Origin of the sequence: Dermabacter vaginalis, from assembly GCF_001678905.1 — a bacterium.
GTDB classification, from domain to species: Bacteria; Actinomycetota; Actinomycetes; order Actinomycetales; family Dermabacteraceae; genus Dermabacter; species Dermabacter vaginalis.
Map to the genome: position 1 here is coordinate 1,384,118 of NZ_CP012117.1, position 230,686 is coordinate 1,614,803.

At 62.4% G+C, this 230,686-nt stretch carries 202 protein-coding genes, 7 tRNA genes, 3 pseudogenes and 1 riboswitch (2 of these 213 cut by a window edge); of the genes and pseudogenes, 84 read left to right on the forward strand and 128 right to left on the reverse strand.

Annotated elements, in window-relative coordinates; translation table 11 throughout:
* The 4 genes from ctaD to DAD186_RS06030 form a co-directional block, all read right to left on the reverse strand.
* A protein-coding gene (gene ctaD, locus DAD186_RS06015) for an aa3-type cytochrome oxidase subunit I (RefSeq protein WP_065247919.1) crosses the window boundary here: on the reverse strand, positions 1–1,708 show its 5' portion. It extends 5 nt beyond the left edge of the window; 1,708 of the gene's 1,713 nt are visible here — the first part of the coding sequence; it begins with the start codon at positions 1,706–1,708; its stop codon lies beyond the left edge, outside the window.
* Positions 1,705–2,613 carry an aa3-type cytochrome oxidase subunit II gene (ctaC, locus tag DAD186_RS06020; RefSeq protein WP_065247920.1) on the reverse strand — a complete coding sequence of 303 codons (909 nt, stop codon included), beginning with the start codon at positions 2,611–2,613 and terminating at the stop codon, positions 1,705–1,707. The genes ctaD and ctaC overlap by 4 nt, the downstream gene beginning before the upstream one ends.
* A gap of 336 nt (positions 2,614–2,949) precedes the next feature.
* Positions 2,950–3,306, reverse strand: coding sequence for a HesB/IscA family protein (locus DAD186_RS06025; RefSeq protein ID WP_065247921.1), 357 nt, complete (start codon positions 3,304–3,306; stop codon positions 2,950–2,952).
* 101 nt (positions 3,307–3,407) lie between these two features.
* Positions 3,408–4,781, reverse strand: coding sequence for a dipeptidase (locus DAD186_RS06030; RefSeq protein WP_065247922.1), 1,374 nt, complete (start codon positions 4,779–4,781; stop codon positions 3,408–3,410).
* A gap of 132 nt (positions 4,782–4,913) precedes the next feature.
* On the opposite strand from DAD186_RS06030, the gene DAD186_RS06035 reads away from it, so the two are divergent.
* The gene (locus DAD186_RS06035) at positions 4,914–5,513 is read left to right on the forward strand and encodes a DUF3043 domain-containing protein (protein WP_065247923.1); all 600 of its coding nucleotides are present in this window, start codon (positions 4,914–4,916) and stop codon (positions 5,511–5,513) included.
* 71 nt (positions 5,514–5,584) lie between these two features.
* On the opposite strand, the gene aspS is transcribed toward DAD186_RS06035, so the two are convergent.
* A complete protein-coding gene (gene aspS, locus DAD186_RS06040; protein ID WP_065247924.1) occupies positions 5,585–7,396 on the reverse strand; it encodes an aspartate--tRNA ligase in 1,812 nt (603 codons plus the stop codon).
* Between the two features lie 581 nt (positions 7,397–7,977).
* Between aspS and DAD186_RS06045 the strand changes: the two genes are divergently transcribed.
* The 3 genes from DAD186_RS06045 (at position 7,978) to DAD186_RS06055 (ending at position 13,636) form a co-directional block, all read left to right on the forward strand.
* A complete protein-coding gene (locus tag DAD186_RS06045) occupies positions 7,978–9,864 on the forward strand; it encodes a DEAD/DEAH box helicase (protein ID WP_065247925.1) in 1,887 nt (628 codons plus the stop codon).
* 151 nt (positions 9,865–10,015) lie between these two features.
* Positions 10,016–11,530 (forward strand): peptide MFS transporter, encoded by a 1,515-nt coding sequence (locus tag DAD186_RS06050; RefSeq protein ID WP_236886217.1) that lies wholly within the window; start codon positions 10,016–10,018, stop codon positions 11,528–11,530.
* Between the two features lie 45 nt (positions 11,531–11,575).
* Complete coding sequence (locus DAD186_RS06055; protein WP_065247926.1) at positions 11,576–13,636, forward strand: CocE/NonD family hydrolase; 2,061 nt, start codon at positions 11,576–11,578, stop codon at positions 13,634–13,636.
* Positions 13,637–13,704: 68 nt separating this feature from the next.
* Here DAD186_RS06055 and DAD186_RS06060 read toward each other — a convergent pair whose 3' ends face one another.
* Positions 13,705–14,058: a sigma factor-like helix-turn-helix DNA-binding protein gene (locus DAD186_RS06060; protein WP_065247927.1), complete on the reverse strand. Its 354-nt coding sequence runs from the start codon at positions 14,056–14,058 to the stop codon at positions 13,705–13,707.
* A 140-nt stretch (positions 14,059–14,198) separates the two neighbouring features.
* On the opposite strand from DAD186_RS06060, the gene DAD186_RS10855 reads away from it, so the two are divergent.
* Both DAD186_RS10855 and DAD186_RS06065 read left to right on the forward strand, forming a co-directional pair.
* Positions 14,199–14,363 (forward strand): hypothetical protein, encoded by a 165-nt coding sequence (locus DAD186_RS10855; protein ID WP_157457099.1) that lies wholly within the window; start codon positions 14,199–14,201, stop codon positions 14,361–14,363.
* A gap of 14 nt (positions 14,364–14,377) precedes the next feature.
* Complete coding sequence (locus tag DAD186_RS06065) at positions 14,378–15,211, forward strand: SDR family NAD(P)-dependent oxidoreductase (protein ID WP_065248763.1); 834 nt, start codon at positions 14,378–14,380, stop codon at positions 15,209–15,211.
* A gap of 59 nt (positions 15,212–15,270) precedes the next feature.
* On the opposite strand, the gene DAD186_RS06070 is transcribed toward DAD186_RS06065, so the two are convergent.
* Positions 15,271–15,879 carry a cation efflux transmembrane domain-containing protein gene (locus DAD186_RS06070; protein WP_065247928.1) on the reverse strand — a complete coding sequence of 203 codons (609 nt, stop codon included), beginning with the start codon at positions 15,877–15,879 and terminating at the stop codon, positions 15,271–15,273.
* Complete coding sequence (locus DAD186_RS06075; RefSeq protein WP_065247929.1) at positions 15,864–16,295, reverse strand: pyrimidine dimer DNA glycosylase/endonuclease V; 432 nt, start codon at positions 16,293–16,295, stop codon at positions 15,864–15,866. The genes DAD186_RS06070 and DAD186_RS06075 overlap by 16 nt, the downstream gene beginning before the upstream one ends.
* Before the next feature lie 135 nt (positions 16,296–16,430).
* On the opposite strand from DAD186_RS06075, the gene DAD186_RS06080 reads away from it, so the two are divergent.
* From DAD186_RS06080 to pepT, 4 genes are all read left to right on the forward strand, one after another.
* On the forward strand, positions 16,431–17,126 hold the full coding sequence (locus DAD186_RS06080; RefSeq protein ID WP_157457100.1) for a hypothetical protein: 696 nt from the start codon (positions 16,431–16,433) through the stop codon (positions 17,124–17,126).
* A 34-nt stretch (positions 17,127–17,160) separates the two neighbouring features.
* Positions 17,161–17,787, forward strand: coding sequence for a hypothetical protein (locus tag DAD186_RS06085; protein WP_065247931.1), 627 nt, complete (start codon positions 17,161–17,163; stop codon positions 17,785–17,787).
* A 107-nt stretch (positions 17,788–17,894) separates the two neighbouring features.
* The gene (locus DAD186_RS06090) at positions 17,895–19,466 is read left to right on the forward strand and encodes an AbgT family transporter (RefSeq protein ID WP_208854250.1); all 1,572 of its coding nucleotides are present in this window, start codon (positions 17,895–17,897) and stop codon (positions 19,464–19,466) included.
* A 25-nt stretch (positions 19,467–19,491) separates the two neighbouring features.
* On the forward strand, positions 19,492–20,745 hold the full coding sequence (pepT, locus tag DAD186_RS06095) for a peptidase T (RefSeq protein WP_208854251.1): 1,254 nt from the start codon (positions 19,492–19,494) through the stop codon (positions 20,743–20,745).
* A gap of 83 nt (positions 20,746–20,828) precedes the next feature.
* Here the strand turns inward: pepT and DAD186_RS06100 are convergent, their stop codons facing one another.
* Both DAD186_RS06100 and DAD186_RS06105 read right to left on the reverse strand, forming a co-directional pair.
* Positions 20,829–23,471: an esterase-like activity of phytase family protein gene (locus DAD186_RS06100; RefSeq protein WP_065247933.1), complete on the reverse strand. Its 2,643-nt coding sequence runs from the start codon at positions 23,469–23,471 to the stop codon at positions 20,829–20,831.
* 192 nt (positions 23,472–23,663) lie between these two features.
* A complete protein-coding gene (locus DAD186_RS06105; protein ID WP_065247934.1) occupies positions 23,664–25,691 on the reverse strand; it encodes an alpha/beta hydrolase family protein in 2,028 nt (675 codons plus the stop codon).
* A 272-nt stretch (positions 25,692–25,963) separates the two neighbouring features.
* Here DAD186_RS06105 and DAD186_RS06110 point away from each other — a divergent pair, with 272 nt between their 5' ends.
* A complete protein-coding gene (locus DAD186_RS06110; RefSeq protein WP_065247935.1) occupies positions 25,964–26,167 on the forward strand; it encodes a hypothetical protein in 204 nt (67 codons plus the stop codon).
* A gap of 7 nt (positions 26,168–26,174) precedes the next feature.
* Here DAD186_RS06110 and DAD186_RS06115 read toward each other — a convergent pair whose 3' ends face one another.
* Positions 26,175–27,236 (reverse strand): CHAT domain-containing protein, encoded by a 1,062-nt coding sequence (locus tag DAD186_RS06115; RefSeq protein ID WP_065247936.1) that lies wholly within the window; start codon positions 27,234–27,236, stop codon positions 26,175–26,177.
* A gap of 154 nt (positions 27,237–27,390) precedes the next feature.
* Here DAD186_RS06115 and DAD186_RS06120 point away from each other — a divergent pair, with 154 nt between their 5' ends.
* On the forward strand, positions 27,391–27,741 hold the full coding sequence (locus tag DAD186_RS06120; RefSeq protein WP_065247937.1) for a hypothetical protein: 351 nt from the start codon (positions 27,391–27,393) through the stop codon (positions 27,739–27,741).
* Here DAD186_RS06120 and DAD186_RS06125 read toward each other — a convergent pair.
* The 11 genes from DAD186_RS06125 to DAD186_RS06175 form a co-directional block, all read right to left on the reverse strand.
* Positions 27,733–27,805, reverse strand: a tRNA-Ala gene (locus DAD186_RS06125). The two genes, DAD186_RS06120 and DAD186_RS06125, sit on opposite strands and share 9 nt — an antisense overlap.
* A 44-nt stretch (positions 27,806–27,849) precedes the next feature.
* Positions 27,850–28,491 carry a histidine phosphatase family protein gene (locus DAD186_RS06130; protein ID WP_065247938.1) on the reverse strand — a complete coding sequence of 214 codons (642 nt, stop codon included), beginning with the start codon at positions 28,489–28,491 and terminating at the stop codon, positions 27,850–27,852.
* Positions 28,491–28,880 (reverse strand): ribosome silencing factor, encoded by a 390-nt coding sequence (rsfS, locus tag DAD186_RS06135; protein ID WP_065247939.1) that lies wholly within the window; start codon positions 28,878–28,880, stop codon positions 28,491–28,493. The genes DAD186_RS06130 and rsfS overlap by 1 nt, the downstream gene beginning before the upstream one ends.
* The gene (locus DAD186_RS06140; RefSeq protein WP_065247940.1) at positions 28,877–29,791 is read right to left on the reverse strand and encodes an ICP22 family protein; all 915 of its coding nucleotides are present in this window, start codon (positions 29,789–29,791) and stop codon (positions 28,877–28,879) included. The genes rsfS and DAD186_RS06140 overlap by 4 nt, the downstream gene beginning before the upstream one ends.
* Positions 29,778–30,386, reverse strand: coding sequence for a nicotinate-nucleotide adenylyltransferase (nadD, locus tag DAD186_RS06145; protein WP_082991111.1), 609 nt, complete (start codon positions 30,384–30,386; stop codon positions 29,778–29,780). The genes DAD186_RS06140 and nadD overlap by 14 nt, the downstream gene beginning before the upstream one ends.
* Before the next feature lie 10 nt (positions 30,387–30,396).
* Positions 30,397–30,606 (reverse strand): hypothetical protein, encoded by a 210-nt coding sequence (locus DAD186_RS06150; RefSeq protein WP_065247941.1) that lies wholly within the window; start codon positions 30,604–30,606, stop codon positions 30,397–30,399.
* A 91-nt stretch (positions 30,607–30,697) separates the two neighbouring features.
* Positions 30,698–30,910 carry a hypothetical protein gene (locus DAD186_RS06155; RefSeq protein ID WP_065247942.1) on the reverse strand — a complete coding sequence of 71 codons (213 nt, stop codon included), beginning with the start codon at positions 30,908–30,910 and terminating at the stop codon, positions 30,698–30,700.
* Positions 30,910–32,448: a GTPase ObgE gene (gene obgE / locus DAD186_RS06160; RefSeq protein WP_065247943.1), complete on the reverse strand. Its 1,539-nt coding sequence runs from the start codon at positions 32,446–32,448 to the stop codon at positions 30,910–30,912. Before obgE ends, DAD186_RS06155 begins: the two co-directional genes overlap by 1 nt.
* A gap of 147 nt (positions 32,449–32,595) precedes the next feature.
* Entirely contained in the window at positions 32,596–32,850 is a 255-nt protein-coding gene (rpmA, locus tag DAD186_RS06165) for a 50S ribosomal protein L27 (RefSeq protein WP_055088258.1), read from the reverse strand.
* 33 nt (positions 32,851–32,883) lie between these two features.
* Positions 32,884–33,192, reverse strand: coding sequence for a 50S ribosomal protein L21 (gene rplU, locus DAD186_RS06170; protein WP_016664727.1), 309 nt, complete (start codon positions 33,190–33,192; stop codon positions 32,884–32,886).
* A 243-nt stretch (positions 33,193–33,435) separates the two neighbouring features.
* Entirely contained in the window at positions 33,436–36,423 is a 2,988-nt protein-coding gene (locus DAD186_RS06175; protein ID WP_065247944.1) for an Rne/Rng family ribonuclease, read from the reverse strand.
* A 515-nt stretch (positions 36,424–36,938) separates the two neighbouring features.
* On the opposite strand from DAD186_RS06175, the gene DAD186_RS06180 reads away from it, so the two are divergent.
* The 5 genes from DAD186_RS06180 to DAD186_RS06200 all read left to right on the forward strand — a co-directional run bounded on the left by DAD186_RS06180 (position 36,939) and on the right by DAD186_RS06200 (position 44,350).
* Positions 36,939–38,513, forward strand: a complete 1,575-nt coding sequence (locus tag DAD186_RS06180; RefSeq protein WP_065247945.1) for a cytochrome ubiquinol oxidase subunit I — start codon at positions 36,939–36,941, stop codon at positions 38,511–38,513.
* A 19-nt stretch (positions 38,514–38,532) separates the two neighbouring features.
* Positions 38,533–39,621: a cytochrome d ubiquinol oxidase subunit II gene (gene cydB / locus DAD186_RS06185; protein WP_065247946.1), complete on the forward strand. Its 1,089-nt coding sequence runs from the start codon at positions 38,533–38,535 to the stop codon at positions 39,619–39,621.
* 73 nt (positions 39,622–39,694) lie between these two features.
* Positions 39,695–41,344 carry a thiol reductant ABC exporter subunit CydD gene (cydD, locus tag DAD186_RS06190; protein WP_065247947.1) on the forward strand — a complete coding sequence of 550 codons (1,650 nt, stop codon included), beginning with the start codon at positions 39,695–39,697 and terminating at the stop codon, positions 41,342–41,344.
* Complete coding sequence (gene cydC / locus DAD186_RS06195; RefSeq protein ID WP_065247948.1) at positions 41,341–43,191, forward strand: thiol reductant ABC exporter subunit CydC; 1,851 nt, start codon at positions 41,341–41,343, stop codon at positions 43,189–43,191. The genes cydD and cydC overlap by 4 nt, the downstream gene beginning before the upstream one ends.
* Entirely contained in the window at positions 43,169–44,350 is a 1,182-nt protein-coding gene (locus tag DAD186_RS06200; protein ID WP_065247949.1) for a sensor histidine kinase, read from the forward strand. Before cydC ends, DAD186_RS06200 begins: the two co-directional genes overlap by 23 nt.
* A gap of 16 nt (positions 44,351–44,366) precedes the next feature.
* Here DAD186_RS06200 and DAD186_RS06205 read toward each other — a convergent pair whose 3' ends face one another.
* The 7 genes from DAD186_RS06205 to DAD186_RS06235 form a co-directional block, all read right to left on the reverse strand.
* Positions 44,367–44,990 carry a response regulator gene (locus DAD186_RS06205; RefSeq protein ID WP_065247950.1) on the reverse strand — a complete coding sequence of 208 codons (624 nt, stop codon included), beginning with the start codon at positions 44,988–44,990 and terminating at the stop codon, positions 44,367–44,369.
* Between the two features lie 121 nt (positions 44,991–45,111).
* Positions 45,112–46,074: a bifunctional DNA-formamidopyrimidine glycosylase/DNA-(apurinic or apyrimidinic site) lyase gene (mutM, locus tag DAD186_RS06210; protein WP_065247951.1), complete on the reverse strand. Its 963-nt coding sequence runs from the start codon at positions 46,072–46,074 to the stop codon at positions 45,112–45,114.
* A 7-nt stretch (positions 46,075–46,081) separates the two neighbouring features.
* Entirely contained in the window at positions 46,082–46,831 is a 750-nt protein-coding gene (gene rnc, locus DAD186_RS06215) for a ribonuclease III (RefSeq protein WP_065247952.1), read from the reverse strand.
* A complete protein-coding gene (locus tag DAD186_RS06220) occupies positions 46,828–47,451 on the reverse strand; it encodes a YceD family protein (RefSeq protein ID WP_065247953.1) in 624 nt (207 codons plus the stop codon). The genes rnc and DAD186_RS06220 overlap by 4 nt, the downstream gene beginning before the upstream one ends.
* A complete protein-coding gene (coaD, locus tag DAD186_RS06225) occupies positions 47,448–47,963 on the reverse strand; it encodes a pantetheine-phosphate adenylyltransferase (protein WP_065247954.1) in 516 nt (171 codons plus the stop codon). Before coaD ends, DAD186_RS06220 begins: the two co-directional genes overlap by 4 nt.
* A 9-nt stretch (positions 47,964–47,972) precedes the next feature.
* A complete protein-coding gene (locus tag DAD186_RS06230) occupies positions 47,973–48,554 on the reverse strand; it encodes an RsmD family RNA methyltransferase (protein WP_065247955.1) in 582 nt (193 codons plus the stop codon).
* Between the two features lie 2 nt (positions 48,555–48,556).
* Positions 48,557–50,815 (reverse strand): ATP-dependent DNA helicase RecG, encoded by a 2,259-nt coding sequence (locus DAD186_RS06235; RefSeq protein ID WP_065247956.1) that lies wholly within the window; start codon positions 50,813–50,815, stop codon positions 48,557–48,559.
* Between the two features lie 214 nt (positions 50,816–51,029).
* Here DAD186_RS06235 and rpmB point away from each other — a divergent pair, with 214 nt between their 5' ends.
* Complete coding sequence (rpmB, locus tag DAD186_RS06240; RefSeq protein WP_065247957.1) at positions 51,030–51,221, forward strand: 50S ribosomal protein L28; 192 nt, start codon at positions 51,030–51,032, stop codon at positions 51,219–51,221.
* A 140-nt stretch (positions 51,222–51,361) separates the two neighbouring features.
* Here the strand turns inward: rpmB and DAD186_RS06245 are convergent, their stop codons facing one another.
* The 3 genes from DAD186_RS06245 to DAD186_RS06255 are packed head-to-tail and all read right to left on the reverse strand — an operon-like array spanning position 51,362 to position 54,152.
* On the reverse strand, positions 51,362–52,021 hold the full coding sequence (locus DAD186_RS06245; RefSeq protein ID WP_082991113.1) for a class I SAM-dependent methyltransferase: 660 nt from the start codon (positions 52,019–52,021) through the stop codon (positions 51,362–51,364).
* Between the two features lie 10 nt (positions 52,022–52,031).
* A complete protein-coding gene (gene thiL, locus DAD186_RS06250; protein ID WP_065247958.1) occupies positions 52,032–53,060 on the reverse strand; it encodes a thiamine-phosphate kinase in 1,029 nt (342 codons plus the stop codon).
* Complete coding sequence (locus tag DAD186_RS06255; protein WP_065247959.1) at positions 53,061–54,152, reverse strand: GNAT family N-acetyltransferase; 1,092 nt, start codon at positions 54,150–54,152, stop codon at positions 53,061–53,063.
* Between the two features lie 66 nt (positions 54,153–54,218).
* On the opposite strand from DAD186_RS06255, the gene DAD186_RS06260 reads away from it, so the two are divergent.
* On the forward strand, positions 54,219–54,755 hold the full coding sequence (locus DAD186_RS06260) for a DUF3515 family protein (protein WP_065247960.1): 537 nt from the start codon (positions 54,219–54,221) through the stop codon (positions 54,753–54,755).
* Between the two features lie 12 nt (positions 54,756–54,767).
* On the opposite strand, the gene DAD186_RS06265 is transcribed toward DAD186_RS06260, so the two are convergent.
* From DAD186_RS06265 to leuC, 6 genes are all read right to left on the reverse strand, one after another.
* Positions 54,768–55,868: a D-alanine--D-alanine ligase family protein gene (locus DAD186_RS06265; protein ID WP_065247961.1), complete on the reverse strand. Its 1,101-nt coding sequence runs from the start codon at positions 55,866–55,868 to the stop codon at positions 54,768–54,770.
* A gap of 10 nt (positions 55,869–55,878) precedes the next feature.
* Positions 55,879–56,859 (reverse strand): NAD(P)H-dependent glycerol-3-phosphate dehydrogenase, encoded by a 981-nt coding sequence (locus DAD186_RS06270; protein ID WP_082991231.1) that lies wholly within the window; start codon positions 56,857–56,859, stop codon positions 55,879–55,881.
* Positions 56,860–56,881: 22 nt separating this feature from the next.
* Positions 56,882–57,475 (reverse strand): hypothetical protein, encoded by a 594-nt coding sequence (locus tag DAD186_RS06275; RefSeq protein ID WP_082991114.1) that lies wholly within the window; start codon positions 57,473–57,475, stop codon positions 56,882–56,884.
* A 33-nt stretch (positions 57,476–57,508) separates the two neighbouring features.
* The gene (gene murA, locus DAD186_RS06280; protein ID WP_065247962.1) at positions 57,509–58,825 is read right to left on the reverse strand and encodes a UDP-N-acetylglucosamine 1-carboxyvinyltransferase; all 1,317 of its coding nucleotides are present in this window, start codon (positions 58,823–58,825) and stop codon (positions 57,509–57,511) included.
* Positions 58,826–58,944: 119 nt separating this feature from the next.
* A complete protein-coding gene (gene leuD / locus DAD186_RS06285; protein WP_065247963.1) occupies positions 58,945–59,556 on the reverse strand; it encodes a 3-isopropylmalate dehydratase small subunit in 612 nt (203 codons plus the stop codon).
* A gap of 31 nt (positions 59,557–59,587) precedes the next feature.
* Complete coding sequence (gene leuC / locus DAD186_RS06290; protein ID WP_065247964.1) at positions 59,588–61,024, reverse strand: 3-isopropylmalate dehydratase large subunit; 1,437 nt, start codon at positions 61,022–61,024, stop codon at positions 59,588–59,590.
* Between the two features lie 133 nt (positions 61,025–61,157).
* Between leuC and DAD186_RS06295 the strand changes: the two genes are divergently transcribed.
* A complete protein-coding gene (locus tag DAD186_RS06295) occupies positions 61,158–61,889 on the forward strand; it encodes an IclR family transcriptional regulator (protein ID WP_065247965.1) in 732 nt (243 codons plus the stop codon).
* A 21-nt stretch (positions 61,890–61,910) separates the two neighbouring features.
* Here the strand turns inward: DAD186_RS06295 and DAD186_RS06300 are convergent, their stop codons facing one another.
* From DAD186_RS06300 to DAD186_RS06350, 11 genes are all read right to left on the reverse strand, one after another.
* Positions 61,911–62,729 carry a universal stress protein gene (locus tag DAD186_RS06300; protein ID WP_065247966.1) on the reverse strand — a complete coding sequence of 273 codons (819 nt, stop codon included), beginning with the start codon at positions 62,727–62,729 and terminating at the stop codon, positions 61,911–61,913.
* A gap of 129 nt (positions 62,730–62,858) precedes the next feature.
* A tRNA-Glu gene (locus DAD186_RS06305) sits at positions 62,859–62,931 on the reverse strand.
* A 77-nt stretch (positions 62,932–63,008) separates the two neighbouring features.
* Positions 63,009–63,080: transfer RNA gene (locus DAD186_RS06310), tRNA-Gln, on the reverse strand.
* A gap of 139 nt (positions 63,081–63,219) precedes the next feature.
* The gene (locus DAD186_RS06315) at positions 63,220–64,380 is read right to left on the reverse strand and encodes a hydroxymethylglutaryl-CoA synthase (RefSeq protein WP_065247967.1); all 1,161 of its coding nucleotides are present in this window, start codon (positions 64,378–64,380) and stop codon (positions 63,220–63,222) included.
* Positions 64,377–65,438: a hydroxymethylglutaryl-CoA reductase gene (locus tag DAD186_RS06320; RefSeq protein ID WP_065247968.1), complete on the reverse strand. Its 1,062-nt coding sequence runs from the start codon at positions 65,436–65,438 to the stop codon at positions 64,377–64,379. The genes DAD186_RS06315 and DAD186_RS06320 overlap by 4 nt, the downstream gene beginning before the upstream one ends.
* The gene (gene fni / locus DAD186_RS06325) at positions 65,431–66,516 is read right to left on the reverse strand and encodes a type 2 isopentenyl-diphosphate Delta-isomerase (RefSeq protein ID WP_065247969.1); all 1,086 of its coding nucleotides are present in this window, start codon (positions 66,514–66,516) and stop codon (positions 65,431–65,433) included. The genes DAD186_RS06320 and fni overlap by 8 nt, the downstream gene beginning before the upstream one ends.
* On the reverse strand, positions 66,509–67,627 hold the full coding sequence (locus tag DAD186_RS06330) for a phosphomevalonate kinase (RefSeq protein ID WP_065247970.1): 1,119 nt from the start codon (positions 67,625–67,627) through the stop codon (positions 66,509–66,511). The genes fni and DAD186_RS06330 overlap by 8 nt, the downstream gene beginning before the upstream one ends.
* Positions 67,624–68,616, reverse strand: a complete 993-nt coding sequence (gene mvaD / locus DAD186_RS06335) for a diphosphomevalonate decarboxylase (protein ID WP_065247971.1) — start codon at positions 68,614–68,616, stop codon at positions 67,624–67,626. Before mvaD ends, DAD186_RS06330 begins: the two co-directional genes overlap by 4 nt.
* Positions 68,613–69,785 (reverse strand): mevalonate kinase, encoded by a 1,173-nt coding sequence (mvk, locus tag DAD186_RS06340; RefSeq protein ID WP_065247972.1) that lies wholly within the window; start codon positions 69,783–69,785, stop codon positions 68,613–68,615. The genes mvaD and mvk overlap by 4 nt, the downstream gene beginning before the upstream one ends.
* Positions 69,782–71,209: a glutamate--tRNA ligase gene (gene gltX, locus DAD186_RS06345; protein WP_236886301.1), complete on the reverse strand. Its 1,428-nt coding sequence runs from the start codon at positions 71,207–71,209 to the stop codon at positions 69,782–69,784. The genes mvk and gltX overlap by 4 nt, the downstream gene beginning before the upstream one ends.
* Before the next feature lie 165 nt (positions 71,210–71,374).
* On the reverse strand, positions 71,375–72,166 hold the full coding sequence (locus DAD186_RS06350; RefSeq protein WP_065247973.1) for a fumarylacetoacetate hydrolase family protein: 792 nt from the start codon (positions 72,164–72,166) through the stop codon (positions 71,375–71,377).
* A gap of 195 nt (positions 72,167–72,361) precedes the next feature.
* Here DAD186_RS06350 and DAD186_RS06355 point away from each other — a divergent pair, with 195 nt between their 5' ends.
* The 5 genes from DAD186_RS06355 (at position 72,362) to DAD186_RS06375 (ending at position 78,074) form a co-directional block, all read left to right on the forward strand.
* Entirely contained in the window at positions 72,362–73,297 is a 936-nt protein-coding gene (locus tag DAD186_RS06355) for a 3-methyladenine DNA glycosylase (RefSeq protein ID WP_065248770.1), read from the forward strand.
* A 92-nt stretch (positions 73,298–73,389) separates the two neighbouring features.
* Positions 73,390–74,223 (forward strand): endonuclease/exonuclease/phosphatase family protein, encoded by an 834-nt coding sequence (locus DAD186_RS06360; protein WP_065247974.1) that lies wholly within the window; start codon positions 73,390–73,392, stop codon positions 74,221–74,223.
* A 34-nt stretch (positions 74,224–74,257) separates the two neighbouring features.
* Complete coding sequence (locus DAD186_RS06365; RefSeq protein WP_065247975.1) at positions 74,258–76,813, forward strand: DEAD/DEAH box helicase; 2,556 nt, start codon at positions 74,258–74,260, stop codon at positions 76,811–76,813.
* Positions 76,804–77,328 (forward strand): PTS sugar transporter subunit IIA, encoded by a 525-nt coding sequence (locus DAD186_RS06370; RefSeq protein ID WP_065247976.1) that lies wholly within the window; start codon positions 76,804–76,806, stop codon positions 77,326–77,328. The genes DAD186_RS06365 and DAD186_RS06370 overlap by 10 nt, the downstream gene beginning before the upstream one ends.
* A gap of 38 nt (positions 77,329–77,366) precedes the next feature.
* Positions 77,367–78,074 carry a LexA family transcriptional regulator gene (locus tag DAD186_RS06375; RefSeq protein ID WP_065247977.1) on the forward strand — a complete coding sequence of 236 codons (708 nt, stop codon included), beginning with the start codon at positions 77,367–77,369 and terminating at the stop codon, positions 78,072–78,074.
* A gap of 178 nt (positions 78,075–78,252) precedes the next feature.
* Here the strand turns inward: DAD186_RS06375 and DAD186_RS06380 are convergent, their stop codons facing one another.
* Entirely contained in the window at positions 78,253–79,440 is a 1,188-nt protein-coding gene (locus tag DAD186_RS06380; protein ID WP_065247978.1) for a TDT family transporter, read from the reverse strand.
* Positions 79,441–79,585: 145 nt separating this feature from the next.
* Here DAD186_RS06380 and DAD186_RS11295 point away from each other — a divergent pair.
* Both DAD186_RS11295 and DAD186_RS11300 read left to right on the forward strand, forming a co-directional pair.
* Positions 79,586–80,050 (forward strand): annotated as a pseudogene (locus DAD186_RS11295) (LysR family transcriptional regulator); the annotation flags it as partial.
* A 101-nt stretch (positions 80,051–80,151) separates the two neighbouring features.
* On the forward strand, positions 80,152–80,499 hold the full coding sequence (locus DAD186_RS11300) for a LysR substrate-binding domain-containing protein (protein ID WP_418235828.1): 348 nt from the start codon (positions 80,152–80,154) through the stop codon (positions 80,497–80,499).
* A gap of 154 nt (positions 80,500–80,653) precedes the next feature.
* Here DAD186_RS11300 and DAD186_RS06390 read toward each other — a convergent pair whose 3' ends face one another.
* Positions 80,654–81,037 carry a hypothetical protein gene (locus tag DAD186_RS06390; RefSeq protein WP_157457102.1) on the reverse strand — a complete coding sequence of 128 codons (384 nt, stop codon included), beginning with the start codon at positions 81,035–81,037 and terminating at the stop codon, positions 80,654–80,656.
* Positions 81,038–81,281: 244 nt separating this feature from the next.
* Here DAD186_RS06390 and DAD186_RS10625 point away from each other — a divergent pair, with 244 nt between their 5' ends.
* Positions 81,282–81,671 carry a sigma-70 domain-containing protein gene (locus DAD186_RS10625; RefSeq protein ID WP_082991117.1) on the forward strand — a complete coding sequence of 130 codons (390 nt, stop codon included), beginning with the start codon at positions 81,282–81,284 and terminating at the stop codon, positions 81,669–81,671.
* 202 nt (positions 81,672–81,873) lie between these two features.
* Here the strand turns inward: DAD186_RS10625 and cimA are convergent, their stop codons facing one another.
* From cimA to DAD186_RS06465, 14 genes are all read right to left on the reverse strand, one after another.
* Positions 81,874–83,487, reverse strand: coding sequence for a citramalate synthase (gene cimA / locus DAD186_RS06400; RefSeq protein WP_065247980.1), 1,614 nt, complete (start codon positions 83,485–83,487; stop codon positions 81,874–81,876).
* Positions 83,488–83,531: 44 nt separating this feature from the next.
* The gene (locus DAD186_RS06405) at positions 83,532–84,614 is read right to left on the reverse strand and encodes a branched-chain amino acid aminotransferase (RefSeq protein ID WP_065247981.1); all 1,083 of its coding nucleotides are present in this window, start codon (positions 84,612–84,614) and stop codon (positions 83,532–83,534) included.
* A 41-nt stretch (positions 84,615–84,655) separates the two neighbouring features.
* Positions 84,656–85,711, reverse strand: a complete 1,056-nt coding sequence (locus DAD186_RS06410; RefSeq protein ID WP_065247982.1) for a 3-isopropylmalate dehydrogenase — start codon at positions 85,709–85,711, stop codon at positions 84,656–84,658.
* A gap of 49 nt (positions 85,712–85,760) precedes the next feature.
* A complete protein-coding gene (ilvC, locus tag DAD186_RS06415; RefSeq protein WP_065247983.1) occupies positions 85,761–86,792 on the reverse strand; it encodes a ketol-acid reductoisomerase in 1,032 nt (343 codons plus the stop codon).
* A gap of 131 nt (positions 86,793–86,923) precedes the next feature.
* Positions 86,924–87,454 (reverse strand): acetolactate synthase small subunit, encoded by a 531-nt coding sequence (ilvN, locus tag DAD186_RS06420; RefSeq protein ID WP_065247984.1) that lies wholly within the window; start codon positions 87,452–87,454, stop codon positions 86,924–86,926.
* A gap of 2 nt (positions 87,455–87,456) precedes the next feature.
* Positions 87,457–89,211: an acetolactate synthase large subunit gene (locus DAD186_RS06425; RefSeq protein WP_065247985.1), complete on the reverse strand. Its 1,755-nt coding sequence runs from the start codon at positions 89,209–89,211 to the stop codon at positions 87,457–87,459.
* Between the two features lie 218 nt (positions 89,212–89,429).
* The gene (gene ilvD, locus DAD186_RS06430; protein ID WP_065247986.1) at positions 89,430–91,262 is read right to left on the reverse strand and encodes a dihydroxy-acid dehydratase; all 1,833 of its coding nucleotides are present in this window, start codon (positions 91,260–91,262) and stop codon (positions 89,430–89,432) included.
* A 92-nt stretch (positions 91,263–91,354) separates the two neighbouring features.
* A complete protein-coding gene (locus tag DAD186_RS06435; protein WP_065247987.1) occupies positions 91,355–92,950 on the reverse strand; it encodes an alanine/glycine:cation symporter family protein in 1,596 nt (531 codons plus the stop codon).
* 254 nt (positions 92,951–93,204) lie between these two features.
* Complete coding sequence (locus tag DAD186_RS06440) at positions 93,205–94,794, reverse strand: alanine/glycine:cation symporter family protein (RefSeq protein ID WP_065247988.1); 1,590 nt, start codon at positions 94,792–94,794, stop codon at positions 93,205–93,207.
* A gap of 115 nt (positions 94,795–94,909) precedes the next feature.
* Positions 94,910–96,421, reverse strand: a complete 1,512-nt coding sequence (gatB, locus tag DAD186_RS06445) for an Asp-tRNA(Asn)/Glu-tRNA(Gln) amidotransferase subunit GatB (protein WP_065247989.1) — start codon at positions 96,419–96,421, stop codon at positions 94,910–94,912.
* Entirely contained in the window at positions 96,418–97,923 is a 1,506-nt protein-coding gene (gene gatA, locus DAD186_RS06450; protein WP_065247990.1) for an Asp-tRNA(Asn)/Glu-tRNA(Gln) amidotransferase subunit GatA, read from the reverse strand. The genes gatB and gatA overlap by 4 nt, the downstream gene beginning before the upstream one ends.
* Positions 97,924–97,926: 3 nt before the next feature.
* Positions 97,927–98,223, reverse strand: coding sequence for an Asp-tRNA(Asn)/Glu-tRNA(Gln) amidotransferase subunit GatC (gene gatC / locus DAD186_RS06455; RefSeq protein ID WP_065248772.1), 297 nt, complete (start codon positions 98,221–98,223; stop codon positions 97,927–97,929).
* 17 nt (positions 98,224–98,240) lie between these two features.
* Entirely contained in the window at positions 98,241–100,655 is a 2,415-nt protein-coding gene (ligA, locus tag DAD186_RS06460; protein ID WP_082991118.1) for an NAD-dependent DNA ligase LigA, read from the reverse strand.
* Positions 100,656–100,659: 4 nt separating this feature from the next.
* A complete protein-coding gene (locus DAD186_RS06465) occupies positions 100,660–101,508 on the reverse strand; it encodes a hypothetical protein (protein ID WP_065247991.1) in 849 nt (282 codons plus the stop codon).
* 160 nt (positions 101,509–101,668) lie between these two features.
* Between DAD186_RS06465 and DAD186_RS06470 the strand changes: the two genes are divergently transcribed.
* The 5 genes from DAD186_RS06470 to DAD186_RS06490 are packed head-to-tail and all read left to right on the forward strand — an operon-like array spanning position 101,669 to position 105,738.
* On the forward strand, positions 101,669–102,385 hold the full coding sequence (locus DAD186_RS06470; protein WP_065247992.1) for a DUF4129 domain-containing protein: 717 nt from the start codon (positions 101,669–101,671) through the stop codon (positions 102,383–102,385).
* Entirely contained in the window at positions 102,382–102,936 is a 555-nt protein-coding gene (locus DAD186_RS06475; protein ID WP_065247993.1) for a hypothetical protein, read from the forward strand. The genes DAD186_RS06470 and DAD186_RS06475 overlap by 4 nt, the downstream gene beginning before the upstream one ends.
* Positions 102,933–103,898, forward strand: coding sequence for an AAA family ATPase (locus tag DAD186_RS06480; RefSeq protein WP_065247994.1), 966 nt, complete (start codon positions 102,933–102,935; stop codon positions 103,896–103,898). The genes DAD186_RS06475 and DAD186_RS06480 overlap by 4 nt, the downstream gene beginning before the upstream one ends.
* A gap of 2 nt (positions 103,899–103,900) precedes the next feature.
* On the forward strand, positions 103,901–105,130 hold the full coding sequence (locus tag DAD186_RS06485; protein ID WP_065247995.1) for a DUF58 domain-containing protein: 1,230 nt from the start codon (positions 103,901–103,903) through the stop codon (positions 105,128–105,130).
* Entirely contained in the window at positions 105,127–105,738 is a 612-nt protein-coding gene (locus tag DAD186_RS06490; protein WP_065247996.1) for a hypothetical protein, read from the forward strand. Before DAD186_RS06485 ends, DAD186_RS06490 begins: the two co-directional genes overlap by 4 nt.
* Here DAD186_RS06490 and DAD186_RS06495 read toward each other — a convergent pair.
* The 9 genes from DAD186_RS06495 to DAD186_RS06535 all read right to left on the reverse strand — a co-directional run bounded on the left by DAD186_RS06495 (position 105,735) and on the right by DAD186_RS06535 (position 114,468).
* Positions 105,735–106,823 carry a hypothetical protein gene (locus DAD186_RS06495; protein WP_065247997.1) on the reverse strand — a complete coding sequence of 363 codons (1,089 nt, stop codon included), beginning with the start codon at positions 106,821–106,823 and terminating at the stop codon, positions 105,735–105,737. The genes DAD186_RS06490 and DAD186_RS06495 overlap by 4 nt on opposite strands.
* A complete protein-coding gene (gene mnmA / locus DAD186_RS06500) occupies positions 106,820–107,923 on the reverse strand; it encodes a tRNA 2-thiouridine(34) synthase MnmA (protein ID WP_065247998.1) in 1,104 nt (367 codons plus the stop codon). The genes DAD186_RS06495 and mnmA overlap by 4 nt, the downstream gene beginning before the upstream one ends.
* 84 nt (positions 107,924–108,007) lie before the next feature.
* The gene (locus DAD186_RS06505; protein ID WP_065247999.1) at positions 108,008–109,153 is read right to left on the reverse strand and encodes a cysteine desulfurase family protein; all 1,146 of its coding nucleotides are present in this window, start codon (positions 109,151–109,153) and stop codon (positions 108,008–108,010) included.
* On the reverse strand, positions 109,147–110,031 hold the full coding sequence (locus DAD186_RS06510) for a hypothetical protein (protein WP_065248000.1): 885 nt from the start codon (positions 110,029–110,031) through the stop codon (positions 109,147–109,149). The genes DAD186_RS06505 and DAD186_RS06510 overlap by 7 nt, the downstream gene beginning before the upstream one ends.
* A 2-nt stretch (positions 110,032–110,033) precedes the next feature.
* Positions 110,034–111,038, reverse strand: coding sequence for a vWA domain-containing protein (locus DAD186_RS06515; protein ID WP_065248001.1), 1,005 nt, complete (start codon positions 111,036–111,038; stop codon positions 110,034–110,036).
* The gene (locus tag DAD186_RS06520) at positions 111,035–112,057 is read right to left on the reverse strand and encodes a vWA domain-containing protein (protein WP_065248002.1); all 1,023 of its coding nucleotides are present in this window, start codon (positions 112,055–112,057) and stop codon (positions 111,035–111,037) included. The genes DAD186_RS06515 and DAD186_RS06520 overlap by 4 nt, the downstream gene beginning before the upstream one ends.
* Entirely contained in the window at positions 112,048–112,512 is a 465-nt protein-coding gene (locus DAD186_RS06525; protein ID WP_065248003.1) for a hypothetical protein, read from the reverse strand. Before DAD186_RS06525 ends, DAD186_RS06520 begins: the two co-directional genes overlap by 10 nt.
* Positions 112,499–113,392, reverse strand: a complete 894-nt coding sequence (locus DAD186_RS06530) for a DUF58 domain-containing protein (protein WP_065248004.1) — start codon at positions 113,390–113,392, stop codon at positions 112,499–112,501. Before DAD186_RS06530 ends, DAD186_RS06525 begins: the two co-directional genes overlap by 14 nt.
* 8 nt (positions 113,393–113,400) lie before the next feature.
* A complete protein-coding gene (locus DAD186_RS06535) occupies positions 113,401–114,468 on the reverse strand; it encodes an AAA family ATPase (RefSeq protein ID WP_065248005.1) in 1,068 nt (355 codons plus the stop codon).
* Between the two features lie 134 nt (positions 114,469–114,602).
* Between DAD186_RS06535 and glgX the strand changes: the two genes are divergently transcribed.
* The 3 genes from glgX to glgB all read left to right on the forward strand — a co-directional run bounded on the left by glgX (position 114,603) and on the right by glgB (position 121,089).
* Positions 114,603–116,804: a glycogen debranching protein GlgX gene (glgX, locus tag DAD186_RS06540; RefSeq protein ID WP_236886219.1), complete on the forward strand. Its 2,202-nt coding sequence runs from the start codon at positions 114,603–114,605 to the stop codon at positions 116,802–116,804.
* Between the two features lie 61 nt (positions 116,805–116,865).
* Positions 116,866–118,860, forward strand: coding sequence for an alpha-1,4-glucan--maltose-1-phosphate maltosyltransferase (locus tag DAD186_RS06545; RefSeq protein WP_236886220.1), 1,995 nt, complete (start codon positions 116,866–116,868; stop codon positions 118,858–118,860).
* Between the two features lie 24 nt (positions 118,861–118,884).
* Positions 118,885–121,089, forward strand: a complete 2,205-nt coding sequence (glgB, locus tag DAD186_RS06550; protein WP_065248007.1) for a 1,4-alpha-glucan branching protein GlgB — start codon at positions 118,885–118,887, stop codon at positions 121,087–121,089.
* An 86-nt stretch (positions 121,090–121,175) separates the two neighbouring features.
* Here glgB and DAD186_RS06555 read toward each other — a convergent pair whose 3' ends face one another.
* The 3 genes from DAD186_RS06555 to DAD186_RS06565 are packed head-to-tail and all read right to left on the reverse strand — an operon-like array spanning position 121,176 to position 124,347.
* The gene (locus DAD186_RS06555) at positions 121,176–122,048 is read right to left on the reverse strand and encodes a tetratricopeptide repeat protein (protein ID WP_065248008.1); all 873 of its coding nucleotides are present in this window, start codon (positions 122,046–122,048) and stop codon (positions 121,176–121,178) included.
* Positions 122,049–122,080: 32 nt separating this feature from the next.
* Positions 122,081–123,115 carry a DUF8094 domain-containing protein gene (locus tag DAD186_RS06560; protein ID WP_065248009.1) on the reverse strand — a complete coding sequence of 345 codons (1,035 nt, stop codon included), beginning with the start codon at positions 123,113–123,115 and terminating at the stop codon, positions 122,081–122,083.
* Positions 123,112–124,347, reverse strand: coding sequence for a hypothetical protein (locus DAD186_RS06565; RefSeq protein WP_157457103.1), 1,236 nt, complete (start codon positions 124,345–124,347; stop codon positions 123,112–123,114). The genes DAD186_RS06560 and DAD186_RS06565 overlap by 4 nt, the downstream gene beginning before the upstream one ends.
* Positions 124,348–124,512: 165 nt before the next feature.
* On the opposite strand from DAD186_RS06565, the gene nucS reads away from it, so the two are divergent.
* Both nucS and DAD186_RS06575 read left to right on the forward strand, forming a co-directional pair.
* Positions 124,513–125,196, forward strand: a complete 684-nt coding sequence (nucS, locus tag DAD186_RS06570; RefSeq protein WP_065248011.1) for an endonuclease NucS — start codon at positions 124,513–124,515, stop codon at positions 125,194–125,196.
* A complete protein-coding gene (locus DAD186_RS06575) occupies positions 125,197–126,393 on the forward strand; it encodes an N-acetylglucosamine-6-phosphate deacetylase (RefSeq protein ID WP_065248012.1) in 1,197 nt (398 codons plus the stop codon).
* A 70-nt stretch (positions 126,394–126,463) separates the two neighbouring features.
* On the opposite strand, the gene DAD186_RS06580 is transcribed toward DAD186_RS06575, so the two are convergent.
* From DAD186_RS06580 to lysA, 17 genes are all read right to left on the reverse strand, one after another.
* Positions 126,464–126,781 carry a F0F1 ATP synthase subunit epsilon gene (locus DAD186_RS06580; RefSeq protein ID WP_236886302.1) on the reverse strand — a complete coding sequence of 106 codons (318 nt, stop codon included), beginning with the start codon at positions 126,779–126,781 and terminating at the stop codon, positions 126,464–126,466.
* A gap of 5 nt (positions 126,782–126,786) precedes the next feature.
* Positions 126,787–128,271, reverse strand: a complete 1,485-nt coding sequence (atpD, locus tag DAD186_RS06585; protein ID WP_065248014.1) for a F0F1 ATP synthase subunit beta — start codon at positions 128,269–128,271, stop codon at positions 126,787–126,789.
* A 27-nt stretch (positions 128,272–128,298) separates the two neighbouring features.
* Positions 128,299–129,216: a F0F1 ATP synthase subunit gamma gene (locus DAD186_RS06590; protein ID WP_065248015.1), complete on the reverse strand. Its 918-nt coding sequence runs from the start codon at positions 129,214–129,216 to the stop codon at positions 128,299–128,301.
* Between the two features lie 44 nt (positions 129,217–129,260).
* Positions 129,261–130,889 carry a F0F1 ATP synthase subunit alpha gene (atpA, locus tag DAD186_RS06595; RefSeq protein ID WP_065248016.1) on the reverse strand — a complete coding sequence of 543 codons (1,629 nt, stop codon included), beginning with the start codon at positions 130,887–130,889 and terminating at the stop codon, positions 129,261–129,263.
* A gap of 71 nt (positions 130,890–130,960) precedes the next feature.
* Complete coding sequence (locus DAD186_RS06600; protein ID WP_065248017.1) at positions 130,961–131,773, reverse strand: F0F1 ATP synthase subunit delta; 813 nt, start codon at positions 131,771–131,773, stop codon at positions 130,961–130,963.
* A 14-nt stretch (positions 131,774–131,787) separates the two neighbouring features.
* The gene (locus DAD186_RS06605) at positions 131,788–132,330 is read right to left on the reverse strand and encodes a F0F1 ATP synthase subunit B (RefSeq protein WP_065248018.1); all 543 of its coding nucleotides are present in this window, start codon (positions 132,328–132,330) and stop codon (positions 131,788–131,790) included.
* 12 nt (positions 132,331–132,342) lie between these two features.
* On the reverse strand, positions 132,343–132,573 hold the full coding sequence (atpE, locus tag DAD186_RS06610; protein WP_065248019.1) for an ATP synthase F0 subunit C: 231 nt from the start codon (positions 132,571–132,573) through the stop codon (positions 132,343–132,345).
* Positions 132,574–132,667: 94 nt separating this feature from the next.
* Positions 132,668–133,474, reverse strand: a complete 807-nt coding sequence (gene atpB / locus DAD186_RS06615) for a F0F1 ATP synthase subunit A (protein ID WP_082991120.1) — start codon at positions 133,472–133,474, stop codon at positions 132,668–132,670.
* Positions 133,475–133,661: 187 nt separating this feature from the next.
* Complete coding sequence (locus tag DAD186_RS06620; RefSeq protein ID WP_065248020.1) at positions 133,662–134,081, reverse strand: hypothetical protein; 420 nt, start codon at positions 134,079–134,081, stop codon at positions 133,662–133,664.
* Entirely contained in the window at positions 134,078–135,202 is a 1,125-nt protein-coding gene (locus DAD186_RS06625) for a glycosyltransferase family 4 protein (RefSeq protein ID WP_065248021.1), read from the reverse strand. The genes DAD186_RS06620 and DAD186_RS06625 overlap by 4 nt, the downstream gene beginning before the upstream one ends.
* The gene (locus DAD186_RS06630) at positions 135,199–135,978 is read right to left on the reverse strand and encodes an L-threonylcarbamoyladenylate synthase (RefSeq protein WP_065248022.1); all 780 of its coding nucleotides are present in this window, start codon (positions 135,976–135,978) and stop codon (positions 135,199–135,201) included. Before DAD186_RS06630 ends, DAD186_RS06625 begins: the two co-directional genes overlap by 4 nt.
* Positions 135,975–136,901, reverse strand: coding sequence for a N5-glutamine methyltransferase family protein (locus DAD186_RS06635; RefSeq protein WP_065248776.1), 927 nt, complete (start codon positions 136,899–136,901; stop codon positions 135,975–135,977). Before DAD186_RS06635 ends, DAD186_RS06630 begins: the two co-directional genes overlap by 4 nt.
* A 6-nt stretch (positions 136,902–136,907) precedes the next feature.
* On the reverse strand, positions 136,908–138,005 hold the full coding sequence (gene prfA / locus DAD186_RS06640; RefSeq protein ID WP_065248023.1) for a peptide chain release factor 1: 1,098 nt from the start codon (positions 138,003–138,005) through the stop codon (positions 136,908–136,910).
* A 104-nt stretch (positions 138,006–138,109) separates the two neighbouring features.
* Positions 138,110–138,322, reverse strand: coding sequence for a 50S ribosomal protein L31 (gene rpmE / locus DAD186_RS06645; protein ID WP_016664822.1), 213 nt, complete (start codon positions 138,320–138,322; stop codon positions 138,110–138,112).
* A gap of 156 nt (positions 138,323–138,478) precedes the next feature.
* Complete coding sequence (rho, locus tag DAD186_RS06650; protein ID WP_065248024.1) at positions 138,479–140,371, reverse strand: transcription termination factor Rho; 1,893 nt, start codon at positions 140,369–140,371, stop codon at positions 138,479–138,481.
* Between the two features lie 278 nt (positions 140,372–140,649).
* Positions 140,650–141,579: a homoserine kinase gene (gene thrB / locus DAD186_RS06655; RefSeq protein ID WP_065248025.1), complete on the reverse strand. Its 930-nt coding sequence runs from the start codon at positions 141,577–141,579 to the stop codon at positions 140,650–140,652.
* Between the two features lie 132 nt (positions 141,580–141,711).
* A complete protein-coding gene (lysA, locus tag DAD186_RS06660) occupies positions 141,712–143,124 on the reverse strand; it encodes a diaminopimelate decarboxylase (protein WP_065248026.1) in 1,413 nt (470 codons plus the stop codon).
* 164 nt (positions 143,125–143,288) lie between these two features.
* Here lysA and DAD186_RS06665 point away from each other — a divergent pair, with 164 nt between their 5' ends.
* Positions 143,289–145,547 carry a bifunctional alpha,alpha-trehalose-phosphate synthase (UDP-forming)/trehalose-phosphatase gene (locus tag DAD186_RS06665; protein WP_065248027.1) on the forward strand — a complete coding sequence of 753 codons (2,259 nt, stop codon included), beginning with the start codon at positions 143,289–143,291 and terminating at the stop codon, positions 145,545–145,547.
* A 94-nt stretch (positions 145,548–145,641) separates the two neighbouring features.
* On the opposite strand, the gene DAD186_RS10860 is transcribed toward DAD186_RS06665, so the two are convergent.
* The 7 genes from DAD186_RS10860 to DAD186_RS06695 all read right to left on the reverse strand — a co-directional run bounded on the left by DAD186_RS10860 (position 145,642) and on the right by DAD186_RS06695 (position 150,994).
* The gene (locus DAD186_RS10860; protein WP_157457104.1) at positions 145,642–145,782 is read right to left on the reverse strand and encodes a hypothetical protein; all 141 of its coding nucleotides are present in this window, start codon (positions 145,780–145,782) and stop codon (positions 145,642–145,644) included.
* Between the two features lie 87 nt (positions 145,783–145,869).
* Entirely contained in the window at positions 145,870–146,316 is a 447-nt protein-coding gene (locus DAD186_RS06670) for a hypothetical protein (protein ID WP_065248028.1), read from the reverse strand.
* A gap of 33 nt (positions 146,317–146,349) precedes the next feature.
* Positions 146,350–146,425, reverse strand: a tRNA-Arg gene (locus tag DAD186_RS06675).
* 62 nt (positions 146,426–146,487) lie between these two features.
* Complete coding sequence (gene tsaD, locus DAD186_RS06680; RefSeq protein WP_065248029.1) at positions 146,488–147,540, reverse strand: tRNA (adenosine(37)-N6)-threonylcarbamoyltransferase complex transferase subunit TsaD; 1,053 nt, start codon at positions 147,538–147,540, stop codon at positions 146,488–146,490.
* A complete protein-coding gene (locus tag DAD186_RS06685; RefSeq protein WP_236886221.1) occupies positions 147,531–148,310 on the reverse strand; it encodes a M23 family metallopeptidase in 780 nt (259 codons plus the stop codon). The genes tsaD and DAD186_RS06685 overlap by 10 nt, the downstream gene beginning before the upstream one ends.
* 262 nt (positions 148,311–148,572) lie before the next feature.
* Positions 148,573–149,655 carry a hemolysin family protein gene (locus DAD186_RS06690; protein ID WP_065248030.1) on the reverse strand — a complete coding sequence of 361 codons (1,083 nt, stop codon included), beginning with the start codon at positions 149,653–149,655 and terminating at the stop codon, positions 148,573–148,575.
* Complete coding sequence (locus DAD186_RS06695) at positions 149,648–150,994, reverse strand: hemolysin family protein (protein ID WP_236886222.1); 1,347 nt, start codon at positions 150,992–150,994, stop codon at positions 149,648–149,650. Before DAD186_RS06695 ends, DAD186_RS06690 begins: the two co-directional genes overlap by 8 nt.
* A gap of 166 nt (positions 150,995–151,160) precedes the next feature.
* On the opposite strand from DAD186_RS06695, the gene DAD186_RS06700 reads away from it, so the two are divergent.
* From DAD186_RS06700 to DAD186_RS11305, 5 genes are all read left to right on the forward strand, one after another.
* A complete protein-coding gene (locus DAD186_RS06700; RefSeq protein ID WP_082991121.1) occupies positions 151,161–151,898 on the forward strand; it encodes a response regulator transcription factor in 738 nt (245 codons plus the stop codon).
* Positions 151,895–152,971, forward strand: coding sequence for a HAMP domain-containing sensor histidine kinase (locus DAD186_RS06705; RefSeq protein ID WP_065248031.1), 1,077 nt, complete (start codon positions 151,895–151,897; stop codon positions 152,969–152,971). Before DAD186_RS06700 ends, DAD186_RS06705 begins: the two co-directional genes overlap by 4 nt.
* Before the next feature lie 44 nt (positions 152,972–153,015).
* The gene (locus DAD186_RS06710; RefSeq protein ID WP_065248032.1) at positions 153,016–156,744 is read left to right on the forward strand and encodes a multifunctional oxoglutarate decarboxylase/oxoglutarate dehydrogenase thiamine pyrophosphate-binding subunit/dihydrolipoyllysine-residue succinyltransferase subunit; all 3,729 of its coding nucleotides are present in this window, start codon (positions 153,016–153,018) and stop codon (positions 156,742–156,744) included.
* Between the two features lie 107 nt (positions 156,745–156,851).
* Positions 156,852–157,484, forward strand: coding sequence for a GDSL-type esterase/lipase family protein (locus DAD186_RS06715; RefSeq protein ID WP_065248033.1), 633 nt, complete (start codon positions 156,852–156,854; stop codon positions 157,482–157,484).
* Positions 157,485–157,623: 139 nt separating this feature from the next.
* Complete coding sequence (locus DAD186_RS11305; protein ID WP_371327113.1) at positions 157,624–157,698, forward strand: 50S ribosomal protein bL37; 75 nt, start codon at positions 157,624–157,626, stop codon at positions 157,696–157,698.
* A gap of 82 nt (positions 157,699–157,780) precedes the next feature.
* Here the strand turns inward: DAD186_RS11305 and DAD186_RS06720 are convergent, their stop codons facing one another.
* Both DAD186_RS06720 and DAD186_RS06725 read right to left on the reverse strand, forming a co-directional pair.
* Positions 157,781–158,107 (reverse strand): hypothetical protein, encoded by a 327-nt coding sequence (locus DAD186_RS06720; RefSeq protein ID WP_034373682.1) that lies wholly within the window; start codon positions 158,105–158,107, stop codon positions 157,781–157,783.
* A gap of 99 nt (positions 158,108–158,206) precedes the next feature.
* Complete coding sequence (locus tag DAD186_RS06725; RefSeq protein ID WP_065248034.1) at positions 158,207–158,902, reverse strand: sigma-70 family RNA polymerase sigma factor; 696 nt, start codon at positions 158,900–158,902, stop codon at positions 158,207–158,209.
* A gap of 98 nt (positions 158,903–159,000) precedes the next feature.
* Here DAD186_RS06725 and DAD186_RS06730 point away from each other — a divergent pair, with 98 nt between their 5' ends.
* The 6 genes from DAD186_RS06730 to DAD186_RS06755 all read left to right on the forward strand — a co-directional run bounded on the left by DAD186_RS06730 (position 159,001) and on the right by DAD186_RS06755 (position 164,971).
* Complete coding sequence (locus DAD186_RS06730) at positions 159,001–159,570, forward strand: hypothetical protein (protein ID WP_061211680.1); 570 nt, start codon at positions 159,001–159,003, stop codon at positions 159,568–159,570.
* 14 nt (positions 159,571–159,584) lie between these two features.
* The gene (gene aroA / locus DAD186_RS06735) at positions 159,585–160,913 is read left to right on the forward strand and encodes a 3-phosphoshikimate 1-carboxyvinyltransferase (protein WP_061211679.1); all 1,329 of its coding nucleotides are present in this window, start codon (positions 159,585–159,587) and stop codon (positions 160,911–160,913) included.
* Positions 160,910–161,968: a ribosome small subunit-dependent GTPase A gene (gene rsgA, locus DAD186_RS06740; RefSeq protein ID WP_065248780.1), complete on the forward strand. Its 1,059-nt coding sequence runs from the start codon at positions 160,910–160,912 to the stop codon at positions 161,966–161,968. The genes aroA and rsgA overlap by 4 nt, the downstream gene beginning before the upstream one ends.
* 30 nt (positions 161,969–161,998) lie before the next feature.
* On the forward strand, positions 161,999–162,790 hold the full coding sequence (locus DAD186_RS06745; protein WP_065248035.1) for an inositol monophosphatase family protein: 792 nt from the start codon (positions 161,999–162,001) through the stop codon (positions 162,788–162,790).
* 97 nt (positions 162,791–162,887) lie between these two features.
* Complete coding sequence (locus DAD186_RS06750) at positions 162,888–164,108, forward strand: pyrophosphate--fructose-6-phosphate 1-phosphotransferase (RefSeq protein WP_065248036.1); 1,221 nt, start codon at positions 162,888–162,890, stop codon at positions 164,106–164,108.
* Between the two features lie 95 nt (positions 164,109–164,203).
* A complete protein-coding gene (locus tag DAD186_RS06755; RefSeq protein ID WP_065248037.1) occupies positions 164,204–164,971 on the forward strand; it encodes a C2 family cysteine protease in 768 nt (255 codons plus the stop codon).
* A 2-nt stretch (positions 164,972–164,973) separates the two neighbouring features.
* On the opposite strand, the gene DAD186_RS06760 is transcribed toward DAD186_RS06755, so the two are convergent.
* The 3 genes from DAD186_RS06760 to DAD186_RS06770 form a co-directional block, all read right to left on the reverse strand.
* Positions 164,974–166,623, reverse strand: a complete 1,650-nt coding sequence (locus DAD186_RS06760; RefSeq protein ID WP_065248038.1) for a polysaccharide deacetylase family protein — start codon at positions 166,621–166,623, stop codon at positions 164,974–164,976.
* 1,362 nt (positions 166,624–167,985) lie between these two features.
* A tRNA-Met gene (locus tag DAD186_RS06765) sits at positions 167,986–168,059 on the reverse strand.
* A gap of 104 nt (positions 168,060–168,163) precedes the next feature.
* Positions 168,164–171,244, reverse strand: coding sequence for a UPF0182 family membrane protein (locus DAD186_RS06770; protein ID WP_065248039.1), 3,081 nt, complete (start codon positions 171,242–171,244; stop codon positions 168,164–168,166).
* A 98-nt stretch (positions 171,245–171,342) separates the two neighbouring features.
* Between DAD186_RS06770 and DAD186_RS06775 the strand changes: the two genes are divergently transcribed.
* Positions 171,343–171,885: a hypothetical protein gene (locus tag DAD186_RS06775; RefSeq protein WP_065248040.1), complete on the forward strand. Its 543-nt coding sequence runs from the start codon at positions 171,343–171,345 to the stop codon at positions 171,883–171,885.
* A gap of 75 nt (positions 171,886–171,960) precedes the next feature.
* Here the strand turns inward: DAD186_RS06775 and DAD186_RS06780 are convergent, their stop codons facing one another.
* Positions 171,961–172,512 carry a single-stranded DNA-binding protein gene (locus DAD186_RS06780; RefSeq protein WP_065248041.1) on the reverse strand — a complete coding sequence of 184 codons (552 nt, stop codon included), beginning with the start codon at positions 172,510–172,512 and terminating at the stop codon, positions 171,961–171,963.
* A gap of 185 nt (positions 172,513–172,697) precedes the next feature.
* On the opposite strand from DAD186_RS06780, the gene DAD186_RS06785 reads away from it, so the two are divergent.
* Positions 172,698–172,770: transfer RNA gene (locus tag DAD186_RS06785), tRNA-Arg, on the forward strand.
* A 57-nt stretch (positions 172,771–172,827) separates the two neighbouring features.
* Here the strand turns inward: DAD186_RS06785 and DAD186_RS06790 are convergent.
* A complete protein-coding gene (locus DAD186_RS06790; protein WP_065248042.1) occupies positions 172,828–174,063 on the reverse strand; it encodes a M48 family metallopeptidase in 1,236 nt (411 codons plus the stop codon).
* A gap of 175 nt (positions 174,064–174,238) precedes the next feature.
* Positions 174,239–174,868, reverse strand: a complete 630-nt coding sequence (locus DAD186_RS06795) for a superoxide dismutase (protein WP_065248043.1) — start codon at positions 174,866–174,868, stop codon at positions 174,239–174,241.
* A 117-nt stretch (positions 174,869–174,985) separates the two neighbouring features.
* Between DAD186_RS06795 and orn the strand changes: the two genes are divergently transcribed.
* Positions 174,986–175,612 carry an oligoribonuclease gene (gene orn / locus DAD186_RS06800; protein WP_257737084.1) on the forward strand — a complete coding sequence of 209 codons (627 nt, stop codon included), beginning with the start codon at positions 174,986–174,988 and terminating at the stop codon, positions 175,610–175,612.
* A gap of 39 nt (positions 175,613–175,651) precedes the next feature.
* Positions 175,652–176,932, forward strand: coding sequence for an AGE family epimerase/isomerase (locus DAD186_RS06805; RefSeq protein ID WP_065248045.1), 1,281 nt, complete (start codon positions 175,652–175,654; stop codon positions 176,930–176,932).
* Here the strand turns inward: DAD186_RS06805 and DAD186_RS06810 are convergent.
* The 7 genes from DAD186_RS06810 to ribD form a co-directional block, all read right to left on the reverse strand.
* A complete protein-coding gene (locus tag DAD186_RS06810; RefSeq protein ID WP_065248046.1) occupies positions 176,910–177,794 on the reverse strand; it encodes a DNA-methyltransferase in 885 nt (294 codons plus the stop codon). The two genes, DAD186_RS06805 and DAD186_RS06810, sit on opposite strands and share 23 nt — an antisense overlap.
* A 74-nt stretch (positions 177,795–177,868) precedes the next feature.
* Positions 177,869–177,941, reverse strand: a tRNA-His gene (locus DAD186_RS06815).
* Positions 177,942–178,030: 89 nt separating this feature from the next.
* Positions 178,031–178,513, reverse strand: coding sequence for a 6,7-dimethyl-8-ribityllumazine synthase (ribH, locus tag DAD186_RS06820; RefSeq protein ID WP_061211666.1), 483 nt, complete (start codon positions 178,511–178,513; stop codon positions 178,031–178,033).
* A gap of 25 nt (positions 178,514–178,538) precedes the next feature.
* Positions 178,539–179,162, reverse strand: a complete 624-nt coding sequence (locus DAD186_RS10630; protein ID WP_082991123.1) for a GTP cyclohydrolase II — start codon at positions 179,160–179,162, stop codon at positions 178,539–178,541.
* Positions 179,159–179,794 carry a 3,4-dihydroxy-2-butanone-4-phosphate synthase gene (gene ribB, locus DAD186_RS10635; RefSeq protein WP_082738705.1) on the reverse strand — a complete coding sequence of 212 codons (636 nt, stop codon included), beginning with the start codon at positions 179,792–179,794 and terminating at the stop codon, positions 179,159–179,161. Before ribB ends, DAD186_RS10630 begins: the two co-directional genes overlap by 4 nt.
* Positions 179,791–180,441 (reverse strand): riboflavin synthase, encoded by a 651-nt coding sequence (locus DAD186_RS06830; RefSeq protein ID WP_016664929.1) that lies wholly within the window; start codon positions 180,439–180,441, stop codon positions 179,791–179,793. Before DAD186_RS06830 ends, ribB begins: the two co-directional genes overlap by 4 nt.
* 3 nt (positions 180,442–180,444) lie before the next feature.
* Positions 180,445–181,569 (reverse strand): bifunctional diaminohydroxyphosphoribosylaminopyrimidine deaminase/5-amino-6-(5-phosphoribosylamino)uracil reductase RibD, encoded by a 1,125-nt coding sequence (gene ribD / locus DAD186_RS06835; RefSeq protein WP_082991233.1) that lies wholly within the window; start codon positions 181,567–181,569, stop codon positions 180,445–180,447.
* 98 nt (positions 181,570–181,667) lie between these two features.
* Positions 181,668–181,811: riboswitch (FMN riboswitch) on the reverse strand.
* A 548-nt stretch (positions 181,812–182,359) separates the two neighbouring features.
* Between ribD and DAD186_RS10870 the strand changes: the two genes are divergently transcribed.
* Positions 182,360–182,647, forward strand: a complete 288-nt coding sequence (locus tag DAD186_RS10870; protein ID WP_150332985.1) for a hypothetical protein — start codon at positions 182,360–182,362, stop codon at positions 182,645–182,647.
* 341 nt (positions 182,648–182,988) lie between these two features.
* Here the strand turns inward: DAD186_RS10870 and DAD186_RS10640 are convergent, their stop codons facing one another.
* The 3 genes and pseudogenes from DAD186_RS10640 to DAD186_RS06845 all read right to left on the reverse strand — a co-directional run bounded on the left by DAD186_RS10640 (position 182,989) and on the right by DAD186_RS06845 (position 185,815).
* The gene (locus tag DAD186_RS10640; RefSeq protein ID WP_074299012.1) at positions 182,989–183,207 is read right to left on the reverse strand and encodes a helix-turn-helix domain-containing protein; all 219 of its coding nucleotides are present in this window, start codon (positions 183,205–183,207) and stop codon (positions 182,989–182,991) included.
* Positions 183,207–183,683: a hypothetical protein gene (locus DAD186_RS06840; RefSeq protein ID WP_157457107.1), complete on the reverse strand. Its 477-nt coding sequence runs from the start codon at positions 183,681–183,683 to the stop codon at positions 183,207–183,209. The genes DAD186_RS10640 and DAD186_RS06840 overlap by 1 nt, the downstream gene beginning before the upstream one ends.
* 962 nt (positions 183,684–184,645) lie before the next feature.
* A pseudogene (locus tag DAD186_RS06845) lies at positions 184,646–185,815 on the reverse strand (IS3 family transposase).
* Between the two features lie 3,079 nt (positions 185,816–188,894).
* Here DAD186_RS06845 and DAD186_RS06865 point away from each other — a divergent pair.
* The 26 genes from DAD186_RS06865 (at position 188,895) to DAD186_RS06990 (ending at position 217,610) form a co-directional block, all read left to right on the forward strand.
* Positions 188,895–189,221: a helix-turn-helix domain-containing protein gene (locus DAD186_RS06865; RefSeq protein WP_167550766.1), complete on the forward strand. Its 327-nt coding sequence runs from the start codon at positions 188,895–188,897 to the stop codon at positions 189,219–189,221.
* Positions 189,222–189,433: 212 nt separating this feature from the next.
* Positions 189,434–189,760: a hypothetical protein gene (locus tag DAD186_RS06870; RefSeq protein WP_034373746.1), complete on the forward strand. Its 327-nt coding sequence runs from the start codon at positions 189,434–189,436 to the stop codon at positions 189,758–189,760.
* Entirely contained in the window at positions 189,735–190,490 is a 756-nt protein-coding gene (locus DAD186_RS06875) for a nucleotidyl transferase AbiEii/AbiGii toxin family protein (protein WP_052126949.1), read from the forward strand. Before DAD186_RS06870 ends, DAD186_RS06875 begins: the two co-directional genes overlap by 26 nt.
* Positions 190,381–191,370: a tyrosine-type recombinase/integrase gene (locus tag DAD186_RS11230; protein ID WP_081976503.1), complete on the forward strand. Its 990-nt coding sequence runs from the start codon at positions 190,381–190,383 to the stop codon at positions 191,368–191,370. Before DAD186_RS06875 ends, DAD186_RS11230 begins: the two co-directional genes overlap by 110 nt.
* 73 nt (positions 191,371–191,443) lie before the next feature.
* The gene (locus DAD186_RS06885) at positions 191,444–192,028 is read left to right on the forward strand and encodes a ParA family protein (RefSeq protein ID WP_052126951.1); all 585 of its coding nucleotides are present in this window, start codon (positions 191,444–191,446) and stop codon (positions 192,026–192,028) included.
* Positions 192,025–192,225: a hypothetical protein gene (locus tag DAD186_RS06890; protein ID WP_034373749.1), complete on the forward strand. Its 201-nt coding sequence runs from the start codon at positions 192,025–192,027 to the stop codon at positions 192,223–192,225. The genes DAD186_RS06885 and DAD186_RS06890 overlap by 4 nt, the downstream gene beginning before the upstream one ends.
* Positions 192,226–192,243: 18 nt before the next feature.
* The gene (locus DAD186_RS06895; protein WP_144246001.1) at positions 192,244–193,401 is read left to right on the forward strand and encodes a M23 family metallopeptidase; all 1,158 of its coding nucleotides are present in this window, start codon (positions 192,244–192,246) and stop codon (positions 193,399–193,401) included.
* Between the two features lie 11 nt (positions 193,402–193,412).
* Positions 193,413–194,411 (forward strand): hypothetical protein, encoded by a 999-nt coding sequence (locus DAD186_RS06900; RefSeq protein WP_034373752.1) that lies wholly within the window; start codon positions 193,413–193,415, stop codon positions 194,409–194,411.
* 14 nt (positions 194,412–194,425) lie between these two features.
* Positions 194,426–194,650 carry a hypothetical protein gene (locus DAD186_RS06905; RefSeq protein ID WP_034373755.1) on the forward strand — a complete coding sequence of 75 codons (225 nt, stop codon included), beginning with the start codon at positions 194,426–194,428 and terminating at the stop codon, positions 194,648–194,650.
* 158 nt (positions 194,651–194,808) lie between these two features.
* On the forward strand, positions 194,809–195,330 hold the full coding sequence (locus DAD186_RS06910; protein WP_065248051.1) for a hypothetical protein: 522 nt from the start codon (positions 194,809–194,811) through the stop codon (positions 195,328–195,330).
* Positions 195,331–195,388: 58 nt separating this feature from the next.
* Entirely contained in the window at positions 195,389–196,123 is a 735-nt protein-coding gene (locus DAD186_RS06915; protein WP_065248052.1) for a hypothetical protein, read from the forward strand.
* 14 nt (positions 196,124–196,137) lie between these two features.
* Positions 196,138–196,566: a hypothetical protein gene (locus DAD186_RS06920; RefSeq protein WP_065248053.1), complete on the forward strand. Its 429-nt coding sequence runs from the start codon at positions 196,138–196,140 to the stop codon at positions 196,564–196,566.
* A 358-nt stretch (positions 196,567–196,924) separates the two neighbouring features.
* Positions 196,925–197,614, forward strand: coding sequence for a hypothetical protein (locus DAD186_RS06925; protein WP_034373765.1), 690 nt, complete (start codon positions 196,925–196,927; stop codon positions 197,612–197,614).
* Complete coding sequence (locus tag DAD186_RS06930) at positions 197,601–197,978, forward strand: hypothetical protein (RefSeq protein WP_065248054.1); 378 nt, start codon at positions 197,601–197,603, stop codon at positions 197,976–197,978. The genes DAD186_RS06925 and DAD186_RS06930 overlap by 14 nt, the downstream gene beginning before the upstream one ends.
* Positions 197,979–198,064: 86 nt before the next feature.
* Positions 198,065–198,364 carry a hypothetical protein gene (locus tag DAD186_RS06935; RefSeq protein WP_144246003.1) on the forward strand — a complete coding sequence of 100 codons (300 nt, stop codon included), beginning with the start codon at positions 198,065–198,067 and terminating at the stop codon, positions 198,362–198,364.
* Between the two features lie 15 nt (positions 198,365–198,379).
* Positions 198,380–199,321, forward strand: a complete 942-nt coding sequence (locus tag DAD186_RS06940) for a hypothetical protein (RefSeq protein ID WP_065248055.1) — start codon at positions 198,380–198,382, stop codon at positions 199,319–199,321.
* A 42-nt stretch (positions 199,322–199,363) separates the two neighbouring features.
* A complete protein-coding gene (locus tag DAD186_RS06945; protein WP_335582196.1) occupies positions 199,364–200,836 on the forward strand; it encodes an SCO6880 family protein in 1,473 nt (490 codons plus the stop codon).
* Between the two features lie 3 nt (positions 200,837–200,839).
* Positions 200,840–202,279 (forward strand): ATP-binding protein, encoded by a 1,440-nt coding sequence (locus DAD186_RS06950; RefSeq protein WP_065248057.1) that lies wholly within the window; start codon positions 200,840–200,842, stop codon positions 202,277–202,279.
* A gap of 4 nt (positions 202,280–202,283) precedes the next feature.
* Positions 202,284–204,155 (forward strand): type IV secretory system conjugative DNA transfer family protein, encoded by a 1,872-nt coding sequence (locus DAD186_RS06955; protein WP_065248058.1) that lies wholly within the window; start codon positions 202,284–202,286, stop codon positions 204,153–204,155.
* Between the two features lie 421 nt (positions 204,156–204,576).
* Positions 204,577–205,212 (forward strand): hypothetical protein, encoded by a 636-nt coding sequence (locus tag DAD186_RS06960; RefSeq protein WP_065248059.1) that lies wholly within the window; start codon positions 204,577–204,579, stop codon positions 205,210–205,212.
* Positions 205,209–206,417 (forward strand): hypothetical protein, encoded by a 1,209-nt coding sequence (locus DAD186_RS06965; RefSeq protein ID WP_065248060.1) that lies wholly within the window; start codon positions 205,209–205,211, stop codon positions 206,415–206,417. Before DAD186_RS06960 ends, DAD186_RS06965 begins: the two co-directional genes overlap by 4 nt.
* 71 nt (positions 206,418–206,488) lie before the next feature.
* Entirely contained in the window at positions 206,489–207,658 is a 1,170-nt protein-coding gene (locus DAD186_RS06970; RefSeq protein WP_157457109.1) for a thrombospondin type 3 repeat-containing protein, read from the forward strand.
* A 195-nt stretch (positions 207,659–207,853) separates the two neighbouring features.
* Positions 207,854–208,411, forward strand: a complete 558-nt coding sequence (locus DAD186_RS06975; protein WP_065248062.1) for a single-stranded DNA-binding protein — start codon at positions 207,854–207,856, stop codon at positions 208,409–208,411.
* A 243-nt stretch (positions 208,412–208,654) separates the two neighbouring features.
* On the forward strand, positions 208,655–209,905 hold the full coding sequence (locus tag DAD186_RS06980; protein ID WP_157457110.1) for a hypothetical protein: 1,251 nt from the start codon (positions 208,655–208,657) through the stop codon (positions 209,903–209,905).
* 665 nt (positions 209,906–210,570) lie between these two features.
* The gene (locus tag DAD186_RS10975; protein ID WP_065248064.1) at positions 210,571–211,110 is read left to right on the forward strand and encodes a hypothetical protein; all 540 of its coding nucleotides are present in this window, start codon (positions 210,571–210,573) and stop codon (positions 211,108–211,110) included.
* 23 nt (positions 211,111–211,133) lie between these two features.
* Positions 211,134–217,610, forward strand: coding sequence for a DEAD/DEAH box helicase family protein (locus tag DAD186_RS06990; RefSeq protein WP_065248065.1), 6,477 nt, complete (start codon positions 211,134–211,136; stop codon positions 217,608–217,610).
* 61 nt (positions 217,611–217,671) lie between these two features.
* Here the strand turns inward: DAD186_RS06990 and DAD186_RS11150 are convergent, their stop codons facing one another.
* The 6 genes and pseudogenes from DAD186_RS11150 to DAD186_RS11315 all read right to left on the reverse strand — a co-directional run bounded on the left by DAD186_RS11150 (position 217,672) and on the right by DAD186_RS11315 (position 225,731).
* Complete coding sequence (locus tag DAD186_RS11150; protein ID WP_236886225.1) at positions 217,672–219,951, reverse strand: ATP-dependent DNA helicase; 2,280 nt, start codon at positions 219,949–219,951, stop codon at positions 217,672–217,674.
* A gap of 372 nt (positions 219,952–220,323) precedes the next feature.
* Positions 220,324–221,328 (reverse strand): annotated as a pseudogene (gene mobF, locus DAD186_RS11310) (MobF family relaxase); the annotation flags it as partial.
* Entirely contained in the window at positions 221,325–221,801 is a 477-nt protein-coding gene (locus DAD186_RS07000; protein ID WP_034373797.1) for a hypothetical protein, read from the reverse strand. The gene DAD186_RS07000 and the pseudogene mobF, both read right to left, overlap by 4 nt.
* 105 nt (positions 221,802–221,906) lie before the next feature.
* A protein-coding gene (locus tag DAD186_RS07005; protein ID WP_157457048.1) for an IS3 family transposase occupies positions 221,907–223,123 on the reverse strand; the annotation gives its coding sequence in 2 pieces (ribosomal slippage) (positions 221,907–222,862 and positions 222,862–223,123; 1,218 coding nt in all).
* Between the two features lie 542 nt (positions 223,124–223,665).
* Positions 223,666–224,882 (reverse strand): IS3 family transposase gene (locus DAD186_RS07015; protein WP_157457048.1). Its coding sequence is split into 2 segments (ribosomal slippage): positions 223,666–224,621 and positions 224,621–224,882, totalling 1,218 coding nucleotides; the frame shifts between segments, so codons are not numbered across the junction.
* A gap of 519 nt (positions 224,883–225,401) precedes the next feature.
* Entirely contained in the window at positions 225,402–225,731 is a 330-nt protein-coding gene (locus DAD186_RS11315) for a glutaredoxin domain-containing protein (RefSeq protein ID WP_052126957.1), read from the reverse strand.
* A gap of 139 nt (positions 225,732–225,870) precedes the next feature.
* On the opposite strand from DAD186_RS11315, the gene DAD186_RS07030 reads away from it, so the two are divergent.
* A complete protein-coding gene (locus tag DAD186_RS07030) occupies positions 225,871–226,242 on the forward strand; it encodes a hypothetical protein (RefSeq protein WP_034373804.1) in 372 nt (123 codons plus the stop codon).
* An 887-nt stretch (positions 226,243–227,129) separates the two neighbouring features.
* On the opposite strand, the gene DAD186_RS07035 is transcribed toward DAD186_RS07030, so the two are convergent.
* The gene (locus DAD186_RS07035; protein ID WP_052126958.1) at positions 227,130–227,531 is read right to left on the reverse strand and encodes a helix-turn-helix domain-containing protein; all 402 of its coding nucleotides are present in this window, start codon (positions 227,529–227,531) and stop codon (positions 227,130–227,132) included.
* Entirely contained in the window at positions 227,528–227,917 is a 390-nt protein-coding gene (locus tag DAD186_RS07040) for a hypothetical protein (RefSeq protein WP_034373810.1), read from the reverse strand. Before DAD186_RS07040 ends, DAD186_RS07035 begins: the two co-directional genes overlap by 4 nt.
* A 273-nt stretch (positions 227,918–228,190) precedes the next feature.
* On the opposite strand from DAD186_RS07040, the gene DAD186_RS07045 reads away from it, so the two are divergent.
* Positions 228,191–228,931, forward strand: a complete 741-nt coding sequence (locus tag DAD186_RS07045; protein WP_144246007.1) for a sortase family protein — start codon at positions 228,191–228,193, stop codon at positions 228,929–228,931.
* A gap of 96 nt (positions 228,932–229,027) precedes the next feature.
* On the forward strand, positions 229,028–229,336 hold the full coding sequence (locus DAD186_RS07050) for a hypothetical protein (protein WP_034373814.1): 309 nt from the start codon (positions 229,028–229,030) through the stop codon (positions 229,334–229,336).
* A gap of 221 nt (positions 229,337–229,557) precedes the next feature.
* Here DAD186_RS07050 and DAD186_RS07055 read toward each other — a convergent pair whose 3' ends face one another.
* A protein-coding gene (locus tag DAD186_RS07055) for an LPXTG cell wall anchor domain-containing protein (RefSeq protein ID WP_081976507.1) crosses the window boundary here: on the reverse strand, positions 229,558–230,686 show its 3' portion. The gene runs 3,437 nt beyond the window's last position; the window shows 1,129 of its 4,566 coding nt (coding positions 3,438–4,566); its start codon lies beyond the right edge, outside the window; its stop codon occupies positions 229,558–229,560.

Here is a 230,686-nt window from a genome sequence, read left to right on the forward strand (position 1 = left end):
TACCTCCGTGGGCGCTAGCGAGTGTTGCCTCGTCGCGATTGACGTGAACCTGATCGACAGCGGCAACTTCGGGGAACTTCTGGTCGAAAGCCGGGCGTTCCGAGCGGATGCGCGGTAGTTCGGCGAAGTTGTGGCGCGGCGGCGGGCACGAGGTGGCCCACTCGAGGGAGGCGCCGTAGCCCCACGGATCGTTGACGGTGACCTTCTTGCCCTTCGTGTGGGTAAGCACAACGTTGAGGATGAACGGGAGGGTCGAGGCGCCAAGGATGAACGCACCAATCGTGGAGAACTGGTTCATCCACTGGAAGCCGTCCTCAGAGAGGTAGTTCATGTAGCGGCGCGGAGCACCTTCGACACCCATGAAGTGCTGGATAAGGAAGGTCATGTGGAAGCCTACGAGAAGAAGCCAGAAGTGGATCTTCGCGAGGTCTTCACGGAGCTTGTATCCGAACATCTTGGGCCACCAGAAGTAGAAGCCCGCGAACATTTCGAAGGCAACCGTGCCGAAGATGACGTAGTGGAAGTGGGCGACAACGAAGTAGGTGTCGCTCAGGTGGAAGTCGAGCACCGGGGTCGACAGGATCACGCCGGTGAGGCCACCAAAGAGGAAGGTGGTCATGAAGCCAAGCGTGAAGAGCATCGGTGATTCGAAGGTGATGGACCCGCGCCACATGGTGCCCACCCAGTTGAAGAACTTCACACCCGTGGGCACGGCGATCATCATCGTCATGAACGAGAAGAAGTCGAGCATGACGGCGCCGGTCGTGAACATATGGTGGGCCCACACTGTCACGGAGAGGGCGGCGATCGAAATGGTCGCGTAGACCAGGGTCTTGTAGCCGAAGATGGGCTTGCGGCTGAAGACGGGGATGATCTCCGAGGCAATGCCGAAGAACGGGAGTGCGAGCACGTACACCTCGGGGTGGCCGAAGAACCAGAAGAGGTGCTGCCAGAGGATCGGCCCGCCGTTCGCGGGGTCGAAGATGTTCGCGTCGAGCACGCGGTCGGCGCCGAGGGCGAAGAGCGCGGCGGCGAGCGGCGGGAAGACCATGAGGATGAGAATCGACGTGATGAGGATGTTCCACGTGAAGATCGGCATGCGGAACATGGTCATGCCGGGCATACGCATCGTGATGATAGTGGTGATGAAGTTGACGGCGCCGAGGATGGTGCCGAAGCCCTGCATGCACAAACCGAAGGCCCACAGGTCACCGCCGAGGCCCGGCGTAAAGGTGGTGTCAGAAAGGGGCGCGTAGGCGAACCAACCAAAGGAAGCCGCACCCTGGGGGGTGAGGAAGCCCGCGCACGCAATGAGGGCACCGAAAGCGGTGAGCCAGTAGGAGAACATGTTCAGGCGTGGGAACGCCATGTCGACAGCACCGATCTGCAGCGGCAGAAGGTAGTTCGCGAATCCCGCGAACAGAGGCGTGCCGAACATAAGAAGCATGATCGTGCCGTGCATCGTGAAGAGCTGGTTGTACTGGCCCTTCGACACGACAACCTGTAGACCGGGCTCCCACAGTTCAGCGCGGATGAGAAGCGCAAGCACGCCGCCAAAGCAGAAGAAGAAAAAGGCGGTTGCCATGTACATGATGCCGATCGTCTTGTGATCGGTCGTGGTGAGGAGCTTGAAGAACTGGTTACCCTTCTTCGTCTCAGGCTGTGCCGGGGCGAAGCGGCGCGTGGTTTCTGTGGTAGTAGTGCTCACTTTTTGGCATCCTCACGACGGTTTTCGATGCGGCGGTCGGAATCGTCCTTCATATTCCAGGACTTTTGGAGGCGGTTGAGGTCGTTCGAAAGCTGCCCCTCATTGCCCTTGGCACGCAGCTCTTCCATGTGCTTGTCGAATTCTTCCTTCGACACGACCTTGACGTTGAACAGCATGTCAGAGTGGTACTCACCGCACAGTTCGGCGCACTTGCCCGCATAGGTGCCTTCAATTTGCGGCGTGACCTGGAACGCGGTGGTGTGGCCGGGAATCATGTCTTTCTTGTACAGGAAGTCCACGACCCAGAAAGAGTGGATGACGTCGCGGGAGTCCAGCTGGAACTCGACGGTCTCACCGACGGGGAGATAGAGAGTCGGGAGATCTTCGGCTGCGCCTTCTTCGCCGGTGCGGAACGACTGGACACCCGGATCTTCGTGGACATCGGCGTCAACGTAGTTGAAGTCCCAGCTCCACTGCTTGGCAACGACGTTGACCGTGACATCGGGGTTCGGATCGAGACGCTCGATTTCGGAGATATCCCGCTGCGTGAAGTAGAAGAGGGTCATGATCATGATGACCGGAATCAGCGTGAAGGTCAGTTCGATCGGCACGTGGTAGCGCAGCTGAACGGGGAAACCCTTGTCGTTCTTCTTGCGGCGGTAGGCGATCGCACACCAGAAAATGAGGCCCCACACAAGGAGACCGACGGCGAGGAGGGTAATCCACGAACCGGTCCACATCGTGATGATGCGGTCTGTCTGGTTCGTGATCTGGTGGGTGGTGTCACCAGGGAGGAATCCTCGCTGCTGCTCTTCCGTGCAGCCCACGAGAGCAAGCGCCGTAAGGGCGAAAGCGGCGATGGCCTTCGGCATCCGGCGACTGCGTTCCGGGGTTTGGGGGATCACAGGCTGACCTTCCGTGTATCGCGTGGCGAATCGGCTGCGGGGAGATTCGCGCTCGATTGTGCTGTTATTTCGGGCTCTTCCCTCCCGGCTGGCACGGGGCGCACGCCTGGATCGGGACGAGAGTCCTTAGTCATCATACGCGACTCGCCACTAAATGTGGCCTTCACAGCCGCTTTTCGCGGATTCGGTGAGGTTTGCTCAGTCACGTTTATGCCGGTAGGGGCGTTTATATCGGGGTTCGGGGTCGGCGGCGGGGTCCGACGGCTGCGTACTTAAAGGATGAGTGGGCCACCGCATGTGCGGCAGCCCACTCGTGTGACTCAAAAAGGACTGTGCTCAGGCGAAGGAATCTCCGCATGCGCACGAGCTCGAAGCGTTGGGGTTGTCAATCGTGAATCCCTGCTTTTCGATCGTGTCGGAGAAGTCGATCGTCGCGCCGGAGAGGAACGGGATCGAGTTCTTGTCCACAACGACCTCTACCCCGCTGAAGTCCACGGTCGCATCTCCTTCGAGCAGGCGCTCGTCGAAGTAGAGCTGGTAGATGAGCCCCGAGCAGCCGCCGGGCTGCACGGCAATGCGAAGGCGCAGGTCATCGCGGCCCTCTTGCGCGAGCAGCTGCTTGACCTTATCGGCGGCCACCTGGGTGAGGGTCACGCCGTGGGCGGGAGCCGTCTGTGTTTCGGTCGTAGTCATGGTTCCTCCGTTAAGTCCGGGTAGGTGACGCTTAACGTCACTGTACGCGGGCCCACCTCACGCGGTCTATGACGCGTGGGCATTCCCTCGTCACGTGTGACTTAGGCGGTTTCCTTCGGGTCGAGCTCGGCAGCGCCGAGCAGGATGAGCGCTTCGGCGACGCATACGCGCTCGAAGTCGCCGAGGTGGAGCGATTCGTCGACGCCGTGTGCGCGCGAATCCGGGTCTTCGACGCCGGTGACGAGCACGTCGGCCTTCGGGAACAGCTCGAGCAGATCCGAGATGAACGGGATCGAGCCGCCGAGCCCGGTATCCACGGGCTCAACTCCCCACGAGTTATGGAACGCGCGGCGCGCAAGATCCATTCCCTCGCTGCTCGCGGGTGCGAGGAACGGCTTGCCCGCGTCAACGGGGGTGAAGGTGACCTTGGCCGCAGCGGGAGTGTGGGCCTCAACGTGCTTTTTGAGCACTTCGGTCGCGTGTGCCGGGTCTTCGCCCGGGGCGATGCGAACGCTCACCTTGGCGCGGGCTTTCGACACGAGGGTGTTGGAGGCCTGCTGCACGGGCGGCGCATCAATGCCGATGACCGAGATCGCGGGCTTGGTCCACAGGCGCGACGTGATCGAGCCGTCACCCGCAAGCGGCAGCCCTTCGGGAACGCCGGCGTCGCGGCGGAAGTCCGCTTCCTCCATGTCGACCTTGGGGGCTTCGGCAACGTGAAGTCCCTCAACGGCAATGGTGCCGTCCTCGTTGTGGAAGGTGGTGAGGATGCGCGAGAGCTGCGTGAGCGCATCGAGCACCGGCCCGCCGAACATGCCCGAGTGCACAGAGTAGTCGAGAACCTGGACGTCGAGCTCGAAGGCGACAACGCCGCGCAGGCTCGTCGTGAGGGCGGGGCGGCCAACGGCCCAGTTCGAGGAGTCGGCCACAACGATGATGTCGCTGCGCATCAGGTCCTGGTGCTTTTCGAGGAATGGGCGGAAGGTCTCGCTGCCGTATTCCTCTTCACCTTCGACGAACACGACGATGCCCACGCCGGATTCTTCGAGTTCCTCTTTAAGGGCGCGAAGCGCGGTCACGTGCGCCATAACGCCGGCCTTGTCGTCGGCAGCTCCGCGGCCATACAGGCGGCCGTTTCGCTCGGTGGCCTCGAACGGCGGGGTGGTCCACTCGGATTCGTCGCCAACGGGCTGCACGTCGTGGTGGGCGTACAGCATCACGGTCGGCTTTCCGGGCTTCGCTGGGCGGCGGGCAAGAACCGCGGGGGCGCCACCGTCAACGGACTCGATGCTCACTTCGGGCATGCCCGCATCTTCGAGGAGCGACGCCACCTTCTCGGCGCTCGCCTGCACGTGCGATTGATCGTAGCCATCGAAGGCAATCGAGGGGATCGCTACGAGCGCGGTGAGATCCTCGAGTGCTTGGGGTTGAAGGGCTTTGACCTTGTCATTGATGGCGTCGACGCTGAGCGACATTCCTCTTCTCCTTCCGCGTGGCGAGCGCGATACTAGCTTTGGCTCCACCGTATCCCCGCAAGCGTCGGAATTCCTCACGAAACTCCGTACCAACCGCGCGAGTCCGGCCCCCGGGAGACTAAGCTTGGCCAGGTGAATACCGAGACCCCATCCGAGCACTCCCCTAGCCCCACTCGCGCTGAGCACTCCGCGACGACCCCGAAGAAGGGGCGTCCAACCCGCTCGCGCAAGGAAGCTGTCGCCGCGCGCCGCACGCCTCTCGTGCCGAAGGACCGCAAGGAAGCAAAGCGTCGCTCCAAGCAGAAAGATCGCGCCGCCGCAAACCGCGAACATCAAGCCCTGCTCGCCGGTGATGAGGCGCACTACCCCGTGCAGCACCGAGGCGCCGATCGCCGCCTCGTGCGTGACATCGTCGATTCGCGCCACAACGTCGCTGAGTATTTTTTGCCATTCGCGCTTATCGCGATGCTGTTCCCGTTCGCCATGCAGCTCATCGACCCGGTGAAATTCCAGGTCGTCTCGATCGTGTTCCTCGTCGTGCTGTGGGCGGGCATCCTCGTCGTCGTGATCGATACGTTCCTCTTGCGCCGCAAGATTCGCAAGGTTCTTACCGAACGCTTCGGCGTGGTCCCCGCCGGCATGGTGTCGTACGGCCTTCTTCGTTCAACGAACATTCGCCCGTGGCGTATGCCTAAGCCGCAGATCAAACACGGCGAGGCTCCGCGTCCGTAAGACTTCGTCACACGCGAAAACCCCCGGCCCGAACTTTCGTTCGGTAACCGGGGGTTTCCTGTCAGGCGGTTTTACTTGGCCGTGTCCGACGCCTGCTCAGCTTTCGCCGAGTCCTTGTCTTTGGCCTTCTTCTCGGGCTTGAAGTCCACGCCCGCTTCCTTGCGTTGCTGCGGCGTAATCGGCGCGGGAGCGGCGGTCAAGGGGTCATAGCCGTTGCCGGTCTTCGGGAAGGCGATGACATCACGAATCGAGTCGGTCTTCGCGAGGATCGACACGATGCGGTCCCAGCCAAACGCGATGCCGCCGTGGGGCGGTGCGCCGAATTTGAAGGCTTCGAGGAGGAAGCCAAACTTCTCCTGCGCTTCCTCTTCTCCGATGCCCATGAGATTGAAGACGCGCTGCTGCACGTCTGCCTGGTGGATACGGATCGAACCGCCACCGATTTCGTTGCCGTTGCACACGATGTCGTAGCCGTAGCTCAGTGCCGAGCCCGGGTCGGTGTCGAAGGTGTCGAGGAACTCGGGCTTCGGGGACGTGAAGGCGTGGTGCACGGCGGTCCATTCGCCGTGACCCACAGCAACGTCGCCCGCGGCTTCCGCGTCGCCCGCGGGCTCAAACATGGGCGCGTCCACGACCCACACAAAGGCGAACTCGTCGGGGTTGATGAGGCCGAGACGGTCACCGATTTCGTTGCGCACGGCACCGAGGAGCGCGCGTGAGCTCTTGGCGTCGCCCGCGGCGAAGAACACGCAGTCGCCTGCACTCGCACCAACCTTTTCGGCGAGGCCGGCCTTCTCGTCGTCGGAGAGGTTCTTGGCGACGGGGCCGCCAAGCGAACCGTCTTCCTGGAAGAGAACGTAGGCGAGGCCCTTCGCGCCGCGTTGCTTCGCGAATTCCTGCCACGCGTCGAGGGTGCGGCGGGGCTGCGACGCGCCGCCTTTCATGACGATCGCGCCAACGTAAGGGGCTTGGAACACGCGGAAAGGCGTGTTCTGGAAGTATTCGGTCATCTCGGTGATCTCGAGATCGAAGCGCAGGTCGGGCTTGTCGGAGCCGTAGCGCGCCATGGAGTCGCGGTAGGTGAGGCGCTTGATCGGGGTCTCGATGTCGTAACCGATCTGCTTCCACACGTTTACGAGAACCTTCTCGGCGAGCGCGATGACGTCTTCCTGATCCGCGAAGCTCATCTCGACGTCGAGCTGCGTGAACTCCGGCTGGCGATCCGCGCGGAAGTCTTCATCGCGGTAGCAGCGGGCGAGCTGGAAGTAGCGTTCCATACCGCCAACCATCAGCAGCTGCTTGAACAGCTGCGGCGACTGGGGAAGCGCGTACCACGATCCGGGAGCGAGGCGCGCGGGCACGAGAAAGTCGCGCGCACCCTCGGGCGTCGAACGGGTGAGGGTCGGGGTTTCGATTTCGACGAAGTCTTCGTTGAGGAGGACCTCGCGCGCGGCCTGATTCGCCTTCGAGCGCAGGCGCAGCGCGTATGAGGTTTCCGCACGACGCATGTCGAGGTAGCGGTAGCGAAGGCGCGCCTCTTCGCCAACCTCGCTGTGCTCATCGAGCTGGAACGGTAGCGGGGCCGCGGGGTTGAGCACCTCAACCTCGCTTGCGATGACCTCGATGTCACCCGTGGGGAGGGCCGGGTTCTCGTTACCTTCGGGGCGGCGCTCGACCTTGCCGGTCACCTTGAGCACAAATTCATTGCGGAGGTGGTGGGCATCTTCCTCGCGCACGACGACCTGAGCAATGCCGGACGCGTCACGCAGATCAAGGAAGGCCACGCCGCCGTGATCACGGCGCCTTCCGATCCAGCCGGTGAGAGTGACGTCCTGGCCAATGTGATCTTCCCTGAGATCACCGGCGCGGTGAGTGCGAAGCATGAGGATTCCTTTGACTTCGAGGTGGTCGGTGGTGGGCGGCGCGTAGGCGTTCAGCCCCCGCACGGGGCGGGGCGGGGCGCAAGAGGCCGCAATCCGCACCAGTTTAGCGCGCACCAGGTTCGGGTGCAGTCCGACGCTTGCTGGGCAACCGTCAGATCTCCTTCCCTCCCGCATCCCCCTCCCCCCCTGCTTCTTGCTTCAGTCCCGCCACATCCTTCACTTCCTTATCTCGACAGTGGTGATTTTTCGTGCGAATACCCTGTTCCATGTCGTGAGGTGGCGATTTTTGGCGTTTTCACCCGAGTCGCGTGGGCGAAACGGATCAGGGGGCCAGATGGAGGTGACTATTGTCGCGCGCGGATCCCCTCCCCTCGCGCCTACCTCTTCCGTAAGCTGGTTCCAGCACGTGTGAGCGCCATGAGGGCGCGATGAGAGTGGCGCCGCTCCGGACGGCGCATTTTTTGTGTGCGGGGATGCCCGCGGGAACGTGCTCGACCAAATGAGGGGCCGATGAACGGCCCGCAAGTGTTCACGTGCGTTTTCCGGGGCGGGCGTGTGCGATGGCCCGGAAGGACCCAAAAATGACGACTGATAGCACCGACCGCACCGAAACCGCTCTCGAGAACCGCGAGGAAATTGCGGAAGCGCTCGAAATGGACGGCATGGCAGCTCCGAGCCCCGACAGTGTCGAAGACGCACCGAACGCGACCGACGCCCCCGAAGCCTCCCATGACGATGAGCGCGTCCGCTTCGACGAGCTCGGCCTTCCGCCCGAGCTGCTCGCCGCCGTGCGCGACCTCGGGTTTACTCACCCCTCCCCCATTCAGGAACGCGCAATTCCGGCTCTGCTTGAAGGCCGTAGCGTTTTGGGCGTCGCACAGACGGGCACGGGCAAGACCGCAGCATTCGGTCTCCCACTCCTCGCGGAGGTCCGCGCCTCGAGGAGCGCCACGCAAGGACTCGTTCTGGCACCGACCCGAGAGCTCGCGATGCAGGTGGCCGAGGCCATTCATTCATTTGCGACCAAGCTCGATGGCGTGAACGTCGTAAGCGTGTACGGCGGTGCTCCCTACGGGCCGCAGGAGCGCGCCCTCGCGCGCGGCGCCCACGTGATCGTCGGTACGCCCGGGCGCGTCATCGATCACCTCAAGCGCGGCAACATCGTGCTGGATCACCTCTCGACGCTCGTTCTCGACGAGGCCGACGAAATGCTTCGCATGGGCTTTGCCGAGGACGTTGACGAGATTCTCGGTTTCGCTCCACAAAAGAAGCGCATGGCGCTGTTCAGTGCAACGATGCCACCCGCAATCAAGCGCGTCGCCGAGGAGCACATGCCTGACGCCGTGAGCGTTGCCGTCGCCCGCCAGTCAACGACCGTGACGAGCGTCGAGCAGACGTACGCCGTGGTGCCATTCCGCCACAAGACCGGTGCTCTCACGCGCATCGTCGAGACGACCGACGCCGATGCGACGATCGTGTTCGTGCGCACGCGCAGCGCCGCCGAGGAAGTTGGAACGGCGCTCATTGCCCGAGGCATCGTCGCCGCAACCATCTCGGGTGACGTCCCCCAAAAGGAGCGTGAACGCATCGTCGAGCGTCTGCGCGACGGCTCTCTCACGGTGCTCGTCGCGACTGACGTCGCCGCGCGCGGTCTCGACGTTGAGCGTATCGGCCTCGTGGTGAACTTTGACATTCCCTCCGAACCCGAGGCCTACGTGCACCGTATTGGCCGCACCGGTCGCGCGGGTCGCACGGGTAAAGCCCTCACATTCGTGGCTCCCCACGAAAAGCGCAAGCTGCGCAATATCGAGCGCACGACCCGCCAGGAGCTCAAAGAAATTCAAATCCCCTCGCCCCTTGATGTCTCGCGTCACAAAATGAAGAAGGTTCTCGCGGAGGTTCCCGGGCGCCTCGAGAAGGGGCGCCTCAACCTCTACTTCGATCTTCTCAACGAGTTTTTGGCCGAGAACAACGTCTCGGTCGAGCAGGTTGCCGCGGCTCTCGGAGCGATGACGGTTGGCGACGACGGCCCTCGCGCACACGAAGACGACTTCACTGGCGCGAGCTTCCGCGACAAGGGTGAACGCGGGAAGGGCAAGGATCGGAACGAACGCCGCGACCGTGGGGAGAAGCGTCCCCGCCGTTCGAGCGCGGGATTTACGACCTACCGCATTGCGGTGGGCAAGAATCACGGGGTGCGGCCCCAGTCGATTGTGGGAGCCATTGCAGGTGAGGGCGGCCTCAACGGCCAGGATGTGGGGAAAATCGATCTTTTCCCGTCGTTCTCACTCGTAGAGCTTCGCGACGGCGTCGACGAGGCTGCTCTCGCGCGCATTGGTCGCGCCCGAGTGGGCGGCAAGCCCATGCGCATCCAGGTAGATCAGGGCCCCAAGAAGGGCGGCAAGTTCAAAGCTCGCAAGGGTAGGCACTTCGACGATCGCGGCGCAAAGAAGTCGAATCGCTGGTAGAAGGGCGATACTCCTCACAGCTCCCACCATGCGCTCCTTTACAGGCGTCACCAGGGTGTCCACGGTAGAAGAGGCCGCGTTTAATATGCACGCATAAGTAACATGCGTTTTCGCGGTGCCCTATCCCCTATCGCGCCACGAAAGGACTGGCATGGACAACCCCGCATCCACCGCAGGGGACCGCTTTGTGCGTGAGGCCGAGCGAGATCGCGCTGTCCAACAGGACCGCGCGTTCCTCGGCCACCCCCGCGGCCTTGCAACGCTCTTCGGTCTCGAGATCTGGGAGCGCTTCTCCTACCTCGGTTTCCAGGCGATCCTCGCCCTCTACTTCGCCGATGCCATTGCGAATGGCGGCATGGGCTTCGAGGAGGGCGTCGCCTCGAGCATCGTCGCCGCCTACGGCGCACTCGTATATCTCCTCTCCATCGTGGGCGCGTGGATTGCGGATCGCATCATCGGCACCTATCGCACGGTACTTTTCGGAGGCATCATCATTGCCGCCGGACACATCTTCATGGGCATCCCCGCGGCCTTCTCCACCTGGTTTGGTCTCGCCCTGATCGTTCTCGGTACGGGTCTGCTCAAGCCGAATGTCTCGACCAAGGTCGGTGAGCTCTACTCGAGCGAGGATGAGCGCCGCGACGCTGGCTTCTCCATCTATTACTCCGGCATCAATATCGGTGCGTTCCTTGGCCCCATCATCGCCGGCTGGCTTGGCCAGGAGATCGGTTGGCACTGGGGCTTCGGTGCAGCTGCCGTGGGCATGATCGCCGGTGTCATCCAGTACGTGCTCGGCTCCACGCATCTCGCGGGTAACGAGGCGGCAGCTCGCATCCGCGCCGCCTTCCGTGCCGACCGCGGCTTCTGGGCAACAATTGGGCTCATCGCGGCTGCGGTGATCGCCGCGGCTCTTTTCACGGTCCTTGCGGAAGACGGAATCAATGCCCTCGTGAACGTCATCTCGATCGTGAGTGCGATCGTGCCGATCGTCATGCTTGTGCTCATGGCCCGCTCCCCCAAGGTCACGAAGGCTGAGCGCGCGAACCTCATGCCGTATTCGCTCTTGCTCATTGCCCTCGTGGCGTACAACCTCATGTACTTCCAGACGGGCAATACGCTCAACTTCATGGCGCTCAACCGCACCGAGAACTCTCTGTTCGGTTGGGGCTACCCCTCGACGTGGTACATCTCCCTCACCGCGATCGTCGAGATCATCATGGGCCCGGTTCTCGCCCTCCTGTGGGTCAAGCTCGGTAAGCGCCAGCCGCACGTGGCGGCGAAAGTTGGCCTTGGCACCGTGTTCGGTGGTGCCGCCTTCCTCGTGGTGGCCCTCGGCGCGAGCGTGAGTGGCGAAGCGGCGATGCTCTCGGCGATCTGGCTCGTGATCTGCTATATCTTCCTCGGTCTCGGTGATCTCGTGCTTCAAACGAGCGGCATGAGTGCCACAACGAAGCTCGCCCCGCGCGCCTTCGCTTCGCAGACGATGGCCGTGTGGTTTGCAGCGATGGCTCTTTCGCAGGGCATCCAGGCGCAGATCGTGAAGTTTTTCGATTACGACAACGCGGCGCTCTACTTTGGCATCCAAGGTGCGCTCGTCGTGGCCTATGGCGTTTTCCTCATGGCCATCACGCCATGGCTCAAGAAGCGCATGACCCTCGTGGGCTAACACGGTTTCGCCGCTTTCCAACTCTGAAAGGAGAACACCTTTTTCATGAAGTACATCGATGATTTCCCCTATGACGTGAAGATTGTGGAGGATTGGATTCCTCTTTCGGACGGCACGAAGCTGTGGATGAAAGCGTTCATGCCCGTCACCGATGAGAAGGTTCCCGCTCTCCTCGAATACTTGCCTTACCGCGCGGGTGACTGGACTGCGCCACGCGACCACGAGCGTCACCCCTACTACGCGGGCCACGGCTACGCCTCGATCCGCGTGGACATTCGCGGCCACGGCAACTCCGATGGCGTGCCCGGCGACGAATACGACGAGCAGGAACTGAGCGACGGCGAAGAAGTGCTCGCGTGGATCGCCGAGCAGGAGTGGTGCACGGGCGACGTTGGCATGTTCGGTATCTCGTGGGGCGGCTTCAATTCGCTCCAGCTCGCCGCGCGTAAGCCACCGCAGCTCAAGGCGATCGTGACCACGTGCTCGACGGACGACCGCTACGACAATGACGTGCACTACCTCGGCGGCTCGATGCTGGCCGTGGACATGCACGCCTGGGCGGCGACGATGCTCGCGTTCGAGTCACGCCCGTCGGATCCGCGCGTGGTGGGCGAGCGCTGGAAGGACCAGTGGCTCGATCGCCTCAACACGATGGAGCCGTACATTGACGAGTGGATGCGCCACCAGACTCGCGACGAGTACTGGAAGCACGGCTCCGCCTGCGAGGACTACGACAACATCGACGCGGCAGTGTTCGCCGTCGGTGGATGGTTTGACCCGTACCGCGACACGGTTCTTCGCCTGTGCGAGAACCTCACGTCGCGCGGCAAGAGCGTCAAGGGGCTCATCGGCCCGTGGTCGCACCAGTACCCGGATCGCGACCTGCGCCCCGGCCCCCACATCGACTTCCTCGGGGAGACGCTCCGCTTCTGGGATCTTCACCTCAAAGGAAAGAACACGGGCTTCGACGAAGAGCCGCTGCTTCGCGCGTGGATGCTCGATTCGATGCGCCCGAGTTCGGTCTATGACGAAGTGGGCGGCGCCTGGGTGGCCGAAGAGTCGTGGAACACCGACGAGCGCCCCAAGGAGCGTTTCACTTTCGCGTCGGCAAACGCATTCCCGGCGGCGGAACGTTCGGGCAGCGAGATCCGTGTCAAGAGTCCGCAGGATGCGGGCATGAGCGCGGGCCGCTATTTCCCCTTCGGCAACGCGGGCGATCTGCCCACCGATCAGCGCGTCGACGATGCGAAGAGCGCATGCTTCGACTTCGTTCTTAAAAGCGACGTGCGGATCCTCGGCAATGCCTCACTTCGCTTGCGCGTCAAGTCGGCGCATCCGAAGGGCCAGGCCTACGTTCGCCTGACCGACGTTGCCCCGGATGGCTCCTCCACTCTTGTCACGCGCGGGAACATGAACTTCTCCGCTCGCGAGGGGCGCGACAAGGCCGTCGAGATGCCTACCGACGAATGGGTGGACCTCACCATCCCCCTCACGGGCATCGGCTACGTGGTCCCGAAGGGCCACACGCTGCGCGTGGCAATCTCGAGTGCCTATTGGCCGTGGGTCTGGCCTCAGCCGGGGGCCGACGGTTTCTCGCTCGATATCGAGAAGAGCGCCCTCGATGTTCCCGTGCGCGAGAACCCGGTCGAAGGCTCGGCCGCGGCGTCGCGCGATGCAGCCGTCGGATTCGGCGAAGCCGTGCAGCCCACTCCCCTCGACGTGAAGTATCCGGAGGCCGGAAGGGCCGGGGCGAGCAGGCCCGAGCGGCTTGTGCAGCAGGATGTGGTGAAGCGCGAGACGATGCTCCAGGTCGATCCCGCGTACGGTGGCACTCGTGTGTATCCCGATGGTTTGCACTACGACGAGGATACGGTCGAACGCTACTGGATCACGTGGGACGATCCTCTTTCGGCGCGTACCGAGGCCGTGTGGAACGTCGGTCTCAGGCGCCCGGATCTCGATTGGGACGTGTCCCTGACCGCGACGACGCGCATCACGTGCTCGGCAGACTCGTTCACGACCGAGTCGATCGTTGAATGCCGCGATTCGGGCGAGGTCGTGTTTGAGAAGCGGTGGAGCGAGAAGATCCCGAGGATCGCTTCGTAAGCACTTTGCTCCTTCCCATAAGCGGCGTCACCGCACGAAGGTGGCGCCGCTTTCGCGTGCCATCTTTGCTAGCCGCCCAACTGCGAGACACGTTGGCGTGAGATCCCGAGAATCGCGCCTACATCCTCTTGACTGAGGCCGTCTGCGCGCATTTTCCGAATGATTGAACGGCGAATTTCCGAGGCCATTTTTGCAGCGGCTTCGGCTTCGGCACTGGCCTGGTCAGCGCCACGCTTCGCGTCGTCGTACTCGGTTCTCACGCGGAGCGTCTCTCCCTCGTGGCCGGCATCACCGAGTGCACGTTCAGCGAGGGCTGTGATCTCTGCAAATGATCGGGCGCGGATCCGGATCTTCTCGCCGTCAACGGTAAGCGTCGCGTCCCATTCGCGCCCGTTCCGCTCGGCTTTGACCTCGATCGCCATGTGTTCCTCCTTCTCCACACCCAAGTATGCCACCTTCCCTTGCGTTGAGACCGCAAGGTTCTCTAGCAACTTTGGGCGTGAAGGGCCAATGGCGTCCCGGTAGAGTGGAGGCATCACCGTCACTCACAAAGGAGGCGCACATGACCCCGCCGAAGTACGCGCAGGCATACCCGAGCGCGACTGATCAGCAAAACATCTCGGCCGCGAACTCTCGCGTCGAAGCACGCATCGCGGGCAAGGGCGCCATCACTCCCCCGCAGTTCGCGACCCTCCTCCAGGCGTGGCGCCTCCAGAAGCTCGCATGAAAGGCGCACAGAACATGAAGAACACCACGTCGCCGAAGGGCCTCCGTGGCAAGGTCGCGTTCGTGACGGGAGCATCTGGTGCGCTCGGTTCCGACACCGCCCGAGCACTCAGCGCTCGTGGCATTCGGCTTGCCCTTCTCGGCCGCAACACCGAGAAACTCGAGGCACTCGCCCGCGAACTGGGAGGGCCCGAAAAGGCTCTCGCGATCGAGATGAACGTGCGTAACCTCGCCTCGGTCGAAGCCGCCGCGAAGAATGCCGCCGAGCATTTCGGTGGCATCGATATTGTCGTGGCAGGGGCAGGCATGGTGACGACCGAACTTGTCGAGAACTACTCGGCAACGGGTTTCGTGGACGACATTGATACGAACCTCAACGGTGTGTGGCGCACCATCAAAGCCACTCTCCCCTATGTGCGCGAGTCGAAGGGCCACATCTGCATCATTGCCTCGCTTGCCTCCTTCATTCACATGCCCGAGATGTCGGCGTACTCGGCCTCGAAGGCCGGCGTTCTCGCGCTCGCGAATTCGCTTAGGCTTGAGCTCGATGGGAGCTCAGTCACCGTCGGAACCATTCACCCCTCGTTCTTCGAGTCCGCGCTTGGCAATGCACTCACGACCTCACCGCTTCTCAACCGCGCAAGCGGGAACTTCGGCGGGCTCTTCACACCGATCAAACGCGAGGACGTCGTAGCCGCGATCGCCAAAAACATCGAGCGGCGCTCACGGGTTGCGGTGCTACCGAAGGCGTTTTCGGCACTCGCACTCGTGCCTGGTCTCGGCCAGCGCGTGATCGAACCGTACCTCACGCACAATCTTCGAAAGACGGCTCAGAAACTCTCGCATTAGCGGGCGACTCCCCAGCTCTCAAGGCCCTGATCGGCCATTCCGCGCCCCCGAGGAGCACTCTAAGCTTCCAGCTCCGGCTCCTCCGCTCGGGCCTGCTCGAACACCTCTTTTGCCGCACCAAGATTGACGAGCCCGATGACGATGCCGACCGCGACATCGGGGAGAACCGAATGCCACACGAGAGTCACGAGCCCCGCGGCGATGATGAGCACGTTCGCAAGCACGTCGTTGCGGGCAGCGAGCCATGCGCCACGAACGAGAGCACTGTGGCCCGTGCGCAGGCTTACGAGGAGCACGGCACAGCAGGCGTTAATCACGAGCGCTGCCAGGGCCGTTCCGGAGAGCGCAAACGGTTCGGGCGGCAGTCCCGTGAGGATCTTGTGAATCGCCATCGCAAACGCGGCCCCCGCGGGGATCAAAATGAGTCCGGCAAGCGCGTAAGACGCTTTGCGTCTACTGCTGAGCGACCACGAGAGAGCAAGCAGCACGAGCGAGTTGATGAGGAAGTCCTCGAGGAAGTCCGCAGCATCGGCAAGCAGGGAGGCGGAGCCAATCGCGAAGGCGAGTATCGCCTCGCCGAGGCAGCCAGCGAGGTTGAGGAGCGCGACGATCAGTATTATTCGCCGCGCACGAGTGTCAAGGTCCGGGGCGTTCACGGTCTCTCCCACGATTCGAGACGTCCTTCCTGCACCCGGAAAAGTGGGTGCGATTCAAGCCTATTTCCCTCTAGTGGGAGTCCCTGCCACTGCGGGGCGCGTTCGCGCACTTTGCGTCGCAAGTGCTCAGCTTCGTACGCGAGTTGACCGGTCGTCACCGAGAGGGCGCCATCGAGGTGGCCCGGCACGTGAATCTTCGAATGATTGAACGTGTAGCCGCGGCTGTCCGCTTCGAGCGCGATTCCCGTAAGGAACGCCCCGATGCTGGCCTCGGGATTTTCGCTTTCACGGAAGCGCTCGAGTTGGGGATGCTTCGTGTATCCCGTCGTGAGGCCCGCAAGCGCCTTCTGCGCAAGAAGAGCCTCACGCCAGCAGGCCACAAGTGCCATGCGGTCGAGGTAGCGCGGGTGGAGCGACCAGAGTCGCATTGAGAACAGCCTTTCCGAGGGAAGAAGGAGAGGAAAAAGTGGGTTCCTCTAGAGTATCGGCCCTCACACACGTACAGTAAGACGCGGACGACTGTTATATGGCTCCGCACGCGGCGCCGCATCGAAGGAGAGCCGATGTCTTCACCCTACGATCCCCGGGAACATCAAAGCGCCCCGCAACCGCCACTAGGATCGGTACCACCGATGCCGCCCGAGCAGAAAAAGTCCTCCGGGGGAAAAATCGTCATGTGGTCGTGTATCGCACTCGCGATTATTGCCCTCGCGCTCGTCGCTTTCGGTGTCGCCGGCTTCTTCCTCTGGAAGAACGCCGGAGAGACCTCCCCGCAGCCGAGCCCGTCGCCTCACGAAAGCACCACGACCTCAGCGCCGGAAAGCGGAGGGGCGACCACCCCGCCGGCAGGTGAGGAGACAACTCCCGCTGACGACCCCGCCGCACCGGGAACTACGAACGATGTTCCGCAGGACCCCGACCAACTACAGGCCGACTTCTACGCTTCGCTCCCCCCGCAGATCGAGAAATGGTCGACGAAAGACGTATCCGGCTCGGTCATCTACTCCGACGGTGACGGCGGCCGGATCAGCTTCCTGCTCGTCGACCCCAATGGCACCCCCGACGACCCAACAGGCGGACGCGAAGGCGAGGTCGTTTTTGAGCGCGGCTCGTGCGGCAAAAACCGCAACAATCCCGAGCACGTGACGTGCACGATCTATCCCAAGAAGTTCGACACCGCGATGTTCACCATGACGTCGAAATACTCGAATGTCGAGGAAATGCAACGGATCGCGACTGCTGTCATCGAGGGGAAGTAACCCCACGACGTACACGTGAAGGTAAAGGGAAACCATGACTGGCCCGCACAACCTGCAGAATCGCGCACGATCGCCGCTGGCGATAATTTTTGCCACTTGCGGCTGCCTCATCGCCGCAGGTGTGGCTGGGATCGTGATCGCGGTCGCCGCGATCATCATCGGTATGCCCAAAGCCGCAAACCCGCCGTCACCAACATCTAGTACGTCGCCGTCATCGTCTAGCCCGTCGGCGTCGGCGGGCGAAACCTCGCCCCCACCTGTCTCCCCAGCGCCTGGCGTCCCTCAGCCGACGCCAGGCCGTCCGTCAACGAATACGGGAGATAACATCGACGACACCATAAACGCCCGCCTTCCCGACACCATCGGTGAATGGAACCTCGCCCACATCGGCACAAGGCCCATCTACGCGCGAGGCGAAAACACCATTTCGATCCTCCTCACCGACATCGCCGACGGTAAAGCCACTGCGGAAAATCCCTCGTGGGGAATCGAAGGTGAGAAGGTTTTCGACCGTGGCGTGTGCGCGCCGCATCCCGATGGCCGCGGAGGCTTCATGTGCTGGGTATGGCCCAAGGACCTCCCCGACACAGTGTTGTCGGTAGAGTCTCGCCACGCGTCGATGGACGAGATCATTAAGGTCGCGGAAGCTGTGCGCGGCTAACTCGAGTACCTGTCTCAGGATCCGCACGTCTCCTAAGATTGTCTACAATCGGTGTAGGGTTTCGCATACCCGCTCTCACTCGGGTCGGTATGACGAAAGGACTCCCCGTGACTGCGATCCCCTCCTCCCCCGCATCCCCCTCTCAGGAGGTCGAGCCGAAGGGCTTTCTCGGGCTCGTCGTGCGAGTCGGCAACAAGATCCCCGACATCACGACGCTCTTCGTCAGCGCTCTCGTGATCGTTCTTCTCGTCTCGGCGCTTTTGTCGTTCGTGAACTTCGACTACATCAATCCCGCAACTGACGAGAAGATTCAAATCGTCAACATGCTGGCCCCCGATCGCCTCGTCGACCTCATGGCTACGGCTGTTACGAACTTCGCGACCTTCCCCGCCCTCGGCATGGTCATTGTCGCGACCATCGGCATCGGCATCGCCGACAGCTCCGGGTACATTAACCCCGCGCTGCGCAAGCTCCTCTCGTTCACCCCTAAGTCGCTGCTCACTCCCATGATCATCGTCGCGAGCATGCTTTCGCATCTGGGCCCCGATACCGGTTACGTCGTGATCATCCCGGTCGCGGCCTACATGTTCTACGCGGTCGGCAAGCACCCTCTCGCTGGTATCGCAGCGTCGTTCGCCGGCATCGCAGGTGCCTTCGCCGCCAACTACACGCCATCCGCGATCGATCCCGTCATCCAGGGGTTCACGGAGCCCGCGGCACGCATCATCGACCCGAGCTACAGCGTCAATATCCTGGCGAACTACTTCTACAGCCTCGGCGCGACTTTCACCGTGATCCCGGCGCTGTGGCTCGTGACGGAAAAATGGGTGGAACCTTGGCTCCAAAAGAACTTTCCCCTCGATGTCACCTCCGATGACATCGAAAAGATCGACACTCCTCTCACCTCCCGTGAGAACCGTGCCCTGTTCATCTCCACAGGCGTCTTCGTTCTCGCGGTTATCGGGCTCGTCATCTCCCTTCTTCCCGCTGATTCAGCATGGCGCGCTCCTGAAACCGGATCGCTCACGGCCCCCGACGCCCCGATCATGAAATCGATCGTCATGATGATCTTTGTACTCACCGGCCTCGTGGGTCTTCTCTACGGGTTTCTTTCCGGCCGTTTCACGGGCCCGAAGGGCGTGTCAAAGGCCATGGAGACCATGACCGAGACCCTCGTTCCGCTCATCGTCTTCTACTTCTTCGCCGCTCAGTTCATGTGGGCCTTCAATCAGAGCCAGATCGGTTCGCTCCTCGCTGTCTCCGGCGCGGAATTTCTCCAAAACCTCAACCTGCCGCCGCAGCTCACGGTCCTCGGCATCATTCTTTTCGTCGCGTGTTTGAACCTCATCATCACGTCCGCCTCGGCAAAATGGGCGATCCTCGCGCCGATCTTCGTGCCGATGCTCATGGGGGTGGGGATCGCACCCGAGCTCACGCAGGCGACGTTCCGCGTGAGTGACTCAGCGATCAATGTCATCACGCCAATGTTCGCGTTCTACCCGCTCATCATCACCTACTGCCAACGGTACGTAAAGAAATCGGGCATCGGCACGCTTTCGTCCATGATGCTGCCCTACTCGATCGGCCTCATGGTGACGCTCACGATCACGCTCTTCATTTTCTGGGGCTTCAATATTCCCCTCGGCCTCGATTCAAGCTACGTCTACCCGCGCCCGTAACGTGCGCGAAGAAAGGATGATTACCGTGGCTTCTAGCCCAATCCAAGATGCCCTCGCCGAACGCTTCCTCCGCTATTCGGCGATTTCGAGCCAGTCTGATGCGTCGGCGACGACCGTCCCCACAAGTGAGGGGCAGTGGGAGCTTGCGCGTGTGCTCAAGAGCGAACTCGAAGAGGCCGGTGCCGAAGCGATTCACCTCAGCGACACGTGTGTACTCACCGCCAAGATTCCCTCGAACATTCCCGGGGATGCCGCGGCACCCGCGATCGGTTTTTGTACCCACCTCGATACGGTCGATGTGAACCTCTCCCCTGAGGTGAAGGCTCGCGTGATCGAGTACAGCGGCGGGGACGTGTGCCTCAATGAAGCTAGCGGCGTGTGGTTGCGCGAGAGCCAGCATCCCGAAATCAGCCGCTACGCGGGTGAACGAATCCTCGTCACGGACGGCACAAGCGTGCTTGGAGCCGACGACAAGGCGGGGGTCACGTCCGTCATGGAGGCCGCTGTGCGTCTGCTTCAGGATCCGACGGTTCCCCACGGCGACGTGTACCTCAGTTTTGTTCCGGATGAAGAGATCGGGTTGAGGGGTGTGCGCACGATGGACCTTGCGCGCTTCCCCGTCCAGTACGCGTTCACTCTTGACTCGTGCGAGCTCGGCGAGGTCGTCGAGTCCACCTTCAACGCGGCGAGTGCCACGATCGATATCGTCGGTGTTTCCGCGCACCCCATGAATTCAAAAGGAAACATGGTGAACCCGATCCTCATTGCGCACGACATCATCGCGCAATTCGATCGGGAGGAGACTCCGGAGTGCACCGAAGGCCGCGAGTCCTACATTTGGGTGAACGAGATCGAAGGCAATCAGACGACGGCGCGCGTGGGTATTTCGGTGCGCGACCATGATCTCGCAGGTTACGAGGAAAAGAAACAGCGTATTCGCGATATCGCCGCGCGTGTGCTCGAGGCGAATCCTCGCGCGAAGGTCACCGTCGACATTGAGGACGTGTACGGCAACATCGAGGACGCGAAAACTGAGGAGAATGCGGTTGCGACCGACAACATCGTGAAGGCCATGGCGGACCTTGGCATCGAGCCGATCCACCTGTCGATGCGCGGTGGCACGGATGGTTCGTGGCTTTCGCGTCAGGGCATCTTCACGCCGAACTTCTTCACGGGCGCGCATAATTTACACTCGGTGTTCGAGTTTTTGCCACTTAATGCTTTTGAGAAGAGCTTCGAGATGGTGAACACCCTCATTCGTCAGGCAGCTCAGCAGTAGAGTCCGCGCATACCACGCAAAAAAAAGGGCCGGCGGCCTCCCGTGGGAGATCGCCGGCCCCTCGTATTGGCGAGAGCTACCGATTAATGTTTGCGAGCGGAGCGTGCAACGAGTGTGCCGCCCACGCCGAGCAGCACGAGAGCTCCGAGAGCGGTCACGAGGTAGGCGCTGCCTTCAACGCCTGTACGCGGAAGCGGCACGTGGCTCTTCTTCTTTCCTTGACTTGTAAGGCGGGTGGGCTCATCAGCCTTCGCTGGCGCTTCGACCGAGTTCGACGGCCCATCGGCAGGCGCGGGGGCAGGCTTCTCAGGTGCCTCACCCGCGCCCTCACCCTCGCCTGATTCGTCATCGGCGGGATCGGCAGGGAGGTCTTCCGACGGCTGTTCGCCTTCATCGGAGGCGACATCGAAGGCGTCACCGACCTTGCCGAGGCGGAGGAATACCGTCTCGCCAGTTGCGTCATCGAGGCCGTCGTTATCGGTGACGGCGTACATCGAGCCGTCCTTTGCGACGGTGAAGCCTTCGAGCTTTTCCTGGGTCCAGCCGTTGGTTGCACGCAGCTTCGGCAGAACGTCGAGGACCTTGCCCTTATCGAGCGCGATCGGCGCGCCGTTCGCGGCTGCGACTTCGTCTTCGCTGGGAAGCGCTACCTGAACGAGCTGCTTCACCTTGGCGTCGGGGCCGTTGAGCTTATCGCGTTCGATGAGCACGAGCGTGTTGTCGACGATCGTGAGTTCGGAAAGGCCCATCCAGTCGCCCTTCGCATCCGTCGCGGTGAGCTCGACCGTGTACCAGTTCCATTCCTTTGTCGTGGTGTTGTAGCGGCCGATGCGCGCGACGTTGCCTTCGGCCTCCTCGAGCGGCTTGACGCTCGGGTCCTTCCACAGCGGGCGCTGGACGGCAACGAAGACCTCTTCCTCGCCTCGCTCGTTCATGCGGGCATCGATGCCCTCGAGGCCCCACTTGCCGATGTGTGCGGATACGTCCTCCGGAAGGGCGATCTCTTCCTGGATGTTGAGGTCGGCATCAGTGCGCACGAGGCGGTTCTTGTCGCCCGTCTTGCCTTCGGAGGCAAGCCAGAAGCCGCCATCCTCGCGTTGGCTGAGGCCTTCAATATCGATGTCCTCAGCTTGGGCATTGCCCCGCTTGACGGCGCGGCGCTCTGTGATGAGTGCAGGTTCTTTCGAGGCATCAATGGTGTAGACGTAGGCAACGCCAAGAGCCGAATCGGAAGCGGCGTAAAGCGTGGTGGCGTCGGACTTGCTCCCCGCGAGCGAGCCGAGCGCCGTCCACGGAACCGCATGGCCTTCTTCTGACTTCGCAGAGACAATGCTCGGCTGGGCGGTTTCGGGGGCATCGGCACCGAGTTGGTACAGATTCACGGCGCTGCGCACGCGAGCGGAGGCGTCATCGGTCTCGCTCGAGACGGCGAGAAGGTTCCGCCCGGGAATCGGCAGAATCCCCTCTGGCCCGTTGGTCGTGAACAGGAGCTGCTCGAAGGTGGGGTTGGACGGGTCGTTCACGTTGTAGACCGCGACGAAGTTGGAGCGCTCCGAGGCGACGAAGGCGTAGCGCACGCCGTCGATTTCGGCGACCGCGAGCCCTTCAATTTCGGGGCCTTTCTTGCCGGCGCGCTTCTCGTTATGGAGGCCGTACGCGTTGGCGAGTTCTTCGATCGAGTTTCCGGCGTCCCAGATCACTTCACCATCGGTGGCGAAGATGGTCCAGCCGCGCGAACCGCCCTTCCAGTCGCCTTCGTTCGCGGTCGCGACGTGTTCATCATCGACCCACGCGATCGCGTCAGGTTCGCGCGGGATTCCATTGAGCGATTCGGTCGGCAGAATGTCGCCATCCTTGCTCGCATCAATGCCGTCGATGTTTGCCCAACCAGCGGTGAAGACGCTCGTAATCTCGTTCGTGTTGAGGTCGATGATCGCAACGCCATTGTTCTCTTGGAGCGTGACGGCGAGCTCGTTCTTCGAGTTAATCGACACGTACTCGGGCTCGAGGTCCTCCGGGGTGTCAAGGCGCGCGCTCTTCACGATGTCGAGAACGTTGCCCTCGTCATCGGTAAAGTTCACCGGAACCGCGCTCCAGGTTGAAGGATCGCCCTCAAGCTTGATGGTCTGCACGAAGCCCGTAGGCATCTGCGGCAAACCGCCCTCGACGTCCTTGCGCTCTTCATCGCGCTGGTTTTCGATCGCGATTGCGGCAATCGAGCCATCCTTGTTGATGGCGATCGAGTCAGGCTGGCCCTCGAGGTCGAGCGAGGCGACCTTTTCTCGTGTGCTGACATTGAGAACGTCGACGCGCCCCTTCGGATGCTCAAAGTCGCCGCCGGTCTCATCAATCACGACGAGCACGTATTCCCCGGCGGCAGCAACCGAGGTGGGCTGGTCATCGGCGTGTCCGAGCTCGGCGAGGGATACGCTGCCCGCACCCTTGGGGTGATGGGGGTCGGAGATGTCGAGGAACCCGATGCGCTTGCCCGCGGCATCGGTGTAGATGAGGGTGTTGCCGTCCTCGCTCACGGTCGAGATCTCGGCGACGGTTTCGTCGGCGGGGTCAACACCCTCGGGGGCGTTCATATATACCGGGTAGGTCGCGGTACGGGCGAAGGGGCTTTCGATGTTCTCGTCGCCATCGGCGAGAGCAGGGACAGCGAGGCCAAGGCCGAGCGAGCACACGAGTGCGCTCGCGGCAAAAATGGAGGAGGTACGCTTCACGTCAGTACTTTCTAAGAGATGCGAGATCGTTCACGTGCGCCGGGGAAAGTTCACGCATCTCCCATGATTCTCCTGCTCGGTAAACGCACGGTTACGCAGCGGAGAGTGTTGAATGAATCGCTCCGCTCCAAGCAGGAAAAACGCGGCTCGACGGCGGCCTAGAAACCGTCGAGCCGCGCGGCGAGTCTCACGCTACCCGAGCAGGTCTGGGTAGTCGGTCTCCATGCCCTTGACGTGACGATCCACGAACGCGAGAACCGTCGAGTACCACGTGAAAGCGTTGTTCGGCGTCAGCACCCAGTGGTTCTCATTCGGGAAATAGAGGAAGCGGTGAGGGTTCTCCTCCGGGCTCTTGCCCGAGGCCTCAAGCAGCTCGTACCAGAGGCGCAGGCCCTCGCCGATCGGAACGCGATAATCCTTATCGCCGTGAATCACGAGCATGGGCGCGACGATCTCCCCCACTGAATCGGCGGGGTTGTACTCGGCCACATGAGCATCATCGAGGTGGGCACCCCAGTGCTGGCCAGCGTCGGTCGTGTGGCGGAACTGGTCGATGTTCCACAGGGACGCATGCGTAACGATGCAGTCGAAGAAGTCTCCCGTATGGCCCGCCACCCAATTCGCCATGTAGCCGCCGTAGGATCCGCCAAGCGCAGCCTTCTTCGTCTCATCGATTTCGGGGCGTTCGAGCGCGGCTTTGGTGGCGCGCATGATGTCGTCGAACGGGCTCCCACCAAGCTGATCCCAACCACGGTCGATCATCTGCTGACCGTAGCCGGTCGAGATGGCGGGGTCAGGAAGAAGCACCGCGTAGCCACGGGCGACGGCCGTCCACGGGTTCCAGCGCCAACTCCAGCTGTTCCACGAGCCGAAGGGGCCACCGTGAATCCACAGGAGCAGCGGAGCGGGATTCTCGGCGTTCGCTCCGCTCGGCACACACAGCCACGAGCGCACGCTCGTGCCATCCTCGGCTTCAATGCTGAATTCCGTGAGATCGCCGGGCACCTCGGGAGCCTCAAGAGGAGCATCGATGCGGCTCACCTCGCGCGTGTCGGGATCGAGGCGCACGGGAAGAGGCGGCTGGTCGATTGCATCCTGAAGCGCCACAAGGGTTCCGCTTCGCTCATCAAGGGCGAGGTGGGAGTAGTGGAACTTCCCTTCGGTGAGGAGCTCGACGGTTCCTTCCTCAGTATCGAGCTTGAAGATTCCGCCGCGACCCTCGTGATCGGCCGTGAAGTAGAGGCTCTTTCCGCACGGCGTGATCGTGGCATCTCCGATCCAGTCAGAGAAGTTCGTGGCGGTCGCGGTGCGCTCGTGAGTCCCAAGGTCGTAGATCGAGTACTCGAGCTTCAGCGGCACCGTTCGGCTCACCGCCTGCTCACGGGCAAGGAGGAGGTAATCCCCCGCGGGGCTCACCGCTTCGAGCATGTGATGGGCGCCGTCTTCTTCGGCAAGTGTCGTCACCTTTCCCGATTCGACGTCGACCTTGATCACGGTGGAAAAAGCGTCGGTGCCGCGCACAGTGCGCGTGAGGGTCGCGTACACCGAGGAACCGTCGGAACTAATCTGGGCACCCGAGACCCGTTCGTACGGGGCAAAGTGGGTGAGCTGGCGAAGCTCGAGTTGTGCATCGTCGTCTTCGGCATCGAGCGGCTCGGCCACGAAGATCTGGCTCACGGTGGGGCCAAGATCGTGATCCCACGCGCGCACGGGATAGCCGGTGTGGAGGATGCCCGTGAATTTCTTGTCTTCGCGCTCCTTCGCGATGCGAGCGTCGTCTTCGGCGTCCTTCGCGTGAGGATGCACACCGCTCACGAGCGCAATGTGTCCGCTTTCGCGCGCGATGCTGAGTCCGGCAAAGCCCGAGTGGCGCTTTGCGACGACGCGGGCCTCTCCCCCGCCATTCGGAAGAAGAAAGAGGCGCTGTTCGCTGTCATCGTCGCCGGTCTCCCGCTTCGCGGTGAAAAGGATGTCGCCCTCATTGGTGATGCCCGCGAGGGCCTCCCCTTCGAGGCCGCGCGTGAGGCGGCGTGGCTTGCGTGTGTCGCCTTCTCCGCACGGAAGCTCCCACAGAGCACTCATGTACGCGTTTTTCTTATGATTGAGTTCGGTGCGTACCGCAATGCGGCGGTCCCCTGCGGGAGAAAGCGCCAGGCCCGAAAAGCGCGGCTCGGCGACGAACTGTGTCAGGTCATGAAAAATTGATGCTGTCTCAGTCATGGAGAAAGCCTAGCGAGGAAAGCGCACAGAGTGCTGCGCGTCTCACCCAGAGAAAGTTGGCCCCGACAAACGAAAAACCCCAGACGACCATACCGGCAACCTGGGACTTTAGTTCGGCGTGGACCTAGCGCGACAGTGCTCTAACCTTGCCCCATCCCTCCAGTTGGCCGTCTCCTCGCATCGTGCGATCCGTCGACGGCGCAAAAAAGTTCACGGTATCGCTGGCCTCCACCCGTCCGCTCCCGAGTCCGCTTCCGCGGTTGACCTCAGCAATGATGGATGAGGCAGAGCGCCGCTACTTCGATGGTGAGATCCTGCGACTGATCGCGAACGACCTGGGACTGAGCCGTCAACGCCTCGCTGAACGGTTGCGGGAGCGAGGCGTGCGGCTGCGTCGTGAGAAGCCATCATCGGAACAGGTGCTTGAGATGTGCCGTGCGTTCGCCGCCGCCCTGCCCATCGCCCTCCGCATCTGAGATGTTGTCAGTCGGTGGGCTTGACCAGGATCGTGGCACCGGGGTCGACGTCGGGAGCTGCGGCGAGGGTCGGGAGCTCGGCACTGTCGAGGCCGGCCATCTCCAACGCGGCCTGTCCGGACAGATGCGCCGAGCGCACGGACTGTCCGTTCGCGATGGAGGCGTAGAACTGGGCGGCGTAGTTGATGGCGTCTCCGTCGTAGATGCTGTCGGCCATGCCGATGGCGAACGGGACGACGTCCGCGACGAGTTGATCGATCTGCGCGGCAGATTTGCAGGCGTTGAGCAGCACGAGCAGGGGCGGGTCGTCAGTGGCGGCGATGGCGCGGGAGAACGCGCGCGCCGTGACGACGTGCCCGACGTACGGTGCGTCGGTGTCGTGTTCGAAGACGATGAGGCCTTCGTTGCTGTGTCCGGAGAAGTGCACGACGTGCGGACGGAACTTGGTGATGCCGTCCAGCAGGTCGCTCGCGGTCGCGGCAGGGCGGACATCGAGTTCGATCAGGTCTCGGTGCAGCGCGGACTCGACGGCGGAACGGATGCGCTTCTGCTCTCGCCCGACGCGCAGATCGCCTTCGGAGGACGCGCCGAGCAACAGCACCCGCAGCTTCTCGGGCTTGGGTGCACGCAGTTCCCGGAGCGCTTCGCCAACAGCATGTTCCGTACGGTCGAAGCGTGCCTCGGTCGCCGCGCGTTCGGCGGCTGCGCGCCGATCAGCCGCGGTCTGCTCTCGCTTGCGCTTCCGTTCCACCGCGTCGGCCTCGGAGCGCTCTGCCCTGGCGAGCTTGGTCTGAAGGTCTGCTTCCTGCTTCCGATACCCGGAGGCCTTGCCCTGCCACTTGTTCGCTTCGCTTCCGGCGGACGCGGCCTCCTTGTCGCGCTGAGCGGCCCGGCTCAGCTTCGATCTCTGTGTCGACGCGCTCTTGGTCTTCGTAGCCTCCTGGCGCGCCTTGTCCGCCTCGGCACGCTTCTTCGACTCCTTGTTCCGGTACTCACCGGCCTTCTTTTCCGCATCGACCCGTTGCTTCCGCTTGCGCTCAAGCTCTCCGCGGTACCGCTGTGATCCCAACTCGGCTCCTCTCGACTCTCCTGCTTGGCAATGCTATCCGGCACCACTGGCACAGCAGAGCGTGCGCACCTGGCAGGCACAGCGCCTCGATCCCCTTCACCTCCGAGGTCGGGGCGCTGCCCTGTTCACCCCTTTGACGCGAGAAGAGGCCATCATGCCGACGTTCAACGACGCCCACGCAGATGCCCGCGAGGCCGCCGAAGCGGTGCGTGGGCTCGCCCACGCCATCCAGCACGTCGAGAACCCCGACGTGTTGTATCCGGTGGTCGGGGAGCTGATGGCGACCATCCGGCGCCTTTCGCAGGTGCTCGACCATCTCGCCCGCGCCCTGTTCACCCGCATCACCATCGACGACGAAGAGAATGCCACCTACACACCCGACAAGACCACCGCCAGCGTCCTTGCCCACACCGGCATTAACGCCCCGGCGCACCTCACCGCAGAAACAAAACTGCCCCGCCATCAGGCAGGGCAGTTTCGATTATCTAAACTTACGTGGAGCTAACGGGATTCGAACCCGTGACCTTCTGCATGCCATGCAGACGCGCTACCAACTGCGCCATAGCCCCAAATTTTTGGGCGTCGCCGTAGCGACTCCAGCAATATTACACGCTCATTGGGCGGCAGCGAAATCCGGTGGGAGGTTCAGTGATGTGAGCCTCACCCACCCTGCGCCTTCACTTCGACGCATCACCTCAACGACCGCGCGGTGGCAATTATCCATGCTTGCGAGCCCACGGAAATCACCTTCACCAGCACCGATCATCGCGGCGAGACCAAGGGAAATCGCGGCGCCGTGGGCGACCACGACGACCGTGCCGGATTCGTGACGCGCGGAAAACTCACGGCAGGCCGCATCGAAGCGACGCGCCACATCTGCCCTGTGCTCAACTCGCGCCTTCTCGAGGACACTCGATACGCCAGCACGCCACAGCGCGAACTCGAACGGCCAGCCCTTTTCGATCTCGTCGCGGGTAAGCCCTTCCCAGTCGCCGAAACCACGTTCGCGCAGGCGAGCGTCGGACATGACCTCGAGTCCGTGGGGCGCTGCGACCGCCTCTGCCGTGCTTTTCGCCCGACCGAGCGGCGAGCTGTACACGGCTACCACGGATTCGTCAGCCGAGAGGGACTCGCCTACGGCGCGTGCTTGCGCGAGACCAGTTTCGTTGAGCGGAATGTCGGAAGCGCCTTGGATACGGCCGCTGAAGTTGTAGTCGGTTTGTCCGTGGCGCACAAGAATGAGGCGGGAAGCCATTACTCCGCCTGCGTCTCAGCCTCGGGGCCAAGGTCCAGGTCGAGGTCGATCGTCGGGGCATCGCGCCACAGGCGTTCAAGGGCGTAAAACGCGCGGTCCTCGGCATGCTGAACGTGCACAACGATGTCGGTAAAGTCGAGGAGAATCCAGCGAGCATCCTTCTCGCCCTCGCGGCGTTTCGGCTTGTAGCCCGCCTTGAACATTTCTTCTTCAACGCCGTTGACGATCGCGTTCACCTGGCGTTCCGAGTCACCTGAGCACACGACGAAGACGTCGGTGATCACGAGCTGCTCCGAAACATCGAGCGCGATGACATTTCCCGCGAGCTTGTCGGCTGCAGCCTGCCCGGCGATGCGGGCCATGTCGATGGATTCCTGGGTTGCGGTCACGAAGTGAGTCCTCCGGAAAGGTCAAAGGGGATGGTCTCAGGGGCGGGCGCAAGAGCATTGACGATGCCGGGCCCGATGACGCCGGTCATGAGAAGGGCGACGAGAGTGATCGCGATGGCGGCGACGATCAGCCACGTCACCCACATGCCGACTCCACCGGATGTGCGGCTCGGCTTGTGGAGCACAGCGCCGTCAAATCGTGCGGCCGGTTTCGGCTCGGGCGCCTGGTCTGCAGGAAGGTCACCCACTTCAAGCCATTCGGAGGCATCGGTGAGATCGCCCGCGTCGGTCGTCTCGTACACGGGACCGGGTTCTGGGGCAGGGTCGGCTGGTTTCGGGGCAAGTGCCTCGGAAGCGCTCGTGTCTTCAACCTCGGGCCCTTCGGTCACGGACGTCCAGGCCGACGCTTGCGCGGCCTCACCTGGTTCCGCCTCGGTACCCATGATGTGTGCCTGGGGTTCGGTAGCGGGCTCGGCGGCGTCGGCCTCGGGAGTCCGAAGTGAACCGGGCCACGAACCCTTTTTCGTTCCGACGCTCGCCGCGGGAAGAGCGTCGCTCAGCGAATCGGGGGACTCCCCCGGCGCGTCCTGCGGGGCAGCTTTGGCCATGCCGGTGCTTTCGGCAGGTGGTTCATCGACCTTCACCTCGGAGGCAGCTGCCGCCTGAGCACCCTCGTCACTGCCTGGCATCACGGAGACATCGGCGCGGCGCTTCGCACGCTTGCCCGTGTAGTGCTTGAGTTCGGGAAGCTGCTCATCCGCAACCGGGGGAATGACCGCCGTGCGGCGCGCATAAAGCGTGAGGTCGCCCGTCACGCCGCGAGTCGCCGACGTGTTCTGCTCGTCACTGCTCACGGCGCGGGCGCGGCGCCCGTGCCGACGACCGGAAAGCTGCGTCTCAGTTCCCGTCATGCTCACTTCCTAGATAGAGCTTGTATTTGTTGATGTATTGCACGACGCCGTCGGGGACGAGGTACCACACCGGTACCCCCCGCTTGACGCGCGTGCGGCAGTCAGTTGACGAAATCGCCATCGCGGGCACCTCGATGAGGGTCACCCCGCTTGGCGGAAGGCCCTCGGTGTTGATGTCATGGCCAGGTCGCGTCACGCCCACGAAATGCGCGAGGTCAAAAATCTCGCTGTAGTCCTTCCATGTGAGGATGTTCGTGAGAGCGTCCGCGCCCGTGATGAAGAACAGGTCATCGTTTGGCAATTGCGCGCGGAGGTCGCGGAGGGTGTCGATCGTGTAGGTCTGGCCGGGGCGATCGATATCCACGCGCGAGACCGTGAACCGCGGATTCGCGGCCGTCGCGACAACCGTCATGAGGTAGCGGTGCTCGGGATCGGAAATCTCCTTGCCCGATTTTTGCCAGGGGCGCCCAGTGGGCACAAAAATCACTTGGTCGAGGCCGAAGACCGACTGGACTTCGCTCGCGGCAACGAGGTGGCCGTGATGGATCGGATCGAATGTTCCACCCATCACGCCGATTCGGCGCTTTGCGCTCATACGCGATGAACTAGTGGGACGCGCCGCGGCGGTGTTCGCGTTCCACCTCGGCGACGGTCTTCGCACTCGACGAAGGCTCCTGGTGGAGGCCGCTGAAGAGTGAGGTGACCACGAGCAAAAGCATGAGGATCACAAAGGCCACAACCCCGAAGACCGCGGGGTGCGGGCCATGAGAGTGCGCGGCGGCCTCTTCGGCGAGGATCAGGAAATCAGCGTGCATGCCAGACCTTTCTTCGCAATCGTTCATCCCCTCGAGGGGCTATGCCATTGTTCCACATCTTGCGGGCGGTGCGGTGATGATACCGCGAAGCTCACGCACGCACGCACGCGGCCTTCGCCTCGCACGTTCCGGGTGGTACTCGTGAGCTCACGAGCGCCGAGGTTTCGCTGATTGACTCGGGGCGCGTCGAGAACCCCCTTGGGTGACGTGCCGCCGCAAGAGCGCCCTTGAGTGATATCCGCGAATCAGAACGTGCTGCATCATGCACGCCGTGCCCGATGCGCACCTTGTCGATACGGGCCATTAATCGTCCTTAGAGGGATCCGACCAATGGCCGGATTTGCGTTCCGCCTCCATCGCAGTGATCCGGTCCATGCGCTCCTGGACGCGCACTCGACGCACCTCGCGCTTTTCTTGGCGCGTGGGGCGCGTACGCTCCTCGAGCCTCATATCCGTACCGCGCTGACCAAGGAACTCGGCACCGGTGACCATGGTCGGCTCCCAATCGAACACCACCGCGTCCTCGCCGGGGCCGATCACGACCGTGTCGCCAGCCTTAGCGCCCTTCTTGAAGAGCTCATCCTCGATACCGAGTCGGTTAAGACGATCGGCAAGGTAGCCCACGGCCTCGTCGTTCGCGAAGGCCGTTTGGCGCACCCACCGCTCAGGCTTGTCTCCGCGAATGCGGTACACGAGCTGCCCCTCAAATTCCTCCGGGGTGATCGTGAAATCGCTCGAGTCCTTATCTTCTGGCGTGAGCGTAATCGTGGGGCGCTCATCACGCTCGGTTTCTGGGGTTTCCTTGCGCTGCTTCTCGACGAGCGCACCGAGCGTGAGCGCAAGCTCGCGAAGACCCTTGCGGGTAAGTGCAGAGACCTCAAGAACGGGAAAACCGCGTTCGGCCAGTTCCTCGCGCACCATGTCGGCCATATCCGAGCCATCAGGCATATCTACCTTGTTGAGCACGATGACCGTGGGGCGCTCCATGAGCGGCGGCAACCCGAGCCTGCTCGATTCGCTGTCAAGCCTCTCGGCGTACGTGCGTAGTTCATTCTCGATCAATTCGAGATCGTGAACCGGGTTGCGATCCGCCTCCATCGTTGCGGCATCGAGCACGTGCACGATCACGTGACAGCGCTCGATATGCCGAAGAAAATCGAGACCTAGCCCCTTACCTTCCGATGCACCGGGGATCAGGCCGGGAACGTCCGCCATCGTGAAGCGGAACTGCTCCTGTTCGACCACACCAAGGTTCGGCGTGAGCGTCGTGAAGGGGTAGTCGGCAATCTTCGGGCGCGCCGCACTCATCGCGGCAATGAGCGAGCTCTTGCCCGCGCTTGGGAACCCTACGAGTGCCACGTCAGCGATGGACTTCATCTCGAGAACGAGAGAGCGTTCCTCACCGGGCTCCCCAAGGAGAGCAAAGCCCGGGGCCTTACGCTTTGAGCTCGCGAGGGCCGCATTGCCAAGGCCACCCTTGCCACCGCGTGCCGCCACGAATTGCGTACCTTCACCCACGAGATCCGCGAGAAACACCCCCTGCTTATCGCGCACCACGGTGCCTTCGGGCACCTGGAGAACGAGGTCGGCGCCCTTCGTCCCCTCGCGAAAATCACCCTTGCCGAATCCGCCTGACTCTGCACGGCGGTGAGGAAGATGATGGAAGTCCATGAGAGTCGTGACATTGCGCGAAACCTCGAGGATCACGTTGCCACCATCGCCGCCGTTCGCGCCGTCGGGGCCTGCGAGGGGCTTAAACTTTTCGCGCTTAATCGAGGCGCAGCCGTTGCCACCATCACCGCCGGTGATGTGGAGAACGGCGCGGTCAATGAAGGTTGCCATGGTGGCCTTTCAACGCGAGCGGAAGCGCCTTGGCGCTCGTGTGAACAGCCTAGGCTGTCCCGCTCATAAGTGTAGGGAGGTTAAACGTGAGGCGGGGAAGAGCCCCATGGGCACTTCCCCGCCTCACCCGTGAAAGTGGGGCCGGCCTCAGGCCGAGGCCACCACGTTCACCACGTTACGGTCGCGCTTACGCGCAAACTCCACAACGCCCTCGGTGAGAGCGAAAAGCGTGTCGTCGCCGCCACGGCCAACGCCCTGGCCGGGGTGGAAGCGAGTGCCGCGCTGACGAACGATGATCTCGCCAGCGCCAACTTCCTGGCCCGCGTAGCGCTTCACGCCGAGGCGCTGAGCGTTCGAGTCGCGGCCGTTCTTCGAGGAGCTAACGCCCTTCTTTGATGCCATGAGTCAGTACCTTCTCTCGATGTTTGAGATCGCTCAGGCGATCTTCGTGACCTTGAGCCGAGTCAGTTCCTGACGGTGGCCCTGGCGCTTTGTGTAGCCGGTCTTGTTCTTAAACTTGAGGATGCGAACCTTGGAACCGCGGAAATCCTCGATTTTTTCAGCGGTCACGGTGACCTTCTCGAGGTCTTCCTTCGCGGAGGTCACCTTGTCACCGTCAACCAGGAGGACGGGAGCGAACTCTACGGTGTCGCCCGCCTCGCCGGCCACGCGGTTGATCACGATGGTGTCACCGACCGACACCTTCTCCTGACGACCGCCTGCGCGGACGATTGCGTACACCACGTCACTGCTCTTTTCTCGTTTGCTGACAATTTATGCTGGGTGTTTCCCCTCAAACCGCGCGGAGCACCGGGCGGGGCTTCTCGGCCGGAGCCGAAAGCGCAACCGCGAGAACCGCTGCGGGAGGGAAAAGTCTACGGCACGAAATGCACCGACGTATAGCTTACGAAATGCGTTCCCCAGATTCAACCGGCACAGGCGCCACGACCTGCAAAAATGCTCGGCTTCACTGTGGAACTCCTCACGTCACTCGCCTTCCGGCTTCTCACTGTGATCCACGGCCGTGGCCTCGGTCTCAGTTGAAGCATTGTCGACTTCGCTCGGGGATTCGGTCGCTCCGGCCGACTCAGACTTCTCTTCCGGCTCGGTGGCCTGCTGCTCCTCGACCGGCGCGATCACCTGACCATCGACCACTACTTCGGGAGCCGTGTGCCCCGTGCTCGCCGCGGCGATCGAAGCGATCGTTGCCCTCGCGAGAGCACGCGAGGCCTCATTCTCCTCGAGGCGGTGGACATCTGAAGCGGTCTTCGAATCCACAAGATCCTGCACGGCGTCTTTCGCCGCGTTCGCCTTGTCGTCAGCGGAGGAGCCCTTCGACTCACGCCCCCGTGACTTGTTCGAATCACCTTCGGCGTTCCGCGACTTCTTTGAGCGCCTGCGCGACTTCTTCGGTTCGTCGTCAAATGCCGGCGGCTCATGGTGGTGCTGGCCGTCAAGATCGATCTGGATGCCGCGCCCGTTGCACGATTCACACATGCTCGAGAAGGTCTCCACGAGGCCCGCGCCCACGCGCTTACGCGTCATCTGTACGAGCCCGAGGCTCGTCACTTCCGCAACCTGATGCTTCGTGCGGTCGCGAGAGAGGCACTCGATCATGCGGCGGAGCACGAGGTCGCGGTTAGCCTCGAGAACCATGTCGATGAAGTCCACGACGATGATGCCGCCGATGTCGCGAAGGCGAAGCTGACGTACGATCTCTTCGGCCGCCTCGAGGTTATTGCGCGTCACGGTTTCCTCGAGCGAGCCGCCTGTTCCCGTGAACTTGCCCGTGTTGACGTCCACGACGGTCATGGCTTCGGTGCGGTCAATGACGAGCGAGCCACCCGAAGGCAGATAGACCTTGCGATCCATGGCCTTCATGAGCTGTTCGTCCACCCTGTACTTTGCGAAGGAATCCCTCTCCCCCACGTGCTTGGTGACACGTTCGAGAAGGTCGGGGGCGACTTCGCTGATGTACTCGTGAAGCTCCCTATAGACGTTCTCACCTTCGACGATGAGCGACGTGAAGTCTTCGTTGAAAATATCGCGCACGACCTTGATTGCGAGGTCGGGCTCGGTCGAGAGGGCCGTGGGGGCGTTCTTCCCCTTGGCGCTCGCTTTCTCGATCTTTTCCCACTGCTTCTGGAGGCGTTCGACGTCGCGCGTGAGCTCTTCTTCGCTGGCCCCTTCGGCGGCGGTGCGGACGATCACGCCCGCTTCGGCGGGAACGACCGACTTGAGGATCTTCTTGAGACGCGACCGCTCTTTATCCGGAAGCTTGCGGCTAATGCCGGTCATCGACCCGCCCGGGACATACACGAGGTAACGACCGGGAAGCGAAATCTGGCTTGTGAGACGCGCGCCCTTGTGGCCGATGGGGTCCTTCGTGACCTGCACGAGAACGGGGTCGCCAGCTTTGAGTGCTGATTCGATTCGGCGCGGCTGACCTTCGAGCCCCGCAGCGTCCCAGTTCACCTCACCCGCGTAAAGAACGGCATTGCGGCCACGGCCGATATCCACGAACGCCGCCTCCATCGAGGGGAGAACGTTCTGCACTTTACCGAGATAGACGTTGCCCACCATCGAGGTGTGTGACTTCTGGGCGACGTAGTGCTCCACGAGGATGTTGTCCTCGAGAACAACGATCTGGGTACGCCCAGGGCGCTCCCGCACGATCATCGTGCGCTTCACCGACTCGCGGCGGGCGAGGAACTCAGATTCAGTGATCGAGTGGCGGCGCCTTCCGGACTCGCGGCCCTCGCGGCGGCGCTGTTTCTTCGCCTCGAGGCGGGTCGACCCCTTAACGGCCTTGACCTCGTCGCGAGCCTCGCGGACCTTGACGACAGTGTTCGGCGGGTCATCGGGCTGGGGTTCATCGGAGCTTCCCGAGTGACGGCGGCGACGGCGACGGCGACGGCTCGACGTGCCCGATTCGTCATCGTTGTCACCTGAGCCCTCAGCCTCGGAGGAGTTGCCCGAGGGCTCCTTGGCCCCCTCATCATCATTGCCGTTCTGGTTCGAGTCGTCGTCGGCTTTTCCGCCGCGACCTCGACGACCGCGTCCGCCGCGACGGCGGCGTCGGCGCGAGCTGCGCTGAGTGTCGTCACCGTTCAGATCGCCGGACTTCTCGGATTCGCTGCCGCTCGAATCCTCACCCTCATCACTCGAGGATTCGTCGTCAGCTTCGTGCTTCTTTTTCGCGCTCCGCTCGGTACGGGCCGCTTCGCGCGATTCGCGTTCCGCTCGTTCGATCGCCGCACGCCGGGCCGCCTCAAGATCGGGCGCACCGAAGGTAATGTCCACCGAGGCCTCGGCGAATGGGTCGCTCGAGTCTTCGCTTTCGTCGTCTGCGCCCGACTCCTCACTCGGCTCCAGGGTGGGGGTCGGGGCCTGGAACAGGAGGGACGCGAAGTCCAACATGTCGGGGGCCGACGCCGCCTCGCTCTCCTCGGCGCTCTGGCGAGAATCGGCAAGGGCCTTGAGGTCACTCGAGAGGTCAGGTGCCGCGAATGGCTTCTCGTCACCCGCACCCGCCTCGTTTCGCGCCTCCGGTGCCTCGTTTTCGGGAGCCAAGCTCCGCGCGTTCTCGGTGGCGGTGTTGGAGGAGGTGGTGTTGGAGGAGGTAACGCTCGTTGGGGTTTCGGCGGCACGTGGCGTGGTCGCGCCGGATACGCTCGCGTCAGCTGAGTTGCCCGGTTCCGAAGACGCCTGCGCGCCTGCTTCCGCCTTATGCGCCTGCTCTTCTTCTCGCTTGGCCGCAAGGCGGCGCTCGCGGAGGTTGAGCGGCTTTGCATCGCTCACAACTGCGCTCTGCTGAGATGCCACGCTCGTGTGCGCGGTACTCGTTTGTGTCTGTTGCTCAGCGCCCACCTTTGGGGCGCCCGCGGGAGCCCCCGCGGCGCGGCGGGTTCGTCGTCGTGGGCGCGAGGCGCCCTCGGTACTTGAGGATTCGTGTAGAGGATCCACTTCAGCCATGTGGCTGCTCCGTTCTAGGGCGGCCCAGCGCATCCTGGTGCCACCATGTGTCATCGCCCGTGGGCGGAAGCCGAATAAACCTCCCCCCTTCGCGCTGCTCTGGTCGAGCGCTGCGACACTCGGAGCCTTGCGTCACGGCCAAAGCGTGGCCGGAGCGGCACCCGAGTAACGGGGGATCCTTTACGCCGGATGCGTCAGCGTAAACATCGCTCCCAAGTATCGCATACGAGTGCGCGGATCGTTTGCAGGAAAGTCATCGTCGGACCGGGTTTCGCACCCGTGCCACCCAAGGTGACTGCGAAACTGCCTGCACCTCCCCCACACACCAAGGCTCTTTTCGCGAAGCACCCATTGCATAAATCGCGTGGTCAACACGGTAAAAATGCCTGTGAGGAACGCTAGTGAAGGAGTAGAATGACACCCAACAATGGCGGGGATGAAAGTCCCGACCCGCCAACCTTGAGGTTCCTAGCCTGAAGGTGAATCCCCCTGTCCCTCTCTAGAAAAGGACGCCCATGGAAGCGCTCGATCTCGCGCGGTGGCAGTTCGGTATCACTACCGTCTACCACTTCATTTTCGTGCCGCTCACGATTGGTCTCTCGCTCCTTGTGGCGATCATGCAAACGATCGCCGTGCGCGCGAAGGATCCCGCGAAGGCCGATTCGTGGACGCGCATCACGAAATTCTTTGGTTCGATGCTCATCGTGAACTTCGGTATTGGCATCGCGACCGGCATCGTCCAGGAGTTCCAGTTCGGCCTCAACTGGTCTGAATACTCCCGCTTCGTGGGCGACATCTTCGGTGCACCCCTTGCTCTCGAGGGGCTCGCGGCCTTCTTTATGGAGTCAACCTTCCTCGGTCTGTGGATCTTCGGCTGGAACCGCCTCCCGAAGGGCTTGCATCTCCTCACGATCTGGATGGTGGCACTCGGCACTACTCTTTCGGCATACTTCATCATCGCCGCGAACTCCTTTATGCAGCACCCCGTCGCCGCGGTGTTCAACCCTGAGACGGGCCGCGCCGAGCTCGACCCGTCACAGGGCGGCATCTTTGCACTCCTCACGAATGTCACAACCCTCGCGGCCTTCCCCCACGTGATCGCGGGCGCATGGCTCGTGGCAGGTTGCTTCGTGACCGGTATCGCCGCCTGGCACATGGTGAAAAACCACAAGCGCGCCGAGGACCAGGCCCTGACGAGCGAGGATCAGGCCGCTGCCGCCCACCTCGCGAAGAACGTATGGCGGCCCGCGACTCGTTTCGGTGTGCTCGTCATGGTCCTTTCCGCCGTCGGCCTTTTTGCCTCGGGCGACTTCCAGGGCAAGCTCATGTTCGAGCAACAGCCCATGAAGATGGCGTCCGCTGAAGCGCTGTGCCACACCGAAACCGGCGCGAACTTCTCGATCCTCTCGGTCGCGGGTCCCCGCGCTTTCTCTCAGGACTGCGCAGACATCTCCCACGTCATCGAAGTCCCCTACGTGACGTCGATCCTCGCGACGAATGATCCGAACGCGACACTCAAGGGCGTGACCGAGCTCAACGCCGAATATAAGGAGAAATACGGCGCGACCGCCGTTGACGCGAGCGGCAAAACCGTCGAGGTTGACTACCGCCCGAACCTCTTCGTCACCTACTGGTCGTTCCGGCTCATGATCGGCTTCGCAATCTTCTGCGGCATCCTCGCCGTCTGGGCCTTCTGGATCACGCGTGGCAAGGGTGAAAACGCCCGAACCTCGGGCTCGACCTGGTTCGCGCGCTTCGCGATCCTCGCGATCCCCATGCCGTTCCTCGCGAACGCCTTCGGTTGGATCTTCACCGAGATGGGCCGCCAACCGTGGATCGTCGCGCCTTCACCCGATGGCGACCCGCTCGTACGACTCCTGACGATGCAAGGCGTCTCCGGCCACGAAGGCTGGCAGGTCATCGTCTCGCTCGTGGTCTTCACGCTCCTCTACGGTGTCCTCGCCGTTGTGTGGTACTACCTCATGCACAAGCAGGCCGTCAAAGACATCAAGGCTCCGCGCTCGCACTTGGCGAAGGAGAGTGCAGCTCCCGCTGAGCTCGATACCCCGACCATCAGCTTCGGCTACTGAGAGAAAGGAGTAGACAATCATGGAAGCAACGTTCCTACAGACCCTGTGGTTCATTCTCGTCGCAGTGCTGTTCCTCGGCTACTTCGTTCTCGAAGGCTTCGACTTCGGCGTGGGCATGAACGTCTTCGCGCTTGGGAAAGGCGAAGAAAAGCGCAAAAACCAGATCATCACCACCATCGGTCCCGTGTGGGACGCCAATGAGGTGTGGATCCTCGTGGGTGGCGGCGCCCTCTTCGCGGCTTTCCCCGAGTGGTACGCGACGATGTTCTCGGGCTTTTACCTTGCGCTCATCATCATCCTCGTGGCACTGATCGTGCGTGTCTGCGCGTTCAAGTACCGCAACAAGGTGGAAAGCGCCTCGTGGAAGTTCGCATGGGACATCTGCCATTTCATCGGCGGTCTCGTTCCGGCCCTCATCTGGGGCGTGGCAGTGGGCAACATCGTTCGCGGTGTCAACATGGAGGCGAATGCCGGTGGCAAGAGCGTCGTCACTGATTCGCTCTTCGACCTCCTGAACCCGTTCGCGCTTCTCGCAGGTGTGGTGTTCGTGCTCCTCTTCTGGCTGCACGGCACGCTGTTCCTCGCTCTTCGTACTACTGGCGAGGTTCGACACGACGCGAACAAGCTCGCGGGCGTCATCGCCATCCCGACCATCGTCGCGGCGGCAGCGTGGGTCCTGTGGGCCCAGCTCGCCTACTCGAATAGCGCCTGGACGTGGATCCCGCTCGTCATCGCGGCACTCGCCCTTATCGGGGCGTTCGTGCTGAACCGCGCAGGGCGCGAGGGCCTCGCATTTGCCTCGACGTCGGTCGCTATCGGCTTCGCCACGATCATGGCCTTCGGCGCGATCTTCCCGAACGTGCTCCCCGCCGCCAATGATCCGGCTCTCTCGCTGACCGTCATGAACGCCTCGAGCACCGAGTACACTCTTCGGGTCATGACGATCGCGACCGTCATTTTGCTCCCGATCGTTCTCGCCTACCAGGCTTGGGCCTACTGGGTCTTCCGCGCTCGCGTTACGGGCGAGGGCTTCCCGTCCGCCCACGCGGCGAACCTCGCGCGAAAGGCGAAAGAGGGCTACCGCGAAGCCTTCGATACGGAAAGCTAAACCTCCTTTGGCCAAACGACAGCCTCCACTTGATCCGAGACTCCTCCGCCACGTTCATAGCGCTCGCGCGCATGTGATCCGCACGGTTGTTCTCGGCCTCGTGGAGGCTGTCTGCGCTATTACGACCGCGTGGTGCGTGGCCTTGCTCGGTTCCGATTTGCTCGCCGAGCGCACGTGGCCACACGAGAACCCACTCCCCCTTGCGATCCTCGCAGCAGCCCTTCTCATGCGCGCAGCCGCCGTGTGGTACACGCAAGCCACGGGTCATCGCGCCGCCACCGATACGATCGGAGAGCTTCGCCGCGCCGTCGTGGAAAAGAACGCGGCTCTTGGCCCCCGCGGACGCTCCGGCGAGGCAGCCTCGACCGCGGCCCTCGCCACTGCGGGACTCGAGAACTTGCGCCCCTACCTCACGGGCTACGTGCCCCAACTCGCCCTCTCGGCAACCGTCACCCCACTCGCGCTTCTCGCGATCGCCGTGTGGGACGTCACGAGCGCCATCGTCGCGTGCATCGCCCTCCCCCTCATCCCCATCTTCATGATCCTCATCGGGAAAATGACCGAGGGCTCTTCGGCACGCTCTCTTGCCACCATGCGCACCCTGTGGGCGGAAACTCTCGACCTCGTCGAGGGCTTGCCGACACTCCGCGCGCTCGGGCGCGCCAAAGGCTCCGAAAGGATCGTCGCGGATCTTGGCGAGCGCCATAAGAAGTCCGCGATGACGACTCTCGCGTGGGCGTTTCTTTCGAGTTTCGCTCTTGAACTGATCGCTACTCTCGGCGTCGCTCTCATCGCTGTCTCGATCGGCTTGCGCCTCGTAAGCGGCGGCATGGAACTCTTTCCCGGGATCGCCGTGCTCGTGCTCGCGGCCGAGGTGTACCTCCCCTTGCGCCTCGTGGGCCAACAGTTCCATGCCTCGACGGACGGCCTCGCGGCGGTCGATGCCGCCTTCGAAGTGCTCAACACTACTGCCGCAATCGAGGCAGAAACGACCGGAACACCCCGTCTACGCCCCGCGCCTGACCTGGCCCACACGAGCATCGTGCTCGATGACCTGAGCGTCGTGGGCCGCGACCGCCTCGCCCCCGCACACCTCACGTGCACCATTCGCCCGGGTGAAATCACGGCGCTCCGCGGGGCGAGCGGTGAAGGGAAGTCCACCACGATCGCAGCGATCCTCGGTCTGCTCGCTCCCACCTCTGGAGCCGTCACGCTTCGCACAGCACACGGCGAGACCATGGCGCTGAACACCATCGACCGAGAAAGTATGTGGGCGCAGGTCGCGTGGCTTCCGCAGCGACCGGTTGTGGGCCCAGGATCCCTCCGCGAGATTCTCGAACCCGCACTTCCCGCCGATGCCGACACCACTTCTCGCGGGGCCCAAAAACTCCTTGAGCAGGCCGCACATGCCACGGGCCTTGACGCCCACGTCATCGACGTGCACGGTTGGGACGTGGAACTGGGCCGCGGTGGCACGGGACTTTCCGTCGGCCAGCGCCAGCGCGTTGCCCTCACCGCAGCGCTCCTCGAAGCCAAGCCTCTCGTGATCCTCGATGAACCGACCTCTCACCTCGATGGGGCGAGCGAAGCGATGATCGTGCGCTTGCTCGAAACTCTGCGTGAGGGCGGCTCGAGCGTCCTCGTGACCGCGCACAGGCAAGCCCTTCTCGACATCGCCGACCAGGTCATCGACGTGCGCGCGGGTGAGGTGGTGGCCTCGTGAAGTTCTCCTCCCGCGCTCTTACACGCATGCACGAGCTTATGGAGATCGGCCCACGGCAGCTCACTGCGGCAGCCGCGGCGGGCGCCGCAACGCTCGGGAGCGCTTTCGCCCTCGCCGTCGTCTCCGGCTACCTCATCACCAAATCGTGGACGATGCCGCCCGTTCTCGACCTCACGGTTGCCGTCGTGTCCGTGCGTGCACTCGGCATTTCCCGTGGCGTTTTCCGATACTTCGAGCGGCTACTCACGCATGATACAGCGCTCACCGGCGTGTCACGGCTACGCACCAATATGTACGCTGGCCTCACGAGCGCGCCCCCAGCTCTCGCGGGTCGACTCAAACGCGGCGACCTGCTCGCGCGCATCGGAGACGACGCCGAGGATATGGCCAACGACGTCATTCGCGCGGTCGTTCCCGCCCTCGTCGCGCTCGTCATGGCGGTGGCGATTCTCGCGACGATCGCGCCGTTTTCTCCTCTCGCGGCACTCGCGATGCTCGCCGGTCTCGCCTTTGCGACCATCATCGCCCCCTTCTTCGCCTTCCGCGCCGCACTCAGGGCAGAAAATGACCTTGTCGAGGCCAGGACCAACCTCCACACGCTCTCTCTTTTTGCCCTCGAGAACGCCGACGTGCTTCGCGTGCGAGGCCAGTGGCAGGAGACTCTTGCCGACCTCGAATGCGCACAGAACCGTTTCGATAGCGCGCTCGACAAAGCGGCCATCCCCTCGGCCTTCGCGCGAAGCAGCACTCAGATCGCCATGATCCCCGCGCTTTTAGGCTCGATCCTCGCCGCGGGCGGCGTATATCACCTCGAGACCGCGGGCCTGCTCGGCGGTTTCATGGGCCACACAGCCGGCATCATCGGGGTCATCATTCTTGCGCCCCTCTCAAGTTTTGAAGCAGCCTCGGTGCTTCCGCAGGCGGCAAGCCAGCGCGCGCGTTCGATTGTTGCGGCAGAGCGTCTTGCGGAGCTTGACTCGGGCGATTCCCCCGTTGCCTCCGCGTTCGACACCACGGGCAGCTCGAGCGTACGCGAGGCCTTGAGGGCTGCGAGTGAAGACGCGCAGTCGGCTATCGAGAGCCCGGCAACCGTCGGACCAGCGAAGGCTTCCCCTTCCCCCGCGCCTGCACGCCGTGAACGGCCAGAACCCGCCACCCTCACCGCAGCCGCGCTCACCACCGGATGGAGCGCGGAGCGCCCCCTCGCACACGCGCTCGAGTTGAGCTTTGCCCCCGGAAGCCGCACCCTCGTCTACGGTGCTTCGGGTCGCGGAAAGTCCACCCTCGGCCTGACCCTCGCCGGTCTCCTGGCCCCCCTGAGCGGTCACGTCACGTACGGCGGCGTGTCCCTCACCTCGCTCAATCCCACCGAGCTCGCTTCCCGCGTCACGTTTTTCGCCGAGGACGCACACGTGTTTGCCACGAGCCTGCGAGAAAACATTCGCGTGGTGAGGGGTGACCTCACCGACGCGGAGATCACTAAAGCCCTTGCCCTCGCCGGTCTCGACGCATGGGTCTCCAGCCTCCCATCGGGGCTCGACACGATCCTTGGAAGCGGCGGTGAGGATGTTTCTGGTGGCGAGCGACGAAGGCTCCTTCTCGCCCGCGCGATCGCGCACGCTGCTCCCGTCACGATCCTCGACGAGCCCACCGAACACCTCAACCTCGGCCTCGCGTCCGCACTCATGGAGGGTATCCTCACCCCCGGGCGGTTCTTCCCTGCCGATTCCACGGTCATCGTGATTACGCATGATCGACGCTTCACGGATTCGGGAGCGGCGGTTCTCGATCTCGACGCCCACAGCACGCATGAAGGGAGCACCCATGTCAAAAGCCACGAGAATTAGCGAGCTCACAGCAGCGGTTCTCAACGCCGAGGATCCCGACGACCTGCTCGATCTGCTCGCCGACACCGCCTTCGACATTCTCGCGCCGGACTCGCTTCTCGTGCTCCTCCCTCTCGACGATTCGACATGGGTGTGCGAGCTCGTTCGAGGGCGTTTCGCGCAAGAGCTTCTCGGGACTTCCGTATCCCACGCCTCAGGAAGTTCCAAGGCTGCGCGTCTTCCCTTCGTCCTCGACTACGACTCCCCCGATGACCTCAAGAAGCTCACGTTGAACGACCTCACTCACGCTCTTGCCGGTGAGCAGTTCGGCGGCGGCGAGGTCGCGGACTCTACCGTGGAGGCATGTCCGATTGACGCGGGAGCCGCAAGGCGGGGACTCCTCATCGCCGCTCGCCTCACAAAGGAGGGGTCCGACGCCCCCTTGGCCTTCACCGAGACCGAGTCGGTGAGCGCTGCTTCGCTCGCTACTCTTTTTTCGTTCGCGCTCAATGGAGCGACGGGCCGCAGTGCGATCGAAGATGACCTCAATAACGAGCGCAACCGCATCGCGCGCGATCTCCACGACCTCGCCATCCAAGAGCTTTTCGGCGTAGGGATGCAGCTCGAGACCGTCATGGCGCAAGCGTCGCGCTTTCCCGAATATTCCGATGAGGGGCCGGTGGCGACGAGCCTCAAGGACTCGGTGGCAGGTATCGAACGCTCAATTGCGGAGATCCGCGGGATCGTTCAGTCTCTGCGTAACGAGACGATCGAGGTGACACTATCGCAGCGGCTTCGCCACGAATGCGGCCTCGCGATCGCTGGCCTCGGCTTCGTGCCATCGCTCCAGCTCAATGCGCCGATCACCGAGATCGATGCGATCGAGGGTGAGCTCAAGGAAGATGTCGTTGCGGTCGTCAAGGAATGCCTCGCGAATGTTGCTCGACACGCGCACGCGAGCGCGGTGTCGGTCAATATCACGCTCTTCAAGGAGGGCGTGGACACGGTCATTCAGGTGAACGTGAGCGATAACGGTCGGGGCATAGATCCGAGCATCACGCGCCGTTCGGGACTCGCGAATATGGGCTCGCGCGCACGGCGCCATCTCGGTTGGGTCGACTTCTACAACCTCGACCCGGGAACGATGGTGAGCTGGCGCGCGACGGTCGGCGCTTCCTAAACCGGAAGCAGCGATTCTACTTCCAGTCGGCGCGGCGGCGGGCTACAACCCAAGCCGCCACCTGTGTGCGGCGCTGCAGCCCCATCTTGTGAAGGATGCCCGTGATGCGGTTTTTGACGGTTTTCTCGGCGACACCGAGCTGATCGGCGATCTCGCGGTTGGCGAGGCCGTCACCGATGAACTCGACAATGCGGCGTTCGACGGCGGAGAAGTCGAATTCGTCTTCGTTCGCACCACCCGCGGGCCACGCTGTTTCACCGTTCGCCACTTTGATGATCGTCGAGATGATCTCGTTTGAGCGCACGGACTTGAGCAGGAGGCCGGAGGCGCCGGCTGCGCGTGACTCGCGGATCGCCGCATCGTCGTTGAACGAGGTGAGCACGAGCATGGTCTGGTTCTCGTTCTCCTGGCGTGCCGCGTTCATCACATCGATTCCGGTGCCGTCGGGAAGTTGGAGGTCCGTGACGAGAATGTCCGGCTGCACGGCGGGGAGCCGACGCTTGGCTTCGCCCACGGTGCTTGCTTCGGCAACGACGCTGAGGCGTGCATCCGCGTCAATGACGGCAACGATGCCGCGACGCACGACTTCGTGGTCATCGACAATCATGACGCGGTATTGATCGCCGCTTACTTCGCTCACGCGCTATTCTCCAGTTCGATCGATCGGGTCGTCACATTCACTACCTGGACATCTTAGCCGAACAGGGACCAAATGCCCGCGCAAAACGGCGATTTGCGGGCGGTCTGCCTCACCACCGTTTTTAGCGGCGGCGCTGGCAGTAAGGGCAGAGATGGCTCGAGCGGTTTTGAAACTGGACTCGTACGAGGGCGCGGCCGCAGCGTGGGCACGGCGTGCCGTGCTTACCGTAGGCATTGAGTGATCGCGCGAAATAGCCGCTTCGGCCATCGACGTTCACGTAAAGTGCATCGAAACTCGTGCCGCCCACCTCAAGGGCACGGTTCATGACATCGCGGCACGCACGAAGAAGCTCCCTGATTTTTCGGCTTGAGATCCCATTCGCTGATCGTGCAAAGTGAAGCTTCGCCTCCCACAGCGCCTCATCGGCGTAGATATTGCCCACGCCGCTCACCGTGCCCTGGTCGAGGATCACCGATTTGATGGGGGCGCGACGCATTCGAATGCGACGCACGAGGCTTTCCTCGTCGAGGGCGGGATCGAGCAGGTCTCGAGCGATGTGCGCGGCGCTCTCGGGAATGAGCGGGAGCTTCGTGCCAGTGCCCGCCGCGAGCCCATCGGGGGTGTTCACGAGCGGGCTCACGTGCATCCCGCCAAAAATCCGCTGGTCAAGGAAATCAATCCGGCTGCCGCCAGCCATGTGGAGGCGAATCCTCAGATGCTTCTCCGGATCGCTTGCGGGGCCCTCGCTCACGTGCGGTTCCGACGCTTGGCTCGCCCCACGCCCTGCCCCGTCGCGAACACGAAGCTGGCCGCTCATGCCCAGATGTATGACGAGTGCTTCGCCATGCGGCGGAGGAATCGAGGGAGCGCAGCCCGCGTCGGACAGCGGCGCCCACAGGAACTTCCCTCGCCTCGCAACCGAGCGGATGCGGCGTCCCTCGAGCTGACGCACGAAACTCTCTGCACCGCCAGTGTGGCGCTTGAGCGAGCGCGCATCGAGCACTTCGACGCGTTCGATCACGCGCGAGGCCACGTACGGCTCGAGGCCTCGACGAACGACCTCAACCTCGGGAAGCTCGGGCATAAAGCGCTCAGTCCTCGAACATCGTGAAGGTTTCGCCCCGCGCGCTGTAATAGGCAAGAACGGCCCTGCGGGCGGCCTCCATCTCGGCGCCTTTCTTGCTCGTTCCCTCACCCGCACTCGCGAGCGAGTCGCCCACGCTCACGTGTGCGCGGAAGTGCTCGGCGTCGCCCTCGGTCCACGTGTCATACGTGTAGGTGGGAACGGCGTCGAGCAAAGCCCCGATTTCCTGGAGCCGCGACTTGTAGTCGAAGGCACCGAGCATGAACGTATCGTCGTCGAGGATGGGCGAGAGCAGATCGAGAACAAAGACACGCGCGGCTTCTGCGCCAAGACTAAGGTGCACGGCTCCGATAATCGCCTCAACAGCATCCTCGAGAACCGAGTCGCGATCGCGGCCGCCCGTGAGCGCCTCACCCTTGCCGAGCTTGAGGTATGCGCCGAGATTGTGCAACCGCGCGATGTGCGAGAGCGCACGCGTACTCACGACCGTCGAACGGCGGCGTGAGAGCGAGCCCTGGGGAGCATCGGGAAAAGCGCGATAGAGGTGATCGGCAACGGCGAGGCCCAAGACAGCGTCGCCAAGGTATTCGAGGCGCTCGTTTTGCGGGCACTCATCATGCTCGAAGCTGTACGAGCGGTGCGTGAGTGCGAGATCGAGCAGATCGGGATCGAGCTCGCCTTTGAGCGGGAGCGAGGCAAGGAGCTCGGAGCGATCCTCGAGATGGGGAACGGCCTTCCGTTTGCTCTTGCGGCTCACTTCTCGCCGCCCTCGCTCTCCTCATCGTTCTCGAGGAAGCCGGCGAGCGCGGCAAAGCGCGGGTCGTACACCACGTGCTCGTGGTCGGGGTCTTCTTCCATGCGCTTGCCGCACTGCGGGCACAGGCCCGGACAATCTTCACGGCACAGTGGCTGGTAGGGAGCGGCCATGGCGAAAGCATCGTGCACGAGAGGACCGAGATCGATCACGTCGCCCTCGAGCACGGGAACGTCCTCCTCTTCGAGCTCCGCGGGAACTTTCTCGGGGTAGGTGAAGAGCTCGTCGAAGCGCACGTCGAGGCGCTCCTCCACGGGGTCGAGGCAACGCGAGCATTCGGCGTGCACGTTCGCGCGTGCGCTGCCCGTCACGTAAATACCTTCGTCAACCGATTCGAGGCTCGCTTCAACCTCGATCTCATCCCCGGGCCTGACGGCGAATTCGGGGTCGCCTACGGGCTGCGCGGAGGTCGCCGTGCGGCTTACGGTGCGTTGCGAACCAATTTTGTGGATGAGGTCGATCGCGTCGATCTCGAGATCGAGACCCGCGTTGAAGGGCTTCTCAGCCTGGGCTTCTTTGGTGTTGTGTGGGCGCCTCGTGCGCCCGTCCTTCGTGTCGGTCATGAGTGCTCCTTTGAGTGTGCGGCGGAATGGGCATGTGCGGCCTCGAGTGCGCGAGCGGAGGCGGCGGGGAGGTACGGCGTGATGTCGCCACCGAGCGAGTAAATTTCGCGCACGAGCGAGCTTGAGACATGCGCGAGGGCCGGATCGGTAAGCAGGAACAGGGTGTCGAGCTCGCCGAGATCCATGTTCGCGCGCGCCATGGGCTCCTCATAGGCGAGGTCCTGGGCGTTTCTGAGTCCCTTGACGAGGTGGGTCGCCCCAAGCTTTTTTGCACCGTCCACGAGGAGACCGGCGGGGAGCTTTTCAACGCTCGCCTTTTGGGCGAGTCCCTCGCTTTCGAGCGTCTCTCGGATCGCTTCGGTGCGCGCATCGAAGGGGATGCTCGCGCGCTTATTGGGGTTGTGGGCAACGGCGACGATGACGCGATCGCTAAGCGCGTGCGCGCGCCTCACGAGGTCGAGGTGGCCGAGCGTAAACGGGTCGAATGAGCCCGGGATGAGCGCGGTGAGCATGCGTTAAGCCTACCGGCTTGCCTCCGTAATCGCAGGGTCGAGGTAGGTGAAGTATTCGACTCTCGTGTCGCCGAAATTGCGTTGTCCTTCGTCCACGAAATACTCGGGCAGCAAGGTCGGCTCACTGCGGGCGGAGCGTTCGAGAACGATCGTCGCCTCGTCCGCAAGCTGTCCCGCCTCTCCAAGCCCGGTCACAAGGCATGCAAGCTGGTCTGTGGCAACGGCGTAGGGCGGGTCGGCACACACGAGGGTGAAGGGCCCTTCGGGCCGGGGTCCGACGCTTGCCTGGCCACACTCGATCCTGAGCTCATTTTCGAGGCCAAGCGCGCGTGCGGCCTCGCCGATCGCTTTCGCCGTGGGGCGATGAGCTTCGACGAGAACGGCAAACGCGGCGCCGCGCGACAGCGCTTCGAAGGCGAGTGCGCCAGTCCCTGCATAAAGGTCGAGCACCGTGGCGCCCTCCACTGCTCCCCAGGCGTCGAGCCTCGAGAACATCGCTTCGCGCACGCGGTCGCTCGTGGGCCGCGTGCGGTTCGTGGGAGGGGACGGCACGGTGCGTCCCCCAAGCCTTCCGGCGATGATACGGGGCACGTTCAGCTCCTTTCGAGGTCGTCGACGCCGCGAGCGCTGTGACGCGCGATCGCGGAATCGAGGGCGTCGTGTTCGCTCGGGGTGGGCGGTGTGAGACTACTCGAGGTGAGGGAGCCTCGCGCAAGAGCCTCGGTCACGAGCGCATCTTCGCGGGCCTCGAGGATCATGCGCGCGTCACGACCCACGTCGAGGAAGCGCACGGCAACGGACGTTCCCGACTGAATATCGCCCACGAGATCGCCGCCACCGCGTCGTTCGAGGTCGAGTTCGGCAAGGGCGAAACCATCGGTCGTCTCCGCAAGCTCCGTGAGCCCTTCATGTTGCGCACTCCCCCGGCCAAATTGCGTCGCAAAAAAGGCGATCCCCGGATGGGTCCCGCGCCCGATTCGACCGCGAAGCTGATGGAGCTGGGCGAGTCCGAAACGCTCGGCATCGAGCACGACCATGACGCTCGCATTTGGCACGTCGACCCCCACTTCGATGACCGTGGTTGCCACGAGCACGTCGATCTCGCCTGCCGCGAAAGCCTCCATGCGCTCACGCTTGACGTCGCTTGGAAGCTTGCCGTGCAGCTCTTCGATGCGGAGGGAATCGAACCCCGGCTTCGCGCGGAGCATGTCGAGAGTCGGGGTAACCGCGTGGAGCGGGTGCTCGGGTCCGAGGGCGAGCAAGGAGGGGTCGCCAGGACCGCCAAGCGCCTCCGCCTCGCTCACCTCACTCACCTCATCAGGATCGATGCGCGGACACACCACAAACGCTTGACGCCCCGCGCGGATCTCTTCGAGCGCGCGCTCCCACATGCGCTCGCGCCATGCGTCGTCTCCAAGAGGAACGACGAACGACGAGACTTCCGTGCCTTCGCGCGGGCGTCCCTTGAGCGTCAGTGAATCGAGATCGCCTACGAGGGCGAGTGCCGCGGAGCGGGGGATCGGCGTTGCGGTCATCACCAGCATGTGTGGGCGCAGATGCCCCGGTCCTTTCGAACGCAACTGCCGGCGGTGATCCACACCGAAGCGATGCTGCTCATCAATGATCACGAGGCCGAGCTTCAAAAAGTCGACGTTCTCGGTGAGCAGCGCGTGGGTGCCCACGGCGATCCCAGCTTCGCCGTTCATGAGGTCGAGCAGGCTCTCTCGGCGCTCGGAGGCCCTTTGTGCGCCCACGAGGAGCCGCACGCGCGTGGCCGCTTCGTGTGCGTCCAGGTGGCCGTGGCGCGCGAGGTCGCCGAGCATTGTGGTGATCGTCGCGAAATGCTGCCGGGCGAGCACCTCTGTTGGGGCGAGAAGCACCGCCTGGTACCCGGAATCGACAGCGCGCGCCATGGCGCGGAGCGCTACGACCGTTTTCCCCGAACCGACGTCACCTTGAAGGAGCAGGGACGTGGGGTGTGGCTCGGCGATCCTCTCGGCGATCTGGTCGCCCACCTCTTCTTGCGAGGGTGTGAGGTCGAACGGTAGGCGTTCGTCAAGGGCCCGACTGAGGTCGCCGTATGTCGCGAGTGGCGGCGCGGAATCCGCGACGTCCTGAGCCCTGCGCCTCGCAAAGATCGACTGGATAATGAAGGCTTCCTCGAATCGAAAGTAGCGTAGGGCCCGCTCGATGTCCGCACTATTGCGGGGTGCGTGAAGAAGCCGCGCTGCCTCTTGGATTCCCGGCAGGTCGCGCTCATGCCGGATCGCCTCGGGGACCACCTCGCGCAGATCGCCCGCATGCCGCAGAACTTTGGAAAAAAGCGACCGCATCACCTTTTGCGTCACCGAACCGCGAAGCGGATACACGGGAGCTGGCTCGAGCGCCTTCGCAATATCGCGCTCTTCCTCCGCAGAAGGGTTCTCCGCGAGAAGCACGTAATCGGGGTGGGCGATTTGGTTCTCACCTCGATAGCGCGAGACGGTTCCGCTCACAAGGATCCGCGTGCCCTCGCGTAGGCGGCTCATGTGCCAGCTCACGAGGTGCGCCTTGAAGAGGAAGAAGGTCAGCTGGATGCTCTCTCCCTCGTCATCGCGCACACGCACGTCCAAGAGGGTACCCTTGCGATTCTTCATCGTGCGCTCTCGCGTGCGCTCAACGGTCGCGATCACCGAGATATCCTCGCCTTCGTTCAAATAGCGAAGGTCGCGCAGAGGGCCGGGTGCAGCGTAACGGCGTGGAGGAACCCTCACGAGGTCCTCGAAGTTTCGCGCGCCGAGCCCGCGTGCGGCAGCGCTTTCCTTAGGGGTGAGGAGGCCCGCGGGGAAACCGTCGGCCTTCGCCTGAACCACGCATGCTCCTTCCGCGCCGTCGATACTCACCGCATTCTTTCACGCCCCACCCACCGGTGTGGCTGACTACACAGGGGTCGCGGGCGCATCCCTATCGCTCTTCACGCGCAAGTGGGCTATGCTTTTGGGGTTGCCCAGCGCCACGCGGCTCGATCCGCTGCATGAGCCTCGGCGCACAAGATCAAGTACGTTAGCGATTATTCAGGAGAACACCGTGGCTTCCAAGTGTGACATTTGCGCCAAGGGCCCGAGCTTCGGCAAGAGCGTTTCCCACTCGCACCGTCGCACCTCGCGCCGCTGGAGCCCCAACATCCAGTCCGTGCGCACCGTGATCGGCGGCACCCCGAAGCGCCTCAACGTGTGCACCTCGTGCCTCAAGGCCGGCAAGGTTCAGCGCGCCGCCTGAGCATCCGGGCGCTGCCCGAGCGAAAGCTTTGACAAGGACCTCCCCCAGGGGAGGTCCTTTTCGCATGCCGCGGGATCGTGATTTCGTAAGGAAGCTCCCCCGGTGCAGCCCCACACGATTTGATTTCCGGCTAAGCGCCTCTATTCGTGAGCATCCATCGGAGAAATCACGACCGCAAACCCGGGATCATCGCTCGCGGGCCGCAAATCCCAGGTCGAATATACCTGCGGGGCCGTGAAGCCCGCTGCCGAGGCATCCGCAACATAGCTCTCGAGCGAATACCCGCGCGCGGTGCCGAACCCCGCGACGAGCCTGCCTCCGGGGCGCAGGAGCCTCGCGAAGTTCTCAAGCACGCGGCGCCTGTCGCTTTCGGCGATGAACGCCACCACATTGCCCGCAGCAACGATCACGTCGAACGAAGCGAGTGCACTCTCCCCCAGAAGGTCGCAAGCATCCGCGAGGTCACCCGCGATCCACCTGGGCCCGGGCGACGTTTGCGCGGCATAGGCCACGAGCGTGGGATCGAGGTCGATACCCACAACGTCATGGCCGCGCCTTGCGAGCTCCGCGCCCACGCGGCCCGTGCCACTTCCGGCATCGAGAATTCTCGCCTCGCGCGGCGCAAGTGCATCGATCAGTCGTGCCTCACCGTCGAGGTCCTTGCCCGCTTCACGCATGCGCTCCCAGCGCGCGATGTACCACTCAGAATGACCAGGATTGCGCTCGAGGTTGCGGGTCCACTGGGACTTTCCACGCGAGTTGGAGGCGGAGTTCGTGGGAATTATTGGCATGGAAGACATGCCCCCCACCCTAGAGGGAAAAATGGTCCCATCCGTGCATCGCGAGCGGAGCGCCGTCGAGCAACACGGTCCCCTCCCCCTCGCACGGGAGAACACGGCCAATCTCGCGGAATTCGGCGCGCACCTCGGTGCTCTCGGCCCACACGTTCGCAGGGAAGGTCGCAAGCATGAGGTGTTCCTCCCCCGAGCCGAGCACCCACTCCATCGCGTCTACACCGCAAATATCGGCGAGTGGAGCAAGGAGGGCCCGGTCACTTTCAAGAGCGGCTCGTGAAAGATCCAAATTTACGTCGCTCGCACGAGCGATCCGGCTCGCATCGCGCACGAGCCCGTCGGAGATGTCGATCATCGCGCTCGCCAATCGCCCCGCGCCCCACCCCGCTGAGAGGTCAGGCTCGGGTGCGAGGTGCCACGCAAGTGCGCGCTTGGCGAGCCTCGCGACCGCTCCACCCCCGGCTTCAATATCTGGCAGGGTGGCGTCGGCCTTCCCGAGCACCTGCGCGAGACCGGCACTGCTGAGTCCGAGTAGGTCCCCGCCCACCGCAAGAACGTCCCCGGCCCGTGCGCCCGAGCGCACAACGGCCGTGCCTGGCTCCCTAAGCTCGCCGATGGCCGTGATCGAAATCGTCAGCTCACGCGCCGTACCGAGATCCCCGCCAATCACCGAAGCGCCGAGCGGGTGTGCCTCGAGCGCGATTCCCCCAGCGATCCCCTCGAGCACCGCGATTGGCGTGTTTTTACCCGCGAGAACAGTCGTGAGCAGCCAGCGTGGCTTTGCCCCCATCGAGGCGACATCCGCGAGGTTTTGCACCGCAGCCTTGCGGCCTATGCTCACGGGATCAGAAGTACCGAGAATGAAGTCGTATCCCTCGACGATCGCATCGGTCGTGAACACGAGCTCCCCAGCGGCGCGAACAACGGCGCAGTCATCACCAGGGCCCACGATGACCGCATCATCGCGATGCTGAAAAAACGGGACAATTCGCTCGAGGATCCCCGCCTCACCAAGCTCGCCGAGGCTTGTCTCGTGCTGCCGCACTCAGATCCCTCGAAGCTTTCCTTCGAAGGTGATCTCCTTCGCGACCGTACGATAGCCAAGGCGTTCGTTCACGGCGTTCATATGGGTGTTCGTGTGGTTCGTGTACGTGCGCAGCACATCGACCTTCGACTCAGTTTCGGTCAGGAGGCGATGCGTCATGAGCTTAAGCGCGAGGCCAAGATTATGCCCGCGGTGCTCGGGCATGACCAGGGTGATGGCCTGCTCGCCAAGTCGCGAACCATCCTCGCGAAACATCACGTACGACGTCCCAGCAAACGAGCCGTTCGACGCGAGGGCTACCGCCGTGAGGCGGCGATAGCCACGCTCAGCGCTCCTCGCTTCGGTCGCTCGGACCCGCTCCTCGTCGTACTCGGGCTTCTCAAGCGAAGAATCCTCAGTCGGGGCATCCGCGAACATCTGATTCAGCAGCACACACCACTGCTCCATGTGCTCCTCAGGGACGTCCCCCTCCCAGGTAATGATGCGGTACTTGCCAAGGGAAGCTTCAACCTCGACGTGGAGGTCTTCGACGAGGTCGCGATCGAGCGGGAGCGAAACCGTGCTCACGAACTCCGTGGCGACCTTCGCGAGGCCAAGCCGGGTCGCGATCCTCGCAGCAGGAAGTTCCTTTTCCCCCTGGGTTGAATCCACGTGGGTGAGCGCATAGCCGACAGCCTTCGGACGCTCCTCGTGCTTCATGATGTCCCGAAGAGCATCCGTGAGCATCGTGCCAATGCCCTTTCCTCGCCACGCCGGGTACACCACGAGGTCGATTTCCTGCGTATCGGTGTTCTCCGCGAGAGGGAGCTCAAGTTCAGCGAGTCCGGCGATCATGCGCGCACCTTCAAGGCTCTCAACTTCGGCCACGAGGTGGTAGGAACGCTTCCGATCGGTGTCCTCATGTTCGACACGAAGCTCAGCGGGCGTGCGACGCTCGTGGGAGCCGCAGAATTCTTCGTCGAGCACGCGATGAAGATCCCAGTACTGCTTGAGCTCGGCGTCGCTCGATTCGTCGAGGAATCGCACAGTGACGTGCGGCCCTTCGGGAAAAAGCTGCTCGGTGCGGGGCGTCAGTGCGTACTTCTCGCTCATGGTCACAAAGATTATCAGCTTTCGTCCAGGCACTCACTATGCGGTCAGAGAGTTAGGCTGGTGTTCATGATTGACACACCCACGGCTGCCGCTCGCCCGCGCCACGCCTTGTGCGCGATCACCAGCGTGCTCGCGCTCGGGTGCGCCCTTACCCTTACCGCGTGCGGCGCCGTCGCTGTCCCACCCCCCGAAGCCAACCCCACACACCCTCGCTGCGCGGAGATCATCGTGGCACTTCCGGAGGTGCTCCTTGGCCTCAGCCGCAGCGAAACCACCGCCCAATCAACAGCGGCCTGGGGCTCGGGAGAAGACACAATCGTGCTCCGGTGCGGCGTGGCCCCACCCCCGCCGACAACCGACCTGTGCACGACAATCGCCTCGCGAAGTGGCACGGAGATCGACTGGATCGTCAAGGAAGACGACAAGCGCGGGATCGTGCACATGACGACCTACGGTCGCGAACCCGCGGTTGACCTTACCGTGCCGCGCGAAGTTGCACCGGATCAACCAAGTGCGGCAGCGATCGACCTCGCCGGCCTTCTTTCGCGCATTCCGCAATCGGGAGGCCGATGCCTCGCGTTCGACGACGCTGAAGAGCTCTGAGAGCAACAGCCCCTAGCGGAGCCCCACGCCACGGTCGAGCGCGTTGTCAATCAGGCGTGAGATCAGGTCGGTGTAGGAAAGTCCCATGTTCTCCCACAGCACGGGGAACATCGAGATCTGGGTGAAGCCCGGCATGGTGTTGACCTCGTTGACGATGATGTCGCCGCCATCGGTCACGAACACATCTACACGCGCGAGCCCCTCGAGCTCGAGAGCGTCGAATGCACGTGCGGCCACCTCGCGCACCGAGGCGATGTGGGCCGCGGGAATAGCCGCGGGGATATCGATCGTGACGGTTCCCTTGCCGAAGTACTTCGATTCGTAGTCATAAAAAGCGAGGTCTTCGCCGATCACGACCTCGCCCGGAAGACTCGTGCGCGGCGCCTGCCCGCTCTCGCCCTGGAGAACACCGCATTCCACCTCGCGCCCCTCGACGCCCTGTTCGATGAGCACCTTCGGGTCGAAGCGGAAGGCCTCATCGAGGGCAGAATCGAGATTCTCGAGGGCATCAACCTTCGTCACGCCGAAGCTCGAGCCCGCGCGCGCCGGTTTAACGAACAGCGGAAAAGCGAGGCTGGAAGCGCGTTCGCGCACCGCCGCTCGAGGTTCACTCGCACGTGCGACGACCCCGCGGGCGACGTTGAGACCCGCACCTTCGAGAATGCGTTTCGTGAAGTCCTTATCCATCGATACAGCGGAAGCAAGCACGCCTGAACCCACGTAAGGGACGTCCCATAGTTCAAAGAGTCCCTGGATTGTGCCGTCTTCGCCGTAAGGGCCGTGGAGAAGCGGAAACACCGCGTCGATATCGGCGAGATGCTCAAGGCGCCCGCCATCGCGCACGACGCGCAGCTCCACTTTCCCCTTACCAAGGCGCGATTGTTGGAGGATGATTTCGTCGCCCGAGTCTGGCACGTGCGGGGCAGTGCCATCCGTGATCTGCCAGTGGTCGGGGTCACCCGTGACCTCAACGAAACGGCCCTCGCTTGTCACCCCGATCGGGACAACGGTGAAGCGCGAGCGGTCAATCTGGCGCAGAATACCGCCCGCGGTCACGCACGAAATGCCGTGCTCGCTTGAGCGACCGCCAAAGATCAGCGCAATGGTATGCACGTGAGCTCCTCTATTCGAATCGGACGGAACGCGAAAGCAGTGCGCTCGTCACCTCGGCAATGTTACGCCCGCAATCAACCACATCGACCAGGGCGCGCGTAATGGGCAGGTCGAGATGCGAGCGGTCGGCGAGGTCCGCCACAGCTCTCGCCGTGGGTACGCCTTCGGCGGTTTGTCCGACGCTTGCTTTGGCTTCCTCGAGGCTCTGCCCTTCACCGAGTGCCTTCCCGAGCCGGAAATTCCGCGACAAAGGCGACGCACACGTGGCGACGAGATCCCCCATCCCCGCGAGACCGGCAAAGGTCGAAGGTTCGGCGCCGAGCGAAACCCCGAGCCGCGTAATTTCGGCAAGGCCGCGCGTGATGAGCGACGCGCGAGTGTTATCGCCATAGCCGAGGCCGGCCGCAGCGCCCACGGCGATCGCGATGACATTCTTCATCGCGCCCGCGACCTCGATTCCGGTCACGTCTCGACTCACGTACGCGCGAAAATACGGGGCGGAGCACCATGAGGCCACTTCGCGAGCCGTGATCTCGCTCGTGGAGGCAATGACCGAAGCACACGGTTGCTCGCGAGCAATCTCGCGAGCAAGGTTCGGGCCGGACAGCACCGCGATGAGATCTTCGCTCACAGCGCCGGACTGCGCGATGATCTGCGACATGCGCTCGTCGCTTCCCCGCTCGATGCCCTTGATGAGGGAAACGACGGGAACGCGAGGCAGGCGTGGCCACGCCTCAAGGCATGCCCGCAAGGATTGGGCGGGAACCGCAAGCACGATGCCGCGTGCCCCTTCGAGAACATGAGCGATATCGCTCGAGGCTTCGATTCTCGCGGGAAGATGTAGGCCGGGCACGTAACTTGCATTCTCACGAGTCTTCGTGATCTCTGTGGCGAGTTCCTCGCGGCGTGCCCACAAACGCACGTCGTTGCCGCCCTTGGCGAGCATATGCGAGAACACCGTGCCCCAGGAGCCAGCGCCAAGAACGGCGATGTGCCCCGTGCATGCGCCCGCGCTACCGGGAACGTTCACCGTCACCCGACGCCAGCTGGCGGTTGCGACGAATGCCGCGCGTGATACTCGCACGTCGAGGCCTGCCTGCCGAGAGCCGCGCAGCCTCCCGGCGCCTCAGGGTGGCCGGTGCGCGCTTCGCGAGAGTGTGGATCGCCGAAGCGTGCATCATGCGGCGCGGCCCGAACGTGAGACGGCCGCGGATCGTGCGGTATTTGACTGCGGTGGTGATGCGCACGAGGTCGCCGCCGGGCTCGACGGCCACACCGATGCGGATCGTGAGCGACGGTGTGTCGTCAATAATGAGCGCTTCCGCACCCACGACCTCGCTCACGAAACGCTCACGCTCGGGCGGGGGCACGAGATCGAAGAGGCGAATAGCCTCGTCACGCACAGCTCGAGCGCCGCGCGAGGTCAGCGTGGCGTTCTCATGGGAAAAGATTGCCTCGGCCCACACACGCGGATCGGGCTCATCCACCCCTTTCGTGGGCACGATGACCACATCGCAGTAATCCGGTACCGGAATATCGCGAAGCGCAAGCGACGTGTAGCGCCCCTGGGACGCTTCGGTCACGCGCACGCCAGGAATATCGTTCACCGCTGGCTCCTCATGTCGAGAGTCGATGAGTTCTCACTCTTCCCAAAAATCCGCGCCAAGCTTCGTGAGCTTGTCCCTGAATGATTCGTAGCCTCGATCAATGAGGTCGATTCCGTGAATCTGCGAGGTGCCGTCGGCACCAAGCGCCGCGATCAGGTAGCTGAACCCGCCGCGCAGGTCCGGAACCGTGATTTCCGCACCCTTGAGCGGGCGCGGACCATTCACGACGGCCGAGTGATTGTAGTTGCGCTGGCCGAAACGGCAACGCGAACCACCGAGGCACTCGCGATACACCTGGATCTGGGCACCCATGTCGTTGAGGGCGCTCGTGAAGCCGAGGCGGTTTTCGTAGACCGTTTCGTGGACGATGGAAATACCGTTCGCCTGTGTGAGGAGCACGACGAGTGGCTGCTGCCAGTCGGTCATAAAGCCCGGGTGAACATCGGTCTCGATCGCCGCAGAGGAGAGCCCCTCGCCCGTGTCGTAGAAGCGAATGCCGTCGTCGTGAATGTCAACGCCGGCGCCGATCTTCCGCAGCACGTTAAGGAACGTGCCCATGGCCTTCTGCTCTGCACCGCGCACGAACACGTCGCCATGCGTCACGAGGGCGGCGCATGCCCAGCTCGCGGCCTCGATACGGTCGGGGAGGCAGCGGTGGCGATAACCGTTCAATTTCTCCACGCCTTCGATCACGATCGTGCGATCGGTGCGAAGCGAAATGATCGCGCCCATCTTTTGAAGCACCGCGATGAGGTCCTCGATCTCGGGCTCAACGGCGGCGTTTTCGAGTTCTGTAATGCCCTGGGCACGCACGGCCGTGAGCAGCACCTGTTCGGTGGCGCCGACGCTCGGATATTCGAGGCGGATCTTCGCGCCGCGGAGCCCATCGGGTGCCGTGATGTAGATCCCGTGTTCGCGCTTATCGACATGCGCGCCGAAGTTGCGCAGCACGTCGAGGTGATAGTTGATCGGGCGCGTGCCGATGCGGCATCCACCGAGATCGGGAATCACGGCTTCGCCGAGGCGGTGCAGCAACGGGCCGCAGAAGAGAATCGGGATGCGTGAGCTTCCCGCGTGCGCGTCGATATCGGCCACGTGCGCGCGTTCAACGTTGGAGGGATCCATGCGGAGGGTTCCCGCCTCTTTGTCACGCTCGATCTTGACGCCGTGCACGCGGAGAAGTTCACTCACGATCCGCACATCGCTGATGTCAGGAACGCTCGTAAGGAAACTTTCGGTTTCGCCGAGGAGCGCTGCAACCATGGCCTTCGAAACCAGGTTCTTAGCACCGCGAACGGTGATCTCACCTTCGAGCGGCTTGCCGCCACGCACATAGAAGCTTGAGGTCATAGTGGAGTTGATTCCCTTTCCGGGCTGAGCCCACAGGTAACCGTCTCACCATACCGAACAGCCCTGTGGAAATAACGGCACATCGGCACCGTGTACGCCGAGGGCGCAAAAGACTCCTTCTACTGGTCGTCGGGGGTGCGCGCGGGGAGCGTCTTCGGAAACCACGAGGGGCGACGCTTTTCAAACTCCGCGATCTCTGCTTCGTGCCGCATCGTGAGCCCGATGTCGTCGAGACCTTCCATGAGTCGCCAGCGTGTGTAGTCGTCGATTTCAAACGCGAAGGTCGCATCCGCGACCTCTACCACCCGGTTCTCGAGGTCCACGGTGATGTCGGTACCCGGCTGGTTTTCGAGGATCTTCCAGATCTGTTCGATGTCAGCCTGCGAGAGGACCGCGGCGACGAGACCCTGTTTTCCCGCGTTACCTCGGAAGATGTCGGCGAAACGACTCGAAAGCACAGCCTTGAAGCCGTAGTCGCGAAGCGCCCACACGGCGTGCTCGCGCGAAGAACCGGTGCCGAACTCCTCCCCCGCGACGAGCACGGAGCCACGCGTGTACGGCTCGCGATTCAACACGAAGTCCGGGTCTTGGCGCCACGCGCTAAAAAGCCCGTCATCGAATCCCGTTTTCGTCACGCGCTTGAGGTACACGGCGGGGATGATCTGATCGGTATCAACGTTGGAGCGGCGCAGCGGAACGCCGATGCCCGTATGTGAGATGAACTTTTCCATGATGCGAGTCCTTTCCACGCGTCCGCGGGCCTCAGGCGAGCACCGCCGCGTCGGTTTCACCAAGATTGTCGAGATCGGCGGGCGAGGAGAGGGTTCCACGCACGGCGGTCGCTGCCGCGACAACGGGCGACACGAGGTGGGTGCGCCCACCCTTGCCCTGACGCCCCTCGAAGTTACGGTTCGAGGTCGAGGCCGAACGCTCACCGGGAGCGAGCTGATCCGGATTCATGCCGAGACACATCGAGCACCCCGCGTTTCGCCACTCCGCGCCGAAGGCGAGGATGTCCTTGTCGAGCCCTTCGGCTTCCGCCTGGAGGCGTACGCGAGCTGAGCCCGGCACCACGAGCACACGAACGTTCGGGGCTTTTTGGCGGCCGCGGATCACGTCGGTGAAGGCGCGTAGATCCTCGATGCGCCCGTTCGTACACGAGCCCATGAAGACCGTGTCAACGCGGATGTCCTTCAGGGGCGTGCCGGGTTCGAGATCCATGTACTCGAGCGCGCGCTCACAGGCGGCCTTCGAGTTCTCGTCGGTGAAGTCCCCGGGCGCGGGAACAGCGCTCGAGAGCGGAAGCCCCTGGCCGGGGTTCGTTCCCCACGTCACGAAAGGCTCGAGCTCATCGGCATTGATCACAATCTCGGCGTCGAACGTCGCGTCGTCATCGCTCCTGAGGGTCTTCCAATACGCGACCGCTTCTTCCCACGCTTCGCCTTTCGGGGCGTGGGGGCGGCCCTTGACGTATTCAAAGGTGGTGTCGTCGGGGGCAATCATGCCTGCACGGGCACCCGCTTCGATAGACATATTGCAGATCGTCATGCGCCCCTCCATGGAGAGGTGACGGATGGCTTCACCGCGGTATTCGAGCACGTATCCTTGCCCGCCGCCCGTTCCGATCTGCGCAATGACCGCGAGGATGATGTCCTTCGCACTCACGCCCGGCCTCAGCGAGCCTTCCACGTTGATCGCCATGGTCTTAAAAGGCTTGAGGGGCAGGGTTTGGGTGGCGAGCACATGTTCGACCTCCGAGGTACCGATGCCGAACGCGAGAGCGCCGAACGCGCCGTGAGTCGACGTGTGCGAGTCGCCGCACACAACCGTAATACCCGGCATAGTGAGCCCGAGTTGGGGGCCCACGACGTGCACGATTCCCTGGTCGACGTCACCGAGCGAGTGGAGGCGCACGCCGAATTCCTCAGCGTTTTTGCGCAGCGTATCGATCTGGGTGCGGCTCGTGAGATCAGCGATTGGCTTATCAATATTCACGGTCGGAGTGTTGTGATCTTCCGTCGCGAGCGTCTGGTCAACGCGCCGCGGCGCACGCCCTTCGAGGCGCAGGCCCTCGAATGCCTGCGGCGACGTCACCTCGTGAAGGAGGTGAAGGTCAATGTAGAGAAGATCGGGCTCGTTTCCTTCGCCCTTGCGGACCACGTGATCGTGCCATACCTTTTCCGCGAGAGTTCCCGCCATGTGATTGACTCCTCGATCGTCGTCTCCCGCGGTGCCCGTCGTGAAAGGCGCGCGGCTCGTTGGGCCCAAGTCTCACGGACGTCCAGGGGGCGAGGCACTCGCATTTCATATCTCGAGACGCTAGTCTTATTCCATGAACATTCACAAGGAAGAGGGAAGCGGCGTCGGCGTGATCGACAAAGCCGCCACGGTACTCGGGGCTCTCGAGGCGGGCCCCGCAACGCTCGCCAATCTCGTGAGCACGACCGGCCTTGCGCGCCCCACAGCCCACCGACTCGCGGTCGCACTTGAACACCACCGGCTCGTGGCGCGCGACATCCAGGGCCGCTTCATCCTCGGCCCCCGCCTCACCGAACTCGCGGCCGCCGCAGGCGAGGATCGACTCCTGGCTTCCGCTGGGCCGATCCTCGCCGAGCTCAGGGACCATACCGGAGAATCCGCCCAGCTTTATCGCCGCCAAGCCGATCACCGCGTGTGCGTTGCCACCGCGGAGCGGCCGAGCGGCCTTCGTGACACGGTCCCGCTCGGCTCCACCCTCACGATGCGCGCAGGCTCCGCCGCGCAGATCCTCTTGGCATGGGAAGAACCCGATCGGCTCCACCGCGGCCTCCACGGCGCACGCTTCACTGCGTCGATGCTCTCGGCCGTGCGCAGGCGCGGCTGGGCCCAGAGCGTTGGCGAGCGCGAATCGGGAGTAGCGTCGGTCAGCGCCCCGGTGCGAGGACCGAGCGACCGGGTCGTTGCGGCCCTCTCGATCTCGGGGCCCATCGACCGCATGACGCGTCAGCCCGGGCGCATCCACGCGGCCTCGGTCATCGCCTACGCCGAAAAACTCAGCGAGCTCGTCCGCCAGGCCGGGGCATAGCCCCCGTGGGAGGCCGAGCGGCTACTGCCGCTCGAGCCACACGGGAGTGTTGGCGTACTGCAGGAATGCCATGTTCGACACGACCGGCTGGCGCTCAAGCTCTTCGTGTTTCCCGCGCGCGTTCGCGACAATGAGCCTCGTGCCTTCGCTGCGCCTAATGAGTTCCTTCGCGGTGTGCTGACGGCCGTACTCGGTAATCTCCACGTCAACCTCGGGGGAAACTTTACGCAAGTGCGCTTGGGCATCCTCAAGGATGCCCGCCCATTTCTCCTCGGGAATGACGATTGACGGAATGACACGCACACCCGTCCCGTAAATTTTCGCGAACTCAGCGGCGCGCTCAAGGGCGCGATCAAACGCGGTTCCGCCGTCATAGAACACCGCGACGGGGCCGTCGGCAGCGATATCGCCGCGCACAACGACAATCGAGCACTTCGAGCGCGTGAGCAGCGCCGAGCTCGTGGAACCAACGATGAGCGAAAGGAAACGGCCCAGCCCGCGCGAGCCTACGACGAGGGCATCAGCGGTCTCCGACTGCTTGATCAAAACGTCAACAGCGCGACCATCAACGATCTGGGTCGTCACCTCGCAGCCCGGGGCAACCTCATACGCGATCTCCACCGCTTCATCAAGGAGGCGCTGCGCGGCAACCTTGAGTCCAGAACCACTCACGCCCGGCACGGGGTCGACGTCGACGCCCATGAGCGGCCACACGAACGCATGCACGAGGTGCAGGGGCTTCTTGAGAGCCAGGGCATTGCGCGCCGCCCAGCGGATCGCGTGATCGGATTCTTCGGTGTCCTCGACACCCACAACGATGCGGCCTTCATTTGCACTCATGGTTTTCTTCCTTCCACGGCCGGGCTCACGCTTTTGTGAACCAAAACTCCCTGCTGGCTTTAAGGATACTTCGGGAAGGTCCCGGACACGAAAAAGCCCGACCACCGAAGTGGTCGGGCTTTCGCTCTGTACCCCGTACCGGATTTGAACCGGTGTTACCGCCGTGAGAGGGCGACGTCCTAGGCCGCTAGACGAACGGGGCCTTTGCCTCAATGAGGCCTTAGAAACTTTAGCAAAACTGCTGATCGTTTCCAAATCCAGGCCGTGTGACCTGCATCGCTGGGGTACCAGGACTCGAACCTAGAACAACTGAACCAGAATCAGCCGTGTTGCCAATTACACCATACCCCAAGGGTTTCGCTCGGCGAACCGAACGAAATACCACAGTAGTCGAGCCCGGTAGGCCCGGCAACTTTTCGTGACCCGTTTGTGGAAGCCTTCACACGAGAGGGGTTCCGACGCTCGCTCAGCAAGCGTCGGACCCCATTTCTCACGCCTTTTCGTACACCCGAATCGCGTCGCGCACGCCCGCGAAGCGGAAGGGGCCCTGCGCCTCCACGCGCGCCTCAAAATCCCCCGTGCGATCGGCAAGGAGGTGACGCTCGCGGTACTCTTCGTAGCTGATTTCACGCCGTGCCTCAAGCTGGGCGGAAAGCGCACCGGGCCGAAGCTGCGAGCGGTATCCCTCCACGAGTTGGCCGCTGAAGAATTCCGCGACCGCACCCGAGCCGTAGCTGAAGATGCCGACCCGCTCCCCCGCCTCCAGTTCGGCGTTCTCGAGAAGCGAGAGAAGTCCCATGTACACGGAAGCGGTGTAGGTATTACCGAGGCGCCGGTTGAGGATCATCGTCTCTTCGAGAGTCGAGACGGCATCGGCAACAGACTCGGCAGCCGCGTGTTTGGCGAGGGTCTGCATCGCTTTGGTCGCCATTTTCGTGAATGGCTGGTGGAAACACACGCGCGAGAGGGAAGAGAACTCCGCTCCCCCGCGACTGACGTAGTCGTCGTAGGCGGCGGTCACGGCGCGCAAGTACACGGTGACGGAGAAACGCCCGTCAACGAGAGCGGTCGTGCGGTCGTTGGGGCGCCAGAAGTCATGGACATTCTCGGTGAAGAGCCCCGAGGCAGGCTCGACCGTCATGATCGCCGGGTCGGCGCTCACGAGCATCGCGAGCGCTCCCGCACCCTGAGTCGCCTCACCGCTCGAGTCGAGTTCGTAGCGGGCGATATCGCTCGCGATCACGAGGACCTTCTCGCCCGGATGGCGGGAGACGATTCCGAGCGCAAACTGCAACGCGGCAGTCGCCGAGTAGCACGCTTCCTTGAGCTCCACCACACGCGTGTGCTGCGCGAGTCCGAGCAGCTCGTGCACATAGATGCCCGCGGCTTTTGACTGATCGATCCCCGTCTCCGTTGCAAGAACGAGAGTGCGGATCTCGTCGACACCGTGGCGTTCAACGATGGGTGCCGCGGCCCTCGCGGCGAGGGTCACGATGTCCTCGTCCTCGCAGGGCACACTCATCTCGTGCTGACCGATGCCGCGCAAGTACTTCCCGGCACTCGTGCCCTGCGCCTCGGCGAGCGACGTGAGGGGGAAGAAGAGCGAGGTCGTCGCCGCTGAGATATCGGTGATGCCGATCGCGTGCGTCATCGCGAACTCCTTTCAAACTGGACGTGGGCGGCCATGAGCTCACCCGGATTAGTCTGCGCGGCCATGAGGGAAAGCTCCCCGCACAAAACGGTCGCCGCGGCGAGCCCCGCGAGTCGCCTCGCGTTCTCCCCCGGCTCGCGATCGTCTCGGCATCCAAGCCGCTCGAGGTTCTCGCTCACGAAGTCAAGGCCTTTGCCGTTGCCCACGGAACCGACGATGAGGTGCGGGATCGTACACGAGAAATAGAGGTCCTCACCATTGTTGCCACGGCGCTCGGTGTGCGTGATTCCCTGGCTTCCCTCAACGATGTTTGCGGCATCCTGGCCCGTCGCGAGGTAAAAGCCGAGCAGCATATTCGCGTAGTGCGCGTTTGCGCTGCGGAGCGAGCCCGCGGCTATTCCGCCCACGAGATTCTTGCGCACGTTAAGGTCCATCATGCGTTCGGCACTCGTGCGGAGTCGACGGCGAAGCACCTCTTCGGGCAGCACGATTTCTGCAATGACATTCTTGCCTCGGCCGCGAATGCCATTGACGGCGGAGGGCTTCTTGTCGGTGCAGTAGTTACCGGAGATGCTCGCGTAGCGGAGCATCGGCTCGCGGCTCGCGATGTGAGGCATGAGTGCATCGGCGGCGAGGGTCACCATGTTGTGGCCCGCAGCATCCCCCGTGAGGAATTCGAGGCGAAGGTAGAGGAGGTTGCCCACGATCTCGGGGGCAATATCGATGAGGCGGGCGAAGCGACTCGTCGAAGAGACGACCTCTTGCAGCCCTGCAAGGTTCGCGCATATCCGCTGAGCGGCTTCATAGGCCTCGGCTGCGGAATCCGCTTCGAATAAGATCGAGCGGGTCATGCGTTCGTCTACGAGGGTTATGCGAATACCGCCCTCCACAAGGCGGGACACGGTGGCGCCGCGCTTGACCGAGGGGAACAGAGTCGTCTCGTAGGTCGCAAGCGGAACCTCGACTTCGCCTTCGGCCACGTTTCCGCTGATCCGCAGCGGGCCGAGCCATTTCATGGGGATTTGGGCGAACGCGCCCTGGTCGCGCTTGTCACTCATGAGAACCTCCACTTGCCTTGCCGCTTCGCCGTGCGAAATGGGAAAGGTCGAAACCTCGCGCATTCGCGTATTCGCGCACGCTTCCTGTGAGCACGAGGTCGGTGTGCGTAAGCGCCTCAACATTTCGTGCTCCCACGAGCGCCATCATTGAGCGCAGCTGTGCCTCCCACGTGCGGATCTCGCGGATGAGCGCCTCGGGCCCGTCCTCGCGCACCGTGGCGAGGAAACCGCCCGCGATGCCCACGGCTTTGGCACCCAGAGCAAGGGCCTTGAGCACGTCGAGGCTCGTGCGCACGCCTCCGCTTGCGAAAAGTGGAATACCCGTGTCGCGCGATGCCCCCCGTGCGTCAATGAGGCTTTCGACCGCGCTTTGGCCCCAACCGTTGAGGTGGGAGAACCGATCAGCTCTGCGCGCACTTTCGATGCGCGCGAAATCGGTTCCACCGTTGCCCGCGACATCCACGTAAGCAACGCCGAGAGAGGACAACGTTCGCACCGTGGCGCCCGTCATCCCGAAACCGACTTCTTTCACCACCACGGGGACATCCACGGCTCGTGCGATTGCCTTGATATGCCCGCTCCAGTGTTCGAACTCGCGATCGCCCTCGGGCATCACGATCTCTTGGACGGCGTTCACGTGAATCTGGAGGGCATCGGCGTCGATCAGTTCGATCGCTTCGCGCGCTTGCTCAGGGCTTGCGTTTGCCGAGAGGTTCGCCATGAGGAAGCCGTGCGGGTTCTCCTCGCGAAGAACGGTGAAGCTCGGTGCACACGAGGGATCCTTGAAATACGCGCTCATCGAGCCCGAAGCCATCGCGATGCCCGTCTCCGCGGCCGCGATCGCGAGAGCCTGGTTGATTTTCCCCGTGAATTCGCTTCCGCCCGTCATGCCGTTGATGTAAAACGGCAGCGTCCAGGTTCGATCCGCGACCTCAACGTCAAGACTCACCGAGTCCACGTTGACGGCTCCGAGGGCGTGGTGCACCACGCGCACGTCGTCGAAGTCCCTCGAACGGAGCTTTGCGGTCTCTTGCTCCAGTGCAAGCCGCACGTGGTCGTCCTTGCGCGAACTACTCATGGGCGCTCCTTCGCTTTCCAGTCGTGTCCTCTTCGTGATGCGCGAATTCCGACGCTTGCACGCCCACGTCGAGCGCAATTTTTCCCGCCGCTCGCCAGGCTTTCCTCACGGCTTCTGCCACGCCCGCACTCGACGCAAGAGCGATGACGCAGTCGCCGCCACCCGCTCCCGAAAGTTTCGCGGCGGCACCGTGCGCGTTGGCGATCTCGGTCATGGCGCGCAGTTCTGGAGTTTCGATCCCGAGTGGCTGCGTGCCTCCAGCCGCCTTGTCGAGGGCGCGAAGCTGTGAGAGTACGGCGTTGAGCGTCACCATCGCGGCGCTCGCTTCACCCGCGCGCAGTTCGCTCGCGAAACGGTCGACGTGGGCGGCGTTCTCACGCGAAAAAACCTCGAGGTCCACGAGCCCTTCTCTCGCGGCCTCATCAACGTGAGCGACGAGTGACCTGGTCGAAGCCGGCGCGCCGCTCCAGCCGATCACCACATCGAGATTCGCGGGTACGTCGAGCGCCTCGAGTGTGAGACCCGGCCACGGCGCGGCAAGTGCAGCCTTCACACCGTGGTGCGCACACAGATCGCGCACGGCTTCCCGGTCGAATGAGCGGTAAAAAATCCACCCGCCCAGAACGCTCGTCGCTACATCGGCACACGAAGCGCGAACATTGCCCTTGAGCACGGCGAGGGCGGAAAGCTTGAAGAGCTCGAGTGGGGAAAAGTCTTTTTTGAGGGCCCGCAGAACGGCACCGATCGTCGCGACAACCACGGCGCCCGAGGAGCCAAAACCGTACTTGCGCCCGTCACTTTCCTCGAGGGTCGAGGAAAGGTGGAGATCGAGAACTGGCAGAGTGCCAAGGTACTCCTCGAGTACGTCGAGTGCGAGGAAAACTGGCTCGCGCGACTGCGCCGCCTCCCCCTCGTGAGCGGGCGCGTAATCGCGCTCTTCGCTCCACAGCTCGCTCGCTACGCGTACGCCGAAGGCGCGACGAACGGGAAGGGCGCGCGCGGTCACGGCCCGATCCACCGCGATCAGCACTGCCGGATTGCCCGGGTGTACAACGCCGTATTCGCCCGCGACAAAAAGTTTGCCGGGCGCACGGAACTCAAAAGCGCTCATGCTGCGCTCGGGCGCTCACCCTCGTCAAGGAGGTAGGCGCCGGGGCCGGCGTTCGCAACGTGCATCTTCACGTCTTCGATCCTCTCACGCAGGGACTGCGCCACGAGAGCGGCCTCACGCGAGCGACACAGAATCTTCACGTTGGGCCCCGCATCCGCGCTTGCATAGGCCTCTAGCCCTTCTTCACGCAGCGCCTGGACTGCGTCAAAAATCGCGAAGCTCTTCCCCGTGAGGTACCGCACGGGCGGCTCGGCGCCAAGCATCGAGGCGTGCATACGCAGCGCACTCATCTCGGCAATCTCACCGAGGCTCGTGAAATCCGCCTCGTCCACAGCTCGCGACGCACGCTCCACGAGTGCGGCATTCGAACGGACCCACCCCTCGAAGTACGGGGAAGTTTCCACAGTGTGGTTCATCCCTGCGCGGCTACCGATCTTCTTGCGGGCGCTCGAGATCACCGCGACGACCATGGCGAGATCTTCCCCCTTCCACTCGAGGGGTTCCGCGACGCTCGTCTCATCGCTCGTGCCCTGGTTCCAGCGTGCGAGGCCACCAAAAATTGAGCGACATGCTGACCCTGAGCCACGGCGGGCAAGCCGCGAAAGCTCCGCATCGCTCAGCGAAAGCCCATAGGCAACGCTCGACGCCTTCGCAAGCGCCGCGAACGCGGCTGCACTCGACGCGAGCCCCGCAGCCGTCGGAACCGTATTCGTGGACGTCACCCGCGCATACGCGCCCGAACCTGCCCGCTCACGTACGAGGTCAAGAACGGTGCGCACGCGCGCGGATTCCTCCCCGGAAAGCGTGGCGCCGTCAAGTATGACCTGGTCGGTGGCCTCCTCGGTGAGCTCAACGGTCGTGGTGGTGGGGAAGATGTCGAGGGTAAGCGAAAGGGAGCCAGTCGCGGGAAGGTTCAGTTCGCGATCGGCTTTGCCCCAGTACTTCACGAGGGCGATGTTGGGGTGGGCAACAGCGGTGGCGCGCGTCATGAAATCTCCTCACACGCGGTGTTGATCGGCCAAACGTTTGTCGCACCAGCCGCAAGGAGCGCCCGCTTGAGCGCGGGCACGGCACCGTGGGACGGTGCAAGCGCAATGATGCAACCGCCCTGACCGCCGCCCGTGAGTTTCGCGCCAAGCGCGCCAGCCTCACGCGCCGCACCTACGAGGCGTTCGAGTCGCGGATGCGATACATCGAGTTCCGCAAGAATCTGCTGGCAGTCGTTCATCGCGCGGCCAACGCTGCTCATATCGCCAAGGCGGAGTGCTTCACGCGTCGTGTGTGCGAGCGAAGCGATCGTTTCGAGCGCGAGATCCACGAGCCGGGAATCCCGTTCGCGTCGTTCGCGGATACCCCGAACGGCATCGAGTGTGTGTCCGGGAAGGCCCGTGTCGGCCACGACAAGCGCGGGAGTCGCCGAGAGCTCGAGAGGCTCCGCTTTTCCTGCCTGGAACCACAGGGGAACCTTCGCCATGGTCTGGTAGGCGTCGAGCCCGCTTGGGGTTCCGTGGGCGATGCGCTCCACGAACTGCACGAGTTCGAAGCGCTCCTCACTCGTGAGTTCATGGCCGTACAGGCGCGCGACAGCAACAGCGATCGCGCTCGCCATCGCGGCACTCGAGCCGAGTCCGCGGGCCGTGGGAATGCTCCCCTCGACCGTCACCTCAGCGCGCCCCGGCTTCTCCCCCACATAGCCGAGAATCGTGCGCAGAGCGGATTGGGCGAGTTCGTCTTCCGCTTCTTCCGTATCAACATCGAGATAGATCGCGCCCGTCGACGGATCGCCAACGGTGGCAATGCGCCGCCTGCCGCGCCGCTCCCCCGTGCGGGTCGATGGCACGTCGAGAGTCAGCCCGCTCTCAAAGCGAACCTCGCTTCCCGGAACGGTCTGCTCGTCAAACGACAACCCCTCCGCGAGCGAATACGATCCACTGATCGTGCCAAAGCCCTCGGCCGAAACCGAGCCCTCAATGCGACCGGCATGCGCGCTCACCGAATCCGGGTACGGCAAGAGTCTCGCGGTCGCCGTGAGGCTCAAATGCGGGATGGGAAACGCGATCGCGGGATGGCCGTACACGACCGCGTGCTCACCAATGAGGATCGTCTTGGCGTGCGCGCGGCCGTGCCCGGTCGCGTATTCGAAAGTTTCGTCACTCACCGCGATGCGAGAAGCTTGGCAAACGAGTCGAGGCGGGCGAGGGTCGAGTCGAAGCCGAGAAGTTCCATCGACTCAAAAAGCGGCGGGCTCACGCGACGGCCCGAAATGCCGGAGCGAAGCGGCCCGAACGCAAGGCGCGGCTTGACGCCCATGCCTTCGATAATGGCCGCGCGCAGCGACGCTTCGAGTTTCTCGGTCGTGAAGTTCTCTTTACCGCCCTCGTTGATGACCTCGATCGCGCGGCGCACCACAGAAACCGGATCGTCGCCGAGCTTTTTAAGGGCGTCCTCCTCGATCACGAGGTCGGCATCGTCGATAAACAGGAAGCGCAGCATGCCGGGGGCCTCGCCGAGGAGGTTCATGCGCGGCTGCACGAGAGGCGTGGCCTTCGCGAGAAGTGCGCGCTGTTCCTCCGTAATGGGCGTGGAAACCACGCCCTCCTTCTCAAGGTACGGGATCATGCGCTCGGTGAACTCGGCTTCGTCGAGCATGCGCATGTGGTCGGCGTTAATCGCGAGCGCCTTCTTGTAATCCACGCGGGCCGGATTCGGGTTGACGTCGGCGACGTCGAACTTCGCAACGAACTGCTCGCGCGTGAAAATGTCCTGATCACCGCTGTAGCCCCAGCCGAGAAGCGAGAGGTAGTTGATCATGCCTTCGGGCACGAAGCCTTCATCGCGGTAGAGGAAGAGGCTGGATTCGGGATCGCGTTTCGAGAGCTTCTTGTTGCCTTCACCCATAACGTAGGGAAGGTGCGCATATTCGGGCGTGAACTTCGCGATGCCGATCTTCTTGAGCGCTTCGTACAGCACGATCTGTCGAGGCGTCGAGCTGAGGATATCTTCTCCGCGCAGAATGTGGGTGATGCCCATGAGCGCGTCATCGACCGGGTTCGTGAGCGGGTACAGTGGTTGACCGTTCGCGCGCACGACCACGTAATCGGGGGTCGAGCCGGCCTTGAAGGTGATCTCCCCGCGCACGAGATCGTTGAACGTGATGTCGTCGTCGGGCATGCGCACGCGCCACACGGGCTCGCGGCCTTCGGCGCGGAACGCCGCTTTCTGCTCCTCGGTCAGGTCACGATCGAAGCCGTCGTAGCCCGATTCTTTGGGGCGGCCGGCCGCAATGTGGCGCTGCTGAATTTCCTCGGGAGTCGAGAACGACTCGTAAATGAACCCGCCGTCCTTGAGCTTCTGAATGACGTCCTGGTAAATCTCGCCGCGCTGAGACTGACGGTAGGGGCCGTCCTCGCCGCCGGCATCGACGCCTTCGTCCCACGTGATACCGAGCCAGCGCATCGCGTCGAGAAGCTGGTTGTAGCTTTCCTCGCTGTCGCGCGCTTGGTCGGTGTCTTCGATGCGGAACACGAGCTTTCCGCCCGTGCGCTTCGCGTAGGCCCAGTTAAACAGCGCGGTGCGCACCATGCCGATGTGGGGCGTGCCCGTGGGCGAGGGGCAAAAGCGCACGCGCACCTCGCTGTGGCCGCGCGTGCTATCGAGGGTGGGAAGGGTCGCGAGATCGATGTTCTCAGCGCTCACGTGGATGTTCTCCTTTGGGAGGTTGGCGGGGCGAGTGCCCCGGTTGCGGATTTAGGCCTCGAGTTCTTCGGGCGTGACGACGCGATTGGTCAGGGTGCCGAGCCCGTCGATGTCGATCTCGACGGTGTCACCAGCTTCGAGCAGGCCAACGCCCGCGGGGGTTCCGGTGAGGATGACGTCGCCGGGCAGAAGTGTGGTCGAGCGTGTAATCTCCTCGATCAGCTCGGGGATCGTGCGGAGCATCTGCGCGCTCGTGGCGTCCTGTTTGACCTCGCCGTTGACTCGCGAGCGGATGCGCGTTTGCGCGGTGTCGAGGTCAGTTTCAATCCACGGCCCGAGCGGGCACGAGGTGTCGAAGGCTTTCGCGCGGAACCACTGCGATTCTTCGCGCTGGGCGTCACGCACCGTGAGATCGTTCGCGCACGTGTACCCGAGGATGACGTCGGCAGCGCGCTCGGCGGGAACATTCTTCGCGAGGGACTTGATGACGATCGCCAGCTCAGCCTCGAAGCTCAACTCCTTCGCGTAAGAGGGATAGATCACCGGGTCGTTCGGGCCGATGACGGACGTGTTCGGCTTGAGGAAGAGCAGAGGGGTCTCGGGCGCTTCTCCGCCCATCTCGCGCGCGTGTTCGGCATAGTTTTTGCCCACGCCAACGACCTTGGAGCGGGGAATGACCGGAGCGAGGAGGCGAACATCCTCGAGCGGGAGGATCGTACCGTTCGGCTGGATCTGCGTGTAGAGCGGGTCTCCCGTAATCCCGTACACCATGTCCACGCCATCTTTTTCTTGGACGATACCGAACATCGGGTTCGAGCCGGTGGTGAATCGTGCAATGCGCATGTCTCCAGTCTAGTAGGGCCGTTCGGCCCTCACCGGTGCGCTGCCTATGCCCTTGACCACCCCTCACCCTTTCTTCACATTCGCCGCCCGCGAGCGCGGCCCGGCTCACGTGCACATGGCACGTAGGCTTGTGGGGTGCCCCATTCTTCACTGGTATTGGATTCGACCCCCGCCCCCGGCGGCCTCGCGACCCTCATGTCTGCGTCGGAGGTGACGCGTGCACGCGAGGCTCATGAGAACCGCGCCGACGCCCTGAGCGCCCCGCACCGCGAGCGCAAGGCGCGGGGTAAAAAGCATCCGATCGAGGATTTTCTGCACACGTACTACCCCTTTAGTCCGGGACAGCTTCGGCGGTGGCACCCGGGCTGGCACGTCGGTTACGACGCCGCGGCGGATGAGGAGCTTCGGGGGCGCGGGGATGTGGACTCCGACGGCACTCGGCACTGGTATCGCGATCTTAAGGATTCGTCGAGTGGGGCGCCAAGCGGCGTGCGGGTGGCGGATCTCGAGCGTTTTGTGCGTGAGCGCGGCGATGCTGCCTATTGGATTCATCGCCTACTCACGAATTCGAGTTTCGCTGAGAAGCCGGGAAATTTCTCGTGCTTTGGGCTTCATGAGTGGGCGATGGTGTATCGGCTCGGGCGGGGCGAAAGACGCCACGAGTCACTCCCCTTGCGCCTCAGCGCCGAGGAAACGAACCGCGTCGTCGAGGAGAACCGTCTCGTGTGTTCACATATCGATGCCTTTCGCTTCTTCACGCCTGAAGCGGCTCCGCTCAATGCTTCGCATCCCACACGGGAGACTCAGCCGATGAGGGATGATCCCGCATGTCTCCACGTAGGGATGGACCTCTACAAGTGGTCGATGAAGCTTGCGCCCCTGCTTCCAAGCGACATCGTGCTCGATTGCTTCGAGCACGCCCTCAATCTGCGCATCCTCGACATGGAGGCTTCCCCGTACGACTGCCGAGGTTACGGGTACGGGGTCGTGCCGATCGAAACCGATGAGGGGAAGGAGGAGTATGTGCGGCGTCAGCGAGCGCTCGCCGTTCGCTCCGAGGAGTTACGCACGCGCATCCTCGCGGTCCTGGATCCGCTCGCCTCCATGTTTGCCGACGTCGCTCGTCACTGACATCAAAATCGCGCTAGGTCATCGATGTACCGCGACTCGGACACCCCGCAACAAACGTCATTTTTCTGAGCGGAAGCGGGCACAATAGTGTCATGCCCCCTTCGCCCCCCTCACCGAAGTCCCCACACGCCGAGGCAAGGCGCGTGCGCGTCGCGACCTTCAATATTCATCACGGCGCGAATTCCAGAAACGTCCTCAACCTGGAATCGACGGCACATGCCCTCGAGGCGCTTGAAGCTGATGTCATCGGCTTGCAGGAGGTCGATCGCTTCTTCGGTACACGCTCGGATTTCGTGGATCAGGCGGCCTGGCTCGCGGATCGGCTCGATATGCACGCCCAGTTCGCACCCACGATTGATCTGGATCCCTCGCGGCGCTCCGTCGAGCGGGTAGGGATCAGTACACGTCGCCAGTACGGGGTCGCGGTGCTCTCGCGCTTCCCGATTCTCGAGTCACACATGGCGCGTCTGCCCGAGAACCGCCTGATTGAGCGCCGCGCGGTGCTCCGAGCCCGGATCGACGCGGATGGGGTGCCGTTTGCGTTTTCGGTGACCCACCTTGCGCTCGGTCCCGCGAAGTCTCGGCGCGCGCAGTTTCGGGCCGCGCGCGAGGTGGCCTTCGCGGGCGAGGAGCCGGCGGTCCTCGTTGGCGACCTCAATGCCGCGCCTTCGCAAGTGCGCGATTACGCGGTTTTCACGAAGGGCCTCATCGATGTGTGGGCCGCGAAGCACCGTTTCCCCCTTGCCAAGCGCCTGCTTGGCCGCACGAATCCGGTGCTCCCTATCCCCATGAGGCGAATCGATTACATTCTCGCGAGCCGCTCCATCCGGCCGATCTCGGCCAAGACCCATCGCACGCACGCCTCGGATCACCTACCGGTGGTGGCCGAACTCGAGATCCCTCACGCAGATCCAGCTACGAAGTAGCGGCTGGCCCTGCCAGGGCTGCCACAATGGAGGCATGCCACTTCTTCACGATTTTCTCCCCCAGGACTCGAGCGAAGACGCGATCGCCCAGGGCTTTATCGCTGCGCAAGCCGAGGTAGGCCGCACACTCTACCCCCACCAGGAAGAGGCGCTTCTCGCGATCGCCGCGGGTGATCACGTCATTGCCGCCACCCCTACCGGTTCGGGAAAGACGACGATTGCGTACGCGGCTCTCTTTGCGGCGATGGCGCGTGGAGAGAAGGCGTACTACACGGCCCCCATCAAGGCGCTTGTGAGCGAGAAGTTCTTCGAGATTGTCTCGATGTTTGGGGCGGAATCCGTGGGGATGATGACGGGCGATTCTTCCGTCAATCACGAGGCTCCCATCATCGTGTGTACCGCGGAAATTCTCGCGAACCACGCCCTTCGCGACGGTGAGACGAGCGACATCGGTCTCGTCGTCATGGACGAGTTTCATTTCTACGACGATGCGCAGCGCGGTTGGGCCTGGCAGGTTCCCCTGATCGAACTCCCCCGCACACAGTTCGTTCTGATGAGCGCGACTCTCGGCGATGTGAGCTTCTTCGAGAAGGATCTCGCCGAGCGCACTGGCCGAAGCGTGAGCACGATCGCGGATGCTGAGCGTCCCGTTCCGCTCGATTTTCGCTGGGCAACCACCGATCTTCCCGACACGATTAAAGAGATCCTCGACAACCGCGACGCACCCGTTTACATCGTCCATTTCACGCAAAAAGACGCCCTCGAGCAGGCGCAGCATCTCCTCGGCACGAAGATTCTTACGCGCGAGGAAAAGGACAAGATCCGCGAGCTCATCGGTGATTTCCGCTTTTCACGAGGCTTCGGCTCGATTCTCTCGAAGCTCGTGCGCGAGGGCATCGGCGTGCACCACGCCGGCATGCTCCCCAAATACCGCCGTCTCGTCGAACGCCTCGCCCAATCGGGCCTGCTCAAGGTCATCGCGGGCACCGACACTCTCGGCGTAGGCATCAACGTTCCCATTCGCACGGTGCTGATGACGGGGCTTGCGAAGTTTGACGGTCGCCGCCAGCGACTTCTCAATACGCGCGAGTTCCTCCAGATCGCTGGCCGCGCCGGTCGAGCGGGCTACGACACCGTGGGCCACGTTGTCGTCCAGGCACCCGAATGGGCCGTCGAATTCGAAAAGGAGAAGGAGCGCTTCGCCAAGCGGGCCGAAAGTGGCGCGAAGCCGAACAGCGCGAAGAAAAAGCGGCGCGAGCCAAAAATGCGGATTCCCGAGGGGAGGGTGAACTGGACCGAGGAGAACCTGAGGAAGCTTAGTGAAGAGCAACCGTCGGAACTTAAACCGCACATGACGATGACGAGCGCGATCCTCCTCGCGCTGATCTCCCGCCCGGGTAGCGCCCTTAAAGCCGCCCAGCACCTCATCGACGAAAGCCACCAGACCCGCACCCAAAAATTCGCACTCAAGCGCCGCGCCCTCGAACTTTTCCGAGGTCTCAAAGAGGCAGAAATCATCACGGTGCGAGAGGAGCCGGATCACCTTGGCCGCACCGTGACGCTCGTGGACGACCTCCAGTGGGACTTCCAAATGAACCAGCCTCTCGCGGCGTTCGCGATCGCGGCCCTCGACATCCTCGACGAGGACTCCCCAACCCTCACAATGGACTCGGTGTCGATCATCGAAGCGATCCTCGAAGACCCGTTCCAGATTCTCCTCGCACAACAAAATGCCGCAAAGAGCGCGCTGCTTGCCGAACTCAAGGCCGACGGCGTCGAATACACCGAGCGCATGGCGCGCCTCGACGAAGTCACGTGGCCAAAACCCCTCGAGGAGGAGCTCACCGCCGCGCTCGAGATTTACGCGAGAAACCGCCCGTGGATCAATGTGCACGACCTCTCCCCCAAGAAAATCGTGCGCGAGTTCTACGAAACGGGCGCAACGTTCAGCGAATTCGTCTCGCGCTACAAGCTCATGCGCTCCGAGGGCATCGTGCTGAGGTACCTTTCCGACGCCTACCAGGCCCTCCGGCGCACGCTCCCCGTTGAGCTCCGCACCGACGAGCTCGAGGACGTGATCGAGTGGCTCGGCGTGCTCGTGCGGGGTGTAGATTCCTCGTTGCTTGACGAGTGGGAGGCACTGTCGAACCCCGAGGACACTGGCGACGCGGCCAGCGAGGTACGCCCCGATTCACCCCGAGCGTTGAGCGCGCAAACGAAAGTGCTCACGCAAATGGTGCGCGCAGCCATGTGGCGCCGAGTCGAGGATTTCGCGTTCGAGCGTGAAGAACAGCTCGGCGAGCTCGATAGCGAAAGTGGCTGGAACGCCGACCGCTGGGGAGAAGCCATGGACGACTTCTACGACGCCCACGACCACGTTGTCATCGAGGACTACGCCCGTAAGAGCCAATACCTCCGCATCGAGCACGAATCGAGGCGCTGGCTCGTGACCCAAACGATCGTGGATCCCGAGGGAGACAACGACTTCGTCATGCAAGCGATCATCGATCTCGAGAAGACCGATGAGGAGGGCGAGCTCGCCCTCACGCTCGAATACGTGGGTGACCTCGTGAAAGCGCCGTGGCGGTGAACACCCCCGTGATCTTCGTGCTCGATGTGCCGAGTGTCGAGTGCACGGATTTTGCCTCGCTCGCGCGCGCTGTCGCCGCGCGCCTTGAGGCGAGCGGCTGCGTCAAAGCCTCCTGGCGCGAGGCCGTGATCCTCCGCGAAGAGCGCTTCCCCACCGGGCTCCCGCTCGAGCCTCCCGCGGCGATCCCTCACGCTGACGGTGAGCACACGCTCGCGGACGCCTTCGTCATCGCCCGGCTTGCCGAGCCGCTCGCGTTTGGTGCGATGGGAGATTCCGACGCCGGAGCGCTCCAGGTGCGCCTCGCCGTCTTTATCGTTGCCTGCGACGGGATGGCCCAGGTCGAGGCACTCGAAAGGCTCCTCAGCATCCTTGGTGACGGCGCGCGGCGCGAAAGGCTCGAAGCCGGCTCGGCCGAGAACGCACGGCGGTCCTTCGAAGCGATGCTCGAACAACTCGGCGCACTCACCACAGCCCCCGACACCCCCCCACACTCGCAAAAACCGGGACAGACCTGATCCTTCAAGCCAAAGCCAATCGTGAACGCGCTCAGCGCGTGCGCGCCCTCTCCGACGAGCTCGACGGCCTCAGCGTCGAAGAACTCGAACGCCACGACCCGTCCTACATCCAAGGCGTCCGCGTCCTCTACGACGCAGCAGGCACCCCACAACGCGACGAAACAGCCTTCCGCCACGCCCTCAAAACCGCACACCGCGCCCACAAACGCGGCCAACGCCTCAAAGACAACCTCATCATCGACGCCTACGAACACGCCTACCGCATCGCCCAAGCCCAAGACACCCTAGGCCGCCCCGACGAAATGCCACCCATGCGCGACCGCCTCACCATGGCCCGCCGCGTCCGCGCCTACGCCACCACCAACAAGACCGCTAAAGAGGCCGGAACAGGCCTCAGGCCCACCCAGCACGTCACCCCCGCCGAACGCAGCGCACTACGCACCTTCGGCTCACGCGGCGGCAAAAAATCCGCACAACGCTGGACCGACCCCACCCAAACCGAGTACCACACCAACGCCCGCAAACCCCTCGAAGCCGCAAACAAACGCCGAGCGGCACGAGGAGCAACCACCCGAGCAAGGGTCGCTCTCTTCGTTAGCCAGCAGTTTGCTGAAACAGGTCAGTACCCGACTATTAGCGAAATCATGGACGAAGTGGGGGTCTCCCGTAGGACGGTTCAGAACGCTCTCAAATCCTCCGGCATCGCGCTTCCAGGGGGACGCCCTAGAAAGGGTGCAATGCCGTAAGCATAGAACGGTTCCCCCTCCGTTAGGAGGGCACATGGCTTCCAGTCTTTTCACCCCCGCAACCCCCGCCTCTCCAGCCACGTGTTTGTAACTGTTCCAGGGGTTTCATGAGGCCACCTTCGGGCGCTGTTAACGGTTGCTTGTTTGCGTGACGGGTTGCTGGTCCGCTGCGGCCCGCTTACGGTGCGGTCGTTGCGGGCTTCTGGAAGAGGATGCCTTCGAGGATGCTGCCGTGGAAGGTCCGCGCGGCGACGATGATCCACGCGGCGACCAGCAGGGTGTAGCCTGCGACGGCCATTGCGTCGAACACGGCGAGGTGGGTGTGGGCGGCGAGGCCGGACAGGCCGGTGACGCAGGTTCCGATGGGGAAGGTGAAGGACCACCAGGTCAGGGAGAACGGCAGGCCCTGACGGGCGGTGCGGATCGTGATGGCGGTTGCGAGGGCGGCCCACATGAGCGCGAAGCCCAGAACCGGCACCCCGTACAAGACGCCGAAGGCTTCCATCGCTCGGGCCAGGGTCCCGGACACGACGAGGTGGGCGTTCCCGCCCAGGAGGTTCGCGGCGGTGATGGATTGGCCCAGCGGGCCCAGCCCGATCCACAAGGTGGGCACTGCCGCGGCGGCCCCGATCTTATGCCTGGCGAGGCGGTTCCAGATCAGTGTGGTGATGATGATGGCGGCCAGCAGGCTCAGTCCGAACATCGCGTAGCAGCCCATCAGCAGGGTCAGGCGTGCTTGCCCGGCCGGGACGTAGGGCAGCAGCAGGGCCCCGGTGGAGGCCGAAACCATGGGCGGGACGACGGGCATAAGCCAGCCGCCGAACGCACTGTCCTGTGTGACCTGGTGCCGGCTGAACTGCAGGTACGGGACAGCGACGGCGCTGGCCAGCCCCAGCAGGGTCCCGGCGATCCAGAGCACCGTATCGATGCCGAGTGCCAGCTGTTCGCCTAGGACGTCTTTGCCCAGCAGCAGGGTACCGGCGCCGACGGTGAGCAGCGCCATGGGCGGTGCGCCGTAGAAGTGCGCCATCACCGGATGGTTGTGGTGACTTCGGGCGGTTTCCCGGTGCCGGATCCAGTGCACCCCGGTCGCGGCACTCAGCAGGATCAGCAGCAGGGACGCCAGAGCCCAGACGACGGTGGCGCCAGTGCGCAGGCCGGGAAACTGTAGGGGCAGCGTCGCGGCGGCGGTCGCGACGATCCCGGTACCCATGATGGAGGCGAACCAGTTCGGGGTCAGGTTCGCGAACAGCTCCGAGGGCCTATCCAGACGGCGCAGGACGCGCCGGCCCCCGGTGCGGCCGCCCCGGGTCTGTGCCGGTGGTGTGGAGTGGTGTTCGTCGGCGGTCAGCAGCAGAGATTTCATACCTTCCATGCTCCCGGACCGGGACCTGCCGCAGTAGGGGGCATACACTTGTCGGGGTACAAGCCGGACTTGTACCACATGTGACGTTTCTGAAGGAGATTCCCCGATGCTCAGTCCCCGGATACCGGATCTCTCCGCCCTGGAAATGCTCGCCGCGGTCCATGATCTGGGATCCCTCTCCGCCGCCGGGAAACACCTTGGACTGTCCCAGCAGGCTGTCTCCTCCCGGATGCGTTCCCTGGAGTCCCAGATCGGATCCGTCCTGCTGACCCGGACACCGCGGGGATCCACCCTGACAGAATCAGGTGCACTGGTCGCAGGGTGGGCGGCGGAGGTCCTCGCAGCCGCGGAACGCCTGGACGCCGGAATCGCCTCGCTCCGATCCGACACCGCCCGGCAACTAAAGGTCGCGGCCAGCCAGACCATCGCCGAACACCTGCTGCCGCTCTGGCTGGTTGCGCTGCGCCGCCAGCAGGAGAGCCTCGGACTCGTCCCCACCGTCGTGGAGCTGACGGTGAACAACAGTGAAGCCACCGTAGCCCTGGTCCGGTCCGGTCAGGCAGCCATCGGCTTCATCGAAAGCCCGCACCTTCCCCCGGACCTGAGCGCAGCGGCGGTACAGAACGATTACATGGTCGTGGTCGTCGCCCCGGACCACCCCTGGGCCCGGCGCCGGACCCCGTCACAGCAGCCGAACTGGCTACAACCGCGCTGGTCACCCGGGAACACGGCAGCGGAACCCGGGACGCCCTCGAACACCTGCTCACCACCGCAGGGGCCCCGCCCCTGGCAGATCCGCTGGTGGAACTCTCCACGACAGCTGCCGTCCGCTCCGCCATCGCAGCCGGCACAGCCCCCGGAGTACTCAGCGCACTGGCCGTCCGCGACGACCTCGCCCTGCAACGGCTCATCGCCGTTCCCGTCCGCGGGCTACCCCTGCGCCGCACCCTGACCGCCCTTTGGCAGACCGGCCCCACACCACCGCCCGGGCCGGCCCGTGACCTGGCAGCCATCGCCGCCAGAGCTGTCCCGGGAGCCGGCACCCGCCGTAAGTCATGAAACCAGGCGACTTCGCGTTTGACTTCAACGCCGAGTACATCGACACGCTCACCGAGGCGCTCGCCCACAGCGACGTCGCTTGTTCTTCCTTCGAGGCAACCATGACGACCCGACCAAACTCGGCCTCACCGCGTCGAGTCCGTCGGCCCTCTCCTCACACATCTACTTCCTGCCCGATACTTATCGCTTCCTCATCGGCGAGCACCGTGTGCTTGTCCTTGGCGGCGCGGGTTCCATCGACCGCTCGCACCGTGTGGAAGGCGTGAGCTGGTGGCCTGATGAGCGGCTCAGTGTTGAGGCTGCCGCTAAGGCTGTGTAGGGAGGCGTTGCGGACGTTGTGCTCAGTCATGACGCGCCCGCCGGCACGCCGCTTGTTCTCGATACTGATTTCGGCGCGTCTTTCGAGCGTCATGATCCGGGTGTTCTCGCGTGGTGTGCCGAGCACGCTGAGCGTGTCGCGTCGGTTGTGCGAGGTGTTGACGCTCGCGTTGTTGTGCACGGTCATCACCACGTGCGCGCGACGCATGTTCTTCCTCATGTTCGTCGGCCTGTTGCCGTGTGTGGTTTGAGTTGCGACGGCACCGTGTTGGAGGACAACGTCCTGCGCTTCCGCGACGTGCTTCCCGAGTAGTCGCGCAAGCCGTTCGGAGCCTTGCGAGGACGCCTGCGCTAACCCATCATCACGGCCTACGAGCCGAGACGCACAAGCCCCACCTAGACAACCCGCGCAACCCCAACCACAACGAAAACCCCACCACCCAAAATCAACACACCAAAGAAGAATGACCCCCACCAACAAGACCACTAAAGAGGCCGGAACAAACCTCAGCTCCACCCAACACGTCACCCCCACCGAACGCAGCGCACTACGCACCTTCGGCTCACGCGGCGGCAAAAAATCCGCACAACGCTGGACCGACCCGATCCAAACCGAGTACCACACCAACGCCCGCAAACCCCTCGAAGCCGCCAATAAACGCCGCAAGCTCGGCGCTTCATCAACGAGGCTCGAAATCGCCGCAGCCGTTCAAAAGCATCAGTTTGAGCTGGGGGTATCGCCCACGGTGGCAGAGATTGCTGAAGAGTTCGGGGTCTCGCGAGACACAGTGAAACGCGCTCTCAAACAGGCGGGAATCAGCCTGCCTCGCGGTCGCCGCAGCAACTCTAAATAAATGGTGCAGGCCGTAAGCATAGAACGGTTCCCCCTCCCCCTAGAGAGAGCACATGGCTTCCCCCCTTCTTCACACCCCACCACCACGGGCCTCCCGGCTCCCCTTCCGCCCTTCTCACTGCGGGCTTGAGATGCGGTCCCGCCTACCGCTGGCACTGCTATCCATTCAGGGTCCACAAGCTGAAAGACCTCGAAGCGATGCTCTAGTACGATTCTCCGCTTTCGCGCGCTGGGGCCACACGGAGCTTGTGCAAGCCGTACCAATAAGCGTCGAAAAGCGCCTCCCACGAGGCCTCGATAATGTTCGGGCCCACGCCCACCGTCGTGAAACGACCAAACGGCGCCTGGCTCGTGACAAGAACGCGGGTTGTCGCATCCGTTCCCTGCTGGCTATCGAGGATGCGTACCTTGAAGTCCACGAGCGCGAAGGACGCGATCTGGGGGTAGGTATCCATGAGCGCTTCTCGCAGCGCTTTATCGAGCGCGTTCACGGGGCCGTTGCCCTCGGCGATCGTCACGCTGCGGTGATCGGGTGCCGTACTCAGGCGCACCGTCGCTTCCGATTCGAGAGTGCCATCGCGGAACTGATGCGACGACGTGCGCCACGACTCGACCTCAACGTAGGTGGGCAAGTCCCCGAGCACATGGAGCACGAGCATTTCGAAGGAGGCGTCGGCAGCCTCGTAACTGTACCCCTCGGCCTCGCGGCCCTTGACGGTGTCCGCGAGCCTCGCAAGAATCGCGTCTTCGCCCGAGAGGTCGTAGCCGAGCTCGCGGCCCTTGAGTTCGATCGAGGCCTTGCCCGCCATGTCGGAGATGATCATGCGCATGTCGTTGCCCACGACCGTGGGATCCATGTGCTGATACAGGTCGGGATCAACTCGGATCGCGCTAGCGTGGAGGCCGGCCTTATGGGCAAAAGCGCTCGCCCCTACGTACGGGGCTCGCGCCGGAGCGGGAATGTTCACGACCTCTGCGATGGCGTGCGCGATCCGCGTGGCGTCACCGAGCTGCTCGTCCGTCACGAGCGTGCGGCCGAGCTTGAGCTGCAGATTCGCGAGAACCGGAATGAGGTCGGCGTTGCCCGTGCGTTCACCGTAGCCGTTCACGCAGCCCTGCACGTGCACCGCGCCGGCCTCGACGGCGGCGATCGTATTCGCGATCGCGCATCCCGAATCGTTGTGCATGTGGGCGCCGAGGAGATCCGGATCGAGCCCTTCTCCCTCGAGCCGCGCTCGCACATCCGCGTAAATTGCGCTCACCTGATGCGGGAGCATGCCGCCGTTCGTGTCGCACAGGATCACCATCGCGGCCCCCGCGCGCAGGGCCTCGGCCACAACGCTCACGGCATAGTCGGCATCGTGCGCGTAGCCGTCGAAAAAATGCTCGGCATCGATAAACACCTCGCGGTCGCACCCGCGAAGGAACTCGATGCTCTCGCGTACCATCGCGAGGTTCTCCTCGGCGCTCGTGCGAAGCGCCGCCTCGACGTGCCGCAGATCGGCTTTCGCGACGAGCGTGACCGTCGGGGCACCCGAATCCACGAGCGCCTGCAGCTGAGGGTCGTCCTTCGCCACGGAATCCTTTTTGCGGGTCGCACCGAAGGCCGCGAGGCGCGCATTCGCGAGCGAAAGCTCGCTTGTGGCACGCGCGAAGAACTCGGTGTCCTTCGGAACCGCACCCGGCCAGCCACCCTCGATGTAGGTCACGCCGAGCTCGTCGAGGAGCCTCGCAACCTGGAGCTTGTCCTCAACACTCAGCGTGAGGCCCTCCTGCTGGGAGCCGTCGCGAAGAGTCGTGTCGTAGAGGTGAAACACTGCCGTGACCTCCGAAATCTGCAGGGGAACGAAGAAAACTGTTGCTAGACGAGTCGCGTGAGCCAGCCGTGACGGTCCTCGATACGGCCGTACTGGATTCCCGTGAGCTCCTCGCGAAGCGCCATCGTGACATCACCACTACCGCCATCGCCGATCGTCCACGTGGAATTTTCATCGCGTAGCTCGCCGATCGGGTTGATCACGGCGGCCGTGCCGCACGCGAACATTTCGGTCACGCGCCCTTCGGCAATATCGGCCGTGAGGTTCGCATAGTTCACGGATTCTTCGCTCGGGCGAAGCCCCCGATCAGCCGCCAGCGTGAGGATCGAATCGCGTGTGACCCCGGGGAGGATCGAACCGGTGAGGGTCGGGGTCACGATACGGCCATCGGCGTACACCACGAAGATGTTCATGCCGGAAAGCTCATCGATGTTCGTATGGGTCTCCGAATCGAGGAACATGACCTCATCGGCGCCTGACCGGGCAGCTTCGTACTTGCCCTGGAGAGAGCTCGCGTAGTTACCGCCGCACTTCGCAAAACCAGTGCCGCCGCGGCCGGCACGTGCCGCGAGGGGCGAGACCCACACGACGAGCGGTTGAATGCCGCGCGGGAAGTAGTTGCCTGCGGGCGAGGCGATCACGTAGTAGTCGACGGTGTGCGCGGCGCGCACGCCGAGGAAGTTTTCCGAGGCAAACATGAACGGTCGAAGGTAGAGGCTCGTCTCGCCACCCGTGGGAACCCAGGGCTCATCGGCGCTCACGACCGCGCGAAGGGACGCGAGGAAGTCCTCGGTTGAAATCTCCGGCAAGGCGAGGCGCCGAGCCGAGTTCTGAATGCGCACGGCGTTCTTCTCGGGACGGAACGTCCACACGCTTCCGTCGGCGTGGCGGAAGGCCTTGAGGCCTTCGAAAATTTCCTGAGCGTAATGGAAAACAGCCGCGGCGGGCTCGAGCGAAAGGGGGCCGTACGGGAGAATCTCTCCTTCCCCCCACCCCTCGGTCTCGGTCCAGCGCTGGTGGGCCATGTAGTCGGTGAAATTGTCGCCAAAGCCAGGGTCGCGGAGAATTCGCTCGCGCTCCTCACTCGAGATTCGACGCGGAGCCGAACTTGCGCGGTACTCACCCATGGGTTTCTTTCCTCTCACATGCTTTCGTGGATTCCCCCAGTTTACGAGTCCGAGCTCCCCTTTTCTCGCACCGCTTTCGCGATCACGTCTCCGATCTCGGCGCACGATCGCGCGGAGTCCGGATTGTTCGCGAGATCCTCGGTGACAGCTTCTCGAACCCTGCGCGCGGCATCGTCCTCACCGATCGACTCGAGAAGGAGCGCTACGGAAAGGATCGTCGCGGCGGGATTCGCGATGCCCTTGCCCGCGATATCGGGGGCGCTGCCGTGCACGGGTTCAAACATCGAGGGGAACTCGCCGGAAGGATTGAGGTTGCCGGAGGCCGCAAGGCCGATGCCCCCTGAGATCGCGCCCGCGAGGTCGGTGATGATGTCGCCAAAGAGGTTGTCGGTCACGATGACATCGAAACGCGAAGGATCCTGCACGAGATAGATCATCATCGCATCGATATGGGAGTAATCCACCTCGACGTCCGAATACTCGGGGGCGATCTCCTCAACGATGCGCTTCCACAAGCGGCCGGCGTGCACGAGCACGTTGTGCTTATGCACGAGCGTGAGTTTCTTTCGGCGCTTTCGTGCGAGGTCGAATGCGTAGCGCACAACGCGTTCGACCCCGTGGGCGGTATTAATTGACACCTCGGTCGCGACCTCATGCACCCCGCCTTCGCGGAGCGCGCCGCCAGCACCCACGTAAGCCCCCTCGGTTCCCTCACGCACGACGACAAAGTCGACCGCGCCAGGATTCGCGAGCGGAGAATCCACGTGCGGGAAGAGGGTCGTGGGGCGAAGGTTCACGTAGTGCTCGAACGCGAAACGCAACTTGAGGAGGAGCCCTCGCTCGAGCACACCCGAAGGCACGCTCGGATCTCCGACGGCACCCAGCAGCAAGGCGTCGTGACACTTGAGCGAGGCGAGGTCCGCATCCGTGAGCGTCTCACCGGTCTCATGCCAGCGGCTCGCGCCGAGATTGTAGTTGGTCGTGACGAGGTCGCGTCCAGTGCCCTCGAGTGCCGCCCGAAGCACCTTGAGGCCCTCGGGAACAACTTCCTGGCCGATCCCGTCTCCGGGGATCACGGCGAGGTCGAGTGTGTTCATGGTTTCTCCTTCGGCGACGCTAGCGGTGTGGCACGGGGCAAAGGGCGGATCAGCGTTCCGCCGTACCCTCGGTGTAGTCGGAATCGAGCTGCTCGGCGCTCCACGAGAACATCGTGCGAAGTTCTTTGCCAACCTTCTCGATCGGGTGCTCCTGCTCGCGTGCGCGCAGTTTCGTAAATTCGGTCGCTCCCGCCTTCTGATCGTCAACAAAGCGTTTCGCGAAGCTGCCGTTTTGGATGTCGTCGAGAACGGTTTTCATGGAAGCCTTGACGTGCTCGTCTACGACTCGCGGGCCCGACACATAGTCGCCGAACTCGGCGGTATCGGAAATGGACCAGCGCTGCTTGGCGATTCCGCCCTCGATCATGAGGTCAACGATGAGCTTGAGCTCGTGGAGCACTTCGAAGTAGGCGATCTCGGGCTGGTAGCCCGCTTCGGTGAGGGTTTCGAAGCCTGCCTGCACGAGGTGGCTCATGCCGCCGCACAGAACGGCCTGCTCGCCAAAGAGGTCGGTCTCGGTCTCCTCGGTGAACGTCGTCTTGATCGCGCCCGCACGAAGCCCGCCGACGGCCTTCGTATATGAGAGCGCGAGCGGCCAGGCCTCGCCCGATTCGTCATTCTCCACCGCAACGATGCAGGGCACGCCGCGCCCTGCGACGAACTCGCGGCGAACGGTGTGTCCCGGGCCTTTCGGGGCAACGAGCGCAACGTCCACGCCCTTCGGTGCCTCGATGTAGTTGAAGCGGATATTGAATCCGTGGGCAAAGAAGAGCGCGTTGCCGCTTTCGAGGTTGCCCGCGATCTCGTTTTCGTAGATCTCCGCCTGGTGCTGATCGGGCGCGAGAATCATGAGGACATCGGCCCACTTCGCCACCTCCGCAACCGTGTCAACGGCGAAGCCTTGTTCTTCAGCCTTGGTGCGCGACTTGGACCCTTCCTTGAGGCCCACTCGCACCTCGACGCCCGAGTCGCGGAGGTTGAGGGCATGAGCGTGGCCCTGCGAGCCGAAGCCTACGATGCCAACCTTTTTCGACTGGATCACTGCGAGATCGGCATTGTCGTCATAAAACATTTCCGCCACGATGAACTCCTTCGGTTCTCCTGTGTGATTCGGTTGAGGGCAGTCTATCCACCACTCGTCTTACTTTATGGATACATGTCTCATATTGAGAAACGCTTGTGGGCCCGCGGGCGTCGGACCTCGCCGCTCCCCTAGCCGAGTAGCGCGCGATCAGTGATCGAGCGCGGGCCGCGACCAATCGCGACGGCCCCCGACTTCACGATTTCTTTGACGCCGAACTGCTCGAGCATGGACAACAGCGCCGCAAGCTTATCCGCCGACCCCGTCGCCTCGATCGAAACGGAATCGGACGCCGCATCGACGACCTTGGCACGGAACATTTGCACGATTTCGAGCACGGACGTGCGGGTCTGGTTATTGGCCTTCACCTTCACGAGCACGAGCTCACGCTCAACCGACTGCCTTGGTTCAAGCTGCACGATCTTGAGCACGTTCACGAGCTTGTTGAGCTGCTTCGTGATCTGCTCAAGCGGCATTTGATCCACCTCCACAACAACCGTAATGCGCGAGATTCCTTCGTGCTCCGTGGGACCCACGGCAAGCGAGGCGATGTTGTAGCCGCGCCGCGCGAAGAGTGCCGAGACGCGCGTCAGCACGCCGGGTTTGTTCTCCACGAGAACGGACAGCGTGTGGTTCTTTTCCGGGTCGCGCGAAAAGTCCATGCTCAGATCTCCCTCTCCCATTCGGGCGTCATCCCCTGCGCAATTTGAATCTCGTCATTGCTCACGCCAGCGGGCACCATGGGCCACACCATCGCGTCAGCACTCACCTGAAAATCGACCACGACGGGGCGATCGTTGATCGCCATTGCCTCGCCAATCACCCGGTCAATATCCTCATCGCGCTCACAGCGCAGGCCCACCGCGCCGTACGCCTCGGCGAGCTTCACAAAATCGGGAATGCGTCGGGTTCCGTGACCGGTGTTGAGGTCGGTGTTCGAGAATCGCTGGTCGTAGAACAGGTTCTGCCACTGGCGCACCATGCCGAGCGAGGAATTATTGATCACCGCGACCTTCACGGGGATGTCGTTGAGAACGCACGTCGCAAGCTCCTGATTCGTCATCTGGAAACAGCCATCACCATCGATCGACCACACAACCTTGCGCGGTTGGCCAACTTTCGCCCCCATCGCTGCGGGGAGCGAGTAGCCCATCGTGCCAAGACCACCCGAGTTGATCCACGAGTACGGCTCCTCGAAGTCGATGAACTGACTCGACCACATTTGATGCTGGCCCACGCCGGCAACGAAGATCGACGCGGGTCCACTGATCGCGCTGATCCGGGAGATGACGTGCTGCGGCGCCGTGTAGCCGTCGGCCGTCGCGGTCCATCCGAGCGGATAGTTCTCGCGAAGCCCCCTCATGAGCTGCCACCAGGCCTCATAGTCGCGCGGGTCGTCCTCGGCGAGGCAATCGCTCAGCTCTGCACGAAGAGCACGCGCGACATCGGCAGCATCGCCCACGATCGGGACGTCGGCGACGCGATTCTTCGAGATCTCGGCCGGGTCGATATCGGCGTGCACGACTTTCGCACCGGGGGCGAAGGAATCGAGTTTGCCCGTGACACGGTCGTCAAAGCGCGCGCCGAGCGCGATGATAAGGTCACTGCGCTGGAGCGACGCCACGGCTGCGACATCGCCGTGCATACCGGGCATACCGAGATGCTGCGGATGCGAATCGGGAAGCGCTCCGCGTGCCATAAGCGTCGTCACGAACGGAGCGTTCGCCTCTTCCACAAGCGCGCGCACTTCCTCGCTTGCGCCAGAGCGGAGCACACCGCCGCCAAGCAGAAAGACGGGCCGCTTAGCGCGAAGAAGCAGGTCAACAGCCTCGCGGATCTTCTTTCCGTTGGGGCGGCCCGGAACGCGATAGCCGGGCAGATTCAGCTCTTCGGGCCACTCGAACACGGTCTCGGCCTGCTGCGCGTCTTTCGTCACGTCTACGAGCACGACTCCAGGCCTGCCCGTCGAGGCGAGATGGAAAGCCTGCTTGATCGCGAGCGGGATCTCCTCCGCGCTTTTCACGAGGATGTTGTGCTTCGTCACGGGCATGGTCATGCCCACGATGTCGGCCTCTTGAAACGCGTCCGTGCCAATAAAACTCGAACCCACCTGACCGGTGATGACCACCATGGGGATCGAATCCATCTGTGCATCAGCGATCGCGGTGATGAGATTCGTTGCGCCGGGACCAGAGGTGGCGATGCACACCCCGACCCTGCCCGTCGCATGGGCGTATCCGCTCGCCGCGTGGCCAGCCCCCTGTTCGTGGCGCACGAGAATGTGCCGAAGGTGCTGTGCATCGAGTAGCGGATCGTAGGTGGGCAAAATAGCGCCGCCGGGGAGGCCGAACACGACCTCCGCTCCCGCCGCCTCGAGCGACATAATGAGCGATTGCGCTCCCGTGACCGTTTCAGTCATGACGCCTCCAACTATGCACTGAAGAAAAAGCCCCTCGTTCCTTGGAGGAATTCGAGGGGCGCGGCTTATCGTGCGGGGGCGTTAGCCGCGCCCGGTGACGATAAGAAGAATGGTCTGCATGGGAGTAAAACTACACACTCACAAAACATGAAACGAAAAGGTCCATATTTTGGGATCCGACGGTTGTCGAGAACCGTCGGCCCCACTCCGCTCACTGTTTACGGCAGCGGCCTGCGCGTTGCCCCAAACGTGGCCGAGCGCACGTGGTGGGCGTAAACCTTGAGCGCCTGACTCACCTCGCGGCGGCGATTCTTCGGTCGCCACGGGAGCGGGCCGCGCGCCTCGCGACGGCGCTCAAGCTCCTCCTCGGGGACGTCGAGCGTGAGCTCGCGCCTGTGGACATCAATCACGATCCGATCGCCTGTTTCGACAAGGCCAATCGCCCCGCCCTCGGCCGCTTCCGGCGAAATGTGCCCGATCGAGATCCCCGAGGTGCCGCCCGAGAATCGACCGTCGGTGATAAGCGCGCAGGCCTTGCCGAGCCCACGCCCCTTGAGGTAGGAGGTTGGATAAAGCATCTCCTGCATCCCGGGGCCTCCCTGAGGGCCCTCGAACTGGATGACAACGACATCGCCCTCTTTGACGGACTTATCGAGAACGCGTTGAACGGCTTCTTCCTGGGATTCGACCACGAAAGCGCGCCCCTCGAAGTGAAAAAGCTCCTCGTCAATCCCCGCGCTCTTGATGACCGCACCTTCGGCGGCGAGGTTTCCCCGAAGCACGCATAGTCCGCCGTCCTTCGTGTGGGCGAACGGAACGGAACGGATCACGCCACCCTCGGAATCGAGATCCAGCTCTTCCCAGCGCATATCCTGACTGAACGGCACCGTTGTGCGCTTTCCGCCGGGCGCGGCGCTAAAGAGGGTAAAGGCTTCATCGGCCGCCTCACCCCCGCGAATATCCCAGTGGGCGAGCCACTCGGCGAGTGAATCAGCGTGAATCGCATGTACCGAATGATCAAGGAGGCCCGCGCGATCAAGCTCGCCGAGGATTGCGGGGATACCACCTGCACGGTGAACATCCTCGACGTGTGCAAAGCCGTTCGGCGCCACCTTCGATAGGCACGGAACGTTGCGCGAAATCCGGTCGATATCCTCGAGCGTGAAGTCCACTTCGCCCTCGATTGCGGCCGCGAGGATGTGCAGCACGGTGTTGGTTGAGCCCCCCATCGCCACATCGAGGCTCATCGCATTCGTGAAGGCCGCCTTCGTGGCGACAGCGCGGGGAAGCACGCTCTCGTCGTCATTGTCGTAGTAGCGCCGACACAGTTCCACAATGCGCGTGCCCGCCTCCACGAAGAGGTTGCGGCGAAAAGCGTGAGTCGCGAGCGTCGTGCCGTTGCCTGGGAGCGAGAGGCCAAGGGCCTCGGTCAAGCAATTCATCGAGTTGGCCGTGAACATGCCCGAGCACGAGCCGCACGTAGGGCACGCGTTGTTTTCAATCTGTGCGAGTTGATCATCACTCACCGCCTCATCGACCGCGTAGCTCATCGCATCAACGAGGTCAATCTTGTGGTCGATCACGCCTTCCACGGGCTTGCCGGCCTCCATGGGGCCGCCCGAAACAAAAACCACGGGAATGTTGAGCCGCATGGCGGCCATGAGCATGCCCGGCGTGATCTTGTCGCAATTAGAGATGCACACGAGGGCGTCCGCGCAGTGCGCGTTGACCATGTACTCCACGCTGTCGGCAATCACGTCGCGGCTCGGGAGCGAGTACAGCATCCCCTGGTGCCCCATCGCGATACCGTCATCGACCGCGATGGTGTCGAATTCCTTCGACACTCCCCCGGCCTCGCGAATGGATTCAGCGACCATCTCGCCAACGTTTTTGAGGTGAACGTGCCCGGGAACGAACTGCGTGTACGAGTTCGCGATCGCGATGATCGGCTTACCGAAGTCGTTCGAGCCCATGCCGGTCGCGCGCCACAGCGCGCGAGCTCCCGCCATGTTGCGGCCGTGAGTTGAGGTACGTGAACGAAGATGTGGCATGCAGCTCAGCATAGGGCGAAACGTGAGATCCCCGCCCAAATCTTGGACGGGGATCTCACGATGCAAAACACTCAGCGAACTACTGAGGCGGATCAGCCTTCGCGGTGCGGCCAATCAGGATCATCCGCAAGGCGCTGCTTGAGAGCCTCGTAATCCGCCTGCTCTTGCTCCTCGAGCGCACGCGCCTCGGCCACCTGCTCCTCCGTAGGCTCGTGATCGCCCATACCCACGGCGAGATCGGGATGCACGACCGCAATCGCGCCCGTCTCGAGCTTCACCTTGTGGCGGAGGATTTCATAGCGCACGACCTTCGCGAGGAAGTAGATGCCGAGAAGGTTCGGGATCGTCATGAGGAAGAACACGGCATCCGAGAAGTTGATGACAGCATCCATCGACACGGCAGAGCCAAGAATGACGGCCAGAATCCACACGATCTGGAAGGCACGCTTCACAAAGGTCGAACGACCAAAGAGGAACTCAGCGGCGAGATTGCCGTAGTAGTAGTAGCTCAGGATCGTGGAGAAGGCGAAGAGCGCCACGGCAACGGTCAGAATGTAGGGGAACCAGCTTGCCACCGTGCCAAACGCGGTCGCCGTCATTACAATGCCATCACCGCTGCTATCGGTGTAGACGCCCGTCACGGTGATAGCGATCGCCGTGAGGGTACACACGATGACCGAGTCCACGAGAGGCTCCCACATCGCGGTGAAGCCCTCGGTTGCCGGCTCCTTGGTTTTCGAGGCCGAGTGCGCCATGCCCGCGGAACCCACACCGGCGGCGTTTGAGAACAGCGCACGCTGAATACCAACGATAGCCACGCCGATCGCGCCACCGGTCACGCCCTCGCCGGTTGTCGCCGTCGTAATAATCTTGACGACCGCCTCCGGAACAGCCTGAATGTTCATCACGATGATCGTGAGAACGCAAAGGAAGTACACGATCGCCATGAGCGGGGTGATGCGCGCCGTCCACGTGCCGATCGATTGGATGCCACCAACGATCACGAGCGCTGCAAGCGCCGCCATGATCGCGCCGATCACCCAACGGTTGTCTTGGAGGAAGGCAATTCCGAGCTGATCGCTGAGAATCGCCGCGCCCTGATTCGACTGGAAGAGGTTGCCTGCACCGAACACACCGATGAGGGTGAACGCCGCGTACATAAACGACAGCACGATGCCAAACTTTTTGAAGCCAATTTCGGCAAGACCGTGCTTGAGGTAATACATGGGGCCACCGTGAGTGTGGCCATCCTCATCGATTTCGCGGTACTTCACGCCGAGGGTCGCCTCGGCCATCTTCACACTCATCGCAAGGCAGCCGAAGAGCACGATCCACAGGGCCGCGCCAGGGCCACCAACCGAAATCGCCACCGCGACACCCGCGATGTTGCCGAGACCAACGGTGCCCGAAAGCTCGGTCGCGAGCGCCTGGAACGAACTCACCTCACCAGGATCAGTCTTGCGCGTGAATTTTCCTCGAATCACGTCAATCGAGTGCGCAAAGCCCGTGATGGGCTGGAAGCGCAGCCACACCGTGAGGAAGATGGCGGCCGCGACGAGCCACAGCACAATGATCGGGACCTCGACACCCGCGATAGTCGGGGCGAAGAACACGATTGCCGACAGGAAGTCCGCAAAGGGGGCAAAGTACGTATTTAAGAACTGGTCGATCGCACCAGAACTGTGCATCGGTCTCTCCTAGTGGGGGAAAATTTTCGCCAAACAAGCACTACTTTTCGGAAACGCAGGGGCGGATACAAGCACATCGACCAAAACGAATTCTTGGCGACAAAAGGCATTTGCCCGCACCCACAGCCCCCTGGGCGAGGGCTCATCTCAATAAAACCACAGGTCAGAGCTTTGGTGTAGCAGCCGTCGGAAAATCAGTCAAGAAGGTCCTCACGGATCCCCGCCGTGTGACTTACGCTACCCAGTGGTCTCGATCACTCCTTTTCGCTCTGCTGGCCCCACTCGCCGTCCTCGTAGAGACGCTCGCGAATCTCGTGCCACTCGCGTGCCTCTTCTTCATCACGCTCGCGCGCCTCGGCGATCTGCTCTTCGGTGGGCTCATGATCGCCCATGCCCACCGCGAGCTCAGGATCAATCTGCGGGATCGCCCCCGTGGTCACCTTGACCTTGTGACGAAGGATCTCGTAGCGCACGATCTTCGCGAGCGCGTACACGCCGATGAGGTTCGGAATGGTCATGATGAAGATGAGTGCATCGGCGAGAGTCACGACCGAATCGATCGTGATGGACGAGCCGATCACGAGCAGCGCGATCCACAGAATCTGGAAGCTGCGAGTAACCCACTTCGAGTTGCCAAGGATGTACTGGATCGCGCTGAGCCCGTAGTAGTAGTACGCGAGCACGGTGGAGAACGCGAACGGCACCACGATCACCATGAGCACGTAGGGGAACCACGGAGCAACGGTGCCGAAGGCGCTCGCCGTCATGACGATGCCGTCCGCCTCCCCGCTTTGGTACACACCGGTCACGACGACCACGAGAGCCGTAATCATGCACACCACGCACGAGTCGAGGAACGGGCTCCACATGCCCGTGTACCCCTCGGTCGCCGGGTGGCGAGTTTTCGCGGTCGCGTGGGTCATGCCCGCGGTTCCGACGCCTGCCGCGTTCGAGAAGAGCGCACGTTGGATACCGATCACGGCGGCACCGGCGGCGCCGCCGGCAACGCCCTTCGGCTGGAACGCCTCCGTGACGATCGTCATGAAGGCCGAAGGAATCTGCGGAAGGTTGAACAGGAGGATGAGGATCGCGCTCACCATGTAGATCGTGGCCATGAGCGGAACGGCCTTCGACGTGATCTTGCCGATCGATTTCACGCCACCGACAACAACGAGGGCAAGCAGGGCACCGAACACGACACCCACGATCCAGCGATTATTCATGAGGAAATCGCTGCCGAGCTGCTCACTCAAGATGAGCGCGGTTTGGTTCGACTGGAACATGTTGCCGCCGCCGAAAACCCCGAGGAAGGCCGAGATCGCGTAGATCATCGCGAGAACACTGCCGGCCTTCGCCCAGCCAATCTCCTTGAAGCCGTACTTCAAAAAGTACATGGGGCCCGCGTGGATCGTGCCATCTTCATCGATCACGCGGTACTTCGTGCCGAGGGTTGCCTCGGCCATCTTGAGGCTCATCGCGAAGAAGCCGAAGATCGCGATCCACAGCGCCGCGCCCGGACCACCGAGGCCAATGGCCACAGCGACACCCGCGATATTGCCGAGGCCGATCGCCCCGGAAAGCTCCGTTGCGAGGGCCTGGAAGCTGCTGACCTCACCCGGATCCGTTTTACTCGCGTAACGACCGCGCACAACATCGATCGCGTGCTTGAAACCGGTAATGGGCTGGAAACGCAGCCATACGGTCATGAAGATTGCCGCAACGGCGAGCCATACGACGATGAGGGGGACTTCGATACCACCGATATTCGGCGCATAAAACACGACCGAGCTCATGAACTGAGCAATAGGTGCGATCAGTTGGTCAACATACTGGTCGAAACTCATGAGTGCCTCTCGACGGCCCCGGATCTGCCTTAGGCCGCGAAATGGGGCCCCGGTTTGCTCCGCCCGGGGCCCCACTTCATATTTGGTAGTTCGTACTACCTATATTACCTGCCTTCTACCCCACCTCAAGTTTGTCCATGATGATCTCACGGACGCGGCCGGCGTCGGCCTGGCCACGCGTGGCCTTCATGACGGGGCCGATGAGCGCGCCGATCGCCTGGACCTTGCCGCCCTTGATCTTCTCGACCACGTCGGGGTTGTCGGCAATCGCCTGATCGACGGCGCCTTCGAGAACCGAGTCGTCGGAAACAACCGCAAGGTTGTCCCTCTCGACGATCGCGGCGGGATCACCTTCACCGTCGAGAACTTTCGCGAGAACCTGGCGGCCGATCTTGTCGTTGATCTTCTTCCCTTCGACGAGCGACACGAGTTCGGCGACCTGCTTCGGGGTAACCGAAAGCTCCTCGAGTTCCTTTTCCGCTTCCTTCGCGATGCGGGCGAGTTCGCCCATCCACCACTTGCGCGCAGCCTGCGGCTTCGCGCCTGCAGCGACGGTGCCCTCGATGAGGTCGAGCGCGCCGGCATTGATCACGTCGCGCATCTCGAGATCGGTAAAGCCCCACTCGCCGAGCAAACGGCGGCGGCGCGCCGCGGGAAGCTCGGGAAGTGCTGCACGCAGTTCCTCGACCCATTCGCGGCTCGGCGCCACGGGAACGAGGTCCGGTTCCGGGAAGTAACGGTAATCCTCGGCGTCGCTCTTCACGCGGCCCGGGCTCGTGTGGCCCGTGTCGTCGTGGAAGTGGCGGGTTTCCTGGATCACCTCGACGCCGCTTTCGAGAACACCGGCCTGGCGGCCGATCTCGAAGCGCACGGCGCGCTCAATCGAGCGGAAGGAGTTCACGTTCTTCGTCTCGGTGCGCGTGCCAAGCGGAGCTTCTGGCGAGGGGCGAAGCGACACATTGATATCGGCACGCACATTGCCGCGTTCCATGCGGGCTTCCGAAACCTCGAGGGTGCGGAAAATATCGCGGAGAGTACGCACGTACGCCGCGGCGACCTCGGGTGCGCGGCCACCTGTGTTCGGGATCGGTCGCGTCACGATTTCCACGAGGGGCACGCCCGCGCGGTTGTAGTCGACCTGCGAATGGGTCGCACCCTGGATACGGCCCGTGCCACCAATGTGGGTGTTCTTACCGGCGTCCTCTTCCATGTGCGCGCGCTCAATGTCCACGCGCACGATCTCGCCATCGTCGAGCTCGACGTCAACGTAACCGTCAAACGCGATCGGTTCGTCGTACTGCGAGGTCTGGAAGTTCTTCGTGAGGTCGGGGTAGAAGTACTGCTTACGCGCGAAACGGCAGTTTTCGGCGATCGAGCAGTTGAGCGCGAGACCAATCTTGATCGCGTACTCGACGGCCTTCTCATTCACGACCGGGAGCGTGCCCGGAAGACCGAGCGAGACCGGGGTGATGGCCGTGTTGGGTTCGGCGGCGAAAACATTGGGCGCGCCGTCGAACATTTTGGTTGCCGTGCCGAGCTCGACGTGGACCTCGATGCCGAGGACCGGGTCGTACTTCTCAATCGCCTCGTCGTAGTCGAGAGGCTCGATGTCGGTGTAGGCGTTCACTTGGCGCCTCCTTCCAGGGCCGTAGCGTTGTTCAGGATCGGCCCTCCCCAGGACTCTTCGAGCAGCGCCTCGAGCGCCCCACCGGCGCGGTAGAGACGGTCATCGCCCATCGCGGGGGCGAGGAACTGGAAGCCCGCGGGCATCGAATCCTCGGCGAGGCCGCTCGGGAGTGAGAGGCCGGGGACGCCCGCGAGGTTCGCGGGAATCGTCGCGATGTCGTTGAGATACATCTTGAGGGGGTTGTCGGTGTTCTCACCGAGGCGGAAGGCCACAGTTGGCGCGGTCGGCGAGGCGAGAACGTCACACTTTTCGAAGGCCGCGGCAAAGTCGCGCTGGACGAGGGTGCGCACCTTCTGGGCACTTCCGTAGTAGGCGTCGTAGTAGCCAGAGCTAAGCGCGTAGGTGCCGAGCAGAATGCGTCGCTTGACCTCCGCACCAAAGCCCTGGCCACGTGTGGCGGCCATGACCTTTTCGGCAGTCGGGTGATCCTCGGGAACGACACGCAAACCAAAGCGCATGCCGTCGAACTTCGCGAGGTTGCTGCTCGCCTCCGAAGGCATGATGAGGTAGTAGGCGCCGAGCGCGTACTTAAAGTTCGGGCAGCTCACGCGAACAATCTCAGCACCCGCGTTCTCGAGGAGCGCGAGCGATTCTTCGAAGCGCTGCTTCACGAGCGGGTCGAAGCCTTCGCCCTCGAGCTCTTCGATGACGCCGATGCGCATTCCCTTGATGTCCTTGGTGCGCGCGGCTTCAACAAAGTTGCCAAAGCCGCCCTTGATCGAGGTCGAATCCTTCGGATCGTAACCGCCGATCACCTCGTGCAAAAGCGCGGCATCTTCGACCGTGCGCGTACACGGCCCGGCCTGGTCGAGCGAGCTCGCCATCGCGATGAGGCCGTAGCGCGACACGGAACCGTAGGTGGGCTTCACGCCAACGGTGCCGGTCACAGCCGCGGGCTGGCGGATCGAGCCGCCCGTGTCCGTACCGATCGCGAGCGGAGCTTCAAAACCGGCGATGGCCGCGGAGGAACCGCCGCCCGAGCCGCCGGGGATACGGTCGAGGTCCCAGGGGTTGTGGGTGTTGCCGTAGGCGCTCGTCTCGGTCGAGGAGCCCATCGCGAACTCGTCCATGTTGGTCTTGCCAAGGATCGGGAGCCTCGCCTCTTTGAGGTTCTCCACGAGCGTTGCGTCGTACGGCGGGATCCAACCTTCGAGGATCTTCGAACCGGCCGTGGTCTGGGTGCCCTTCGTGACGACGACGTCCTTCACGGCGACGGGAACGCCCGCGAGCGGCGCGAGGCTCTCGCCCTTGGCGCGCGCCTCATCGACGGCGTCGGCGGTTGCGCGTGCATCATCGCCCGTCACGGTCACGAAGGCGTTGAGCTTCGGCTCGACGGACTCGATACGTGCAAGGTGCGCGTCGGTCAGTTCACGCGCGCTGAACTCGCCGCTGTCGAGGCCCTTCGCCATTTGCGCGGCGGAAAGCTTCACAAGGTCAGTCATCGATTACTCCTCCCCCAGGATCTGCGGAACGACAAAGCGGCCGTCGGCGGCTTCGGGCGCACCGGAAAGAGCCTCTTCTTGCGTGAGGGTTTCGGTGACCTCGTCCTTGCGGAACACGTTGGTCATGGGGATCGGGTGGCTTGTGGCCGGGACGTCTTCACTCGCCACTTCGCTCACGGACGCAACCGCGTCCAAAATGGCGTCGAATTCGCCCGCGAAGCGTGCGATTTCGTCGTCGGTGAGCTCGATGCGAGCGAGGGACGCCAGGCGTGCGACTTCTTCAGAACTCATTGCTGGCATGGCATCCATTCTAGGCGCTACGCCAAGGCGTTTTCTCCACCCTCGAGGAGCGATGTGAAACCTTCCTCATCGAGGATCGTGATTCCCAGTTCCTCGGCCTTGGCCGCTTTCGAACCTGCGTTTGCTCCCACGACGACGTAGTTCGTCTTCTTTGAAACGCTTCCCGAAGCCTTCCCTCCACGCTGAAGGATCGCTTCTTTCGCGCCATCGCGCGTGAAGCCTTCGAGTGAGCCGGTCACGACGATCGTCAGGCCCTCGAGGGTTTTCTCGATCCCGCTCGCGGATTCATCGACCATCACCACGCCCGAGCGCTTCCACGCTTCCACGAGTTCTCGACGCCATTCCTCTTCGAAGAAGGCTTTGACGCTCTTTGCGATCGTCTCTCCCACACCATCGGTTTCAGAAAGCTCCTCGACGCTCGCGTTCGCGATCTGGTCGATGGAACCCCAGGCGGTCGCGAGAGCGCGGGCAGCCGTCGGACCCACGTGGCGGATCGAAAGTGCCACGAGCACCCGCCAGAGCCCCGCCGATTTAGCCTTGTCAAGTTCGCTCATGAGAACCTCGGTGGTTTTTCCGACGGTCGCCGGCTTCACGAGGCTCCAGGATTTTTTGGACTTGTAGTAGCGCCACTGCGGGCGGTTCCAAAAAGCGCTCACGGTGCGCCAATCGCCCGTTTCCTCACCGTCGCGGCGAACGCTCTGGTAAACCGTGACATGGCGCAGGTCCTCGGGGGTGATCTCGAAGAGGTTCTCCCCCGTACGCACGACGCCGTCTTGGGGCGCGGGGATGCGCGGATCCTCGGGGTCGGTGATGCGGAGCATGGGAACGCCGTCGATGTCGTCTGTAGCGATGCCATTCTTGAGCGTCACGAAGGCATCGCTCGCAAAATCCTCTTCCGTGAGTACCGGGAGGTAGAGCGCGTGGCCGGCCTTGAGAGAGGCGAGGGCTTCGGCGCGGCGCTTATCGGGATCGGTGAGGGCGATCGCGGACTCGTCACCGAGCGCTTCGATGTCAAAGGCGCCGCGGCTCGCGGCGTGCGCGATGCGGCCGGTGACCTGGGAGGGGCAATCCTTCTGGTTGGGGCAACGCCAGTCTTTATCACCCTCTTTCTCCGGTCGAATCTCTGCTCCACAGCTCGGGCAGTTTTTCGGCATGACGAACGGTTTTTCGCTTCCGTCGCGGAGCTTTTCGACTGGGCCAAGGATCTCGGGGATCACATCGCCGGCCTTGCGCAGGATGACCGTGTCGCCGATCAGCACGCCCTTTCGTTCGACATCGAATTGGTTGTGGAGCGTCGCGCGCGCGACCGTTGAGCCTGCGACCTTGACGGGTTCCATGACGCCGAAGGGGGTCACGCGACCAGTTCGGCCCACGTCAACCTGAATGTCGAGCAGCGTTGTCGTGACCTCTTCAGGAGGGTACTTGTAGGCGATGGCCCAGCGCGGTGCGCGCGAGGTCGCCCCAAGGGCTCGCTGGTGCGCGAAGTCGTTGATTTTGATGACGATGCCGTCGATATCGTGCTCGAAGTCGTGGCGTTTCTCCCCCGCCCGCTCGATGTACTGCGTGACCTGTTCGAGCGAGTCGAGCACCTCGAAGTGCGGAGAGGTGGGAAGGCCCCACGAGGCGAGCATCTCGTAGACCTCACTTTGGCTCTCGGGGTATCCGACGGCGCCTTCGTGCGCGCCGATTCCGTGGACGTACACCTCGAGGGCGCGTGAGGCCGTGATCGAGGAATCCTTCTGGCGAAGCGATCCCGCGGCGGTGTTGCGAGGATTCGCGAACTCGCGAAGCCCCGCCTCGCGGCGCTCCTCATTGAGTTTTTCGAACTCGTCGATCGGGAAGAACACCTCGCCGCGCACTTCGAGAAGTGCGGGAGGCTTTTCGGTGCTCAGAGTGTGCGGCACGTTGCGAATCGTCTTGACATTCGCGGTGACGTCCTCGCCCACGCGACCGTCGCCGCGCGTCACGCCGCGCACGAGTGTGCCGTTTTCGTAGACGAGCGAAATGGCGAGGCCGTCAATCTTGAGCTCCGTCAGGAACTGGGGCGTTTCGGGCGCATCCTCCTGGCAGCGCTTCGCCCACTCGCGAATCTCGTCGAGGCTGAAGGCGTTGTCGAGGCTCATCATGCGCTCGATGTGGGGCACCGAGGCGAAGCCCTGGGCAACCGCGCCGCCTACGGTTTGTGTGGGCGATTCTTCACTCGCAAACTCGGGGTACTCCTCCTCGAGATCCTTAAGCTCCCGTTCGAGGGCGTCGTATTCGCCGTCAGCCATGATCGGCGCGTCGTTTTCGTAGTATTCGACGCGCGCCGCGGCGAGGCGTTCGCGCAGGTCAAGAATGCGCCCCTCAGCCTCGAGCGTGGTGATCTCGGCGCGGTCGGCAGATGCGGCGATGTCTGAGGCGTTCGTGCTCGGTGTCTGCTCGGTACTCACGCGCTCAGTCTACGGGCCGCTCCGCTTCACCCTCCTGCTCGCGCTTCGCTTTTCGCCACAGGAAGAACGAAGAGAGTGAACCCACCACAAAGATCGCGAGCCACAGGATGAGCGCTCCCGTGCCGAAGGCACTCTTTGCCTCACCGCCCAGGTTCAAGGTCAGCACGATACCGGCGAGCACCACGAGGGCAAGCTGGAAGTACAGCTTGCGCTTTGCGGCCGTCGCGCGATCCTTCGGGAGGCTACGCGCGTAGCGCACGGGATCGCCGCACTCCTCCCCCACGCTCCGGTGCGCGGCCTCGGCGCGCGCGTACGCGTCGTCTGCGAGCGCCTCGATGCGCTTGTCTGTGAGATCCCCGCGCACGCGTGCGGCGCGAATGAACTCTTCGCGCCAGTCGCCCCGGTCCTCGCCCGGACCAAAGAGCCGCGGCTCTTGCTTCTTTGGCGCAGGCCAGAGAGCGAACACGGCCCACGCGAGAGCACCGTACACGGGTACACCGATGAGGAACACAAACGACGAAAGCGAATACCTCTGGTCCGTGGTGAGCTCGAAGATTGCCGCACCCACGAGCGCGAGCGCAAGGACGCTCACGGCGACAACAACGCACATCCATGCAAACGGCAAACGCCGAAGCGTCACGTCATACACAGCACCGGCGACCGCAATAAAAACTCCGAGCATGAGTGGGGCGATGAGCCCGCCGAGCGAGATGTCGGCACTGAGACCATCACTGAGAAGCCACACGATCGTGAAGAGTATGGAGAGGCCCGCGGCCGCGGTGAAGGCGAAGGCAGTCGTGAGACGCGCCGTCATGGGCGCGTCATCGCCAAAGGCCCAGCCGTTGTGGTTCATCGCCTCTCCTCGCGTGTCTGTCTCGCGTACGTTTCCCCCTCAAGCTTTTCACACGATCGCCGGTGCGAGCATCCCCTTCAGGGCTCCGGTATAGGATTTCGGGACGTATATTGCCGTGCCATGAACGCACCATGGAGCGCGAGGTGGAGGGAGATCCGCGATGAAAGTCGAGCGGTTTTTTCCCGCGCTCATCGCGATTGCCTGCGCCCTTCTCTTCGGGTGTGCAACGGCCGCGCACATGCCGCCGCTCGTGGACATAGGCGCTGGCCCCTCGGCCCTCGATGTCTTCCACCGGGAAAACGAGACGAGCGAAACGCCACACGCCAATACGGAAATCTCGGGCACTTTCGAGCAGTATCAACCCGAGGGGAAAGGTCCGTTCGGCCCCGCCCTCGAGATTATCGTGTGGGTGCTTCTCGCACTCGCAGGCCTGTGCCTCCTCATCGTCGTCGCACGCGTGGCCTTTCGCGCGTGGCATTCGAGACGCGCCCTCACCCCGGAAACCGACGTCGACGAGACACCGCTCGAGGTCGAGGCCTCCACCGTTGCCGCATCGCTCGAGGATGCTGCGGCGGCGCTCGAGCACCATACCGGCGACGATAAGCCCATCGTCGCCGCCTGGCTCGCGATCGAAGGCCGCCTCACGGCCGAGGGACACGGCCGCCACTCCTACGAAACCTCAAGCGAGTTCGTGCAGCGCGTCGTGGGCCCCGTGGGCCTCGACCTCTCTCACCTCGCGCGCCTCGCCGAGCTCTACCGCGCCGAACGCTACTCGAATCACGAAACGCCACCCGCCGTTCTCGAGGAAGCACGCGACCTCTTGCGACTGCTGAGCCAACAGCTCACACTCGGCCGCACCGGAGGTGGGCCTTCGTGAAACGTCTCGTGCTCACCTTCGCGCTCACGACAGCGGCAACGGTGGCGATCGTCCTCGCGCTGCACCTCGTGGATGTTCGCCTCAACCTCGCCTATGCTCTTGTGTTCGTTCTCGGTGCCCTGCTCGTGCGAGAACTTAACGCCGCGGGATTCGGAGGGAGCACCTCTCCCGAGTTCCCGCGCGCGCTCTACCGCGCAACCCCTGAGCTTGAGGCCGCGAAAGATCGCCGCGTGCGGCGCATCGAGGACGACCTCTTCCGCACAATTGAAACGAAGCGGCAGGGCCCGCGGCTTCCCGCAACGTACCTCGCGAGCATCGCTCACGAACTCGACACGCTCGCCGCCTCGCGCGGGGAAAACCTCGCGCTCTCGCAGCAGACGTCGGACCTCATCGCCCTTGCCCACGAAGCCGGATCCCCCACCGATTCCCCGCGCTCGCGAGGCCCACGAGTACGGCTCACGCGACGCGCACTCGTGGCGGCGCTGCGCGACCTCGAACACGAATACACACGACTCACCGCCCCCGCCACCCACGCCAAGGAGAGGCCATGACCAACATCTTCACCCCCCGCGAGGCCGCCGAACTCAGCGCGCGGATCCTCGATGAGGCCGAGCGCGCCGTTGTGGGCAAGCGTGAGGCCCTCACAAAGCTCCTCGCGGGCATCCTCGCGGGTGGCCACGTGCTCCTCGAGGACTATCCGGGCCTCGGCAAAACCCTCACGGCTAGGTCGTTCGCCCTCGCGCTCGGGCTCGAGTTCCGGCGCGCCCAGTTCACGCCTGACCTTCTTCCGGGCGACCTCACGGGCTCCGAGGTGTTCAACCAAAAAACGGGCGAGTTCGAATTCCGCCCAGGCCCCGTGTTTACGGGCCTGCTGCTCGCCGACGAGATCAACCGTACGCCCCCAAAGACCCAGGCCGCCCTCCTCGAGGCTATGCAGGAGCGCCAGGTGAGCATCGAGGGCACAACCCACGCGCTCCCGCACCCCTTTCACGTGCTCGCGACAGCGAACCCCGTGGAGACCGAAGGCACCTATCCCCTACCCGAGGCCCAGCTTGACCGCTTCCTCATGCGCCTCACGTTCGGCTACCCGAGCGCGGACGACGAATGGGACGTCATCGCGCGTCGAATCGAGCGCCGCGAGGACACCATCGACGTTGAGCGCGTGCTCGCGGCCGGCGAGCTGGAGAAGCTCCAGCACTCGGTCGAAGCAATCCACGTGAGCGAAGCCGTGGGCCGCTATGCGGTCGCGCTCGTGCGTGAAACTCGCGAGCACAGCGATACCGCAATGGGGTCGTCTCCACGTGGTTCCCTCGCCCTCATCCAGAGTGCGCGTGCCCTCGCGCTCATCAATGGCCGCGAGTTCGTGATCCCCGAAGACATCAAGGCTCTCGCCCACGCGTGCCTCGAACACCGCGTGGTGATTCGGCCCGAACTGTGGCTCCAAAACATCTCCTGCGCGAGCGTAATCGACTCGATCCTCACACGCATCGACGCACCTGAGGCAGCTGCCTGAGCATGCACAGAACTCAGGCCTACACGCGCGCGGTGCTCGCTTCGGCGGCCTTCGTGCTCTACGGCGTTCTCGGCTCGCGGCTCGATGCGCTGCTCGTGGGATGCGTGCTTCTCGCGTGGATCGCGGTTGCACACGCCCTTCGCCCTCGCACCAACACTTCGGCAACGCTCGAGGCCGCGGAGGCCAAAGTCAACGAGGGCGAGAGCGTCACCGCGACCGCCCGGGGTGCGCGCGGCATGCTTGTGACCGTGGGCGCGCGTATGAAGGGCGGGCTCGAATACTCGCCGCGCTGGGCGGTCACAACCGATCTCGAAACCGCGCGCGTGAGCGCACAAGCGCGGGTGTGGGGAACGCACGAGTTTGGCCCGTTCACGGTGCAGGAAACGGATGCGCTCGGGGCATTCCGACGCCACCAGCGCCACGAAGCGCGCAAAATTTCCGCGGTTGCGGGCGCAACGGCGAAGCCGAGGACTCTGGCACTCACGCATGTTCTCGGGGTGAGCGGTCCACACGCGTCTCGCACGAAGGGGGAAGGCACGGCGCTCGCCGACATTCGCCGCTACCGCCCGGGCGACCGTCTCAACAAAATCAACTGGCGCGTGACGTCACGCCGCGGCATCCTCCACACGAACGAAACATTTTCCGAGCGGGACACCGACGTTCTCATCGTCGTCGACACGATGGCTGACATCCGCCCGATCGGCGCCGAACCCGGCGACGGGCGCGCCTCGAGCCTTGATATGAGCGTGGAAGCGGCAACCGTTCTCGCGCGCCACTACCTCGCCCTCGGGGACCGCGTGGGCATCCACGACGCGGGAGCGTTGATCGGGTCGATCCCCTTTGGCACGGGTGAGCGCCAGATGAGGCGCATCCTCGAAGCGCTCTCGCGTCTCTCGCGCGAAGATGCCGTGTCCCCGCGCCTTCGTCGAGCTCCACGTCTCCGGTCGGGCACACTCACCATCGCGTGTACCCCCCTTCTCAGTGAGGAGTTCATTGAGCAGATCGGCCTCATGCGCGCGCATGGCGCCGACCTCACGATCATCGATACGCTCCCCGCCGAGCTCACCGACACCTCGCGACTCACGGGTACACCAATGCGGCGCATCGATGGCCTCGAGGATCCGCACCTGTGGGACGAAGCGTGGGTGATTCGCGGTTTTGAACGGCGCTTCGTGATCGCCGACCTTGAACGCCGCGGGATCCCAGTACTCACGCTCGAGGAGGCGCTGTGATTCGTCACCTCACCGATCGCCTGCTCGACGCGATCGACCTTCTTCGCTCGGTCGCACCTGCCCAGTGGTGCGCGAGGCTTGGCGCGCTCGCGTGCCAGTTCGCCGCCGCGCTGCTCGTCGCGTGCGAAGCCACGAGTAACTTCGCTGCTCCACTCACGATGGGGCTCATCCTCCCGTTCATCGCGCTTGCCGTGCTGAACCTGCTTCAGCTCGCCCAGCCCGGTTCGGAAGCGGGGCTTCTCACGTTTGCCGCGTGGCTTTTCGCGCTGTGGGCCTCACCGCCGCTCTCGATCGCCGCGTCGATCGGCCTCGCGGCTTCCTTGCTCGCGTCGCATTCCCTGTGGGCTATTGCTGCGCGTTCCCCCGCTCACGCGCACGCGAGCGGGCGTGCTGTCAGGCGGGTGCTCGGCACGCTCGCGCTCGTTTTCGGACTCGCGACCGCGCTCGTCGTATTTGCCCTCGTTCCGCTCTTGTTCATGCCGCAAGGGGCAATTCCGAGCGTCATCATCCTCGTGGCGATTCTCGTGGTATTCGGGGCTCTCGCGTGGCTCCTTTTGCCCCACAAGGATGAGGAAGAGAGCCAATCCCCGGTGAGTGGAAAGCGCTAGTCGCTCACACGCTCGGCGAACGCGGGGGCGGCGTGCATGATCTCGTCCATGTCACACGACCGCACGAAGGCCGAAGCGCCTTGTTCGCGCGCGGGGTCAGCGGCCCGGCGCCTTGTCACGGCGAAAGCGAAGCCCCGCGCCTCTTGGGGTGCATAGCCAAGCTCGTGCCACGCGGCGAGGACGTGCCTCATCGACGCCTCAACCGCACCCGCCGTCGTCAAAAAACGAAGCTCAACGCCCTTCTCACGCGCCTCGGCGAGGGCCTCCCACGCTCCGCCAACGGCCGCGAGGTCCCGCGAGAGTGGGTCAACGGCAACGCTTCGCACGCCTGCGTCAAGCGCCGCACGCACGATGCCCACGCGCGCGTCAACAGCGAGCGTGAGTTCTTCCGTGGCGATCCCGCGTTCAGCGGCTCCGGTCACGCACGCCGAGAAAAGGTCGGTGAGCGCCGCGCGGCCAATGGCGCGATGGAAACGATAACCGGAAGCCGTGCGCACACGGCCTTCGACAGCCCTGAGCGCGCCTCGCTCATCGAGCATGACGCGCGGCCGCGCGCCGGGTACCCGTTCGCGCAGCACAGATACCTCCGCGCCGATGCCCTCGGCAATGAGGGTGGGAAGTTCGCGCACGAGTCCCGCATCGGCGAGCGCGAGCTCGCCGGAGGCCATAAACACCGAAGAGGCGCACGAAACGGGCCCGAGTCGCACGAGGCTCAACGGGCCCTCATATTCGAAAAAAGCAAGACGGGCCGCGTCGAGACGCGCAAAGGCCGCGTCGCGGTTAGCGCGCCATCGTGTGCCTTCGCCCGGACCGATCCGCCAACCATAGGGCGCGAGGTCTCCCGAAACTGGAAGCATCGCAAGGGACGCGGGGAGCACGTGATCGAACGGGCCCTCGCCACCGAGCGCGAGCGACGGCTCGGCCTCGATTCCTTCCTCGAGGCTCGAGCCGAGTAGGGAACGCATACGCTCAAAGCGCGCAAAGAGCGGCCCGGCGACGGATGTCGACGTGGCCTCGCTCAGAGCGAAGGTTCCGTCGGAAAAAAGCGTGAGGAGCGAAGAAGGCGCTCCCTCGTGCACTGTCATGCGCGTGAGTCGAGAGTTGCCGAGGCGAGCACGCGATCGCCCGAATAGAGCACGAGAGTCTGCCCGGGGGCGACACCTCGAATCGGCCTCGAAAGCTCGACCGTGAGACCCGCGATTGCGCTCGCGCTGTCGTCGCCAGGCTCAACATCCGTGATCACGCCCGGGATCGCCTCCCCGTGCGCGCGAATCTGCGCCTCGACCTCGCGCCCGGAGTCGAGATCTTCGAACGGCACGACCTCGCTCGCCATGAGCGTGCGCGTTGAGAGCAGTTCCGCCGCCCCCACGATCACCTGGCGCGTGTCGGGCTTCACGTCGAGAACGTAGCGCGGCTTGCCATCGGGGGCCGGGCGGCCCAAGTTGAGGCCCTTGCGCTGGCCCACGGTGTAGCCATACGTGCCCGAATGCTCGCCAAGCACGCGGCCATCCACATCCACGATCTCGCCTGGCTGCGCACCGAGCTCGCGCTCGAGAAAACCGCGCGTGTCGCCATCGGGGATGAAGCAAATGTCGTAGCTATCGGGCTTGTGGCCCACGCCGAGCCCACGACGGTCCGCTTCGGCGCGCACCTCGGCCTTGTCGGCGAAGTCGCCGAGCGGGAAAACCGAGCGCGCGAGACCCTCGGGCCCCATGACGGCAAGAACGTAGCTCTGATCCTTGTGCATGTTGGCGCTCCGGTGGAGCGAGCGCGCCCCACCGGGCCCCTCGTTTCGCACCGAGGCATAATGCCCCGTGCACACCGCATCAAAGCCGAGAAGACGAGCACGGTCCATGAGGGCCGCGAATTTGATGCGTTCGTTGCAGCGCACGCACGGATTCGGGGTGCGGCCGCGCGAATACTCCGAAAGGAAATCCTCCACCACGAGGTCGTGGAAGTCGTTCGAAAGATCCCACACGTAATACGGAATCCCAATGTGGTCGGCCGCGCGGCGGGCATCAGAGGCATCTTCGACCGTGCAGCAACCGCGCGAGCCGTTGCGGGTCTGTTCGCGGTTTTTTGAGAGCGCCATGTGGACGCCTACGACGTCATGCCCCTGCTCAACGGCAAGCGCCGCGGCTACGGCCGAATCGACGCCGCCACTCATCGCGGCAAGAACCTTCACCTCGCACCTTTCGCTCGAAAATCTCGAAAACGCCCTCCACTGTACAAAGCCCAGGCCACGCGCACACGGGATGCGCGGGGCATCTCACGAAAATTTTCCACCATTCGAGGCAACCGCGCGTGCCTTCTCAAGAACGCCCGGAAGAACCCTTACGAGCGCCTCCACATCCGCCTTCGTGCTCGTCCAGCCGAGTGAGAATCGGATCGCGCCGCGCATGAGGCGAGAGGAATACCCCATCGCGGTGAGCACGTGGGAGGCCTGTGTGACGCCCGCGTGGCACGCGGAACCCGCAGAACAATCAATGCCCTCCTGGTCGAGGAGAAACAGGATCGCATCCTGATCCGCACCCTCAAAGCACACGTGGATCACGTGCGGGGATCGCGGCGCATTTTCGGCCGTGAAGTGGGCCCGCGGGTCCATCTCGCGGATGCTCTCCCGCAAGAGCTCGGCGAGCTCATCGCGCTCAGTGCCACGAGCCTTCCGTTCCTCGGCGCTCTCGCGCAGGGCCACCGCCAGCGCGGCGGCGTGGGGCGCGTCGAGAGTGCCTGAACGGATCCCGCGCTGCTGGCCACCGCCCGTGCCGAACGCGGAAAGCTTCACGGAGGGGTCTGCAACGAGAAGGCCCGCACCCACGGGCGCGCCGATCTTGTGGCCCGTGATGGAACATAGCGGGATCTTCGAGAAATCCGGCGGTGCCATGTGCGCCATGGCCTGCACGGCATCGGTATGCACCACTGTTCCGTAACGCGAAGCAATCTCGGCGAGAGCCTCGAGATCCTGAATTACGCCCGTCTCGTTGTTCACGAGGGCAGCGCTCACAAGGGCTGCGGCTTCACGACCCTCGACGGCCGCAAGAAGTTTTTCGGTCGCGGCAAGATCAAGGCGACCGTCGGAATCCACCGGCGCAAGCTCCCCACCGAGCGCACGCACGGTGTCCACGACCGCGGGGTGATCCGTCGAAAGCCCCACGACGCGTCCGCCGATCCCACGCAGAGCAAGGTTATCGGCCTCCGTGCCGCCCGAGGTCATGATGATCCAACTGCGCGGAACATCGAGCACATCCGCGATCTCCGCCACGGCGTCGTCAAAAATCCCTCGTATGCGGCGGCCCGACGCGTGCTGACTCGAAGGGTTGCCGAGCGTGCGGGCAGCCTCCGTGTATGCCTCGAGTGCGCTCGGGCGGATCGCCGTTGTTGCGGCGTGATCGAGATACACGCGGCTTTCTACCATGGCTTCGTTACTCCCTCGTCGTCGCCCTTGCCGCCGTCGTCGCCCTCACCATTCGAGGGATCGTCGCCGCCGTTTTGTTTCTTGAGCTGTTCTTGCTTCTTCTGTTCTTCGGGGTCAGGCGTGGGGCTCTGGCCGTCCTTGCCATCACCGTCAGGGTCGGTCTTCTTGGGGTCGTTTTCGGGGTTCTCCTCGTCGTTCTCCCCTTTGTCGCTCGGCCCCTCGCGCTCTTCCTTGCCGGCCTCGCGGTCGGCCTCTTTGCGTTCTTCTTCGATCTGCTCGCCCGATTTGCCGGTCGAGCTCTTGTCCTCATTTGAATCGGAGGCACTACCGCCGTTTTGACACGGCGCAAGAACCTCTTCTGCCGAATACAGAAGATCCCCGCGCTCGCCTGGGTCCTTCACACCCCGTGCCTCGCCCGCCATCGCCACCGCGAGGTTATTTCGGATCTTGCACTCGGCATGCGGCGGTTTGTTGAGGTCCATCCCCGTCGTCCACTCGCTCAAGGCCTTTTCAAGCTCTCCTCGCGCCTCAGAAAACTTGTTCTCACGGAGGTATGCGGTGCCTTTGGTGAGGTGCGGGAGGTAGGGCTCGAAGAGATTGACCTTCTCGACTGGGCCTAGACGGTCCCTCGCGTCCTCGTAGTGTTCATTCGAATATGCCCCAAGCGCCCAGGCCTGGGTCAGCGGCATCGAAACGAAGCGCACGATACCCGCGGTGAGCACGAGCACGGGGATCGCGATCAGGAGCGCGCCGATGATCCGCAATGAGCGAAATCGTGAACGGTCAATCCCGAAGTTTCGGCCCTGACGGGCCGAACGGCGAAGGCCTAAGCGCTCTCGCCACGTGAGCTTTGGAGCATCGTGCCTGTTCTTCACCATGGCTATCTCCTTCCGGCACGAGCCACATCTGCGCGACTCAGGGTCTTGGGCAGGCGGAGAGTCAGCTCTGCGAGCTCCCAGATCGCCAACAGCGTAAAGGCGATCGAGGCGATCCAGTACCAGTCTTCAAAACTCGGAACGGCCTGCTCCTCGGTCGTGTCAATGAGCGTGAGGTTGAGGTTCTTCCACGTGCCTTCAAGGCCGTCGTTTCCGCCCGTGCGGTGAAGGTAGCTCACGCCCATCTGCTGCGCGATAAATTTGAGGTTCTTTTCGTCTATTTTCGAAAGGCCGCGGCCACCCGAGGGGTCCTTGATGTATTCGCCGTCGTTCTCGCCGCCAACGGCCTTCATAGGCCCGCCTTTGGGGGTACCGTACCCCAGGACCGCCCCGCCATCGAGCTTCCCACCGAGCGCCCCGAACGGTTCGGATTCTTTGTTGTCGGTGTTTTCGCCGTCGCTCAAGAAGTACACGAGCAGGCGCGAGTGAGGATCGTCTTTTCGCGTTTGGTCCACGAGTTTCTGCAACGCTCCGCGCGGGCGGTCCACGTTGGAGCCTCGCGAATAGGCCGTCAATTCGGTACGTGCCGTGTCGATCCACGCCTTGACAGCACCGGCATCGGTCGTGAGTGGAAGTTGCGCGGAGGCACTCGAATCGAACGTGATAATCGAGAATCGCGCGCCCTCCATGCCGTCCATAATTCGCCTCATGTCGGCTTTAGCCCCGTCGAGGCGCGGCTTCGAGCCATCGAAATCCTCGGCACTCATCGAGCCCGTGAGGTCCACGACGAAGATGACGTTGGCGTTGAGGCGCTGCGTACTGAGCGCTTCATCGCCAGTCACGGGGCGCAGGGCCACGACGGCGAGTGCGAGCACCATGAGAAGACGTCGCAGCCAATCGAGGCGCGAACCCTTGCGAACGCCGAGAAGAACGGCGCATGCGCTCACGCTCGGCACGAAGATGAGTACGATCGCCCACCACGGCATGATCGGGTGGATTCCCAGGTTCATCGCTGCCTCCATCCCACGACGATCATGGCGAGCAGCCCGATAAGAGAAATCGTGAAGAACAGTGCCGGGTGGTCGGTGCGGATCACACGCGGAATCGCGCCCATGTCGGCAGCTTGCGCCTTTTGAATCTCGGCGATGATCGAAGGGATCGCTCCCGGATCGCCCGAGGCCCAAAATTTTCCGCCCGAACGCTCGGTCTCGCTCTGTAGCTCTTGCGCGCAGTTACCCGTGCATGAGGTCGCTCCTGGGTAGAACGTCCACATCGTGATGTCCCTGTTGATAAGGGTGTCGACCGCAGCGGGAGTTTCGTAGATGCCCGTGCCTCCCGGTTCATTGTCGGTCGCGACCACCACGAAGCGAGAGCGCTCCTCTTCCGCGTGATCGAAGAGCTGCCCGCATGAGGCCAGACCATTGCCGATAAGCGAGGGCGGCAATGTTTCATCGTAGGTACCGCCCATAAAGTCCCAAAACTTCTCGATGTCTTCTTCGCTGTATTGCGCCGTACCCATGCGGTGGGCAACGGGATTGTATTTGAGCGCGTCGATCCCTCGCTTAAGCTCGCGGCGGATCAAGCCGTAGTCATTTGTGAGCGGGAAAACTGTCCGTGAGGTCGAGTTGAACACCGACAGGCCCACGCGCTCCCCCTTAAAGCCCTCCACGAGCTTGAGGTAACTCTCGAGGATTTCGCGGTCATAGGGCAGCATCGAGCCGGAAACATCGAGACACAGCACGATGTCGCGGTTCTTGAACGAGGGAGTTTCCACGCGCTCACTCGCGAGGCGTCCCGAAAGGAGCGCCCCCGTGAGCACGAGTGTGCCCGCGAGTGCCACGCTCACGAGGCGGAGAACGCGCGAGGCGCGCTGGGCTCGGCGCACGCTTGGGAGTTGGTCGAGGTAGCTCGTGTTTCCCACGAAAAGCGCGCGATGTCGCACTACGCGTCGGTTGAGGTACGCGAGGGCCCAAGCGATGAGGCCCGCGATGAGAAGCAGGCAGGTCAGCCACCAGAAACTCATGACCATGCGCGCACCACCGCTCTCGCTGCGTGAAGGCTTTCAGAAAGGCGCGTGCGGCTTTCACGCGCATATCCGGCTTCGTGCGTGCGGGTGAGGAGAGTTCCGACGGTTGCCGTGCGGGGATCGAGCACGACTCTCTCGAGGGGTTCTTGGCGAATATCGAGCCCCTCGCTGCGGAGCACAAAAACGCGCAGAACTGCTTCGAGTTCGCGGTGGCCATCACGGGCGCTCATGGTGCCTGCCTCGACTTTCTCGCCGATGGCATTGATCGCGCGGAGGAACTCGGCCTTGAGGGCATCGGTCGCGCCGGGACGCTTTGCGTAGGCGCGACGTTCCACGAGCCATCTCGTGAGCCGAAGCAGCGTAAGGATGAGCGCGATGATCATGAGCGCGCACAGCACGGCGAGAATGAGCCACGCGATCGAATACTGGGGTGGGTCAATAATCTCAAGGCCGTCCATGGCGCGCCCCCTGCCTGCGGAACATCTCGATCATGTCGTCGACAACGTGGTCGTCGCCGTCGGTGAGAGTGTGGACGATCCCGAGTGAATCGAGCATCGCCGTGATCTCGGCTTCACGTTTTTCGCGGAAGGCATCGGCTTCTTTTTGTACGGCCGCGACCGTTCGCGTGTGGCGCAGAATCTCGCGGGGGTAACCCGGGTCAATGATGTCGGCTTCGAGGTCAACGCGACCGAGTGGGTCGGCGTCACGAATGCGCACAACGAGCACGTCGTGCCGGGTCATGAGGCGGCGAAGCACACCTTCGCACTCGGGGCCCGGGTTCGCCTCATCGGTGATCAGGAGCATGAGGCTTGAGCGGCGCGTGAGACGCAAGGCGCGCGTGAGCGCCCACTCGACGTTCGCGGGAGCTCCGCCAAGGACCGTGTTCTTTTGGAGGGTGCGCAAAAGAAGTTCAAGGTGGCCACGCGAGGAGCGCGCAGGCAGCTGCAATTGATCGCCGGGGGTGCCCGCGACTAGGCCCACCAGATCGCCGTTCGCGTGCGCGAGGTAGCACAGGACACCGGCCGCGGTCACAAGCGCATCGCGTTTCACTGTGCCATCGGCGGCATTCGCTGCCATCGCACCCGAGGTATCGCCAATCACGCACAGGTAGCGCACGCGCTCCTCGTTGAATTGGCGAATGAGAGGCTCGCCGCTTCGCGCGGTTGCCTTCCAATCAATATCCGAGATCTTGTCACCCGGCTGGTAGTACTTCAGGTCGTCGAAATCCTCGCCACTGCCCTTGAACAGGGAGCGACCACGACCAGCGATCAGACCACGCACCTTTTTGGTGGTCGTGATCTCTACCTTGGCCTTGACCCTCGTGAGAAGCGACGCCAAAGCGGCCCCTACGGAAGCGGAACCGCGGAGAAAACCGCGTCGATGATCGTCTCGGGCGTAATTCCGCTCGCGAGCGCATCAAAGGTGAGCACGAGTCGGTGGCGCAAAACCGAATAGCGCAGCGCGCGCACATCGTCCGGAGTGGCGTAGTCGCGCCCCTCCACGAGCGCGTGCGCCTGCGCGACGCGCATGAGGGCGAGCGAGCCACGGGGCGAGGCGCCTACGCGCACCGACTGCGTAAGGTTCTGAATGGGGCGCGGGCCGGAGCCACGCGTCGAAAAGACGAGGTCGATGATGTAGCGCTTGACCGCGGCATCCACGTATACGCGATCAACAGCTCGCTGGAGGAACTCAATGTCGTCGAGGCTCACGCTCGGCTGCACACTCTTCGGCGCGCTGAGCGTGCCCGATGTCGAGCGGTCGAGAATTTCATGCTCTTCCGCGGGCCTCGGATAGGTGAGGATCTCCTTCATGAGGAAGCGGTCCATCTGCGCCTCGGGCAACACGTAGGTGCCCTCTTCCTCGATCGGGTTCTGGGTCGCGAGCACCATGAACGGGTGCGGAAGGGGATACACCTCGCCGCCGATCGAGGTCTGGCGCTCCTGCATCGCCTCGAGCATCGCCGACTGGGTTTTCGCACTCGAACGGTTAATCTCGTCAAGGAGCACAATGTTCGCGTGCACGGGGCCGAGCTGGGTCGTGAACTCGCCCGTACCGTAATTGAAGATCTGGGTACCAATAATGTCGTTCGGCATGAGATCCGGCGTGCATTGAATACGGCGGAACGAGCCGCCGATCGCACTCGCGAGCGCCTGTGCCGCGGTCGTCTTCGCGAGACCGGGAACGGATTCGAGGAGCACGTGGCCGCCAGCTGCGAGGCTCGTCAAAAGTGCAAGCCTCAAGCGTTCCTGGCCCACAACGCGCGAGCCGAACACGCGGGCAATGCTCTGGACGATATGCGCCGCCCGCTCGCGCTCGGCTGGCCCGAGTACGGGACTTTCTGGCTGGAATGTACGCGTACGCCCTGGCTGCTCGCCCACCGGACGCGGCGCGGGAGCCCCACCATTCACACTCATGTACGTACCTCTTTTGCCGCTTCCCAATCGATCACTCGTGCGCGAAGGCGCGCACCACGCCTCGACAATACCGAACCGCCCTCCAACGCACGTCATAAACACGGCAAACAGCGGAAGTCTGGAACAATGTTGCCGTGACCGTTCCTCCTCCCCCCACGACACCCGGCCTCACCGTGAACGCGGCAGGCGTCGGAACCTACTCGATCCCCGCCCCGCGCGCCGAGCGAATTGACCTATGCATATTCGAGGGAGGGGATGAGCGCCGCATCCCGCTCCCCCACGTTGATGCGGGAGTGCACTGGGGTGCTGTTGAGGGGCTCACCGAAGGCACGCACTACGGTCTGCGCGCCCACGGCCCCTGGGCTCCCGAGCAGGGCCTCGTGTTCAATCCGAACAAACTCCTCATCGACCCCTACGCCCACGGTATCGACCACGCCTCCTCTCTTCTCGAATCGATGTTCGCGCATACGGTCGACTCGGGGCTGCGTCCCGTCGAACCCCTCCAACTCGACCCGCACGACAATGCTGCCTCAGCGATCCACTCCGTCGTCACACGCGTGAGCCCCGAACGCTTCGACCCTTCACTGCGCCCCCGCACCTCGCTTCGCGACACCGTCATCTATGAAGCGCACGTGCGCGGTTTCTCAAAACTCAATCCCCACCTCCCGCCCGAGCTGCGCGGTACTTACGCCGGGCTCGCCCACGAGGCGTCGACCACCTACTTACGCGATCTCGGTATCACCGCCCTCGAACTTCTCCCGATCCACGCGGCTCTCGACGAAGTTCACCTCACGCGCCTCGGCCTCACAAACTATTGGGGATACAACACCCTCAGCTTCTTCGCGCCAAACCCGCGGTACGCGACCAAAGCGGCACGCGAGATGGGCCCCGGCGCCGTGCTCGCCGAAGTGCAAGACATGGTGAACGCCCTTCATGCCGCTGGGATCGAAGTGATCCTCGACGTTGTCTACAACCACACGGCCGAAGGCGCTAAGGATGGCCCCGCCGTTTCCTTCCGCGGGCTCGATGCGCGCGAATACTACTGGCAGGATTCAGGTCACCTCGCCGATTTCACGGGCACGGGCAACACGTTCGACGCACGCAGCCCCTACGTCGTCGACCTCGTCATGCGCTCGCTGAGGTTCTGGGCCAACACCGTGGGAGTCGACGGCTTCCGCTTTGACCTCGCGACGACCCTCGCCCGCACTGACCACGGCTTCGACCCGCGGCACCCGCTGCTCACCGCGATGCGTACCGACCCCGCGCTCGCGGGCATCAAGCTGATCGCGGAGCCGTGGGATGTGGGCAGCTTCGGCTGGCAAACGGGGAACTTCCCCGCAGGCATGAGCGAGTGGAACGATTCGTTCCGGGACGACATACGCGGATTTTGGCTCTCGAGCAATCGGGAGCTGAGCGAGCACGGGGCTCCGCAGCACCCGTATATTCGCGACCTCGCCACGCGGTTCGCGGGCTCCGCGGATGTGTTCCGCCGGGCTGATCCGCACGACCTTCCCCGAGGCCGCTCGATGCGCTCGCCACTTGCGTCCATCAACTTCGTGACCGCGCACGACGGTTTTACACTCGCCGATCTCACGACCTACAACGACAAACACAATGTCGACAACGGTGAGGACGGCCGGGATGGCACCGATAACAATCGCTCGTTCCACCACGGCACCGAAGGCCCCGATACCGCGCTGGACGCAGTGCGAGATCGAAGCGCACGCAACCTTCTCGCAACGCTCCTCACAAGCGCGGGAGTCCCCATGCTGACCGCCGGCGACGAACGCCTACGCACGCAAGCGGGCAACAACAACGCCTACTGCCACGACAGCGCTCTCACGTGGCTTTCGTGGGAGTCAAACGAGCGAGTGGAGCGCCACCTCACCTTCACAAAACAGGCCATCGCTGTGCGCCACTTGCTCAGCTCTCTTCGCCCCTCGACCTTCTTCGACGAAGCGAGCCTCAAGGATCGCGACTCGGGAGGTATCACGTGGCTCAAGGGCGATGCCTCCCCCATGGGCCACGCCGACTGGTTCAATCCCGAGCGCCGCCATTTGAGCATTGCCATTCCTCACCGCGACGGTCTCACCGTGGTGGTCATGAGCAACGAGCAGGGCCCACGAGAGGTGCAACTGCCCGCGAGCGCCTGGGGCGCGGGCCCGCTTCGAATCGCCCTCGACTCCTCGCTCGGCGGTGCACGCCTCGACGTCGAACACGAGCGTCTCCACCTCGATGGGCCCACGCTCGTCGTGGTCCAGTCCAACGGTTGGCGCTCGTCCACATCGCAGGCGGAATGTGCCGACAATCTCCCAGCGCATCCCGATAAACTTTGAGGCGCAGATCACGACCGGGCCGAGTTTGGGAGGCACAATGGCCACGAGGGCGAAAGCAGCGATGACCACCGGAATCGGGCGCATCCCGATCACGTCCGTTTCACCGAATGTCGACGGCGGTCGCTTCCCCGTCAAAGCGGTCGTGGGTGAGCGCGTTCGGGTGCACGCCACGAGCTTTCGCGAAGGCCACGATCAGATGGGCATGCAGCTTCTCGTGACCGACCCCGAGGGCGAGACACTGCGTTCCCCCATGGTGTGCACGAACCCCGGTCTCGACCACTGGGAAGGCAGCTTCCGCCCCGACCGCGAAGGGGAATGGTCCTACCGCGTGGAGTCGTTTGACGCCCCGTATCTCACGTGGGCCCATAACGCCGAGGTCAAAATCGCCGCGGGCATCGATGAGGAACTCATGTGCGCCGAAGGCGTGATCGTGCTGCGCGCCGCGCTTGCCGAGATCGCCAAGAAGAAAAGGCCGAAAGCCCATAAGGCGCGCCTCGAAGCGGCGATTGATGCCCTCACCAACACGAGCTTGCATCCGTCGGCCCGCATCGCCCCCGCGATCGCCGCCGATATGTACGAGGCGATGACCGAGTACCCCCTGCGTCGCTGGCCCACGCGCTCCACAAAAATCGCGGTGCGCGTTGAGCGCGAACGCGCACTCTACGGCTCGTGGTACGAGTTCTTCCCGCGGTCCGAAGGCGCGCGCTTTGACCCCGAGCGGGGTGGCTGGGTCTCCGGCACCTTCGAAAGCTCTCTCCCGCAACTCGAGCGCATCAAACGCATGGGCTTTGACGTTGCCTACCTCACCCCAATCCATCCGATCGGCACGACCCACCGCAAGGGTCGCAATAACACGCTCGAGGCACTCGAGGGAGATCCGGGCTCGCCTTACGCGATCGGCTCTTCCGACGGCGGCCACGAAGCCATCCATCCCGACCTCGGCACAATTGAGGATTTCGACCGCTTTGTTGCGCACGCGAAGAGTCTCGGGCTGGAGGTGGCCCTCGATATCGCGCTCCAGTGCTCACCCGATCACCCGTGGGTGAAAGAGCATCCCGAGTGGTTCGTTGTGCGTGCGGACGGATCGATTGCGTACGCGGAGAATCCCCCGAAGAAGTACCAGGATATTTACCCGCTCAGTTTCGACACCGACTACCGGGGGCTCTACAACGCCATCCGCGATGTGCTGGAGTACTGGATCTCTCACGGCGTGACCCTCTTCCGCGTGGATAACCCGCACACCAAGCCCGTGCGTTTTTGGGAGGAGCTTCTCGCGGAGTTCCGCGAAACCCACCCCGAAGTGCTCTTCCTCGCCGAGGCGTTCACGAAGCCGGCAATGATGCACACGCTCGCGAAGGTTGGCTACCACCAGTCGTACACGTACTTTGCGTGGCGCCACAGCCCCGAGGAGCTGCGCGAGTACATGGAGGAGCTCAAGGCCTCCGCGCACTACATGCGCCCCAGCTTCTGGCCCACGACTCACGACATCTTGACGCCGTTTATGTCGAATGGCGGCTGGAACGCGTTCCGCCTCCGCGCGATCCTCGCGGCCACCCTCTCGCCCACGTGGGGCATCTATTCCGGCTTCGAGCTCGTGGAGAGCGCGCCGCGGCCGGGGGCGCAGGAGAACATCGACAACGAGAAGTACGAATACAAGCCTCGCGACTACGAGGGCGCATTGAACTCGGGTCGTTCGCTCGAGCCGCTCCTCACTCGCCTCAACGAGGTTCGCCGGGCCCACCCTGCGCTTCAGACTCTTACGACGACCCGCTTCCACGGCTCCGACGACGACCGCGTGCTCGTGTTCTCGAAGCACGTCGAAGGCCGAGACACCGAGAACGGTCTGGATGACACGATCATCGTCGTCTCGATGACCGAGGCGCAGGGCGGCACGTCGACGTGGGTGCACATCGACACCGAGGCGCTCAACATCCACTCCGACTACATGGTCGAAGATCTCCTCACGGGCGAGCAATTCCTGTGGGATCGCGACAACTACGTCGAGCTGAGCGCCGACTACCGCCCCGCCCATATCCTCCGCGTTATTCGCTACTGAGCGCCGTCACCAAAGGAGATAGACATGAGCGCAACGACTCCCCTCCTCCCCGCGAGCGAGCACGAACTCGGCTCGGTCGCGACCGGCTCGTATTATTCGCCGCACTCGATCCTCGGCCTTCACGAGTACGAGGGCGGGTACACGATCCGCACTCTCAAGCCGTTCGCCGACAAGGTCGAAGCCCTCGTGCGGCTCGAGAATGGTGAGCGGCTCGAGATTGAGCTCGCCCACGAGTACAACGGCATCTTTAGCGGCGCCTTCGAGGCCCCCGATTCACCAATCGTGCTGCACCGCTTGCGCGTGACGTGGCCGGGCGGCGGCACGGAAATCGTGGACGATCCCTACCGTTTCCTCCCCACCATCAGCGACTTCGATCTGCATCTCATTCGGGAGGGCCGCCACGAAGAGCTGTGGCGCGCGCTCGGCGCACACGTGCGTACTCTCGACGGTATCCAGGGCACGAGCTTTACCGTGTGGGCCCCGAATGCCGCCGCCGTCCAGGTGATCGGCGACTTTAACGGTTGGAATGGCCGCCGCACCTCGATGCGTTCGCTCGGCGATTCGGGCGTGTGGGAGATCTTCTTGCCTGGCGTGCGCGCGGGCGCGGTCTACAAGTTCCGCATCCTCGGCGCCGACAAGGTGTGGCGCGAGAAGGCCGACCCGATGGCGCGGCTCGCCGAGGTCCCGCCCGCAACGGGCAGCGTCGTGGTCGACTCGGATTTCGAATGGAGCGATGATGCGTTCCTCGCCGAACGTGCCGCGAAAAACCCACTCGAATCGCAAATGTCGATCTACGAGGTGCACCTCGCCTCGTGGCGCCCCTACACCTCGTACCGCGATGTTGCCGAGCCTCTCGTGGAGTACGTCAAGGGCATGGGATACACGCACGTCGAGTTCCTTCCGCTTGCCGAGCACCCCTTCGGCGGCTCGTGGGGCTATCAGGTCACGGGCTACTATGCGCCGACCTCGCGTCTTGGCCACCCCGATGACCTGCGCTATCTCATCAACGCGCTCCACGAGGCCGGGATCGGCGTCATCATGGACTGGGTTCCCGCGCACTTTCCGAAGGATGAATGGGCGCTCGCCCGCTTCGACGGCACCGCGCTCTATGAACACGCCGATCCGCGCAAGGGTGAACACCCTGATTGGGGCACCTACATCTTTGATCTCGGCCGCACCGAGGTGCGTAACTTCCTCGTCGCGAACGCGTGCTACTGGCTCGAGGAATTTCACGTTGATGGCCTCCGCGTCGATGCCGTGGCGTCGATGCTCTACCTCGACTACTCACGCAACGAAGGCGAATGGATCCCGAACGAATACGGCGGGCGCGAGAACCTTGAGGCGATCGACTTCCTCAAGGAGGTCAACGCGACCGCGTACAAGCGTGCTCCCGGCATCACGATGATTGCCGAGGAGTCCACGTCGTTCCCGGGCGTCACGAAGCCCACTGACCAGGGTGGTCTCGGTTTCGGCTTCAAGTGGAACATGGGCTTTATGCACGACACGCTCGAGTACCTCGGCCAGGATCCGATCTACCGCCAGTACCGCCACCACGAGCTCACATTCGCGATGGTCTACCAGTATTCGGAGAACTTCATTCTGCCGATCTCCCACGACGAGGTCGTGCACGGCAAAGCCCCGCTCTTGCGGAAGGCCCCCGGCGATGATTGGCAGCAGGCCGCGAATCTGCGCGCCTACTTGAGCCTCATGTGGGCGCACCCTGGCAAGCAGCTTCTCTTCATGGGCTGCGACTTCGCGCAAGGTACGGAGTGGAACGAAAACCAGGCCCTCCCGTTCTGGCTGCTTGATTTCCCGCTTCACCAGGGCGTGAATGATTACGTGCGCGACCTCAATCGCGTGCAGCGCACCTACCCGGCACTCTTTGAGCTCGATCAGGAGGGCGCGGGATTCCGCTGGCTCGATGCCGATGCCGCGGGCCACAACCTCGTGGCATTCGCGCGCTACGACCGCGAAGGAAATCCCGTTGTCGCGATCATCAACTTCTCCCCCGAGCCCTGGCGCGCCTTCCGCATTGGGCTTCCCGAGGGCGGAGCGTGGGCCGAGATTCTCAATTCTGACGCCGTGAGCTACGGCGGCAGCGGCGTGGGCAATCTTGGCCGCGTCCAGGCGGAGCCGGTCCCGTACGGCGGCCTCGACTACTCGGTACGCGTGAGCGTTCCGCCGCTCGGCGCCGTGTTCTTCACCCCCGAGAGCAACGTGCGCCAATAACCATGCGAGCGTAGAAAAGAGGCTTGCAATCCCCGAAGGGTCGCAAGCCTCTTTTTCTCTGTGTTCTGTGCCTTCGCTCGGGGCTTCTAGAACATGAGGCGGCTGAGTTTCTTTCGTGCCTGGAGCACGCGGTCGTCCTCGGCTCCTACAACATCGAAGAGTTCGAGCAAGCGCGCGCGGATGCGATCCCGTTCGGCGGGGGTATCGCGGAAAGAGGTGAGAAGGCGCGCGAAGGCATCGTCCACGTGCCCACCGAGAAGGTCGAGGTCGGCGGCCATGAGCTGCGCGTCGGTGTCCTTCGGGTTCGCGGCGGCGGCCTCACGGCCTGCCTGCAACTCAACGTCCTGAGTCCGTCGCATGAGTGCGATCACCGCGAGCCCCTTCTTGGCCTCACTTTCGCCGGGATGCTCCTCGAGATAGGCGGTGAACGACGCCTCAGCACCGTCCATGTCGCCGCTTTCCATCGCCGAGTAGGCCTTCTCAAGTGCCTCGGGAAGCGCCGGCTGCTCGGCCTCCTCTCGCGGGGCTTCGGTGTGCATGCCTTCTTTCGCGGCGAGGGCGGCAAGCTCGTCCATCACGGGGGCAAGCTGTTCCTTCGTCACCACGCCTTCGAAAAGCGGCTGCACCTGCCCTTTCATGAGCAGCACTGCCGTGGGGAGGGACTGAACGCGAAGCGCCGCCGCAACACGCGGCTGCTGATCGGCATCGAGGATCGCGAGGCGAATCGTCCCGGCATGTTTCGCGATGACCGAACGGAGTTCGTCGGTAAAGGCCGCACCGCCGTTCACTCGCGCACTCGTCACGAAAAGGATCGTGAGGTGCTGCGCAGAATCCTTGATGAGGCTCTCGAGGTTCGCCTCGCTCACCGCTACTTCGCCCTCGAGCGGATCAGACGTGCCGCCGGTCTGGTTTTCTTTCTTGAGCGTGTTGAAGTCCATCACGCCATATGAGCTCGTCATCGTTTCTCCTTCGTCGTTCGCCTGGTTCTCGATCAGCTGCCAGAGACCGAGAGGAGGACCTTATAGGCCCCGATCGGCTGGATTTTTGCGCCAGATTCAGCCGCGGGGATGTGCAAGAGCACCGTGGTGCCGTAGGTGCGCACGAGTTCTTTTTCGAACTTCTTCGTGCCCGCGAGCTTCGTGTAGAGGTTGTCATCCGAGTACGAGATTGAACCGGAGTTCACGCTCACGCGACGAGTCGAGGTGAGGGTGCCCATCACGACGGCGCCTCCTTCGGCGGTCGCGAGGCCAAGGAACTCGCCCTCCTTGACCGCGTACTCCTCACGAACGGAGGCGACTTCATCCCAGTCCACCCCCTCGTTCATTTGCGCGCGCTCACCTTGAATTTCCGCGTGGGCGCTCTGCTGGAACGGGTCCTCGAGAATCAGGTCGTCAGGATCAGCGTTGTCATGCCCGTCGGTGAGAACAGCGGCGTACTTGGCAAACGCCTCCTTGGGCGTAAGCACGAGGCCTTGTTCCTCGAGGCCAACCTGCGTCGTTCCAGCCTCGGCACTCGGCACGGTCGGCATCTCAATACCGGCGGCCTGGCGCGCCCAACCCCACGAGGTGTATTCGGAGCGTGCGTCCTTTTGTTCGAGGCCAACGAAGAAACGCGCCTCGCCCGCGTTCGCCGCGTCGTCGACGAGCGCGAGCGCGTAGCGGGGGAAGCCTTCCGCTGTTGAGGAGATCGGTACCACTAGCGAGTCACTTGGGCGCTGGAGGGCGCTTTCGTGTTCGGGAACCTTCCCGATGATGTCGTATGTCGCGCGGCGGAACTCGGCGGCACTTCCCGAGATGCGCGGGGCGAGGAGATCGGCATTCTTCTCTCCGTCAGCCTTTTCAAGTGCACTCGCGTACTGCGTGAGGATCTCACCGAGCTTCGTTCCCGTGAGTTCAGGGGTGGGGCTCGCGAGTTTGGGGCCGGGATCGACCTTGGGCGGTTTTGTTTCGCTTCCGCATGCACTCAGCGCACCTGCGGCGGTGAGCGCGGTCAGCCCGAGGAGGCTGCGCCTCGAAAGTCCTGTCATCGTTCTTCCTCGATCGGTGTGGCAATAGGGTCGGTCATCGTGGTTGTGGCATTGCTTCCGTTGGCGCGCCTGCGGCCGGGGCGCACACTCGCGCCTCCCGCGCTGGTCTCGCTCTTATCGAGCTCGAGAGCCTTGAGCCGGTCGGTCACGTCATCGGGCGTGCCGCGGCGGCGGCCTGGACGCGTAACCGTCACGGGAGTATTCGCGGCGGTCGCCTCGACGGCTGGAGCGGGTTCGGAATCCTCCGCCGTTTCAGCAACAGCGGCTGCGGCAGGCTCGGTTTCCGTCTCCCGAGCCTCGACCGGCTCAGGTTCGTGGGATGCCTCAGCCTCAGGGGCCGGTTCCGGCTCGAGCACCCGCCCGGATTCAGCGGCAATCTGAGATTCGTGGGAGGCATCGGCCTCGGGGGTCAGCTCCGATTCGGCGGGCTCACCGGTTCCGACGCCTGCCTCCGCGACGCGTGAGCCCTGCGATGAGGTTTCTTGCACCGACGGCTCCTCCTCACCTGAAGCCTCCCCCGGGGTGGAGCTAGCGTCGGACTCTCCTTCGCCCTCGTTGAGAACGGGCCGGTCCCGCATCGCCTCTTCCAGCTCCAGATCACGCTCAGGACGCGAATTGAACGCGATGAGGAGCAGCACGAGACCGATGATGAGCAGCACGGCGCCGACGGCATACGCGTATGGCGTCCACGGGTTCGAGGCGTGAGACGGCCACGTAATCTGGACCTCGGTGATGGTCGAGGAATCGCTATCGTTCGCGAGGAGAATTGCCCGATACGGCTGGCGGTTCTTCGGATCGAGCTCCGCCTTCGACCAATCCTCGATGGCAAAGGTCTCTCCCGATTTTTTCTCCTCGACGTCGGACCACAGATCCGAGTTCTGGACGCCCTGGGTCCCCTCGCTCTGATCGGCATTCTCGGTGCTCGTGGCAAGGGTCGACCAGTTCGAAGCACCCGTGATCGCCGTGTACTTCGATTTCGCGAGGTATTCCTTCACGGTGCCTTCGGGGGCAGAAATCATGAAGAAGTCACCGCTCGACTTAATCGTCACGGTGCCTTTCTGCCCTCCCACGTACAGCACTCCGGGGTTGATCACGACCGCTGCCCCGGCATTATTGAAGCTTGCTTTCGCGGTGTGGTTCTCCTTTGGTGCCCACACGGTTTGGCCGGCCCATCCGAGCGCGAGTCCCGCAAGACCGAGGAGGATGAGGATGCCCGCTAGCCACTTTCGCACGAGGACACGACCTTTCGCTCTTCCGACGTCATGAATGCTGCGTTTCACAGTACCCACCTATTTTGTCGAAGTTTCCCTGCGATGGTCTGAAGGCCGCGTACGGTAGTGGGCAGACCAACACTTCATGTAAAGAGCGTTCAAAGACCCATCACGTAGGCTTTACCGGTGCGATTAGTTCTAGCGGAATGTTCTGTCAATTACGTCGGTCGGCTTACGGCGCACCTCCCGCGAGCCCCTCGGCTTCTCGTGGTGAAAGCTGACGGAAGTGTGCTCGTCCACTCCGACGGCGGCAGCTACAAACCCCTTAATTGGATGGCACCGCCGTGCACCCTCACGATCGAACCCGCCGAGGCTGAGGACGCCCTCGAAACGTGGAAGGTTACGCATAAGAAGACCGGTGACAGCCTTGAAATCACGGTGTTCGAGATTTTCGAGGACGTGAGCCGCGATCTCGGAATCGACCCTGGTCTCCAAAAGGCAGGCGTCGAGGCTCATCTGCAGGCGCTCCTCGCCGAAAACATGGCGAGCATCGGTGAGGGCTGGAAGCTCGTGCGCCGCGAATATCCCACCGCGATCGGCCCCGTGGACATCCTCGCCAAGAACCCCGAAGGCGAAACGGTCGCGATCGAAATCAAGCGACGCGGTGAAATCGACGGTGTGGAGCAGCTGACCCGCTACGTTGAGCTCCTTAACCGCGATCCGCTTCTCGCGCCCGTGACGGGAATGTTCGCCGCGCAAGAAATCAAGCCGCAAGCGCGCACGCTCGCGAAAGACCGCGGCTTCGAATGTCTCACCCTTGACTATGACGAACTTCGTGGAATCGACAACTCTGAATTGAGGCTCTTCTAAATGGTCACGCGCATCGACGGCACCGCCTTCCTTTCCGGCTCCTTCGTTCCGGATGCCGCGATCCTCCTCGAGGGCGACACGATCACCTACGCCGGCCCGGCACGTGGTGTGCCAAGCGGCCTCACCTTCGACGACCACGTGCGCCACGACGGCCTCATTCTCCCGGGGCTCGTGGACCTCCACTGCCACGGCGGCGGTGGATTCTCCTTCCCTGACACCGAGGACCCGGCGCAGGCGGCGCCGGCCATCGCGGAGCATCGCGCACACGGCACGACGAGCATTGTTGCCTCACTCGTGACCGCCGCGCAGGACACGCTCATGTCGAGGGTGCGCGCGCTACGGTCGCTCGTCGAGGCCGGAGAGCTGGCCGGAATTCACCTCGAAGGTCCTTTCATCTCCCGCGCTCGCAAGGGCGCTCACGACCCCCAGTTCATCGCTGAGGGGAACGCCGCGCGCACGCTCGAGCTGCTAGAGGAAGGCGGCGGCGCCATCGCGACCATGACAATCGCCCCCGAAGCCGATCTCGATGGCAGCGTGTCCCGCGCCCTCATCGCGCACGGCGCCCTCCCGAGCTATGGCCACACGGACTGCATCGGTGAGCAGATGGTCACCGCGATCCAGAGGGCTCAAGAAGAGCTGGCAAGCGTCGGACCTGTCGCCCGTTCCCTGAAGCCAACCGCCACCCACCTGTTCAATGCGATGCGCCCCATCCACCATCGCGACGCCGGCCCTGCATTCGCCGCCATCGACCAGGCCGCTGCCGGCACGGTCGTCGCCGAGCTCATCGCCGACGGCGTCCACACGTCCGCCGACACCGTGCGCTACACGTTCGACCTCATCGGCGACGGGCACATCATGCTCATCACCGACGCGATGGCCGCGACGGGAATGGCCGACGGCGACTACGTTCTGGGCTCGCTTCCCGTCACGGTCAAAGACGGCGTTGTAACCCTCACCGAAGGCGGCGCGATCGCGGGAGGCACCGCCCACCTACTCGACGTCGTACGCTTCGCCCACCTCGAGGCAGGCGTGCCTCTTGAGCGCGCTATTCTCGCCGCAACCGCAACCCCCGCGACGGTACTGGGACGCGACGATATCGGCGAGATTCGCGAAGGGGCTCGCTCCGATCTTGTGCTTGTGGAGAGCACCGGGCTCTCCCCCGAGCGCGTCATGCACGGCGGAACCTGGGTGCGCTAACCCCCGATACACGCAAAAGCCCCACCTGCACTCGGCAGGCGGGGCCTTTGTGAAAAAGTCTCGCGGACGCTTAAGCGGCGTCCCCCTCGAGCTCTGACGACGGAGTGGAACGCGCAAGAGCCGCCTCGCGGGCCGCTTCCTCGGTGAGGACCTCGTCGGCAACGACGTTCACGGCCTCGTCGTCAACGGAGCAGAAACCGCCCGTGACCTGGAACTCGTGCTTCGCTCCACCGACTTCGGTAATCACCACGGGGCCCTCGCTCAGGAGCGCAAGGTGCGGCTCCATGCCCGCCATGATGCCCATGGCACCATCGATGGCGTGCACCGAGACGTACTCGGCCTCGCCTTCCCAGATGCTGCCCTCGGCCGACACGAAGTTGACCTTCATGGCACTCACTTCGAGGTTTCCTTCTGGATACGATCCCAGTTCTTCAGCACGTCGTCGATACCACCAACGTTGAAGAAGGCCTGCTCGGCGATGTGGTCGAACTCGCCGTCGCAAATGCCCCTGAAGCCCTCGATCGTGTCGCGCAGCGGCACGTCCGAGCCGTCCACACCCGTGAACTGCTTCGCCATGTGGGTGTTCTGCGAAAGGAACTGCTGGATGCGGCGTGCGCGCGCGACGATGACCTTATCCTCTTCCGAGAGCTCATCGACACCGAGCATCGCGATGATGTCCTGAAGTTCCTTGTTGCGCTGAAGAATCTGCTTGACGCGAACCGCGACATCGTAGTGATCCTGGCCGATGTAGCGCGGGTCGAGGATGCGCGAGGTCGAAGCAAGCGGATCGATCGCGGGGTAGAGACCACGCGAAGCGATCTCACGGCTGAGCTCGGTCGTCGCATCGAGGTGCGCAAACGTCGTCGCCGGAGCCGGGTCGGTGTAGTCGTCAGCGGGAACGTAGATCGCCTGCATCGACGTAATCGAGTGGCCGCGCGTCGAGGTAATGCGCTCCTGGAGCACACCCATCTCGTCCGCGAGGTTCGGCTGGTAGCCCACCGCCGAAGGCATGCGGCCAAGGAGGGTCGACACCTCGGAGCCTGCCTGCGTGAAGCGGAAGATGTTGTCGATAAACAGGAGCACGTCCTGGTTCTGCACGTCGCGGAAGTACTCCGCCATCGTGAGAGCCGAAAGTGCCACGCGAAGACGCGTGCCCGGCGGCTCGTCCATCTGGCCGAACACAAGGGCGGTCTTCTCGATCACGCCCGATTCGGTCATTTCCTCGATGAGGTCCCAGCCCTCACGCGTGCGCTCGCCAACACCGGCGAACACGGAGACGCCGTCGTGGTTGTTCGCCACGCGGTAGATCATCTCCTGAATAAGAACGGTCTTGCCCACGCCGGCGCCGCCGAACAGGCCGATCTTGCCACCCTGCACATACGGGGTGAGGAGGTCAATCGACTTGATGCCGGTCTCGAACATCTGAGTCTTCGACTCAAGCTGATCGAAGTTCGGGGCCTTGCGGTGAATGGGCCAACGCTCGTTGATCTCGAGCTTCTCACCCTTGTCGCCGTTGAGCACATTGCCCACGACGTCGAACACGCGTCCGAGGGTGAAGTCGCCAACGGGAACGGAGATGGGTGCGCCCGTGTCGCGCACGGCCTGGCCGCGCACGAGACCGTCGGTCGGCTTGAGTGCGATACCGCGCACCATGCCGTCGCCGAGGTGCTGGGCGACCTCGAGGGTGAGGGTCTGCGTGCTCGTGCCGCCGTCCTCATCGCCCGTGGGCAGCTCAATCTCGGTGACGAGAGCGTTGTACATGTCGGGGATCTGGCCCGCGGGGAATTCGACGTCGACAACGGCGCCGGTCACGCGAGCGACACGACCGATGACGGCGCTAGCCTCGGTCTGTGCCGGGGCATTTTCGGTGATGGTCATTCTTTTACTCCAAATGTGCTTTCGTGCTCAGCGTTCTTTCCTGCCGGAGGCATTGAGGGCGTCCGCACCGCCCACGATCTCCGTGATTTCCTGCGTGATCTCGGCCTGGCGAGCGGAGTTTGCGAGGCGCGTGAACTTCTGGATCTGCGTTTCCGCGTTGTCGGTCGCGGTCTTCATGGCCTTCTGCCTGCTCGCGTGCTCCGACGCGATCGATTGAAGAAGGATGTTGATGATGCGCGACTCGACGTAGCGCGGCACGAGCTGTTCGAACACCTCTTCGGCGTTCGGCGTGTACTCGTACAGCGGGTACTGGCGGGTCAACCGGCTCTCGGCTCCGTCGGCACTCAGCTGGAGCGGGACGAGGCGCACGACGTTCACGTCCTGGCGGAATCGGTTCGTAAACCGGTGCCCCACGACGTAGAGCTCGTCGAGATGGTCATCGATTTCTTCCGTGAGTAGAGCCTCGCGAAAGAGTGAGGCGATTTCGCGACCGAGTTTCGGAAGGTCTTCTTCCTTGACGCCGATCCACGACTTCTCCGCCGGTCGGTTACGGAACCGGTAGTACGAATCGCCCTTGCGACCAACGACGTACATGATCGGCTCTTTGCCCTCGTCGCGAAGCTTGTTCGTGAGGTGCTCGGCCTCGCGGATGGCGCTCGGCGAGTACGAACCCGCCATACCGCGATCCGAGGTAATGAGGAGAACACCGACGCGGTTCGAGAAGGTGCGATCCGCTTCAAGGAACGGGTGGTTCGCCTCTTCCGAGTGCTGCACGACCGAGGCGATCGCGTTCGTGATCGCCTGCGCGTAGGGGGTCGTGGCCTGCACGCGTGCGTGCGCCTTCGAGATTCGGGCAGCCGCGATCATTTCCTGGGCCTGGAAGATCTTCTTCATGCCCTTCGCGGAGCCGATCCGCTTCTTGTATTCCCTTTGCTGGGCTCCCATATCTCTCCCTCGTGACTAACGTTCTCTTACTCGAACATCCGCCACTACTTGGAGGACTTGAGGATCGACTCTTGCTCGATTGACTCGTCCTCGATCACGCCATTGTTGTCGTACACGGCGTCCTTCTGCTTCTCAGCGAAGTAGTCGCGCTTGACGTTCTCGATCACGGTCTCGAGTTCCGCTTCGGTTTCCGGCGAGAACTTCCTGGTCTCGCGGATGGTTTCGAGGATCGTGCCGTTGTGGCGCAGGAACTCGTGCAGGCGCCCCTCAAACTCGAGGATGTCCTCGACCTCGATCTCGTCAAGCTTGCCCTTCGTGCCGGCCCAGATCGACACCACCTGCTCCTCGAACGGCATGGGCTTTGCCTGGCCCTGCTTGAGAAGCTCAGTAAGGCGAGCGCCGCGCGCAAGCTGCTGCTTCGAGGCCGCGTCAAGATCCGAGGCGAACATCGCGAATGCCTCGAGGTCGCGGTACTGCGCGAGCGAAATCTTGAGCGTACCGGAAACACCCTTCATGGCCTTGGTCTGTGCCGAACCGCCAACGCGCGACACCGAGATACCCACGTCGACTGCGGGGCGCTGGTTGGCGTTGAAGAGATCCGACTGAAGGAAGCACTGGCCGTCGGTAATCGAGATGACGTTCGTCGGAATGTAGGCCGAGACGTCGTTGGCTTTCGTTTCGATGATCGGCAGACCGGTCATCGAACCGCCACCTATGTCGTCGGAGAGCTTCGCACAGCGCTCAAGCAAACGCGAGTGGAGGAAGAAGACGTCGCCCGGGTAGGCCTCGCGGCCCGGCGGACGGCGAAGCAGAAGCGACACGGCGCGGTAGGCCTCGGCCTGCTTCGAGAGGTCGTCGAACACAATGAGGACGTGCTTGCCCTCGTACATCCAGTGCTGGCCGATTGCCGAGCCCGCGTAGGGAGCGATGTACTTGAAGCCCGCGGGGTCGGAGGCAGGGGCAGCAACGATAGTGGTGTAGTCGAGCGCGCCGTTTTCTTCGAGGGTCGCGCGCACGGAAGCGATCGTCGAGCCCTTCTGGCCCACGGCAACGTAGATGCAGCGCACCTGCTGATCCGGGTCGCCCGTTTCCCAGTTGGCCTTCTGGTTGAGGATCGTGTCCACGGCGATCGTGGTCTTGCCGGTCTGGCGGTCGCCAATGATGAGCTGGCGCTGGCCGCGACCGATCGGGGTCATCGCGTCGATGGCCTTGATGCCGGTCTGGAGCGGTTCCTTCACGCTCTTACGCTGCATGACGCTCGGCGCCTGGAGTTCGAGTGCGCGGCGGCCCGTGGTCTCGATGTCACCGAGGCCGTCGATCGGGCGGCCCATCGGGTCAACGACACGGCCGAGGTAGCCGTCGCCAACGGGGACCGAAAGGACCTCCCCGGTGCGGCGCACCTCCTGCCCTTCTTCGATGCCGGTGAATTCACCGAGAACAACGACGCCGACCTCGCGAAGTTCGAGGTTGAGGGCGAGTCCAAGCGTGCCGTCCTCGAAGCGCACGAGCTCGTTTGCCATGAGGTTCGGCAGGCCCGAGACGCGTGCAATGCCGTCTGCTGATTCGGTAACGCGGCCGATTTCTTCGCGACCTGCGTTCTGGGGCTGGTAGTTCGACACCGCAGTGTCGAGTGCGTCCCGGATGTCCTCGGGACGAATGGTGAGCTCGGCCATCGCGCTCCGCTTCCTTCTTGGTCATTCCCGGTGCTACCGGGAGGGGTGGTACGTGTTCTCGTTGGTGATTCTTAGGCGGAAATGCGTTCGCGCGCATCGCGAACACGGCCGAAGATCGTGGCGTCGTAGAGGTCGTCACCGATCGTGATGCGGAGGCCGCCAATCACGCTCGGGTCGATCTCGTAGTTCAGGCTCAGCTCCCCGCCGTAACGGGCGGAAAGGATGCGCGTGAGGCGTTCCTGCTGCTCGGGAGTCAGTTCGACCGCGCTCGTGACGACGCCGGAACGGCGGTCACGTTCGGCGCTCGCAAAGTTCGCGAACCCGAGGAGTCGGGCGGGAACCTTGGCAGAGGGCTCGAAGCTCACCGCTTGAGCGGCAATGGCGACGGTTGCCTCATCCACCTTGCCACTCAGGAGCCTCTCGATGATCCCTACGCGCGCCGAGATGTCGTCGCGCTTGGAGTCGAACGCTTCGGAGAGCTCCGGGGTGTCCTCGACGAGGCGCGCGACCTGAAAGAGTTCTTCTTCCACGGTGTGCGCTGCACCTCGCCCTCGAGCTTCATCGAGAACGAGGGAGACGCCCGCAAACTCGATTCCTTCGAGGAGGTGGTTTTGCTCCGACCATGTGCATCGCGAGGCCTCAAGAAGAACCTCGAGAGCGGCCTCACTAACGCGGCCGCCGAAAAGGCGCCGCACGACATCGGCCTTGAGGTCCTCGTCGCGACCGGGGTCGCTCAAGAGGCGCACGAGCTGATTGCTCGAGTCGATGACGCGCACGGCTTCGAAAAGCTCGTGTGCGATCTCGGTGGTGGGGGCGTTCGCCGAGGTGGACTCCGAGGCGCGCCTAAGCACGCTGTGGAGCGACTTGGCGGAAACTCCGCGCATGTGCTGTGCCTTCCTTACTTCGCCGCGGTCGACGATTCAAGCTCGTCGAGGAAACGATCGATCACGCGGCGCGAGCGCTCATCGTCACTAAGCGACTCGCCCACGATCTTCGAGGCGAGGGTGCTCGCAAGCGAGCCAACTTCGCCGCGAAGCTCGGCGCTTGCCTGCGCCTGCTCGGCCGCGATTTGCTGCTTGCCCGCACCGATCATGCGCTCGGTCTCGAGGCTTGCGCGAGTGCGAGCCTCTTCGATGATGCGCGAGCCCTCTTCGCGGGCCTTTTCGCGCATCTCAGCGGCTTCACGGCGTGCGGCAGCGAGTTCGCCTTCCTGCATGGCCTTGAGGCGATCGGCCTCGTACTGGGCCTCCTCCGCCTTACGGATTCCACCCTCGATCTTCGCTGCACGTTCGTCCAGGACCCGATTCATCTTCGGGAGAACGAACTTCATGAATACGACGGCAAAGATGAGGATGAAGATGGCGCTCCAAAAAATTTCAGGGACATGGGGGATGAGCAAGTCGTACTTGCTGACCTCCCGTTCTCCACTTGCCAGATACATTCGGATTTAGCCTCAGGAGAAGAGGAGGCCGGTGACGATCGCGAGGAGCGCGATAATCTCGACGAATGCCATGGCGATAAGCATCGTGGTCTGAAGCGAGCCGCGGATCTCGGGCTGGCGCGCCATCGACTCGACGGTCTTGGCGCCGATCATACCGATGCCGAGGGCCGGGCCGAAGGCCGCGATGCCGTAGGCGAGCGACGAGAGATTGCCGTTGATTTCAGCGAGAATGGTGGTGCCCACGAGGGTATTCCTTTCAGTTTTCTGCCGCGTTGTCGGGCAGGGTTTCGGTTGTGAGCCGAGGCTCGGGGTGGAAAATCGGGAAAATCGAAGCGCCTTAGTGGCTTTCGCTCGTCGCCATGTTGATGTACACGGCGGAAAGTACGGTGAAGATGAAGGCCTGCAGAAGGGCAACGAAGATTTCGAAGCCGAAAATGCCGAGTGCAAAGGCCCCCGCGAAGGGAGTCGCGGCAATGAGCCACGATCCTGAGAAGAGGATCGCCTGCGTGAGGGAAATGAAGACGACGAGCATCATGTGACCAGACACCATGTTGGCGAGAAGACGCACGGTGAGCGAGAACCAGCGCACGACGGCGAGCTGGAGAAACTCGATGGGTGCGAGGAGGAGGTACACGGGCTTCGGAACGCCCGGGGGCATGGTCTCGTGCTTGAAGTACCCGAGGAAGCCGTGCTGCTTCATGCCGCAGTACACGTAGGTGCCGAAGGTCCACATCGCGAGCAGGAACGGCATGCCGATCACGGAGGTGCCGGCGAGGTTGAGGCCCGGGGTCACGCCCGCGAGGTTCATCGAGAGGATGAGGAAGAACAGCGTGTAGAGCATGGGCGCGAAGCGGCGGCCCTTTGCTTTACCGAGCACGGGCTCGATCGCATTGTCGCGAATGAAGCCCATGAACATCTCAAAAATGCTCTGGATGCGCCCCGGCACAACCTTGGCCCGGGAGGCTATTGCGTAGGTAATCGCGAGGCATCCCACCACAACGATGAGGCGAACGAGCTGCACGCGATTGAACTCAAACGGGGTGCCCGCAAAGAGAAGCGCGTCAGGGAAAAAGTCGGCGAGGGAGGGGATGTGAAAATCCAGCCCACCTTCGGCGACGAGTCGCGAAGTTTCGCTAGGAATCAACTGCTCTTACTCCAGAGTTGTCGGCTCACGCTCGGCGTTCACCACGGGCAGGGGACGATCTGTTCGACGCGGCCGCGTTGCCGTGCAGGCGCCTTCAGCACACATGCAGACTTCGCCGCTAATCGTTCAGCATTCCGTATCAATATAACAGAGGAGGAGGCGGACTTTTGACTCAGGTCGGTGCCTCTTACACCTCAATTTTCGGGCGCGTACGCGCAAGGAGCACTCCTTCGACCGCGGTTGGGGCAACCGCGCCAAAGAGAAGCGCGATTCCTACCCACGGCATAGAGAGCCATGTTGCTTCCCTGAGCAGAATGAGACACACAATCAGCACGAGCATCTTGCCGCCCCACGTGCATGCGACAGTGCCGAGCATGATGACGGGGCTCTGGGCAATCCCCCAGTACGCGACGATGAGTGCGGGCAAGGTGATCACGAGCGAGAGCAAAGCGCCAACGATCGCGCCGTTTCGGGCAAGCGGGTCAAAACCCACCCAAGCGACAAGCACGACGACGGCAGCGATCACTGCGCCCACGGCCACCGCAGAAACGATCGCTTTTTGCACCAGAGCGTTATTGTGCGCGCGGTTCTTTTCTGCGGTGCTCATGAGGTTTTCTCCACGTCCTGGTCTTTTCGAGCGCGAGCGAGCGCCCGCAGGGGGTCAAGGGTCACGACTATAGCGATGACGAGTGAGCCAATCCAAATGATCATTGCGGTCTTGACCTCGAAAAATACGGGCGCAAGGAGGCACAGGCACACGAGCGCGGTCCACGTGTACATGATCAGCACGGCGCCGAGTTTCGAGTGGCCAAGGTTGAGCAGGCGATGGTGCAGGTGTCGACGGTCGGCATGAAACGGCGATTTTCCACTTCCCACACGCCTGATCACCGCGAGCACCATATCGAGGGCTGGAAGGATCATCACGCCCACGGGCATGAGGATCGGGAGAAGCTGGCCGAAGGCATCGGAGGGGGCGAGGCGAGCCGGATCGACCTGGCCCGTGACGGCGATGGTTGCCGAGACCAACAAGAGACCGAGAAAGAGTGCTCCCGAATCCCCCATGAAGATGCGCGCTTTGGAAAAGTTGTGCGGGAGGAATCCGAGGCACGCACCAATCATGACCGCGGTGATGAGCGCGGCCATCGAGGAGTAGTCGGTCGAGGAGACGTCGCGCGTGAGCAGGTAGGCGTAGATAAAGAAGGCTCCTCCCCCGATCGCCATGACCCCGGAGGCGAGTCCGTCGAGTCCGTCGATAAAGTTCACGGCGTTCATCGCCGCCACAATCACGATGACGGTCAAAATGAGCGAGGACCGAGCGGAAATGAGCGTGAGCCCCCCGATCGGGAGGGTAGTCAACTGCACTCCCTGCGACGCGACGAACAGCGCGATGAGCACCTGGCCGGCAAGTTTCGTGAGCCAGTCGAGGTCAAATTTGTCGTCGAGACCGCCGAGCAAGCAAATAAGCCCGCCGGCAATGAGGATCGACCAGACTTTAAAGGAACCGCGAAAAATGGGGTCGAGGAAAGGAACGTTCGAGGCAAGCACCATCGCGACCGCGACACCCGCGAACATCGCCACCCCACCGAGTCGAGGGGTGACATCCTGATGCACATCGCGGTCGCGCACGGCGGTCATCGCGCCGATGCGCCTCGCAACGACGCGCGCCGCGGGCGTCACGAGATAGGTGACGGCCGCGGCGATCAGGAGAAGAAAGAGGTAAACCCTCAAGCGTCGGCCTTATCCTCGCCGGCAGTGGATTTATCTTCGGGCGCCTTCGCGCCGTCGGCTTCTTGAACCTCTCCGGGCTCTACAGATTCTTCGACGTGGTCGACCTCTTCGGGATCGTGCGGCTTTTCGGGCGTGAAGATTTCCCCGAACTTTTCCACGATCTCTTCTTCGCTCAACGCACCACGGCGCAGGATCTTCGGGGGGTTCACTGTCGCGTCGATGATCGTCGAGGACTCACCAATGCGCGATTTGCCGCCGTCGAGGTACACCTCGACTGCATCACCGAGCTGCACGGCCGCGTCCATGACGCTCTTGGCGGCCTCACCACCGTGCTTATTCGCACTCGACACGGCGAGCGGACCGGTCCTCTTGAGAAGCGCGATTGCGGCCTCGTGGTTGGGCATGCGCAGCGCCACCGTGCCCTTGGTTTCGCCAAGGTCCCAGTGCAGGGAGGGCTGGGCCTGGACGATCACGGTGAGCGGGCCGGGCCAGTATTCCTCCACGAGATCCTCGATAATCGGAGGAATATCGAAGCCGAGGGCGTGCATAACGTTCGGGTCACCGATCAGCACGGGAGGCGGGAACTGGCGGCCACGGCCCTTGGCATCGAGGAGCGCTTGAACGGCGTCCTTGTTAAAGGCATCGGCACCGATCCCGTACACGGTGTCGGTGGGCAACACGAGGAGTTTGCCGTCCTTGACGGCGGTGGCTGCCGCCTCGAGGGCGGCCTCGCGCGTGGATTCGTCGGTGTAGTCGTAAACGCTCACGTGCCTCATTCTCTCACTTGTGGTGCGCGGTGCGCCACGAGGAAGCGGTCGCGTCCCGTGAGATCGCACGCGGTGCGGATCATCTCGAATTTTCCTGCGGCCCCGGCGAGCGCTCGAGTCGCGTCCCCCTGACTTTCATCGTGCTCCATCACGAGGAGCCCACCTGGACGCAAGAGGCGTGCGGCGAGCTCAATCACGGCGCCGGGAACGTCGAGCCCGCTCTCCCCTCCCCCAAAGAGCGCCTCGTGCGGGTCATAGTCGCGCACCTCGGGGTCGGAAGGGATTTCGCGTGCCGGGATGTAGGGAGGGTTTGCAAGGACGAGGTCGAGCGGCCGCTCGGGAATGTACGCTCGCACAAAGTCGTCGAGTTCTTTTTTCTCCGTGGGCAATTCGGCGCAAAAAACGTCGGAGCGGCCTGGCCCGGCAGCTTCGCAGTTGCGCTGCGCAAGTTCCACGGCGCGCGGGTTCACGTCAAACGCGCTCACGCGGGCGGCGGGGAATTCGTCGAGGAGCGCGGCGGCGAGGGTTCCGCTTCCGGTGCAGGCGTCAAGGGCGCGCAGGGGGTCCGACGCTTGCTGGCCTTCGTCGTGCACCCACGTGTGGGCGATGTCGAGCGCGAGCTCGGTCTCGGGCCGCGGCAGAAACACGCCGCGGGCGGTTTCGAGGGTGAGACGGCGAAAGGGGGCTTCGCCGAGAATGAGCTGTAGGGGCTCGCGTTTTTCGCGGCGTGTGAGCACCGCGTCGACGTCAGCTTCGAAGGTTTCGGGGAGCTCGTCGAGGAGCACGAGGGACGTGCCCGCACGCGCGGCGTGGGTGACAATGAGCCGTGCCTCAGCCTCGGCGGAGTCAATGCCTGCCGCGTGCAGTCTCGAGCGTGCATTGCGCCGCGCGAGCGCGACGCGCTGCGACACGCTGAGCCTCCCGCGAGTCATGTGCACCTACTCGTTCGAGCCTGCGGCGGCGAGCATCGCTTCACGATCAGCATCCATGAGGGATTTCACGACCGGCTCAAGATCGCCGTTGAGAACCTGGTCGAGGTTGTTCGCCTTGTACCCGGTGCGGTGGTCGGCGATGCGGTTCTCGGGGAAGTTGTAGGTGCGGATGCGCTCGGAGCGATCCACGGTGCGCACCTGGGAGCGACGGGTCGCGGAGGCTTCCGCTTCCTGCTCGGCGTGCACGGCGTCGAGCAGGCGCGAGCGGAGGATTCGCATGGCTTGCTCCTTGTTCTGGAGCTGACTCTTTTCGTTTTGGCAGCTCACGACGAGCCCCGTGGGAAGGTGCGTGATGCGCACGGCCGAGTCGGTCGTGTTCACGCTCTGCCCGCCTGGGCCAGACGAACGGTAGACATCGATGCGCAGGTTGTTCGGGTGGAGCTGTTCCGCGAGAAACTCGTCTTCATCTGCCTCGTCGGCCTCGGGCACAACGAGAACACCGACGGCCGAGGTGTGGATGCGGCCCTGAGATTCGGTCACGGGCACGCGCTGCACGCGGTGCACACCGCCCTCGTATTTGAGGTGCGCCCACACGCCTTCAGCGGGACCCACATTGCCGCGCGTGCGGATCGACATCGAGAGATCTTTGTAGCCGCCGAGGTCATTCTCGGTCTCGGTAATGATCTCGGTGCTCCAGCCATTCCTTGTGGCGTATGCCTCGTACATGCGCACGAGATCTGCGGCGAACAGGGCTGACTCGTCGCCGCCCGCACCGGCCTTGACTTCGAGGATCACGTCGCGCGCGTCGTTGGGGTCGCGCGGCGCGAGCAGGTCCTCAAGCGTAGCCGTGAGTTCTTCGCGCTTGGCTTCAAGCGCCTTCGCTTCCTCCGCCATCGACGAATCCTCTTCGGCAAACTCGCGCGCCGTTTCGAGGTCCTCGCCCGTCGCAAGCCACTCGCGGTACGCCCTCACCACGGGACCGAGCTCGGCGTACCGGCGCCCCACGCGCTTGGCCTTGTTGTGGTCGTTGTGAAGCGCGGGATCGGCCATTTGCTGCTCGAGGGCCGAGAATTCATCAACGAGCGAGGACACATTCTCAAACATGAGGGTCTTTCTTGACGTGGTGTAGCGGGCGTGGAGGTTTCGCGTACGCGAAAGCGGCGCCGACATCCCACATGGAGGCGGGGTGCCAGCGCCGCTTTGAAAAGCTACTTCTTGCGCTTGCCGTAGCGTGCTTCGAAGCGGGCCACGCGGCCACCGGTGTCAAGAATCTTCTGCTTACCGGTGTAGAACGGGTGGCAGGCCGAGCACACCTCGGAGTTGATCTTTCCGTCGGCTTTCGTGCTGCGGGTCACGAACGTGTTGCCACAGGTGCAGGTCACCGTGGTCTCCACGTATTCGGGGTGGATCCCCTTCTTCATGTGATGTCTCCTTTTCAATCATGGCCGCTGGGTCGGCTCCGCGACGCGGGCCGTGAACCAGAACCGCCGTCCAGTTTCCCATGAAAGGAAGCCGGAGCTCCAGTTGGCGGCCTGTAACTCTGCTTACAGGCCGCTTCCCATGAGCGTCGCCCGGACTTATTCGCCCTGGCGAGGAACTTTCGGGGTGGATTTCGACACGGCGAGCAGGAACTCCCCGTTGTTCTGCGACTTCTTGAGGCGTTCGAGGAGAAGCTCGATCGCTTGCTGCTGCTCGAGCTGGCTGAGCACACGGCGCAGCTTCCACATGATCGCGAGCTCTTCGTTGCCCATGAGCTCTTCTTCGCGGCGCGTGCCTGACGCATTGACGTCGACGGCGGGGAAAATGCGGCGCTCGGCGAGCTTGCGGTCAAGCTTGAGCTCCCAGTTGCCGGTGCCCTTGAACTCTTCGAAGATCACTTCGTCCATCTTCGAGCCGGTATCCACGAGCGCGGTCGCGAGGATCGTGAGCGAGCCGCCATTTTCCACATTGCGGGCTGCACCGAAGAAACGCTTTGGCGGGTAAAGCGCCGAGGAGTCGACACCGCCCGAGAGGATGCGGCCCGAGGCTGGCGCCGCGAGGTTGTAGGCGCGGCCGAGGCGCGTGATCGAGTCGAGGAGCACAACCACGTCGCGGCCCATTTCCACGAGACGCTTCGCGCGCTCGATCGCGAGCTCGGCGACGGTCGTGTGGTCGTCAGCGGGGCGGTCGAAGGTCGAGGCGATGACCTCACCCTTGACGGTGCGCTGCATGTCGGTGACTTCCTCGGGGCGCTCGTCGACGAGCACAACCATGAGGTGAACCTCGGGGTTGTTCTGCGTGATCGCCTCGGCAACCTGCTGCAGGATGATGGTTTTACCGGCTTTCGGCGGTGCCACGATCAGGCCGCGCTGCCCCTTACCCACGGGGGCAACGAGGTCGATGATGCGAGGCGTGAAGTTCGTGGCCTTGTTCTCGAGGCGAAGCCGCGTATCGGGGTACAGCGGCGTGAGCTTGTTGAATTCGACGCGAGCTTTCGCCTTCTCGGGGGTCATGCCGTTGACAGTGTCGACGCTCACGAGTGCCGCGAACTTCGAGTGGGCCTTGTTGCCTCGCCCGCGCCCACGGCCGCCACCACCGTGGTGGAAGTCCTGCTGGCGCTGCTGCTCTTCGCCGTCCTTGGGGGCCTTGACCTGGCCCACGATTGCGTCGCCTTTACGCAGGCCATACTTACGCACCTGGTTCATCGACACGTAAATATCGCTCGGGCCGGGGAGGTAGCCGGTGGTGCGCACGAAGGCGTAGTTATCGCGAATGTCGAGAATGCCCGCAACCTTGACGAGCACGTCGTCTTCGCGCACCTGCGGCTCGCCGTTGTCGTCGTGATCGCGGCGGTTACGATTGCGGTTGCGCTCACGACCGCGCGAGCGGCGACCGCGACGGTCGTTGTTGTTGTCGTCTCCATCGCCGCGGTTGTTGCGGCGGTCGCGGCGGCCTTCGCCTTCGCGATTCTTTTGATCGGAGTCGTTGCCGCCCTGCCCGCGGTCGCTGCGGCGATCGCGACGGTCCTCGCGCGCGTCCTTGCGGCGCTCGCGCGCGGTCTCGGAGTCAGGGAGTTTGATGTCTTCGACGCGGCGGGGGCTGTCCCCCCGGCGGCGAGCGTGGCGGTCGCCGCGCTCGTCGTCGTTGTCGCGGGCTTCAGCAGCGCGGTTGTCCTGAGCGGTGCCCTGGTCGTCGCTCGACTTTTCGCTCTGGTCTTTGCGGGGGCGCGCGGGCTTCTCTGCCTGCTCAGCGCTCGCAGCGCTCTTTGTGTTCGCCTGGGCAGGTTCGGCCGTGCCCGCGGTTTCAGCGGCGCTCGCCTTGGGAGCGCGCGCGGCGGGGGCCGACGGCACCTTGCCCGTGCTGATGGCTTCAATCAGCTCGCCTTTGCGGAGCTTACGCACGCCGCGGATGCCCATGGAAGTCGCGATGGCCTGAAGCTCCGGGAGCCTCTTTGCGGAGAGCTCGGCGGCGTCGGTGTAGTTGTCGTTCACCCGGGGTCCTTTCTGAGGTGTGTGTCCCGTGGTTGTTCCCAGTTTCGTGAGGTGACGGTGCTCTTTTCGGGGAAAAACGCGCGCTCGGGCGCTTGGCGAGAGGCTCGTGATGCTTTCACGCCGAAGGAGGGGCACCAGTCGGTGTCAGGAATGCTCGGCCGCCATGAGAATGACTCGTATGCGATCGCCTACCGCCGAGGGAAGGATTGTGGCTTTACGCGGTGGCGGTTCGCCAGCCTTCAACGAGGGCGGGGCCACGTTCGCGTGGCCGAGCACCCTCACGATAACACAGTGCGAATGCCCTCTTGTGCAAGGGGCACGCGGGCGAGGCGCCAGTCGTCCGGGTCCTCAACCACTTCACTCACGATACGCGCGATGTCGGCTGGAGCATCGGCGGGAATAAGTACCGTCGGGCCCGCCCCCGAGATCACGGCGGGCACGCCCTGCGAGCGCAGCACGTGCACGAGGCTCACACTCTGGGGCATCTGCCCGCTCCGGGCATCCTGGTGAAGGCGATCGGCGGTGGCAGCAAAGAGACGTGAGGGATCCTCCGCGAGGGCATGGATGAGCAGCGCGGCGCGGGCGATGTTATGGGTCGCGTCGCTTCGGCGCACCTCAGGGCTCAACATCGCGCGCGCCGTGGTTGTCGAAGAGGTGCGGTTTGGGGCAATGATGAGCGGGCGTAGAACGGGGCGGCCGTCGTCGGCGTTCGCGACGCGCAAGCGCACGGCACGAACTTCTTCTCCCTCGGTGTAGGCGAGGCATGCACCTCCGTAGATGGCAGTGGCAACGCTATCGGGATGCCCCTCGATCGAGGCGGCGATCTCGAGCATCGCCTGATCGTCGATTGCGCTTGGGTCCTGGAGAATTCCTCGCGCAAGGGCAATTCCGCCCACGATTGCCGCGGCGCTCGAGCCCAGCCCCGATTCTTGGGGGATAACGTTCGTGCACGTGAGCCGCACGCCAATTTGGGGCGCGCCCACCCATTCGAGGGTCTCGCGCAGCGTGCGGACGATGAGATTCGTGTCGTCGACGGGCAGCTCACCTGCCCCTTCGCCGTTGATCACCACCTCGGTGGCGCCCGTGGTGACCTCGAGCGTGTAGCGGTCGCGAAGGTCAAGGGCAATGCCGAGGCTGTCGAAGCCCGGCCCAAGGTTGGCGCTCGTCGCGCACGGCTGAACCGTCACGCGTTCTCTCGCGATTCTCACACTTGCCTCTCTTCATCGCACTGCTGCCGCGGCGCTTCACCGGTGACTCGTACCGGCCTGATGCGGGTAGCGTCGCTTCAAGCGTAGCGAGTTTCCGGGGTGCGGTGTCCGACGGTTGCCACTTTTCTGCCGCTACCCGAGGTCTCGCGCGAGGAGGTCCTCGAGGGTTTCGCGGCGGATCATTTCGGTGACCCTGCCGTCTTTGACGGAGACGACGGCGGGCTTGAGTGCGCTGTTGTAGTTGGAGGCGAGGGCATAGCAGTAAGCGCCCGTGACGGGCACGGAAACGAGGTCGCCGCGCTTCACGTCGCCCGGGAGGTATTCGTCTTTCACCACGATGTCGCCGCTTTCGCAATGTTTGCCAACGATGCGAACGACGCGCGGCTCAACCGCGGAGGTGCGACTCGAGAGCAGGCACGAGTAGTCGGCATCGTAGAGGGTTGTACGGATGTTGTCGCTCATGCCACCGTCGATCGACACGTACAGGCGTTTTTGACCCGCGCCGAGCTCGACGTCCTTGAGCGTGCCCACGGTGTAGAGCGTCTGCGTGGAAGGGCCCGCGATCGCGCGCCCGGGTTCGAAGCCGAGTCGCGGAACCTCAAGGTCGAGCGCGCGGCAAGAGTTGTCCACGATGGCGGCGAGCTGTTCGGCGAGCTGACCGGCCGTGCGCGGCGTGTTCTGAGTCGTGTACATCACGCCGAAACCACCGCCTAGAACAATGTGGGTCAGCGGCCTGCCAATCGCGTCGCGCCCTTCCTTCGCGAGCGCAAGCACGCGCCGTGCCGCGACCTCGAAGCCGTTCGTGTCAAAGATTTGGGACCCAATGTGGGAGTGGAGCCCGTCGAGCGTGAGGGCCTTTGCGGCCTCGACGCGCCGGATCGCTTCGAGGGCCTCCCCCGTGGCGATCGAGATGCCGAACTTCTGATCCTCGTGGGCCGTCGAGATGAACTCGTGCGTGTGCGCCTCCACGCCCGAGGTGACGCGCAGGAGCACGCGTTGACGTACGCCCCTCGCCACGGCGATGTCGTTCACGCGGTCGATCTCCTCGAGGGAATCGATCACGATGCGCCCCACCCCCGCTTCGATCGCGAGGGAAAGCTCGGCATCGCTCTTGTTATTGCCGTGGAATGTCAGACGGGTGGCGTCGGACCCCGTGCGAAGCGCAATCGCGAGCTCCCCACCCGAGCACACATCGAGGCCGAGCCCTTCGGAACGCACCCACCGCGCGACCGCGGTCGAAAGAAAGGCCTTGCTCGCATAGCTCATGTCCACGCCGGCAAGCGGCGCGAAGGCGCGCTCGAACGTGTCACGGAAAAGCCGGGCGCGTTGGCGGAAATCTTCTTCGTCGATCACGAATGTGGGCGTGCCGAACCGTTCCTTGATCTCCCGAACGCTCACGCCGGCAACCTCGACCTCTCCGCGAGCGTTGCGTGTCGTGTTCGCACTCCAGAGCCCTTCGATGAGGTGGTTGACGTCGCTTGGATAGGGCAGCCACTGGGGAACGAGATCATTCCCGTGAAGAGCTCCTGCCTCGTGTGCGCGCATGCCTACTCCTTGCTTGTGGATGGCGTTCGGTGAGCAAAACCCTAGGTCGTGGGCACGTCGTGGCGTGCACGTGTCCACGTGGAAAGATGCGGAACTTTACGCGAGCACCCATCCACAATTGATAGCGTCGAGGCGTGAAGCACGTGCCTCGGTAAAGGAGCATCATGTCCCGCGCATCCCTCGTCGTCGTTGCCAATCGCCTCCCTGTCGATCGCAAAACCGCCCCCGATGGTTCGACCGAGTGGGTGACGAGCCCCGGCGGCCTCGTGACCGCGATGGAGTCGGTCATGCGCAACGCTGAATCAGCCGCGTGGGTGGGCTGGGCCGGCGGTGCCGATGAGGACATCGCCCCGTTCGACATCGACACGATGCATCTCGTTCCGGTCACCCTCACGGCCGAAGAGGTCGAGAAGTACTACGAGGGATTCTCGAACGACACGCTGTGGCCGCTCTACCACGACGTGATCGCCGACCCGAACTTCCACCGCACGTGGTGGGACGTGTACGTCGAGGCAAACCGCAAGTTTGCGAAGGCCGCGGCCGCCGCGACCGCCGAGGGCGGCACGATTTGGGTGCACGACTATCAGCTGCAACTCGTTCCCGAAATGATCCGCAGCCTGCGCCCCGATGTCACGATCGGCTGGTTCAACCACATTCCGTTCCCGCCGTTCGAGCTGTTCGCGCAGCTGCCGAAGCGCGATTCGGTTTTGCGCGGCCTGCTCGGTGCTGATCTTCTCGGCTTCCAGCGCGAGCGTGATGCCATCAACTTCACCACGTGCGTGCGTCAAATCCTCGGTTATCGCGCGAGTGAGCATCAGATCGTCGTGCCTGGACTCGGTCTCGAAGAGGACCGCACCGTCGAGGCGCGTTGCTTCCCGATTTCGATCGACGTGAGCGTGTACGACGAGCTCACGAAGGATCCGACTGTGCTCGCGCGCGCGAAGGAGATCCGCGAGCAGCTCGGCAACCCGAAGAAGGTCGTGCTCGGCGTGGATCGTCTCGATTACACGAAGGGCATCCGCCACCGCCTCAAGGCGTACGGCGAGCTCCTCAACGATGGAGCGATCGACCCTCACGACGTCACTATGATCCAGGTCGCGACCCCGTCGCGCGAGAGGGTCGATGCGTACAAGCAGCTTCGCGATGAAATCGAGCTGACCGTCGGCCGCCTCAACGGCGACTTTGCGCCGATTGGCCGCCCCGCAATCTCGTACATGCACCGCACGTTCCCCCGCACCGACATGACCGCGCTTTACATGTGCGCGGACGTGGTGCTCGTGACGAGCCTTCGCGACGGAATGAACCTCGTGGCAAAGGAATACATCGCCTCTCGCATCGATGAGCGCGGCGTGCTCGTGCTCTCGGAGTTCACGGGCGCGGCCGATGAGCTTCGCGCCGCAACCCTCGTGAACCCGCACGACATTGACGAGCTCAAGTCGGCGATCCTTCACGCGCTCGCCATGAGCGAGGAGGAGCAGCAAGACAACATGCGATCGCTGCGCCGCCAGGTGTTCGATCACGACGTGCAGCGGTGGGCGTCGGATTTCCTCGAGTCGCTCGAGCGCGTGGGTGGGGATCGCAGTGCGGAAGCCAAGAAGGCTCCGGCTCGCCCCACTCTCAGTTCCGACGCTTGCCCGCCACGCGCCGAGCTCGATTCTGCACTCGAGGCTTTCGCGGCAACGCCGCGCGTGCTGGTCGCCTCGGATTTCGACGGGGTTCTCGCACCGATCGTCGCGAACCGCGATGAGGCACGCGCCCTCCCCGAATCGCTTCAGGCGCTTCGCTCCCTCTCTGGCCTCGACGGCACGAATGTGGCTCTCGTGTCGGGTCGCTCCCTTGAGGATCTCGATTCGCTCACGGAAATGCCAAGCTCGGTGGTGCTCATCGGTTCGCACGGCGCGGAGGTGGGCGCGCTTCCCGAGAGCATGGATGCGGGAATTCTCGATTCGTCGTCGCTCTCAATGACGGACGAGCGCCGCTCGCAGCTCGCCACGATCACCGCAGCTCTCGAGCGGATTTCCCGCAAGTACCCGGGCACCGAAGTGGAGAAGAAGCCCACGGCCGCCGTGCTCCACACGCGCAATGCGAAGGGCCGCGGCGCCGCAAACGCCACCGAGGAAGCCCTCGAGTATGCCCGCTCGATCCGCCACGCGAAGGTCACGCCCGGCAAGGCCGTCGTGGAATTCTCGGTGATCCCCGCAACGAAGGGCGAAGCGATCGACGCTCTCGCCCGCGCGTGCGCGTGCGACGCGTGGCTCTACCTGGGCGATGATGTCACCGACGAGTCCGTGTTCAATCGCGCCGGCGAAAGCGACCTCACGATCAAGGTTGGCCCCGGCGAGACCGCGGCGAGCTTCCGTATCGCCGATCCGGAAGAGGTCAAGGAACTGCTCGCGCAGCTGCTCGCAAAGCGCGCGGAATAAGGCGAGCGTGACACTTGAGGCCTAACGTGTCACCGCCGAAACGTTCGTGAAACTTTAGGCCTCAAGGTTTCACCTCTCGCGTGGGGCCCGGCGCCTAGTAGTTCTGCATCGCGTACGTCGCGACGCGCTCGAAGAGAGCCCCATCGACGGACAGAGCGTTCGCGACGAACTCGGCACGGAGGATCTCGAACACGTTGGTGCTGCCGCGTGTTTTGAGTGCCTGATCGAGTTTCATCGCGAGTTTTTCCTCCACGATGCTGCCGTCGGTGTTCTCACGCAGAGGGGTCGCCGAGCAACTCGATCATGAAACTCTGAGCGGGTCTCACATCTCTATCTCCCGCCCCAGCACCCAATCGGGAATCATCACCTCGCGGGCGTAGTAATCGAAGATGGGGGCGGCTTCTGCTGCGGTCCAGACGTCTTCGGGATAAACCTGGATGCTCGGGTAGCGGGGGTGGATCGCCGAAGTTTCATCGCCCTCCGGCTCTTCGCGACAGAGAACAAAGTGCACGTAGGTGCCGTCGGATCTGGTGTAACGAAACTCGATGGTGAGGCGCTCGGCAGTGCCCGCGCACTGAAGGTACTGGTCAAGATAGTCGGGGCTGGCAAACTCCTCGTCTGCCGGGTAGTGCCATAGCACGAGCGAATGGAGACTCTCGCCGTCCATGCGCTCGAGGGTGCGCTCGAAGCCGATTTTGCACTCATGCTTCGCCTCGTACGAGGTTTCACCGTTGATTGTCAGGGCCGGTGCCCACTCGGTCTCCATCATGGGGGACAATCTAGCACGACGAAATAAGGGGGATGGCGCCCGCGACAGGATTCGAACCTACGACCTTCTGCTCCGGAGGCAGACGCTCTATCCACTGAGCTACGCGGGCAACCGTGCCAGTCTAGCAAGATCAGGCACGGGGCGCGCCCTCGGGGCGCGAAACGTGATGCGCTAGGCGGGAACGGGCAACTGGGCCCCGTGAAGAACTGCCGACGGATCCGCCGCAATACCGAGGCCACTCGGCTCGGCGCCGCTGCGCACGAGGAGGTCGCCGACGGCGGCGATCATCGCGCCGTTGTCCGTGCACAGGCTCGGCGGGGGCACGCGAAGCTCGATACCGCGCCTGTCGCACTGCTCCTGCGCCTTCAGGCGAAGATGCCTGTTCGCGGCGACACCACCAACGATGACGAGGGCGCTCAGCTTCTTCTCCTGGCACGCCTTCACAGCCTTGGTCACGAGCACGTCCACAACTGCTTCCTCGAACGAGGCTGCAATATCCGCAACGGGAACGGCAGCGCCCGTGCGCTCGATCTGCTCGACGGTGCGGGCCACGGCCGTCTTCACGCCAGAGAACGAGAATGTGTACGGGTGGTCGCCCGCACGAAGCATCGCGCGCGGGAAACGAAAAGCTTCGCGGTCCCCCTCAAGTGCGGCCTTCGAAATTGCGGGGCCGCCCGGGTAGCCGAGGCCCAGCAGACGCGAGACCTTATCGAATGCTTCGCCAGCGGCGTCATCGAGCGTGTCACCGAGGTGCACGATCGGGTCACGAACGAGGTCGCGGACCTCGAGGATCGAGGTGTGCCCGCCCGAGACGATCAGGATGATGCTGTGCTCGGGAAGCGCGCCATGCTCGAGCGTGTCCGCGGCAGCGTGCCCAGCGAGGTGGTGCACGCCGTAAAGAGGTTTATCGAGGGCCCACGCAATCGACTTCGCCGCCGCAAGCCCCACGTGCACGGCAGTGGCGAGGCCGGGGCCGGACGTTGCGGCCACGTGTGTGATGTCTTTCGGCTCAACGCCGGCGTCCTTGAGCGCGATCTGGAGGGTGGGAACAACCGCATCGAGGTGGGCACGGGCGGCGATTTCAGGAACCACTCCCCCGAATTCCGCGTGTTTCGACGCGGACGACGCAAGCCCCTGACCTAGAAGTTTTCCTTCACTGACAATTCCGAAGCCGGTCTCATCGCACGAGGACTCGACTCCGAGAACGACCGGGCTCAACGCCACAGCGACATCGGATCGACGTGGCTTTCGCCCTTCTTGAGGCCAAAGTGAAGATGGCAGCCCGTTGAACGGCCGGTGGAGCCAACCTTGCCCACCTGCTGGCCCTTCTCAACCGTGTCGCCAGCGCGCACAGATACGGATGAAAGGTGGTAGTACTCGGTTTCCACGCCGTTGCCGTGCTCGATCACGACGGCATTGCCGCTCGCGGAGCTCTTGTAACCGGCGAGCGCGGCGGTGCCGGACTCGGCGGCGTACACGGGGGTGCCGCAGTTCGCGCCGAAGTCAACGCCGTCGTGCATCTTGCGGTACCCGAGGGTGGGGTGAACGCGGTAACCAAACGGGGAGGTGATGGGGGCACCGGGTGTGGGCTTTTGCCACTCGCCATCGCCGGCGACCTCACCGAGGCCAGCGGCTTCGACTTCGGTCTGCTCGACTTCGGCCTCGAGGTTCCCCTCAATCGCGGTATCCGCGTAGCTGATCTGGTCACTCTGCACGGCCGCGGGAAGCGCGGCGCTCTGCACAGCCGCCGTTTCCTCAGCAACTTCCTGTTGTTGTGGGGCGATGGCCTCCGACGTGGCCTCGACGCTCGAAGGGAGAACCGTGCCCTGATCGGCGGCCGCAGCAGCAAGCGGAACGGCGATCGTCGCCGTGGCGAGGGCGCCTACGACACCAACCTTGACGGCCGAGCTCGCGGCCTCCGAGTTGCGCCTGGTCCCCTGTGCTGGCTGGAGGGGCCTCATCTGAGCCCTTCCGGCTGCGCGATGCTTCGCCACGGTGTTCGTCCTTCTACCACGTTGATGATCAATGCTCGCGCGGGGCTGCCGCGCAGGCCCTCACGGATGGGGAAGCTCCGCTTTTAGGACCACTACTAACGTAGGCCCACGAACAGCCCCAACCGGCCCACCTGAACGAGTGATTGCCGAATTTTTACTGTCTGCGTCTCGCGCATCACTTCCCAGGCGCACGTTCGACCCACACAGAAACGCGCCACACACATTGTTGTGTGCGGCGCGTCACGTCTCTTTACCAAGGGGCCTACGCTCGAGCGCCCGCGGGGCGAGCACCGGCAAGGCGCTGGCGCTGCATAACGTCGTTGACCTCGCCCACGAGCTCCTCGAGAACGTCTTCGAGGAACACCGCACCCACGCTCCTGTGGTTCGCGGAATCAACGCGGGCCATGTGCGCACCGTTGTACTGCATGGCGCGCAGCACCTCCTCTACGTCATCATCGTCGGCCACCGAGACGACCGCGCGAACCTTACCCGGGCTCACCGGGGTCGTGTACACCGAGGGGTCTTCGCCATCAAGCACGATCATGTCCTTGAGGTGCAGGTAGCCCACGAGGTCTCCCGCGTCATTCTTCACGCCGAGACGGCTGAATCCGGTACGCGCCACGATCTCCTCGAACTTCTGCGGAGTGATGCCGTAGCCGACCGTCACCACGTCCTCCATGGGCACCATGACGTCGCCCGCGACATGGTCGGAGAACTGGATCGCCCCCTTGAGCAGGCCCTGTTCGTCGTCAAGAAGCCCTTCGCGTTCTGATTCGTCCACGATTGCAGCGATATCTTCTGCCGTGAACTGCGATGACACTTCGTTCTGCGGTTCTACCCCGAGGAGGCGCAGCGCCGCATTTGCGGTGGCGTTAAGGAGCCAAATCACGGGACGCAAAATCTTTGTGAGCCACACGAGGGGCGGCGCGAGAAGACGAGCGGCCCCCACCGGAAGCGCAATCGAAAGGTTCTTCGGCACCATCTCGCCAAGCACCACGTGCAAGTAGCTCGCAATGAGAAGCGCGATCGTGAACGAGATCGGGTGCACGAGCGCCTCGGGAACACCGAAGCTTTCGAAGATCGGCTCAATGAGATGGGCGATCGCGGGCTCGGCTACCGCGCCGAGCGTCACCGAGCACACGGTCACCCCGAATTGTGCGGTGGCGAGCATGAGCGACACGTGCTGAATCGCCCACAGCGCGGTTTTCGCACCAGGCTTCCCTTCGGCCGCGAGCGGCTCAAGCTGGCTGCGGCGCACGCTCATCACGGCAAATTCAGCACCCACGAAGTACGCGTTGCCCGCGAGCATCGCGAGACCAATCAGAAGTGCGGCAAGGTCACTCATTGCTGCCCTCCTCCTCGTGTTCCGTGCGCGCACGCGCCTCGTCGGAAAGTAGTTTCATGTCTACGGTGTCCACGCGGCGGCCATCGAGGTCCACGACCTCGAAGCGCACGCCCGGCACCTCCACCACGTCACCGACCTCCGGGAGCCGCTCGAGGCGGTCCATGATGAGACCGCCGAGGGTTTCATAGTCGGGAGATTCGGGGATGATGACCCCCATGTCACGGCGAATCTCATCGGGGCGCATGAGGCCCGAAACCGTCCACTCGTCCACCCCGCCCTGGGCAAAGCGCTCGGGTTCATCGGTGTCGTGTTCATCGGAAACCTCGCCCACGATCTCTTCGATCACGTCTTCGAGCGTGACGATTCCGGCCGTGCCGCCGTACTCGTCGATCACCACGGCGAGCTGTGCGCCTTGGGCACGCAGATCCTCGAGAAGTGAGTCGAGGCCCACGGTTTCAGGCACGCGCACAACTTCGCTCATGATCTCCTCCACGCGCGTGCGCGAACGCTCGGAGGGCGGGAGCTTGATCGCCTGGCGTGCCTGCACGATCCCCACAACGTCGTCTTCACTCTCGTCAGTCACGGGAAAACGTGATTTGCCAGAATCGGCGGTGAGGGCGAGCACTTCCGACGCCGGCTCGCTCATATCGATGCTGATCATCGCTCCGCGATGCGTCATGACGTCGGCAGCCGTGCGGTCCGCAAGTTGAAGCGTGCGGGAAAGTAGCACCGCGGTGCCCTCATCAAGGGTGCCTGCCTGAGCCGAGTGCCGCACGAGCGAATCGAGCTCCGCGGGTGAGCGCGCCGCCGAGAGCTCTTCTTGCGGCTCAACTCCGAGGAGGCGCAAGAAGAAGTTCGCGGTCGCGTTAAACATCATGATGAGCGGCTTGAGCGCGATCGTGAATCCGTGCTGCATCGGTGCCACAATCTTGGCCGTCTCAAATGGCGCCGCGATTGCAAGGTTCTTCGGGATGAGTTCACCGAACACGACCGAAAAGCCGTAGGAAAGCACCATCGCCAGCGCAAGCGCGGTCGTGGACACAATCGAGGCCTCGAGCCCCGTGAACGACAGCAGGCTCGAGAGCACGTTGGTCAGCGGATCTTTGACCGCAAAACCGAAAATAAGCGTCGTGATCGTAATGCCTACCTGCGCACCCGAAAGGTTCGTGGAGAGGTGGGTGAGGGCATTCATCACGCCCTTCGCCCCCTTATCGCCACGCCCCACGGCCTTTTCCACCGTGTGTTTATCGAGCGCTACGAGGGAGAATTCTGAGGCCACGAAAATGGCCGTTCCGGCGGTCAGGAGAAGGCCCACGCCGAGGAGGATCCAGGTCATCATGCCCGCTCACCACCCGCGAGCGTCAAAGCCGAGGTACCGCTCGAGCGGCGAAGGTGAGGGGGCATGGAACTTCGAGGTGGTGAATCGTTTTCATTCATCGTACGCGCCACTATAGTGCACGTTTCCTTCACAGCCGCACGAGATTTTGCGCAATAGGGTTGAGATCATGATGAGCACTTCACCCACACCCGCGAGCGCCGCGGAATCGCACGCCAGAATCGTCGTTGTGGAAGATGAGCGCACGATCGCGCGCACGATCAGCGACCGCTTGAGCGCCGAAGGCTGGACCGTCGCGATCGCCCACGATGGCCCTTCGGGGGTCGCGACAATCGAGAACTTTAAACCCGATGCGGTCGTTCTCGATGTCATGCTTCCCGGTTTCGATGGACTCGAGGTGTGCCGCCGCGTGCGGGGTCTCGGCGAGTTCGGGGTACTCATGCTCACTGCCCGTGACGAGGAATCCGACATGCTTGTGGGCCTCGGTGTGGGGGCAGATGACTACATGACCAAGCCCTTCTCAATGCGCGAACTCGTGGCACGCCTCAAGGCCCTCGTGCGGCGCGTGCGCCGAAACGCCTCCACACCGGAGGCGAACGCGCCCTCGAAGATTGAACTCGGTGACCTCGTGATCGACCGCGACTCGAGACGCGTCACACGCGGCGGAAACGAAGCACACCTCACGCCCACCGAATACGACCTTCTCGTATGTCTCGCGCTCGCGCCCGGAACGGTGCTCACGCGCGAACAACTCCTCGAAGACGTGTGGGACTGGGTGGATGCGACCGGCACCCGCACGGTGGATTCCCACGTCAAGGCGCTTCGCCGGAAGCTCGGGAGCGACCTCGTGAGAACCGTCCACGGGGTGGGGTATGCCCTTGAGGTTCCGGAAGGTGAGCTCGCGTGAGGGTTCCGACGCAGGCCCTCGACTTATCGCCCCTTCAGCGCTTTGGCTCGTTCAAGGTCAAACTGGGCGTCATCGTTGCCGTATCCGTGCTCGTCGCCGCACTCCTTGGCTGGGCCGGTTCAGCTGCGGGACTCAATCCCCTGCTCTTCATCCCGCTCACGGTGCTCGCCGCTCTCGTCGTGACACAGATCCTCGCGCGAGGCATGACGCGGCCCCTGAGAGAAATGACCGTCGCCGCGAAGGCCATGGCGCTCGGAGATTACGGCAGGCGCGTCACCACAAAATCTCGCGACGAGGTGGGGCAGCTCGCGTCGGCCTTTAACACGATGTCCGCTGAGCTTGCCCGCACGGATGAGCTCCGCCGCGACCTCGTGGCAAACGTCTCCCACGAGCTGCGTACCCCCGTCGCGGCTCTGCGCGGCCAGCTGGAAAACATGGTCGACGGCGTGACCCCCGCGACGACCGAGAGTCTCGAGATTGCGCTCGGCGAGACTGAACGCCTCACGCGGCTCGTCACCCATCTCCTCGACCTCTCACGGCTTGAGGCCGGAGTCGTGGATATTGAGCGCGAGCGCATTGCCCTCACGCCGTTTCTTCACGAAGCCGTGGACAGCGCCCAACTTGCCGCACGTGTGCAAGAGCGTGACGTGCGCTTCGTGATCGACGTTCAGCCGCAAGAGTTATGCGTGACCGCCGATCCCGCGCGCATTCACCAAGTCATCGCGAACCTGCTCGACAACGCCTCGCGCCATTCTCCGAGCGGCGGCACAATCTATGTGCGCGCGTGGGAGTTCAAGAACACAGGTTCGATCGCCATCGAGGTGCGTGACCAGGGCCCCGGCATCGCCGAAGCGGACCGCGAAGCCGTTTTCGAACGTTTCGAACGCGGCGGAACTCCCGATCAAAGCGGCGGCACAGGCCTGGGCCTCGCGATCGCACGCTGGGCCGTGGAGTTACATGGCGGAACCATCGAGGTGATCGACCATCCGGGGCGCGATTCTGCGGACCCAAGCTCGACGATCCGCGTTCTGCTCCCGAACACCCCCCAACGTGACGAGCGCGCGCTCGGTTAGTCTTGGGCGTAAACGTTCTCCCACAGTGAAAGAGGCGATGGTCCGTGCACGAGGCCCACGAACAAGCATCGGGCGATTCCTTCGGGCCGAATCAGTGGCTCGTGGACGAGCTACGCGCGCAGTTCGAGAAGGACCCCGGTAGCGTCGATCCATCGTGGGCCGCGTACTTCTCTTCCCACCCGCGAACGGCGAACGCCCCGAGGCGCGAAGATGCGCACGATGTCGAGCACACCGCAGTCCAGGAAGAGTCCGAGCCTCCCGCCCCCATCGCCGAACCTGCCGAGCGGTGCGCGCGCGAGAAAGATTCGATGGTCACCCATAGCCACAGCGGAATCTCGTCAGCGTCGGACCGCCCCCGCACCCCGACCACCGAACTCCCCGCCCTTGCCTCATTCGAACCCACCGAACCCGAGCCGAGCCGCATGCGCGGCCCCGCCGCCGCGATCGTCAAAAACATGGACGAATCGCTCACGATCCCTACCGCGACAAGCGTGCGCGATATCCCCGTCAAACTCATGTTCGACAATCGCGAGGTCATCAACGGGCACCTCCGCCGCATGCGTGACGGCAAGGTGAGCTTCACCCACCTCATTGGCTACGCCATGGTCGAGGCCATCAGCGAAGTTCCCGACATGAACAACGGCTTCGAAACGCGAGAGGGCAAGCCCACGTTGCTCACGCGCGAGGACATCAACTTCGGCCTCGCGATCGATATTCACAGGGCCGACGGTCGACGAGGCCTCGTCGTCCCCAATATCAAAGGCGCGCAGCGCCTCACCTTCCGGCAGTTCCGCCGCGAATACGACAAGATCGTCAAGCGCGCGAGGAGCGGGAAACTGACGATCGCCGACTTCGAGGACACGACGGTATCGCTCACGAACCCCGGGGGGATCGGCACCGTGCACTCGGTTCCGCGCCTCATGAAGGGCCAGGGCGTGATCGTGGGCGTGGGCGCAATGAACTACCCGGCAGCGTTCCAGGGAGCAAGCCCTGAGACCCTCGCCCAACTCGCCGTTTCGAAGGTCATGACGCTCACCTCGACGTACGACCACCGCGTGATCCAAGGGGCAACCTCGGGCGAATTCCTGCGCGTCATGGCCAACAAACTCATGGGGCTCGACGGTTTCTACGAGCGGATCTTCACGTCGATGCGCGTGCCCTACGAGCCGATCCAGTGGGTTCCCGACAACCCGCTCAAGGATTCCGATCAGGAAAAGTTCGCGCACGTCATGGACCTCATCCACGCGTATCGCACGCGCGGGCACCTCGTCGCGGACATCGACCCCCTCCAGTACCGCCAGCGCAAGCACCCAGATCTTGACGTTTCCACCTATGGGCTTACCCTGTGGGACCTCGATCGCGCATTCCCCACGCGCGGCTTCGGCGGAACCGAACGCGCGACCTTGCGCGAGATCATCGAGAAACTTCGCGATGCGTATTCACGCACGACGGGCGTTGAGTACATGCATCTCACCGACCCCGAAGAGCGCCTCTGGTTCCAGGCGCAAATTGAGCGCCCGCGCGATCCATTCACCAAGCAAGAGCTCACCCACATCATGGATCGTTTGAATGCCGCCGAGGCGTTCGAGCAGTTCCTCCAAACGAAATACGTGGGCCAGCGGCGCTTCTCGCTCGAGGGCGGTGAGGCCATGATTCCGCTTCTCGACACGGTCATGTCGGGCGCCGCGCGCGCCGGAATGGACGAAGTGTGCATCGGTATGTCCCACCGCGGGCGCCTCAACGTGCTCGCGAACCTCGCGGGCAAAAGCCACGCCCAAATCTTCCAGGAGTTTGAAGGTACCGAGGACGTCGACGAGCTCGGTTCGGGCGACGTGAAGTACCACCTCGGCACCGAAGGTTCGTTCACGTCGTGGGATGGCCACAGCACAAAGGTGTACCTCGCGGCGAACCCGAGCCACCTCGAGGCCGTCAACCCCGTGCTCGAAGGGATCGTGCGCGCGAAACAGGATCGCGCGCGGGGGCACGCACTCGAGTTCCCGATTCTGCCGATCCTCGTGCACGGCGATGCCGCATTCGCCGGCCAGGGCGTCGTGACTGAAACGCTCAACCTCTCCGAGCTTCGCGGCTACCGCACAGGCGGCACGATCCACGTGGTCATCAACAACCAGATCGGGTTCACGACCTCCCCCGATTCCTCGCGCAGCTCCTTCTACTCGACCGACATCGCCAAGGGCACGCAGCTGCCAATCTTCCACGTCAACGGCGATGACCCGGAAGCTGTCGTGCGCGCCGCCGAAATCGCGTTTGCGTATCGCCAGCGATTCCACCGAGACATCGTGATCGACATGGTGTGCTACCGCCGCCGCGGGCACAACGAGGGCGATGACCCCTCGATGACGCAGCCGCTCATGTACAAGATCATCGAGAACAAACCGAGCGTGCGCAATCTGTTCACGCAGACTCTCCTCGAGCGGGGCGACCTCTCCGACGACGAACTCCAAGGGGTCGTCGAAAACTTCCACTCCCACCTCGAGAATGCGTTTGCCGGCTCGCGCGCGGGCGCCGACGTGCACGGGGCGAGCGTGCGTGGCCTCGAGCTTCCCGACTCGCAGCAAGCGACCGAGCCGCCCCACGAAGCAGCCGCGTTCGACACGGGCGTAGAGCGCGAAATCCTGGAAAAGATCGCCGATGCGCACGCCGCCTACCCGGATGACTTCACGCCGCACCCCAAGATCGCGCAGCTCACCACGCGACGCATCGCGATGAGCCGCACGGGCGGCATCGACTGGGGTTTCGGTGAAATCCTCGCGTTTGGCTCGCTCCTCGTTGAGGGCCGCCCCGTGCGCCTCGCCGGTCAAGACTCCCGGCGCGGAACCTTCACGCAACGCCACGCCGTGTTCATCGACGGCAAAACTCAGGACACGTGGACCCCTCTCCAACATCTCGACCGCCACCAGGCAACCTTCAGCGTGTTCGATTCCTCGCTCAGCGAGTTCGCGGCCCTAGGCTTCGAATACGGCTACTCGGTGGAAGCGCTCGACTCCCTCGTGTTGTGGGAAGCGCAGTTTGGCGATTTCGCGAACGGCGCGCAAACGATCATCGATGAGTTCATCGCCAGCAGCGAACAAAAGTGGGGCCAGCGTTCAGGCGTGACCCTACTCCTCCCCCACGGCTTCGAAGGCCAGGGCCCGGACCACAGCTCCGCACGCCCCGAGCGTCTCCTCCAACTGTGCGCCGAAAGCAATATGCGGATCGCCGCGCCCTCGACGCCAGCGAACTACTTCCACCTGCTGAGGCGCCAGGCGAAGCGACCCCGCAAACGCCCCCTCATCGTGCTCACGCCCAAATCGATGCTGCGCAATAAAGCCGCCGCGAGCAGCGTAGAGGAGTTCCTCTCCGGCACATTCATGCCGGTCATTCCCGATCAGCACCGCACTCCCGAGTGTGTCACTCGCGTGCTCTTATGCTCCGGGAAGATCTACTGGGAGCTCGAAAAGGAGCGACACAGTCGCGGCGATGAAGAAACGGCGATCGTTCGCCTCGAGCAGCTCGCTCCCCTTCCCAGCGACGCCCTGCGCGACGCGCTTGCACCGTTCGGCGACGCACCGCTCACGTGGGTGCAGGAAGAACCCCTCAACCAGGGCGCGTGGGGCCATCTCGCGATGAACCTCCCGCGTGATCTCTCCTCCCGCCTCCACGTCCTCGCGCGCCCTGCCTCCGCGAGCCCCGCAGCGGGTACCATGAAAAGGCACATCGCAGAGCAACGCGAACTTCTCGAGCGCGCCTTCTCCAAGGACACACTCGAGAGGTAGCGGGAAAACCGCGCGAGCCAGGCGCCGCACACAAGGCGTAGGCAAGCGTCGGAACCCCGCCCTTGAACCGCCACAACCGCCATCGACGCCAACCGAAGGAAACGCACGTGACTTCTTCCCCCGCCCCCACCAAGCCGCGCGTTCGCGTGATTGCCCTCGGCGACGAAATGCTTGCCGGCGCCGGCGACCAGCGCGCGATGGGATGGTTCACGCGCGCCCTCGCCCAGCACAACGGTTCGGGCGATCTCGTGGACTCCTACACCGCCGCGATCCCCGGCGAAACAACCGCGGAACTCGCACGGCGATGGGAAGCCGACGTCACTCGCCTGCTCGACACGCACAACACGGGCGAAAGCGATGACACGCAGCACCGCGTCGTGATCGCTCTCGGCCGCGCCGACCTCGGCGCTGGCATCAGCATCGCGCGCTCGCGCCTCAATCTCGCAACGGTCCTCGACGGCCTCGGCCACCTTCGGATCCCCGTCTTCGTCGTCGGCCCTGCCCCCTCAAAGGACCGTGAACGCACCGACGCGATCCTGGAGCTTTCGCACGCTTTCCACGACGTGTGCGCACGCCGCCGCATCCCCTACGTGGACCCAGCGGCCGCGCTTGCCCACCACGATCAATTCCTCGCCGATGTCGCGCGCTCGCCGCGCGATTTGCCGTCGCAAACCGGATACGGGCTCATCACGTGGCTCGTGCTTCACGGCGAATTCTCGGAATTCCTCGCCGCCCAGTAGGCTCCGACAGCGCGTGATGTTGATCCCCCTAGCGGCATGACCCCGCGGTCACGCGCGTGAAGTGTGAGACAATACCGGGGTTGCCTTCGCACCTGATGTGCGGGCAGTGACTCACGAATCGAACGAGAAGGAGAGTGCCATGAGCAAGCGCGGACGCAAGCGCAAGTCGCGTAGGAAGAACAGCGCGAACCACGGTAAGCGCCCCAGCGCCTGAGCAACGCGCTCGGCACGCGAATCCGTAAAACGCCCGGCTGACACATCAGCCGGGCGTTTCTTCGTTCACGGTGGCGGAGCAGCTAGCCGCGCGCGGGACCCTCACTCGTGCGGGTAACGGCGATCGATTCACTGCGCACGGTGCCGTCGGGCCCATAGCTCACGCGCACCTCGCGATAGGTGAGGGTGCGCGCCGAACCGCGCACGCGCTCGCGAAGTTCTTCGGAGGCACGACCCGCGCATGACGCGCGCAAAAGCTGGCGTACAAGTCGCGCCTGCTCGATTTCTCGCGCACATGCGGCGCACTCTCCAAGGTGGCTTTCGAGTTCAACCGCTTCGGCGTCGCTCAGCCGCCCGGTGAGGGCGCGATCGACCCGATCCATGAGGCGCTCAAGCGCTGGATCACCCACGAGTAGCCCCTTTCGTTGGTCTCAGCCCTGCCGACTCGGTGCCGCCTCTCGCGGCGCTTACACGGACACTGAACGCCTCACGTGCACCTTTTATTCCCCTCACGCTTGCGTCTCCTCGCCCGAGGCGGAATCGGCATCGCGCAAATAGCCGCGCTCGCGCGCGTACTGCTCGAGCGACGCACGCAGGAGCCCGCGCCCCCGGTGGATACGCGACATCACGGTGCCGATCGGCGTGCCCATGATCTCGGCGATTTCCTTGTATGAGAATCCCTCGACATCCGCAAGGTAGACCGCTTCGCGGTAGTCGTCACGGAGGTCGTTCAGCGCGTCTTGAATATCGCCTTCGGGAAGAAGCGCGAGTGCTTCGGCTTCAGCGCTGCGAAGCCCCGTGCTGTCGTGAGAGGCCGCGCGAGCAAGCTGCCAATCTTCAACCTGCTCGCCTCCGGATTCCTTGGGGCGACGCTGCGCTTTGCGGTACGACGAGATGAAGGCGTTGTGCATGATGCGGAAAAGCCAGGCGCGCATGTTCGTACCCGCCTTGAAGCTCGTGGAAGCACGAAATGCCCGGACATAGGTATCTTGAACCAGGTCCTCGGCGTCGTGCTGATGCCGCGTGAGGCGAAGCGCGCCCGAATACAGTGCGTCGATGTGGCTGAGCGCCTCGTGCTCAAAGTCCTCGGGGCTGAGCGTCGTGGGTGACTCGGTGTCCGCCTGTGCTGCGGCAGCCTGTTCATCGCGCTCCACAGCACCCTCCACATCGCTCCCCGGACCGGGGAACTTCTCGTTCTCGCTCATCGCTTCGACTCTACGCTGTTCAGGTGGGAGTTTCATGCGGTGCGGTAGTCTTGGCGTGTTCCGATTCGCATGGCTTTACAAAGGAAGCTGAGGAAAGCATGTCCCTCGTTCGCCGCATCGCACGCCCCCTTCTCGCCGCACCGTTCATCTTCGAGGGTGTGCAGACCGCCATCCGCCCGGATCGCGTTCTCGATGCTCTTCCCGTAACGATCGCCGACATCGACGAGCAGGTCTCCAAGAGCCCGCTCCCGACCGACGCCGAAACGATTCTTCGCACCGCCGGTGGCCTTGCCGCTGTCGCTGGCGCTGCCTTCGCGCTCAACAAGAAGCCGCGCCTTGCCTCCGCCACCCTCCTTCTCACCACCACGGTCGGCCTCGCAGGCCGCAAGCGTGTCTGGGAGCTCAAGGGCACCGAGCGCACCGAGGAACTGCGTGCGATCGCCGGTGACCTCGGCCTCCTCGGTGGCATTCTCCTCGCCGCTGTCGACACCGACGGTAAGCCTTCGCTCGCCTACCGCGTCGACAAGGCCATCGAGCGCGCCCAGAAGTCCGCTGCCGAAAAGCAGCGCGAGCTCGAAAAGGCCGCTAAGAAGAACAAGAAGAAGTCGTCGAAGAGCCTCGACGAGCTCGACCGCACGCTCGCGAAGAAGATCAAGCGCGCTGCCTGAGTCCGGGGTTTTCCGTGTCTGACGTTCAGTGGACGGCGCCCGTTGCCCACGGGCCCATCGACGCTCACGTCAGCATTCCCGGCTCAAAGTCCCTCACGAATCGGTGGCTTGTGCTCGCCTCTCTTGCGAGCACACCCACCGCGCTCGTGGGGGCACTTGCGTCTCGCGATTCACGCCTCATGATCGAAGCGCTCGAAGCGCTCGGCGGGAATGTCCGCAAGAGTGATCGCGCGCTCGTCGTCGAGCCGCTCAATCCCGGCGCACCGAGCACCGATAACGAGACGCCGCTCGAGATTCACTGCGGCCTTGCGGGAACGGTCATGCGTTTCGTGCCGCCGCTTGCCGCGCTCTCGGGCCGACCCGTGACGTTCACGGGCGATGAGGGCGCGCTCGTGCGCCCCATGGCAGCGCTTCTCGATGCGCTTCGCCAGCAAGGCGTCGAGGTGACATGCCACGGCCAGGAAGGGTTCTTGCCCTTCACGGTGCACGGCAACGGCCTTCGCGGCGGCACGGTGACGATCGATGCGAGCGGCTCGAGCCAGTTCGTCTCTGCCCTCCTTCTCACGGCCGTCCGCGCCGATTCCCCCCTCACCATTCGCCATGTCGGCGAGCGCCTCCCCTCACTCCCCCATATCGAGATGACCCTCGCACTCCTTCGCGAGTGCGGCATCGACGCTCGCCATGAGGTCACGGATGGTCATCACGAATGGACCGTGACACCAGGCGAGCTGCGCCTGCCCGATCCGGTTACCGTTGAGCCCGATCTTTCCAACGCTGGCCCGTTCATCGCGGCGGCCCTCGTTGCCGGCGGCACCGTCTCGATCGAGAACTGGCCGGAACAGACAACCCAACCGGGAGATGAATTCCGAAGGATCCTCCCCCTCATGGGCGCGCGCGTCGAGCGCATCGGGCCGGACGTCGAGTTTTCGGGCACGGGTCCCCTTCGAGGGATCGATATTGACCTGTCGGCCGTCGGCGAGCTCACCCCCACCATCGCAGCCCTCGCCGCTCTCGCCGACACTCCGAGTCGCCTTTCAGGCATCGGACACCTGCGCGGCCACGAGACGGACCGCGTCCACGCCCTCGCCGTCGAGCTCACAAAACTTGGCGCGCGTGTTCACGAGGGCGAGGACTTCCTCGAGATCACACCGGGCCCCATGACGGGCACCGTTGTCGAAACCTACAAGGACCACCGCATGGCAACCGCCGCCGCGATCATCGGGCTGCGCGTTCCCGGCGTTCGGGTCGTGAACGTCGACACGACGAACAAGACCCTTCCTGACTTCGTGGGAATGTGGACCTCAATGCTGCACACGGAAAGCCCCGCGGGGAACACGTGGTGAGGCGCGCAGGGAATCTCACAAACTACGAGGATTTTGATGAATCCTCGGTGCGTTCGCGCCCCAATCGTCGCGGCTCCCGACCCCGCACGAAGGAACGCCCCACCTATGCCGATGCCATCACCGCGCGTGTCGTGGGAGTCGACCGTGGCCGCTGGCGCACCATCGCGGAGGAAGGCACCGAGAACGAACGCGCAGTGACCGCTATGCGCGCGCGTGCCCTCGGGCGCACCCCCATCGTGCCCGGCGACCTCGTGCGTCTCACGGGCGACACCTCCGGGCGCACCGACACGATCGCCCGGATCGTCGAGGTTGGCGAACGCACAAGTTTCCTGCGTCGAAGCGCCGACGATGACGACGCGAGCGAGCGCCCCCTCGTCGCTAACGCTGACACCCTCGTGATCGTGACGGCCCTCGCGAACCCCGAACCGCGCGGAGGCATGATTGACCGCTGCCTCGTCGCTGCCTATGTCGCGGGTATCACGCCACTGCTGTGCCTCACGAAAGCCGACCTCGCTGGCCCCGCGACGTTCCTCGAAAGGTACGCGCCGCTCGGCATCGAGCACCTCACCACTCATATGAATGCCGACGGCAGCATCGCCGGTATCGACGCGCTACGCGAACGTCTCAGCGGGCATCTGAGCGTACTCGTGGGCCACTCGGGCGTCGGCAAATCGACGCTCATCAACGCGCTCGTGCCGGGCACCGACCGCGCAACGGGACACGTCAACGCCGTCACGGGCCGCGGGCGCCACACCTCGAGCTCCGCCCTCGCGTTGCGCCTTCCGGGAAGCGACGGTTGGGTGATCGATACGCCCGGGGTACGCTCGTTCGGCCTTGGCCACGTGAGCCCCGAAGAACTCGAATCCGCATTCGAGGACCTCGCTCCCCTCATGGAGGAGTGCCCGCGCGGCTGCACCCACATCAGTGCCGACGAGGGCTGCGCCCTCGATGCACTCGTCGCCGAGGGGCGCGCGGGAAGCGCCGGCCCCGCCCGACTCGCAAGCTTCAGGCGCCTCAACTCGACGCTGCGCACCAATGACCCCTGGGCCCTGTAGCTGCCCACCCGAGCGAAGGAGAAACCACGTATGGCCTCGGCACACCAGGACGATATCCGTCTCGCCCACGTTCTCGCCGACTCCGTCGACCAGCTCACGATGTCGCGTTTCAAGTCTGAAGACCTCACGCGCGAGCGCAAGGACGACAACTCGATCGTGACCGATGCTGATCGAGCAGCGGAAGAACTCATTCGCGCTCAACTTTCTCGTACCCGCAGCCGCGACCAGGTCATCGGCGAAGAGTTCGGCTCGCACGGCGAGAGCAACCGAAAGTGGATCATCGACCCCATCGACGGCACCGCGAACTTCGCGCGCGGCGTTCCCGTGTGGGCTACGCTCATCGCCCTCGAGGAAGACGGCGAGGTCGTCGTGGGCGTCGTGTCAGCGCCCGCACTGAATCGGCGGTGGTGGGCTGCCGTCGGAGCCGGGGCCTTCACGGGCCCGCGCCTGTCTGCCGCCCAGCGCCTTCATGTCTCCTCCACCGAGTATCTTGAGCAAGCCGTACTGTCCTACGGGAGTCTCGAGGGCTGGGCGCGCGCCGGGAAGCTCCGCGAGTTCGTGAACCTCCTTCAGAGAGTCGAACGCACCCGCGGATTTGGCGATTTTTGGAGCTACATGCTCCTTGCCGAGGGGGGAATTGACGCCGCGATCGAACCGTCCCTCAAGCTCCACGACATGGCGGCTCTCGTACCGATCATTGGCGAAGCAGGCGGGCGCTTCACCGATCTCGACGGCACAGACGGCCCCTACGGGACGAGTGCAATCGCGAGTAACGGGCCACTTCACGGCGCGATCCTCGAGGCTCTGCAGTCCTCTCGCTAGGCTTCTGCCTCGGCAGACGCGAAGGAGAAAACTGTAGAATAGTGGCGCACACGTGCGGCGTTATCGCCGCGCACCACACCACCTGGGAAGGACCCTCATGAGCGTCAAGCGCGTTGCTCTCCTGACCGCGGGCGGTTACGCCCCGTGCCTCTCATCCGCCGTCGGCGGCCTGATCGAGCGCTATAACGAGCTGAACCCCGAGATCGAGATCATCGCCTACAAGCACGGCTACTGGGGCCTGCTCTCCGGCGAGAAGATCGTCATCGACGATGAGGCCCGCAAGAACGCGCACCTCCTGCACAACTACGGCGGCTCGCCCATTGGGAACTCGCGCGTGAAGCTCACAAACACGAAGAACCTCGTCGAGCGCGGCCTCATCAAGGAGGGCGAGAACGCCCTCGAGGTCGCTGCGAACAAGCTCAAGGCTGACGGCGTAGACGTGCTCCACACGATCGGTGGCGATGACACGAACACAACCGCCGCTGATCTCGCGAAGTACCTCGCCGACAACAACTACCCGCTCCAGGTCGTGGGTCTGCCGAAGACGATCGACAACGACATCGTCCCCATCCGCCAGTCGCTCGGTGCCCGCACCGCCGCTGAACAGACCTCCCTCTTCGCGCAGAACATTATTGCGGAGAACGGCTCGAACCCGCGCATGCTCATCATCCACGAGATCATGGGCCGCGCATGCGGCTACCTCACCGCGGAGGCTGCACGCTACTACCAGGATTGGCATTCGAAGCAGCAGTGGCTGCCGTCGATCGGCCACGATGAGCGCAGGTGGGATGTCCACGCCGTATTCCTGCCCGAGCTTGCTCTCGATATCGAGGGTGAGGCGGAGCGCCTCAAGAAGGTTATGGACGAGGTCGGTTGCGTCAACATCTTCCTCTCGGAGGGCGCCGGCATCCCCGAGATCATCGCCGAGCTCGAAGCCAAGGGCGAGGAGGTCGAGCGCGATCCGTTCGGCCACGTGAAGCTCGACAAGATCAACCCCGGCCAGTGGTTCGCGAAGCAGTTCGCTGAGCGCCTCGGTGCCGAGAAGGTCATGGTTCAAAAGTCCGGTTATTTCGCTCGCTCTGCGAAAGCTAACCCTGACGACCTGCGCCTCATCAAGTCTATGACTGACCTCGCCGTGCAGGTCGCCCTTGAAGGCGGCACCGGCGTGATCGGCCACGACGAAGAAAAGGGCGACCAGCTTCGCGCGATCGAGTTCGAGCGCATCGCCGGTCACAAGGCTTTCGACGTGGACCAGGAATGGTTCGCTGGCGTTCTCGAGCGCACGGGCCAGAAGCTCGTGAAGGCCGAGAAGCACTGATTTCTCCGTTAGGCGGGATGATCGCCTGAGAGGCCCGGGCACGTGCGTTTTGCGCTCGTGCCCGGGTTTTATTAACTGCGAAAGGGGTCCGACGCTTGATTCGCCACACGCTGACCGCACTCTTCCCGCCGCATGCACGCGAGAGCGGGGAGCCGCCGCTGGGGCCGCACGCTGATCACTACGAGGCTTGGAGCGGCGTCCTGAATTTCTCGCGGCGGCCGCGCCAGGGTGCCCTGGGCGATTGCTGGCTCATGGCGCCGATGCTCGCAATCCACGCGCTCGATCCCGAGTTTTTTGCGAACGCCATCAAGGTTCAGCCCGGGTCACCCAAAGCGCTCGCGCGTGTGTTCGTGGAAGGTGCCCCGGCGTGGCGCAGCATAAATATGCGCTTTCCTGTGACCGAACGTGGCCACTTCGCCTACGCGACAGAAGAAGGGGGCGGCCCCGGCTGGCCCGGCATCCTCGAGAAGGCGTGCGCAGCGGAGTTCGCGGGATCATACGCGTGGATTGCGCGGGGCTTTGCGAAATGGGGGTTTCCGGCGCTTAGCGGCGTGCGCGCCTCGACGCGTCTCACGCTTCCCTCCCCCGGCGAAGTCGAAGACCTTCTCGCCAAGAGGCGGCCCATCGTCGCCTCCACCCACATGTTCTCCCCCGTGCTCTCGCGCAAGCGGCAGTCGGGAGCTATTCCGCCGATGCACGTCATGGCGGTTGTGGGTGCGAAGCCTGATACCGGCGAGATCGTGCTTCGTAACCCGTGGCGCCCGGGTGCCTGGGTCACACTCAACAAGCGAGAGTTCCGCCGCGCGTTCCTCTCAGTCGACGTGCTTGACCAGCCACTCGGGCGCTCACGCAAAGGCTCGTAGGGTCAGCCCTTACAGTTGAAGCCGTTCTGCTTCTTGCCGGTGCCGGAACAGTAGGCGTGTCCGGCCTCGAGGCCGCCGGTGTTCAGAGTCAGCTCGCTGACCGTCACGGGAATATAGCCGGCGTCATTGACCTGGCTGAGGATCTGCTCAGCCGCATCCACGGTCGAATCGTGAATATCGTGCATGAGAGCGATCGGCTCGGCGTAGGCGTTTGCACCCTCGACGGCTGCCTCGATCGTTTTGGCCGTGTCCTTCGTTTTCCAGTCGAGAGTGTCGACGTCCCACTGCACGATCGCCATGCCGCGAGAGGCAACAATCTCATCCACGGTTTCGTTGTGGCTGCCATACGGCGGGCGGAACAGAAGCGGCTCGAAACCCGTGGTCTCCGCGAGAAGATCAGAGTTCTCGTTGACTTCCTTCTCCACGCGCTCGCGCGACTTGCGCTTGAGGTCGGGGTGGGTCACGGAGTGGTTGCCCAGTTCAAAGCCCGCTGCCGCGACCATGAGAGTCGTCTTGCGGTGCTCTTTGATGCTGTTGCCCATTTCGAAGAACGTCGTTGCCGCTTTCGCCTTCTTGTAGACGTCAAGGAGCTCGGGAGTACGGGCGCCGGGGCCGTCATCATAGGTCAGAGCGACGCAGTGCTCGAGGAACACGTCGTAGCCGATCGCGGTAGTCGGGCGCACCGCACCACCGGGAGTGGGCGACGGTACCTCAGTCGAGGCGCCTTCGCCCTCGGCGCCGTCGGACTGCCCACCATCCGATGCCGCGGGGCTCGCCGCTTCGGAACCGTCCGACGGTCGGTTCGGCGAATCGATCGGCTTTGCAACATGGCGCTTAGGCGTGAAGTGTTCGAGTTCTTCGCTCGGCTCACCCGTGAATTTCGCGGGCTTTGCGCTCGCGTCCTTCGCGAGCTTTCCGAGATCAGAAAGGAACGGTTCCGCGTCGACGACGAGCCGTGCCGGGGCCTCCCCGGCAGCTCCCGTACGGAACGCGAGCACGAGTGTTCCCTCGGGGTTGAATGCCATCGCCGGGCCGTTGCCGTACGGGGCGCTCTTGTCAATGAGAGCTTTATCGACGGCCGAGGCATCAAGCTTGGCCTTGCCCGCGGCATCGTGGACAGCTTTCGCAAACTCGCCCCACTTCGCGGCCTCGATAAGCGCGGCTGGGGCAAACGACTGCTTCTTTCGTGCGTCGTACCAGATCGAGCAGGGCACATCCGCCTCGTCGCCGAGGCTCCCCACAACCGCGACGCCCACGACGTCCTGAGCGGCGGCGAGAATCGTGGCCTTGATCTCGACCTTCTCGATGTCGCCCCAGTGTGCCTCGCGCAGCAGACGGTTGCGGACGACCTCGGTCGCCTGGGTCAGATTGCGCGCCTTCGGAAACCGCGGAGTCGTGACGGTCTTGCCTTCGGCTTCGGGGTTGAGCGTGACGTCAACCGTTTCGAGGAGCGAGGCATCTGCGCTCGTCCACTCGGCCGACGGTTCGGGACTCGTGCTCGGTGACTGCGCGCCCCCCTTACCGGAGGCCCTACCGCCGTTCTTTCCATCCCCTGCATTCGAGCAGGCAGCGAGGCCGGCAACGGCACCAGCTGAAAGTCCGGCGAGAGCGGTGCGGCGGCGAATAGGACGGGTTTCAAGAAGCGGCGACACGATTCTTCCTTCGTCGAAAGTATTGGAAAGCGAGCACTCGCACGAACCTGCACAGCTAAATAACATTGTCCGCACGCGCCTCGCCGCCCACGAGTGTACTCCCCTGCAATTCACGAACCTTCACGCCCACGCGCATCGCGAGCCCGGATTGATCCCGGAGCCACTACTCGCTACTGCCCCCCCTACCGGACGCCCTCGTCCGGTTTCAGGGTGAACCGAGGGTGAAGAAATGAGACCAGGCAAGCCGCCATGAGGGCTGTCATACCGTTGTCCTGCATCTGAAATACGCACGACGGTTGGCTGACACAACGGCGAGGTGCCGAACAAGCAACCACATCGGGGGTGCACACGCACAATTCACGACAGGGGCGGGGTTGTCACCGGAACCCCAGACGTTACGAGCAAAATGTAACCCCGGCGATATAGCCGAGGCCAGTGATCGTTCCGGGGTCTTCGTAGATGACTATAACGTAGGGGGAGTCGCGATGTCTACGGTTCCGAACGCCGTACCCAACTGCGGGGCGTGGAATGCGGATGAGATCTGTCGCTTCATTACATCGGAGCGCCTAGCATCGTATTTTACTGACACCGATGGGAGCGTCCGCCAAGCACTCCACCTATACGAGTGGGACATGAGAGCTTAAGCATCTGTCTTAGAGCTGACGTCGATGGTGGAGGTCATCGTTCGAAATTCACTTGACGCGTCACTCATCGCATGGGCCTCCACTCACCACCCAGGGGCGTCGTGGTTCGATGCGGCGCCGCTTGACGCGCATGCACAATCAGACATAGCAAAAGCGAGACGCCGGGCAACGCGGCATGGAAGACGGCCGGAGGTGCATGGCAGTGTGATCTCAGAACTAACATTGGGATTCTGGCGCTTTCTCGTCGAGTCGCGTTACCTCACCCGCCTCTGGGTACCGGCTTCTCATACTGCGTTTCCGCACGGGGCCAAAGATCTCCGCACACGACAAGAAGAAGTCGCGCTGCGCATGAAGCAGCTCACCACCGTGCGAAACCGTGCCGCGCACCACGAGCCGATCCATCGCCGGGATCTGGGCCGGGACCTTCGGGCGGCTATAGATCTCGCATCTTGGGTTTCACCGGACGTCGGTGCTTGGGTGGCATCGACGAATTCACTACGGACACGCATCGAGGGCAAACCGCAACCTTGACCTCAAAGGCCACTCAAGTGGAGAAAGTGGAGCCCGACCTTGATGCCAGTTCAGGGTGGGCAAAAGGTGGACAAAATAGACCAGGAAAGCCGCCTTGAGGTCTGTCATGTCGTTTTTCTCCACCCTGAGTGAGTGGGCATGAAAAAGCGGCCCCCATGAGCTTGATACTCATGAGGGCCGCTACTCGTAGCGGGGGCAGGATTTGAACCTACGACCTCCGGGTTATGAGCCCGGCGAGCTACCGAACTGCTCCACCCCGCGTCGGTGATCTCTAACTTAGTAGGCCACCCCCGCGGAGTCTAGTTTTCAGCGCCGAAACGTTTCGTAGTTCACGTTCACGCCCCGTTCACACTCCCGTTCCTTCGCTAATTGCCACCTCCGGCAAGCTGCGAATTAGCGGCATCTGCACGCTCGATGGCGTCCTTCAGGCGCTCTTGCGCCTCGCCGTACTTCGCCCAGTCACCCTCGGCGCGCGCCTTCTCGGCATCGTTCCACGCCGCATCAAGATCCTTGAGCGCGGCATCGAGATCGGCCCTGGGATCGCCCGAACCGCCTTCGGGCGCCGGCGGCGCTGGAGATTCACTAGGCTTCTCGCTCGGCTTAGGTTGGGGATCACCACCGGCGTCGCCACCGGCATGAGGATCCGAGACCGCATCCTCAACGGCTTTGGCTTCGCCGGTCGTGGGAACCTCGGCGTCGCCCGCACTCGCACCCGAGTCGCCACCGAAAACAGCGTCGAGAGCCTCATCGAGCGTGTCGGCATACCCCACCTTGTCGCCAAAGCTCACGAGAACCTTGCGCAAGAGTGGATAGGACGTGCCGCCGCCCGAGCTCGAGCTCATCACATAGACAGGCTGCACGTACAGCAAACCGCCGCCAACCGGGAGCGTGAGAAGGTTGCCGTTGATGACCTTCGAATTGCCCTGGCGAAGCAGGTTAAGTTCGTTGGAGACCTGCGGGTTCGAGTTAAAGGTGTTTTGCACCTGCCTAGGCGCGCTCACGGGATTCGAACTCGGGAGCACAAGGAGCGTGAGTTTGCCGTAGTCCTTCGCGGGGTTGCCCTCTTTCGCTCCTGTTTCAGAGTTCACGGCAAGCAGGCCCGTGAGAACGTCCTGACCGGATTCCGGGATATAGCTCGAGGAAAGCGTGAACTGAGGTTCACTTTCGTCGGGCATCTGCATCGTGAGGTAGTGCGGAGCCTGAAGCGGCGCGGAGCCGCTCTCATCGTCACGCGCCTGAGTGGGGTCCGGAGTGGTTTGCCAGAAGTCCTGGCCCACGTAAAAGTCCTCAGCCTTATCGATGTGGTACTTGCCAAGAATCGAACGCTGCACCTTGAAGTAATCCGCCGGGTAGCGCAGATGGCTCATGAGTTCGCCCGAGATTTCGCTCGAGGGCTTCACGGAATTCGGGAAGGCACCCTCCCACGCTTGGAGAATCGGGTCCTCCGTGTCCCACGCATACAGCGTCACGCTGCCATCAAAGGCATCGACGGTGGCTTTCACGGAATTGCGCACATAATTCACGCGGCGCTCGCGCAGACCCGCGGTGTCCGCACCATTGACCTTCGAATCGGTGACGACTTGGTCGAAGTTCGTCGCTTGCGCGTACGGGTAGCGGTCGCTCGTGGTGTAGGCATCGATGACCCACTTCAACTTGCCATCCACGACTGCCGGATACATCTCGGTGTCGAGGGAGAGGAACGGCGCGACGGTTTTCACTCGCTGCTGCGGATCGCGATCGTAAAGAATCTGCGACTCCTCGTTCACGTAGCTCGAGATCAGAATGTTGAACTCGCGGAATTTAATCGCGAACAGCATGCGATTGAAGAAGTTGCCGACGCTCGGGCCACCGTTGCCCGTGTAGGTGTTGGACACCTGACGGCCCTGATCGTCGCCGTCCGTTCCGGACTGGTAGTCGAACTCTTGCGGGTCAGCGCCCTCTGGGGCACCCACGATCGAGTAGCTCGGCGAGTGGCGCCCGAAGTACACGCGCTCCTGGAACTCACCGAGCTTGCCCGAGCCCGGCACGCCGGACTGGAAGAAGGCTGGCTCACCATCAGGACGGCGCTGGTTCCCGTAGGCAGCAGCTACGCCGAAGCCGTGTGTGTACACAACGTGCTGGTTGACCCACGACTGCGAGGAGAGCTCGAGCTTATCGGGCCGAAGCTCGCGCACGCCGATCACGGTGTCTTGCTTTTGCCCATCGATGTCGTAACGATCCACGCTCAAGGTGTTTTCAAAACCCCAGTAGCGGCGGTTCGCTTCGCGCTGACCGAAGGTCGGCGAGACCACCGCGGGATCGAGAAGGCGGATCTGCGCCGTAGTTGCGGCGTCCTCACGCAACTGCCCCGAGGTTGCTGCGGACTTCGCACGGTACGAGATTTCATTGACTTCTTCGAGGCCGTATGCAGCGCGGGTGGCCGCCATGTTCTCTTCAATGAATGGCTTTTCGAGGTTACGTTCGTTCGGCTCCACCTGGAAGGTCTGAATGAGGTAGGGGTACACCATTCCAACAGCGACCGTGGAGAGCACAATAAGCCCCGCCGCGGCGGCCGGCAGCTTCCAATTACCCTTGAGGATCCACGCAAGCAACACCAGCGCAACGATGATCGCGGAGATCGCGAGGATGGTCTTACCGGGGATGAGCGCGTGCACGTCGGTGTAGGCCGCGCCATCGAATTTTTCGTGCGAGGCGGTGAGGGTCGCGTAGCGTTCAAACCAGTGTTGCGCCGCGAGCACGAGCATGTAGGCCATCGCGATGACACCCACGTGAGTGCGCGCCGCACGAGTGAGGTTGAGCCCTTTCCTCTGATCCCACTCAATACCGCCATAAATGAAGTGGCCGAGTACCGCCGCGAACGCGCTCGCAAGGATCACGAAATTCACGAGCCCGAGCGCCGTTTCAATAACCGGAAGAGTGAACACGTAGAACGCGATGTCGTTGTGGAACACCGGATCGGTTTTGCCGAACGGCTCCTGGTTGAGCATGAGGAGGACCTCTTGCCACTGGCGCGAAAGCGTGAGGCCTCCAAAAATGCCAAGAACAACGGGCGCGGCGATCGTGATCACTTTTCGCAACGGTTCAACAGCATCGCGAAAACCCGCGATCGCGATGTCTTCGCGCGTAAGGGGCATGACCTGCGGTCGATATTTGTGACTCGCCCACAGGCATACGAAAATCGGCACGGCTACAGCCACGAGCCCTACAAGGAACAAGAGCCCCTGCGTGACCCATTTCTTTACGAGAAAGTCATTAAAGCCCAGCTGATCGAACCACATATAGCTCGTTGCCACCTCGGCAAACCACGCAAACACCACGATGATCGCCACGATCACGATGATCGTGATCGTGAGAGGCGAAACCTTCTTCGCGCCCTTCTCATTCGTGGGCCCCGCGGGCTTGGGACTCGGCTGGGCAGCACCGGGGAAAGGATTCGTGAAACTCAACGGCGACCTCGACTCACATCGTGGGGAACTATCGTGGGATGAGTACTCACCCCATCTTGAGGCAAGTGTCACTATTGTCCCAGTAAGGAGCCGGCGCCGTGCATTCAGAAACGCGAGACCTCAACCTCAGCGAAACCGAAGGGGCGCTCGCCGCCGCGGTCCTCGAACTCGTGCGTCACACGCGTGAGAACGACTCCCCTGCCCCCGAGCACATTGCGCGCTTCGCCCTGTTCACGACCGAGGCTCTTCTCGACGAGCGCCCGGAGCTCTCGAGCCTCCTCCCCAAGGAAACGCTCGACCGCGCGAGCGGCGACCCGCATCATCTCACGAGCATCGAGACCGGCACCCAGCACGCCGACGTCGCCGATGAGCTCCGCAATGCCCTGTGGCCCGAAGGCTGCGCAGGCGGCTACGTTCAGGCCCGTATCCGCGGCGCGATCGATGGCTCCCCCGGCACGGCACCCGCACCCGTTTTCGTTGCTGCCGGCGCCCTCACCACGGGCGAGACCTTCAGCGCCGTCGCTCGGGAGGGCGAGGAACTTCGCGTAGGCCGCGACCTCATCCCCGAGCTCGTCGCTACCCTCTGTGCGAGTCTCGGCATCGACTCACCTGGTGCGAGCGCCGATACGAAAATCGAGTAAACGTGTGAAGCAGACAAGCGTCGGACCCCGCACGCCCGCATGGCGCACGTGCGGAAGCCGACGCCCCCACCGCGTTCAGGCGTAGCTGGGTTCTGCCACCTCGGTGAGCTCCTCGAGATCGCTCTCGCCCAACTCCCCCTTGACGCCTGCGTGGTTCTCGAGTTGAGCGTGCGCAGCTTCATTCGACCCACTCTCAGCAGCCTCACCCTCGACATCGGGAGACGTGGTGCGCACCTCACCGGTGTTTTCATCCACCCACGATGGCGCGCTCTTGGCGTACTGGGCGGTTCCGTAGGTGAGATCGATGGCGACGTGATCGGCATGCAAAAGAAGCTCCGTGCGAGTGTTGCCGTCGCGGTCCTCCCACGTCTGCGTCACGAGGCGGCCCGTGCACAAAAGCGGCTGGCCGCGCTTCACGGACAGCACAACGTTGTTCGCAAGCGATTCACGGCGCACCTGCACACGCACGTACTCGGGCTTGCGTTCTTTCCATTCCTTCGCCTGCACGTCGTAGTACCGATCATTCACGGCAACGGTCACCGACGTGCGGCAGCCGCCACCATCAAACTTGAAGATCGTGGCATCCGCGGTCGCGTTGCCCTGGATCGTTGTCATGATTGCGTTCATTGAAGTTCCCCCCTTGGGATCGTTCGCCGCCCGCTGCGGCGCTCATCCACGAGCATGCCCCTCGCTCACGCCCTCGAAAAGAGCCCCATCGATCCGTGTGGAGAGGGCGGCACTGTGGAGGGAGAGTCACCGCGCATTCGGCCCCACTGCCCACTCCCGGTACACTGGATCCGCCCATGTGGCATGCCTCCATAGCTCAATGGATAGAGCAACGGCTTTCTAATCCGTAGGTTGCAGGTTCGAGTCCTGCTGGGGGCGCGAAAAAGCGCCAGTGCTTCTCGCACTGGCGCTTTCGCTTATTCGCCCGGGTGAAGGTTAGTGAGCTCCCGGCTTGCGGGATACGAGAGGGTTCGCCGCTTCGGCCGACGGTTGGCGCACCTGTAGCGGACGCATCTGCTGCGGCTCGGGGTAGGACTGACCGAAGGGGAAGCGACCAAACTGTTCCTCCCCGATCACATGCCCCTCGGCCCGGGCCCGGTCAAGGAGTGCGAGCGCCTCCTCGGGGGTCGGGTACTTGCCGCTGAAGGTGGAGCCGGCGGGAAGGTAGGGCTCGAAGATTCGATTCTTGGGACGCAGCCACATTCGCCCGGGCTTGGAGCGGTCCCGCAGTGCGTGGGCGCGCCACGTGATGACCGGGTGAGTCACCGAAAGGTTGACGAGGTGGATCCACAGGCCCTTTTCGGTTGCGGCGCGATCGGCGAGCTCATGCACGTTGACGTGCGCGTTGAGGTACTTTCCTCCCGAGAGAAGGGCCATCGTTCCGGGAGCCCCCGCGGGCACGTGGGCGTAGCCGTAATTGTCGGCCGTGTACTCCTGGGCACGAGACAGGGCGTTGCCGAGGATCGGAATGCGCATCATGAAGTTCGAAAACAGCAGGCGGAAATACGAGGTGTGGCCGGCGGCGTGGTGGCCAACCTCGTGCGCGATCACAAAGCGAAGAGCCTCGGGGTCGCGGACTTTGCCGCCCACTTCGAAGAGGTCGGAATAGACACACACGAAGCGCCGATAACCGTGGCCGGCGGCAAAGGCATTGATCATGCCGTTGCCGGAGAGGACGTAGGCGTCGGGTACGCGACGCATTCCGAACTGTTCGGCAGCTTCGGCGACCATCCGGTATCCCTCGGGGAACTGCGTGGGGCTCATGCGCACGCCGGAGACTCGAAGCTGCGCATACATGAGCGCGCGGGCGATCCATAGCACCCATGGGATCAACATGAAGGCAACGAACAGCTGGATCCCGATGGAGATGGGGCTATAGGGGTTCGAGAGTCCACCGTCTGCCGAGCCCTCTTCGAGGGCGGGCTGGATGCTCGACCACTTTCCCGTCGCCGCCATGTAAATGATGAACACGACAGCACCGACCCACGCGACGAAGAGAAGGCACGTGATGAGAACTCCCACGGCAAACAGCGGGATGTCCCACGGATGCCGAAGGGAAAGATCCCCCAGCAGCCCGTGGCGCGTGGAGCCGTTAAAAAGGCCCGGCTTCCCTGCCGGTTTCGTGTGCTCGCTTTCGAAGGTGGGCGGGTCTTGAGATTCGATTTCGGTCATGACTCCACCGTAACAACAGCGACCTTCCGATCCCTACCGCACCACCAACGCGAGAAGAGTGGCGGCGGAAGAATGATTGTGGCGTGTTGGTGCCTGCTGCCGATGGGGCATAGCGCGCGAAAGCACAAAGGTGGGGCGCCGCCGTCGCGACGCCCCACCCACACAATTGAGATGCTCAGGCCACCGGGGTGATGAGGCCCTTCGTCTGGGAGGTCGCGCGCGAGAAGCGCTCAGCGACATCGGCCCAGTCGACGATGTTCCAGAATGCCTTCACGTAGTCAGCCTTGGCGTTCTGGTAGTCGAGGTAGAAAGCGTGCTCCCACATGTCGAGGAGGAGCAGCGGCACGGTTGCCGCTGCAAGGTTGCCCTGGTGGTCGTAGAACTGCTCGATGATGAGCTTCTCGCCGAGCGAATCCCATGCGAGGATCGCCCAGCCGGAGCCCTGAATGCCGAGCGCGGCAGCGGTGAACTGGGCGCGCAGGCCATCAAACGAACCGAAGAACTCTTCGACTGCCTGAGCGAGCTCACCCTCGGGCTTGTCGCCGCCTTCGGGCGAAAGGTTCTCCCAGAAGATCGTGTGGTTCACGTGGCCGGCGAGGTTGAACGCGAGGTTCTTCTGAAGCTGGTTGATCGTGCCGAAGTCGTTCTTGTCGCGAGCTTCCGCGAGCTGTTCGAGCGCCTGGTTCGCGCCGTTGACGTACGTCTGGTGGTGCTTATCGTGATGCAGCTCCATGATGCGGCCCGAGATCGAGGGCTCGAGAGCGGCGTAGTCGTATCCGAGATCGGGAAGAGTGTATTCAGCCATGGTGGCCACCTTTCTTCGACGCTGACGTGCGGGGCATGCGCAAAGCACATACGCACAGGTGAAACCCTATCGAGTCCCATTGGGTGTTCAGTGTGAACTCGGGTTTACGATAGAGGCGTGAGTTCTACAACGACGAAACCAGGTAACGACCGCATCATCTGGGTGGACTGCGAGATGACCGGCCTCGACAAGGCGAATGATGCCTTGATCGAGGTGGCGGTTCTCGTCACGGACGGGGATTTAGAAGTCCTCGGGGACGGCGTCGATGTCGTCATCAAACCCCCGGCAGGCGCGCTCGAGTCGATGGATGATTTCGTGCGGAACATGCACACGACTTCGGGTCTGCTCGAGGAGCTCGACGGTGGCATCACCCTCGTCGAAGCCGAAGAGGCGTGCCTCGCCTATGTCAAGGAGCATTGCCCCGAGCCCGGCAAGGCGCCTCTCGCGGGCAATTCGGTGGGCACCGACCGTGCTTTCATCGACCGCGACCTCCCGGAGTTTGCCCAGTTCATGAGCTACCGCACGATCGATGTCTCAAGCCTCAAGGAACTCGCCAAGCGCTGGTTCCCGCGCGTGTTCTTCAATACGCCGGAGAAACACGGCGGCCACCGCGCACTCGCCGATATTCGCGAGTCGATTCAGGAGCTCAAGTACTACCGCGAAGTTCTCTTCGTGAAGGAGCCCGGCCCCACGAGCGATGAGGCCCGAGCAGCCTCGAAGAAGTTCGAAATCACGCCTCAGTAGACTCTTCCCGCACTCTCACACCACACAGGAGTTTTGACAATGACGACACCCCTCCTTCTCGAGGCAACGAAGACCGACCCCGCGCATGCCGCGTGGCTTGAGGATGTGGGGAAGGATCTACTCGAGTGGGGCGCAGCCTCGCGCACGGAGCATGGCTTCGGATGGCTCGACTCAAGCGGTACTCTCGATCCGGATCACGACCTCGAACTGTGGATCAATTGCCGCATGACACACTGCTTCGCCCTCGCAAGCATCCGCGGCACCGAGTCCTCTCGCGATTATGCCGAGCTCGCAGCCCACGGCCTCTCGGCGCTTTCGGGCGCGTTTCACGATGTCGAACACGGCGGTTTCTACTCGATCATCGCCCGTGAAACGGGTGAGCCGGTTGATGATTCGAAGCAGGCCTACGCCCACGCGTTCGTGGTACTCGCCGCTTCGAGTCTCGTCGAGGCAAAGATCCCTGGCGCGGGCGAACTCCTTGAAACCGCGCTCGAGGCACATGCACGCTTTTTCGAATCCGAGCACGAGATGTTTGCCGACACCTACTCGCGCGATTTCTCGAACTGCGAGGACTACCGCGGGATCAACGCGAATATGCACAGTGTCGAGGGACTCCTCGCAGCCTCGGCAGCGACCGGCCGCCTCGAGCTTTTCGAGCGCGCCGCGGTCATCGTCGAGCGCGCGCTCGCGTTCGCGAAGGGCAACGGCTGGTTCCTGCCCGAGCACTTCACGACCGCGTGGGAGCCCCGCCCCGACTACAACCGGGAGGAGCCCGCCCACCCGTTCCGCCCCTATGGTGCAACGATCGGCCATTCGTTTGAATGGGCGCGCCTCGCCCTGCACACCGCGGCCGGTTTCGAGGGGCAGTTTTCCGACGCCACCCGGGCTCAGGAACGCGCCTCAGCTTTGCGCGACGGCGCGCTCGCCCTCGCCGAGAAGGCATGTGAGACGTGGGGCATCGACGGTGACGGCGGCTTCCCGTACACGGTGGACTGGGATGGCTCACCCGTCGTGCACGAACGCATGCACTGGGTCGTCGCTGAGGCCATCGGTGCGGCCGCTGTGCTGTTCCGCACGAACGGCGATGCCGTCTGGGAAGAACGCTATGAGTCCTGGTGGCAGTGGGCGAAGACGACAACCATCGTTCCCGGCAGGCTCGGCAGCTGGGTCCACGAGCTCACCGCCACGGGCGAGATCAGCGAAACGACCTGGAAGGGCCAGCCAGACATTTACCACGCCTACCAGGTCACGCTTATTCCGCGCCTGCCCGCATGGCCGCCTCTCGCTCACGCCGTCGCTACGGAAGCTCGCTCTCGATAAACCGCGCGTTCGACCCCGCGAGCCTTCGCTGCATCACGTCGAAGGCTTGCGGGTTCGAGTCGATCGCAAGGAACCGTCGGCCCAGTTTGTGCGCGACCGAAGCGGTCGTACCCGAGCCGGCAAAGAAATCGAGCACCCAGTCGCCCTCGCGACTGCTCGCTTGCACGATTCGCCTGAGAATCCCCTCGGGCTTTTGGGTCGCGTAGCCGGTCTTTTCGCGCCCCGTGGGTGACACGATCGTGTGCCACCACACGTCGGTGGGAAGTTTTCCCCGCTCAGCTTTTTCTTTCGTGACGAGGCCAGGCGCCATGTAGGGCTCGCGATCGACGTCCTCCGAGTTGAAGAAATAGCTTTTTGGGTCCTTGACGTACACGAGGATCGTGTCGTGCTTCGCGGGCCATCGCTTCTTCGTACGCGCTCCGTAGTCGTACGCCCAGATGATCTCGTTGAGAAACGACTCGCGGCCAAAGAGCGCATCGAGGAGAACCTTCGCATAGTGCGCCTCGCGATAGTCGAGGTGGAGGTAGAGCGTTCCCGACTGGGCGAGCACGCGATGTGCCTCGATGAGCCTCGGTTCGAGGAACTCCCAGTAGTCCTCGAACGCGTCGTCGTAACCGTAAAGGGCGCCCTTGATGCTCGTGTAACTGCGTCCTTTGAAACCGACTCGCGAGCCCTCGGTGCCATCGGCTGCGCGCATGGTCTGGAGGGACTGGCGCTGTTGGCGCCTGCCCGTGTTGAACGGCGGGTCGATGTAGATGAGCTGGATCGACTCGCCCGGGAGAGTGCGGAGTACCTCGAGGTTGTCCGCGAGCACAACGCTCGAGGCAGCGTCCTCTCCCACGAGGGCCTTCGTGTCGCTCATGTGTCCTCATTTCGCGAGTGCCGGTTTTGCGCGCTTAAAGGAAAGAGCCCCTCGCTCGAGGGGCTCTTTAGCGGGGTGATCGACGGGATTTGAACCCGCGACCGCCTGGACCACAACCAGGAGCTCTACCAACTGAGCTACGACCACCATTGTGCGGGGTCTCCCGCAACGGATAAATACTCTACCCGGCTGCCCCGGGACTTCGCGAATCCTTGCAGGAGAAAGGGATGTGAATCTCACCGCATGTCAGAAAGCGGGGCGAGGGCGCGGAACGTGCGGATCGCCGCCTCGGCCGCGGCATAGCCAGCGTCCTCGCTCGCGCCTTCCACACCCGAACGGTCAACGGCCTGTTCGCGGGTATTGACCGTGAGCACGCCATTGCCCACGGGGGTGGACTCGTCGAGGGCGACGCGTGCAAGACCCTCCGTCGTCGCGCCGGAAATGTACTCGAAGTGTGGAGTCTCGCCGCGAATCACGACGCCGAGCGCAACCACGACATCGCACGTGCGCGCAAGCGCTTGCGCGGCAACCGGGAGCTCGAACGAGCCGGGCACACGCACTTCCGTCACCGTGCAGCCCGCATCGGCGGCCGCGCGCCTGGCACCGTCGAGCAAGGCATCCATGATTTCCGTGTGCCAGCTCGCCGCCGCGATACCGATCGTCGCCGGGCCGGCATCATGCGTGCCAAGCGCCGAGGAGGGGGTGCCGTATCCAGCCATAGGGTTCTCCTTCGATGTCGTGGGGTTAGTCGTGCGAGGGGCCGAGGCGATGCGCCATCTTCTCGCGTTTGGTTTCAAGGTAGCGCCTATTTGCCCCGCGCGGTGCGATGACGCTCGGCACGATCTCGGCAACCTCGATGCCGAGGCCCGCAAGCGCGCCGTCCTTTTCGGGGTTATTCGTCATGAGACGCACGCGCCCCATGCCCAGGGCGCGAAGAATGTCCGCCGCATCGTCGTAGCGGCGTGCGTCAACGGGCAGGCCTAGGTGGACATTCGCCTCGACCGTGTCGTCACCGAGATCCTGAAGGTGGTAGGCGCGAATCTTCTCGAATAGACCGATGCCTCGCCCTTCGTGGCCGCGCATGTAGATCACGGCCCCTCCTTCGCGCTGGATCGTCTCGAGCGCTTTTTCCAGCTGCTCGCCGCAATCGCAGCGGTACGAGCCGAAAACATCGCCCGTCGCACATTCGGAGTGCACGCGCACGAGAGGAGGCTGGGAAGCGTCGGAACCCTCCCCCGGCCACGCGGCGCCACGCGCGAGCAGACTCACGTGTTCCGCATCGCGACCGCGCCACGCACGCACCTCAAACGTGCCGTGAGGCGTTGGCATCTGAATCGGCTCAGTGCCGCGAACGCGCGCCTCGCTCACTGGGCCGCCTCGCGGGCGTCCCGATCCTCGAGATACGCCGTGAGCTGCTCAATCGTGATGATGCCCAGCCCGTGCTCGCGAGCGAACGCCGCGAGGGCTTCCGCGTGCATCATCGATCCGTCGTCGTACACAACCTCGCCGATGAGCCCCACGGGGGTCAGGCCTGCAAGCCGCGTGAGTTCAACAGCGGCCTCGGTGTGGCCGGGACGCTCGCGCACGCCGCCGTCCTTCGCGATAAGGGGAAGGACGTGACCCGGACGAATGAGGTCTGCCGCGCTTGCGGTCGCGAGCGTGCGCGCCGTGATCGCCCGATCCACCGCGGAAATACCTGTCGCTTCAACCGCGCGTGCATCGCAGCTAATCGTGTAGGCGGTGCGCAGCGGATCCTCACTGTTCGGAACCATGAGCGGAAGCTCAAGGGCAGCGGCGCGCTCAGTGGTCATGGGCGCACACAGGTACCCGGAGCTGTGCCGCACAAAGAAACCGACCTTCTCGGGGCTCGCGAGCTCGGCGGCCATGATGAGATCGCCTTCGTTTTCGCGGTTCTCGTCGTCGAGCACCACGAGGATCTCTCCGCGCGCCAGCAGGGCGAGCGCCTCGTCCATAGGAGTCAGGTCAATCGCAAAGCTCATTTCGTGCACTCCTTGCGAGCGGCGCGCACGGCTACTAGACGCGCCGTGTATTTGGCGATTACGTCGGTCTCGACGTTCACTCGGGTTCCGACGGTTGCCTCGCCGAGCGTCGTAGCCTCGAGCGTCTCGGGGATGAGGGCCACCTCGACGAACGCGGGGCTCTCCCCCGGCGTATTCACGGCCGTGACGGTGAGCGAAACACCATCGAGGGTGATCGAGCCCTTTTCGGCGACCTGCTCTTCAAGGTTGTCGGGGATCTCGATGCGCATGCGGCGCCACGTCCCCTCATCGTCAATGCGGGCAACGGCTCCCACGCCGTCGACGTGCCCCTGCACGATGTGGCCGTCGAGGCGGGCGCCGACCTCGGTGCAGCGCTCGAGATTCACGCGGCTTCCGACGGCGAGGTCGCCGAGGCTCGTGCGCGCGAGGGTCTCCCCCATGGCGATCGCGGTGAAGCGAGCCTCCTCGCCCTGGGTTTCGGGCGTTTCAATCGCCGTCAGGCACACGCCGTTCACGGCGAGAGATCCGCCGAGCGCGAGGCCGTCGAGCAGAGGTGCCGGTGCCGCGAGGGTGAGGCGCGCCGTGTCGTCCGCCCCTTTCTCAAGCCCCGTCACGGTGCCCTTCGCGCTGATAATTCCTGTAAACATTGTTCACTCGCCTTTCGTGGGAGTTTGCTGCCGCGCACGCGGGATCGCGTGGAAGAGAAGATCTGAACCGCTCACATGGAGTGATTCGGGAACGATGTCGAAGTCAAGCCGGTTCTCGAGGGTCCCGATGCCGAGCCCCGTGACCGCAGGTGTGCCCGCACCGAGCAAAGTCGGGGCCTCGTGGATCCAGAGGTCGTCGACGAGATCGAGCGTGAGCGCCGCGGAGATTAAACGCGGGCCACCTTCGAGAAGCAGGTGCTCAACCCCGTGTTCGGCGCGCAGGTTTTCGAACACGGCGCGGAGATCTCGCGTGCGATAAAGAAGCGGACGTGCGTGTTCAGGGCCGTGTGTGGCTTTCGCGAGCCGCGAGTGTGGCTCGAGCGGGCGCTCGCCAATCACGACTCGCCGCGGTTGGCGTGCAGCGAGCGTGCCGTGCGCATCCCGCGCGGTAAGTGCGGGGTCATCGGCGAGGGCCGTGCCCGTACCCACGGCGATCGCGTCCACGGTGCTGCGGAGCGCGTGCCCCTCTGCACGGGCGTCCTCTCCGGTGATCCACGCGTTCGTGCCATCGGCTGCGGCCACGTATCCATCGAGGGTGCGGGCGATCTTTGCCGTGACGAACGGACGCGACTCGCGCGTGGCTTGGAACCAGCGGCGGTTCAGTTCCGTTGCGCGGGCAGTGAGGTCCCCTCCGACGCTACCCGGCAACGCGTCACTCCACAGACGGGCGTTGATGCCGGCATCGCGAAGAAGAGCACCCCCGTTCGCGGCGATGTCGTGCGGGTCGCGAACGGCGTAGAGCACATGCGCAACGCCCGCGTCGATGAGAGTGCGCGCGCACGAGGGGGTGCGGCCGGCGTGGGCGCACGGTTCAAGAGTCACGATGCAGGTCGCACCGTGCACATCGAGGCCACGTTCCCGGGCGGCTAAGAGGGCATCTGCTTCGGCATGCGGGGTTCGGGCGCCTCGGTGGAAGCCTGTAGCAAGGAGCTCCCCGGTGGGGCTGAGAAGTGCTGCGCCAACGCGCGGATTGGCACCGAGGGGTCCGCGCCGCGCCTGTTCGAGCGCGCGCTCACACGCCTCACGCAGGGCGCTTTCGCGCGCGGCGTCGTGAGGGGGCTGATTCATGCCCATGGTCCTCGCCTCCCGCATCGCTCATCTCAATCGATGATCCGGGAGAAGGGAAAACTGCGAGAGCACGGCGCGTAAAAGCGGCATGCTTCGCCCGCATGAACCTCCCATCCAGACTGTACTGTCGGCACCGGAATTCCACCGGTCAGGCCCAAGGCTCGCCCCACGGAGTGAAACGCGCCCGGGTTAGCGGGCTTTCACCGCCAGTTCGGAATTGCACCGAGTTCCCGGAACATGCGCCACCAGTTTAGCGCGCATGCGGGAGGGAACGACAAAACCCCCGCTCTTTCGAGCGAGGGTTTCCGTGTCGTGCGCCATCAGGGATTCGAACCCCGGATCCACTGATTAAGGTGTTCTCCCACCCGAGTAGTTTTCCTCCGTGTAATTGGCCGTGTGCATATCCTTCGCGAGCGGGATCGACGCGCACTGGCGGAGCCGAACCCCTTCGATGGCGTCAACAAGACTGTCGCGGGCCGGATGAGTCGAGGAGCCGCTCTCTCCCCTACATCGAGGGGAACCCTCATGTTTTCCGCTCCTTCATCATCACGGATCATGACGAGGTCGAAGGTGACTGAATTGCCGAGCTACAAAGACTCCCTGAGCCCTCCTCCATCGCGCAGAACCCGTACACCACAGCCGGACGCGGCGTTGTAGGTGAGCTCTTCAGCCGCGGCCGTAGCTGCGCAGCCGCAATAATCGCGGAGGAGTCTGTTGCGACCTCTCAAGACACCAAGAAAAACATCACTTCCATTCCGCCTGCCCGCAGCGCCTGCTAAATTGCACCAATATGGAACGCATCAGCTTTGGTTGGGACTACACGGATTGGCCGATATTTAGCAGCAAAACCGGCAGCGATCCGTATCCAGACATCCGCTCCCAAATATCTCCCGATCTCGCCAATGCTCTCGCACAGTGGGCTGAAGAGATGTGCGAAGCGTACGCGGATGAGACTGGTCTCGTCCGACCAACGCCGTCAACAGCCGCCAAACTCGATAGCAAATTCGATGAGCTGACTTCACGACTTCTCGCTGAAGGAATCGACGTTGAGCAAGACGTCCGTTGGTGGCATTCGTAACCACACGATGGGTGTCAATGCACCCGATCTACGATCTACATGAGCTCTATACAGGTCGCACGTTTCCGCACCTTTGCGAGAGCAAGCGCTGCGGGTAGAGGTATGTGCGCCGCGTTCCCAAAGGGCAGTTTTGGCATGCGCGCGGAAATAAACGCGCAGGGAAACAATCATGCTCAAACGCAAGTGCTCACAGCGGCATAGGCGACTGGAGACCAGAACCGGTCGTTTCACATAGCATTTGGGGCACTTTGCATCCGGTTGCACCAAAAACCACACGGCATTACAGCAAAGCTCGAGTCAATCCATAAACGGGAAGGTCGTAAGAGATGCGTAGAGACAGTTCAATTCGTTGGCGGATCTGGGTCAAAGCGCAAGATGTCTCCTGGTTCGCACTCGAGCGCCTGACACAGAGCCGCCAACGTGGAAAACCTAATGGCCCGAGCGTGACCATTTTTTAGGACACTTAGATTTGTCGGAGAAATATCTACACGCTCCGACAATTGCTTAACCGTCATTTTCCTCTGGACTAGCAAAATGTCTAAATCGACTCTGATGGCCATCAGACTAAACCTTGCATGTCAGATTGCATAACAAGATAGGACCGTGCAGAGGACCTCAGGGCGATGGTAAAGCAGACCGACGCTACACCAAAAATTATATTCGCCAGCAGAAGAAGAACAATCCCTGGTCCACCCACCTGCACGACTGCAAGAAGATGAAGCAGCACTAAAGCTGGAATTCCGAATACTCCACAGAAAAGAGCACCTATACCAAGCAGCAAATCTGGAGCTCGCAGTGGCAGTAGCTGCTTTGCACGCAGTTCCCGCACGAGGAAAAAAGTAATGACAAGCACGCACTCGAGACAGAAGAGAGCTGCTATTCCCGCAAGCGCGTAGGAGAGAGTGAGAGGCGCGGTCTCCGCGTACGCCCCTCCGAAGGCCTCGGCTAGCTCGGGAAGAAGGATCTGGAGCAGGAGGCAGCCTAGGAGCAGTGCTATGAGTGCGCCTTCACTGGCGCGGCCAACCATTCGTGACATGTAACGATTATCGGTAATGACGTAACGATAGTCAATATGTATCCGAGAGCGAACAGCCTCAAGACTTGAATGAACTGGTCACCGTGGGCGGCGTTGCCGGGATAGGCACGGGTGAGCCAGGAAGGAACACTTGGCCATCCGCACCCGTGGTGTTCGTGTGAGCGGGGTCGGCGGTTGTGCGGGCAACTTCCTGTCCGAGCATCCATGCCTAACGGTGCGGGGAATGACCCTGCGGGGCCCTTGCGGCTGCCGTTGTAAGTGGTGATTTCGATGATGACCTTGGAGTCGTCGGGAAGTCGTATTCCTTCTTGTTTGGCAGAACATGCGTTAGGACGACGAGGTTGGAGTCCCCTGGAACAGTCATGCCGGTCACGTGCGCGGAACGGAGATCTTTCCGGCGGTACCGCTATCAATCGCGATATCGGCGGGCGCCTTCTTGCGTTCGGGTCGAAAGCGTACACAGCGTCTTTGACGTCGGCGGCACGCGCGCGCGTGGCCCTAAATGGCGACAAAATGAAAAATTGATGGACGTGCTCGGCTTGCCACACGGAGTCGTCTACGCCAACTTCGAGGCGATTCGCCTTGGAAGGCCTCGGAAGTGGCGACCATGGCGGAGCACTTCTGTATCCCCATCGCCTCGTTCTACGACGGCCTTGCGTCGCTATATATCAGTGAAGCCCCCGCTCGAGGAGCGAGGGCTTCTGTTGTGCGCCATCAGGGACTCGAACCCCGGACCCACCGATTAAGAGTCCCAAACCAGGCGACCTTATCGAGGTTGATTTCACCGGCGGCAGCGGATGACCGCCTGAGTGACGCTACACCTTTGACGATATATATCTTGGGCAATATGGTGATGGCACGACGTGGACACTGCACTGCAGCATGGAAGTGTCCGAGTGGTACGCAAAACTCAGTCCCACAGACAAAGGGAACTTCTGCACGATTAGGTGACAATGGTGGTGTCAGGCTGCGAGGCTCACGGCCTGGTTCATGATGGTCTCGTATTCGATGGGGGCAGTCGGCCCAGTCGCGTTTGTCGGCGGCGCGGGTGGTACGTTCTCTCGATCCAGGTGCCGATTGCGATGCGGAGTTCTTCGCGGGTCCGCCACCGCTTGCGGTCCGGAACGTTTTTCTGCAGGAGTGCGAAGAAGGAGTCCATCGCTGCGTTGTCGCCGGCCGCACCAACTTTGCCCATCCACCCGATGAGGTGGTGGCGGTTCAGGGCGTGCACGAAGCTTCGCGCTCGGAACTGGAATCCTCGGTCCGCGTGCACGATGCACCCAGCAGCATCGGAACGGCGCGATACCGCGTTGTTCAGGGCGTTCACCGCGAGACGGGCCTTCATCCGGCCGCTGATCGAGTAGCCCACGATCCTCCCGAAGAACTCGTCTTTGATCGCGCACAGGTAGAGCTTGCCCTCGTCGGTCCAGTGCTCGGTGATGTCGGTCAGCCAGAGCTCGTTGACGTCACCTGCGGTGAAGTCCCGCTGGACGAGATCGTCGTGCACGCTCGGGCCTGGGCGTTTCCTGTTCTTACCGCGCTTCTTCCCGAACACGGGCCACCACTGGTTATCTCGGCAGATCCGCCACGCGGTTTTCTCGCACATCACTTCGCCCGCGGCGCGGGCCTCCCCTCCCCTACTAGGAATCTGGATCCGAACTCGGGATCGTCCCGGTGGGCGTCGAACAGAGCGTTTGCCCGGTAGGCCTCGGTCAGCTCGGAGGCGGTGACCTGCCGGTTTCGCCAGCGGTAGTAGGGCTGGCGGGAGAGGTTCAGGACCCGCAAGGACACCGCGACGGGGATCCCGTCAGCGGCGAGCTCGCTCACGAGCGGTTAGAACCATTTCCCGGCAAATTCGTCTGGGACAGGTAGGCGGCCGCTCGACGGAGGACCTCGTTCTCCTGCTCCAGCACCCGGTTGCGGCGACGGAGATCGCGCAGTTCCGTCGAGTCCTCACGGGTCCTCCCGGGGCGGTTGCCGTCATCGATATCGGCCTGGCGGATCCATTTATGGAGCGCCATCTCGTGGATTCCGAAGTCCTTCGCGATCTGCGCGAGCGTGACGCCGTCCTCACGGGACCGGGCCACCCGTACGACGTCATCGCGGAACTCTCGAGGGTAGGGAGCGGGCATAGGGCACATCGTTCCAGGCCGCCCTGCGGGCAAGCCAGATCAGATGTCACCTTTCCGCGCAGCAGTCCCTCCTGATTGCTTTTCAAATCGCGCTTAAACTCCTGCGCCGAGGAAGAGCCTGGTGCATACGTTGTTGGGAGGTGCTCGTGCGTCGGCTACATCTGCCTGTTGATGGGTGCGCTGCCGAATGTGATCGCATCGGCAGCGCACCCGCCGCGGGGGCGTTTTCAGCCGCCCGAGGCCCTAGGAGTCGACCCGGTTGGGCTCTGCCGCAGTGCGCGTGCTGCGGTTCGGTCCGCGTTCTGCCTCTCGTGGCGGCGACGGCTGTGAGTGTGCACTGCGTGCCTTGAACACGAAGCCCCCGGTCGCGACAAGGACTGCGAGTGCCCCAATGCTGGACCAAATAGCATGCGTCTGTTGAGTGAAGGCATCACTTACTGCGATGGAACTCGATACGCCTAAGCATATGCCGAATAGCGCACCGATTAACCGGTCTTTCATCATGGCGGTTCCTATCTCTCGGGCCGTCGTGTTAGGGAAGGCGCATGCACGGAACGCAGACATTGGGGGCGCCAAACTCTGAACAGCATGCTCGCAACGCGGGACCGCATGAAGCGAAGGCGCACGCTAGGCAGAGGGCGATACCGGCGCCGGTGGGAGATGAGGCGCATGGTGCCGCGCATGTAGCGCATCCTGCTGCTCGCTCCAGACACTGCATGACGTTCTTTGACTGGCAGGATCCACTCACCTGATAGTTCGTCTTCGCGCAACCGCCACAAGGATCTTTCTTTGATGCTCTCGCTGTGTGAGCATCGTACGTGGCAGCTAATTGGGCAGCTGGGATTGGCTTTTCCGCGCGACCATTGACACTTGCGGCTGAAAGGGAGAGAGCGTCGTTTTCCTGGTCATACCTATATATTTCGACGTCGACTCCGGTGGAGCCGTCTTCGGCGGTCTCTTTTGTATAAACGAGGAACCGAGAGTCGGGAAGCTGGAGGGCTGCGACGGACCGGTGGGAGCCGTCGCTGAAGCTTGTCCGGGCGAACTCCGATTGCATTGCTTCGGGCGCATCGGGACGCTGCCCGGCCTCGGTGGCCTCCTTACCACGTAATCCCTTCTGAGCGATGGCTGTGCTCCGCGGGAGACTCGTTGCCAGGTCGAGGTCAAGTGCGGCGAGGGCAGCTCTTGTGTTGCTATCTTCCGAAAGCTCTTGCATCAGCTCGTCGATGCTGGGCTGGTCGAGACCACTAGTCTTGGACTTTAGCGGCTTCGGCTCGAGGGCATGCGCCACCCCTGAGCCAACCCGTGTATGGATGGTTGCAATGGTAGCGACGGCCGCGAGCCCGGCTGCGCTTTGAAGCGCGGCGCGCCTACTGAAGAACCGTCGCTCCGCATGAGGAGTAGTAAATGCTAGATGTTCATTATTGCGGTGAACTCCGATAATTCGGGCCAACAGAAGGGACGTAGTCGGGCCAAAGCGGCGGGCCATGAGAGCAACAAGCCGCGGGCCTAAGTATACCTTTGGGGTAGTACGATTGAACGTGATCGCCACGGGGATGTGTGGCGGGTTTGGGCCGAAGTGGTTGATGCGGATCTGTTCGACCTCTGGGTCGGAAAGAGGTCGTGCGAGGAGTTTGCCGTTGGTTTCCTGCTCCAGTGAGTGAGAGATGGCGCTACATTCCCCGCACCCTGAATCAAAGGCGATGTAGGTTTTCGAATAGTCCAGGGAGTCCTGCGTCATTACTGTACTCCTGTGGCTTTTTCGGAAGGCACCGGTTGGTCACCCCTGAGTCAAACTAGCAGCCGACTCTAGTGTGGTCAAGATCTCAAGTGAGCTTCCTCTGAACTCCGGGCCAGTTCTAAGGACCAAGCATGGGGAGTCGGTCAAACGTGTTGCTCTCGGAGATCGGTTTGGATTTCGTGAACAAACGAGGTGTGTAGTCGGGCGGCGATAGCCCTTTGTGGAGGCGCATACCGCCGAGGCTATTTCCCGACTAACCTGGCCGCGATGACGTCGTCCGTGTCGCCCTGAACCGTGAGCACGGCACCCACCTGAAGGACATCGCCGAGGACTTCGGCACCAGCTTCTCCTGCCTGACGAACTGGGTCCGCCAGGCCGAGGCCGAGGCCGGCAACAAGTCCGGCACCACGAAAGCCGAAGCCGAAGAACTCCGCGCCGCATCCCCACGCCCCCAGATGCCCATGAGCACCACTGAAACGTGGCAACCGAGCCACCCGCGACACCACGAGCCCACGCATCCTGCATCAGCACATGGTCAAAACCGTCGCCGTCATCAGCACGCGACAGCTCCGAAAACCGTGTCACCGCCTCAACTCCAGGCCCCACCTGACGAGACCCAACCCCCATCACGTCCTCAACCGCAGCCCGATCAAGATTCGTCGCGACACTCGTAATCACGTAACCGAGAGGGTTATCCATCGCCAGCAACCGCGCCGCGAAAACCCCTAAATCACCGCCACCGCAGCCAGCCACAACCAAGACCGCTTCGCTCACGCAGTCCCCACTGCATTCGAGCGTCGAAGACTTAGCTGAAAGCACTTCACCGATGAGCTCCACGAACTCAGGACCTGCTTCGCCGTGCCAGCCGTCTTCGGCTAGCCCGCCCAAGATTCCCCGAAACCTCGCTTGGTCAGTCATCGCGCTACCGCCTACTGCGCCGAGCCCTCGTCGGACTCACGCGCTTGCTCGGCAGCTTCACCCCATCGGCGAAGCATTTGGCCGCGAACGTTAATTTTTCGTCAGTCGCGGCTCGTAAGGACAATGCGACTTCGTCCCAGGTCGCAGGCCGAACGGAACGCCTTTGGTCCATTGCCCAGTCATAAAGTCCGGGGTAGCCCTTTTGTGTGAGCAGGATGTCTGCAATTCGAGCACTAGTAGTCATAAGGACAGCGGACTACTATTTTTAGTAATCTCGCACCATCTTAAATACAAATTGGTAACGATGCAGTTAGCGCCCACCCTGAGGGTATGTTGACACTGAATCAGGTAGGAATCATAAAGCAAACGGTAGACGAACGAATTTCTGCGGCCACTCGCGCACTGGTAGCACTCCACGGCATGAGGAACGCCGACCTAGCAGATGTGCTTGGCATCGGGCAGAACTCTGTGTTTATGAAGTTGCGCGGCGACTCACCTTGGAAGGCGGCTGAGGTGGCACTGGTGGCGGAATACTTCGGTGTGCCGATCTCTATCATTTTCGATGGGATGGCTGCCGTTAACAATGAAGAAGCCCCCGCTCTTCCGAGCGGGGGCTTCCGTGTCGTGCGCCATCAGGGACTCGAACCCCGGACCCACTGGTTAAGAGTGTGTGGGCGCGTGTTGCTCATCCTTGCTGCGTTCCCTGTGGCCTTGGTGGTGTTGTGTGTGTTTGCGGGGCGCGACTGAGGGGTAGCAAGGTTCCGCAGCGTTGCGGGCTGGCATCGTGTGGGTGAGGGGCGGTCTCCTTTTGCGCATGGGTCTTGTGCGGGCGGCGTATAGATTTGTTGAATAGGCGCAGGATCAAGCATACGACTCATCGAAGTGAATCGCGGACTGTACAGCGTTGTACATTAGGCGTGAACGGATCGAGCACAGTACGCGGGATGGGAGGTTTAGTGATGAGCACTGAGCGGGTGTTCTATCGAGATGTGAAACCGTATGCGGTTCCAGTAAAACTTGAGGAGCTTCATGGACCGCATGACGGCTGTGTTGACCTTCCTATTTCCGTCCGTTGGCTCTCAGATCGTTTCGGTGTGAACATTGAGGATCGTGTTGAGCGGCGCATGGCGTACTCAGCGCTGTTGGCTGAGGGCACGATGCAGGACATTAGTGGTCTGGTAAACCGTGACAGGTTGTGTGAGTCGTGGGGAGAGTTGCGGCTTGACCAACGTGTGAGGGACATGTGGGAGGAACGGTTCAGTGAACTCGCGGCAGGAGCGCTTTAGTCACGCTCTCCAGTTCGAGGTTGCCCACACGTGCTTGGAAGCTATCGGTCGTACGGGTGGTTTTGCCCTTGCTGGGTCGGGAGCTATTCGTGAACATGAGCTGATTTCGCGTCCGACGGAGGACGTGGACTTGTTTACGACTCACGAATTTCGTCCCGAGTTTCAGAACTCTATTGACCGCGCGCGGGTGGGCCTTGAAGCGCGCGGCTTCACGGTGGAGGTTATTCAGCGTCTTGAAGAGTTTTGTCGGCTTCGTGTTGAAGCTGACAACGGACAAGAAACCCTGGTCGATATGGCGATGGACTGGCGTGAAAACCCGCCGACGGTGCTCGATGTTGGCCAGGTGCTTGCGTTAGACGATGCGGTGCGCAGTAAGGTGCTCGCACTGTACTCGCGTGGTGAGGCGCGTGACTTCTTGGATGTCGCCGCCGTGGTCGAACACGGATGGCAGGGTGCGAGGCTGCTTGAACTGGCAGAGGCAGGCGACCCGGGATTCGATAGGAACCACTTTGCGCACCGACTGCGGGAGGTTGCATTCGTGGATCTTCGGGAAGTTGAGGCGTACGAAGTGACACGTGAAGAGCTTGAGGCAATACAGCGGCGCTTGGTTGGCTGGGCAGATGCGATTACTCAAGGAAACAAAAGTACAACCCGAAACCTCGTACCTCCTCAACCGTGGGACGAGCCTGGAGTGTTCCCAGGTAACGGGGGAATTGGACCGTCTTTCTGAGGGGAGACGAACGCTTTGCCGGGTAGCGTCGGTGGGGCGGGCAGGGGCGGTAACGAGCGTAGGTGAGTATTTGCCGTTATGGGTAGATCATTTGCGGGCGGGGAATCGGTCAGAGGGGACCGTAAAACTACGGGTGTACCACGTCGAGTGTTTCGAGCAATGGTGTGCGAAAACGGGTGGTCAGGGACTAAGTAGCGAGGGCATCGCGGCGTACTTGGGGGCACATGGCTGGTCGGCTGCCACACGGCGTAGTGTCCGGACATCATTGGGGTTGTGGTGTGCGTTCTTGGAGGCGCAGGGGGTGCTGGAGGTTAATCCGGTGGCGAAGTTGCCGTCTGTGATCGTGGAGCGGCGGTTGCCGCGTCCATGCCCGGATGAGGTGATTGTCAGGGCGGTGGTGGAGGCGGAGCCTCGTGTGCGATGCATGGTGATGTTAGCGGCTGAGGCGGGTTTAAGGCGCATGGAGATTGCTGTGGTGCAGCGTGACGACTTTATGAAGGATTTGTTTGGGTGGTCATTGCACGTGCATGGCAAGGGGCGCAAGAGTCGGGTTGTTCCGCTTACGGAGTCGGTGATGTCTGCGGTGTCGCGTCAATGGCTGGATGTTCCGGCGTTTTGCCCGTGGTTGTTTCCTTCGTCGCGAGGTGGGCATTTGCAGCCCATTCGGGTCGGTGAGTTGGTGAATGAGGCGTTGCCGGGGGCGTGGACTACTCATACGTTGCGTCATAGGTTCGCTACCCGCGCGTATCAGGGTTCGAAGGACTTGTTAATGGTGCAGAAGTTGTTGGGGCATGAAAAGCCGGAGACGACGGCTATGTACGTGGGCATGGATACGTCGGAGTCGCGGGCCGTCGTGGAGCTGGCACGGTTGAAGCTTTAGAACTTTTACAGGGCTTCGGTGCGGGACTCGGTGAGGGGGTGATGACGTTTATGTTTCCCGTTCAGAGGTGCTTGTGAAGATCACGATTGCGAATACTAAGGGTGGCGTTGCTAAGACGACTTCCGCCATGATGTTGGCGACAGTGCTGTCGGATGCCGGTATGTCAGTCGAGGTGTGGGACGCCGATCCACAAGGGTCGGCCACACGGTGGGCAATGGTTGCTGAAGAAAACCGGGAGCCTCTGAATTTTGAGGTGCTCGCGGTGAATCAAGTGTCGGCGGCGCGGCCCGTGCCGCGCCGCATCGACATGGTGCTGGTGGATACCTCTCCTAATGCGGCGAATATTTCGCAAGCTGCTGTGGAGACGAGTGACCTCACGGTGATTCCGACGGGCGCTTCGCCGGATGATCTGGCACGCACGGTGAAGACTCTCGAGGTAGTGCAAAACATTGGCTGCCAGGCGCGTGTGTTGTTGACGCAGGCGGAGCCTCATACGGTGCCGTTTCGTGACGCGGTGCAGCGGTTGCGGGAGGTTGGTGCGCCTTTACTTGAGGAGGTAGCGGTAAAGGCTGTGCGTATCCGCGATGAGGCGGTGAGAAGACCTCGACGAACGTTCGGGTACGACGCGATTGCGCGTGAGTTGGGGCTGTTGGCATGACAAAGAAGTACGCACATTTTGGTGAGACATTCAATGAGAAGGCACGGGAGTGCGAGGCGGAGCAGACATTTCCGGTGCGCTTCCAGTTGAACGCGGGCATTCTTGCTCGGTTGGAGGCTCGTGCAGCGAAGGAGGGGTGCACGATGGCGGCTGTTGTCGAGCGTGCGCTGGACGTGGAATTGGATGGTGAACAGTGAGTTTGGGGCTGGTGTTTGGTGCGTAAGGTGCTCGGTGGTGCAGCCGGAGTCGCGTTCGTGCTGTTTCTTGCGGTGGCACTGTTGATCGGCGTCCTCGGGATCGGGTTGATTAGCGGTGTTGTCGGTGGAATGTCGACTGCGAGGCAGGAGTCGACGTGTGCACCAAGTGGTGACGCGGTTGCCGTCTCGGTAAAGGAGGGGGCACTTCCAACTGGAGTCGAAGGCTTGAGCGATCAACAGATTGCGGTGGCCGCCGTCATTATGAAGGTGGGTGCAGAGCTGGGTATGGGTGAGCGCGGCCAGTTAATTGCACTCATGACCGCTGCGCAAGAGTCGGACCTTGGGGCAGACCCGACAGCAACGACGCCTGACTCGAACCATGACGCGGGTCCCTTTCAGCAGCGGGTTCTACCGGGCTGGTACGGAACGCTGGAACAGGTTAATGACCCGGCTTACAGCGCGCGAGTATTTTTTGAGGGGCGCACGGTAAAGGAGAATGTGCCGGGGGCTGCGGGGCCGGTGGGCTATCACATTCCTGGCTTGAAGAACATCAAGAATTGGCAGTCTATGCCCTTGACGAAGGCGGCGCAGTCGGTGCAGGTATCGGCGTTCCCGAACGCTTATGCGAAGCACGAGAACCGTATGCGCCGAGTAATGAATGCGCTCGGAGATGTGAGTGGCGTCGAGGTGTCCTTTGAGGCTAGTGGGCAAACGGAGTGCGACGGCCTCGACGTGGCGGAGGAAGCAACAACGGAGGTGGTGCCAGGGTCGGTTGCTCAGTCGGGCTTCAGGCATCCAACGAAGGAAGGAACACCGATTACGTCGCCGTTCGGCTACCGTAATCACCCTACGTTGCATAAGAGGAAATTTCATGAGGGTATCGACCTTGGGAACACGTGCGGGACGCCGGTGTATGCGGTGCAGGACGGTGTGGTGGACCATGCGGGACCGAAGGGGAGCGCCTCGGGTAATGCCGTGGTACTGAATCACGAGGGCGGCGTCGTCACGCGCTACTACCATCTAAGTGCCTGGACAGTGAAAAAAGGGCAAACAGTGAAGCGGGGCCAGAGGATCGGCTCAGTGGGTACAACGGGGCGCTCCACGGGATGCCACCTTCACTTTGGTGTGGAAGTCAATGGTGCTCTTGCTAACCCGGCGAATTGGATACCGAAGTAGAGGTGGCAGGTATGAAGCGCAAAAGTGTTCCAAGTGTCGTCGTGGCCGGGATTGTAGCGGTCGGGGTGATTGGTCTAGTCGTCGCCCTCGTCATGCTATTTGGTGGTGGCAAAAGCGAAGCGCCGAGTGATGCGAAAGGGGCGGCCACCTCGAGTGCGGCACCTTCGGTTGAAGCTTCGCCTACGGAGCAGGAGGAGCCGGAGCAGACGGAGCCAAGCATGGAAACTACCTACGTCGAGGGAGTAGGCGAGGTTGAGGTGGCTTCGAACATCAGTGAGGACGAGGCGCGTAAGGAATTACAGGCGTTCGTAGATGCTTATGCGGAGCCTTCGCTAGAGCAGGATGAATGGCTGGCGTCGCTGGAGCAGTGGACAGAACCGGGATTGAAAGCGACGTTGCGTACGTCATCGCGGCAGATTGCGAAACAGTCGGCAGGGCAAATTAGCGAGATTGAGTTCTCGGATGGATGGCCGTCGTGGGCGGTTGTTAACTCGCGTGCCGGGAAGTATTGGATTGCATTCATCGTGGAGCCAAACGAGGACGACTGGGATGACCCTCGCGACTACTTTGTGACAGTAAAAGGGATCGATTACGAGCAGGCACCCAGTAAAGCGAAGTTGCCGTTGGGCAGCAGTGTCCGGATGCGAGAGTCCCAACTGGCAAAGCAGCTCGAGCTTGCATACATCACGACATACGCCCAGCCGGGTGGACAGACGGACGAGCAGCGTTTGGAGTTGATTCGTAAGACGTTCAAGGCGCCAGTGCACGCCCAGAAAATTCCACGAACGGCTCAGCCAGACCAGCCGATGAGGGTGTCGCCGATACGCATGAGTGAGGTGGCCTACGAGGATCCTGGAACGGGCGAGTTGGTAGCGCTGGTGGCGTTCCGTTATTTCCCCGAGGGGGCGGCAGGAACTCAGCAAGAACAGTTCATGCAGATACGCGTGCGGTTGGAACGACAGGCGGATGGGACATGGGCATTGATTGACGCAGAACAGGCAAGCCACTAGGAAGGTTGCGAGGAATGAACAAGAAGAGCTGGTTCGGCGATGATGTGGACCCGATGAAACTCGGCATTGATGAGTTCGAATTGCGGGAGGTCAATGGCCGAACGGTGGTAGTCGGGTATGGAGATTTCCCCGAGGATGCGGAGGGAGCAAAGCATCAGCAGTTCAAGCGATTCCGTGTGTGCGTAGAGTTGCAGGAGGATGAGACATGGAAAGTGATCGACATGGAGCCGGCAAGCTAGAGGCAAACGCGAAGGAGCACCGGTGCGGGCGCGCGTTGCCATTGTTCGGTGAGCCGAAGGCCCGGCGCGGGCGCACGCTTCGACCGTGGGGCTGGTACGCGGTGCAGGTTGAGCGGGGCGCCTCGAAGCGGCGTCGTGTGCGACGGGAGAGGAAGGCCGTGCACACTGAGGTCACTGTGATGGAGCCACATATACCGTTTGAGCAGTTCATTGTTGAGTCGGTGCGGTGGGCTGCGGCGGAGGCACGGCAGCCCGGTTCTGGCACGAGCGAGTGCATGATGATCGGTGCCGGGATCGGTGCGGCGGTGGTGATGATCCCGTGGATTGTGGTGTCGCCGTGGACAGTGATGGCGGCATGGATCACGTGGGTGTGGCTTGCTACTGTTCTTGTGGGCGCGTTGGTGGGCTGGTGGTTCGCGCGGCGTGCGGTGCGCGTGTTTGAACAGCAGTGGGCGGCCTTCGAGGCTGCCGGTGGCGCGTTAGTACTCGCACGGTTGGATACGCCAGGGGTGCGCGAGGTTGTCATGCAGTTGGATCGGATGGCAGAGCAGTTTCTTGCAGGGCATATCAGCCGCGAGGAGTGGACACGCGCGCGGGTCGTAGCATGGCAAAAATTGGCTGAGGGGCGGACTGAGACGAGTAGCGAGAATCAACTAGAAAGGTTGAGTGAGTCGGCCTAGGAAACGATGGGTAGGTGACGTATTAAGTTTCGACGCACCTGCTGAAAGGGGCACGTTCATGGCGATTCCGGACCGATTTGAGGGCATTTTCGGGTGCGGGCATGAAGGGACTGCATCGTTGGCGGATGTCCCGCTGGCGAAGCGGTTACGACGTATCGACTGGTTGAAAACGGAAGGTACGTGTGGGGCGTGCTTTGCGAAGAAGGCGGGACAGCGACGTAAGCAGGAGTCGCGTGAAGCAGCGCGGTGGGCAGCTGAGCACCGTTTGCCGCCGTTGAATGGCTCCGATAAGCAGATTGATTTTGCGGAGTCGTTGCGCCAGGACATTTTGACGGACGCTTATACCCAACTGGTGGAGTCAGGACGTATGAGCGATGAAGACTACGCCGAAAAGATCGAGGCGAAGGTGCTGAAGATTCATTCCGCGCGATTTTGGATCGACGCGCAAAACACCACAGTCGAGGACCTAGCGGGAGTGCTCGATACGGCAGATGAGGTTGTGGCTGCACGTGTAGCGGAAGAACAGCAGCTCATGCGCCTGGAGGGTAGTCAGAAGCAGGTGGACTGGGCGACACGTATCCGCTTCGACCTGCTCGAGAATGCGCAGGCGGACCTAGTTCCAGCGAGGATGGATGCGGCAACGTTCGATTCGGAGGTCGTGGGTAAGGCTCGCAAGATCAACAGCGCGCATTGGTGGATTAATCAACGTGATGCGAGCACCGATGATTTATTGCAGCTTCTGGCTGATCCGGGCTATGACGCAATTGTCGAGAACGTAGAGGCACAGGGCTAGAAGGGTTGCTGGGCGTGGACTCGCATAAGTGGTTCGGGATCGAGTTAGACCTGAATATCAGTATTGAGCAGTTGGAAGTGTGGGAGGAGGAGGACCGGGTAGGTCTCGTTGCGCGTATCGGGCATGACGCCTCTCCCGAGAGTGCGGTGGCGGTGAATGTGCAGCATCGCAAGGATGACCAGGTGGGTGTCGGGACCGGTTCGATCAACTATGTGCCGCAGTCGTTTGCGTTTATTGATAAGGCGTTGGATAGGTGGTTCGACCGGCCGCGCGGAACGTTTGCGTCGGTGAAGAAGGTGTTTGATCGGGCTTTGGCTATGGCGGCGGTGTTGGATACTGCGCCGTTGAAGGGCGGCGTTGGGGCGTTGAATCGACAGTTAGCTGAGCAGGTGGACGAGCACCGTAGGCAACGGGAACGGCGAGATGCTGAGGCGCAGGCGTGAGCAGTGAGGCAAGGCGCGCTGCGCTCTTGCGAGCGGTGGAGGAAGGATACCGTGCGCAGGTGCGTTGGGATTTGCCTGACTTGGAAGCGGAGTCTGACACGGACGAGGTGCGTGCATTTCTGTACAGGCATCGGGCATTGTCGCTGATTGAACAGGAGCTAGTCGCGCCGGACGCGCTTCGGCGTCGGCGGCAGCCGTTCGGTGAGGAGTGGGCGACTGAGTGGTGGCGCGATTCCATTTTGCCTGCGGCGCGGCGCCATTCACGTGCATCATGGTGGTTGAACCGTGCACCGCGTAGAGCGCTGTCGTGGGCGATTGCCCTAGATCCGGCTGGAGCATCACGTAAAGGATTTATCTAATGACGACTCCCCCAGCATCATCTAAAGCCACGCTTGATCAGGTAGTGCGGCATCCCGTGACGTGGGTGCTTGCTGCGCTCATGTTGGTGTTCTTGGTACTGACGATCGTATTGAGTGTAAAGGTGGCCGGTGGCGCCGCGAGTACGAACGGGTCGAGTGAGAGTTCTGCGGCTAGTGAAGCAGAGCCGGAGGCGACGGAAGTGCTGTATTCGATGAAGGGTGAGCCGTACCGCGATGAGTATGGGTCAATCATGGAAACTAGCATTGACGAACTGGATGAGTACGCGCCGGGGTGCTTGCTGGGTTTCCACAGTGCGGATGACTCAACGGCGTATTTGAACCAGGTGCGCGCGTGCGTGAGTGATGAGTACTTCGCGCAGCTAGTTGAACGGAAGGCTATGGCACCTGATTTTAAGGAGCTGAAGGACTCGGTCGTTCAGCGCCAGGTGGTGGCAGGTGAAACGACGCGGAAGAAGTGGGTGTGGCCGGAGCCGAAAGGGCGCGAAACACAGCACATCGAAATTGTTGACACGTTGAAGGACGGCTCACAGCGTCGTACGAAAGCCACGCTCACTTACGACTACGAGGGGATTAAGTTCGAGTGGGGCGAAGGGACCAACCTGAAGTCGATTCGACAGACCCGCGTGATCGGGGATCCAGTAATCGAGGAAGTACATGAAGGTGAGTGAATACGTCGCCGAGGGCGGGCGTAGCGGTGTGCGTATCGGCATTGATAACGCATGGGAAGAGTTCTTGGCGCCGTTTCGTAGTCTCGCCGGGTCGGTACTCATGCTGTGTTTAGCGCTCGGTGTGGGGGCTGTTGTTGTGTGGGTTTGCGTCGGTATGTTCCAGAAGCTGGCGCATATGCGTGGTGACGCGTTCAATCGTGTGATCGGCATTGTTGTTGCGATGTCAATTGCTGGCTCGCTCGCGTCGGGGGTGTTGTGGGCCTCTAACCGGTTCGGTTCACAATACATTCCGGTGGTGGAGCACCCTGGAGGCATTGATATTGGCAAGTTTCCGGAGGAATCTCCGAGTACTGATAGCGAGTAGAAACTCGAGCAACTAGGCGTGCGTGCCCGGTAAACGGTGGGACCCATGAAGGGTCTCACCGTTTTACTTTGGAAGGACGTAGGGATATGGGTAACTGGCCTAGTGCAGTGGTGTTGGCTATCGACCCGAAGGTCACACCGAACGACAACTTGCCGTTCATTAGCACAGTGCGCGACATCGTAGGTGGTGTGCTCACGCTGGGAGTTGTGGTGAGTGTGGCCGCGCTTGTGGTCGCCGCGATCATTCTTGTGTGGGGCAAGGTGTCGAAGTCGAGTATGGCCGCGCAGGTTGGTACGAGCGTGCTGCTGTGGGTGCTGGTGGGGGCTTCGATTATCGGTAGCGCGTCGGGTCTGATCGCCTGGGCAGCGGATATCAAGCTGTTCTAACGCGGAGGAATACCAATGGGCGATTGCAGCACGTTCGACGTTCAGTGCCATATCTCTAGCGCGTTCGCGAACGTTCTCGAACAAACCGCGAACACGTTCAGCCGTATCGGCTGGGAAGTCATGACCGGTGCATTCGGTGGGACGGGCGGCACAATTTCCGGGGATGAGTGGAACGTCGCGACGGCAATGGCATCGAAGTGGGGCCTGATTTTGCTGATCGTTGTCGTCATTATCGGGCTAATCCGCGTGACGCAGGCGGCTATCCAAGGAGATATGCGGATAGCAATTTCAGCCGGAATATGGGCAATGGCCGCGTGGCCCATCACGATGTTGGCAATTTGGGCAACCATTGTCATCACGAACGCGACGGATGCGCTCACTATTGGCATTCTCAACGATGGCAGTGGTGACGTCGCCGACTCTATGAACAAGCTGTTTTCTGTAACGGTTAAGCCGACGGCGGAGGCCCTGGGGGGCGGAGATTTGGAAGATGCCGCCATCACGACTGCACTTACCGCTGTGATTTGTGGTGGCGGGACGTTATTGGCAACGGTCATTTTGGGACTCATGTTGGCGTTTCGAAACTTTGCACTGTTGGTCCTGATCGGGTTTTCGCCTTTGGCGTTTATGGCGCTCCCTATGGAGGCGTTGCGCGGGTGGATGCGGCAATGGTTGCAGGCGGTGGTCGCGCTGGTGGTGGCGAAGCCGTTGGCAGCCGGAATTTTGGTGATGAGTCACGCGATGCTCGGGACGGCAAACGACTTATGGGGGTGGGTCGTCGGCATCGTCGCGATTCTTATGGCGGCGTTCGCTCCGATTATCACGATGGGGATGTTCCAGTGGGCAGGCGGCCAGACCGCCGCAAATTACGGTTCGCATTCGTCTGCGGTTGCGAGCAACACAGTTGGTGGCGTGACCCGCGTCGGGCGTAGCGCTGCGAACGTTGTATGGAAGTAGGAGTTTGTTGTGACAAGTGTGCCTTCGACGGGCGGTCGTCGTGTGAAGTTCCCGCGTCTAGAGCGTGGGAGTTTCATGTGGGGCCTAGACCTGGCGCAGTTTTGTTTGGTGATATTCGGACTGGTGTCACTGGTACTTGTTCTGGCATTTGCTGGAGGTAAAGCGGCGCTGGTGTGGGCGATTGTGGCTGTGCCTACCGTCGTGTTTGGTGCTGTGAGTTGGAATGGACGCACGGCTGTGTCACGGGTGCGTGTGAGTGTGGAGCATCTTATGCGCCGTGCAGCAGGTAAGACAGAGTGGCGTGTGAGTGAGAAGCCCGTGGAGACGGGCACCCTGCCGTTGCCTGGTAAGCCTGGGGCGCGCGTCAGTGTGTACGGCACGAAATGGGCGGATGGTGCCGTGATTTTTGACGCGGGTGCTCAGACGGCGAGTGTTGCACTGCGCTGTGAGTCGGTGGGTTGGCCGCTTAGTGATGATCGTGATGAGCGTGCTTCGGCGTTTGCGGACGTGTGTCGCGGGCTTATCCGCAGGCCGCATATGGAGCGGTTGGCTATTCAAGCCCGCACTATTCCCGCGACTAAGCAGGCGGCGGTGACGTGGAATGAGGAGATTCAAGCTCAGCGGAACGTGAATGATGAGTGGGGCCAGGATGTCATGGAGCAGGTGCTTGACGGGGATCAATTTGTTGGGGCTGAGGGGCAGCCCGTTGGTCCCGAGTCGCGTGTGGTGCCGGTACAGCGTGACACTATCGTCGTACTCACCATGAACGTCAAGCGGGCCGCGCGTGCCGTGAAAGCGGGCGGGGGTGGCCTCGGCGGTGCCGCGCAGGTCCTCGCGGGTGAAGTGCGACAGTTCAGTGAGGAGCTGAAACGTTGCGGTGTGACGAGCGTGCAGTGGTTGACGCCAGCGGAGGTAGGTGACGCGGTGCGTGTCGCGTTGGATCCCGAGTCGGCAGACCGCATTCAGCAGATGGCTCAGGGGCGCACTGACCCGAACGGTCTAGCTCACGCGGTGCCGATGTTTGTGGACGACGATGATCCAACGAAGTTGGTGACCTCGGGCGGGTACCACATGACGTTTTGGATTGGACAGTGGCCCCAAACCGAGGTGGGTTCGGGATTTTTAGAGTCACTTATTTGCGAAGGCGATTATCCGCACGTGGTGACCACAGTGTTGCGCGTGGAGGGCGTGGATAAGGCTCTACGTTCTATTCAAGATCGGCGCTACGCGTTGCGGTCGAAGCAGCAAATGAATCAGCGGTTGCAGCGTCCGGACTCAATTTTGGATGAAGTTGCTGAAGCAGATTTACGTGAACGCGAGGAGGAGCTTGCTTCGGGGCACGTGAATGTGCACGTATCGGGCTATGTTCGCGTGTCTGGCGTCGATGAGGACTCTCTGGAGTTGAATGTGCAGTCGATGTATCGGGATGCAAATCAGCTGGATGTGCAGTTGCTGAAACGTCAGCAGTGGGAGGCGTTCTGTGCGTCGTCACTGCCGCTTGGTTGGGGGCTGTAGAGCATGGCGAAGTTCGTGTTTGACGTTGGGCAAAAGAGGGAAAAGCGTAGTGCTGTGCGCAAGCGGCACCGTGAGGTGGAGGAAGTATTCAACGCTTCGCGGCCCGTGGATGCAGCAAGCGATAGCGAGCATGCCGTGCAATTCCCTGCGGTCCGCAAGAACACGCTAGCGGGTGCGATGGGGACCTCGTTCGGGTTGCAGCTGAGGCGGTTGCGTGTATCGAGCGCGCGGTTTGGTTCGGCTATCCCGTTTCTTGCAGATGCCGGTACTGGTGTGGAAGGTGCGCGACTCGGGAAGAACCTCACGGGCGGCGATTGGTTTCATTTTGATCCGTGGACCGCGTATCAAAAGGGTTGGGTGACGGGCACGTCTATTGTGCAAATTGGCGGCGTCGGTTCAGGCAAGTCCACGACATCGAAGGCAGCGTGCCGAAGATTAATCGCGCAGGGCCGCAAGATCGCGGTGCCGTCGGATCCCAAGGGCGAGTGGGCGCGTGTGGCGGAAACGGTACCGCGCCATCAGGTTCTGGAGCTGGGCCTTGAGGGCAACCGTATTAACCCGTTGGAGGAAGGTGTCAAGCCCGCGAGTATGGATGCGCGGGAGTGGGCAAGTGAGGTGCATTCACGACGCCAGCAACTTCTCATCGCGATTATCTCGGTGATGAATAGTGGGCGGCCAATGGAACCGCAGCAGTACACAGCGCTGGATGTAGCGCTTAAACGGGTGGTGGAGACGGGCCAGGTGCCAACTATCAGGGCACTAATTGAGAAACTGCGCAACCCGAGTGAAGTGGATAAGCATGACGTGGGAACAGCGGGCGAGGCGCTAGCGCACTCGTTGAATCGCGCGGTCTCGGGTGACCTCGCGGGCATGTTCGATCAGGAGTCCACGGTGAAATTCGACCGCGATACACAGATGATCGTGATCTCCACTAGGACATTGCTGAACAAACCACAGAATGTGCGCGCAGTTGCGTCGGCGTGCACCTCGTTTTGGGTGGATTCGGTGGTGCGTGATGAGAACTCGGGCTACTGGGTAATCGTGTCTGAGGAGGGGTGGTCGGAGATGCGCGATCCCCGCGCAGTGGAGTTGCTGGACGAGCGGCAGCGTCTTGCGGGCGAGTTCGGTTTAGCGAATTGGCTCATCATGCACGAAATCACGGACTTGGACATGGTCGGCACGGCGGATTCACCGCAACGTGCCCAGGCGCTGGGGCTGTTATCGAAAGCGCAGATCAAGATCGTGCATAAGCAGTCCGAAACAGCAATTGGGCCTACGCAGGCAGCATTGCGGCTGAGTGAGCGTGAAGTCGAAACCGTGCTGCGACTACGGCAGGGGCAGGCGCTGTGGAAAGTCGGGGATCGAGCGATGGTCGTGGAAACGTTAATTACTCGACCTGAGTGGGAAGTGTTCAACACGTCGAGTAAACGAGCGGGAGTGTAACGTCATGCGGTTTGCGCTGGGTTGGCGAGAAAAGCTATTGGTGACGATATTTGCTGCGGCAGGCGCGCTGTGGGTCGCTGTGATGGCGGCGCGGGGCCTGACGAGGGCGGTATGTGGTGAGTGGCCGACGAGGACGGGTAACGACGCTCTTCTTGTTCGTGTGATTGGGGTGTTGTCTGGTGATCTTCTGGGTTGGGTCGGATCGACAGCGGATGGCTGTCGAATCTCGAACGCAAGTGCATGGGTGCTTGTCGTGATCGTTGTGCTGATAGTGGTGTTTGTACTGCTGGCGTTGTTTCAGTACCTAGAGTCGCGGCGTTTGACGCCACAGTATTTGCGTAAGCAGCTGTTGGGCCGTAAGGAAGTTTTTGCGGGTCGGGGTGAAGTGCGGCGTGAGGTCGGTGCGGACGTTGCGATTGACCGTGGTCGCAAGGTGCGCCCGAAGCACGCGGAGAAGGTTAAGCGCCGGTTTAAGCCGGAAGATGCAGCGTTTCATCTGGGCAAGTCGCAGGGCGTGGACGTGTTTTTGTCGATGGAGGATGCAGTATTGCTGATTGGTCCGCCGCGTTCGGGTAAGGGCTATGGCATTTTGACGCGTCAGATTATTGAGACGCCGGGGCCGGTTGTGACGACGTCTACCCGTGGCGACAATATGGAGGCGACTATTGCGGCACGGGCGAGGAAAGGGCCTGTGTATGTGTTGGATCCGGAGAACGTGACCGGACGACGCTCCACAATGAAGTGGTCGCCTATCGCGGGTTGTGAGAACGGTGTGGTTGCGCGTAAACGGGCACAGTTACTTGTGGACGCCACGGGGCTTGGTGCTGGTGAGGGCGGCAATAACCAGGAGTTCGCGACGAAGGCCGTGGAGATTCTCCAAGCACTGTTGCACGCCGCTGCCGTCGGAAAAGTGTCATTGAGTGAGGTGTACGCGTGGACGAAGAATCCTGAACGTGCACGCGAGGCGGTAGAAATTCTGGCAACGGAATCTGATCTCGGCTGGGATGAGTCACTTCGTGCCACGTTGGAGTTGCCTGTGGAGCAGCGTGCGACGAATTGGTTCGGTGTTAGTTCGGCGTTGACCCCGGTGGATGTTCCTGAAACGAGGGGGCTGTTTCAGCCGGATGAGGGAGAAGTCTTCAATATTGACGAGTTTTTAGACAATAACGGCACGCTGTATCTGATTTCGCCGTTGAAAGCTGGTAACGAAGGCGCAAGTGTCGGGGTGCTGTTGGTGATGTTGCTGGATGCAATTACGGAGGCGGCGCACCGTAAAGCCATGATGCAGCCGAGTGGAAGGCTTGATCCGCCACTTGGTCTGGTCTTGGACGAGCTGGCGAACGTGTTTCCGTGGCCGCAGCTGCCTCAGTGGTGTGCCGCTGGTTCTGGTGAGGGTATTCAGGTCACGAGCGTGGTGCAGTCGCGTTCGCAATTGCGTAGTGGTTGGGGTCAAGACGGTGCCCAAACAGTGTGGGAGTCCTCGGGTATCAAGATCATTCTTGGCGGAGGTGGCGCGGATTCTGACCTTCGAGAAGCAATCGCTCTATTGGATGAGCAGACGTGGAAAACGACCCATGCGTCATGGAGTACGGAACGCGACGAGTCGTGGAATGAGAATGTGCAGATGAAGGAAGGTATGACGGTCGCTGAGTTGCGACGTCTGCCGGAGCTTATGGCGCTTATCATCGTGCGGCGCGCGAGGGCTATCGCGGTTGATTTGATTCCGTGGACGCAAAAGAAGGATGTGGCGGAGCTGGTCGCGGAGTCTAAGCGGTGGCATAAAGACCACGGTGTGTCGTCTGACCCGTCAAACCCGGGTGAGACGTATTTGTCGGTTGGACAGCGTAAGCGTGTGAAGGAAAAGGAGAGGGCATGAGTCTGCGACGAGGTGGATACAAGTCCCGGCAGTATCGAGGCAAAGAAGGCTACGTAAATTCGCGTGTGTGGCGCCGCCGACGTTCACAGTTTCTTGCCGCCGTTCGCGAAGCGCACGGTGATGTTCGCTGCGCGTGTTGTGATGAGCCGCTAACGGACCAGAATGCGCATGTACATCACTTGTCGTATGAGGGCATGGGGCGAGATCAATACGGGGCATGGGACTCGCACGAGAGCGACGAGGACTTGTTGGCGATGTGCGCGTGGTGTCATGAACGCCTCCACACACTTATGGATCATGATCGTGGATGGTCACGGATGAATCGTAGGGACGCCACATTCGCGGTCATCTCGGTCATGCAGCAAAGACTTGTCGCGTGCGGGCTAGCGCATCTTGAGCATCAAACGAGGGAGCAATAGCCATGCGCGATACGAACATGAGCCAGGACTTGGCCTTGGACGGCATTATTGACTATGAGGAGCCTGGCGAGGAGTTCAACCCGGAAGAATCGGTAATTGAAGCCGAAGGCACACCAGTGACCTCCCCGAGTGAGGTTGAGCGTGAGGCCCAGGAGGCGCGTGAGCGCGCGAAACAGGGTGTAGAGGCATCAGGGCCGCGAGTTCTCGGGTGGTTTGACGCGAGTGAACGCGACATCAGGGAGCAGTTTCAGCAGCTGCGGCCTTTCGTTGACTGGGTGTGCGAGGTGTACCGCTTCGAGGCGAACGAGGCTCTAGGGTGCTGGTGGCGGCACCCGGGTATTGCGGCAGAGTGGTTGGGATTGTGGCATTTGTACCGGTTGTCGTTCTCCGTTGAGGATTCAGGCGCAGGCCCTAACACCTTCAACTATATGCTTGCGGCGTTCCGTATCCGTTTGCATGGGCACACGGGTAAGTTGCAGTGCAAAGCTACGCAGCATGTGGAGCCGCGTCCACCGATTTGCGACGTCACCACAGCGACTGACGAGGAGTGGGAGCGTGTAGCGGGAGTCAGAACGTATGAACCTTCGCCTCGGTGGCCGCGATTTGCCGGGAGTGCGGGAGGAAGTGGTGAGGCATGAGCCAGTCACAGATGGACGAGCTCGCGCGGATTCTCGAACAATCGGGCAACGAGAAGGAAGTACGTTCTGCGGTTTATCAACCTGGCGGCGTCGCACGCCGCAAGGTGTTAATGATGGGGTGTATCGGGCTAGCAGCCCTGGCCGGAGGCGGTGGCGCGGTCGCCCTCGGTATGCAGGTGTTGCGTGAACCGACCGACTTGCAGGCGAGTGCACAGCCCGGGCAACACGAAGGGACCCACTCCCCCAGCCCCGGCACGGTGAGTGAACAAAACGTGATCTGGCGAGGTTCCACGCAAAAAGGCGCACGGCCTGTCCTCGCGCCTCGTGGGACGGGAGCAGTGATCGACTCCAACGGGCATGTGCAGATCGTGGCAAGCGATGGAACGGTCACGACGTCTAGCGACGTTACGCCGCAGGCGGCACTTGTTGCGGGCACGCTGGGTGGCAAAGACGTCATTGCCTGGACGACGGGACGAGTCATGTCCTGGTGGACGGCGCAGGACGGTATTCAACGTGTGGAACACACGCGCCCACTCGGTATCACGGCGGTGGCCGGAGGCGTCCTTGTCTTCGACAACGGCGATTGGTCAGGACGGTTGGATCAGAAGCAGGTCACGCAAATCGCCGCAGGAAACGACTCGATCACTATTGGCGTGATGGAGGACGGGACCGCACTTGCGGCAACGGCTGACGGTGTGGTCACGAAGTGGGCGAAAAGTGGCGATATGCAAGTGCTCCAGCCCACAGCACCGCGCGAGAACGTCCAGGTACGGCGCGCGGTCGGTATCTACCGAGGGCACCTCGTGTTGGTGTGGGATGACCCCGCGGCACAAGACGAGAACCGGCAGGTCCCATTCAGCGTGATGAGTTTGGACGATGGTGCAACGAAGGCAACAGCAACCGTGCCGCTTGAAGCGGCGGTCAACGCGAAGATGAAGCGGTCGCGGCACGGTGCGGAGTTTGCCGGAAAACTGATCGCTACGGATGGCACTGTCGAGGAGGCACCGGAGGAGTTCACCGTGGTGGATACCGCAGGGGATTACTTGCTTGTGAAAGACGAGGACGGTACTCGGTGGTTAGACGTGCAGACCGGGCAAGTCACGAGTAGCGATGAAGAAGTGACATATCAACTCACCAGCTCGCTTACACAGTGGATCGTGCGAGAAACAGAATGCGTGTTGGTGCAAATGGAAGGACAACGATGAGTAGACGAGAAGTACGTAATGCTCAGCGCCGTGCCACACGGGCGCGGAAAGTGGCCGCAGTAGTGGCCGCTATGACAGCATTCGCTACCGGTTGTGGAGGCAGTGGCACGGGGCAGACGGCAAGCGAGAGTTCTTCCTCCAGTGCATCAGCGTCGGCCACGCCAACCTCGGTAGCTGAGGATGGCGGCACACTGGGCGCCAGCGGCGACGGTGTGTTTGCGCAGGCAGAAGAGGCGGGGCAAGTGGAGGCGCTGCGTCCGTCGGACTCGAAACCTGGAACGAACAATGAAGGTCGTGAGCTGTGGGCGTCCGGACGTGACTCGGATGATGCCGTGGAACGCTCAGAAGGCCGCGACGATATTCAGTTCAACCAGCACGCTCAGCCAGAGGACTCGAGCCGTCGCGTAAATACGGACTTCACGCTCGGTGGGCAGGACGAGGATCGCGTCCCGCAGGCGAAGCCGGAGGATGACCCGTTCACGCCGAAACCGGAGTCGGAAGGCGCGATTGAAGCAGCCCCCGCAGTGGATACGACCAAGCCCGATACGCCAGAATCGGGAACTGAGGAGGGCAACGACGGTTCAGATAGCGGTAAGGGAACAACGAAGCCTAGCGAACCTCGCCCGGAGCCGGAGCCGGAGGAGCCAGGAATACCAGGTGGGGATGAGCAGCCCACTGACCCGACAGAACCGCAACCCGAACCTGAACCTGAACCTGAACCACAGCCCGATCCCCAGCCGGAGGAGCCGGGAACGCCAGGTGAGGGTGAGCAGCCCACTGACCCGACGGACCCGCAACCCGAACCTGAACCTGAACCACAGCCCGAACCGCTGCCCGAGGAGGAAGTGGACACTGATGGCGACGGTGTGCCGGATGAGGTCGAGGAGCAGATCGGTACGGATCCGAACGTTGCCGAGGACGAGTTCCCGCTGATCCCACTTATCCCAGCGGATAGCGACGAGGATGGTGTGCCGGATGAGGTCGAGGAAGAAATCGGTACGGATCCGCAAACAGAAGATGACGAGTTCCCGCTTATTCCGCTCAAGCCTGCCGACCCGGTGGATGAGGTGCCACTTACCGAATTGACGCCGGCAGAACCGATTGAGGAAACACCGGCGCCGGAGAACCCGGTCATTGGTGAGCCGATTGAGGAGGAGCAGCCTGTCCTCGAAACGGCAAATACCAGTTCAGGTGATGAAACTGCCGCAACAATGACGGGAGAGACAACAGAGGTCGGGTAAAGTTTCAGTGCCCCCTTACCGTGGATCATGTCCCGGATGGGTGCATGGGATATGAAAGTGGAGGCGTGACCGCGCGTGGGTGTGCGGTCACGCCTCCAGTCACTTTTAGAAGCCTGTGGAGGCGTGCCCGGTTCTCGGTGAGCGAGTGAGGTGTCACAACCGTGGCACTCACTCGCAAGTGAGAGGACGAGAACAATGGCAAACCAGAGCGACTGGGTAAAGATTGAAGGCGCTCAATACGAGCTGCAAGCCAAGACGGCAACGATTGGCAACGACGACCCTGTGCTGGAGATGACCCAGCAGGGCAAGCCGCGCGCCCGCTTTGATGTGGCCGTGGACCGCTACCGGCGCGGTGAGAACAATGAGTTCGTGAAAGCTGGCACGGATTGGCACAAGGTCGAAGTGTACGGGGCACAGGCGGAAAACGTTGCGGCATCCTTGAAGAGTGGGGACCCAGTGACGATTTCGGGGCGCGGCGATGTGCATGTGCGCCCGGTGCAAAAGGACGACGGCAGCCTTAGTGTTGCGGTGGTTCGCAGTCTTCGGTACGGCGTGCGGGTCGCACCGGATCTTTCCATGCGTTCGGTGTCGGTGAACCCGTCGGTGCGGGCGCAGCAGAATGTTCAGGCACAGCAGGACGCGTCGGTGTCGGCGCGTACGTCGCGTGCGCAAGCGGAATGGGATGACGTCGTAAATAACCCGTCCATGATGAATGCACAAGCCGCTAACCCGAACGCGGGAGTGCACTTCTAACCCGGCGCAAGGGCATAGTCACGAGGGAAGGGTGGAGAATCACGCATGGTTGATTCAGGGACACATCATCAAAGCGCTCTGGAGAGCGTGTACGACAATCTGGAAATGTTGCTGGCGCTCACGAATGCCGCGATCTCGCGTAGTGTGTTTTGGAGTCGAAAACTTAGCCGCGTGAGCGCGGGGAATAGCGCACGTGCACAGCGCGCGGAACCAGTGGAGTGGACACGGGCGGAGCAGACGCCTGTGGCAGAACAAACTCCGACACGCGTTGTTAGCGACACTGACCCGTCGTCCGTGGCCGAGGGCGAAGATGAGGAGTTCACGGCGTGGCTACGCACTGAGTTCGGCATCGAGGTTAACGGCGACAATGTGGAATTTGTTGAAACACGGGCAAATGCTGGGATGCGGTCACGGCGCGTGCAGGCATGGAATCTCGCCTCAAGTGACGATCTACGTGAAGCGTTTACACGGATGAAGGAAGGGCGCAGCGACGAAACCCTTGACGCAGCCGTTGTGCCGATACTGAGGGCCTATCACCTTGGAGCGGGCACAGCAGTACAAACCTTCGAGAACGTTGGCGCCGACGGTGAACGTGTTAATGCGCGTACACGTGTGCGTGTAGAGGACGGAAAAGTCGTGACGTCTCGGTTCCTTGAGCGGCCCGATTTGCTCGCGGATGTTAGCGAAGCGGACATGGCCCGGGCGTTGCGGTGGCTGGGTGCTACAGACATCACGCGGGACGCGAGGGGCGGATGGTTCCCCTACACGGACGACCCGGCTGCGAAACTAGAGCAAGTTGGGCGGGCGGCGCCGGACACTCCTTTAGCAAGGTTGAGCGAGGCACATAAATTCCACACGGCAACCCGCGAGGAGATTATCCAGGCCGCTCGCGCGCACCAGTTGTACGTCGAAACGAGCGAGGTGCTCCCGCAGTCGCTATTCGAACGCCCGCTAGGGCCAGGCGGGGCCGACGGAGTGCAATACCGCGAGTTCAACATGGGAACGAACCGGCGCGTAGCGACGTGGGTCAAAGACGGTAAGGCTACTCGCCACCCTGACGGCGTGCCGTCGGTCGTGATGGACGAGAACCGGCAAGTGATCGCCGCAGGACATTACGACAACGGTAAGGCGACCGGGCAGTGGGTTTTCACTGATCCCTCGCACAGTTTCGTCGCTGAAAAAGCAACACTGGACCCTGAAACTGGCCGCGCCCGGGACGTGTATAGGCGTGAAAGCGACAACGAACCATTCGCGCGGGCTTCGAGCCTTGACGGCGCAGTCCTCGCAAGCACCGCCACGACCGCAGCAGTTACGGTAGGCATGAAGTCCGCAGTAGAGGATGCCACGGTGGTGAGTAATCGCCCGTCCACACGCTTGGGCGAAACAAATAGTGGTGTGGGATACGGCGGCGGTCTCGAAGCGGGCACTGAGCCTTTGCTCGCCGCTGTATTGGATACTGCGGGACCGTCAACCGGCGGGCCACGCATGAACTAAATACGCGAGTCTCATGAAGACGGGAGGGGCGCCCTTGGCGCCCCTCCCGTTCTTTTAGAAGCGTTCGGTCATATCGCGCAGGGCGGTGAGCAGGTGAACCGGTTCCATGCGGAACTGGCATAGACACCTATTGAAGAAAGGCGCAGAAGGCGTGCTCGAGCAAGGAATGTTGGACCTAGGCGGCATTTTCAACACAGATGACAACGCTGAAAAGACGGCGAAAACACGTGCGGCGGCCGAGCGGGCACGGTTGCAGCGACGGCCCTCTCCTGGGGTGATGTCGCCTTGGGGCAAAGTGCTAAGGATCGCGCGCGTCGAGGCGGATGTGTGGTCAGTGGACGCCGAAGATTGCTCGGGCTACTGGGTTGGCAAGGCGCACAGAGGGCAAGTGCCGGAGATCGCACGCACGGATACTGCGGAAAATCGCAACGGATGGTATCGTGAAGGACGTGATGCAGGTCACATTATCGGCGTGTGGCCTGGGGCCACTGTAGAGACGTTGACGCGCACGGATGACATGTCGTGGGCGGAGGCGACGACACAATTGCGCCGGTGGCTCGAGCAAGCAACACGCTGGCTCGAGGAACGCGAGGTCGCGGCCGACATAATCGCGGCGGTAACGCAGCGGTTTGAAAACGCGACTATTGAAGTAGAGGAGTTGCCCGATGAAATCGAACCAGAAGATGAGCCGAACGCAGTTAGAGACGTTGAACGCGGAGATGCGCCTGTCCGCAGTGAGCGAGGACTTGATGGAGCGCGAGGAGCGCGAGATTCAGGAGTGGGAGGAGAACCCGCGCAGGTGGGCGCTTCCGATGCCGGACGGAGCGAAGGACCCGGCGGATCAGATGTTCCACCACAGCGAACTACCGCGCCTGTCGTGGATGCTTCCGAAGTGGGTACAGCGGGAGTTCCCGCAGACCTATTTGACGATGTTGGATCGCTTGTGGGGAGTTCTGCACATAGAGGGAGAAGAACTGCCGATGACGATCACGGACGTGAGGTTTCCGAAGGACCCAGCGGAAGAAGTGAAGGTGCGGACGGTGGAGAGGGAGATCGACGCCGTGGAGGGCCTGAGAGTGATGATGCGGCAAGTGCAGGAGGCGTACGACGCGACGCCGGAAGAGGACGCAGTGATCGACCGAGCATTGCGGAATCTGGAGATTCAGATGGAGGTCTTTCGAACGCAATACCCGGATCTGATCTAGAAGATTCGCGCGGCCCCGCGCTCATGAGCGCTGCCGACGTAAGCGACGGTGCGGAGTACCGGTCGAGCGAGTTGGCAGTTCCGTCTGGGGCGAAAGCGAGGTTCCGCGCGAATCTTGCAGCGGTGGAGCTGGTGCACGAGCTGGAGCGTGAGCAGCGGGCCGCGACAAGTGAGGAGCAGCGAGTCCTCGCGGCGTGGTCAGGGTGGGGTGCACTCCCCCATGTGTTCGAGAACCGGGAGGGGTGGCATGAGGAGCACGAGCGGTTGCGCGAGGTACTCACGGCGGACGAGTATCGCGCGGCTGAGCGCAACACGCTGAACGCGCACTACACTGACCCAAAGATCGCTGACGCGATGTGGCGCTCCCTGACGAGGTTCGGACTTGGCGCGGGCGCGAGTGTACTCGAACCGGGGTGTGGATCGGGCACGTTCATGGCGACAGCGCCGGAAGATACGCGGATGATTGGCGTTGAGCTTGATCCGTTTACAGCGCGCGTAGCGCACTATCTCCACCCGAAACAGCAGGTGCGTAACGAGGGCTTCGAGAATACTCTTCTGCCGAAGAATGGTGTGGATGCAGCCATTGGCAACGTGCCATTCGGCAAATTCACGCTTCTGGATTCGAAACACAACCCGCAGCGCTTGACTATCCATAACCACTTCATTGTGAAGTCGTTGGCCGCGACGCGCCCCAGTGGTCTGGTTGCGGTGATTACAAGCGGTTTCACGATGGACGCGGGAGGATCGAAGGCCCGCACGGAGATGGCCAAGCTCGGGAAGCTTGTAGCGGGCGTTCGCCTACCAACGGACGCATTTAAGGACGTGGCAGGCACAAGTGTCAACACTGACATTTTGGTGTTCCAACGCCACGATGAGGATATTGCCGTGCCGGACATGGCGAAGCTGTCGTGGGCGGGCACGGAGGAGCTAACTGAAGGCGTCGCGGTCAATAGATTCTTTGCCCAGCACCCAGAACGAGTGCTGGGGGAAATGACAACACGGTCGGGCCAATTCGGTCCCACGCTTGTAGTGAAGGATGAGAGCGGCACTCCCCTCGCGGAGCGAGTCGAGGAGCAGTTGCTGTTCCAGATGCGCGCGAACGCCTCGCCAGTGCGGGAACGCGACACGAACCTCGATATTGACGCCTCGGACGTGGAGCCAGGTCTATACGTGCCGGTGCCGGAGGAGCAAAAGCCCGTCATGGGCATGTTCGTCGATGTGCGCAAGCTCTCGCAGGTGGACGAAAGTGTCGGGCGTATCGTGAGGTGGACGGGCACTGAGTGGGAAGACGCAGGTGTTCGCAAGAACGCCATGAAAGAAACACTGGCCCTCATGGAAGTGCGTGACGCTGCCCGTAGTGTCGTGGAAAGTCAGTCCGATAAAGACAGCACCGAGAACGAACGCGAACAAGCGCGCCACATTCTCAACGTAGCCTACGACCGGTACACCGCGCAGTATGGCCCGATCAACCGTTTCACCCAGTCCACGCGCAAGCCCTCTGAACGCGCCATTGACAAGTACGTCAAGAAGCGCACGGATGAGTGGCACACGTCTTTGAAGCAAAGTGGGTATAGCTCGGCCGACGTTAAAGAAATGGAGCCAAGCAGTGCTCAGCGCGACGAGTGGCGCGAGGAGGCCATCACTGACCTCACTGACGTGCGCAAGACACAAAAGCATCTAGCGGCACTGGGCACTGACCCGTTCCTCGGCCAGCTCATTGGGCTGGAGAATTTCGACGAAGAAACTCAGAGTGCAACGAAGTCAATGATTTTCACGCAGGATATTGTGTCGGCGCGCCTGGAGGACCGCAGGGCCGAGACAATGCAGGATGCCGTGGCTATCAGCATGGACGAGTATCAGCGTATCGACCTGTCACGCATCGGGCAGTTGCTCGAGCTGAGTGAAGAAGAAGTCCGAGAGCAGATCATTGGCACAGCGTTCATCGAACCGGCAACTGGGGAACTGGAAGTTGCAACGCACTACCTGTCAGGGAACGTCCGCGACAAGCTTGTAAAGGCCCGAGAAGCAGCGAAGCATGATTCTCGGTTCAATGCGAATGTTGACGCGCTCGAAGCTGTGCTGCCTGAGTGGATTGCTATCGAAGACATCGATCTTTATCCCGGCCTGAGCGTCTTGGACGAGCATGCTTATGAGCGGTTCGCTACGGAAACCTTTGGTGGTGTGGAGCTGAAGATTGAGTTGACGGCGGAAAGTGGCGAGTGGAAGGTTACCGCGCCCGCACGTAAAGCGTTCGGAGACTCAGTTCTGCACCAGTACGGGACCGAGCACCGTAAGCCCTCGGACTTGCTGGAATCGGTAATGAACCAACGTAGCGTCATCATCCGCACAACCAGAGACTCGGATAAGCCGAAGGTGGATGAGCAGGAAACGGCGCTCGCGCGCGCAAAGATGGACAGTATTGTGCAAGCGTTCAGCAAGTGGGTGCTTGATCAGCCGCAGCTGCGCGAGAAGATCGAGCACGAGTGGAACTATCGTTTCAATCAGTACGTAAGTGCCGATTACGGACGATTGGGTGACGCTCTAGCGTTGCCAGGCCTTTCGGACGAGTTTATCCCTCACCCATATCAGCGTGAAGCGGTCGCGCGCATCGTGAATGAGCCGACGACGTTGTTGAACCATGTTGTGGGGGCAGGCAAAACGGGCACGATGCTTATGGGCGCAATGGAGCTGCGACGTACAGGCCAAGCACGTAAGCCGTGGCTTGTCGTGCCTAATCACTTGGTAGAGCAGGTGACTCGCGAGGCAACACAGTGGTATCCGAACGCGAAGGTCATGTCAATCCCTACAGGCCAGTCACCGAAAGAACGGCAGATGTGGATGACCCGCAGTGCAGGGCAGGACTGGGATTTAGTTGTGTGCCCGCAGTCGGTGTTCACCCTCATGGGTGTTGATCCGTCGCGTCAAGCGAACTGGATGAACACGAAGATCGAGGAAATGAGAGAAACAGCGTCCACCATTGACACTGGTACAGCAAATGGCAAACGCCTGGTGAAGCGTTTGAACACGGATATTGCGAACCTCGAGACAAAGTTGAACCGGCTCATGGAGAAGAAAGACCGGGGTCTCACGTTCGAGCAGACGGGCTGCGACTTCCTCATGGTGGACGAAGCCCACCACTATAAGAATCTCGCACGCGCCTCGGATGTTGCAGACCTGGCGCATTCCGGCTCGCAAAAGGCCGCAGACCTCGAAATGAAACTGGAAGTGCTCCGCGAGTTTCGTGAAGATGTCGCACGGCGTGATGGGACATGGCACGAAGATTATGTGCCACACGTGGCGGTGTTCGCGACAGGTACTCCGGTCGCAAACTCCCTTTCGGAGATGTGGGTGATGCAGCGGTACTTGCGGCCCGACCTACTCAACGCACAGGGAACGTCGAGCCTTCGAGAATGGGGCCGTGCGTTCGCCCGCTCAGCGTCGCAGCTCGAGCCAACCGCTGGCGGTACATGGAAGATGAAGGACCGCGTGCGTAGCTTCGTGAACGTACCGGAACTAATGAGTACAGCCCAGGCATTCATGTCCACGGTCACGCGCGATGACATCACGGCCACGCTACCCAATATCACGGGAGGAGAGCCGACAATAATCACGCGGGACTTGTCTGATCAAGCACGTGAAAAGATCGAAGAACTCGCCAGCCGAAGCAATAACCTTCCTAAGGATCAAAGCCTGGACAACATGCTCAAGATCAACAACGAAGGCAAACTTTTGTCTATCGACCCGCGCCTCGTTGGTCTTGACGCGGATGAGGACGGCGGGAGGCTCGCCGACGTGGCCGAACAGATCGTGCACATTCACGAGGAAACGAAGGACCGCGAATACACCGACGCCAACGGCGAAGTCGAACCGGTAGCGGGTGGCCTCCAGATTGTTTTCTGCGACCGTGGTGTGCCCGACGGTTCGAGTACGGTAAACCTCTACGAAGTAATGAAGGACAACCTCGTCGAGCGTGGCCTCGATCCAGATAGCGTCGCGTTCATTCACGATGCAGACAATGATGCTGCGCGCGGCGAACTGTTCGAGCGCTGCCGTAGCGGGCAGGTGAACGTCCTGATCGGTTCAACCGACAAGATGGGCACGGGTGTGAACGTCCAAAAGCGCGCGACGGCGATTCACCATGTGGATGTGCCGTGGCGTCCGGCTGACTTGGAGCAGCGTAACGGGCGTGTATTCCGTCAGGGTAATCAGAACACGGATGTGACCGAATGTCGGTATGTCACTATCGAGTCGTTCGATCAGTTGCTATGGCAAACGATTCATCGAAAAGCCAAGTTCATCAGTCAGATCATGAACGGCGACGCAGCTAGCCGCACCGTCGAACAGGAAGACGATGAGGTGACGCTGAGTGCGGGCGCGATCGCCGCGATTGCTTCGGGTGACCCGATGGTAATGCGGCGCGAAGAAGTGATGCGCGAATTGGAGCAGCTGGAGGCACTAGAGAAGGCGTACCGGAGCCAGAGTCTACGAGAACGGTCCCAAGTCAAGAGCCTGCGCGCAGGTATTGAGCAGAGTAAAAAAGTCATTGCGGATCGCGAAAAGATCAGGCCACTGATCCGCGAGGAGCTGGGCTACGTTAATGCGCGCGGCGAGTCCTTTGAAACTGCCGGAGAGGCCAAGGCCGCTATCACTGCCACACTGTTAGATAACCGGCAGATGTTGCTCGAAGGCGGCAGCGTCGATTTGGGCAGGCTCGACGGGTTGAAGATTCATGTCAGGGGCGGAGTACACAGGTGGTTCGTCGAAGCAACGGATGCTCCCACAGTCATGTGCGATTTCGAGCCGAAGATCGACAGGATCAGTAAGACCGACGTCGTGCAGCGTATGCGCAACGTGTTCAAGAACATCGACAACACGATTGCCAAAAACCAGAACAGTATTACCCACTCAGAGAACCGGATCGAGGACATTGAAGCGCACATCGCTAGCAGCAGTTTCGAGCAACGCGAACGCCTAGACGCCCTCAAAAATGAGTTGGCCGATATTGATAAGCACCTCGGACTAGACAGCGACATGGACGAGACGGTGGTCGAGGACTGGCTTGTCTACGCCAACGAACTGATGGAAGTGCGTCCCGATACCACGAAGAATTATGAGATGACGGCACGTAACGCGAAGAAAGGGGACCTGCTCCTCTTCGAGAAAAGTGGTGGGCCGTTGATCGTGAAAGATCCTGCGGCGGAGGATCCCGAAAACGTTCTCATGCGAGAGGACGGCACCTCGAATGGACTCCAACGGTTCGTGGCCCCGTTCCACACGGGCAAGCTCATTGCGCGGCAATTTAGTCAGTTGACTGAGTGGCAGCAACGTGCGGCGAAAAGGGATGCGCACGCGGCTATCCGACGAAACTTCGAAGCTATAGAACCAGGGAGCCTCGTCGTGCTGAACGTGGACGGCGCTTGCGTGGAGGCTCGCACGATCACACGGAAAGCGGGACAGCTCGAGTCGGGCATTGACTTCGAGATCACAGGACCCAGCGACAAGATCAACGAGCACATCCTTCTGAGTAGCACGTGGCATACCCCCACCATGATTTTGCAGCCAGAGGCGTACACGGAGGAGGACCTGCGGGGGCGTGCGCGAGTGCGCAATAAGCTCACACACAACGAATTAATGAGCGGTGAAACGGTGACGGCGATGTACCACGCGGAGACCGGAGAGAAGCTGCCACTGAAAGCGCCGTTCGACGAAGAGTATGCCGAGAACGGTTACGGCTTTCGGTTTGTGCGGTCGATCCAACAGGTGCTCGAAGAGATGGGCCACAAAGAACTGCATCCATCAGACCTGGTGTTCGATACTGCTTCACCCCGCTATGCGGGTGAGGCCATCACTGCGGACATAGTTGGGGAGGTAAAAGTTGGGAGGCTAATGCCGGGTGACCGAGTGCGCCTGAGTGATCTCACCGATGGTACGCCTTCGGACGAGTGTGTGACTGTTCAAGAAGTGGATCCAAATAACCTAATTACGAAATATAACGTTCGGTACAGGACGGATGATGGTCAACGAGTGACTGCCTCCGTTCCGGAGCCGAGGATGATCCCGGTCGTGAATCGGTGGGATCGCAGTTTCGGTGCGTCAGAACGACTTAGGAGCGTCTATGGGTCCGTGGAGGAGGCGGGCGTGAATACCGAGTTCGATACCGGTAACCGTGAGGTTCGTTCCGTCATAGCGTTCACTCGCTCTGGAAAACCGAAAATTGCGACATGCAGGCCGATGGCTGGTGGTCAACATGGGTTCGAGTTCGAATATGAGAGCGGTGAAGCTGAGTCGTATTTTACGGGGAGGAGTTATAAACAAGTGTGGGAGGTAACAGAACGGGCGGATATTACGGAATTGCAGTGGGTCTTGCGTAATGACACTCCCGTTGGTACGCGAGGTGAGAGCGATTTGGAGAAGAAGTCAGGTTCGCCTTTGCCGGGTGTGCCTGGTCATGATGTCCCTGATCCTGGCATGGAGGGTCCGAGGAACGGGTTGAACATGTAGTGCTTGTGGTGTGGGGCCGGGCAACCGTGAGGTTGTCCGGCCCCTTTTTTCTTCGTTGTTATTACTGCGGGCGGTTCGGTTGGGGGTGGGAGTCGGTGTGCAGGTGTGGCTCGGTCGTGGGTGCGTGCGTCGAGACCGGGAGGGCTTCGCTGGTGGTGGCGAGGGCAGTAGTTAAGTAGTGCCAGTGGGCGTGTTGTTGTGTGTCGCGTGCGGGTGGTTCCGGCCCAAGTGGGGTTGTTGTGCGTACACGGTAGAGGTCGCGGTAGATGGCAATGTCCGTGTGAAGGTGGGGTGGGCAGGTGCGCGCCCAGGCCTCGCCTGGAGCTGTGGCTGAGAGTTGGGTAATGCGGTCGTGAATACGAGAGTGCACTTGGTCCCCTAGCTGGTGCACATCATGGTCGGCGCGGTCGGTGAGAAGTGGGAGTCCTCCGGGCAAGGCGTGGCCGCGTGGATCATTCGGGGTAAGCGCTCGTAGCCGGTGGGCAATGATCTTGAGTGAAGCGTCTACATCAGTGGGATCTACGCCGGTGACGGGCGTTGTGAGGGCGTTGTGTGTTGCAGTGGGGTTGTGTGCATCGGCGGCACGGTAGGCCGCGAAAAGGGATGGGAGGATAAGACTTTCTTCAAGTGCATCAGGCAGGACGTGCAGGTTTGCTGCGAGAGTGTCAATTTGGGGTTGGTGGTTTTCGAGGGTGAGGAGGTAGGCGTACTCGGAAGTGAGGCGTTGAAGGTTGTTCGCGTCCTCACGGGCGTTGCCGAGTGCTGTGGTGGCGCTGGTTTCGGCGGCGTGTGTTTGTGCCATTTGTTGGAATCGCTCGCGCCATGTGGGTGTTTCTTCGTCAGCTACGCGCAGTCCGGTTGCGGGAGAAGCGCTAGTAGCGCTAGCGGCTTCCCCTATGTAAGCGGCGTTGAGGTCGCGGCCTCGAGTCATTGCCACGTATAGGAGTTCTGAGGCAATGGGGTCTTGGGAGGGGATGACAACTCGCGCTTCGTCTACGGTGGCGCCTTGGCATCGGTGGGCAGTTGTGGCGTATCCCAGCTCGGTGTGGTCGCGTAGGTAAGACGCGGATAAATGAATGGTGGCGTTGTTGTCCTCTCTAACTGCCGTGATTGAACCGTCGTTATGAATCGAAGTGACGGTCATGAGTGTGCCGTTTCGTATGAAGTCGCCGTCGGTATCAACAATGGTGCGGTCATTGGAGCGGGCTAGGACCCTCTCCCCTACCCCGGCGTCGCGATCGCCGCGAAGCAAAGCTGTACGCGCAGCGTCGATTCTGCCGGCGAGGCGCAAGTCATGGCTGAAGCGTTGGTTTAGTTCATCAACGAGAGCGTTGGTGGAGGCGATTATGAGGGCTGAGCGGCCTTCGTCCAACGCGTGGCGTGTGTCAAGGTATGCCTGTTCCAGAAGTTCGTCGTCGGCGCCACCGTGGAGGCGTTCGTGAGCCTCGTAAAGTGCGAGAACATCGTGAGCGTCTTGCTGGTCACTAACATCGCGGAGAAGCAGTGACGCGTCGGCTTCCCATTTGTGGTGGAATCGCCACACACTCGTGAGTTCGTGAACGGGGCCGTGGTCGGCTAGGAGGGAAAGTGCGCCGCCAGCCTCAACGGCTTCGATCTGCCGATGGTCGCCGACAAGGAGAATCCGCGCCCCTGCGGCATCGGCCTGTGCCGTAAGTTCTGCGAGGTGCGTGGTGGAGGCCATCGAGGCTTCATCGACGACAAGCATCTGTCCGGCGTGGAGTGTCCAACTATCAATGGTGGTGGCGAGTTCAGCGACACGTCGCCGGTACGCGCGCCGAGTGGCTGGCGACAAAAGATCGTTCTCTAGGGCGTCGATGAGTGAGTCGTACTCGGTGCGTCGGTCGGTGTTTCCTACAGTGCTCTCGTAAAGCCACTTCGCGATTGTGTGTGCTGGTGCTTCGAGTTCTTCGGACAGGACATGTGCTGCTTGAGCACTCGTTGTTACGCCGAGGAGTGAACCAGTGCCGTGTTCGTGCTCCCATACGTTCTTCAATGCCGACATGGTTGTCGTCTTACCGGTGCCTGCTGGACCAATGAGGACACTCATCCGGCTCGTGTCCGTCATGATGGCACGCACAGCGGCTTCCTGGTCCTCGGCCAGGGAGTACCCGCGTGTGGTTTTTTGTGCGGCGTTCACTTCTTCGATCAGCTTCTCCACTGTGGGTGACTCCGGGGGGTTCCATACACCCGTAGTTGTTAATGCCGCGACAAGTCTGTTCTCACGTTCGAGGGCAGTGCTGGAGGTGAATACGCTGCGTGTGTCGTCGTCGAAGACACTGGTGCCTCGTAGCGACAGGCGCGGGTCGTCAGTGTTGACCACGTATCGTTCTGGAGTGACTGCAATACACCGTTCAATGACGGCCTCAGTGATGAGTTGCGAGGCGCGTTCACGGACATCTGGCGATGCAGCACGGACCATCCTTGTCATGCGTTCCACTTCCGCACGAATGTTCGCCCGTGTCCATGTTGAACGTGTCTTAGTCAGGTCTTTTTCAATCTGCTCTGCAACCGACGAAAGGGAGTCGGCTGCGCCTGCTTCTGTATCGGTACGGGTGTGTTCGGTTATGTTCAGCGCGGTGAGTGTAGCGATCACCTCGTGGGCATCATGTGCCGTTACGCGAGTGAGGGGGGTAGCGTAGTCCCTATCAGTGCAAGTGCCTATCAGTGCGTCAATGTTGACACCCGCCGCTTGTGCATCAGCCCGCCACTGCGAACACCGATCAGACAATGGCATAACCGTTTTTGATTTCGCCTTACGTGTCGCTCTCCATGCCGCCGAGTGCAGTCCGGCGCGAACCTTTCTCGAAGGTGCGTGTCCATAACGCTCTATGTACGTTTGCACGGCGGCATCTTCACGGGCACGCACTTGCGCATCGCGACTAGAGAACTCTGCCCGTAACGAGGCGGGCATGCCTTTTATATCCGGAACAACAGCTCTTGTCGTACCTCGGGTACGTTCTTCCCATTCAATTCCGAGGCGTCGCGTGAGTTCATCCATGAGGAGGTTCTGGTGCAACTCACTGACGTGCACGGCGTTGTTGAACAGTGCGCGCGAATCTAGCGTGACCCATTTGCCGTCGCTTGCTCGTTGAACACGGTTAGCTAGTAGCAAGTGAGTGTGTAGGTGTGGCTCACCTTCGCGGTTGTCCCAGTGGTCCCAGCCTCCAGCAACGAGACCTTTAATTGGAACGGCGACGGCACCGCCATGACCGGCACGGGTCTGTGCAACGTTGCCCTCCATATAGGTCACTGTTGCGTCTAGTGCGGCATGGTGTGCGTCGGCTATTGTGCGCTGCAACTCTGCGTCGCCCAGTGCCCAGAGAATACTGACGTCTTTGGGAACTGTGAAGGTGAGGTCGAAGCCTGAGACGTCACGTTTTGTTTGTTTGGTGGAGTCAGCGAGTTGGTTGTCGTTGTTCACGGTTCGTACATCTCGTCGTGGACGTCCCATAATTGCCCCGGTTGAGGGGTTGCGAAAGTGCTGCCATACATTCACAGCATCGCTACTTGTAATGATTGAGCCATACTCTCGCTCAATGCCGTCTAACCCTTTGCCTAACCATCGCCCTGGGGGGTTTCCTTCGACGGTGTAGTAAGCGGTGAGGCCGCCCTCGGCCATTGCCGCTGGAGTTGCACCGTCGGCTTTCGCGACTGTGCTTTGGACGTAGTCAGCAGATGAAATTGGAGTGATGTTCATGCCCACGGATTTTCTCCACTCTTGAGATACGGTGCGAGGCGCTCGCGAAGCGGTTTCGCGATTACATCGCCTGTGCCCGTGTGCTTCACGAGAACGACGTACGACTGTGCGAAAAGACGTGCGCGCTTATACTCACGCTCGTACCGTTTACGCTCACGCTCAAGCTCATACTCGAGCCGATACACACGATCCTTAAAATGCTCACGCTCGCGAACGACTCGCGCTAACTCTTCATGCGCCACGCGAGTTTCTTTATCGTTACGGACCTCAACCCGCCGCAAGTCCGGCCCATACTTCTCCGCAATCAGCTGCGCGACCTTCTTACGAGGCATCGTCTCGCCATTACGCACACGCTCTCGGTAGCGACGCTTCGTCGCCGTGTTCTTACAGCGGGCAGAGCAATAGCGCTCCTGCTTGCCACACAGCTCCGTTGAGCACACCACGCACACCTTGGGACTGGAAGATTCGTTCATACCCATCCATCGCAGACGCCGGCGTCTAGACGTCACCTTCTGTCCAACCGGACGCATTGTGGGGTTACCCGCAAATCGTGGACACGTAGTGGAGCTACCTAGTGGTTAGGCAGCTATTCCTTTTCTGCTAGTGATTAGACCAATTTGGTTCTCAAAGTCGACGGGGCTGACCATACCGAGTGCGGAATGTCGGCGTCGACGGTTGTAGACGACTTCAATCCAGTAGGCAACGGCCTTGCGTGCAGCATCACGGGTCGTCCAGCGCTTACGGTCGTAGAACTCGGTTTTAAGCGTCGACCAGAACGACTCAGCCATCGCGTTATCGAAGCACACACCAGTACGCCCCACGGACTGAGCAATGCTCAGGCTGCGGCAAACCTCCCAGAGCTGCTCGCTAGTGAATTGAGCTCCGCGGTCAGCGTGAAACACCAGCCCATCAGGAACGTCACCACGCAACGTGTGCGCCATCCGCAGGGCTCGCTCGACCAGGGAAGTATCTTGAACGCTATCCATAGCCCAGCCCAGCACCCGGCGGGAATGGCCATCGCGGACCGCGCACAAGTACAACCAGCCTTCACCGGTGCGCAAGTAGGTAATATCTGACATCCACACCCGGTTGAGCTCACCAGTATCAAACATGCGCTTGACCAGGTCAGGAAGCGTGGACTTACGCTTAGCTTGAATCGTTGTCACCGGGACAAAGGCCCGCGGTGAAATCCCCTCAATCCCCATCATGCACATCCGTTTAGCCACAGTCTTACGGTTAAGCGCAATGTGGTAGCGCTCGGCAAGTTCTGCGGTGATCCGCGGCGCACCATAAACCTCATCGGAGTCTTTCCAAATCCGGTGAATCTTGCGGTCAACATCATCGTAAAATGCTGCACGATCATCTTCGCCCGATAGTCGCTTCTGCTGCGTATGGGCCCATTTGTAGTATCCAGACCGAGACACTTTTAAAAGCCGTGCCATGCGCTTGATGCTGTAGTTCGCCTTCTCCTGCTGCATCAATTCGAACTTTTCTGCTCGCGTTGCTTCGCAGCGAAGAAGGCTGTCGCTTTTGACAAAAACTCGTTATCCATCTTGGCTTCAGCCAGCTCCCGACGAAGACGAGCATTCTCAGCACGAAGATCAGCCTCGCTCATCCCATCTGATGCTCCTCGGCGCTCACGCTCGAGTTTGACCCACCGGCCTAAAAGCCCGGCGGACACACCAATCTTCTTAGCCACATGAGCAATCGGACGCCGCGACTCTATTACCAGGTTCGCGGCTTCACGCCGATACTCCGGCGTGTACTTCTTGCGCTGTTGACTCACAATGAACATCCTCTCCTACGGACACAAGATCCGCACTAATAGGGTGTCCACTAAACGAGGGTAACCTCAATTGGTGCCAGACGTCCGTGGGGGTGTTTGTTTCTATTTTTTTGTGGGGGGTGTTTTTTGTGTGGGAGTTGTTTTTTGTGGGGGGTGTTTTTTGTGTGGGAGTTGTTTTTTGTGTGGGAGTTGTTTTTTGTGGGGGGTGTTTTTTGTGTGGGAGTTGTTTTTTGTGTGGGAGTTGTTTTTTGTGGGGGGTGTTTTTGTGTGGGAGTTGTTTTTTGTGGGGGGTGTTTTTGTGTGGGGGTGTTTGTTGTGTGGGGGTGTTTGTTGTGTGGGGGTTGGGGGGTGTGGGCAGGCAGAGTCGAAGGAAAGACGTGGGAGGAGGAGACGAGTGAGAGGAAGGATGGGAGAAGGGAGAGAAGAAGCGATGAAGAAGAGCTAGACGAACGAAGTAGCAGAGGTGCAGAAGTTTAAATGTCTCACGCGGGTGCAACGGTGAGGGTGGGGTTACCCGCAAATCGTGGACACGTAGTGGAGCTACCTAGTGGTTAGGCAGCTATTCCTTTTCTGCTAGTGATTAGACCAATTTGGTTCTCAAAGTCGACGGGGCTGACCATACCGAGTGCGGAATGTCGGCGTCGACGGTTGTAGACGACTTCAATCCAGTAGGCAACGGCCTTGCGTGCAGCATCACGGGTCGTCCAGCGCTTACGGTCGTAGAACTCGGTTTTAAGCGTCGACCAGAACGACTCAGCCATCGCGTTATCGAAGCACACACCAGTACGCCCCACGGACTGAGCAATGCTCAGGCTGCGGCAAACCTCCCAGAGCTGCTCGCTAGTGAATTGAGCTCCGCGGTCAGCGTGAAACACCAGCCCATCAGGAACGTCACCACGCAACGTGTGCGCCATCCGCAGGGCTCGCTCGACCAGGGAAGTATCTTGAACGCTATCCATAGCCCAGCCCAGCACCCGGCGGGAATGGCCATCGCGGACCGCGCACAAGTACAACCAGCCTTCACCGGTGCGCAAGTAGGTAATATCTGACATCCACACCCGGTTGAGCTCACCAGTATCAAACATGCGCTTGACCAGGTCAGGAAGCGTGGACTTACGCTTAGCTTGAATCGTTGTCACCGGGACAAAGGCCCGCGGTGAAATCCCCTCAATCCCCATCATGCACATCCGTTTAGCCACAGTCTTACGGTTAAGCGCAATGTGGTAGCGCTCGGCAAGTTCTGCGGTGATCCGCGGCGCACCATAAACCTCATCGGAGTCTTTCCAAATCCGGTGAATCTTGCGGTCAACATCATCGTAAAATGCTGCACGATCATCTTCGCCCGATAGTCGCTTCTGCTGCGTATGGGCCCATTTGTAGTATCCAGACCGAGACACTTTTAAAAGCCGTGCCATGCGCTTGATGCTGTAGTTCGCCTTCTCCTGCTGCATCAATTCGAACTTTTCTGCTCGCGTTGCTTCGCAGCGAAGAAGGCTGTCGCTTTTGACAAAAACTCGTTATCCATCTTGGCTTCAGCCAGCTCCCGACGAAGACGAGCATTCTCAGCACGAAGATCAGCCTCGCTCATCCCATCTGATGCTCCTCGGCGCTCACGCTCGAGTTTGACCCACCGGCCTAAAAGCCCGGCGGACACACCAATCTTCTTAGCCACATGAGCAATCGGACGCCGCGACTCTATTACCAGGTTCGCGGCTTCACGCCGATACTCCGGCGTGTACTTCTTGCGCTGTTGACTCACAATGAACATCCTCTCCTACGGACACAAGATCCGCACTAATAGGGTGTCCACTAAACGAGGGTAACCTCAAGGGGTGTAGAGGACTCACGGCAGGCGGTGGCGAATAAGTGACCATGCAGGCAGCCGGGAGGTGCCAGGGCGAGAGAGGAGACGAGAGTGGCGGCGGTAGATCGGGCAGTGGCCACGTATGGGCCGGTGGGGCGGTTGTTTGTGTGGTACGTGCAGTGGGGGTACGTGCATTGGCCGAAGATGGTGTGGGCGATTATTGGGAGTTGGGTTGCGTTGAAGATTGTGCGGGTGGCGAGTAGGGCTGTTGTGGTTGGGGATCCCGATCCGCGTCAGCGTGCAGCAGCGCAATTGCGGTTGCTCGTGTTGAGGCTGTGTCTGTGGGGGTTCAACGTTATGACTGTGGTGGCGTTGTTGTGGTTCGGAGTGTTGCACGATCAGATGAGTTGGGCGGTGCAGTGAGGAGCGAAAGACAAGGGGCGAGACGTGTATATGTCTCGCCCCTTCGCGGTGTGAGGAGGGTTAGTGGAGGCGGGGTGATGTTGTGGGTGTGCCGAGTGTGGGTGCAGGGGATGTCGGTGGTGCGCTCGGGCTGGGCTTAGGTTTGAATTGGGCGAGTTTGTCGGGGCGGTGGCCGGTCCATACCTCGCTGTTGGGGGTTTCGATAATTGGGGCGGCGTAGATGGTGTCGCCGTAGATTGCCTCTAGGGCAGTTTTGTGTTCGTCAGTGAGTTCGGTAGCGGAGCGCTCAGTGTAGGGGACGTTGTACTTGTCGAGCGTGCGTTTGGTAGCGGTGCATTGGATGCAAGACGGGAGTGTCCATACGGTGACTGTGTCAGGTGGGGTGTACATGGGTGAGTCCTTTCGCTGGTTCACCCATATATCGCTGTGGCGTTAGTGGTGGGGCGGGTTCTAGCTGTAGAAGGGGTTAGCGGGAGTGTGGAAAGTTCGGTGATGGGTGACCGAACGATGAGAATTGAAGGAGAGGTCGATGGGCTTTCAACAGGTGCTTCCGCGTACGCGATTGAGCAGTAATGAACCGAAGGCGACGGTGTCCAAGCGAGGACACTTGACGATTAATCGCGCGCTCATGCGGGAGTGGGGTGACGTCAAGGAGGTGAAGTTGTTCTTCGACGATGATGCAGCGAAAGTGATGCTAGTGCCGTCGGAGAGCGCGGAGGATACCTACTCGTTGACGATTCAGAAAAGCGGTAGCGGAATGGTGATGCTGCGTCAGGTGATGACGCATATGCGCGCCGCGCGTGGCCTTGGAGCGGTGTATGCGACTGCGCAGGTACCGCACTCCATCACAGAGGAAGGTGCTCTCGTTCTCGATGTCGCGAAGGTTGTCAACGCTAAGTAAGGCGTAGGAATAGTGACCGTCCGTCATATCGCGATAAGGCGTGGCGGACGGTTTACTGTTTAACGCTTGCAAGGTGCGGGGTGGTGGTTTCGAATGATTGGTTGGGGTGACCACAGCTCGGAAGTTTGTGCGGGCCGCAAGATGTCCTGGTAGTCCACATGGATCACTCAACCATCATGGAAGCCTTCGATAGATCTTTTCGAGGGCAAGCGCCGCGAAGCGGGGCGCGGCAGTCTTTTGGTACCAACTTATGCACCTGGACGGTGCCGGTGTGTGCGGACTTTGGTGTCCCTGGGGAACGTAGTGATGAATGGCGCGCAAGCCTCTCCATGAGTGTTGGGAGGCATGTAGGCAAGTGCAGCGCTAGAGGTGCCTCGGGAGAGGCTTATGCATCTTGCCTTGAGGCGTTCGTCGGTGGTGCAGTTGGCAAGGTCGGTTGTCGAAACGGGGTTCAGTTGCGGGGATAAGTGGGGTTGCTCTAAAAGTGTGTGGGGTGACCACGGCTCGGAAGTTTGTGCGGGCCGCAGTGTGTGCTGGTAGTCCACATGGATCACTCAACCATCATGGGAGCCTTCGATAGATCTTTTCGAGGGCAAGCGCCGCGAAGCGGGGCGCGGCAGTAAAGTGTAGGGTCCGGGTGCACCTTCGTCACTACCGGACCCAACTGCATCACCAGCACGCGCTACATCCACTCAAGGGGCATATCGGAATGCTCGTCCACCTCCTCAAGATCCTCATGCGTGCGTAGTATCTCGAAGTACACAAAAAGAGACGATGGCCTGGCGACACCATCAAGGCGACAAGCCTCTTCGCGAGGGGTGGCGTAGCAATTACCTTTGACGCGGTTGTGGCGCTCACTCACTCGATGACCACGGTAAACCCGAGAGTTATGGCTCTACCGGCGAATAGTGCACAGCGACATCAATTCCGGCCGCGTGCAGCTCACGGGCGATCTGAGCAACCGCCGCAGTGTGAACGCTATGGGGCACGGTTACGCCCGCGCGTTCCGCTGAGTCCGCATCCACGTACCGCGTCAAGTCGATAACCTCAGGCTCGTGACCTTGTTGTTGGATCAACGCTTCAACACCCTCAACCGCGCTATCGACGGTGTCAGTAACCCACTCCATTAGCCCCCACAACACTTCCGCAACATCATCCGGGATGGACACATCACCCACGGGGGACTGCCAGCGCCGTACCGTGCGCGGACTCACGCCCGCGAGGCGCGCAACGTCCTCGTGCGTGAGTCCAAGCGCCTCGCGGAGCGTTGCGAGAGTTGCAGGGGTCATTCTTCCTCCAGGATCTCGTCCACCGCGTCCATGGCCGCGTTCGTGGCCTCGTGCAAAGCGTGCCAAAGGTTCTCGTCCTCTAGGCCTCGCATGGTGCGGTGGCTAATAGCGTCCCAATTAGCGCGGATCATTTTCGCGGTGTAGCCGCGCGCTTCGAGCGTGTCCCAATACGCCGCGACCGCCTCAGGGTAATAAACGTAAACTTCGGTCGCATACTTTCCCGCATGATGCCATTCGTTAGAAATGTCGAGCTCCTTCGCTTGGGCGCTCGTGAGGCCTCGCCGGTAGCTCGCGGGGAGCTGGCTCCAGGGGAGCGCGCCGTTATCGCGGGCTTCTTGTCCTCGGCGTGAGTGGCCACGTCCACGGGTGAAGTAGGTTGCAGGCATTGTTTCGAGTCCTTCCTGACTTTCTCGGCGGGCCTTGTGCCCTGCCTTGTGACTCCAGTATATGGCCACATTAAGGACATTGCAACTAGGGCGCGATCGCTTTTTACAGTCGCGCGTAACCTCGAGGGTGCTTCAGTACGCGATGGCGTGGAAGTGTACGGGGGTTTGCGGGGTGCGGCGATAAAGGGGTGTAGGAGCGTTGAGTGTGCAGGAGAGTGCGTGGGTATGGCGAGGGCATGGAAAGCGGCTGTAAAGGCTGTAGGGGCGTTTGCAGTGGCACTTGTGGTGTTGTGCTCGGTGGTGGCGTGGGTGACGGGTACAACTGTGGGTATTCCAGTGGTGGAGAAATGTGTGGCGTACGAGCGGGATCGGCATGCAGGATGGATGGATGAATTTCCGTGGGTAGATGTGTCACGGGTGGATTGGTTGGGGCGCCTGACGTGGCACGTGCCCGAGTGTGATGCTCTCGAGGGAACGTTTGTGCTGCCGGACGGCTCGCGTGCGGTGTTGGAGGATCAGCCGAGTGCGAGTGAGGTTGAGCAGATGAATGTTGCCGATAGTGCGCACCGTTTGGTGATTCCGAAGGTAGGTGTCGATACGCAGCTAAAGGTGATGAGTACGTATTCGCGCGGTGGGGAGCGAGTGATTAACCCGCCGACGTTCGAGGATGCGTATCTGGTGCGTGATTGGGGGGACGTGAGTGAAGCTAAGGAGTCGATGGTGGTGGTTGCGTTGCATTCCACGCGGCGACTGCCCGACGTGGCGGGGTCACGATTGATTGATATTGAAGCGGGGACTGCGCGTGTGGGTGCTGGAGATGAGATTGGTGTGGATGGGTATGTGTATCGCGTGAAGGCGGTGCATGTGCAGTCGAAGAAGTCGGTGCCGTCGGCGTCGGAGCTGTGGCGGCAGGAGCCGGGCAAGTTGTTGATTTTTACGTGTTTGCAGCGCTCATCAGGTCGCAGTTTGGACAACGTGATTGTGGAGGCGTATTTAGAGCCGTCGGCGGCGTAGAAGCGAGGCGCGTTGCGGGGGTGGGTGCGGTGAGTGAGTGTCAGGGCGTTGCAGCGTGCAGCGTTCGAGGTAGTGCAGTGTGAGGAGCGAATACGCATGGCTGTGAACGTGTCGAATAAGCCGGTGGTGATGCCGGGGGTCAGTGAGGAGTCTCAGCGTACGCATGTGGATCGCGTGTATGGGCGTGAGAAGCTGCCGGTGTGGGCACAGTTGAAACTTCGCGGGTTGGAGGCCAATTTCGATTTGACCGGCACGACGGCGTTTCTCGCGGATGAGGACACGATGGTGCTAGTCGCACCTGAACAGTTTGGGGAGGACTCCATTCAGGTTGAGGTGCATAGGGAGCCACGTCCCTACGGGGGCATGGAGGACTCGCTTACGTTCCGGCGTATCGCGTGGGAGTAGCGGTACGGCTGTAAGCGGGTTCAGCTAGGGAAAGATAGCGCCCCGGTACGTCATGGCTGGACGTGCCGGGGCGTTTTTATGCCCGAAACATGCTGAGCTGTCGGCGTTAGTGGAAGCGGCTAGTGGGTCATGTGGGTAGAGGTGGAGGGCGAGAGCGGCCACGAGGTGGTGTGGTCTCTCTCGCCCTCCGTTTTGGGGAAGTGAGCGGCGCTAGAGGTATGTCACTGCTTGTGAGTGTTCTTGGCGTCGCTCTTGTTGTTGCGGCGGAAGGCGGTGAAGCCGACTCCTGCTGCAACGGCTGCCGCGAGTCCGGTCAGGTACCCGAAGGGGTTGTGACCAAGCTCGTAGACAGCGGTCTTAACCACTGCGCCGGGATCCTTGGGAATGCGCTTAATGACGTCTCCCGGGGTGGTGATGCGTTCTCCGTGCCAGTCGTCGGCGTCGGAGACGGTCTTGTGGGTGTAGACGCTGTCGCCGGTGACGGTGATGGTGTCCTTGTGCGTCTTATCTACGCCCTTGAGGGTGCCTCGTCCGGTGAGGGTTTCACCGACGGCGAGGTCGTGAATGTCGCTCAGAGGGATCCACTGACCGTTCTTCTTGACGGTGATGTTGCCGACCTCGCCGGTGGTGCCTTCAGCGGTCTTATCGACTGCTTGAAGGTTGGTGAGGGGAACGTCGCCGGTGTTGGTGAGAGTGAACGCGATTTCAGTCGTATCTCCGTTAATGGTGTACGGATTTTCAGCGTCGTCGCGGTCGCCTCGCTTTTCACCTTCTGAAAGTGTCCACTTTTCAACGTCGATGCTGGGGTGTTCCGGCGTGCGGGTCTTGACCTCGTTCGAGAGTCGTTCCTTGCCGTTGTACACCTCGCGGTGAACGTTGGTGACCTCGCCGGGAGCGATTCGCGTCATGGACGTGTAGGCGCTGAACGCAGCAGGCATGTCCGGGCGCGAGTTCACCAGGGCGAGGAACTTCTCGGTCGCGGTGACCGTGAAGGTGTGGGTCTCGTTGTCCCATTCCGTGGTGAATAGACCGGCATAGGTTTCCGACTCATGACCGGCGCTATCGGCAAGCAGGTCGCCCTTAGAGAACACCTTGGTGTCACCGTCGTAAATGTCGGTCTCGGCGTAGACGGCCCAGATCCCGTTGTAGTGATCCATCTGCGCGTTGAACGTGTCCGAGATACTCCAGTCCTTGGCGTTGTATGCGCGGTCGGCGGGGATCGTGGACGAGTTCAGCTTGTAGTTGAACACACTGTTGAGCGCGATTTCTTTGCCGTTCAGGGAGTCCTGGTCGGCCTCGGAAACAACAACATCCTTTTCAGGGTCAATATCCTTGAGCGGGTTAGACACG

Coding starts and splice junctions, on each gene's coding strand:
- DAD186_RS06030 (WP_065247922.1), bottom strand. CDS start 4,781: ATGTCGCTCAGCGTCGACGCCATCAATGACAAGGTCAAAGCCCTTCAA.
- prfA (WP_065248023.1), bottom strand. CDS start 138,005: ATGTTTGAGAATGTGTCCTCGCTCGTTGATGAATTCTCGGCCCTCGAG.
- DAD186_RS06140 (WP_065247940.1), bottom strand. CDS start 29,791: ATGACGGGAACTGAGACGCAGCTTTCCGGTCGTCGGCACGGGCGCCGC.
- ribH (WP_061211666.1), bottom strand. CDS start 178,513: ATGGCTGGATACGGCACCCCCTCCTCGGCGCTTGGCACGCATGATGCC.
- DAD186_RS06830 (WP_016664929.1), bottom strand. CDS start 180,441: ATGTTTACAGGAATTATCAGCGCGAAGGGCACCGTGACGGGGCTTGAG.
- DAD186_RS10870 (WP_150332985.1), top strand. CDS start 182,360: ATGGAACGCATCAGCTTTGGTTGGGACTACACGGATTGGCCGATATTT.
- DAD186_RS06180 (WP_065247945.1), top strand. CDS start 36,939: ATGGAAGCGCTCGATCTCGCGCGGTGGCAGTTCGGTATCACTACCGTC.
- DAD186_RS07030 (WP_034373804.1), top strand. CDS start 225,871: ATGGGCTTTCAACAGGTGCTTCCGCGTACGCGATTGAGCAGTAATGAA.
- DAD186_RS06300 (WP_065247966.1), bottom strand. CDS start 62,729: ATGAGTGCAAATGAAGGCCGCATCGTTGTGGGTGTCGAGGACACCGAA.
- DAD186_RS06410 (WP_065247982.1), bottom strand. CDS start 85,711: ATGAACACACTCGACCTCGCCGTGATCCCCGGAGACGGGATCGGCCAG.
- DAD186_RS06605 (WP_065248018.1), bottom strand. CDS start 132,330: ATGTATCTGGCAAGTGGAGAACGGGAGGTCAGCAAGTACGACTTGCTC.
- DAD186_RS06480 (WP_065247994.1), top strand. CDS start 102,933: ATGACCAACATCTTCACCCCCCGCGAGGCCGCCGAACTCAGCGCGCGG.
- DAD186_RS06600 (WP_065248017.1), bottom strand. CDS start 131,773: ATGCGCGGAGTTTCCGCCAAGTCGCTCCACAGCGTGCTTAGGCGCGCC.
- DAD186_RS06355 (WP_065248770.1), top strand. CDS start 72,362: ATGTCTGCGTCGGAGGTGACGCGTGCACGCGAGGCTCATGAGAACCGC.
- DAD186_RS06560 (WP_065248009.1), bottom strand. CDS start 123,115: ATGACAGGACTTTCGAGGCGCAGCCTCCTCGGGCTGACCGCGCTCACC.
- leuD (WP_065247963.1), bottom strand. CDS start 59,556: ATGGAAAAGTTCATCTCACATACGGGCATCGGCGTTCCGCTGCGCCGC.
- mutM (WP_065247951.1), bottom strand. CDS start 46,074: ATGCCCGAGCTTCCCGAGGTTGAGGTCGTTCGTCGAGGCCTCGAGCCG.
- DAD186_RS06915 (WP_065248052.1), top strand. CDS start 195,389: ATGGCGATTCCGGACCGATTTGAGGGCATTTTCGGGTGCGGGCATGAA.
- leuC (WP_065247964.1), bottom strand. CDS start 61,024: ATGGCGGGAACTCTCGCGGAAAAGGTATGGCACGATCACGTGGTCCGC.
- DAD186_RS06670 (WP_065248028.1), bottom strand. CDS start 146,316: ATGATGGAGACCGAGTGGGCACCGGCCCTGACAATCAACGGTGAAACC.
- DAD186_RS07000 (WP_034373797.1), bottom strand. CDS start 221,801: ATGAACGAATCTTCCAGTCCCAAGGTGTGCGTGGTGTGCTCAACGGAG.
- rpmA (WP_055088258.1), bottom strand. CDS start 32,850: ATGGCATCAAAGAAGGGCGTTAGCTCCTCGAAGAACGGCCGCGACTCG.
- lysA (WP_065248026.1), bottom strand. CDS start 143,124: ATGCGCGCACACGAGGCAGGAGCTCTTCACGGGAATGATCTCGTTCCC.
- DAD186_RS06975 (WP_065248062.1), top strand. CDS start 207,854: ATGGCAAACCAGAGCGACTGGGTAAAGATTGAAGGCGCTCAATACGAG.
- DAD186_RS06940 (WP_065248055.1), top strand. CDS start 198,380: ATGGGCGATTGCAGCACGTTCGACGTTCAGTGCCATATCTCTAGCGCG.
- DAD186_RS06780 (WP_065248041.1), bottom strand. CDS start 172,512: ATGAACGCAATCATGACAACGATCCAGGGCAACGCGACCGCGGATGCC.
- DAD186_RS06890 (WP_034373749.1), top strand. CDS start 192,025: ATGACAAAGAAGTACGCACATTTTGGTGAGACATTCAATGAGAAGGCA.
- DAD186_RS06390 (WP_157457102.1), bottom strand. CDS start 81,037: ATGAGGAAGAACATGCGTCGCGCGCACGTGGTGATGACCGTGCACAAC.
- DAD186_RS06805 (WP_065248045.1), top strand. CDS start 175,652: ATGACGACACCCCTCCTTCTCGAGGCAACGAAGACCGACCCCGCGCAT.
- DAD186_RS06315 (WP_065247967.1), bottom strand. CDS start 64,380: ATGACGCACGCGATCGGCATCACCGATATCTCAGCGGCGACGACCTCG.
- DAD186_RS06630 (WP_065248022.1), bottom strand. CDS start 135,978: ATGAGGCACGTGAGCGTTTACGACTACACCGACGAATCCACGCGCGAG.
- DAD186_RS06580 (WP_236886302.1), bottom strand. CDS start 126,781: ATGAAGGTCAACTTCGTGTCGGCCGAGGGCAGCATCTGGGAAGGCGAG.
- DAD186_RS06080 (WP_157457100.1), top strand. CDS start 16,431: ATGTCTTCACCCTACGATCCCCGGGAACATCAAAGCGCCCCGCAACCG.
- DAD186_RS10855 (WP_157457099.1), top strand. CDS start 14,199: ATGACCCCGCCGAAGTACGCGCAGGCATACCCGAGCGCGACTGATCAG.
- DAD186_RS06110 (WP_065247935.1), top strand. CDS start 25,964: ATGATGGATGAGGCAGAGCGCCGCTACTTCGATGGTGAGATCCTGCGA.
- DAD186_RS06220 (WP_065247953.1), bottom strand. CDS start 47,451: ATGACCGACACGAAGGACGGGCGCACGAGGCGCCCACACAACACCAAA.
- DAD186_RS06465 (WP_065247991.1), bottom strand. CDS start 101,508: ATGAACCACAACGGCTGGGCCTTTGGCGATGACGCGCCCATGACGGCG.
- DAD186_RS06155 (WP_065247942.1), bottom strand. CDS start 30,910: ATGGCCCGTATCGACAAGGTGCGCATCGGGCACGGCGTGCATGATGCA.
- ilvD (WP_065247986.1), bottom strand. CDS start 91,262: ATGCCACATCTTCGTTCACGTACCTCAACTCACGGCCGCAACATGGCG.
- DAD186_RS06060 (WP_065247927.1), bottom strand. CDS start 14,058: ATGGCGATCGAGGTCAAAGCCGAGCGGAACGGGCGCGAATGGGACGCG.
- glgB (WP_065248007.1), top strand. CDS start 118,885: ATGAGCGCAACGACTCCCCTCCTCCCCGCGAGCGAGCACGAACTCGGC.
- DAD186_RS06085 (WP_065247931.1), top strand. CDS start 17,161: ATGACTGGCCCGCACAACCTGCAGAATCGCGCACGATCGCCGCTGGCG.
- DAD186_RS06075 (WP_065247929.1), bottom strand. CDS start 16,295: ATGCGACTCTGGTCGCTCCACCCGCGCTACCTCGACCGCATGGCACTT.
- DAD186_RS06965 (WP_065248060.1), top strand. CDS start 205,209: ATGAGCCAGTCACAGATGGACGAGCTCGCGCGGATTCTCGAACAATCG.
- ribB (WP_082738705.1), bottom strand. CDS start 179,794: ATGAGCTTTGCGATTGACCTGACTCCTATGGACGAGGCGCTCGCCCTG.
- DAD186_RS06575 (WP_065248012.1), top strand. CDS start 125,197: ATGGTCACGCGCATCGACGGCACCGCCTTCCTTTCCGGCTCCTTCGTT.
- DAD186_RS06065 (WP_065248763.1), top strand. CDS start 14,378: ATGAAGAACACCACGTCGCCGAAGGGCCTCCGTGGCAAGGTCGCGTTC.
- DAD186_RS06950 (WP_065248057.1), top strand. CDS start 200,840: ATGGCGAAGTTCGTGTTTGACGTTGGGCAAAAGAGGGAAAAGCGTAGT.
- DAD186_RS06245 (WP_082991113.1), bottom strand. CDS start 52,021: ATGTCTTCCATGCCAATAATTCCCACGAACTCCGCCTCCAACTCGCGT.
- DAD186_RS06525 (WP_065248003.1), bottom strand. CDS start 112,512: ATGGACGGCCTTGAGATTATTGACCCACCCCAGTATTCGATCGCGTGG.
- DAD186_RS06055 (WP_065247926.1), top strand. CDS start 11,576: ATGAAGTACATCGATGATTTCCCCTATGACGTGAAGATTGTGGAGGAT.
- DAD186_RS06730 (WP_061211680.1), top strand. CDS start 159,001: ATGTCCCTCGTTCGCCGCATCGCACGCCCCCTTCTCGCCGCACCGTTC.
- DAD186_RS06545 (WP_236886220.1), top strand. CDS start 116,866: ATGACCACCGGAATCGGGCGCATCCCGATCACGTCCGTTTCACCGAAT.
- DAD186_RS06635 (WP_065248776.1), bottom strand. CDS start 136,901: ATGACTCGCGGGAGGCTCAGCGTGTCGCAGCGCGTCGCGCTCGCGCGG.
- DAD186_RS06810 (WP_065248046.1), bottom strand. CDS start 177,794: ATGAGCGACACGAAGGCCCTCGTGGGAGAGGACGCTGCCTCGAGCGTT.
- DAD186_RS06955 (WP_065248058.1), top strand. CDS start 202,284: ATGCGGTTTGCGCTGGGTTGGCGAGAAAAGCTATTGGTGACGATATTT.
- gatA (WP_065247990.1), bottom strand. CDS start 97,923: ATGACTGACCTTGTGAAGCTTTCCGCCGCGCAAATGGCGAAGGGCCTC.
- obgE (WP_065247943.1), bottom strand. CDS start 32,448: ATGGCAACCTTCATTGACCGCGCCGTTCTCCACATCACCGGCGGTGAT.
- ribD (WP_082991233.1), bottom strand. CDS start 181,569: ATGAATCAGCCCCCTCACGACGCCGCGCGCGAAAGCGCCCTGCGTGAG.
- mvaD (WP_065247971.1), bottom strand. CDS start 68,616: ATGACGCGCGCCACCGCTGTTGCCCACCCCAACATCGCCCTCGTGAAG.
- DAD186_RS06405 (WP_065247981.1), bottom strand. CDS start 84,614: ATGGGTGAGTACCGCGCAAGTTCGGCTCCGCGTCGAATCTCGAGTGAG.
- DAD186_RS06105 (WP_065247934.1), bottom strand. CDS start 25,691: ATGACTGAGACAGCATCAATTTTTCATGACCTGACACAGTTCGTCGCC.
- DAD186_RS06360 (WP_065247974.1), top strand. CDS start 73,390: ATGCCCCCTTCGCCCCCCTCACCGAAGTCCCCACACGCCGAGGCAAGG.
- gltX (WP_236886301.1), bottom strand. CDS start 71,209: ATGGTGCGCACCGCGCTGTTTAACTGGGCCTACGCGAAGCGCACGGGC.
- rpmE (WP_016664822.1), bottom strand. CDS start 138,322: ATGAAGAAGGGGATCCACCCCGAATACGTGGAGACCACGGTGACCTGC.
- DAD186_RS06905 (WP_034373755.1), top strand. CDS start 194,426: ATGAACAAGAAGAGCTGGTTCGGCGATGATGTGGACCCGATGAAACTC.
- DAD186_RS06930 (WP_065248054.1), top strand. CDS start 197,601: ATGAAGGTGAGTGAATACGTCGCCGAGGGCGGGCGTAGCGGTGTGCGT.
- DAD186_RS06150 (WP_065247941.1), bottom strand. CDS start 30,606: ATGCACGCTGATTTCCTGATCCTCGCCGAAGAGGCCGCCGCGCACTCT.
- gatC (WP_065248772.1), bottom strand. CDS start 98,223: ATGCCAGCAATGAGTTCTGAAGAAGTCGCACGCCTGGCGTCCCTCGCT.
- DAD186_RS06130 (WP_065247938.1), bottom strand. CDS start 28,491: ATGGCTTCCCGCCTCATTCTTGTGCGCCACGGACAAACCGACTACAAC.
- DAD186_RS06790 (WP_065248042.1), bottom strand. CDS start 174,063: ATGACCGAAATCGAATCTCAAGACCCGCCCACCTTCGAAAGCGAGCAC.
- DAD186_RS06440 (WP_065247988.1), bottom strand. CDS start 94,794: ATGAGTTTCGACCAGTATGTTGACCAACTGATCGCACCTATTGCTCAG.
- coaD (WP_065247954.1), bottom strand. CDS start 47,963: ATGCTCACCGCGCTCATCCCGGGCTCATTCGACCCGTTTACGCTCGGC.
- DAD186_RS06025 (WP_065247921.1), bottom strand. CDS start 3,306: ATGACTACGACCGAAACACAGACGGCTCCCGCCCACGGCGTGACCCTC.
- DAD186_RS06935 (WP_144246003.1), top strand. CDS start 198,065: ATGGGTAACTGGCCTAGTGCAGTGGTGTTGGCTATCGACCCGAAGGTC.
- DAD186_RS06795 (WP_065248043.1), bottom strand. CDS start 174,868: ATGGCTGAATACACTCTTCCCGATCTCGGATACGACTACGCCGCTCTC.
- DAD186_RS06970 (WP_157457109.1), top strand. CDS start 206,489: ATGACAGCATTCGCTACCGGTTGTGGAGGCAGTGGCACGGGGCAGACG.
- DAD186_RS06330 (WP_065247970.1), bottom strand. CDS start 67,627: ATGAGCGCTTTTGAGTTCCGTGCGCCCGGCAAACTTTTTGTCGCGGGC.
- DAD186_RS06960 (WP_065248059.1), top strand. CDS start 204,577: ATGCGCGATACGAACATGAGCCAGGACTTGGCCTTGGACGGCATTATT.
- DAD186_RS06520 (WP_065248002.1), bottom strand. CDS start 112,057: ATGGTCATGAGTTTCTGGTGGCTGACCTGCCTGCTTCTCATCGCGGGC.
- DAD186_RS06555 (WP_065248008.1), bottom strand. CDS start 122,048: ATGACGAGCTCATATGGCGTGATGGACTTCAACACGCTCAAGAAAGAA.
- DAD186_RS06505 (WP_065247999.1), bottom strand. CDS start 109,153: ATGGTAGAAAGCCGCGTGTATCTCGATCACGCCGCAACAACGGCGATC.
- DAD186_RS06435 (WP_065247987.1), bottom strand. CDS start 92,950: ATGCACAGTTCTGGTGCGATCGACCAGTTCTTAAATACGTACTTTGCC.
- DAD186_RS06255 (WP_065247959.1), bottom strand. CDS start 54,152: ATGAGCGAGAAGTACGCACTGACGCCCCGCACCGAGCAGCTTTTTCCC.
- DAD186_RS06620 (WP_065248020.1), bottom strand. CDS start 134,081: ATGAGCACCGCAGAAAAGAACCGCGCGCACAATAACGCTCTGGTGCAA.
- DAD186_RS10625 (WP_082991117.1), top strand. CDS start 81,282: ATGACCCCCACCAACAAGACCACTAAAGAGGCCGGAACAAACCTCAGC.
- atpD (WP_065248014.1), bottom strand. CDS start 128,271: ATGACCATCACCGAAAATGCCCCGGCACAGACCGAGGCTAGCGCCGTC.
- DAD186_RS06120 (WP_065247937.1), top strand. CDS start 27,391: ATGCCGACGTTCAACGACGCCCACGCAGATGCCCGCGAGGCCGCCGAA.
- DAD186_RS06425 (WP_065247985.1), bottom strand. CDS start 89,211: ATGACTGAAACGGTCACGGGAGCGCAATCGCTCATTATGTCGCTCGAG.
- DAD186_RS07040 (WP_034373810.1), bottom strand. CDS start 227,917: ATGCCTGCAACCTACTTCACCCGTGGACGTGGCCACTCACGCCGAGGA.
- DAD186_RS10975 (WP_065248064.1), top strand. CDS start 210,571: ATGAAATCGAACCAGAAGATGAGCCGAACGCAGTTAGAGACGTTGAAC.
- DAD186_RS06350 (WP_065247973.1), bottom strand. CDS start 72,166: ATGCGCATTGCACGATTCACCACCGGCTCGAACCCGATGTTCGGTATC.
- fni (WP_065247969.1), bottom strand. CDS start 66,516: ATGAGTAGTTCGCGCAAGGACGACCACGTGCGGCTTGCACTGGAGCAA.
- aspS (WP_065247924.1), bottom strand. CDS start 7,396: ATGCTTCGCACTCACCGCGCCGGTGATCTCAGGGAAGATCACATTGGC.
- DAD186_RS07050 (WP_034373814.1), top strand. CDS start 229,028: ATGGCTGTGAACGTGTCGAATAAGCCGGTGGTGATGCCGGGGGTCAGT.
- DAD186_RS06695 (WP_236886222.1), bottom strand. CDS start 150,994: ATGATGACCTGGATCCTCCTCGGCGTGGGCCTTCTCCTGACCGCCGGA.
- DAD186_RS06295 (WP_065247965.1), top strand. CDS start 61,158: ATGAACATTCACAAGGAAGAGGGAAGCGGCGTCGGCGTGATCGACAAA.
- DAD186_RS06725 (WP_065248034.1), bottom strand. CDS start 158,902: ATGAGCGAGAACGAGAAGTTCCCCGGTCCGGGGAGCGATGTGGAGGGT.
- murA (WP_065247962.1), bottom strand. CDS start 58,825: ATGACCTCAAGCTTCTATGTGCGTGGCGGCAAGCCGCTCGAAGGTGAG.
- DAD186_RS06470 (WP_065247992.1), top strand. CDS start 101,669: ATGAAAGTCGAGCGGTTTTTTCCCGCGCTCATCGCGATTGCCTGCGCC.
- DAD186_RS06690 (WP_065248030.1), bottom strand. CDS start 149,655: ATGAGTGACCTTGCCGCACTTCTGATTGGTCTCGCGATGCTCGCGGGC.
- cydB (WP_065247946.1), top strand. CDS start 38,533: ATGGAAGCAACGTTCCTACAGACCCTGTGGTTCATTCTCGTCGCAGTG.
- DAD186_RS06745 (WP_065248035.1), top strand. CDS start 161,999: ATGGCCTCGGCACACCAGGACGATATCCGTCTCGCCCACGTTCTCGCC.
- DAD186_RS06380 (WP_065247978.1), bottom strand. CDS start 79,440: ATGAAATCTCTGCTGCTGACCGCCGACGAACACCACTCCACACCACCG.
- DAD186_RS06750 (WP_065248036.1), top strand. CDS start 162,888: ATGAGCGTCAAGCGCGTTGCTCTCCTGACCGCGGGCGGTTACGCCCCG.
- DAD186_RS06700 (WP_082991121.1), top strand. CDS start 151,161: ATGATGAGCACTTCACCCACACCCGCGAGCGCCGCGGAATCGCACGCC.
- DAD186_RS06925 (WP_034373765.1), top strand. CDS start 196,925: ATGACGACTCCCCCAGCATCATCTAAAGCCACGCTTGATCAGGTAGTG.
- DAD186_RS06665 (WP_065248027.1), top strand. CDS start 143,289: ATGTCCCGCGCATCCCTCGTCGTCGTTGCCAATCGCCTCCCTGTCGAT.
- DAD186_RS06495 (WP_065247997.1), bottom strand. CDS start 106,823: ATGACAGTGCACGAGGGAGCGCCTTCTTCGCTCCTCACGCTTTTTTCC.
- DAD186_RS06045 (WP_065247925.1), top strand. CDS start 7,978: ATGACGACTGATAGCACCGACCGCACCGAAACCGCTCTCGAGAACCGC.
- DAD186_RS06990 (WP_065248065.1), top strand. CDS start 211,134: ATGAGCGCTGCCGACGTAAGCGACGGTGCGGAGTACCGGTCGAGCGAG.
- DAD186_RS10860 (WP_157457104.1), bottom strand. CDS start 145,782: ATGAAACTCGATCAGGCACTCAAAACACGCGGCAGCACCAACGTGTTC.
- DAD186_RS06535 (WP_065248005.1), bottom strand. CDS start 114,468: ATGAGTGTGAATGGTGGGGCTCCCGCGCCGCGTCCGGTGGGCGAGCAG.
- DAD186_RS06485 (WP_065247995.1), top strand. CDS start 103,901: ATGCACAGAACTCAGGCCTACACGCGCGCGGTGCTCGCTTCGGCGGCC.
- nadD (WP_082991111.1), bottom strand. CDS start 30,386: ATGAGCGCAAAGCGCCGAATCGGCGTGATGGGTGGAACATTCGATCCG.
- DAD186_RS10640 (WP_074299012.1), bottom strand. CDS start 183,207: ATGGCCATCAGAGTCGATTTAGACATTTTGCTAGTCCAGAGGAAAATG.
- DAD186_RS06365 (WP_065247975.1), top strand. CDS start 74,258: ATGCCACTTCTTCACGATTTTCTCCCCCAGGACTCGAGCGAAGACGCG.
- ilvN (WP_065247984.1), bottom strand. CDS start 87,454: ATGGACTTTTCGCGCGACCCGGAAAAGAACCACACGCTGTCCGTTCTC.
- DAD186_RS06865 (WP_167550766.1), top strand. CDS start 188,895: ATGAGGAACGCCGACCTAGCAGATGTGCTTGGCATCGGGCAGAACTCT.
- DAD186_RS06510 (WP_065248000.1), bottom strand. CDS start 110,031: ATGGTGAAGAACAGGCACGATGCTCCAAAGCTCACGTGGCGAGAGCGC.
- DAD186_RS06870 (WP_034373746.1), top strand. CDS start 189,434: ATGAGCACTGAGCGGGTGTTCTATCGAGATGTGAAACCGTATGCGGTT.
- DAD186_RS06900 (WP_034373752.1), top strand. CDS start 193,413: ATGAAGCGCAAAAGTGTTCCAAGTGTCGTCGTGGCCGGGATTGTAGCG.
- DAD186_RS07035 (WP_052126958.1), bottom strand. CDS start 227,531: ATGACCCCTGCAACTCTCGCAACGCTCCGCGAGGCGCTTGGACTCACG.
- DAD186_RS11230 (WP_081976503.1), top strand. CDS start 190,381: ATGCGATTACTCAAGGAAACAAAAGTACAACCCGAAACCTCGTACCTC.
- DAD186_RS11315 (WP_052126957.1), bottom strand. CDS start 225,731: ATGTACACCCCACCTGACACAGTCACCGTATGGACACTCCCGTCTTGC.
- DAD186_RS06200 (WP_065247949.1), top strand. CDS start 43,169: ATGTCAAAAGCCACGAGAATTAGCGAGCTCACAGCAGCGGTTCTCAAC.
- atpA (WP_065248016.1), bottom strand. CDS start 130,889: ATGGCCGAGCTCACCATTCGTCCCGAGGACATCCGGGACGCACTCGAC.
- DAD186_RS06840 (WP_157457107.1), bottom strand. CDS start 183,683: ATGTCACGAATGGTTGGCCGCGCCAGTGAAGGCGCACTCATAGCACTG.
- DAD186_RS06260 (WP_065247960.1), top strand. CDS start 54,219: ATGATTGACACACCCACGGCTGCCGCTCGCCCGCGCCACGCCTTGTGC.
- DAD186_RS06320 (WP_065247968.1), bottom strand. CDS start 65,438: ATGAGTGACAAGCGCGACCAGGGCGCGTTCGCCCAAATCCCCATGAAA.
- DAD186_RS06050 (WP_236886217.1), top strand. CDS start 10,016: ATGGACAACCCCGCATCCACCGCAGGGGACCGCTTTGTGCGTGAGGCC.
- DAD186_RS06175 (WP_065247944.1), bottom strand. CDS start 36,423: ATGGCTGAAGTGGATCCTCTACACGAATCCTCAAGTACCGAGGGCGCC.
- DAD186_RS06515 (WP_065248001.1), bottom strand. CDS start 111,038: ATGAACCTGGGAATCCACCCGATCATGCCGTGGTGGGCGATCGTACTC.
- DAD186_RS06590 (WP_065248015.1), bottom strand. CDS start 129,216: ATGGGAGCCCAGCAAAGGGAATACAAGAAGCGGATCGGCTCCGCGAAG.